Genomic DNA, 229,335 nt, shown 5'->3' with positions numbered 1-229,335 from the left:
CCGGTGGCCTTCCCGGCTCCGGGGGCCTTCCCCGTCGCGGCGGGCGCGGGGGCGCGCGGAGTCGAGGCGTCCGGCAGCGGCGCGGGCTGCTGGGGACCGTCGTCGGTCAGCACCACCGTGGCGGCCCGGTCGCTGCGCTGCCCGTCGGCGGCCATGTTCCCCACCGCCAGCGTGCCGGCGGTCGCGAGCAGCAGTCCGAGCCCGGTGGTCAGCACGGTCCGGCGGCGCCTGCGGTGGGTGGCGCGGCGGCGCGCCCCGGCCCGCCGCTCGTTCGGCGCGGACAGCACGACGAGCGAGTCCGCGTACACATCGGCCAAGGTGGCCTGCGGCGCGGGCTCGGCCACCACGGCAGAAGGCGCCGCGGGCGCGACGGGCGGCGCGGGCATCAGGTATTCGGCCGGGGTTCCGCACCCGGCGCACGCCAGTGCGCCGTTGAGGTGCCTCCGACAAGCGGGGCAGTAGTTCATAGCGCCCGCAGGCTACGCGGTCCGCGGCAACATCCGGATCCCGGGAACGTAAGGATCCTGTGTGGAATCGTGGAGTCCGTGACAGTGAACCCCCCTCGGCCGGCCCGGGGACCCTTCGGGCCGGCGGCCTTCCAACTGGTGCTGCTGCGCCGGATGGCGGACTTCCAGCCGGACCTGGCCGACGAGGCCCGGCGGCGGCTGGGCGCCTCGCTCGCGGAGCAGCGGGAGGCGAACAAGCGCTGGCAGGCCATGGTCCGCTCCCCCCGCTCCCGCGGGGCCCTGGCCCGCTACCGCTCGGTGCTCGGCCCGCCGGAGTCCGCCGGGCCCCGCCGGATCGGGGACCTGGAGTGCGAGGCGCTGCTGTGGCCGCTGCCGCTCTGGCCGGACCTGCGCTTCGAGGTGCTGGCCGCGCCGGACGGGGCGGTGTGGAACGAGTGGCTGGTACGGGCCCCCGGCGCGGGGGGACCCGTACTGGAGTCGGCGGACGATCTGCGGCCCTGGTCGGCGACGGTGGACGAGGTGGCCCGGGCGTTCGCCCCGGTGCGGCCGATGGAGGGGACCGCGCCGACCCGCTGGCGCCTCGCGTTCACCGACCGGGGCAGGCCCTGCGTGGCGGAGTTCACGTACGGCCTGCTCCAGCGGGTCGCCGTGGTCGACGACTGACCGGTACGGCACTACGAGGCGAGGAAGGCCCGTACGCCCGCCGAGGTTCCGTCGTCGCCGAGCAGGTCGTTGTGCTTCAGGCAGCCCACCGGCGTGTTGACGGCTCCGGTCAGCGGGACGCTGTCGTCCGGGTTGACGACCTCGTCGCAGTTCGACCAGAGGGTGGCGTACCGGACCGCGCCCGGGGTCTCGTCGCCGCCGTTCAGGTTCTTGACCACGTACGAGCCGGGGGTCATGTCCCTGCACGCCTGGTCCCACAGGGCGCAGGCCCAGGCGGTGGAGGTGCCGCGGTTGGGCCCGGCCAGGGAGACCCAGTGGTCCACGGTCGCCGTGCCGCCGCCGAACTTCACGTACCAGCGGCTCACCAGCGAGCCGAAGGAGTGCGCGACGACGTCGACCTTGGCGGCGCCGGTCTGCCGGCGGACCTCGTCGACGTACGCGCCGAGCCGCCCGGCGAGGACCTCGTTGACCGACTGGTGGGTGTCGTAGCCCCAGGAGAAGAGTTCCGAGTCGGCGTACCCGCCGGCCCGCAGGTCCTCGCGCAGGCTTCCCCAGACCCCCGGGTCGGCGTTGTAGCCGTGCACGAAGACCACGGGAGTGCGCGATGACGCCTGGTCAGGGCCAGGGCCCGTCCCCCGGTCGGCGGCATGGGCGGAGAGGGGCGCCGGCAGCGCCAGGCAGAGTGTCAGGAGGGCAGGCATTCCCTGGCGGGCCGTCAGCATCGGGTCCCCTTTACCTTGTTACGGGCGAGTAGCGCGTGCGGTGCGCGCATGCTGCTGCCTGTCGGTACAGAAATCCACCCCCATGCAGGCGCGAAACGGCCCCACGACACCCCCGGCCGGAGCAGCCCAACAGGCGGTAAGTCCGGAAAGCCCGCGATGATATGGAATGTGACCGGCACCCCGCCGGTCCTCTTGCGTCAGCGCTCTCGGGAGGATCTGCCGTGACCGTCAGTCTTGAGCAGTTGCGCCGCTGCCACGTCGCCGTCGACCTGGGGGCGGCCCGGACCCGCGTGTACGTCAAGGGCGCCGGCCTCGTCGTCGACGAGCCCAGCGTCGCCGCGGTGAACACCCGGACCGGCGCGCTCATCGCCGTCGGGACGTTCGCCGAGCGGATGACCGGGCGGACGCCCGACTACATCCGGGTCGTACGCCCCGTTTCCGGCGGCACCGTCGTCGACATCGAGATGGCCCAGCGGATGCTGCGCCACCTGCTCGGCGAGAAGCTGCGGCGCGCCCTGCGCCGCAAGCCGCGGCTGCGGGCCGCCGCCTGCACCCCGCACGACGCCGACCCGCTGGCCCAGCGGGCGGCGGTGGAGACCCTCGTCGGACTCGGCGCGCGCCGCGTCGAACTGGTCGACACCCTGATCGCGGCGGCCGTCGGCTGCGGACTGCCCGTGGAGCAGCCGACCGCGACGATGATCATGGTGTGCGGGGCCGCGGCGACCCAAGTGGCCGTCCTGTCCCTGGGCTCGATCGTCACCGCCGAGCGGATCCCCGTCGGCGGCGAGGCCATCGACCACGCGGTGGTCCAGCACCTGCGCCACGCGCACGAGCTGATGCTGCCCAGCCAGGCGGTCCGGCCGCTCCAGCTGGCCCTGCACGGCAACGGCATCACCGCCGAGGGACCGGCCTCCACCCTCATCCACGGCCGCGACGTGGCCACCGGACTGGCCCGTTCCGTCCAGGTGGACACGGCGGCGGTGCGGGACGCGATCCACACCCCGCTGACCGCCGTCCTCGACGGCATCGGCAAGGTGCTGCGGGACTGCCCGCCCGACCTGGTCGCGGACCTGACGGACAAGGGGATCATGATGGTGGGCGGCAGCGCCCTGCTGCCCGGCCTGGACCAGATGCTCCGCGACGCCACCGGGATGCCCGTCGCCATCGCCGAACGGCCGGACGTGTGCGCCGTGCTCGGTCTCGGCGCCATGCTGGAAGGGAAGATCGCCCCTATGGTCCTCAACCCGCTGGCCGAATGACCCATCCCGAGCCGCAGCAGGCGAGCCTCCCCGTACTGCTGGAGGCGGTGCTCAGCGTCGGCTCCGAGCTGGAGCTGCACTCGACCCTCCAGCACATCGTGGAATCCGCTGCCGAGCTCTGCGCGGCGCGCTACGGAGCGCTCGGGGTCGTCGACCCCGAGCGCTCCCGGCTGACCGGGCTGTTCACCACCGGGATGACCGATGCGGAGCGGGCCGCGATCCCCCGCCTGCCGGACGGGCGCTCCGGCCTGCTCGGAGCCCTGACCAGGGACCCGCGCCCGCTCCTGCTGGACGACCTCGCGCAAGACCCCCGGGCGGCCGGCCTCCCGCCGGGCCACCCTCCCATGCGCAGCTTCCTCGGCGTGCCGATCCGGGTGCACACGGAGGTCTTCGGCAACCTCTACCTCACCGAGAAGCGCGGCGGCGGCCCCTTCACCGACACCGACCTCTCCCTGCTGCGCGTCCTGGCCTCGCAGGCCGGCATAGCGATCGGCAATTCCCGGCTGTACGAGACCGCGCGCCGCCGGGAGCGCTGGATCGAGGGCGCCGCCGCCGTGACGACTGCCCTGCTGACCGGGCGCCCCGCGGCGGACGCGCTGATGTGCGTGGCCGAACGCGCCCGGCTGCTCGCGGACGCGGCGGCCGGGGTGGTGCTCCAGCCGACCCCGGAGGGCGGCATGGAGATCGTGGCGGCCTCCACCCAGGGGGATCCCGGGGACCTGGTGGGGACGGCGATCGCCCCCGGTTCGCCCGTGCTCGAGCAGTTGCTGGGCGGCGAGCCGGTCTTCATAGAGGACTCGGCCACGGACCCCCGGATGACCACGCACGTCCGGGAGCGGTTCGGGCCCAGCATGATGCTGCCGCTCCAGAGCGGCGGCCAGCTGATCGGCACCCTCGCCCTGCCGCGGGACCGGGGCGGTCGCCCGTACGACGCCGTGGACCGGCTGCTGGCCTCGCAGTTCGCCTCCCAGGCGGCGCTGGCCCTCGTCCTGGCGGACGCGCAGCACGACCGGGAGCAGCTCGCGGTGTACGAGGACCGCGACCGGATCGCCCGGGACCTGCACGACCTGGTCGTACAGCGGCTGTTCGCGACGGAGATGATGCTGGAGAGCACCCTGCGCCGCTCCTCGAACGCCCCTTCCGGGGACCTGGTGGGCGACGAGCTGAGCCTCGCCGTCGATGAGCTGGACTCCACCATCCAGGAGGTCCGGACGGCCATCTTCGCCCTGCAGCAGCCGCCGACCGACGCCCCGACGACGTTCCGCGGCCGGGTCCTGCGCGAGACGGGCGGCGCGGCGGTGCTGTTCGGCTTCCAGCCGTCGGTGAGGTTCGCGGGAGCCGTGGACGCGCTGCTTCCGGAGCCGGTGGCGGGCGACCTGCTGTCCGCGCTGCGCGCGGCCCTGGCCGGGGCGCACCGGCGCAGCGACGTGACCTCAATCGACGTGGAGGTGGACGCGAGCCCCACCGGGGTGCGCCTGACCGTGGCGGACGACGGGCGTACGGAGTCGGGGACGCGGGGCACGACGATGACGTGGGAGTCGGCGCTGTAGCCGTTCCGGGCTGCGCTGTGCGGGGTTGGGCCGGGGCTACGAGTGGGGCGGCCGTGTGGCGGCGCGGAGGGCGATCCGGGTGTTGGACTGGGCCACCCCCGCCTCCCGTTTCAGGCGGCGCAGCAGGGTGTCGAGGGCGGCGGGGTCGGCGGCGCGGGCGCGTACGAGGTAGTCGTGCTCGCCCGTCACGTGGACCACCTCGGTGATCCCGGCGAGCTTGGAGACCTGCCGTTCGAACTCCTCGTTGGTGGTGTCCTGGCGCAAGGTGACGTCGATGAACACCACGAGCCCGCCGGCGGTGTCGGCGGCCGGATCCACCACGACCGTGAAGGCGCGGATCACCCCCTCCCGGCGCATCCGGCGCACCCGGTCGGCAGTGGCGTTGGCGCTGAGGCCGACACGGACGCCGAGGTCGCGGTACGAGATCCGCGCATCCTGCTGCAGAATGCCGAGGATTTCCCTGTCGAGGCGGTCCATACCGCGATTCTCGCAGTCGGGGCCGATATGCGCGCCCGTCCGGCGGCCCCCGGGTCGGAACCTCCCCCCATGAGCGAACTGATGACACCGGCCCTGGCGGGCACGGCCGCGGGCCTGGGCGTGGCGATGCCGATGGGTGCGATGAGCGTGCTGCTGCTCCAGGAGGCGATGCGCGACCGCCGGACGGCCGTGGCGGCTGCCGCGGGCATCGCGGTGGTCGACCTCGGCTACGCGGCGCTCGCCACGGCGCTGGGCCCCTGGGTGGCCTCCCGTGTCTCCCCGGTCGAGGCGTGGGTCCGGCTGGCCTCGGCGCTGATCCTCCTGGCCATCGCCGCCCACGGCTTCACGAGGTCCCGCCGGACCGGTCCGGCCCCGCCGGCGTTCGGGGCGCGGGGTCCGGGGCCGAGCCCCAGGCCGGGAACCGCGACCGGCCAGGGGGCGGCAGACGCACCGCGCCCCCGGCCGGCCAAGGCCTTCGCGCGGTACGCCGGCCTGACCGCGATCAACCCCACCACCGCCCTCTACTTCGCCGCCCTCACCACCGCGCAGGGCGCAGCCCTCGGCACCGGCCCGGCCGCAGCCGCCTTCCTCGTCGGCGTCGGCGCCTCCTCCCTCCTGTGGCAGCAGGCCCTCGTCGCGCTCGGCGCACTCGCGGGAAGCCGCATCTCACCGACCGCCCGCGCCTGGACCTTCCGGCTCGGCTACGGCCTGGTCGCCGCGTACGCGATCAAGATCGCCCTTCCGCTCCCCTGAACAACGCCTAGGGTGGCCCCGTGACGACCCGCCTCTCGGCCCGCGCGGCCATCGCCTCCGTGACCGACCCCGGCAGCTTCACCGAACTCCCCCCGCCCGCAAGCACATCGACGGCCGACGGGCCCCTGGCCTGGACCGGCTACGACGACTCCCTGGCCCGCGCCCGAGCGCGCACCGGCGAGCGGGAGTCCGTCGTCACCGGCACCGCCCGCATCGGCGGCCGCGAAGCCGCCCTGATCTCCTTCGAGTTCGGCTTCCTCGGCGGTTCGCTGGGCGAGCGCACCGGGGACCGGCTCGAAGCCGCGTACGCCCACGCGCGCGAACACGGCCTCCCGCTCGTCTCCCTGATCGCCACCGGCGGCTCCCGCATGCAGGAGGGGATGCTCGCGCTGACCCAGCTCCAGCGCGTGGCCCGCCAGTGCGTCCTGACCCGCGCCGCCGGGCTCCCCCAGATCGCCGTGCTGCGCGATCCGACCACCGGCGGCGGCTGGGCCACCCTCGGTGCCGGGGCCGACGTCGTCCTCGCGCTGCCCGGAGCCCAGGTCGGCTTCGCAGGCTCCCGGGTGCGGCCGGCGGACGCGGACCCGGCGGCGTACTGCGCCGAGGGCCAGTACGCGGCGGGCCACGTGGACGCCGTCGTCGATCCTGCGGAGCTCCCCGGGACCCTGTCCGACTGGCTCCGCGTGCTGGCCGCGCCCGGGGCCGACGGTCCCGTCGAGCCCCCGGCCGCGCTGGCAGAAGTGACGCCGCCCGCCACGGGCTGGGACGCGGTGCTCCAGGCACGCCATCCGGACCGGCCGCGCGCCGAGGCGTACCTGGACGCGTACTTCACCCTCCGGCTGCCCCTCTCCGGGGACCGGGCGGGCGGAACCGACCCCGGGATGCTCTGCGGATTCGGGCTGCGGGAGGGCCGGGCCGTGGCGTACGCCGCCCAGTGCGGCACGGCCACCCGCCCGGCTGGATACCGTACGGCCGCCCGCGTGATCCGCCTCGCGGACCGGCTCGGCGTCCCCGTGCTCACCCTGGTGGACACCCCGGGCGCGGCCAACGACGCCGCCGCCGAACACGCGGGCGCGGGCGCGGCCATCGCGGACGCCTTCGCCGCGCTGGCCGCGGCCACCGTCCCCGTCACCACCCTGCTGATCGGCGAGGGCGGTTCGGGCGGCGCCCTCGCCCTGGCCGCGCCCGGGAACACCTGGGTCACCCCGGACAGCTACTTCTCGGTCATCGCCCCGGAACTGGCGGCGGCCATCCTCAAGCGCCCCCCGGCGGACGCCCCCGCCACCGCTGACCAGCTCCGCATCCGCCCCCAGGACCTGGTGGCCCTGGGGGTGGCCCGCGGAATCGTCACTCCCCGGGACCAGGCCGTCTCTTCGGCGGCTTCACGTCCACCGTGTCCAGGCGCGTGATCCGCCCGGACCGGGCGAATCGCGCCGGGCTGGTCCCCACGTGCCGCCCGAAGTGCCGCGTCAGGTGCGCCTGGTCGTAGAAGCCCGCGGCCGCGGCCGCCTCGGCCGGCCGCATCCCGGCCAGCAGCAGCCGCCGCGCCACCGCGACCCGCCGCCCGGTGAGGTACGCGTGCGGCGGCAGCCCGTACGCCTTCCGGAAGCTGCGGATCAGGTGCGTGGGGTGCACGTGTCCCAGCTCCGCCGACGCCTCCTCCAGGGTGATCCCCTCGGCCACCCGGGCGTCGAGCAGCTCGCGCAGCCGTACGGCGACCCCCGCGCCCGGGGCCCCGTACGCCGCCGCCCCGCGCCCCGACAGCCACCGGTGCAGCCTCTCCCGTACGAAGGCCAGCCGCGACTCGGCTTCGAAGGGGTCCCGCTCTCCCAGCGCCCGGTGCAGCCGGTGCACGCGCTCGCGCAACGCCGGGTCGAGCAGCAGCGGGGCGTCGACGGCGGCCCCGGCCAGCGCCTCCGGCAGCACGGAGGTGTCCAGGTACAGCACCCGCTTGCGGAAGCCGGCCTCGGTCACCGTCCGCCCGTCGTGGGGCACCCCGGGCGGCAGCAGGGCCACCGCCTCGCCGACGCCGACGCCGTGCCGCTCGCGGTCCAGCGCGAAGTCGACCCGGCCGCCGTCCAGGATCATCAGCGCCCAGGTGTCGTGCACGTGGGCCGGGTACGCGTGGTCGGTGAACCGCGCGTGGAAGACCTCGGCGATGCCCGGCACCGCCGGCTGCCAGGCGGAAACGGTGCTGCGCGGACGTATCGCGGCCATGTCAGGAACGTACAAGACCGCCGCCACCCGCCCCCGCAGGCTGTCCACATGACGACATCGAAGGTCAACATCACCGAGAAGCTGGCCGGTTTCACCGAGCAGTGGGCGCCGCGCCGCATCGCGCGCGTCAACGACTACGAGGTGAAGGTCGCCAAGGTGCGGGGCGAGTTCGTCTGGCACGCCCACGAGGACACCGACGAGCTGTTCCTCGTGGTCGGCGGCACGCTGACGATCCATCTGCGCGACGGCGACGTGGTCCTCGGCCCCGGCGAGATGTACGTGGTCCCGCGCGGGGTGGAACACTGCCCGGCCGCGGACGAAGAGGCCGCGATCCTGATGTTCGAGCCGTCCGGCACGGCCAACACCGGGAACGCGGGCGGCGCCCGCACCAGGGAGCCGGTGGAAGCGTAGGGCCCGGGCGTCAGGCCTGTGGCGAGCGCGCGTCGTAGCGGGCGAAGCCCCGCCACCGCAGTGCGAGCAGGCCCAGCACGAGCACGCAGCCGAGGCCGCCGCCCGTGATCGCCACGGCCGGGGAGGTCAGGTCCGCGGCGGTCCCGGCCAGGAAGTCCCCGAGCCGGGGACCGCCCGCGACGACCACGATGAAGACGCCCTGGAGGCGGCCGCGCATGTCGTCCGGGGTGGCGGCCTGGAGCATGGTGGTCCGGAACACCATCGAGACGGTGTCCGCGCATCCGGCCAGGGCCAGGAAGAACAGCCCGAGCCACAGGTTCCGGGTGAGCCCGAAGACCGCGATGGCCAGCCCCCACGCGCCGACGGCGCACAGGATCGCCAGCCCGTGCCGGCGGATGCGGCCCTGCCAGCCGGAGAACAGCCCGCCGAGCAGCGCTCCGACGGCGGGCGCGGCCACCAGCAGGCCGACCGTCTTGGCGTCGCCGCCGTACCAGAGCACCGCGACGGCCGGGAACAGCGCCCTGGGGTGCGCCAGCACCATGGCGGCCATGTCGGTGAAGAAGGTCATCCGGATGTTGGGCCGGGTCCCGAGGAAGCGCAGGCCGTCGACGACCGAGGCCCTCCCCCGCGCCCCCTCGGCACGGTCGGGCTTCATCGACGGCAGCCGCCACATCGCGTAGAGGGCGGCGAGGAAGGTGAGCGAGTCGATCAGGTACGCCGCCTGGTACCCCCACCAGCCGACGATCAGCCCGCCCAGCATCGGGCCCGCCATCGTCCCGGAGGTCATCGTCACGGAGTTCAGCGCGTTGGCGGCGGGGAGCTGAGCGGCCGGCAGCAGCCGCGGGATCATGGCGGACCTGGCCGGCCCGGAGAGCGCCCCGCACACCGCCTGGAGCGCGACGACGGCGTACAGGAACCACACGCGGTGGTAGCCGAGCAGCGCGGCGGCGGCGAGCGCGACCGACAGGGCGGCGGCGCCCAGCGAGCTGTAGAGGCCGAGCTTGCGGCGGTCGACGGTGTCGGCGATGGCCCCGCCGTAGAGCCCGAAGACGACGAGCGGGACGAGCGCGAAGAGTCCGACGAGCCCGACGGAGAAGCTGGACCGGGTGATGTCGTAGACCTGGAGCGAGATCGCGAGGGCCGTCATCGCCTGGCCGACCCAGGAGATGGTGCCGCCGACCCACAGCCGCCGGTAGTCGCGGGACGTGCGCAGCGGGGTGAGGTCGGCGAACATGCGCCGCTGCGGGCGTTGGGGAGCGGCGATAGGGGGCACAGCGGATGATAACCGGCGACCGGCGGCCACCTCCTGGGCTTTTTCCGTGTGCACGCACCGGCACCAGGCACCCCACCCGGATCCCCGGCCCCACACCGGACCGGTCCTTGCCGCTAACTCGCCACTATCACCTGGTTTTTGACCGAATCGACGTGCGCTCCTCGCCTGGTGTTCAGCTCATGATGAAAAGACTCGTATGTCCAGGGAGGCGTAGTGATCGAACCTGGCAACAGCACCACGAGCACCGGCACCGGGCAGAAGACGGTGCGCCCCGCCGTTCCCCTCACCGTCGGCGTCGAGGAGGAGTTCCTCCTCGTCGACGCCCGCACCTTCCGGGTGGTCCCCGCCGCCCCGCTCGTCCTCGCCACGGCCGGCGGGCTGCCGGGCGAGCTGCACCCCGAGGGCACCCGCTACCAGGTGGAGATCTCCACCCCGATCGCCCATTCGGCGGACACGCTGCGCGAGGAGCTCGCCGGCCTGCGGCGCACCCTCGGCCGGGCCGCCCGTGCCCACGGCTGCCGCCTGCTGGCCGCCCCCTCGCCGGTCGTGGCCGTGGAGCAGCCGCTGCACCTGACCGACGACGAGCCGCGCCAGCGCGAGCAGCACCGCCGCTTCGGCGCGCTCACCGACACCCTGGTGAGCTGCGGCCGGCACATCCACGTCGGCACCCTCGACGTGGACACGGCGGTCGCGGTGTCCAACCGGGTCAGACCCTGGCTGCCGACGCTGATCGCGCTGGCCGCCAACTCGCCGTTCTGGGGCGGCCGTGACACCGGCCACGCCAGCTGGCGGGCGATGGCCTGGTCGGGCTGGCCCTCGGCGGGGCTGCCCCCGCACTTCACGTCCACGGCGGACTTCCGGCGCTCGGTGCAGACGCTGCTCGGCTCGGGCGCGGCGCTGGACACGAAGATGGTCTATTGGGACCTGCGCCCCTCGGGGCACTGGCCGACGCTCGAGATCCGGGCGCCCGACATGTCCCCGTACCTCGACACGGCCGTCCTCCAGGCCGAGCTGGTCCGCGCGCTGGTGTCCACGGCATTGGGGGAGATCGCGGAGCAGCGCCCAGATCCACCCGTACGGGACGACGTACTGCGCCTGGCGCGCTGGCGGGCGGCCCACGACGGCCTGGAGGGCTTCGGCCTCGACCCGTACACCGGCGCCGAACTTCCGGCGGCCGATCTCGCGGAGGCCCTGCTGGACCTGGTCGCCCCGGCCCTGGCCGCCTCGGGCGACCTCGATCACGCGGCCAAGACCCTGGCGGGCCTGCTCCGCGACGGCTCGGGCGCCCACCGCCAACGCGTCGCATTCGCCCGCCGCCAGGATCTGACGGACGTACTGCGCCACCTCGCGGACGAAACGGAGAACTTCTAGCCCCGAATCCCCGAACTCCCGGAATACGCCAAAGCCGCAGGTGCGATCGTTTCTGCACCTGCGGCTCGCGGTGGGGCGGGTGGGACTCGAACCCACGGCCGACGGATTATGAGTCCGCTGCTCTAACCGGCTGAGCTACCGCCCCTTCACGGCGTGGCGCGTACATGTGTGCGCGCCGTCTGCCGCAGCATAGCCGCTCATACGATCTCCTGCCTCGGATGCCCCGCATGATCGGCTTCGCCTGCTCAGAGAGACCGCGCTGAGGGCTGCCCGGTTCCCGGACGGGGGCGACAAAAAGAAAAGAAGAGGACCCACCAGGGCCCTCTTCTTCTCGTTGCTCCCCCGGCTGGACTCGAACCAGCAACCCTCCGGTTAACAGCCGAATGCTCTGCCAATTGAGCTACAGGGGATCGCGCTCCCCCGACTGGACTCGAACCAGTAACCTGCCGGTTAACAGCCGGCTGCTCTGCCAATTGAGCTACAGGGGATTGCTGCGGTGCATCGAACGGCCCACCTCCGGCCTTGCCGGAGGGCGAGTGCCCGTTGCGAGTCATAGATTAGCGCAAGCAGGGGGGTGCTCCGCCAATCGGTATCGACAGCAGGCCGGGCACCACACGACGAAGGGTGGCAGGCATGCGGTACAAGGTCACGTTCGTGGTCGGACTGGCCCTCGGGTACGTGCTCGGAACCCGGGCCGGGCGCGAGCGCTACGAGTCCCTGAAGAAGTCCGCGCGGGAGATCGCGCAGAACCCCGCGGTGCGCAACGCCGCGGAGAGCGCCGGGCACACCGGGCGCGAATTCGCGGGGAAGGCCTTCGCCGCGGTGAGCGACAAGGTGGGCGACGCGGTACCCGCATCCCTGGCCGGACGGGTGCGGGGACTGCGCGACCGGGTCGGCGGCGGCGGCGAGGACGACTGGGGCACCAGCAACACCTGAGGCACCTGAGACATCCGAGGCGACGGAGGCGGCGGAGACCGGCCCGGCGTGCGGCAGAATTCTCCGCATGGGGATAGTCGCCGGGCTGGACAGCTCTTCCGCCTTCACTCGCATCGTCGTCTGTGACACCGACACCGGTGCCGTGCTGCGCCAGGGGTACGCACCCCATCCACAGCCCACCGGGGAACCCGACGGCTCGAGCCCCTACGAGACCGATCCGCAGGCCTGGCTGCTCTCGCTCGGCGAGGCCGCCGGCGGCGGGCTCCTCGAAGGGGTCCAGGCCATCGGGGTCTCCGCGCAGCAGCACGGCCTGCTGCCGCTCGACACGCAGGGCGGGCTCGTGCGCCCTGCCCTGGTCGGCAACGACAAGCGCGGGCAGGTCGCCGCGGCCGACCTCGTCGACGCCTTCGGCGGCCGGCAGGCGTGGGCCGAGGCGGTGGGCTCGGTCCCGCACGCCGCGCAGCCGCTCGCGAAGCTGGCCTGGCTGGCCCGTACCGAGCCCGAGGCCGCCCGCCGGGTGGCCGTGGTGATGTCCCCGCACGACTGGCTGGTGTGGCAGCTGCTGGGCCGGCCGGCCCGCCGTACCACCGACCGGGGCGGTGCCTCCGGTACCGGGTACTGGTCGGCGGCCACCGGTTCCTGGCGGCCCGACCTGGTCGAGCTGGCGCTGGGCCACATGGCGCTGCTGCCCGAGGTGCTCGGCCCGGCCGATGCCGCCGGGACCACGCCCGAGGGGCTGCTGATATCCGCCGGCACCGGCGAGACGATGGCCGCCGCGCTCGGGCTGGGTCTCGGCCCCGGCGACGCGGTGGTCTCGCTGGGTGCCTCCGGGTCGGTGATGGCGGTGCACCACGAGGCGCTGTCGGAGCCGGGCGGCCTGATCACCTCGCTGGCCGACGCCAGCGGCATGCACCTGCCGGTCGTGAACACCTCCAATGCCGTACGGGCCCTGCGCGGCACCGCCGAGCTGCTGGGCACCGACCTGGAGGGGCTGTCCGAGCTCGCGCTGAAGTCGACGCCGGGCGCGCACGGCCTCGTCCTCCTGCCGTACCTGGAGGGCGAGCGGACGCCGAACCTGCCGCACACCGCCGGGACCCTGTCCGGGCTGCGCCGGGACTCGATGAAGCCGGAGCACCTGGCCCGGGCCGCCTTCGAGGGCATGCTGTGCGGGCTGGTGGACGCGCTCGACGTGCTGCGCTCGCGCGGGGTCGAGATCCGCCGGGTGTTCCTGCTGGGCGCGGCGGCCGAGCTGCCCGCCGTGCAGGCCGCGGCCCCGGGGCTGTTCGGGACGCAGGTCGTCGTCCCCGCGCCGGCCGACTACGCGGCGCTCGGCGCGGCGCGCCAGGCGGCGTGGGCGCTCGGAGTGGCGCAGGGCACGCTGGCCCCGCACACCCCGCCGGTCTGGCCCGCCGCGGCGGCACAGGTGTTCGAGCCGGGCGAGGAGTTCCCCGCCTGGCAGGCCGTGCGCCAGCAGTACGTCGCGACGCGGGAGCAGATCCACCCCGGCGCGTTCTAGGTCCGGCGTCGCAGGGCGGTCTACTCCTTTTGACCGGCCTTTGCGAAAACTGCTGGGGATCGGGCCCCCGGTTGGCAGAAGATGGGGTGAACCCCCTCGATCATGCCGACCGGAGCCTGCGCGTGCTCATACGACTTCTGCGGACCCATCTGGGTCCGTACCGCAAACCCATCGCCCTGCTGGTGCTGCTGCAGCTGCTCCAGACCAGTGCGAGCCTCTACCTGCCCACCCTCAACGCGGACATCATTGACAACGGTGTCATCAACGGTGACACCGGCTACATCCTGCGCTTCGGCGCACTGATGCTCGGCGTCTCGCTGGTCCAGCTGGTCTGCAACGTCGGGGCCATCTACTACGGCGCCCGCACGGCGGCGGCCTTCGGCCGGGACGTGCGCGCCGCCGTCTTCGACCGCGTGCAGAGCTTCTCGGCGCGGGAGCTCGGCCAGTTCGGCGCGCCGTCGCTGATCACCCGTACGACGAACGACGTCCAGCAGGTCCAGATGCTGGTGCTGATGACCTTCACCCTGATGGTCTCGGCGCCGATCATGTGCGTCGGCGGCATCGCCATGGCGCTGTCGCTGGACGTGAGGCTGTCGGGCGTCCTGCTCGCCGTGGTTCCCGTGCTCGGCCTGTCGGTCGGCGCGATCGTCTTCCGGACGCGGCCGCTGTTCCGCACGATGCAGGAGCGCCTGGACACCGTGAACCGGGTGCTGCGCGAGCAGATCACCGGCAACCGGGTGATCCGCGCCTTCGTCCGCGACGACTACGAGAAGGATCGTTTCCGGGACGCCAACGCCGACCTGACCGGCGTCTCGCTGGCCACCGGCAAGCTGCTGGCCTACATGTTCCCGACCGTCATCGTGGTCGTGAACGTCTCCAGCGTCGCCGTCATCTGGTTCGGTGCGATGCGCGTCGACAGCGGCGGCATGGAGGTCGGCCAGCTGACGGCCTTCCTCGCCTACCTGATGCAGATCGTCATGTCCGTGATGATGGCCACCTTCATGTTCATGATGGTGCCGCGCGCCGAGGTCTGCGCCGAGCGCATCCAGGAGGTCCTGGACACCGATTCCAGCGTGGTCCCGCCCGCCGACCCGGTGCGCGAACTCACCCGGAGCGGGCGCCTGGAGCTGCGCGGCGCCGACTTCCGCTACCCCGGCGCCGAGGCCCCGGTGCTGCGCGGGATCGACCTGCTGGCACGCCCCGGCGAGACCACGGCCGTCATCGGCTCCACCGGAAGCGGCAAGTCCACGCTGCTGGGCCTGGTCCCGCGGCTGTTCGACGCGACCGGCGGCGAGGTGCTGGTCGACGGGGAGGACGTACGGCGGCTCGATCCGGCCCTGCTCGCCAAGACGGTCGGCCTGGTCCCGCAGAAGCCGTACCTGTTCTCCGGGACCGTCGCCTCCAACCTGCGCTACGGGCGCCCGGACGCGACCGACGAAGAGCTGTGGCAGGCGCTGGAGGTGGCCCAGGCCAAGGAGTTCGTGTCCGCGCTGCAAGGCGGTCTGGAAGCGGCCGTCACGCAGGGCGGAACCAATGTCTCCGGCGGGCAGCGCCAGCGTCTGGCCATCGCCCGCACCCTGGTGCAGCGCCCGGAGATCTATCTCTTCGACGACTCCTTCTCGGCCCTGGACTACGCGACGGACGCGGCGCTGCGCGCGGCGCTCGCCCGCGAGACCGAGGACGCGACCGTGGTGATCGTCGCCCAGCGGGTCTCCACGATCCGCGACGCCGACCGGATCATCGTCCTGGACGAGGGGCAGGTCGTGGGCGAAGGGCGACACCACGAGCTGATGGCCGGCAACGAGACCTACCGGGAGATCGTGCTCTCCCAGCTGACGGAGGCGGAGGCCGCATGAGCGGGCCCGGAGGACGGATGATGGCGGGACCGGTCCAACGGTCCATGGATTTCAAGGGGTCGGGCAAGCGGCTGCTCGGCCAGCTCGCGCAGGACCGGGCCAGGCTGTGGGGCATGGTCGTGGCCGTCGTCGGCAGTGTCGGCTGCGCGGTCGTCGGCCCCAAGATCCTGGGCGAGGCCACCGACCTGGTCTTCGCGGGGATCGTCGGGCGGCAGATGCCGGACGGGCTGACCAAGCAGCAGGCGCTTGAGGGGCTGCGCGCCGAGGGCCGGGACGGCATGGCGGACATGCTCTCCGGCACCGACTTCACGCCGGGCCAGGGCATCGATTTCGGCGCGGTCGGAGTCGTGGCGATCTGGGCGCTGGTGGTGTTCACCCTCGCCGGACTGCTGATGCTGGTCGCCACCAGGATGTCGAACCACGTCATGAACGGCACCCTGTACCGGATGCGCGAGGAGCTCCAGGGCAAGCTGTCGCGGCTGCCGCTGTCGTACTTCGACCAGCAGAAGCGCGGCGAAGTGCTCAGCCGGGCCACCAACGACATCGACAACATCGGCCAGACGCTCCAGCAGACGATGGGGCAGCTGCTGAACTCGCTGCTGACCATCGTGGGCGTGCTCGCGATGATGTTCTGGATCTCGCCGCTGCTGGCGCTGGTCGCGCTGGTGACCGTGCCGATCTCGGTCTTCGCCGCGGCGAAGATCGGCAAGAGGTCGCAGCCGCAGTTCGTGGCGCAGTGGAAGACCACCGGTGTGCTCAACGCGCACATCGAGGAGATGTATTCGGGCCACGCGCTGGTCAAGGTCTTCGGCCGGCAGAAGGAGTCCGCGGCCGTCTTCGCCGAGCAGAACGAGGCGCTGTACCGCGCCTCCTTCAAGGCGCAGCTGGTCAGCGGCATCATGCAGCCGGTGATGTTCTTCATATCGAACATCAACTACGTGCTGATCGCCGTCGTCGGCGGGCTCCGGGTCGCCTCGGGCAGCCTGTCGATCGGTGATGTGCAGGCCTTCATCCAGTACTCGCGGCAGTTCTCGATGCCGCTGACGCAGGTCGCCACGATGGCGAACCTCATCCAGTCCGGCGTCGCCTCGGCGGAGCGGGTCTACGAGCTGCTGGACGCGGCGGAACAGGAGCCGGACGCCGAGGTTCCGGAGCGGCCGGAGACCGTGCGCGGCCAGGTCACCCTCGACAAGGTGGCCTTCCGCTACGAGCCGGACAAGCCGCTCATCGAGAACCTCTCGCTGACCGTCGAGCCCGGGCACACGGTCGCGATCGTCGGCCCGACGGGTGCGGGCAAGACCACGCTGGTCAACCTGCTGATGCGGTTCTACGAGGTCACGGGCGGGGAGATCGCCCTGGACGGGGTGGACGTCGCGAAGATGACGCGAGAGGAACTGCGCGGCTCCATCGGCATGGTGCTCCAGGACACCTGGCTGTTCGGCGGCACCATCGCGGAGAACATCGCCTACGGTGCCTCGCGCGAGGTCACGCGCGCCGAGGTCGAGGAGGCTGCGCGGGCGGCCCATGCGGACCGCTTCATCCGCACCCTGCCGGACGGCTACGACACCGTCCTGGACGACGAGGGCGCGGGGGTCAGCGCGGGTGAGAAGCAGCTGATCACCATCGCCCGGGCGTTCCTCTCGGACCCGGTGATCCTGGTGCTCGACGAGGCGACGAGCTCCGTGGACACCCGTACCGAGGTGCTGATCCAGAAGGCGATGGCGCGCCTGGCGCACGGCCGTACGTCCTTCGTGATCGCGCACCGGCTGTCCACGATCCGCGACGCGGACGTGATCCTGGTGATGGAGAGCGGTTCGATCGTGGAACAGGGCACGCACGAGGAGCTGTTGGCGTCGGGCGGCGCGTACGCGCGGCTGTACGCGGCGCAGTTCGCGCAGGCGGTGGCCGAGGTCGACTAGCCGGCGGCGGCCGGACGGTGGGGTGGGGGCGTCCTTCGGGGCGCCCCTTCCGGTTCCCTCCTCAGTCCAGATAGCCCCGCAGCTGGTCGGCGAAGGCGTGGTCGCGCAGCTTGTTGAGGGTTTTGGACTCGATCTGGCGGATCCGCTCGCGCGTCACGCCGAAGATCCGGCCGATCTCCTCCAGGGTGCGCGGGCGCCCGTCGTCGAGCCCGTAGCGCAGCTGGACGACCTTGCGCTCGCGCTCGCCGAGGGTCGACAGCACGGCTTCCAGGTGTTCGCGCAGCAGGAAGAACGCGGCGGATTCCACGGGGGAGGCGGCGTCGCCGTCCTCGATGAGGTCGCCGAGCGCGACGTCGTCCTCCTCGCCGACCGGGGCGTGCAGGGAGACCGGCTCCTGGGCGAGGCGGAGCACCTCGAGGACCCGCTCGGGGGTCAGTTCCAGGTGGGCGGCGACCTCTTCGGCGGTGGGCTCGTACCCGCGCTCCTGGAGCATGCGGCGCTGTACGCGCACGACGCGGTTGATCAGCTCCACGACGTGGACCGGGACGCGGATGGTCCGGGCCTGGTCGGCGAGGGCCCGGGACATCGCCTGCCGGATCCACCAGGTGGCGTAGGTGGAGAACTTGAACCCTCGGGCGTAGTCGAACTTCTCGACGGCACGGATGAGCCCGAGGTTCCCCTCCTGCACGAGGTCGAGCATGGTGAGCCCGCGGCCCACGTAGCGCTTCGCGACGGAGACGACGAGGCGCAGGTTCGACTCGATGAGACGGCGTTTGGCCATCCGCCCCATGACGACGAGTTTGTCGAGGTCGAAGGCGAGCTGGGAGTCGAGGTCCGGGGTGCCGGCGAGCTTCTCCTCGGCGAACAGGCCGGCTTCGACGCGCCGTGCGAGGTCGACCTCCTCGGCGGCGGTGAGCAGCGGGATCCTGCCTATCTCGCGCAGGTACTGCCGGAACAGGTCGGCGGACGGACCCGCCGCTCCGCCCCCGCTGTCCACGCGCTTGCGCGGGGCCGGCACCTTCTCGATGTGTTCGATCTGCTCGACCAGGTCGAGGGGCTCTGGCTCGTCGTCCATGGCCTCGGCCTCGGGTTCGGGCTGATCGGTCACGGTCAGGGTGACGGTCGGGGGCTGCGTCTGGGTCTGCACGGGGGCGACCTCCAGGGGTCCGAGGACTCAGGCACCGCAACTCAGTGTGGGGTACGACACATCGCTGCCACGAGGGGCGTGCGAGCACTTTCTGCAGCCGGTGCGTGACCGGATGGTTACCCGCCGGGGGCCCTGCCGAAGCGGTCCGCACCCATGTCCGATCCCGTGCCCGGTCCGGTGCCCGGTCCGGTGGCCGGTCCCTGTCCGGCCCGCCGCCGCGGCGGGGCGGTGCGCCGTCGACGGGTGGCGGAGCCGGACCGGTGCGATGCTGAAACGCACGGCTGACGTAGGAGCCGCAGGCAGGCCACCGGCCCGAACCGCGGGGGTGTCCCGTGTCGAACCCGAATCCGCCCCCTGGATGGCAGCGCCGGGACAGCGGCCCCCCGGCCGGACCCCTCACGCACGGCCCGCCGCCGGCCCGGAGAAGGCGGCGCATCGTCCTGGGCGTCGTCCTCGGCCTCCTGGGCGCGGTGGTGCTGGTGGTCGTCGCCGGGGCGCTGGTCACCATCGTCCCGGACGGCGGTGGCGGCGGCACGAAGGACGGGGAGAGCGCGCCGCCGGCGACACCCTCCGTCAGGAGCTCCCTGCCCCGGGCGCCGGCGTCACGGGCGTCACCGGCGGGAGATCCGGGACCGGTCGGCGACGTGCGGATCACCTCGTGCGGGGTGGACCGGGTCACTCAGTGGCCGTCGGCGAAGCTGTTGATCACGAACCGCAGCGGTGAGACCAGCACGTACATCGTCGGCGTCGAGTTCATCGGCCCGTCGGGCGTCCGGCTCGCCGAGGGCGCGGCCCTCAGCAACGACCTCGCCCCGGGGCAGCGGGCGGAGGCGACCGCCGGCGCCCTCGAGCAGGTTCGGGAACGGGTCACGTGCAAGGTGACGAAAGTGACCCGCTTCGCGTCCTGATCCCGACGGCCAGGGCGGCGAGGGCGGCCAGGGCGGCGAGGCCGGCTAGGCCGGCTCGACGCGGACCGCGCAGACCTTGAACTCCGGCATGCGGGAGACCGGGTCCAGGGCGGGGTTGGTCAGGGTGTTGGCGCGGCCCTCGCCCGGCCAGTGGAAGGGCATGAAGACGGTGTCGGCGCGGATGGTGTCCGTGATGCGGGCCGGGGCCACCGCGCGGCCGCGGCGGGAGGTGACCGCCAGCGGGCTCCCGTCGACGGCGCCGAGGCGGGCGGCGAGGCGGGGGTGGAGTTCCACGAAGGGGCCGGGGGCGGCCGCGTTGAGCTCCTCGACGCGGCGGGTCTGGGCGCCGGACTGGTACTGGGCGACCACGCGGCCGGTGGTGAGGAGCAGCGGGTAGTCGGCGTCGGGGACCTCGGCGGCGTCCCGGTGGGAGACGGGGACGAAGCGGGCCAGGCCGTCGTCGGTCGCGAAGCGGTCCAGGAAGAGGCGGCGCGTGCCGGGGGAGCCGTCCGGGCAGGGCCAGAAGACGCCCTGTTCGGCCTCGATACGGGCGTAGCTGATGCCCGAGTAGTCGGCCGGGCCGCCGGCGGAGGCGCGGCGCAGTTCGTCGAAGACCTCCTCCGGGGCGGTGGGGAAGCCCTTCTCGACGCCGAGGCGGGCGGCGAGGCCGTGCAGCACTTCCAGGTCGGTGCGGACCCCGGCCGGCGGGGTGAGGGCGCGGCGGCGGAGCAGGACGCGGCCCTCCAGGTTGGTGGTGGTGCCGGTCTCCTCCGCCCACTGGGTGACCGGGAGGACCACGTCCGCGAGGGCGGCGGTCTCGGAGAGGACCACGTCGGCCACGGCGAGGAAGTCCAGGGAGCGGATGCGCTCCTCGATGTGGGCGGCTCGGGGGGCCGAGACCACCGGGTTGGAGCCCATGAGGAGGAGGGCGCGGACGTCGGTGCCCAGGGCGTCGAGGAGTTCGTACGCGCTGCGGCCGGGGCCGGGAAGGGCGTCGGGGTCGACGCCCCAGACCCCGGCCACGTGCGCCCGGGCCGCCGGATCGGTCAGCTTGCGGTAGCCGGGGAGCTGGTCGGCCTTCTGGCCGTGCTCGCGGCCGCCCTGGCCGTTGCCCTGGCCGGTGAGGCAGCCGTAGCCGGAGAGCGGGCGGCCGGCCCGGCCGGTGGCCAGGCACAGGTTGATCCAGGCGCCGACGGTGTCGGTGCCCTTGGACTGCTGCTCCGGGCCCCGGGCGGTGAGGACCATCGCGGAGGAGGGCGCGCAGAACATCTCGACCGCCTCGCGGAGCTTGGGCACGGGCACGCCGGTGATGCGTTCCACGAGCTCGGGCCAGTGGGCCATGGCGGCGGCCCGGGCCGCCTCCCAGCCGGTGGTCCGGTCCGCGATGAACTCCTCGTCCGTGTGCCCCTCCGCGACGACGAGGTGCAGCATGCCGAGGGCGAGCGCGAGGTCGGTGCCGGGCCGCGGGGCGAGGTGCAGGTCGGCCTGCTCCGCGGTGCGGGTGCGGCGGGGATCGATGACGATCAGGGTGCCGCCGTTCGCCTTCAGCTCGGTGAGGTAGCGCAGGGCGGGCGGCATGGTCTCGGCGAGGTTCGAGCCGACGAGGATCACGCAGCCGGTGCGGGGGATGTCCTCCAGCGGGAAGGGCAGCCCCCGGTCGAGCCCGAAGGCCCGCTGGTGCGCGGCGGCGGCCGAGGACATGCAGAAGCGGCCGTTGTAGTCGATCTGCGAGGTGCGCAGGGCCACCCGGGCGAACTTGCCGAGCGCGTACGCCTTTTCGTTGGTGAGCCCGCCGCCGCCGAAGACTCCGACGGCGTCCGGCCCGTACGCGCGGCCCGTGCGGGCGAGGCCCTCGGCGACCTTGTCGAGGGCCTCCTCCCAGGTGGCCGGTTCGAGCCGCCCGGCGTGGGTGCGGACGAGCGGTCCGGTCAGGCGTACCCGGGAGGAGAGCACGGCGGGGGCGGTACGGCCCTTGCCGCACAGCGCGCCCCGGTTGACGGGGAAGTCCGCCCGCTCCTCCACCGCGACGCCTTCGCCGCCCGGTTCAGGGCGGAGGTTCATACCGCACTGCAGCGCGCAGTACGGACAGTGCGTGGCGGTGGCGGCTGCTTCCGGGGTGTGCATACGGCCCAGCCTGCGACGGCGGTGTTACACGGGCCGCCGCCCCGCGTTACAAGTCGGCCAGCTCCGGCTCAGCAGCGCCCGACTGCGCCTGTGAGGCCCGGCTCGCCGCACGGCGGTCCGAGGGTCAGCGGCCCGTCAGGTGCTTCACGGTCGGGCCGGCCGTCCAGCCGCCGTCGACCGCGAGCTCGGCGCCCGTCATGTATCCGGCGGCGTCCGAGAGCAGGAACGCGACGGCGGCGGCGATCTCCTCGGGGACTCCGACGCGGCCCATCGGGGCGCCGGGGTAGTTGCCCTCGCCGGCCTGGATGCCGACGGGGGCGGTCATCGGGGTCAGCGTCATGCCGGGGTGGACGGAGTTCACGCGGATCCGGGCCTCGGCGAGCTCGACCGCGCCGATCTTCGACAGGCCGCGCACGCCCCACTTGGACGCGCCGTACCCGGCGGTGAGCGCGAGGCCGGTCAGGCCCGCGGCGGAGGAGATGTTGACGATGGAGCCGCCGCCGTTCGCCCGGAGCAGCGGGATCGCGGTCTTGATGCCGATGAACACGCCGACCAGGTTGATCTCCACGACCTGCCGGAAGTGCTCGACGCTCTCGTGCTCCAGGAACTGGCCGGTGGCTATCCCGGCGTTGTTCACCAGTCCGTCGATGCGGCCGAACTCGGCGACCGCGTACTCCAGTGCCGCCTGCCAGTCGGTTTCGCTCGTCACGTCGTGCCGCAGGAAGCGGGCCGAGCCGCCGAGCTTCGCGGCCGTCTTCGCGCCCTCCGCCTCCAGCACATCGGTGACCAGCACCCGGCCGCCGCCGTCCACCACGGCCTGCGCCGCCGCGGCGCCCAGACCCCGGGCTCCGCCGGTGATGACGACGACCTTGCCGCTGAGATCCACCACAGCCACGTTCCCCACCTCTGACGCTCGTACGGACCGACCCGGCATATGACTAATCGGCATAGCCGACGCCGCGTCAGTCTGACAGAGCCCCCAGAGCCCGCGACACCCCGTGCTCCTTCGGTCCCAGGAAGTGCGGTTCGGGCTTGAAGGCCGCGTCCAGTGCCGCCTTGCCGGCCGCGAAGACCTCGCGGGTCCCGCCGTAGTACCAGGTGGCGTCGTGCTCATCGGGCACTCCGACCCCGTACGAGTCCACGCCCGCCGCCTGGCACAGGGCGACGGCCCTGCGTATGTGGAAGCCCTGGCTGATCAGCACGGCCCGGTCGACCCCGAATATCCGCTTGGCCCGGGCGCAGGAGTCCCATGTGTCGAAGCCCGCGAAGTCGCTGACGATCCGCCCGTCCGGCACCCCGTGCCCGGTCAGGTACCTGCGCATCGCGTCCGGCTCGTCGTACTCCCTGCGGCTGTTGTCCCCGGTGACCAGGACGACCTTCACCTTGCCCGCGCGGTACAGCTCGGCGGCGGCATCGAGCCGGGTGGCCAGGTAGGGGGTCGGCTGCCCGTTCCACAGCCCCGCCCCGAACACCACGGCCACCTCGGCGGACGGCGCGTCGGCGGTGGTCCGCAGCCGGTCCGCGGCCGCCGCGTGCGTCCACGCCGCGGGCAGCAGCGCCAGCGCGCAGCCCGCCATCACGACCTGCGCGGCCCGCCGCCGCGCCCGCACACCGCGCGGCAGCCCCGGCCGCCGGCCCGCCACGGCCCGTGCCGCTGACCGTGCCGCCGTCCGAGCCGCCGTCCGAGCCCCCGACACCGTCCGTGCCGCTGACCGGGCCGCCGCCCTAGCCCAGCTGTCCTTCTTCATGACCGCCCCCTTGCACCCCACGCATCACACCTCGTTCGCACGGATTGACGAGTGGGCCCCGGCCCACAGTTCCGTCCTCCCCTCCTTTCACCCGCACGAATGACCGGGCGCGGGGGTGAGCACCCGGAAAACACCCGTCACCGCGGCGCAACGCGGTGGCAATCTCCGGCGCGCAGGATCGGTTCATGACGGAGCCGGTGCACCCTCCCGACACCCTGCCCCTCCCCTTCGGCAGCGCCGCCGAACTGCTGTCCCGGATCACCGCCCAACTCGGCACGCAGCTCAGCGGAGTGCGCCCGCCGCGCGCCCGGCCCCACGGAGCCCACCCATGCAGCAGCCCACCCTCGTCGCCGTGGCACACGGCAGTCGCGACCCGCGCGCCCTGCACACCGCCCTCGCCCTCCTCGAACGGGTCCGCGAGCTCCGCCCCCGCCTCGACGTCCGGCTCGGGCACATCGAGCTGAACAGCCCGCTCCTCGGCGACACCCTGGGGGAGCTCGACGGCGAGGCGGTCCTCGTCCCGCTGCTCCTCGGCCGCGGCTACCACGTCAAACGCGATCTCCCGGCTGCGGCAGCCGCCTCCCCGCACCTGCGGGTCGCCGTCGCCGCGCCGCTCGGCCCGCACCCGCTGCTCGTCGAGGCCCTGTACGAGCGCCTGCTGGAGGCGGGCTGGGGCTCCGCCCGCGACACGAGTACGGCCGTCGTGCTCGCCGCCGCCGGTTCCCGCGATCCCGAGTCCGCCGCCGACACCCGCCACACCGCCGCCCTGCTCGGCGAGCGCCTCGGCGGCGTCCCGGTGCTCCCCGCCTACGCCTCCGCCGCCTCCCCCACCGTCCCCGAGGCCGTCCGGACCCTGGCCGCCCGCGGCCACCACCGGCCGGCCGTGGCCTCGTACTTCGCCGCGCCCGGCCGGTTCGCCGCCCAGGCCGCCGCGGCCGCGCCCGCCGTCGCCGCCGCACCCCTGGGCGACCACCCGGCGCTGGCCCGCCTCCTGCTCCACCGCTACGACCGGGCGCGCGCCCTGCCCCGCAGCGTCGAACGGCCGGAACTTCTCTCCGCCTGATCCCGGTTTGTCAGAGGTTCCGGTTACCGTCTCTTCATGGAAGGCACCGCGCACGTCCCGGCAGACGACTTGTACGACCCCACCGCCACCGAGCGCTGGGCCGCCGAACCGGACAAGCGGCCCGGGCGGACCGCCTTCCAGCGCGACCGCGCCCGCGTACTGCACTCCGCCGCCCTGCGCCGCCTCGCCGGAAAGACCCAGGTGGTCACCCCGGGCACCCGCTCCTACGACTGGGACGCGAGCCCCCGTACCCGGCTCACGCACTCCCTGGAGTGCGCCCAGGTCGGCCGGGAGCTCGGCGCCGCGCTCGGCTGCGACCCCGACCTCGTCGAGGCGGCCTGCCTCTCCCACGACATGGGGCACCCGCCTTTCGGCCACAACGGCGAGGAGGCGCTCAACGAGTTCGCCAAGGACTGCGGCGGATTCGAGGGCAACGCCCAGTCGCTGCGCCTGCTGACCCGCCTCGAGCCCAAGCGGTTCGTGCCCGACCCGGCGAGCGGCGAACTCGTCAGCGTCGGCCTCAACCTCACCCGTGCCTGCCTGGACGCCGCCACCAAGTACCCGTGGGCCCGCGGAAACCACCCCACCGACCCCGGCTCGGTCAAGTTCGGCGCCTACGAGGACGACCTGCCGGTCTTCGCGTGGCTGCGCCTCGGCGCGCCCGCGGACCGCAAGTGCTTCGAGGCCCAGGTCATGGACTGGGCGGACGACGTCGCGTACTCCGTCCACGACTTCGAGGACGGGCTGCACGCGGGCCACCTCGACCCCAACCTCCTCTTCGCCGAACCGGAGCGCGCCGCGATCTGGCGGGTCGCCATCGGCCGCTACGTGCCGGCCGACACCGAGCCCGAGGAACTGCGGGCCGCCCTCGACCGGCTGATGGAGCAGGAGTGGTGGCCGCACGGGTACGACGGCTCGGCCGTGGCCCAGGCCCGCCTGAAGGACGCGACCAGCCAGCTCATCGGCCGTTTCTGCCTGGCCGCCGAGGGCGCCACCCGCGAGGCCCACGGATCCGGCCGCCTCACCCGGTACGCCGCCGAACTCGTGGTCCCCCGCGAGGCGCGCAACGAGTGCGCCGTCCTCAAAGCGGTCGCCGACCTGTACGTCATGCAGCGCGACGAACAGGAGCGGATCCGCGCCGACCAGCGCATCGTCCTGGCCGAACTCGCGGAGGCGCTCAGCGCCCGCGCTCCCGAGGGCCTGGACCCGCAGTTCCGGGCCATCTTCGACGCGGCGCCGGACGACAGGGCCAGGAAACGGGCGGTCATCGACCAGATCGCGTCCCTCACCGACGCGGCCGCCCGTTCCCTGCACGCACGCCTCACCCGGCGCACGCGACGCGCCGAGGGGTGAGCTGATCGGGCCACTCCCCCTTCACGCGGCAGGCTCATTGCGGGACGCTCGCATGTGGTCGCATGTGGCGGAGAGGTTATGAGGAGGCATCAGGTGGTCGACGCACACCGGACATTCGTCATCGTGGGCGCGGGGCTGGCCGGGGCAAAAGCGGCCGAAACGCTGAGGTCCGAGGGGTTCACGGGGCGGGTGATCCTGATCGGCGACGAGCGCGACCACCCCTACGAACGGCCCCCGCTGTCCAAGGGGTACCTGATGGGCAAGGACGACCGCGACAGCGTCTTCGTCCACGAGCCGTCCTGGTACGCGGCCTCCGACATCGAGCTGCACCTCGGCCAGCCCGCCGTCCACCTGGACCGGGACGCGAAGAAGGTGGTCCTCGGCGACGGCACCGCCCTGCACTACGACAAGCTGCTGCTGGCCACCGGCGCCGAACCGCGCCGCCTGGACATCCCCGGCACGGGCCTGGCCGGGGTGCACCACCTGCGGCGCCTCGCGCACGCCGAGCGGCTCAAGGGCGTCCTGGCCGGGCTCGGCCGGGACAACGGCCACCTGCTGATCGCGGGCGCCGGATGGATCGGCCTGGAGGTCGCCGCGGCGGCCCGCGGGTACGGCGCGGAGGTCACCGTCATCGAGCCCGAGCCCACCCCGCTGCACGCGGTGCTCGGTCCGGAGATCGGCCGGCTCTTCGCGGACCTGCACGCCGAACACGGGGTCCGGTTCCACTTCGGGGCCCGGCTCACCGAGATCGTCGGCCACGACGGCATGGTGCTGGCCGCCCGTACGGACGACGGGGACGAGCACCCGGCACACGCGGTGCTCGCCGCGATCGGGGCCGCGCCGCGCACCGCGCTCGCGGAGACCTCCGGACTGGCGCTCGTCGACCGGGAGCACGGGGGCGGGATCGCGGTGGACGCCTCCCTGCGCACCTCCGACCCGGAGATCTTCGCGGTCGGGGACGTGGCCGCCGCCCACCATCCGGTGCTCGGGACCCGGCTGCGGGTCGAGCACTGGGCCAACGCCCTCAACGGGGGCCCGGCCGCCGCGCGGGCGATGCTGGGGCAGGAGGTCTCGTACGACAGGGTGCCGTACTTCTTCTCCGACCAGTACGACGTGGGTCTGGAGTACTCGGGCTACGCTCCGCCCGGCGGCTACGACCAGGTGCTGATCCGCGGGGACGCGGGCAAGCGGGAGTTCATCGCCTTCTGGCTCTCGGAGGGGCGGGTGCTCGCCGGAATGAACGTGAACGTGTGGGACGTCACCGAGCACGTCCAGGCCCTGATCAGGTCGAAGGAGCCCGTGGACCGCGAGAGGCTGGCCGACCCCTCGGTTCCGCTCGCGTCGCTGCTCACGGCATAGGGCTGCTGACGGGTTTGCCGGCGTGCGGCCGTAGACTTCACGCGTGGCAGGACGGATCAACGACGACGACGTGAAGGCGGTACGGGACGCGGTCCCGATCGACGCCGTGGTCTCCGACTACCTCCAGCTGCGCAACGCGGGCGGCGGCAACCTCAAGGGCCTGTGCCCCTTCCACGACGAGAAGTCCCCGTCCTTCCAGGTCAGCCCCAGCAAGGGTCTCTACCACTGCTTCGGCTGCCAGGCGGGCGGGGACACCCTCGACTTCATCATGAAGATCGACCACCTCTCCTTCTCGGAGGCGGTCGAGCGCCTCGCCGGCCAGGCCGGCATCACCCTGCGGTACGAGGAGGGCGGCTACACCGCCGGCACCAGCGGCCGCGGCGAGCGGATCCGCCTGGTCGAGGCGCACAAGGCGGCCGCCCAGTTCTACGTCGACCAGCTGGACAGCCCCGAGGCGGAGATCGGCCGCACGTTCCTGGCCGGGCGCGGCTTCGACCAGGCGGCCGCCGCGCACTTCAGCGTGGGCTACAGCCCGGCCGGCTGGGACCACCTGACCCGCTTCCTGCGCGGCAAGGGTTTCACCGACAAGGAGCTGATCACCTCCGGGCTCGCCCAGGACAGCCGCAGCGGCAAGCCGATCGACCGCTTCCGCGGCCGGCTGATGTGGCCGATCCGCGACATCAGCGGCGAGGTGGTCGGCTTCGGCGCGCGCAAGCTGCGCGACGACGACAACGGCCCCAAGTACCTGAACACGCCCGAGACCGCGATCTACAAGAAGTCCCAGGTGCTGTACGGCATCGACCTGGCGAAGAAGGAGATCGCGAAGACCTCGCGGGCCGTGGTGGTCGAGGGCTACACGGACGTGATGGCCTGCCACATGGCCGGGGTGACCACCGCGATCGCCACCTGTGGCACGTCCTTCGGCGGGGACCACATCAAGATCCTGCGGCGGCTGCTGATGGACAACGCCACCGCCGAGGTGATCTTCACCTTCGACGGTGACGCGGCCGGCCAGAAGGCGGCGCTGCGGGCCTTCGAGGACGACCAGAAGTTCGCCGCCGAGACCTCGATCGCGGTCACCCCGGGCGGCATGGACCCCTGCGACCTGCGCCTCGCCCAGGGGGACGCGGCCGTCGCCGGCCTCGTGGAATCCCGGACCCCCCTCTTCGAGTTCGCGCTGCGGCACATCGTCGCCCGGCACAACCTGGAGAACCCGGCGGGCCGGGCGGCGGCGCTGGACGAGGCGGCTCCGGTCGTCGCGAACATCAAGAACATCGCGATCCAGCACGAGTCCGCCGTCCAGCTCGCGGGCATGCTCGGCATCCGCGACGAACAGTTCGTGGTCAAGCGCGTCGCGCAGCTGGCCCGCTGGGCCCGCGAGCGCGGCAACCAGCCCCAGCAGCAGGGCCGGGGCCGCCCGTCCTACGAGGCCGCGCCCGCGCCCGCCGCCCAGCCGGCCGGCGGACCCGCGCTGAACCTGCGCAGCCCGGCCCACCGCACCGAGCGGGAGCTGCTGAAGCTGGCCCTCCAGCGCCCGGCCCTGGTCTCCCCGGCGTTCGACGCGTACGGGATGGACGAGTTCACCGCCCCGCCCTACGCGGCGGTGCGCCAGGCGATCCTGGACGCGGGCGGCACCTCGCTCGGCACCGAGGACTATCTGGCCCGCGTGCGGGACGCGGCCCCGAACGACACCGTCCGCGCGCTCGTCACGGAGCTGGCGGTCGAGGCCATCCACGCCAAGACGGTGGACGAGATGTACGCGGGGGTCCAGCTGGTCCAGGTGCGGCTGCGCGCCGTCGACCGCCGGGTCCACGAGATCCAGGGCACGCTGTCCCGGCTCGGCCCGCAGGCGCCGCCGGAGCAACTGGCCGCGGTCCAGGAGGAGCTGTGGGTGCTCCAGCAGTACGGCCAGCGGCTGCGCAACCGCGGCGCCGAGGGGCTCTAGGGCTCTAGGGCTCTAGGTCTTTTTCAGCCAGTCGCCGCCCGGTATCTCGGTGCCCGACTCCCGCAGGTCGCGGGCGAGCAGCAGTGATGCCAGGTAGACCCAGGCCCGTACCGGGCTGCCGTCGGCGCGCAGGGCCTCGCGGGCGATCCGGTCGTAGATGTTCCCCGGGCGGTCCGGACCCCCGTACTCCTCCAGCACGTCCAGGGCCGCCACCAGTTCCCCGTACTCCCCCGGCGCCGCGGTGATCAGCTCCCCGACCACGAGCGAGCCCGGGCTGTGGACCGCGTAGGGATAGCCGGGGCCCTCGTACAGCGCCGCGTCCGGGAGGCTCGCGGGCTCCTCCGCGACGGTGCGGCCGCGCAGGAACAGGTCGTGGTTGACCTCGCCCGGGCGCAGCGTCCCGTAGACGAAGAACGGGAGCGGAGCGGTCGGATCTTGTGGCCGAACGACCGATGTCACGGGAGCCCTCCCTGGGGTACGGCGGAACACTCCGCAGACCGGGACCAAGGTCCCGCCTTGCCTGCGCCCCACCACCGTACGCACCGCTGCCACACGACCTCCCGGTGCCCGTGACCCGTGCCGTCCAGCGTCGGTTCCCCGTCTCCCCCACCCCACGGTTCCGCCCCATGAAGCCTTTGCCCCGCCGCCTGTTCGCCGCCGCCCTGTGCGCCTGCGCACTCGCCGCCGGCGGCTGCGCCGCACCCGGCGGCCTCGGTGGTGCTCCCGCCGGCCTGACCGCTCCCGCTGCCGGTCACCCGGACGGCGAAGGCGGCCCGGATGGCCGCATCAGCGGCTTTGACCTGCGCAAACCTCCGTGCGGCCGGGCGCTCGCCAGGGAACCTGACGGCACATCAGCAGGCGCGAGGCGGGCGGGCCGGGTTACCTCGGAAGCACGACCCCGTGTCTCCAGGGAGTTCCCATGCGTCGACGTACAGCCCACGCGCTGACTGCCGCCGCGATGACCTGCGCCGCTTTCGCCGGCCCGGTCGCCGGTGCGGTGGCCGCCGCGGATCTCGGCATGGTGAGCTTCGCGCCCGGCGACTTCGCCGCGCTGGAGGTGTGGCCGAAATCCGCCGCCCCGGGCGCCACCGTCACGGTGAACACCACCGCCTGCGGGCCCGGCAGCCATGCCGAGGGTGATGCCACCACGGTGGGTGGCGGCCGGTTCAGGCTGGTCCCGGGCACCCACAAGGAGGTGGTCGTGGGGCAGTTCCAGGTCGCCCGCGGCACCCGCGCCGGCACCTACGACATCGGGGCGACCTGCTCGAACGGCAAGTTCGCCACCGGCGACCTGGTCGTCACCGAACGCGGCCCGCAGGGCCACGTCCAGACCGGGGTGGGCGGTGGCACGACCACCACCACCGACCCCGCCAAGATCGCGGCGGGAGCGGCCGTGCTGGCCGCGACCGCCGTCGGCGGTACCTGGCTCCTGCGTCGCCGGGCGAGCGGCACGCAGAGCTGACGGACGCCCACCGCGGCTCCGGCCGCGGTCCGACCGGTACCGTCCCCCGTCGCCCGCCCCGCGAGGTCCCCCCGTTCGCGGGGCCGGGCGACGGCCAGTCACCCCAACCGGAAAGCCGAAACGAAAAGCCGAGGGGGCACGCATGGGTGGCGATTTCCGCGGGACCCGCCACGGAGGCCTCGTGGCCCTCGCCGCGTGTGTCGGCATCTGGCTCGTGACCAGCGGCTCCCGCGAGCCCGTCGGGCCGCCGCTGCCCTCCCCCGCCGAGGCCCTGACCGCCGGCGGGACCACGGGTCCCGGTATCGCGCCGCTCACCGGCTCACCGCCCACGCGGATCCGGATCCCCTCCATCCGCGTCGACGCCCCGCTGACCGGCCTCGGCCTGCAGCCGGGCGGCAGCCTCGAAGTGCCCCCGCCCGACCGGCGGGACCTGGCCGGCTGGTACCGCGACGGCACCACCCCGGGCGCCACCGGCACGGCCGTCGTCGCGGGGCACGTGGACGACGCCGCCGGGCCGGGGGTCTTCTACCACCTGGGCGCCCTGCGCCGCGGGGCCACCGTCGAGGTCCCGCGCGCGGACGGCCGTACCGCCGTGTTCACGGTCCACGCGGTCGAGGTCTACGACGCCGAGTCCTTTCCCGACACCCGCGTGTACGGTCCTTCGGCGCGCGCCGAGCTGCGGGTGATCACCTGCGGCGGGGGCTTCTCGCCGCGTACGGGCTACCGCGGCAACGTGGTCGTCTTCGCCCACCTCACCGGCACGTACTAGGCCGGGATCCCTATCCCCACTGCTCGAGGCCGAGCTTGATCACCAGCGCACCCACCACCGTCAGCAGCACGCCGCGGACGAAGCCGCTGCCCTTCTTGAGGGCCATGCCTGCGCCGATCATGCCGCCGGCCAGGTTGAACGCCGCCATGAGCGCGGCCAGCTGCCACAGCACCATGCCCTGGTAGGCGAACATCACGAGCGCCCCGGCGTTCGTGCAGACGTTGACGATCTTGGCGGTCGCGGAGGCGGTGACCAGGTCGAGGTGGAGCAGGGCGGTCAGCGCGAGCACCAGGAAGGTGCCGGTGCCCGGCCCGATGAGCCCGTCGTAGAAGCCGATGCCGAGCCCGGCGAGACCGATGGCGAGCAGCACCCGCTGCCGGCTGACGGGCGAGGCGCTCGGGGCGGTGCCGAAGGCGGGCCGGAAGAGCACGAAGGCGGCGACGACCACCAGCACCACCATGATCAGCGGCCGGAGCGCGTCCTTGCTGATGCCGCCGGCCAGCGCGGCCCCGCCCATCGATCCGGCGAGCGCGGCGAGGCCGATGCGGACGGCGAGCTTCACGTCCACCGGGGCCTTGCGGAGATAGGTCACGGCCGCGCCCGTCGTACCGACGATGGCGACGGCCTTGTTGGTGCCGAGCACGGTGGCCGGGTGGGCGTTCGGCAGGCCGAGCAGCAGGGCGGGAAGGAGCAGCAGACCGCCGCCGCCCACCACCGCGTCGATCCAGCCGGCCGCCGCCGCGGCCACGCACAGCATGATGATCATGGTCAGCGATATGTCAGGCACAACCTGACCCTATGGTCCTGTCGGGTGCCGGATCCATTCAATACCCGGAAACTTGCGCAAAGGTTGAGCTTCGCCTGGCCGGCGCCCGGTCCGGCGCCACCGGCGCCGCCGGGTTCACGACCGCCGCCGGCACGCCGGCGCCTCACGGACGCCCGACCCGTGCGCTGAGGGCGGCGTTCCGTCCGGGTAACAACGGCGATGCGGCGGGGAAACAGCGAACCCGCACGCTCGGGGCATGACCTCGAAGCAGCGTGTGGTGGTGATCGGCGGCGGCCTAGCGGGCCTGCGGCTCGCTGCGCGGCTGGCCGGCGGTGCGGCGGTGACCGTACTCGGCGAGGAACAGCACGTTCCGTACAACCGGGTGCTGCTCGCCGAGGTGCTGGCCGGCCGGTACGCGCCGGAGGTGGCGGCGCTCCCGGAGGCCGGTCCGGCACTGCGGCGGGGCGTCCGCGCGGTCCGCATCGACCGGGCCGACCGCACGGTCCACTGCGACGACGGCGCGGCCCTGGCGTACGACACGCTGGTGCTGGCCACCGGATCCAACCCGGTGCTGCCGCCGCTGCGGGGGCTTTTCGAGCCCGAGGGGCGGGAACTGCCCGACGGCGTGCACGCGTTCCGCACGATGGACGACTGCCTGGCCCTCTCGGAGGCCGTACGCCCCGGCGTGCGGGCGGTGGTGATCGGCGGGGGCCTGCTGGGCGTCTCGGCGGCCAGGGCGCTGGCCGCACGGGGTGCGCAGGTGGTCCTGGCGCAGCAGTCCGAGCGGCTGATGGAACGCCAGCTGAACGCGGACGCCTCCGCCTTGCTGGCCACGCACCTGACCGACCTCGGGATCGAGATCCACACGGAATGCCGAGTCCGCGGCCTGTCGGTTTCGGCTGCGGCGCCGCGCCCGACGGCACGGCGCAAGGTCACCGGCGTCGAGCTCGCCGACGGCTACCGCCTCGACGCCGATCTCGTCGTGCTCGCCTGCGGCGTCCGGCCCCGCACCGGGCTCGCCCAGGCCGCCGGCCTCGACGTCCGCAAGGGCGTCGTGGTCGACGACCGGCTGCGCACCAGCGATCCCCGGATCCACGCCATCGGCGACTGCGCCGAGCACGCCGGCCAGGTGTACGGCCTGGCCGGAGCCGCACTGGAGCAGGCCGAGGTCCTCGCGGAGGTCTTGAGCGGCGCGGACGCCGCATACACCGGCACCCGCGCCCTCACCCGCCTCACCCTCACCACCACCGCCGGAGGCGCCGGTACCGGCCCCTTCGACCTCGCCTGCTTCGGCGAGACGACCCCCCGCCCCGGCGACGACGTGGTCCGCTTCGCCGACGCCACCCGGCGGACCTACCGGACGGTCGTCCTCCGCGACGACCGCCTCGTCGGCGGAGTCCTGCTCGGCGAGCTCTCCACCGTGGGCGCCGTCGCCCGCACCTGGGAGGGCGACGAGGCACCCCTCGACCTGTTCCACCTGCTCACCGACGACGGAGGCCACTGACATGACCGAGCCCCTGCCCGCGATCGTGCTCATCGGGCACGGCATGGTCGGCCAGCGCTACCTGGAGGCGCTCGCCGAGCGCGGTGCGACCCGGTCCCACCGGATCACCGTGCTCTGCGAGGAGCCCCGGCCCGCCTACGACCGCGTCCACCTGACCTCGTACTTCTCCGGCAGCACCGCCGAGGACCTGTCCATGACACCGCCCGGGTTCATGGAGGAGCACGGCATCGCCCTCCACCTCGGCGATCCGGCCGAGGCCGTCGACCGGGCCGCCCGTACCGTCACCTCCCGCTCCGGGCAGGTGTTCCCGTACGACGTCCTGGTCCTGGCCACCGGCAGCTTCCCCTTCGTGCCGCCCGTCCCCGGCAAGGACGCCCCCGGCTGCTTCGTCTACCGCACGATCGAGGACCTCCTCGCCATCGAGGAGTACGCCAAGGACCGCACCAGCGGCGCGGTCGTCGGCGGCGGTCTCCTCGGGCTCGAAGCCGCCGGCGCCCTGCAGGGGCTCGGGCTCGCCACCCGCGTCGTGGAGTTCGCCCCCCGCCTGATGCCCGTCCAGGTCGACGAGGGCGGCGGCGCCGCCCTGCTGCGCACCATCGAGAACATGGGGCTCACCGTCCACACCGGTGTCGGCACCCAGGAGGTGCTGACCGGCGAGGACGGCCACGTCAACGGGATGCTGCTCTCCGACGGTTCATCCGTCGAGACCGACCTCGTCGTGTTCTCCGCCGGTGTCCGCCCCCGCGACCAGCTGGCCCGTGACTGCGGCCTGGACGTCGGCGCCCGCGGCGGCATCGCGGTCGACTCCCGCTGCCGCACCTCCGACCCGCACGTCTACGCCATCGGCGAGTGCGCACTGGCCTCCGACGGCCGCGTCTACGGCCTGGTCGCCCCCGGCTACGAGATGGCCGAGACGGCCGCCGACGATCTGCTGGGCAGGGAGAAGGAGTTCACCGGGGCCGACCTCTCCACCAAGCTCAAGCTGCTCGGTGTGGACGTGGCCTCGTTCGGCGACGCCCACGGCAGCGCCCCCGGCAGCCTCGACGTGGTCTGGTCCGACTCCCGCTCCGGTGTCTACAAGAAGCTGGTGGTCTCCCCGGACGGAGTCCTGCTCGGCGGGGTGCTGGTCGGCGACGCGGACGCGTACGGCCTGCTGCGCCCGCTCACCGGCAGCGTGCCGCCCGTCGCCCCCGAGCAGCTGGTCCTGCCCGCCGGTCTCGGCGCGCCCGTCGCACTCGGCCCGGCCTCGCTCCCCGACCACGCGGTGATCTGCTCCTGCCACAACGTCACCAAGAAGGCCATCACCGCCTTCTCCACCCTGCCCGAGGTCAAGAAGTGCACCAAGGCGGGCACCGGCTGCGGTGGTTGCCTCAAGGTGATCGGGCAGTTGCTGCCGGCCTCCGCCGACAAGGGACTGTGCGGCTGCTTCCCCTTCACCCGCGCCGAGCTGTACGAGATCGTCCGCACCCTGCGGCTGGCCTCGTACCAGGAGCTCCTGGACGGCCACGGCCGCCCCGAGGCCCGCGGCGGCGACGGCTGCGAGGTGTGCAAGCCCACCGTCGGCTCGATCATCGCCTCGCTCGCCCCGACCGTCGGCGCCAGCGGCTACGTGCTGGAGGGGGAGCAGGCCGCCCTCCAGGACACCAACGACCACTTCCTCGCGAACATGCAGCGCAACGGCTCGTACTCGGTGGTCCCGCGCATCCCCGGCGGTGAGATCACCCCGGACAAGCTGATCGTGATCGGCGAGGTGGCCCGCGACTTCGGCCTCTACACGAAGATCACCGGCGGCCAGCGGATCGACCTCTTCGGCGCGAGCGTGGACCAGCTCCCGCGGATCTGGGCGCGGCTCGTCGACGCCGGGTTCGAGTCCGGGCACGCGTACGGCAAGGCCCTGCGGACGGTGAAGTCCTGCGTGGGGCAGACCTGGTGCCGCTACGGCGTGCAGGACAGCGTACGGATGGCCATCGACCTGGAGCTGCGCTACCGGGGGCTGCGCGCCCCGCACAAGCTCAAGTCGGCGGTCTCCGGCTGCACCCGCGAGTGTGCGGAGGCGCAGAGCAAGGACTTCGGGGTCATCGCGACGGCGAGCGGCTGGAACCTCTACGTGGGCGGCAACGGCGGGGCCACCCCGCGCCACGCCGACCTCCTCGCCCAGGACCTGTCCGATGCGGAACTGGTCCGGCTGATCGACCGGTTCCTGATGTTCTACATCCGCACCGCCGACCGGCTGGAGCGGACCTCGACCTGGCTGGAGCGGCTCGAGGGCGGCCTGGCCCATCTGCGGGACGTGGTCGTGCACGACTCGCTGGGGCTGTGCGCGGAGCTGGAGGCCCTGATGGCCGACCACGTGGCGCACTACCGCGACGAATGGGCGGAGACGCTCGAGGACCCGGAGCGGCTGCGCCGGTTCGTGTCCTTCGTCAACGCGCCCGGCGCCCCCGACCCGACCGTGAAGTTCGTCCCCGAGCGCGACCAGGTCAAGCCCGACCTGGCCGTCCTGACCATAGGAGGAGCCGTCCGATGACTGTCGAACTGCGGGTGGCCGAAGGCTGGCTGACGGTGTGCGAGCTGTCCGCCCTCATTCCCGGGCGCGGGGTCGCGGCCCTGCTGCCCGACGGGAGTCAGGCCGCGGTGTTCGTCGACCGCGCGGGGCGCCCGTACGCCATCGGCAACCAGGACCCCTTCACGGGCGCGCACGTGCTGTCGCGGGGGCTGCTGGGGAGTGCGGCGGGCCGGCCCTTCGTGGCCTCGCCGCTGCTCAAGCAGCGCTTCGACCTGGAGTCGGGGCGCTGCCTGGACGACGAGGAGGTGGCGGTCCGGACCTACCCGGTGCGGACCGCCGCGACCTCGTAGCCGGCATCAGCCCTGGATGGCGGCCGGGTCCATCCAGACGTACTCCCACACGTGGTGGTCCAGGTCCTCGAAGGCGCGGCCGTACATGAAGCCCATGTCCACGGCCGGTCGCGGCTCGGTGGCGCCCGCCGCGAGAGCGGCGTCGACGACCTCGTCGACCTTGGCGCGGCTGTCCGCGCTCAGGGCGACCATCACCTCGGTGGTCTTGGCGGCGTCGGCGACCGGCTTGGTGGCGAACTCCTTGAACTTCTCCTCGGTCAGCAGCATCGCGAAGATGGTGTCGCTGATCACCAGGGAGGCGGCGGTCTCGTCGGTGAACTGCGGGTTGAAGGAGTAGCCGAGCTTCTCCCAGAAGGCCTTGGCGGCGTCCAGGTCCTTGACCGGCAGGTTGACGAAGATCATCTGGGGCTGGGACATCTCGGTCTCTCTTCTCTCGCGCGGTGGTCGCTGCTTTCGAGGGGTAGACCGGGGGCCGCAGGGAAACTCATCGCTCCCCGCGAGATTTTTTCGAGATTTCTTTCCAGGCCTGCCCGGCGGCACGAAACCGCAGGTCAGGCCAGCGAGCGCAGCTCGAGTGCCGCCAGCGGGACGAAGCCCGGGCCGTCCTCGCCCTCCATGGACGCCCCAGGGCCCGCGAGCCGCTTGTGCAGGGCCAGCGCGATCCGCTCGCCCTGCGCCTTGGCCCGCTCGGCGTTCGGTCCCCGGTGCAGGCCGTCGACGGTCGCGCGCCACAGCTGGACCCAGCGCCCGAAGTCGGCGGCGGTCAGCGCCCGCGCCGAGTGCAGGGCGGCGTGCGGGGCGAAGGCGTCGCGCCCGTACTCGGCGGTGCGGAAGAGGGCACGCTCCCAGAAGTCGGTGATCCGGAGCAGGTGGACCTCAAGGTCCGTACCGGCGATCTCGGTGAAGAAGGGCCCGATCCTGGGATCCGCGAAGGCCGCCGTGTAGAAGCGGCGCAGCACGACGTCGAGGTCGGCGCGGCCCGAGATGTCGTCGGCGGCGGCGAAATGGTTCATCGTTCCACCATCCTGCCTCATGGCGGGCCCTCGCAGGGGCGAAAGTCCCGCGGTACGTCACACGGAGGGAGAGCTCCCCGGCGCCCCGAAAATCCCTGCCGGAGGATTGAACCTGACCGGTCGCTCGTACGTAATGAGGAGTTGGCGCCACGTCAACTGGCGCCTCCTAGGTTCCTCGACGCGTGCGACCCCGCGTCCGACCGGCCGCGGGGCCTTCCTCCCACAGGAGTGACCGTGGAACGTCGTACCTTCCTGCGCGGCGCAGTGATCGGTTCGTCGGCCGCCGCCTTCGGCGGCACGTTGATGCACGGCGCCGCCTACGCGGCGCCCGCCCAGCCCGGCGCCGGACCGTACGGAGCGCTCGGCGCGGCGGACGCGAACGGCATCCAGCTGCCCGCCGGGTTCAGCAGCCGCGTGATCGCCCGCTCCGGGCAGAACGTCGGCTCCACCACCTACAAGTGGCACAGCGCCCCCGACGGCGGCGCCTGCTTCGCCGACGGCACGGGCTGGATCTACGTCTCCAACTCGGAGATCTCCTCCACCGGCGGCGCGAGCGCGGTGAAGTTCGACTCGTCGGGCTCGATCACCTCCGCCTACCGGATCCTGTCCAACACCAACCGGAACTGCGCGGGCGGCGCGACCCCCTGGAACACCTGGCTGTCCTGTGAGGAGGTCAGCCTCGGCTACGTGTACGAGACCGACCCGTGGGGCGTGAACGCCGCCGTCCGCCGCTCCGCGATGGGCCGCTTCAACCACGAGGCGGCGGCCGCCGACCCGGTCCGCAAGGTCATCTACCTCACCGAAGACGACTCCAGCGGCTGCTTCTACCGCTTCGTCCCCACCACCTGGGGCAACCTCTCCACGGGCACCCTCCAGGTCCTCAAGGCGGGCACGGCCACCTCCGGCTCCTTCACGTGGGCCAACGTGCCGGACCCGGACGGTTCCCCGACCGCGACCCGCAGCCAGGTCTCGGGCGCGAAGAAGTTCAACGGCGGCGAGGGCTGCCACTACGCCAACGACACGGTCTGGTTCACCACCAAGGGCGACAACCGGGTCTGGCAGCTCAACCTCGCGAGCAACACGTACGAGCTGGCGTACGACGACTCCCTCGTGCCGGGCGGCGCGGCCCCGCTGACGGGTGTCGACAACGTCACCGGGTCCTCGTACGGCGACCTGTACGTCGCCGAGGACGGCGGCAGCATGGAGATCTGCGTGATCACCCCGGACGACGTGGTGGCGCCGTTCCTGAGGATCACCGGCCAGTCCTCGTCGGAGGTCACCGGCCCGGCCTTCTCCCCGGCCGGCAACCGGCTCTACTTCTCCAGCCAGCGCGGTACGAGCGGCAGCTCGTCGGCGGGCATCACCTACGAGGTGACGGGCCCGTTCCGCACCTGAGCCCCGGCCCCGCAGCACCGCGGCCCCCGGCGAACCGCCGGGGGCCGCGGTGTCTCACGAGGCCACGGCGCCGCCCTTGAGCAGCGCCGCTCCGAGCGGGGTCACGGTGTGCAGCACCGCGTTGCCGTGCCTCAGCGTCGTCACCAGGCCGGCCTCCCGCATCACGCAGGCGTGCTGGCTCGCCGAGGCCAGCGAGACCCCGGCCCGGCGGGCCAGTTCGCTGGTGGTGGCGCCGTCGCCGATGGCCCGCAGCACCACCGAGCGGGTGTGCCCCACCAGCTTGCCCAGCGTGCGCTGGCGCTGCTCCTCGACGTGGACGGTGCGCGCGGCCTCGCCGCCCGTGGGGGCCGAGGCCAGGTGGGAGGCGGCGGGATAGACCAGCACCGGCGGCAGCTCCGGATCGTGCAGGGTCACCGCGGTGCGCCGGCAGAAGAAGGACGGCTGGAGCAGCAGCCCGCGCCCGCGCAGCCGTACGTCCCGGTCGACCGGGTAGTCGCACTCCAGCACCGGGGCCCGCCAGCGCAGCATCGGCGGCAGCGAGGCCAGCAGTTCGTCCGCGCCCCCGTCCAGCAGGGCCCGGCCGCGTGCGGCCCGCTCGGCCTCTATCTGGGCCTGGATGTGCGTCCAGTACGGCTCCACGGCCGCCCGGTGGTAGGCGCGCAGCTCGCCCAGGAGCCTGGGCAGGTGCTTGGTGCCGCCGTCCATGAACTCCCGCAGCCGCGGCGCCATCGACGCTCCCGCACCCGCCCCGGGCCCCGCGCCCGCTGCGGACCCGGCGCCGAGCAGTGTGAGCTCGCGGCGCATCCGCTCGGGACGGATCCCGCGCAGTGCGTCGAGCGCCACGTCCCACCCGTACTGCCCCTCCACGGGGGTCAGGAAATCGGGGAAATAGCCGCGTCCCGGTATGAGCATGCCGAGCATGCGTGTTTCACCATTCAACCTGCTCCGAGTTTCCGTGCGCCATTCACCGAAGAACCGGGCATCACGCCGGTCCCTTAAGCGGTGAAAGCTGAGAATCGTTTCCCACAACGCATCGGGACGCCCTGCCATCCGTACGCGTGCCAGGTCCACTCCAGTGAAATGGATACGCAGCACCGAACCCCCACCTGTGCAACCGCAATCCCCCCGCCCCATGAGTATGCATGCCGTCACACGTGGTCACCACGCCCTTTCGGCCACAGTTGAAACCCCTTTCGGCAGGGGCGTGACAACCGAAATCCTGTACTCCGCCGGGCACACTCCGATGCGACCGAAACGCTCCGCGAAGGCCGTGGGGGGCTTTGCGGGGCCTGGCGGTCGGTCGCACCGGGAAGCGCCGACGTGCCCGGCAGAATGACAGCGGCGGTGGACGGGTGGGGATCCGTCCACCGCCTGCTGGCGTAAAGGTTTGTTGAACAGAAAAAAATAGGCGCGCCCGCCCGCGGGCAGTCAGGGAACCCGGGGGCAGGCGCGGTCTATGGGGGCCCTACTCGGGGCCGGGGATCAGCGGCTGTCGCTGCCCTTCGCCTCGGCGGCCGCGCGACCGGCCTCCAGGCGCGCCACCGGAATCCGGAAGGGCGAGCAGGAGACGTAGTCGAGGCCGACCTCGTGGAAGAAGTGGACGGACTCGGGGTCACCGCCGTGCTCGCCGCAGACGCCGAGCTTGAGGTCGGGGCGGGTGGCCCGGCCCTGCTCGACGGCGTAGCGGACCAGCGAGCCGACGCCGTCCTTGTCGATGGTCTCGAAGGGCGAGACCCCGAAGATGCCCTTCTCCAGGTACGCGGTGAAGAAGCTGGCCTCGACGTCGTCGCGGGAGAAGCCCCACACCGTCTGGGTCAGGTCGTTCGTACCGAAGGAGAAGAACTGCGCGGCCTCGGCGATCTGCCCGGCCGTCAGGGCGGCGCGCGGCAGCTCGATCATCGTGCCGATGGTCAGCTTGAGGTTCGTGCCGGTGGCGGCCTCGACCTCGGCGATGACCTGGTCGGCCTCGTCGCGGACGATCTCCAGCTCCTGGACGGTGCCCACGAGCGGGACCATGATCTCGGCGCGCGGGTCGCCCTTGGCGTTCTTGCGCTCGGCTGCCGCCTCGGCGATCGCCCGGACCTGCATCTTGAACAGGCCGGGGATGACCAGGCCGAGGCGGACACCGCGCAGGCCCAGCATCGGGTTCTGCTCGTGCAGCTTGTGGACGGCCTGGAGCAGGCGCAGGTCGTTCTCGTTGTGGTCCTTGCGGGACTCGGCGAGGGCGACGCGCACCGACAGCTCGGTGATGTCGGGCAGGAACTCGTGCAGCGGCGGGTCGAGCAGGCGGACGGTGACGGGCAGGCCGTCCATCGCCTCGAACAGCTCGACGAAGTCCTTCTTCTGCAGCGGCAGGAGGGCACTGAGTGCCTCCTCGCGCTCGCCGTCGGTGTCCGCGAGGATCAGTCGCTCCACCAGTTCACGGCGCTCGCCGAGGAACATGTGCTCGGTGCGGCACAGGCCGATGCCCTGGGCGCCGAAGCGGCGGGCGCGCGAGGCGTCCTCGGCGTTGTCGGCGTTGGCGCGCACCCGCAGGCGGCGGACGCGGTCCGCGTAGGCCATGATGCGGTGCACGGCGGCGACGAGCTCGTCGGCGTCGTCGGCGCCGGCGTGCATGCGGCCCTCGAAGTACTCGACGACCGGGGACGGTACGACGGGTACCTCGCCGAGGTAGACCTTGCCGGTGGAGCCGTCGATGGAGACGACGTCGCCCTCCTCGATCACCGTCTCGCCGACCGTCATGCGGCGGCGCTTGGTGTCGACGTCGAGCTCCTCGGCGCCGCAGACACAGGTCTTGCCCATGCCGCGGGCGACGACGGCGGCGTGCGAGGTCTTGCCGCCGCGCGAGGTCAGGATGCCCTCTGAGGCGATCATGCCGTCGAGGTCGTCCGGGTTGGTCTCGCGGCGGATCAGGATGACCTTCTCGCCGGAGCGGGACCACTTGACGGCCGTGTACGAGTCGAAGACGGCCTTGCCGACGGCCGCGCCCGGGGAGGCGGCGATGCCGCGGCCGAGCAGCGTCGTCTTCGCGTCCTCGTCGAAGCGCGGGAACATCAGCTGCGCCAGCTGCGCGCCGTTGACGCGCTGGAGGGCCTCGGCCTCGTCGATCAGACCCTGGTCCACGAGCTGGGTGGCGATCCGGAAGGCGGCACCGGCGGTGCGCTTGCCGACGCGGGTCTGGAGCATCCACAGCTGGCCGCGCTCGATGGTGAACTCGATGTCGCAGAGATCCTTGTAGTGGGTCTCCAGCGTCTCCATGATCGTCATGAGCTGGTCGTACGAGGCCTTGTCGATGGCCTCCAGGTCCGCGAGCGGCACGGTGTTGCGGATGCCCGCGACCACGTCCTCGCCCTGGGCGTTCTGGAGGTAGTCGCCGTAGACGCCCGCGTGGCCGCTGGCCGGGTCGCGGGTGAAGGCGACGCCGGTGCCCGAGTCGGGGCCGAGGTTGCCGAAGACCATGGAGCAGATGTTGACGGCGGTGCCCAGGTCGCCGGGGATGCGCTCCTGGCGGCGGTAGAGCTTGGCGCGGTCGGTGTTCCAGGAGTTGAAGACCGCCTCGACGGCGAGGTCGAGCTGCTCGCGGGCGTCCTGCGGGAACTCGCGGCCGGCCTCCTTCGCCACGATCTTCTTGAAGACCTTGACCAGCTTCTTGAGGTCGGCGGCGTCGAGGTCGGTGTCGACGGTGACCTTCTTGGCGGCCTTGGCCTCGTCGAGGGCGTCCTCGAAGAGCTCGCCCTCGACGCCGAGGACGGTCTTGCCGAACATCTGGATGAGGCGGCGGTACGAGTCCCACGCGAAGCGCTCGTTGCCGGCCTGGGTGGCGAGGCCGGTCACGGACTCGTCGGAGAGGCCGATGTTGAGGACCGTGTCCATCATGCCCGGCATGGAGAACTTGGCGCCGGAGCGGACGGAGACCAGCAGCGGGTCGTCCGACTGACCGAGCTTCTTGCCCATCTTCGTCTCGAGGGCGGCAAGGTGGGCGCTGACCTCGTCGCGGAGCTCGGCCGGGGCCGTGCCGCTGTCGAGGTAGACCTTGCAGGCCTCGGTGGTGATGGTGAAGCCGGGAGGGACCGGGAGACCCAGGTTGGTCATCTCGGCGAGGTTGGCTCCCTTGCCGCCGAGAAGGTCCTTGAGGTCGCGGTTTCCCTCGGTGAAGTCGTAGACGAACTTCTGATCTTTGTTTTCCGACACGGGTCTCGACTCCTCGAGGCTCGGTGGCTGCCCTGACGGCCAGGAACATACCCAGATCGAAGGCTTCTGGGTACGTCCACTTGGTCGTCATGAGGCTGTAACCACCCGTGCGCCAGCAGATCGAAAGTAACTCATGGGTAATCAGAAAGTACGAAGAGCCTTCACCTCCCGAAGACAGGAGGGGCTCTTGAGGCCTGAGGCCGCTCCGATGAGCGATCATCGATCCATTTGCATTCAACTCTTGAACGCACAAAGGGTGGCACCCAGTGCCACCCTTTGAAAGTCTTATCCGTGACTTCAGTGCTCATCTGAGCGAAACCCTTCCCATGCGTGGCGTATATCACGCACCACGGAGGGCGATATGTCAGCCTCCGGAGGTGTCCAGTTCCGCTTCCTCACTGACGCCCGCGCAGTCGTACGGGTCCTTCAGCCAGCCCTCCGGCAGGACAACCCGGTTGTTTCCGGACGTCCGGCCCCGCGGGCCGTCCGCGCTCTCCGGCCACGCCTGGTCCAGGTCCAGCTCGCTCAGATGAGCATCCAGTTCCGCCAGGGACGAGGTGACCGCCAGCTTCTTGCGCATCTCGGAACCCACCGAGAAGCCCTTGAGGTACCAGGCCACGTGCTTACGGAAGTCGATCACCCCGCGCGTCTCGTCGCCGATCCACTCCCCCAGCAGCTGCGCGTGCCGGTGCATGGTCCCCGCGACCTCGCGCAGCGTCGGCTTGTGGAAGTCCTCGGGGCGGCCCTCGAAGGCCGCCACCAGGTCGTTGAACAGCCACGGCCGCCCCAGGCAGCCCCGGCCGACGACCACGCCGTCGCAGCCTGTCTCGCGGACCATCCGCAGCGCGTCCTCGGCGCACCAGATGTCGCCGTTGCCGAGGACCGGGATCTCCGGCACGTGCTCCTTGAGCCGCGCGATGGCCTCCCAGTCGGCGGTCCCGCCGTAGTGCTGGGCGGTGGTGCGCCCGTGCAGGGCTATGGCCGTGACCCCCTCCTCGACGGCGATCCGGCCGGCGTCGAGGTAGGTGAGGTGGTCGTCGTCGATGCCCTTGCGCATCTTCATCGTCACCGGGAGGTCGCCGGCGCCGCCCACGGCCTCGCGCAGGATGGCGCGCAGCAGGTTCCGCTTGTACGGGAGCGCGGAGCCGCCGCCCTTGCGGGTCACCTTGGGGACCGGGCAGCCGAAGTTGAGGTCGATGTGGTCGGCGCGGTCCTCCTCGACGATCATGCGGACCGCCTTGCCGACGGTCACCGGGTCGACTCCGTACAGCTGGATCGAGCGGGGCTTCTCGGTCTCGTCGAAGTGGATCAGCTGCATGGTCTTCTCGTTGCGCTCGACCAGGGCGCGGGTCGTGATCATCTCGCTCACGAACAGCCCCTTGCCGCCCGAGAACTCCCGGCAGAGGGTACGGAACGGGGCATTGGTGATGCCGGCCATCGGCGCGAGCACCACCGGCGGCTGCACGGTGTACGGGCCGATCGCGAGAGGCTGAGGGAGCGTGGTCATCCGCCTATTGTCCCGCATGCCGGGGCGGTGGGGCCGACGTACCATCGGGCGCATGATCGAGCCGAGTCAGCCGAGCCGCCGGCAGCGCACGCTCGTCCTGGCGATCTGTTGCACGAGCCTCCTGATCGTGAGCCTCGACAACACCGTCCTCAACGTCGCGCTGCCGTCGATGCGCAAGGATCTGGACGCGTCGGTCGCGGGGATGCAGTGGACGATCGACGCCTACACGCTCGTCCTGGCCTCGCTGCTGATGCTGGCGGGCTCCACGGCGGACCGGATCGGCCGCCGCAAGGTGTTCGTCGCAGGCCTGGTGCTCTTCACCGTCGGCTCGCTGCTGTGCTCGCTCGCCCCCACCCTCGACTGGCTCATCGCCTACCGGATGGTGCAGGCGGTCGGCGGGGCGATGCTCAACCCGGTGGCCATGTCGATCATCACCAACACCTTCACCGATCCCGCCGAGCGCGCGCGGGCCATCGGGGTGTGGGGCGCGGTCGCGGGCATCTCCATGGCCGCGGGCCCGCTGATCGGCGGCCTGCTGGTGGACTCGGTGGGCTGGCGCTCCATCTTCTGGGTGAACCTGCCGGTCGGCCTGGTCGCCCTCGCCCTGACCCTGCGCCACGTCCCCGAGTCCCGTGCCGCCCGGCCGCGCCGCGTGGACCCGGTCGGGCAGCTCCTGGTCATGGCCCTGCTGGGCAGTCTGACGTACGGGATCATCGAGGCGCCGGCCGCGGGCTGGCGCTCCCCGCTGATCTTGGGCTGCGCCCTGGTGGCCGTCGCCTCGCTGATGGGGCTGCTGCGTTACGAGCCCCGGCGCGAGGAGCCCCTGATCGATTTCCGGTTCTTCCGGAGCGCGCCCTTCAGCGGGGCCACGGTGATCGCCGTGAGCGCCTTCGCCGGGATGGCCGGGTTCCTCTTCCTGAACACCCTGTACCTGCAGGACGTGCGGGGGCTGGACGCGCTGCACGCCGGGCTCTACATGCTGCCGATGGCCGCGCTGACCATGCTCGTCGCGCCGCTGTCGGGCCGGCTGGTGGGCAGCCGGGGGCCGCGGCTGCCGCTGCTGATCGCCGGCGTCGCGATGGCGGCGAGCGGACTGGTCTTCGCCGCCTTCCGCGGCGAGACGTCCACCGCGCTGATGTTCACCGGGTACGTGCTGTTCGGGCTCGGCTTCGGCATGGTGAACGCGCCGATCACCAATACGGCGGTCTCCGGGATGCCGCGCTCCCAGGCGGGGGTCGCCGCGGCCATCGCCTCCACCAGCCGGCAGACCGGGAGCACCCTCGGTGTCGCCGTCGTGGGCGCGGTCCTGGCTGCAGGTCTGGCGCGTGGTTCCGACTTCTCCGGGGCGGCCGCCCCGGCCTGGTGGATCATCACGGCCTGCGGGCTGCTGGTGCTGTTGGTGGGCGCGGCGACGAACGGCCAGTGGGCCCGCGCGACGGCGGACCGCACGGCCCGCACCCTGGACCCGGCGGCCTCCGCCGCTCCCGCGGGGCCGCGGGAGCCGGAGCCCGGCCGCTGAGCGACCCGGGCGGCGGGCTGCTCGCCGCTACTCGTCGCAGGTGACGTCCGTCCCGTGGGTGTCGATGCGTGCCAGCAGGGCGCGCAGGGTCTCCTGATCGGCAGCCGAGAGGTCCGCGAAGAGGCCCTGCTCGACCTCGTCGAGCGCCGCGTTCGTCTTGCCCAGGGCGGTGGATCCGGCGGTCGTGATGGCCACGTTGTGGCGGCGCCGGTCGGCCGGGTCCCGGCGGCGTTCGGCCAGGCCGTCGCCTTCCAGGTCGTTCAGGATCCCGACGAGCACGCTCGGGTCCACCTCCAGGCGCTCGGCGAGCGCCCGCTGGCTGATGGGGCCGTCCTCCAGGTGCATCAGCGTCATCGCGTGGCGCGGGGTGAGTCCGGCCGTGCTGAGCGCCTTCTTCATCCGGGTCTGGGTGACCGACCCGTGCCAGGCCAGCAGCAGGCCCAGCCGCTGCGGAGGGTGCGATCCGTCCTGATCTGCCGTCATGGTCCACATCGTAGCAATCCGGAAATGATTGCGTGGGGCATATCGTTGATGCTATTCAATGATTGAGCATCCCCGACTGTTGGAGTAATCCATGTTCATCGCCTATGCCGTCGTCGGCGGCCTGCTGGCCCTGGTCCTGACCGCGTCCGCCACCTTCACGCTCCAGCGCAACGACCAGATCGTCGCCGGCATGCGGAAGGTCCAGGTCCCGGACTCGTGGCTGCCACGACTGGCCACCCTCAAGGCCGCGGGCGCGATCGGCCTGGTCGCGGGCCTGTGGTTCACGCCGCTCGGCATCGCGGCCGCCACCGGCGTGACCCTCTACTTCATCGGCGCGGTCATCAGCCACCTGCGGGTCAAGGACTACGAGCTCGCGCCGGCCGCCGCGCTCGCCGTGATCGGGGCCGCCGCCCTGGTCCTGCGGGTGCTGTCGTAGCCCTCACCCACTGACGAGTGACAGATATTGAAATCTGTCACTCGTCATGTCATTCTCGTTTCATGACGAAGAACGAGAGCACCCACGAGAACCCCGCCCGCCGCCGGCTCGGCACCACCGGACCGTCCGTCTTTCCGCTCGGGCTCGGCTGCATGGGGATGTCCGCCCTCTACGGGGAGGCCGACCGCGCCGAGTCCATCGCCACCCTGCACGCCGCCCTGGACGCAGGCGTCACGCTGCTCGACACCGGCGACTTCTACGGCATGGGGCACAACGAACTGCTGATCAACGAGGCCCTGCGCACCGCGCCCGCCGCGGCTCGCGAGCGGGCGCTGACCAGCGTCAAGTTCGGCGCCCTGCGCACGGTCGAGGGCGGCTTCACCGGCTACGACGGGCGGCCCGAGGCCGTCAGGAACTTCCTGGCCTACTCGCTCCAGCGGCTCGGCCGGGACCACATCGACATCTACCGCATCGCGCGTGTGGACCCGGACGTCCCGATCGAGGAGACCGTCGGAGCCATCGCCGAGGCGGTCGAGGCCGGGCACGTGCGCCACATCGGCCTCTCCGAAGTCGGCGCGGACACCCTGCGCCGGGCCGCGGCCGTCGCCCCCATCGCCGATCTGCAGATCGAGTACTCGCTCATCTCCCGCGGCATCGAGGACGAGATCCTTCCGGCTGCCCGGGAGCTCGGGATAGGTGTCACGGCGTACGGGGTCCTGTCCCGCGGCCTGATCAGCGGCCACTTCACCCGCGACCGCGCACTGGCCCCGGGCGACTTCCGCGGGATGAGCCCCCGCTTCCAGGAGGGCAACCTCGACCGCAACCTCGATCTGGTCGAGGCCCTGCGCAAGGTGGCGGAGGGCAAGGGTGTGAGCGTGGCGCAGACCGCCATCGCCTGGGTGCTGTCGCGCGGCGAGGACATCGTGCCGCTGGTCGGCGCGCGGCGCCGGGACCGGCTGGCCGAGGCACTGGGTGCCATCGACATCACGCTGAGCACCGCCGATCTGGCCGCCATCGAGGAGGCCGTGCCCGCCGGCGCCGCGGCGGGCGAGCGGTATCCGGCGGCCCAGATGGCCCACCTCGACAGCGAACACTGAGCTGGCGGTACGGTCGTACCCATGCCCCCCGCTGCTGCCGAGCCCCTGACACCCGAGCGCATCCTCGAAACCACCGAGGACGTGCTGCGCCGCTTCGGGCCCACCAAGGCGACGGTGGTGGACGTGGCCCGTGCGCTGGGCGTCAGCCACGGCAGCGTCTACCGGCACTTCCCGTCGAAGGCGGCGCTGCGCGAGGCCGTCACGGACCGCTGGCTCGCCAAGAGCGTCGTCGCCCTCGAGGAGATCGCCTCGGCGCCGGCCGGGAGCGCGCCCTCCAAGCTGGAGGCGTGGCTGGAGGCACTCTTCGAGTCCAAGCGCCACAAGGCCGGCGACGACCCTGAGCTGTTCGCCACGTACATCGTGCTGCTGGCCGAGAACAGCGGTGTCGTGGACCGGCATCTGACCGAGCTGATCGACCAGTTGGCCCGGATCATCGCCGAGGGAGTCGCGGCGGGCACGCTCGCCGCCGACGATGTGCCGGCCGCCGCCCGTGCGGTCTTCGACGCCACCGGCCGCTTCCACGATCCGCAGTACGCGGCCGACTGGCTCTCGCCCACGATCTTCACCGAGTTCGAGGCGGTCACCACGCTGATCATCCGGGGCCTGCGCGCCTGAGCGTTCCCTCCGTCCGGAGGGACCACCCGCTACGGAAAGCGGTCGCAGGCCGAGGGCGGAGGCTCGCCGGCGGCCTGAGGCCGGCGGAAAGACCGGTGGCCCGGTGCGCACTTCGCGCACCGGGCCAACGGTCCTTCACGTCCGAGGCGGACCTAGCAGCCGAGCAGGCGGCTGCCGAGGTAGCTCTGGATCTGGTCCAGGGAGACGCGCTCCTGCTTCATGGTGTCGCGCTCGCGCACGGTCACCGCGTTGTCGTCCAGGGTGTCGAAGTCGACGGTGACGCAGAACGGCGTGCCGATCTCGTCCTGGCGGCGGTAGCGGCGGCCGATGGCGCCCGCGTCGTCGAACTCGATGTTCCAGTTCTTGCGCAGGTCGGCGGCGAGGCCCTTGGCCTTCGGCGACAGCTGCGCGTTGCGGGACAGCGGGAGCACGGCGACCTTGATCGGGGCGAGGCGCGGGTCGAGGCGCATCACGGTGCGCTTCTCCATGACGCCCTTGGCGTTCGGGGCCTCGTCCTCGATGTACGCGTCGAGCATGAAGGCGAGCATGGCGCGGTTGACACCGGCCGCCGGCTCGATGACGTACGGGGTGTAGCGCTCACCGGCCTCCTGGTCGAAGTAGGTGAGGTCCTGGCCGGAGGCGGCGGAGTGGGCCTTGAGGTCGAAGTCGGTGCGGTTGGCGATGCCTTCGAGCTCGGAGAACTCGCTGCCGCCGAAGTTGAAGCGGTACTCGATGTCGGCGGTGCGCTTCGAGTAGTGGGACAGCTTCTCCTTCGGGTGGTCGTACCAGCGGATGTTCTCCTCGCGGATGCCGAGGTCGCGGTACCAGTTCCACCGCTCCTGCATCCAGTACTCCTGCCACTGCTCGTCCTCGCCCGGCTTGACGAAGAACTCCATCTCCATCTGCTCGAACTCGCGCGTGCGGAAGATGAAGTTGCCGGGGGTGATCTCGTTGCGGAAGGACTTGCCCATCTGCGCGATGCCGAAGGGGGGCTTCTTGCGCGAGGAGGTCTGCACGAGGGCGAAGTTGGTGAAGATGCCCTGGGCGGTCTCGGGGCGCAGGAACGCCTTGGAGCCGGTGTCCTGGGTCGGGCCGAGGTGGGTCTCCAGCATGCCGGAGAACTGCTTGGGCTCGGTGAACTGGCCCTTCACGCCGCAGTTGGGGCAGTTGATGTCGGCGAGACCGTTGGCGGGCACGCGGCCGTGCTTGGCCTCGTACGCCTCTTCCAGGTGGTCCGCGCGGTGACGCTTGTGACACGAGGTGCACTCGGTCAGCGGGTCGGAGAAGGTCGCGACGTGGCCGGAGGCCACCCAGACCTCGGGGGCCAGGATCACGGACGAGTCGATTCCGACGATGTCCTCGCGCCCGGTGACCATCGCCTTCCACCACTGGCGCTTGATGTTCTCCTTGAGCTCGACACCGAGCGGGCCGTAGTCCCAGGCAGCCCTGGAGCCGCCGTAGATCTCACTGCACGGGTAAACGAAGCCACGGCGCTTGCTCAGGCTGACGATGGTTTCGATCTTGTCGGCGGCCACGGTGCTCTCTTCATTACGAGGACGAACGGCGAAGCCTTTAGGTTACCGGCGCCCGCACCCCCCCTTTCAAATCGGATCCCCCTCCCCGGGCCCGCCCGCACCTCTCCCACCTGGGTTTTTGACAACCGTTTCCATTTTTGATGAAAATGGATGTCATGAACGTACGACGACTCATACCCGCCGCCGCCCTCACCGGAGCCGTCGCCCTCGGCGCCACGGCTCTCACCGCCTGCTCCGGAGCCGGCGCCGCCGCGTCCGGCAGCAAGGACGGCAAGCTCGGCGTGACCGCGTCGTTCTACCCGATGCAGTTCCTCGCCGAGCAGATCGGCAAGGACCACGTGAAGGTCGACACCCTGACCAAGCCCGGTGTCGAGCCGCACGACCTGGAGATCACCCCCAAGCAGACCGCGCAGCTCGGCGAAGCCGATGTGGTCCTCTACCTCAAGAGCCTCCAGCCCGCCGTCGACAAGGCCGTCGCCCAGTCCGGCGTGAAGAACGTCGTCGACGCCGCCACCCTCACCAAGCTGGAATCGCACGGCGCCTCCGGCCACGAGGGCGAGGCGGGCCACGCGGAGGAAGGCCACTCCGAGGAGGGCCACTCCGAGGAGGAGCACGCCAAGGAGGCCGAAGCGGGCCACGGCCACGAGGGCGAGGCCGGCGCGGACCCGCACGTCTGGCTCGACCCCGCCAAGTACGCGGAGGTCGCCAAGGGCGTCGGCGCGGCCCTGGAGAAGGCCGACCCCGACCACGCCGCGGACTACAAGAAGAACACCGACGAGCTCGTCGGCAAGCTGACCGCGCTCGACACCGAGTTCAAGGGCGGCCTGGCCAACACGGCCACCAAGACCTTCATCACCACGCACTCCGCCTTCGGCTACCTCGCCGAGCGCTACGGCCTGGACCAGGAGGGCATCTCCGGCCTCGACCCCGAGTCCGAGCCCAGCCCGGCCCGGGTCAAGGAGATCCAGGAGATCGCGAAGAAGGAGAATGTCTCCACGGTGTTCTTCGAGACGCTGGCCAGCGACAAGACGGCCAAGACCCTCGCCTCGGACACCGGTCTGAAGACCGACGTCCTCGACCCGCTCGAGGGAATCACCGACAAGTCCCAGGGCGCTGACTACTTCGAGGTCATGCGGTCCAACCTGAAGAACCTCCAGAAGGCGCTCGGAGCCAAGTAGATGACAGCAGCAGTTGCGGAGGCGCGAGCCATGCAGTCCATGCCCCGACAGGCGGACGACCAGCCCGTCATATCCCTGCGCGGGGCCACGGCCTCGCTCGGCTCGCGCCCCGTGCTGCGCGGGGTCGACCTCACCGTCCGCCGCGGTGAGGTCGTCGCCCTGCTCGGCGCCAACGGCTCCGGCAAGTCCACGGCCGTCCGCGCCGTCGTCGGCCAGGTCCCGCTCACCGACGGCTCCCTGTCGCTCTTCGGCACGGACTTCAAGCGCTTCCGCGACTGGGCGCGCATCGGGTACGTCCCGCAGCGCACCACGGCCGCCAGCGGCGTCCCGGCCACCGTCCGCGAGGTCGTCTCCGCCGGCCGGCTGGCCCGCACCCGCTTCGGCTTCCTGCGCAAGGCCGACAAGGCCGCCGTCGAGCGGGCCCTGGCCCTCGTCGACATGGACGCGCACGCCGACGCCTCGGTCAACGCCCTCTCCGGCGGCCAGCACCAGCGCGTGCTCATAGCCCGGGCCCTCGCCATCGAGCCCGAGCTGGTGATCATGGACGAGCCGATGGCGGGCGTGGACCTCGCCAACCAGGAGGTCCTCGCGAACGCCCTGCGCGAGCAGAAGGCCCTCGGCTCCACCGTCCTCCTCGTCCTGCACGAGCTGGGCCCGCTGGAGCCCCTGATCGACCGCGCCGTCGTCCTGCGCGACGGCTGCGTCGTCCACGACGGGCCGCCCCCGGAGGCCCTGGGCCAGCACGCCCTGCCCGGCCACGACCACGTACACCCCCACGCGGCACACGACGCCGAGCCCCTGCGGACGGGACTGCTGAGCTGATGGACCTCCTGAACTACGCCTTCATGCAGCGGGCCCTCATCGCGGCCGTCCTCGTCGGCCTGACCGCGCCCGCGATCGGTACGTACCTGGTCCAGCGCCGCCAGGCCGTCATGGGCGACGGCATCGGCCACGTGGCCATGACCGGAGTAGCCCTCGGCTTCCTGCTCAACACCAGCCCGGTGTGGATGGCCACCCTGGTCGCGGTGATCGGCGCGGTCGGCATGGAGCTCATCCGCTCCCGCGGCAAGACCAGCGGCGACATCGCGCTCGCCATGCTCTTCTACGGCGGCCTGGCCGGCGGCGTCCTGATCATCAACATGGCCGGCGGCTCCACCGCCAACCTGAGCAGCTACCTCTTCGGCGGGATCGCGACCGTCGCGCCGGAGGACGTCACGGCCGCGGTGGTCCTCACCGCGTTCGTCCTCGCCGTCACCATCGGCCTGCGCCGCCAGCTGTTCGCCATCAGCCAGGACGAGGAGTTCGCCCGGGTCACCGGCCTGCCGGTGCGCGCGCTGAACCTCCTGATGGCCGTCACGGCCGCCGTCACCGTCACGGTGGCCATGCGCATCGTGGGCCTGCTGCTGGTCAGCGCGATGATGGTGATCCCCGTCGCGGCCGCCCAGCGCGTGACCCGGGGGTTCGCAGCGACGCTGTCGCTGGCCATGGTGATCGGCGTGGCGGTCTCCCTGACGGGCGTGACCGCCACGTACTACCTCGACGCGCCCTCGGGCGCGACGATCGTGCTGCTCGCCATCGCCATCTTCGTCGCGATGGCGGCCCTTTCGGCCCCGCTGGCCAGGCGCCGGGCGAAAGCCGCCCGCGCCGACGCGGAAGAGGTCTGTACGCGCGACGACGTGAAGGTCTAGCCGGAGCTGCCGCCTGGCACAATGGGCCGCAGGCCGATACGAGGAGGAACCGGTGGCGACTGCGCCTGGCGAGACGAATACCGCGCCAGTACGAGGACGATCCACCCGGCAGCGGGCCGCAGTGGCGGCGGCGCTGGACGAGGTGGACGAGTTCCGCAGTGCCCAGGAACTCCACGACATGCTCAAGCACCGTGGCGATTCCGTGGGCCTGACCACGGTGTACCGCACCCTGCAGTCGCTCGCGGACGCCGGCGAGGTCGACGTCCTGCGCACCAGCGACGGCGAGTCCGTCTACCGGCGCTGCTCCACCGGTGACCACCACCACCACCTGGTCTGCCGCAAGTGCGGCAAGGCGGTGGAGGTGGAGGGCCCGGCCGTGGAGAAGTGGGCCGAGTCCATCGCGGCCGAGCACGGCTACGTGAACGTGGCCCACACGGTGGAGATCTTCGGCACCTGCGCGGACTGCGCGGCCGCCGCCGCTTAGAGCCGCTTCAGGTTCCGGTCCAGGACCGCTCGAAGCCGCTCGATGTCGGCCGGGTCCTGGGCGCCCCGCTTGGGGAGGCAGGTCATGCCGACCGCCTGCTTGTCGGCGGTCAGCATGACGAACGCCGTGTCCGTCTCCGCGTACGAGGGCTGGGCGGTCCAGCCGATCCGCGTCTGCGTGTCGGCGGTGGTCACCAGCACGCCGCTGTCGTCGACGACGGTCCGCACCTCCCCCGCCTTCTCCAGCAGCCCGCCGAAGGCCCGCGCCTGGATCCGGGGACCGAACAGCGCGAACGCGCCCAGCGTCGCGCCGCCCGCCACCAGCCCGACCGAGAGCGGCCGCACGCCGTCGCGGCCCAGGGCCGTCAGCACGGCCAGCAGCAGGAGGCCGGCGGCGCACCACACGTACCCCCGCTGCCTGCGCCGGCCGGCCGGTGTCTTCCTGTCCCGCGCCCGGAGCGCGTCCGCCATGTCGTCCGGCGTCACCCGGTAGACGAGCCGTACGGCATCGCCCACCACCTGTTCCCCACCCATGTCCATGACAGCGGATCCTAGACCCGCGGCCCGGGTCAGCTCGTGGGGGCCTCGGGCTGGTTGGGGACGGCGCCGCCGAAGCGGCGGTCGCGCTGGGCGTACTCCAGGCAGGCCGCCCAGAGGTTGCGGCGGTCGAAGTCCGGCCACAGCACGTCCTGGAAGACCATCTCGGCGTACGCGCTCTGCCAGAGCAGGTAGTTGGAGGTGCGCTGCTCGCCGCTGGGCCGCAGGAACAGGTCCACGTCCGGCATGTCCGGGTAGTACATGTACTTCGCGAAGGTCTTCTCGTTGACCTTCGACGGGTCCAGCTTGCCGGCCGCCACATCGCGGGCGATGGCCTGCGCCGCGTCCGCGATCTCCGCGCGGCCGCCGTAGTTCACGCAGAAGTACAGGGTCATCGCGTCGTTGTCGACGGTCTGCTCCTGGGCCACCTGGAGCTCCTGGACGACCGACTTCCACATCTTCGGCATGCGGCCGACCCAGCGGATCCGGATGCCCAGCTCGTTCATCTCGTCGCGGCGGCGGCGGATGACGTCGCGGTTGAAGTTCATGAGGAAGCGGACCTCGTCGGGCGAGCGCTTCCAGTTCTCCGTCGAGAAGGCGTACAGCGAGAGGTTCTTGACGCCCATCTCCAGGCAGCCCTTGAGCACGTCGAGCACGACGCCCTCGCCGACCTTGTGCCCCTCGGTGCGCGGCAGGCCGCGCTCCTTGGCCCAGCGGCCGTTGCCGTCCATGACGACCGCGACGTGGTTCGGGACCAGCTCACCGGGGATCTTCGGCGGGCGCTCACCGGACGGGTGCGGCTCGGGAACCTTGTACTCGCGGCGAGAGCGTCCCAGAATCCCGCGTCGTGCCATGTGCCCAGCTCCTATTTCTCGACGTATCGCAGGGAGCGTAGCCCGCGCTCCAGATGCCAGTGCAGATAGGCGGAGACCAGCCCGCTGCCCTCCCGCACGTGACGCGCCTCGCACGCGTCGGCATGGTTCCAGTCGCCCGTCAGCAGGGCGCTGAGCAGGGCGATGGCCTCCGACGAGGGTACGACGCTGCCGGGCACCCGGCAGTCCCCGCATATCACTCCGCCCGCGGCGACGGAGAAGTGCCGGTTGGGGCCGTGGATCCCGCACTTCGCGCAGTCCTCGAAGCTGGGCGCGTAGCCGTTGACGGCGAGGGAGCGCAGCAGGAAGGCGTCGAGGATGAGGTGGGGTTCGTGTTCGCCGCGCGAGAGGGTGCGCAGGGCGCCGACGAGCAGCAGGTACTGCTGTACCGCGGGCTCGCCCTCGTTCTCGGTGAAGCGCTCGGCGGTCTCGAGCATGGCGGTGCCGGCGGTGTAGCGGGCGTAGTCGGTGACGATGCCGTTGCCGTACGGGGCGATGATCTCGGTCTGGGTGCAGAGCGGCAGGCTGCGCCCGATCAGCTCGCTGCCGCGGGCGAAGAACTGGACGTCGGCGTGGGAGAAAGGTTCCAGCCGGGCGCCGAACTTGGACTTCGTACGCCGGACCCCGCGGGCGACGGCCCGCACCCGGCCGTGGCCGCGGGTCAGCAGCGTGATGATGCGGTCCGCCTCACCCAGCTTCTGGGTGCGCAGCACGATGCCGTCGTCGCGGAACAGACTCATGGGCCCATTGTCACCCGCCCCGGGGACAGCGATGGCCCTCCGGCCGGACTGGGGGAAGGTCCGGACGGAGGGCCGTCACCCCTTGGGAGGTCAGGAGACGGGCGTCGCCGCCCCGTCCGCGTCCGGCTTGCCGGCGCCGTCCGTCGCCGCGACCGCGACGCCGACGGCGGCCTCGGCGACCGTCTCCGCGCCGCCGGCGGTCTTCGCCTCGGCCCCTGCGGACGTTTCGGCCGCCTCGGGTGCCGGCTCGGACTCGGCCGCGGCTGCGGCCTGGGCGGGCAGCTCGACCGCGGGGACGGCCGGTACGTCGTCCTTGGCCAGACCGTTGAAGATCAGGTTGAGGACGATGGCGGCCGTGGCACCGAGGGTGACACCACTGTTGAGGAGCGAGGACAGGTCCGCGTCCATGTACTTGGTGAAGAACACCGGGACGGTCGCGGGGAGCAGGGCGAAGGCGAGGGAGACGCCCACGATCAGCGCGTTCTTCTCCTCCTTCAGGTCCACCTTGGCCAGGGTCTGGATACCGGCGAGGGCGACCATGCCGAACATGACGGTCGCGGCGCCGCCGAGGACTCCGTGCGGGACGGCCGCGACGATCGCGGCGGCCTTGGGCAGCAGACCCAGGATGATCATGAAGACACCGGCGGCCACGACCACGAACCGGCTCTTGACCTTGGTCATCCGCACCAGGCCGACGTTCTCGGCGAAGGCGACGTACGGGAAGGAGTTGAGGGCACCACCCAGGGCGGTCGCGGCGCCGTCGGCACGCAGGGCGCGGGCCACGGTCTCGCTGTCGACCTCCTTGCCGACGATGTCGCCGACCGCGTACGTGTCACCGGTCGTCTCGACCATGGTGATCAGCATGACGATCAGCATGAGGACGATCGGGAACCATTCGAACTTCGGGACGCCGAAGTGGAAGGGCGTGGTGATGCCGATCCAGTCGGAGTTGCCGACGTTGCCGAACTTCGCGTCCCCGAGGAGGAACGCGACGGCGGTGCCGCCGACCAGGCCGAGGAGGATGGAGATGCTGGAGAGGAACGGCTTGCCGAGCTTCATCAGGACGAGGATGAAGAGCATCGTGCCGCCGGCGTACGCGAAGTTCTTCGGGTCGCCGAAGTCGGGGCTGCCGAGGCCGCCCGCCGCGTCGTTGAGGCCGACCGGGATCAGGACGATGCCCAGTACGGTGATCACGGTGCCGGTGACCACGGGCGGGAAGAGCCGCATGACCGTCCGGAACGCCTTCGCCGGGAGCCAGGCGAACGCGAAGGTCGCGATGCCCGCGGTGATGACCGCGCCGTAGATGACCAGCAGGGCGGCGGTCCCGCCGCCCGCGCCGAGGCCGATGGCGATCATCGGAGAGACGGCGGTGAAGGTCACGCCCTGGATCAGTGGCAGGCGCGCACCGATCCGGCCTATGCCCCAGGCCTGGATGATCGAGGCGATACCGCAGGTGAAGAGGTCCGCGTTGATCAGGTAGACCAGCTGCTCGGGGCTCAGCTTCAGCGCGTTGCCGACGATGATCGGGACGATCACCGCACCGGCGTAGAACGCGAGTACGTGCTGGAAGCCGTACAGCGCGAGCTTGGGGAGGGGGAGCACCTCGTCGACCGGGTGGGTGCTCTGCTGTCCGTTTTCGGAAAGCCGGGCGGCGACACGTGCCATCTCTGCCTTGCCCTTCAGGAGGTGAGGTGAGTGAGAGGAGATCTGGTTATCCCTGGCCGGAGTGGGTCGCTAACCCGTTGGTCCGCCAGGGTTGTCAGTGCGTTCACGTGACCGGAATTGAACGCCTGTGAAGGGCCTCACAGATATCGTCGACTTCTACAAACTGTTGACGATACCGACGACCAGATCTGTCGGTTTCTCCAGTGGCGGAGAGCGGGGCGGAGGAGTAAGCGCAGTGCCGCCCGCAGGGCGCGGCTCCTCCTGCGCTCCTGCCCGGCGCACACCGGTTGACCTGCGCATACGACGCTCACGCGGATGCGGGCAGGTACACCAGAAGGGGCCGCTCCGGCGGTCCAAGGGGTGGACGGTCGGGGCACGGAGCGATCGGCTCCGCGGTTCACCGGGCGCGCTAAGAATCTTGAAATCGGCCCCGCGTGGCCGGATCGTTACGTCTGACGAGCCTGTTTCGGGCCGTTTACGGCGCGCGGACCGCCGACAGGAGCCGGGCCACCTCGTCCGCGTCGATGCGCAGCGCCGCCCCCACGGTGGAGAGCACCTCGCGCTCGGCCGGCAGGTACGGGCCGTCCGCGAGCGCGATGCGCGCGCCCTGGAGCAGGATCGACTCGCGGCCGGGAGCGGCCAGGTGCGGGGCCAGCGGCTCCAGCGCCTCGTGCAGTTCGATCGACAGCGCGGCCCCGCAGCATTCCGGGACGTCGTACAGCCCGAGCCGCCCCTCGTCGGTGGACAGCGCCTCCACGAGGGACTCCAGCTGCTCCTCGGTGCACTCCTGGAAGCCCGCGCCGCGTACGGCGCTCACGGCGGCCTCCAGCGCACCGCGCGAGCCGGTCCCGCCCGCGGTGAGCACGGCCAGCGCCACGGTGTGCACGGCGTCGCGCAGCATGGCGGTGAAGCGGGTGGTGGTGAGGTGGTCCAGGACCTCGGTGTCGAAGCGCTCCCGGCAGCCCTGGCACTCGACGATCGGTCCGGCGCTGCCGCGCGGCAGCAGCGGCACGCCGAGGACGGTGAAGCGGCGGCGCCCGGTCCGCCTGCGGTAGTTGCGGTCCCCACCGCAGGCGGGGCAGAAGAACTCCCCGTCGCCCACGGTGCTCCAGGTGGTGCGGATGCCCCAGACCGTCAGCTTCCGGCCGTCCCCACCCCGAACTGGCAGCACGTCGCACCTCCGTCACCATCCGGCAGCATCGCCGGTTGGCGTGATGTTAGCCACATCGATGAGGATGCGTCAGTCGTGTGACAAGACAACATGTCGCGGGACGCGGACTTGGCCGATCTGTGCCCCTGCCCTTCCGGCGTACGGGAGGCCGGCCCCGAGGGCATCCGGGTCAACGCGGTGGCACCGGGCGCCATCCGAACGGAGCGGGTCGTCGCGCTGACGGACGAGCCGGGCGGGCCGGAACGACGGAACCCCGCCCCTCCGCCGGGGAGGGACGGGGTCCGCGTACGAGGGTCAGCGGCCCGCGCGGTTGACGGCGGAGATGACCGCCTTCAGGGAGGCGCGGGTGGTGTTGGCGTCGATGCCGATGCCCCACAGCACCCGGCCGTCGATCGCGCACTCGATGTACGAGGCGGCGACGGCGGAGGCGCCCTCGCTCATGGTGTGCTCGGTGTAGTCCAGCAGGCGGGCGTCGACCCCGATGCCGGCCAGCGCGTCGAAGAAGGCCGAGATCGGACCGTTGCCGGTGCCGTTCAGGACCGTCTCCACGCCGTCCACGACCGCCTCGACGGTCAGCGTGTCCGTGCCGTCCTTGTCGGTCGCGGTCGAGCCGGAGCGCAGCTGGATCCGGCCCCACGGGTTCTCGGGGTTGGGCAGGTACTCGTCCGAGAAGACGTCCCAGATCGCCTTCGGCGTGACCTCGCCGCCCTCGGCGTCGGTCTTGGCCTGGATGATCCGGGAGAACTCGATCTGCATGCGGCGCGGCAGGTCCAGCTTGTGGTCGTTCTTCAGGACGTACGCGATGCCGCCCTTGCCGGACTGCGAGTTGACGCGGATGACGGCCTCGTAGGAGCGGCCGACGTCCTTCGGGTCGATCGGCAGGTACGGGACCGCCCACTCGATGTCGTCGACGGTCTTGCCCCGGGCGGCCGCGTCGGCCTCCATGGCGTCGAAGCCCTTCTTGATGGCGTCCTGGTGGGAGCCGGAGAAGGCGGTGTAGACCAGGTCGCCCGCGTAGGGGTGGCGCGGGTGGACCTCCATCTGGTTGCAGTACTCGCTGGTGCGGCGGATCTCGTCGATCTGGGAGAAGTCGATCTGCGGGTCGATGCCCTGGGAGAACAGGTTCATGCCCAGCGTGATCAGGTCGACGTTGCCGGTGCGCTCGCCCTGCCCGAACAGGCAGCCCTCGATGCGGTCCGCGCCGGCCATCAGGGCCAGCTCGGCGGCGGCGACGGCGGTGCCGCGGTCGTTGTGCGGGTGCACGGAGATGCAGATGTGCTCGCGGCGGGTCAGGTTGCGGGCCATCCACTCGAAGCGGTCCGCGTGGGTGGAGGGCGTCGAACGCTCCACGGTGGCGGGCAGGTTCAGGATGATCTCGCGGCCCTCGGCCGGCTGCCAGACGTCGCAGACGGCCTCGCAGACCTCCAGGGCGAAGTCCAGCTCGGTGTCGGTGAAGATCTCCGGGCTGTACTGGTAGCCGAAGGTGGTCTCCGGGCCCAGCAGCTTCTCGGCGTACTCCATGACCAGGCGGGTGCCGTCGACGGCGATCTGCTTGATCTGCTCCTTGGAGCCGCGGAAGACGACCCGGCGGAAGGTCGGGGCGGTCGCGTTGTACAGGTGCACGGTGGCGCGCTTGGCGCCGACCAGCGACTCCACGGTCCGCTCGATCAGGTCCTCGCGGGCCTGGGTCAGTACGGAGATGGTGACGTCGTCCGGGATCGCGCCCTCTTCGATGATGGAGCGCACGAAGGCGAAGTCGGTTTCGCCGGAGGACGGGAAGCCGACCTCGATCTCCTTGTAGCCCATGCGCACCAGCAGGTCGAACATCTCGCGCTTGCGGGCGGGGGTCATCGGGTCGATCAGCGACTGGTTGCCGTCGCGCAGGTCGGTGGAGAGCCAGCGGGGAGCCTTGGTGACGCGGGCGTCCGGCCAGGTGCGGTCCGGGATGTCCACCTGCTCGTACCGGCCGTACTTGTGGATCGGCATCCCGGAGGGCTTCTGGGTGTGGGTCGCGTTGGTGATGGGCGTGGGGCGACCGACGAAAGCGTGCTGACTCATGGCGTTGGGCTCCTCGCGTGTCCGCGTGTAGTTCGCTGGGACGGCCGACGACGGTCGTAAAAACCGCAACACCAAACTCCGCGGGGAGGGGGTCGGCCTACGACTACAGACCCTCGCCGCGGCAGCTAAGGAGAAGCAGCCCGAAACGCATGATGGGCCGAGCCTAGCCGAGCCGCGCCGTAAAGCGAGGACCTGTTTCAGTATGCAAGACCCGAGGGTCCGATTTGTACCGAATGTGAGCTAGGCCTCTTTCCTCCGCGAAAGTCGGTTCGATCCGTCAACCCTCCGCCACCGCTTTCAGACAAGTGAATGAATCATGGTCGCAGCTAGTGACACTGGCATGACCCACTGCCACATTGCCGGGCATGGATGCCTCCCGTACCCCCCGCCACCCCGTCTTCTGCACCGTCGTGCCCCCGCACCTCCTCGACAGGATCGCCCGGTCCGAGGACGCCCGGCGCGCCCGTATCGCCCTGAGCACCCTGGAACGCGACTCCCTCCTGCGCACGCGGCGCCGGGTCACCACCGTCCAGGGGGTCGCGGCCCTGGGCGCTGCCGCCTCCGACGATCCGAACCGCACGGTCTACGACGCGCAGCACGGCACCCGGCTGCCCGGCACCAAGGTGCGCGCGGAGGGCGACCCCGCGGGCAAGGACGCCACGGTCAACCGGGCGTACGCCGGGCTGGGCGCGACGTTCGAGCTCTTCCTCAAGGGGTTCGGAAGGCGCTCGATCGACGACTCCGGGCTGGCCCTGGACGCGACCGTCCACTACGGCGAGGACTACAACAACGCCTTCTGGGACGGGCAGCAGATGGTCTTCGGCGACGGGGACGGGGACCTGTTCCTCGACTTCACGGTGTCGCTCGACGTCATCGGCCACGAGCTGACCCACGGAGTCACCCAGTACACGGCGAACCTCGAGTACTACGGGCAGTCCGGAGCCCTGAACGAGTCGATGTCCGACGTCTTCGGCTCGCTGATCAAGCAGTACTCGCTGGAGCAGACGGCGGACGAGGCGGACTGGCTGATCGGGGCCGGGCTGCTGGGGCCCGAGGTGAGCGGGGTCGCGCTGCGCTCGATGAAGGCTCCGGGGACCGCGTACGACGACGACGAGCTCGGCAAGGACCCGCAGCCCGCGACGATGGACGACTACGTGCGGACCTCCCGCGACAACGGCGGGGTGCACATCAACTCCGGCATCCCCAACCACGCCTTCTACCTGGCGGCGACCGAGCTGGGCGGCAAGGCCTGGGAGCGGGCGGGGCAGATCTGGTACGACACCCTGACCGGCGGGGAGCTGGCGGCGGACGCCGACTTCGCGGACTTCGCCCGGCTGTCGGTGGCGGCGGCCGTGAGCCGGTACGGGGACGGGGGCGCGGAGCACCAGGCCCTGCAGAAGGCGTGGTCGACGGTGGGCGTCCCGCTGGCGGGGTAGACCGTTCCCATGCGCATCGAAGTGATCAGGACGGGCGGTTTCGCGGGCATCGAGCGCCGGGTCGAGATGGACACCTCGGGCCGGGCGGACGAGGCCGAGTGGCAGGCCCTGGCCCAGCTGGCGCTGCGGCCCGGGCCGCCCGGCCCCACGGGCGGACCGGTACGGGACGGGTTCTCGTACCGGATCACGGTGGACGGAAGGACGGTGTCCTGCCAGGAGCCGAACCTGTCCGACGCACAGCGGGCGCTCATCTCGCGGATCCTGAAGGAAGGCGCCTGAGCAGGAGCAAGGAGCGAGGAGCGCCCGAAACTCAGGTGTCCGGGCGCCACGCCTTTGCTTGGATGGCCGGATGACCGACCACATGATCGATTCGACGCTTTCCGAGCTGGAGCGCTACTACGACACGGTGCCGCGGGTGGGCGGGGCACGGGCCGAGGACTTCGGGCCGCTGACCCTGTTCGTCCAGGAAGGCGACGGTTGGCAGTACTACGCGCGGCCCGCGCTCGGCGGCCCCGCCGCGACCGCGGCGGACGTGGAGCGGGTGCTGGCCCGGCAGCGGGAGCTGAAGGTGCCCGAGTCCTTCGAGTGGGTGGCCGAAACCAGCCCCTCGCTGCGGGCTGCGGCGGAGGCGGCGGGGCTGCATGTCCATGCGCACCCCCTCATGGTGCTCGACCCGTCCGCCGCGCCGGTCCCCGCGCATGCGGATGTCCGCCTCCTGGAGGCCGGTGACCCGCTGCTGGCGGCGGCGGTGACGGTCCCGGCCCTGGCCTTCGCCGCCCCGGGTACGGCGATAGGCGAGGCGGGCCCCGCGGAGCTGGCGGCGGCGACGGCCGATCCCGGCGCGGAAGCGCGCCGGGCGCGGGTGTCCGGAATGCTCGCGTCGGGCCGTACCGCCCTGGCGGCGGCCGTGCGGGACGGCGTGGTGCTGTGCTCGGGCCAGTACAACCCGGTCGGTGACGTGGCCGAGGTGGTGGGCGTCGGCACCCTGCCGTCGGCCCGCCGCCAGGGGCTGGCCCTCGCGGTCACGGCGGCCCTGGTCGCGCAGGCGCTGGAGCGCGGCGCCCGTACGGTCTTCCTCTCCGCCGGGGACGAGGACGTGGCCCGCGTCTACGCACGCATCGGGTTCCGGCACGTGGGGACGGCGCTGATCGCGGAGCCGGCCGCCTGAGTCCGGCGGATGTGCCGTTCCGGCAAGAGCTTGCCGGAACGGCAAGGATGTTTGCCCCCTCGGGTGGTACCGGCGCAGCATCGGCCGTATCGGCAGACCCTCCCCCAGCTACCGCTGCGGGGACCCCCATGGAAGAGGCCACCCATGTCCGACCACCACCACAGCCACCAGCAGGAACACGCCGCGGGCCAGGAGTTCTGGGACGCCCGCTACAGCGAGAGCGACCGTATCTGGAGCGGCAGGGCCAATGACGTCCTGGTCCGCGAGGCTGCGGACCTCGCCCCCGGCCGCGCCCTCGACCTGGGCTGCGGCGAGGGGGCCGACGCGGTGTGGCTGGCCCGGCAGGGCTGGCACGTCACCGGGGCCGACATCTCCGGGGTGGCCCTGGAACGGGCTGCGCGGCACGCCGAGGAGGCCGGGGTCGGCGACCGCGTCGAGTGGCAGCGGCACGACTTCGCGGAGTCCTTCCCCGCCGGGGAGTTCGACCTGGTCTCCGCGTGCTTCCTGCACTCGTACGGGGACTTCCCCCGTGAGCGGATCCTGCGCACGGCCGCCGCGGCCGTGGCCCCCGGCGGGGTCCTGCTGATCGCGGGCCACGCGGGCGGGCCCTCGTGGGACCCGGACAAGCTCGCGGAGATCCACTTCCCGACCCCGGAGCAGGTCCTGGCGCAGCTGGACCTGCCCGAGGGCGGCTGGGAGGTGCTCCTCGCCGAGGCACACGTACAGGCCCTGACCGGCCCCGACGGCCGGCCCGGTACCCGTCCGGACAACGCGCTGAAGGTCCGCCGGCTGCGCTAGCGCAGCCGAAGGCTCAGAAGCCGAGCTTCCGCAGCTGCTTGGGATCCCGCTGCCAGTCCTTGGCGACCTTCACGTGGAGATCGAGGAAGACCGGGGTCCCGAGCAGCGCCTCGATGTGCTTGCGCGACTTCATCCCGACCTCCTTCAGGCGGGCGCCCTTCGGGCCGATGATGATGCCCTTCTGGCTGGGCCGCTCGATGTAGACGTTGGCGTGGATGTCGAGCAGCGGCCGGTCCGCCGGGCGGTTCTCGCGCGGGATCATCTCCTCGACGACCACGGCGATGGAGTGCGGGAGCTCGTCCCGTACGCCCTCCAGCGCTGCCTCGCGGATCAGCTCGGCGACCATGACCATCTCGGGCTCGTCGGTGAGGTCGCCCTCCGGGTACAGCGGCGGGCTCTCCGGCAGCAGCGGCGCGATCAGGTCGGCCAGCAGCTTGACCTGGCTGTCGCCGACGGCCGAGACGGGAACGATCTCGGCCCACTCGAAGCCCAGCTCCTCGGCGAGCTGGTGGACGGCGATGAGCTGCTCGCCCACCACCTTGGACTCGACCAGGTCGGTCTTGGTGATGATGGCGATCTTGGGGGTCTTCTTGATCCCCGCGAGCTCCTTGGCGATGAACTTGTCGCCGGGGCCGAGCTTCTGGTCGGCGGGCAGGCAGAAGCCGATGACGTCGACCTCGGCCCAGGTGGTGCGCACGACGTCGTTGAGGCGCTCGCCGAGCAGCGTGCGCGGCTTGTGCAGGCCGGGCGTGTCGACGAGGACGAGCTGGGCGTCGGGGCGGTGCACGATGCCGCGGACGGTGTGGCGGGTGGTCTGCGGCCGGTTGGAGGTGATCGCGACCTTGGTGCCCACGAGTGCGTTGGTGAGGGTCGACTTCCCCGCGTTGGGGCGGCCGACGAAGCAGGCGAAGCCCGCACGGTGCGGGCTGGTGGACTCGGGGGAACGATCGCTCATACGGGCCATTCTCCCCGATGCGACTCCCAGCGCCGACCAGGTCGTGGCGGCGAGGACGCCGGCGGCCGCCAGGAGGGTGCCGAGGAAGGGGTGCGCGGCGTAGGCGGCACGGCCCTGAGCTGTGGTTCCGCCGTCCGTGGCGCGTACCGTCACCTCGGCCTGTTCCAGGGCGGGCGGGTCGTCCCAGCGGGCGTGGAGCCGGATTTCCCGACCGGGCAGCAGTTCGGCGGGCAGTCCGGTGAGGGCGCGGCCGGGCAGGGGTCTGCCGAGGGCTCCGGAGGCGGTGAGGGCGGCGCGGGGGCGGAGGGTGACGTTGCCGGTGTTGTGGAGCGTGTACGCGACCTGCGCGCCGGAGCCCTGCCGGCGGACGGAGACGTCCCGTACGGCGAGGGCGGGGGCGGTGGGGCCGCTCACCCGCAGGTACACGCGGGCGGCTACGGCCTGCTGCACGCCGATGCCCCGGGAGCCGGCGGCGGGCCGGTCCTCCAGGGCCACGATGGCTCCCGGGTGGTCGCCGGGTTCCGCCCGGTCGGGGACGGCGAGGGTGAAGCCGACGCTGACCGACCCGCGGGCGGGCACGGTGACCCGCTCCCGGTCGAGCCTGGCCCACGCGGCGGCCGCCAGCCGCGGCTCCTCGGGTCCGCGGAGGGCGAAGCCGCCGTCCCGGGGGGTGTTGTACGCGTCGGCGGCGTAGAGCCGGAAGGTGCGGGGGAGGTCGGTGCGGTTGGCGATGGTCACGGAGTCGGTGACGGACTGGCCGGGCGCGGCGGCGAGGTAGAAGTAGGGCCGCTGCCCGAGGGTGTTGGCGGCGGGCAGCACGGACCACTGCCCGTTGTCCGCGGCCCTTGCCGTCCCGGCGGAGCCCGGCCCCACGACGGCCAGCACCGCCCCCGCGAGCACCAGGCCCTGTCGGAGCCGGGCCGCCGCCGCTGCGCGGAGCCGGCCGGTCACGACAACGTCAGCGTCAGGACCGCCGCGTACGCACCCGGCGGGGTGTACGGCGGCACCTGGAGGGTCACCGAGGCGTCGACGGTGAAGGTACCGCCGACCAGCGGCGCGTCCGGGGTGGAGGCCAGCACCGCACCCTCCGGGCCGACCGCGCCCGCGCTGCCCGGCGTACACGCGCTCGGGCTGCCCGCCGCGGCGGTGCACGAGGGGGTCCAGGAGAGGGGGGCGCCGGGGATGCGGACCCCGCCGGGGCCGGTGAAGTCGGTGACCTTGCCGATCAGGGACCAGCCCGCCGGGCCGCCGCGGGCGTCCGTGACGGTGACGGTCCCGATCCGGCCGGGCGCGGCGCCGCCGGCTCCGTACGGGACGGCGCCCAGGGCGATGTCCTCGCCGGTCTGGGCCATGCCGAGGGCGCCCGGCTCGACGGTGGCGGTGAGCTTCTGGGCGCCGGACGGCAGCGAAGGCGGGGGCAGGGGCGGCGTGGCGTCGATGACCGTGTACGCGGCCGGGCCCGAGCCCTGCGCGGACGACCAGGCCGCGCCCTCGTAGGCGACGACGGCGGTGGTGGCCCCGTCGGTGACCGGCAGCTCCGCCAGGACCGCGCCGAGCTCGTCCGCGGTGCCGGTCACCCGGTCGGCGGTCTGGGCGGCGCCGGCCCTCCCGGCCACCGTGACGGTCGCGCCCGGGGTGAATCCGGCGGCGGTGACCCTGACCTTGTCGCCGGGCTTCCCGTGCGCCGCGGCGAGGAAGACGCTGCGGAGGTTGGCCGTGGGCAGCGGGGTCGCGGTGAGCCGCTCGGAGACGGGGGCCGCGGTACCCGGCGTACACACCGTGTCGAGGTCCAGCGGATGGCTGGTGTGCAGGGTGTAGGCACCGGGGGCCAGGGTGGTCTCGCCGGGCGCGGTGACGGTGAAGGTGCCGGTCATGGTGACGGCGGGCAGGAGCGCTCCGGCCGGCACGGGGGCGCCCCGCCGTGCGCCGACCACGGTGACCTCGCCGGCCTGGGCGCCGGACAGCAGGATCCGCCCGGTCGCCGTCAGCGCGTCGGCGGGCAGTTCGCCGCCGGCCGGGTTGACGGCGGGGGTGGCGGCCACCTGGTAGGTCACGGTGACGGTGTCGCCGACCTGCGGTGCCGGATGGTCTACGGTGAGCCGGGCGGTCGTCGGCCCGTCGGCGGGCGGCAGTCCGGCCTCCTGGGGCGGCAGGCAGTGGGTCGGGAACTCCACGTGCCCCGGGGGCGTTTCCCGCTCCGCGGCGGCCGGTGCGCTCAGCGCGCCCCCGGTCACGGCCGCGAGTACGGCCATGCCCACGGCCGCCGGCCATCTGCTGCTGCGCGCCCCTGTCCGCACTGCCCGCCCCCTGGGTTCCGTCGCCCCGACAGGGGGCCATTCACGGGCGGGCGGCGGCAGAAGTCAATGCGCGGACCGGGCATCAACTGATGGCCCATCAGAAGCTGGCAGCAACGGCGGGTCGGCCGCCTCCCGGAAGGTGCGCCGGTAGGCCGTCGGACTCACCCCCAGCGCCGCCTGCACGTGCTTGCGCAGCGACTGCGCCGTCCCGAAGCCCGCTTCCCGCGCCACCTGTTCCATCGGCAGTTCCGTCCGCTCCAGCAGCCGCCGGGCCCGCTCCACCCGCTGGCCGAGGATCCACTGGCCCGGGCTGACCCCCGACTCCTCCCGGAACCGGCGCGTGAAGGTCCGTACGGACACCGCCTCCTGCCGGGCCAGGTCGCTCAGGCGCAGCGGTTCGTGCAGCCGGTCCAGCATCCGGGCGCGGGCCGCCGTGGTGCTGGCGAGCTGCGGCTGCGGCATCGGACGCTCGATGAACTGCGCCTGCCCGCCGTCGCGGTGCGGCGGTACGACGGTCCTCCGGGCCACCTCGTTCGCGACGGCCGCGCCGTGGTCGCGGCGCACGATGTGCAGGCACAGGTCGATCCCGGCGGCGACGCCGGCGGAGGTGAGCACGTCCCCGTCGTCCGTGTAGAGCACGTCAGGGTCGACCCGGACGGCCGGGAACATCCGCTGGAAGTGGTCGGCGGAGGCCCAGTGGGTGGTGGCCCGGCGGCCGTCGAGGTATCCCGCGGCGGCGAGCACGTAGCCGCCGGTGCAGATGGAGACGAGCCGGGTGCCGGGCCGGATGTGCGCGAGGGCCTCGGCGAGCTCCCCGGTCAGCCGGCCGTGCTCGTGGACCGGTCCGAGCTCGTACGAGGCCGGGACCACCACCGTGTCGGCGGTGGCCAGCAGCTCCGGGCCGTGCTCGACGTGGATCGCGAAGTCGGCGTCGGTCGGCACCGGCCCGGGGGCGAGCCCGCAGGTCAGGATCTCGTACAGCGGCCGCCCGGCCGAATCCTTGGCACGGCCGAAGATCCGGTGCGGGATGCCGAGTTCGAAGGGCAGCAACCCGGCGAGGGCCAGTACGGCGATGCGGTGGGGGCGGGCTTGCGGCTCCATGGCCCGATCATATCGAAGCATGACAGTCAGGCCACTGTCGTACGCGGCCCCGCGGGCCGGAAGCTGTCGGCGTGACCCAGACAGCCCCCGCCTCCACGGCCACCCCGCGCACTCCCCGGCGGCCCCGGCGCGTCCACCGCGCCTGGTCCGTCGCGGCCGTCTCCTTCGTGACGATCATCGGCGCCGCCGCCTTCGCCTCCCTGCCCGGGCTGCTCATCGAGCCGCTGCACGAGGAGTTCGACTGGTCGCGCGGCACGATCGGCTTCGCCGTCTCCGTCAACCTCGCGCTGTACGGGCTCACCGCGCCGTTCGCGGCCGCCCTGATGGACCGCTTCGGCGTCCGCCGGGTCGTGGCCCTGGCCCTGCTGGTCATCGCGGCCGGCTCGGTCGCCACGGTCTGGATGACCGCCGCCTGGCAGCTGGTGCTGTTCTGGGGCGTCCTGGTGGGCCTGGGCAGCGGTTCGATGGCACTGGCCTTCGCGGCGACGGTGACCAACCGCTGGTTCACCTCCCGGCGCGGCCTGGTCACCGGGATCCTCACGGCGGCCGGGGCCTCCGGTCAGCTGGTGTTCCTGCCGCTGCTGTCCTGGCTGGTGGAGCACCACGGCTGGCGCCCGGCCGCGGTGACGGTCTCCCTGACCGCCCTGGCCGTGGTCCCCTTCGTGTGGCTGCTGCTGCGCGACCACCCGGCGGACGTGGGCCTGGCCCCGTACGGGGGCACGTACGCGCCGAAGCCCGCACCGGTGCCGGGCGCCGCCCGGCGGGCGGTCACCGTGCTGTCCAAGGCGGCCCGTACCGGTCCGTTCTGGCTGCTGGCGGGCACCTTCGCGATCTGCGGGGCCTCCACGAACGGCCTGGTCAAGACCCACTTCGTACCGGCTGCCCACGACCACGGGATGCCGGTGACGGCGGCGGCCGGACTGCTGGCGGTGATCGGGGTCTTCGACGTGGTCGGCACCGTGGCGTCGGGGTGGTTCACCGACCGCTTCGAGGCGCGGCGGCTGCTGGCGGTCTACTACGCCCTGCGCGGCGTCTCGCTGCTCTTCCTGCCGATGCTGCTGGCCCCGTCCGTGCACCCGCCGATGATCTTCTTCATCGTCTTCTACGGCCTGGACTGGGTCGCGACCGTCCCGCCGACCATCGCCCTGTGCCGCGAGCACTACGGGGAGGACGGCGCGATCGTCTTCGGCTGGGTGCTGGCCTCGCACCAGGTGGGTGCGGCGGCCGTCGCCTTCCTGGGCGGGCTGGCCCGGGACGTCTTCGGCTCGTACGACGTCGTCTGGTACGCCTCGGGCGCGCTGTGCGCGATGGCGGCGCTGATGTCGATGGTGATCCGGCGCCGCCCGGCTCCGGCCGGGGCGGTCGTCCCGGCCGGAGCGCAGAAGCCCGGAGCGTAGAACCTCGCGCGTCAGCCCGCGGGGGTGGTGGACTTCAGGGTGCCGTCCGGGCCCGCCAGCAGCACGGGGGTGTCCGGGCCGCCCAGGTCGCGGACGGCCGCGCGGTCGGCGTCGGCCGGGGCGTCGGCGGAGCTGACGACGGCGGCGGCCTCGAGGGACCGGGCCCCGCTCGCCACGGCCATCGCGACCGCGGTCTGCAGCGCGCTGAGCTTCAGGGAGTCGAGCTCCACCGTGCCGGCGACGTACGTGCGGCCGGTCTCGTCGCGCACCGCCGCCCCCTCCGGGACTCCGTTGCGGGCCCGGGCGCTGCGCGCCAGCGTGATGATCTTGTTGTCCTCGGGGTCGATCCCATGGGTGTCGGTCATGGGCGAAGCATAGGGAGCGTTCGGGCGGGGCCGTACGACGGCCCCGTCCAGAGCCCTCGGGGCGTGTCACGGCCGGTCGAGCCGCAGCCGCTCCGCCTTCGGCAGGCCCGCCACGACCAGGTCGTACGAGTCCTCCACGAGCTCGCGGACCATCGCGTCCGGCAGGGCGCCCGGCCCGCCCGCGGTCACCGTGTTCCAGTGCCGCTTGTTCATGTGGTAGCCCGGCGCGATCGCCTCGTGCTCCGCGCGCAGCCGCACCGCCAGCTCCGGCTCGCACTTGAGGTTGACCTTCAGCGGCTCCGCGTCCAGCGCCGTGAGCGCGAACACCTTGCCCAGCACCTTGAACACCGAGATGTCCGGGGTGAAGGGGAACTCCTCCACCGCCGCGTTGAAACCCAGGCAGAACTCCCGCAGCTGCGCCGGGGTCATTCGCCCTCCTCCTCCGCGGCGTCCGCCGCGGCCACCGGTTCGACCAGCACCGTCACGATCTTGTTCCGCCGTCCGGCCGGGGACTCGGCCGTGAGCCGCAGCGGACGGCCGTCCGGCAGCTCCACCACCGCCGAGGCGCCGGCGATGGGCACCCGGCCCAGGGCCTTCGCGAGCAGTCCGCCGACCGTCTCCACGTCCTCGTCGTCGAAGGCCTCGACCTTGAAGAGCTCGCCGAGGTCGGTGATGTCCAGCCGCGCCGTGACCCGGTAGCGGTCCTCGCCCAGGTCCTCGACCGGCGGGAGCTCCCGGTCGTACTCGTCGGTGATCTCCCCGACGATCTCCTCCAGGATGTCCTCGATCGTGACGATCCCCGCCGTGCCGCCGTACTCGTCGATGACGACGGCCACGTGGTTGCGCACCTGCTGCATCTCGCGCAGCAGGTCGCCCGCGTTCTTGGTGTCCGGCACGAAGACCGCGGACCGCATCACCGTGGAGACCAGGTCGGACTCCGCCTCCCGGCTGATGTGGGTCTTGCGGACCAGGTCCTTCAGGTACACGATCCCGACGATGTCGTCCTCGTTCTCCCCGGTCACCGGGATGCGCGAGAAACCGGACCGCAGCGCGAGGGTGGTCGCCTGACGGACCGTCTTGTACCGCTCGATGCAGACCAGGTCGGTGCGCGGCACCATCACCTCGCGCACCAGGGTGTCGCCGAGCTCGAAGACCTGGTGCACCATGCGGCGCTCGTCGTCCTCGATGAGCGATTCCTTCTCCGCGAGGTCCACCATCGCGCGCAGCTCTGCCTCGGAGGCGAACGGCCCCTTGGCGAAGCCCTTCCCGGGCGTGAGCGCGTTGCCGATGAGGATCAGCAGCTGCGGGATCGGCCCCATCACCCGCGCGAGCGGTACGAGGACGTACGCGGCGGCCGTCGCCGTGTTCATCGGGTGCTGGCGGCCGATCGTGCGCGGGGACACGCCCACGGCGACGAAGGAGACCAGCACCATGACCGCGATGGCCACGAGCAGCGCGGTCCAGTTCTCGCCGAACTCGTCGAGGCAGACGTAGGTGACGAGGACGCCGGCCGCCATCTCGCAGGTGACCCGGACCAGCAGCGCCACATTCAGGTAGCGGGTGGGGTCGCCGGCCACCTGGGCGAGCTTCTCGCCGCCGCGCCGGCCATCCCGTACGGCCTGCTCGGCGCGGAAGCTGGAGATGCGGGCGATCCCGGACTCGGCGCACGCCGCGAACCAGGCCACGACCACCAGCAGGACGGCGCCGGTGATCAGTTGCGGGGCGTTCACGAGACGGTGGGCGCCGGGGACGGGCCCGTCATGCCGCGCTCGGCGCGCCAGCCGTCGACGATCGCCGCCTGGAGGCCGAACATCTCGGCCTTCTCGTCGGGCTCCTCGTGGTCGTACCCGAGCAGGTGCAGCACCCCGTGGACGGTCAGGAGCTGGAGCTCCTCGTCCATGGAGTGCTGCGTCGCGGCGTCCTCGCCCTGCTTCTTGGCGACCTCGGGGCAGAGCACGATGTCACCGAGGAGCCCCTGCGGGGGCTCCTCGTCGTCCTTCGCCGGCGGACGCAGCTCGTCCATCGGGAACGACATGACGTCGGTGGGTCCGGGCAGGTCCATCCACTGGATGTGGAGCTGCTCCATCGCGTCCTCGTCGATGACGATGACGGAGAGCTCCGAGAGCGGGTGGATCCGCATCCGGGTGAGCGCGTAGCGGGCGATGTCGAGGATCGCCTGCTCGTCGACCTCGGTTCCGGACTCGTTGTTGACGTCGATCGACATGGTGCGCTGGGTTCTACTTCCGCTGGTGGCCGTTCCCGGCCTGCTGGCTGTCGTCGTACTTCTCGTACGCGTCGACGATACGGCCGACCAGCTTGTGACGGACGACATCCTCGGACGTGAGCCGCGAGAAGTGGATGTCCGGAACCCCTTCGAGGATCGACTGGACCTGACGAAGACCGCTCTTGGTGCCGCCCGGCAGGTCGACCTGCGTGATGTCACCGGTGATGACGATCTTCGAATCGAACCCGAGCCGGGTCAGGAACATCTTCATCTGCTCCGGGCTCGTGTTCTGCGCCTCGTCGAGGACGACGAACGCCTCGTTGAGGGTGCGGCCGCGCATGTACGCCAGCGGGGCCACCTCGATGGTCCCGGCGGCCATGAGCCGCGGGATCGAGTCCGGGTCCAGCATGTCGTGCAGCGCGTCGTAGAGCGGGCGCAGGTACGGGTCGATCTTGTCGAAGAGCGTGCCCGGCAGGAAGCCGAGCCGCTCTCCCGCCTCGACGGCGGGCCGGGTCAGGATGATCCGGCTGACCTGCTTGGACTGCAGGGCCTGGACCGCCTTGGCCATGGCGAGGTAGGTCTTGCCGGTACCGGCGGGGCCGATGCCGAACACGATCGTGTTCTTGTCGATCGCGTCGACGTACCGCTTCTGGTTGAGGGTCTTGGGCCGGATGGTGCGGCCTCGGCTGGAGAGGATGTTCTGGGTGAGCACCTCGGCGGGAGTCTCCTCCGGGCCGCCCTCCTTGCCGTTGCCGCTCGCCTTGAGCATGGCGATCGAGCGTTCCACTGCGTCCTCCGTCATCGGCTGCCCGGTGCGGAGCACCAGCATCATCTCGTCGAACAGGCGCTGGATCAGAGCGACTTCCGCCGCCGCCCCGATCGCGCTGACCTGATTGCCCCGAACATGGATGTCGGCCTTCGGGAAGGCCTTCTCGATCACGCGCAACAGGGCGTCACCCGAACCGAGCACGGACACCATCGGGTGCGTGGCCGGAACGGTGAAGTGGGCTCGCGCCTGCCCCGGCGCCGGGATGTGGGCTGTCGGTGTCTGAGTCATGGGCCGGCACTGTGGCCTGCGCATACCTCCCGCTGAGGGGCCGCGCCGATCGACGACCTCCGGAATACCAAGCCTACGTCGCCTCGCGGGCTTCCCCGAGAGGTTTTCCACCAGCATCCGAGCGCCCCCCGGGCCCGGCCGGGCGGAGCCCGGGCTACGCGGAGTGCCGGAAGCCGATCGTGGGCACCGCCCTGCGCCGGGCCGCCGGGGTCGGGCCGTGCGGGATCAGGTCGTCCAGGAACGCGTACCGGCCGCGCAGCTCGGCGGGGGCGGTCCGCCACCAGTGGGCCACCTCTGGCCAGCCGGGGGCGGAGAGGGAGCCGCCGAACTCCTGGACCGACAGGGCCGCCGTCAGCCCCGCGAAGGCGAGGCGGTCCGCGAGCGGCCAGCCCGCCAGGGTGCCGGTGAGGAAGCCCGCCACGTAGACGTCGCCCGCCCCGGTCGGGTCCAGCTCCTCCACCGTGATCCCCGGGACCTGGGCCGTCTCGCCCGTCCGCCCGTCCACGGCGTACGAGCCCTCCGGGCCCATCGTCACCACGGCGATCGGCACCCGCTCGGCCAGCGCCCGGGCCGCCGCGCGCGGACAGTCGGTCCGTGTGTAGCGCATGGCCTCGCCCGCGTTCGGCAGGAAGGCCTCGCAGTGCGCCAGGTCGGCCAGGGCCCCCAGGTCCCACCGCCCGCTCTCGTCCCAGCCCACGTCCGCGAAGACCCGCGCGCCGCGCCGCGCCGCTTCCGCGATCCACGGCTCGCCCCGGCCGGGCCCCAGGGCGGCCACGGCCGCGCGGGCGCGCGGCGGGCACTGCGGGAAGGGCCCGGGGCCGGCCGGCGGGGGCGCCTCGTGGCCGTGCGAGATCATCGTGCGCTCGCCCTCGTAGGCCATCGAGACGGTGACGGGGCTGTGCCAGCCGGGGATGGTCCGCGACATGGAGAGGTCGATGTCCTCGCCCTGTTCGAGGGCGTCCCAGCAGTACTCGCCGTAGTGGTCGTCGCCGAAGGCCGCGGCGAGCGAGGTGCGCAGGCCGAGGCGGGCGAGGGCGGTGGCCATGTTGGCGACGCCGCCGGGGCTGGAGCCCATGCCGCGCGCCCAGGACTCCGTACCGCGCACCGGGGCCGAGTCGAGGCCGGTGAAGATGATGTCGAGGAAGACCGTGCCGGTCAGGAAGACGTCGCAGGCCGGTTCCCGGGGGTTGCGCAGCGGACCGAGCGGGTCCACCGCTGCCGCACGGCTGTCGACGTTGTCCCGACTGGTCACGGTGTACTCCCCGTTGGCTTGAAGGGTCGTTTCTTCCGAGGGTGTTCGGTGCGAGCCTTTCGGCGGGAGGTTTTCGGTGGAAAGCTGCCAGCCCTGCCCGGCCCGCACGGAACCAAACCCAGTGTGTCGCAGATCACTACAGGAGTGCTCTTTTCCTGCTATCGGGCCACTTGATACACAAGGGCCCCGCTCACTCTGCGGCGGCGCCACGCATCACCGCACCATCTGGAACGCCCCCGTGCCCGACCGCACTCCCGCGCCGCTCTGCGCGCCGCCCGCCGCGCCGCCCGCCGCCTGGCCCCTGGTGGCCCTCTTCACCGCCGGGTACCTCGCCCCGTACCTCCTGCCGACCGTCGTCGGACGGCTCGACGCCCGTCTGCCGCTGAGCCCCGCGCAGGCCGGTCTGATCGGCACGGCCCTGCTGCTCGGCTCCGCCGCGGCCGGCTTCATCCTGGCCTCACGCATCGGCCGGCACGGGCCCCGGCCGCCGGCCCGGCTCGGACTGCTGCTGGCCGTCGCCGGATACGGCACGGCCGCCGCGACCCCGCTGCTGCCGCTGGTCGTCGCGGGCGCCGTGGTCGGCGGCTTCGGCTCCGGGACCGCGACCGCCGTGGCCGCCTCCGGCATCGCCGGGCAGCGCGATCCGCACCGCGCCTCCGCCCTGGGGCTCTTGTCGGTGTCGGCGACCGCCGGGGCGCTGTACCTGACGCTGCCGCGGCTCGGGGGCGGGCACGGGCTGCCGTTCGCCGCGATCGCGCTGGTCGCGGCGGCGGCCTGGCCGGCCACGGGCCGGCTGGGCGGCTCCTCGGCACCCGCCGTGACCGGGGTCGCCCCCGGCCGGCTGCCGTACCCGCGCGCCGGGGTGGTGCTGGCGGGGTCCCTGATGCTGTGGTCGCTCGCGCAGAACGCGCTGTGGGGGGTCAGCGGCCGGATCGGCGCCCAGCAGGCGGGGCTCTCGGAGGTCACCCTCGGCATCGTCTTCGCCGCGGCGCTCGGCGCGGGCCTGCTCGGGGTCGCGGCCGCCTCGGCGCTCGGCGCCCGCGTGGGGCGCGCGGTCCCGATCGGCGTCGGGACGGCGGTGATCGCCTGCTGTGTGGTGGTGTCCTCGTCCGCCCGGGGCCTGGGGGGCTTCGCCGCCGGGGAGATCCTGTGGAACGCGCTGTACCCCGTCGTGCTCTCGTACGCCATCGGCCTCGCCGCGGCCCTGGACCCGCGCGGCCGCTGGGCCGTACTGGCCGGGTCGGCGTCGTCACTGGGCGTGGCCTGCGGGCCCGTCACGGGCAGCCTGCTCGCGGAGGCCGCGGGGTTCCCCGGCATGGGGCTGGTGCTGGGGGCGCTGCTGCTGGCCGTGGCGGGGCCGATGTCCGCCGTTGCGCTGCGTGCGGGCGGGCGGCCGCTGACCGCCGGGTCGGTGCGGCGGCGGGGTGGTGCCCCGGCGGCCGTGCTCGCCGCCGGGGCGGGTGCGCCGTCGGGCGCGGTGCCCCGTGTCGGGGCGGCGGAGCTCTCCGTCACGGAGATCCCGGTTCCCCGCCGCCCGCGCCGCATCCTGCTGCCGTCCCCGGCGCCGCGCCGCCGGCGCTCCCGGCTGTAGCCGCTGCGGTACGGGCAGCGACTCCGGGCCGGGCGGGCACCGCCCGGCCCCGCCGGCGTTTGAGGCGCCGGGGGGCAGGGGCGGAGCCTCAGCGGCGCTTGGGGAGCGGGACGCGGACCAGGTCCGCGGCCACCGTCAGCTCGCCCTCGAAACCAGCCGCACGGGCCTGCCGTTCGAACTCCGAGGGATCGGTGTAGCGCTGCGAGAAGTGCGTCAGCACGAGGTGCCGTACCCCCGCGTCCCGCGCCACCCGCGCCGCCTGCCCGGCCGTCAGGTGCCCGTGCTCGGCGGCCAGCGCCGCGTCCTCGTCGAGGAAGGTCGACTCGATCACCAGCATGTCGCAGCCGGCGGCCAGCTCGTCCACGCCCTCGCAGAGCCGGGTGTCCATGACGAACGCGAACCGCTGCCCGGGCTTCGGCTCGCTGACCTCCTCCAGCGTGACCCCGCCCAGCCGCCCCTCGCGCTGGATCCGGCCCACGTCGGGCCCCGTGATCCCGTGCCGCGCCAGCAGATCCGGCATCATGCGGCGCCCGTCCGGCTCGGTGAGCCGGTAGCCGAAGGACTCCACCGGGTGCGCGAGCCGCCTGGCCTCCAGGACGTACGAGGCCCCGCGCGCCAGCTCCCGCATCCCGTCCCCGGCCACCGGTTCCTCGGCCAGCAGCACCGTCTCGCGGTAGGCCGTGGCGTACCGCAGCCGGTCGAAGAACTTCTGCCCCGAGGCCGGGTAGTGCGCGGTGACGGGGTGCGGGACCCGGTCGAGGTTGATCCGCTGGATCACCCCGGCGAGGCCGAGGCTGTGGTCACCGTGGAAGTGGGTGACGCAGATCCGGTTGATGTCGTGCGCGGCCACCCCGGCACGCAGCATCTGCCGCTGGGTGCCCTCGCCCGGGTCGAAGAGGATGCCCTCGCCGTCCCAGCGCAGCAGGTAGCCGTTGTGGTTGCGGTGGCGGGTGGGCACCTGGCTGGCGGTGCCCAGCACCACGAACTCGCGTACGGACACGGTTATCCGGGGGGCCACTGGAGGCCGCGGCCGCCGAGGACGTGTGCGTGGGCGTGGAAGACGGTCTGGCCGGCGCCGGCGCCCGTGTTGAAGACGATCCGGTAGCCGTGGTCGGTGACCTTCTCGTCGAGTGCGATCTGCCCGGCCTCGACGAGGAGGTCGGCCGCGATGGCGGGCTCGGCCGCGGCCAGCGAGGCCGCGTCGGGGTAGTGCACCTTGGGGATGACGAGGACGTGTGTCGGCGCCTGCGGGTTGATGTCCCGGAAGGCGACGGTCGTCTCGGTCTCCCGGACCATGGTCGCCGGGATGGTCCCCGCGACGATCTTGCAGAACAGGCAGTCGGCCTGCGGTTCCCCGGCCATCGCTTCGCCTCCGTGTCGTTGATCGCTCCGGGCATCGTATCCCCGGGGCACGACCGGAGTTCGATCAGCTCCAGCGGCCGGTGCGGGCCAGCAGGACCGCCGTCGCCGCGGTGCCGGCCGTGGAGGTGCGCAGGACGGAGCGGCCCAGGCGGTACGGGTGGGCTCCCGCCTCGGCGAACACGGCCAGCTCCTCCGGGGAGACCCCGCCCTCCGGGCCGACGACCAGCACGATGGACCCGGCCGCCGGAAGCTTGGCCTCGGCCAGGGCCTCGGAGGGGGTGTCGCGGTCCTCGTGGAGGACCATCGCCAGGTCGGCGCCGACCAGCAGGGCCGCCACCTGCTTGGTGGACATGGCCTCGGCCACCTCCGGGAAGCGGACCCGGCGGGACTGCTTCCCGGCTTCCCGGGCGGTGGCCCGCCACTTGGCCAGCGACTTGGCCCCGCGGTCGCCGCGCCACTGCGTGATGCACCGCGAGGCCTGCCACGGCACGATCGCGTCCACCCCCGTCTCGGTCATGGTCTCCACGGCCACCTCGCCCCGGTCGCCCTTGGGCAGGGCCTGGACCACGGTGATCCGGACGGCCGGTTCGGCTTCCTCGAAGACCTCGGACACGGTCACGACCAGCCGGTCCTTGCCCTCCGCCGCCTTCACGGCCGCTTCGGCCCAGGCGCCCCGGCCGTCCGTGAGGACCACCGCCTCGCCCGGGTTCAGCCGCTTCACGGACACCGCGTGCCGGCCCTCCGGGCCGTCCAGGACGAACTCCGGTCCCGCCGGAACCTCTTCGACCACGAACACCGGGGCGGTCATGACGCACTCCTCATCTGCATTGCCTTCAACGTGCTCTGCGCCTCGGCCAGTTCGGCCGCCAGCACTTCCATCAGCTCCCCGGCCGGCAGCGCCCGCGCCAGCCGGTGCCCCTGGCCCGCCCACAGGGCCATGCCCTGCGGGTCCCCGGCCGCGGCGGCGGCTTTGCGCAGTCCCGAGGTCAGGTGGTGGATCTGCGGGTAGGCGGCGGGGGCGTACGGTCCGTGCTCGCGCATGAACCGGTTGACCAGGCCGCGCCCCGGCCGCCCGGAGAAGGCCCGGGTCAGCTCGGTCCGTACGAACAGCGGGTCCGTCAGCGCCTTCTTGTGCAGCGGGTCCGCCCCCGACTCCGGGCAGGCCAGGAACGCAGTGCCGAGCTGGGCCGCCTCCGCGCCCGCCGCGAGCAGCGCGGCGATCTGCGAGCCCCGCATCAGACCGCCCGCCGCGATGATGGGGAGCGCGACCGCCTCCCGTACCTGGGCCACGAGCGCGAGCAGGCCCACCGACGCCGTGCCGTCGGCCTGCGGGTCGTCCCGGTGGGTGCCCTGGTGGCCGCCGGCCTCCACCCCCTGGACGCACACGGCGTCCGCCCCGGCCTCCTGCGCGCGGCGGGCCTCCTCGACGGAGGTCGCGGTGACGACGGTGTACGTACCGGCCGTGCGCAGGGAGGCCAGGACCGCCGGGGCGGGACAGCCGAAGGTGAAGGAGACGACCGGGACCGGGTCCTCCAGGAGAATGGCGAGTTTGGCGTCGTAGCCGTCGTCGCAGGTGCCGATGATGTCCTCGTCGGCCAGCGAGATCTCGTACCAGCTCGCCTCACCGGCCAGCTGCCCGCGGTACGCCTCGACGGCGGCCGGGTCCACGTAACCGGTCTGCGGCATGAAGAGGTTCACCCCGAAGGGGCGCCGGGTGAGCGCGCGCACCCGCTTGATCTCCTGGTACATGCCGTCGGCGGTCTTGTACCCGCCGGCCAGGAAGCCCAGTCCGCCCGCCTCGCACACGGCGGCGACCAGCGGCGGACAGGAGGCGCCGCCCTCCATGGGGGCCTGCACGATCGGGTAAGCGCAGAGACCGTTCGGTGCCGAGGACATGCACTGCATCGTGCCATGTCCCGCTCAGGGGGCCGAATCACGGCATTCGCCTGGCATAGTCCGCTTCCCGGCGCGGCCGGAACCATACGACGAGCCCGGCCGGGGGCATCCCCGGCCGGGCTCGTCGTATGAGAGGTCGCAGGCGGTCAGCGGCCGTTGAAGGCGTCCTTCAGGCGGCTGAACAGCCCCTGCTGGCCCGGCGCGAACTGGCCGGTGGGCCGCTCCTCGCCGCGCAGCTTCGCCAGCTGGCGCAGCAGCTCCTCCTGCTGGGTGTCCAGCTTGCCCGGGGTGGTCACCTCGACGTGGACGATCAGGTCGCCGCGCCCGCCGCCGCGCAGGTGGGTGACGCCGCGCCCGTGCAGCGGGATCGCCTGGCCGGACTGGGTGCCGGGCCGGATGTCGATCTCCTCCAGCCCGTCCAGCGTCTCCAGCGGGCACTTGGTGCCCAGCGCGGCCGCTGTCATCGGGATGGTCACCGTGCAGTGCAGGTCGTCACCGCGCCGCTGGAACGTCTGGTGCGGGAGCTCGTGGATCTCCACGTACAGGTCGCCGGCGGGGCCGCCGCCGGGGCCGACCTCGCCCTCGCCCGCGAGCTGGATGCGGGTGCCGTTCTCGACACCGGCCGGGATCTTGACCGTGAGGCTGCGGCGGGACCGGACCCGGCCGTCGCCCGCGCACTCGGGGCACGGGGTCGGGACGACGGTGCCGAAGCCCTGGCACTGCGGGCAGGGGCGCGAGGTCATGACCTGGCCCAGGAAGGACCGCGTGACCTGCGAGACCTCACCGCGGCCGCGGCACATGTCACACGTCTGCGCAGAGGTGCCGGGGGCGGCGCCCTCTCCGGAGCAGGTGGTGCAGACGACCGCCGTGTCGACCTGGATGTCCTTGGTGGTCCCGAAGGCCGCCTCGTCCAGCTCCAGGTCCAGGCGGATCATGGCGTCCTGGCCGCGCCGGGTCCGCGAGCGCGGGCCGCGCTGCGAGGCCTGGCCGAAGAAGGCGTCCATGATGTCGGAGAAGTTGCCGAAGCCGCCCGCTCCGAAGCCGCCTGCTCCGCCACCGCCGCCCGAGGAGGACAGCGGGTCGCCGCCGAGGTCGTAGACCTGCTTCTTCTGCGGGTCCGACAGCACCTCGTAGGCCGCGTTGATCTCCTTGAAGCGCTCCTGCGTCTTCGGGTCCGGATTCACATCCGGGTGGAGTTCGCGCGCGAGGCGCCGGAAGGCCTTCTTGATCTCGTCCTGCGATGCGTCGCGGCGCACGCCGAGAACGGCGTAGTAGTCCGTGGCCACTTACGACTCCGCCAGGATCTGTCCGACGTAACGTGCCACTGCGCGTACCGCTCCCATCGTTCCGGGGTAGTCCATGCGGGTCGGTCCGACCACGCCGAGTTTGGCGACCGTTTCGCCGCCCGAACCGTAACCGACCGAGACGACCGACGTGGAGTTCAGCCCCTCGTAGGCGTTCTCGTGCCCGATCCGTACGGCCATTTCCGATTCGTTGGCCTCGCCCAGCAGCTTGAGGAGCACGACCTGCTCCTCCAGCGCTTCGAGCACCGGCCTGATCGTCAAGGGAAAATCATGTCCGAAGCGAGTGAGATTGGCGGTGCCGCCGATCATCAGCCGCTCTTCGGCTTCCTCGACCAGGGTTTCGAGGAGCGTCGCGAGCACGGTGGACACCGTGCCGCGGTCGTCCGCGTCGAAGGACTCGGGGAGGTCCTGGACGAGCGGGGGCACGTCGGTGAACCGGCGCCCGACGACCCTGCTGTTGAGCCGGGCCCGCAGATCGGCCAGCGAGGTCTCCCCGAAGGGGCTCGGGCAGTCGATCAGCCGCTGCTCGACGCGTCCGGTGTCCGTGATCAGTACGAGCATCAGGCGCGCGGGAGCGAGCGAGAGCAGCTCCACGTGCCGGACGGTCGAGCGGGTCAGGCTCGGGTACTGGACGACGGCGACCTGCCGGGTCAGCTGCGCGAGCAGCCGCACGGTGCGGCCGACCACGTCGTCGAGGTCGACGGCCCCGTCGAGGAAGTTCTGGATGGCCCGGCGCTCGGGCGTCGACAGCGGCTTGACCCCCGCCAGCTTGTCGACGAACAGGCGGTAGCCCTTGTCGGTGGGGATCCGGCCGGCGCTGGTGTGGGGCTGGGCGATGTAGCCCTCGTCCTCCAGCACGGCCATGTCGTTGCGCACGGTGGCGGGCGAGACGCCGAGCCGGTGCCGCTCGGTGAGCGCCTTGGAGCCGACCGGCTCCTCCGTCCCGACGTAGTCCTGGACGATGGCGCGCAGCACTTCGAGTCTGCGTTCGCTGAGCATCGCGCACACCTCCAGCTGTGGTCCGTTGCCTTGTTCGTAGCCTGCTGACTGGCACTCTGGTCGTTCGAGTGCCAGAGATCCCCCGCTCAGTGTACGGCCGGGTAGTAAGACCCTGGCAAGGGAGGCCCGCCAGGGTAGCGTCGCGGCATGGACGTGCGTTGGGAAGAGGCGGGCTGGGAAAGGCTGACCGGACGGACCGGACGCCGGCGGCTGCCGGTGTGGGACTGCACCGTGGGACTGGTGGTGGGCGACGATTCCGTCCTCCTCGTCGACCCCGGCTCGTGCCTGCGCGAGGGCGCGCGGGTGCGGGCGGAGGCGGAGCGGCTGACCGGCCGGCACGTGACCCACATCGCATTCACGCACGGCCATTTCGACCACGTCCTGGGCGGGGCCGCCTTCTCCGGGGCCGAGGTGTTCGGGGCGGTCGGGCTGGACGCGCTGCTCGAAACGGGCCGCGAGGAGCTGCGCGGGGACGCGGTGCGGCACGGCCTGGCGGAGGCGGAGGCCGCGGAGGCCGTGGACCTGATGGCGGCGCCGAAGCACCTGGTGTCGGGCGAGTGGACGCTGGAACTGGGCGGGGTACAGGTGCTGCTGGCCAATGTGGGTCCCGGGCACACGCGCCACGATCTGGCGCTCTTCGTGCCGGGCGAGCGCGAGACGGTGTTCTGCGGGGACCTGGTCGAGGAGTCGGGCGAGCCCTCGGCCGGCCCGGACGCGGTGCCCCGGCAGTGGCCCGCGGCCCTGGACCGGCTGCTGGCGCTGGGCGGGGACGACGCTCTGTACGTGCCGGGTCACGGAGCGGTGGTCGGCGCGGGCTTCGTCCGTGCGCAACGCGCCACACTGGCCGCCCGTTTCGGCGTGTCGTAGGCATGATCGCCGCGCCTCTCCTACGCTCGGCCGGATGCGCGAGTACTCCCCCGACCTGACCCCCCAGTGGAAGCGCCCCAAGGCCGTGCCGGAGGTGGCGGCGGAGCCGGATCTGGTGGTCGAGGTGGCCGGTACGGACTTCTGCGGCGCGGTGGTGGCCTGCGAGGCGGGCACGGTGACCCTGGAGGACCGCTTCGGCAAGCGGCGGGTGTTCCCGATGGAGCCGCGGGGCTTCCTGCTGGACGGGGCCGTGGTCACCCTCACCCGGCCCGCGCGGGGGCCGTCGGCGCCGCGGCGGACGGCCTCGGGCTCGATCGCGGTCCCGGGGGCCAGGGCGCGGGTGGCGCGGGCCGGGCGCATCTACGTGGAGGGCCGCCACGACGCGGAGCTGGTCGAGAAGGTCTGGGGCGACGACCTGCGCGTCGAGGGCGTGGTGGTGGAGTACCTGGAGGGCATCGACGGCCTCCCGGCCATCGTCGCCGACTTCGCCCCGGCCCCGGACGCCCGCCTGGGGATCCTGGTGGACCACCTCGTCCCGGGCTCCAAGGAGTCCCGTATCGCGGCGTCGGTGACCTCCCCGGACGTCCTGATCGTGGGCCACCCGTACGTGGACGTCTGGCAGGCGGTGAAGCCGTCCGCGCTGGGCATCCCGGCGTGGCCGGCGATCCCCCGCGGCCAGGACTGGAAGACGGGCGTCTGCCGCGCCCTGGGCTGGCCGGACAACACCGGCGCCGCCTGGCAGCACATCCTGTCCCGGGTGAGGTCCTACAAGGACCTGGAACCCACCCTGCTGGGCTCGGTGGAACACCTCATCGACCACGTCACGGCCTGACCCCGGCCGGCCCGCCGGCTAGTCCACCAGGTCCCGGACCACCGCATCGGCCAGCAACCGCCCCCGCAGGGTCAGCACGGCCCGCCCGCCCTCGTACGGCCCGGCCTCCAGCAGCCCGTCCGCCAGCGCCCGGCGCGACGCCGCCAGCCCGGCCGGCGCGAGCAGCGACAGCGGCACCCCGTCCACCAAGCGGAGCTCCAGCAGGATCCGCTCGACCCTCCGGTCCTCCTCGGACAGGAGCTCGCGGCCGGCCCCGGGAGACCGCCCCTCCGCCAGGGCGGCGGCATACGCTCCCGGGTGCTTGACGTTCCACCACCGCACCCCGCCCACGTGCGAGTGCGCCCCCGGCCCCGCGCCCCACCAGTCGGCGCCGCGCCAGTACAGCTCGTTGTGCAGGCAGCGCCCGGCCTCCGAGGTGGCCCAGTTCGACACCTCGTACCAGGAGTACCCGGCCCCGGCCATGACCTCGTCCGCGATCAGGTACCGATCGGCGTGCACGTCGTCGTCCGTCATCGGGACCTCGCCCCGGCGGATCCGGCGCGCCAGCTGCGTGCCCTCCTCCACGATCAGCGCGTACGCCGAGATGTGGTCGGGCCCGGCGCCCAGCGCGGCGGAGAGCGACGCCCGCCAGTCCTCGTCCGACTCCCCCGGCGTCCCGTAGATCAGGTCCAGGTTGACGTGCTCGAAGCCCGCCGCCCGCGCCTCGGCGACGCAGGCCTCCGGGCGCCCGGGGGTGTGCGTACGGTCCAGCACCTTCAGGACGTGCTGCTTCGCGCTCTGCATGCCGAAGGAGATCCGGTTGAAGCCGCCGGCCCGCAGCTCGGCCAGGTACTCCGGGTTCACGGACTCCGGATTGGCCTCGGTGGTGATCTCCGCGTCCTCGGCCAGGCCGAACTCGTCCCGGATCGCCGCGAGCATCCGCACGAGGTCCCCGGCGGGCAGCAGCGTCGGAGTACCGCCGCCCACGAACACCGTCCGTACGGCCCGCGGGTCGTCCCCGAGCACCTTCCGGGCGAGGCGGACCTCGTCGATCAGGGTGTCGGCGTAGTTCTCCCGAGAGGCGAGCACACCGCCGGTGCCCCGCAGCTCGGTGGCCGTGTAGGTGTTGAAGTCGCAGTACCCGCACCGCGTGGCGCAGTACGGCACGTGCAGGTAGAAGCCGAGCGGCCGGTCCCCCGCACCCGCCAGGGCGTGCGACGGCAGCGAGCCGTCTTCGGGCATGGGTTCACCGTCGGGGAGTGCGGAAGGCATACCCCCATCATCCCGCACCCGCCGGCAACCCGGCCCCGCCCGGAAGGGGCGGGGTACGCGGGGCGGCCCGGCCGCCCCGCGCAGCCGCGCCCGCGGCAGGCGTCAGGCTTCGCGCGCGCCCTCGTACATCTCGTCGATCAGGTGCTTGAACTCACGCTCGACGACCGGGCGCTTCAGCTTGAGGCTGGGCGTGAGGTCGCCGTGCTCGACGTCGAGGTCGCGCGGCAGGATCCGGAACTTCTTGACCGTCTGCCACCGCTGGAGGCCCTCGTTGAGGGTCTGGACGTAGGTCTCGATCAGGCGGTTGGTCTCCGGCGCGGCCAGGACCTGCCCGTACGTCTTGCCCTCCAGCCCGTTCTCGGCCGCCCAGCCCATGATCGACGGCTCGTCGAGCGCGATCAGGGCGGAGCAGAAGTTCCGGTCGGCGCCGTGCACGACGATGGTCGACACGTACGGGCAGATCGCCTTGAACTGGCCCTCGACCTCGGCCGGGGCGACGTACTTGCCGCCCGAGGTCTTGATCAGGTCCTTCTTGCGGTCGGTGATGCGCAGGTAGCCGTCGGCCGAGAGCTCGCCGATGTCGCCCGTGTGCAGCCAGCCGTCGGACTCCAGCACCTCGGCCGTCTTCTCGGGCTGGCCGTGGTAGCCCTGCATGATGCCGGGGCCGCGCAGCAGGACCTCGCCGTCGTCGGCGATGCGGACCTCGGTGCCGGGGAGCGGCTTGCCGACGGTGCCGGTGCGGTAGGCCTCGCCCGGGTTGACGAAGGAGGCGGCGCTGGACTCGGTCAGGCCGTAGCCCTCGAGGATGTGGATGCCGGCGCCGGAGAAGAAGTAGCCGATGTCGGGCGCGAGGGCGGAGGCGCCGGAGACGGCGGCGCGCAGGTTGCCGCCGAAGGCCTCGCGGAGCTTGGAGAAGACGAGCGTGTCGGCGATCTTGTGCTTGGTGGCGAGGCCGAAGGGGGCGGTCGCCTGACCGGTGCGGCGGAAGTTGTCCTGGGTGACCTTGGCGTACTCGCGGGCCACGCCGACCGACCACTGGAAGATCTTGTACTTGGCCCCGCCGCCGGCCCGGGCCTTGGCGGCGACGCCGTTGTAGACCTTCTCGAAGATGCGCGGGACGGCCGCCATGTACGTCGGCTGCACGACCGGCAGGTTCTCGATGATCTTGTCGATGCGGCCGTCGACGGCGGTCACGTGGCCGACCTCGATCTGCCCGGAGGTCAGCACCTTGCCGAAGACGTGGGCCAGCGGCAGCCACAGGTACTGGACGTCGTCCTTGGTGATCAGGCCGGTGGCGACGGTGGCCTTGGCCATGTACGACCAGTTGTCGTGCAGCAGCCGGACGCCCTTGGGGCGGCCGGTGGTGCCGGAGGTGTAGATGAGGGTGGCGAGCTGGTCGGCGGTGATGGCCGAGATCCGCTCCTTGACCGCCTCCGGGTGCTTGGCGAGGTACTCCTTGCCGCGCGCCTCCAGATCGGCGAGCGAGAGCACCCAGCCCTCGGGGTCTCCCTCGGCGGCGACCGCGTCGGCGGTCTCCACGACCACCACGTGGGCGAGGTTCGGCAGGTCGGCGCGGCGCTCGCGCGCCTTGGCCAGCTGCTTGCCGTCCTCGGCGATGAGCACCCGGCTCTCGGAGTCCGCCAGGATGTACGCCGACTCCTCGGCGTTCGTGCTGGGGTAGATGGTGGTGACCGCGCCGCCGGCGCACATCACGCCGAGGTCGGCGAGGATCCACTCGACCCGGGTGTTGGAGGCGAGCGCGACCCGCTGCTCCGGCCCCAGGCCGAGGTCGACCAGCCCGGCGGCGATGGCGAAGACCCGCTCGGCCGCCTGGCCCCAGCTCAGCGACTTCCAGTCGTCGGGGCCCTGGCCGCCGGCCGCGGGCACGGGGTACCGGTACGCCTCCGCATGCGGCGTGGCGGCCACGCGCTCAAGGAAGAGGGCCGCCACCGAGGGCGGGCGGTTCTCGATCAAGGTCTGTGTGTCGCTCACGACATCCTCCGGACCGGACCACGCGGCAGTGCGTGGGCGTGGGGCGCTTGGGGGGGCGCATCGGGACAGGCGGGGTTTGAGACGTAACCAGCAGGTGACTGGCGAGTAACCATCGAGCAGTGATCAGACTAGAGGCCGTCCGCCGCCTGCGTAAGAGCCCGCAAGCGGCCGGTTCATAACGAAAGAGGCCCTCACGCCGGAGCGTGAGGGCCTGCTTCCGCAGCGGTCGCGGGCGCCGCTACTTCTTCTTGCCGCCCGACTCGTCGCTGGAGAGGACGGCGATGAAGGCCTCCTGCGGGACCTCCACGGAGCCGACCATCTTCATCCGCTTCTTGCCTTCCTTCTGCTTCTCCAGCAGCTTCCGCTTACGGGAGATGTCACCGCCGTAGCACTTGGCGAGCACGTCCTTGCGGATGGCGCGAATGGTCTCGCGGGCGATGACGCGGGAGCCGATAGCGGCCTGGATCGGCACCTCGAAGGCCTGCCGCGGGATGAGCTCGCGCAGCTTGGCGACGAGGCGCACGCCGTAGGCGTAGGCGGCGTCCTTGTGCGTGACGGCGGAGAAGGCGTCGACCTTGTCGCCGTGCAGCAGGATGTCGACCTTGACCAGGCTGCCGGACTGCTCGCCGGTGGGCTCGTAGTCGAGGGAGGCGTAACCCCGCGTCTTGGACTTCAGCTGGTCGAAGAAGTCGAAGACGATCTCCGCGAGCGGGAGGGTGTAGCGGATCTCGACCCGGTCCTCGGAGAGGTAGTCCATGCCGAGCAGGGTGCCGCGGCGGGTCTGGCAGAGCTCCATGATCGCGCCGATGAACTCGCTGGGGGCGAGGATCGTGGCCCGCACGACCGGCTCGAACACGTCCGAGATCTTGCCCTCGGGGAACTCGCTCGGGTTGGTGACGGTGACTTCCTTGCCGTCCTCCAGGACCACCCGGTAGACCACGTTGGGCGCGGTGGCGATCAGGTCGAGGCCGAACTCGCGCTCCAGGCGCTCGCGGACCACGTCCAGGTGGAGCAGGCCGAGGAAGCCGACGCGGAAGCCGAAGCCGAGCGCCGCCGAGGTCTCCGGCTCGTATACGAGCGCGGCGTCGTTGAGCTGCAGCTTGTCCAGGGCCTCGCGCAGGTCCGGGTAGTCCGAGCCGTCGAGCGGGTACAGACCCGAGAAGACCATCGGCCGCGGGTCCTTGTAGCCGCCGAGGGCCTCGGTCGCGCCGTGGTGCAGGCTGGTGATGGTGTCACCGACCTTGGACTGACGCACGTCCTTCACGCCGGTGATGATGTAGCCCACCTCGCCGACGCCGATGCCGTCGGCCGGGGTCATCTCCGGGGAGGAGACACCGATCTCCAGCAGCTCGTGGGTGGCGCCGGTGGACATCATCCGGATGCGCTCGCGCTTGTTGAGCTGGCCGTCGACCACACGGACGTAGGTGACCACGCCGCGGTACGAGTCGTAGACCGAGTCGAAGATCATGGCGCGGGCCGGGGCGTCCTTGACGCCGACCGGGGCCGGAACCGTGGCGACGACCTTGTCGAGCAGCGCTTCCACGCCCAGACCGGTCTTCGCGGAGACCCGCAGGACGTCCTCGGGCTGGCAGCCGACCAGGTTCGCGAGCTCCTCCGCGAACTTCTCCGGCTGGGCGGCCGGCAGGTCGATCTTGTTCAGCACCGGGACGATCGCGAGGTCGTTCTCCATCGCCAGGTACAGGTTGGCGAGGGTCTGCGCCTCGATGCCCTGCGCGGCGTCCACCAGCAGGACCGTGCCCTCGCACGCGGCGAGGGAGCGCGAGACCTCGTACGTGAAGTCGACGTGCCCGGGGGTGTCGATCATGTTGAGGATGTGGGTGCTGCCCTGACCCTCACCGGTGGTGGGCGCCCAGGGCAGTCGGACCGCCTGGGACTTGATCGTGATGCCGCGCTCACGCTCGATGTCCATGCGGTCGAGGTACTGGGCGCGCATCTGCCGCTGGTCGACCACACCGGTGAGCTGGAGCATCCGGTCGGCAAGGGTCGACTTGCCGTGGTCGATGTGCGCGATGATGCAGAAATTGCGGATCAGCGCCGGGTCGGTACGGCTCGGCTCGGGCACGTGGCTGGGGATCGCGGGCACGCAGTGTCCTGATTCTCGGTCGCAGTCGGAACTCGGAACGAAGTCTGAGTCCTCCCATGGTCCCATGGACGGGGCAGTGCGCTCGGTTTGGGCCGCCAGGAGCGTGCCTGGTAGCCTGGGCAGCTGTGTCTCGTATGCCCTCTCAGCTGTCGAGGCACAATCCGAAGAACAAAACTCTGAACCTGAAAAGGCTCTTTCGTGGCGAACATCAAGTCCCAGATCAAGCGGAACAAGACGAACGAGAAGGCGCGCCTGCGCAACAAGGCCGTCAAGTCCTCGCTCAAGACCGCGATCCGCAAGGCCCGCGAGGCCGTCGTCGCCGGTGACGTCGAGAAGGCCACCGTGGCTTCTCGCGCCGCCGCGCGTGCGCTCGACAAGGCTGTCTCGAAGGGTGTCATCCACAAGAACGCCGCCGCCAACAAGAAGTCGGCGCTGGCCTCCAAGGTTGCCTCCCTGCAGGGCTGAGCTCTCGATGTAAATCGCCGGTAAGGACCCAGCGGGCCCTCTCTTCCGCTCCTTCACCGGCACACCGCGCCGCACGCGGCCTGCGTTCGCCACGCGGGTGCGGCGCAACCCAAGCAGTACAGCGGTAACCGAAGGCCCCGGCCTCCGCCCTTCCCCAGGGCGGCGGCCGGGGCCTTCGCGTGTCGGCTGTCAGCGGCGCTGGGGGCGGGCCGCGCGGGCCACGGCCACGACCGCCTTCTCCAGCGCGTACTCGGGATCGTCGCCGCCGCCCTTGACCCCCGCGTCGGCGGCGGCCACGGCGCGCAGGGCGTCCGCGACGCCGTCCGCCGACCAGCCGCGCATCTGCTGGCGGACCCGGTCGATCTTCCAGGGCGGCATTCCCAGGTCCCGGGCGAGGTCGCCGGGGCGGGCCCCGCGCGGGGCGGAGGCCAGCTTCCCGATCGCCCGCACGGCCTGGGCCAGGGCGCTGGTGATCAGGACCGGCGCCACCCCGGTGGACAAGGACCAGCGCAGGGCTTCGAGAGCCTCCGCCGCACGCCCTTCGACCGCCCGGTCGGCGACGGTGAAGCTGGAGGCCTCGGCCCGGCCCGTGTAGTAGCGGCCGACCACGGCCTCGTCGATGGTGCCCTCGACGTCCGCGCACAGCTGCGCCGCCGCACTCGCCAGCTCCCGCAGGTCGCTGCCGATCGCGTCGACCAGGGTCTGGCACGCCTCCGGCGTGGCCGACCGGCCCAGCGTGCGGAATTCGCCCCGTACGAAGGCCAGCCGGTCCGCCGGCTTCGTCATCTTCGGGCAGGCGACCTCCCGGGCGCCCGCCTTGCGCGCCGCGTCCAGCAGGCCCTTGCCCTTGGCCCCGCCCGCGTGGAGGAGGACGAGGCTGATCTCCTCGTAGGGCGCCTCGAGGTACGCCTTCACCTCCTTGACGGTGTCGGCGGACAGGTCCTGGGCGCCGCGCACGATCAGGACCTTGCGCTCGGAGAAGAGCGACGGACTGGTCAGCTCGGCCAGCGTGCCGGGCTGGAGCTGCTCGGAGGCGAGGTCGCGGACGTCCGTGTCGGCGTCGGCGGCGCGGGCGGCCGCGACCACCTCCCGTACGGCGCGGTCGAGCAGCAGGTCCTCCTGCCCCACCGCGAGGGTGAGCGGGGCAAGCGGATCGTCGGTGGAGTTCTTCCTGGTGGCCATCGGCTCCAGCATCCCACGCCGTACTGACAGTCCCCGGCCCCGCGGCCCCCCTGACCCGATACGTGAGAATGGTCGCGTGAACGTGCGCCATGTACTCGTCCTGCCCGACCGCGACGCCGCCGAGGAGGTGGCGCAGGAAGCCGTCGACCGCTTCGGCCTCCCGGAGGAACCCCAGCTGCTGCGCGACGCCCTGGCCGGTGAGGACGACGCCGAGGACGCCCAGTGGCTGGTGGTCGTCGAGGACCCGCGGGAACGGCTCGACACCGCCGTACTGGACGCCCTCGCCGCCGAGTACGAGGGCTGGCTGGAGGCCCCGTAGGAGTCCCGCCGGGCTCAGGCCTTGTGGACGATCTGCACGTCCAGCGTCACTTCCACGCTCGAACCGATCGCCGCGATGCCGTGCGCCAGCACCGACTGCCAGTTCAAGGCGAAGTCCTCGCGGTGCAGTTCGGTGGTGGCCCGGCAGGCGGCGCGCGGCTCGCCCTCCAGGCCGGTGCCCAGACCCAGGTACTGGGTGTCCAGGGTGACGGAACGGCCGACCCCGTGGAGGGTGAGGGCGCCCGCGACGGTCCAGCGGCTGCCGCTGCGGTGGATGAACCGCTCGCTGTAGAACTCCACCGTCGGGTGCCGGGCCGCGTCCAGGAAGTCGGCGGATCTCAGGTGGTCGTCGCGCAGCCGCAACCCGGTATCGATGCTCGCCGCGTCGATGATCACGTGCATGGAGGAGTCCTCCATGCGGTCCGCTATCCGTACCGCGCCGGCGAACGTGTTGAACCGGCCGCCGATCCGGGCGAAGCCGATGTGCCGGGCCGTGAACGCGATCGACGAGTGCGCCGGGTCGAGCTCCCAGTGGCCGGGCTGCGGCAGCAGCGGCGGCTCCACCGCGTCGAGGACGATCTCCCCGGTTCCGGGCTGCGCCGGGTCCCCCACCAGCGTCGCCCCGTGGAACGGCGCGTACCCCTCGGCGGTGACCGAGAGCCGGTACTCCCCCTCCGGCACGACCGCCGTGAACCCGCCGTACGGATCGGTCACGCCGCTGACGATCCGGCGCCCGATCGGATCGGTCACCTCGAACGCGGCCTGTCTGACCGGCCGGTGGACGGTGTCGAGAACCCGGCAGTTGAGCAGACCTGCCGTCGGTGGCAGGGTCAGTGTCGCGGATGTGTGCGGGCCGGAACTTCCGGCCGTCTCCATCCCCCGTCGGCGTCCGAACATGGCTGGTGCACCCCCGTGCTGTGTGGACTTGGACCGCTCTGGCGAAGACGCATTCGATCATGCTGTCGGGTTGTGGGCAAACAGAATGACCGCGCCCGGAATGCCCGTGTCGCCCACGTCGCCCACGTCGGCGGCCCGCCGGGAACACCCGCATCCCCGAGCCGGCGCCGGACACGGCGATCGACCCGTCGGTGTCGGTACGCAGTACGGCCGCCCCCGAGGCCCGCAGCCGGGCGAGCGTACCCGGTGCGGGATGCCCGTAGCGATTGGCCGCGCCGACCGGGACGACGGCGAGCCGGGGCCGGATCCGCGCGTACAGCCCCGGGTCCTGGTGCGCGGAGCCGTGGTGCGCGACCTTGACCACATCCACCGGGCCCAGCTGCGGATGGTCCCTCAAGAGGCCCTGCTGTGCGGGCGGTTCGAGGTCGCCGAGCAGGAGCAGGGTCAGCCCCGCGCGCCGGACCAGCAGGGCGACGCTCGCGTCGTTGGGACCCTCGGGCGGCGGCCCGGCCACCGGCGGCCACAGCACCTGCCATTCCAGCGGTCCGGCCCGCCGCCGCTCCCCCGCCGCGGCCCGTACGACGGGTACGCCCGCGGCGGCCGCGGTCCGGTGGACGAACTGCGCCTGCCCCGGCGGCTCTGCCAGCGCGGTGGTCTGAATCACACCCACCGACCGGCCCCGCAGCACACCGGACAGGCCTCGTACATGGTCGGCGTGAAAGTGCGTCAGCAGCAGCATCGGCACCCGGCGCACGCCCAACGCGCGCAGGCAGGCGTCCACCGGACCGGGATCCGGCCCGGCGTCCACCACCAGGGCCTCGCCCGGGCCGAGGGCGAGTACCGCGGCGTCCCCCTGCCCCACGGCGCACTGCACGTAGCTCCAGTCGGGCGGGGGCCAGCCGGTGAGCGTACGGGTGAGCTGCGGCGGCCGCAGCACGGCCAGGAGCAGCAGCACCGCCAGTGCCGGGCAGAGCCATCGCCGCCTGCCGAACCGGGCGCCGAGGAGCACGAGGGCCACGGTGGCGGCGGCCAGCAGCAGCCCGCCGGTGAGCCCGCCCGGCCAGGCCAGCTCGGCCCCCGGCAGCCGTGCCCCGGTACGGGCCACCTGGGCGATCCACCCGGCGGGCACCCCGGCGCACCAGGCGATCACCCGCGCGGCGGCCATCCACACGGGGGCCACGGCGAGCGCCGCGAAGCCGAGCACCGTCGCCGGACCGGCCGCCAGCTCGGCCAGCAGGTTGCACGGCACCGCCACGAGGCTGACCCGGGCGGAGAGCACCGCGACCACGGGCGCACACACCGCCTGGGCGGCCGCGGCCGCCCCCAGCGCCTCGGCGAACCGCGGCCGCATCCCCCGCCGCCGCAGCGCCTCGCTCCACCGGGGGGCGAGGGTGAGCAGGGCGCCCGTGGCCAGGACGGACAGCAGGAAGCCGTAACTGCGCGCCAGCCAGGGGTCGTAGAGGACCAGCAGCAGTACGGCGGCGCCCAGGGCCGGGATCAGGGACCTGCGCCGCCCGGTGGCGAGGGCCAGCAGGGTGACCGCCCCGCAGGCCGCGGCCCGCAGCACGCTCGGCTCCGGCCGGCACACCACCACGAACGCCAGCGTCAGGGCCGCCCCGCACAGGGCGGTGGCCCGCAGCGAGAGCCCGAGCCGGGGCGCCAGCCCGCGCCGCTCGGCCTGCTGCGCACGGGCGGGGGGCCCGATGAGCAGGAACAGCACCACGGTCAGGTTGGACCCGGACACGGCCAGCAGGTGCAGCAGGTCGGTGGCCTTGAACGCCGCCTGCAGATCGGGCGGCACCCTGGACGTGTCCCCGACGACCAGTCCCGGCAGCAGGGCCCTGGCATCCGGTGCGAGCCCCTCGGTGGCCTCGCGCAGCCCGGCCCGCAGCCGCCCGGCGAGCCGCTGCGCGGTGTCCGGGCCGCCGGTCACCGCGGGCGGGGTGTCGCCGGACGGGCGCAGCAGGGCCACGGCCCGCTCCCCGTCCCGCGCCGGGGCCAGCCGGGCGACGACCGCCACCCGGGTGGAGGGCAGCAGCCGGGCCCATCCCGGGTGCCCGGCCAGCACCCGCACCGGGGTCTCGACCCGGGTCCGCGCTCCGTCGGGCCCGGTCACCTCCGTCAGCACCGCGTCCAGCACCACCACCGGCGGCCCGCTCCCCCGGACGCTCCCGCTCCCGGCGACCCGCGGATCGGAACCGACGGTGAGTTCCGCCAGGACCCGGGCGTGCTCCCGGGCCAGCCCCACCACGGGCCCGGCCCGCGCCTCGGCCCGCTGGAGCCCCGCCACGCCGGCACCGGCGCAGGCGCACAGCAGGGCCGCGGCCAAGGCCGGGGCGGCCCTCCAGCGGGGCCCGGGGCTGCAACCTGCCAGGAGCAGCAGCCCCGCTCCGGCCACCCCCACGCCCACCACGACGGCGGTCGGTCCCGCGGGCGCGTCCAGGGCGAGGGCGGCCGCCGCCCAGGCTGCCAGGGCCGGCGCCACCAGGCGCAGGTCCGCCGGCGCCCTCGGCCCCGCCCCCGCTCCCGCCCCCGCCCCCGCGTCCTCGAGGCCGTTCACGGCCGCACCAGCGTGCGCAGGTCGGCGAAGCGCCGCTCGCCGATGCCGTTGACCTGCCGCAGCTCCTCCACGGAGCGGAAGCCCCCGCGGGCGGTGCGGAAGTCGACGATGTGCTGCGCCAGCACCGGCCCGACGCCCGGCAGCCCGTCCAGCTGCTCGACCGTGGCCGAGCCGAGGCTGAGCGGTCCCGGACCCGGCCCGGACCCGCTGCCGCCCGGTGGAGGCTGCCCGGGGACTCCCACCAGCACCTGCTCGCCGTCCACCAGCACCCGGGCCCGGTTCAGCCCGGTGGTGTCCGTACCGGGCCGCACACCGCCCGCGGCGGCCAGCGCGTCCTCGACGCGTGAACCGGCGGGCAGCCTCCGCACGCCCGGCTCCCGGACCTTGCCGCCGATGTCGACGACGATCCGCGCGGCGCCTCCCGCCAGGGCCGGCGCCGTGGCGGCTGCCGGGGCCGCCGGGGCGATCACCGCGGGCGCGGTCACCGGCCGCGGCCGGGCGGACCAGAACTGCTGCGCGGCGAAGCCGACGGCGACGGCGAGCACGACCCCGACCGCGGCCACCGTGCGCGGCTCCACCCCGCAGCGGGTCTGGAACCACACCGGCAGCCGCTCCCGCAGCGCCAGCCTGCGCGCGACATCGGGAGACAGCCCGGCCGCCTCCTCGGGCGCGGGCCCTGGCTCCGCCTCGGGCCGGGGCGGCGGCGGACTGCTGCCGCCCAGCAGGGCTTCGGCCCGGCGGCGCACGGCCTCCGGTTCCGCGTGCGGGGTCCGGCGGCCACGGCGGGCGCCCTGGCCGCGGCGGTGTCGCAGACGGCCGTCGGAGAGACGGGACCGGCCCGGGCCGCTGGTGGCGCCCGACGGATGCGAAGTACGCGTTCGAAGAGTCATGCCACGACGGTAGGGACGAATCCGTCCCCTCGTTCGGAGCCCTCAATTCCGGTGGACAGCGGCCCCGTTGTGGATATCCGGGCCACCCGTTCCGGTGAACCGGCCGGTCCTCAGCGCGGCGAGACGACCGCCGCCAGCAGCCCCGGCCCCGTGTGTGCGCCGATGACCGCACCGACCTCGCTGACGTGCAGTTCGACCAGCCCGGGAATGCGTTCGCGCAGCCGCTGGGCGAGTTTCTCGGCCCGCTCCGGCGCCGCCAGGTGGTGCACCGCGACATCGACGCTGCCGGCTCCGGCGCGCTCCACGGCCAGCTCCTCCAGGCGGGCGATGGCCTTGGAGGCCGTACGCACCTTCTCCAGCATCTCGATCCGCCCGCCGTCCAGCGTCAGCAGGGGCTTCACGGCCAGCGCCGAGCCGAGGAGGGCCTGGGCGGCCCCGATCCGCCCGCCGCGGCGGAGGTAGTCGAGGGTGTCGACGTAGAAGTACGCGGACATGTCCGCGGCCCGCTTCTCGGCGGCGGCCACCGCCTCGTCGGCGGAGCCGCCCGCCTCGGCCACCTCGGCGGCGGCGAGCGCGCAGAAGCCGAGGGCCATCGCGACCATGCCGGTGTCCACGACGCGGACGGGCACCGGCGCGGTCCGCGCGGCGACCACGGCGGCGTCGTAGGTGCCGGAGAACTCGGCGGACAGGTGCAGGCTGACGATGCCGGTGGCACCGGCCTCCGCGGCCGCCCGGTAGGCCCGGACGAACTCCTCCGGGCTGGGCCGGGAGGTTGTGACCGAGCGGCGCTTCTGCAGCGCCAGGGCGAGGCTGCGCGCCGAGATCTCGGTTCCCTCCTCCAGGGCCTCGCCGCCGAGTACCACGGTGAGCGGGACGGAGGTGATTCCGTGCCGCGCCATGGCCGGTTGGGGCAGGTAGGCCGTGGAATCGGTGACGATGGCGACATGGCGGGACATGAGCCGGAGGGTACCGCCCGTGGGGGTGGGTCGGCAGCCTGGGCCCCTCGTCGGGGCGTTCGCGCGCCCTGCGGGGCCAAGCGCCGGCGTGGCCGAACCTACGTCGTGGTCTCGGGCCGCCGGGCCTTCTCCCACGGGTACGGCGTCGCCGGAGCGGCCGGGTTCAAAGCCTCCTGCTGCGGCTCCGTCGCCTGCGCAGCGTCCCACGCCGCGGCCGCCGCCGCCAGGTCGTCCGCCGGCTCCCGCTGCCAGTCCCGCAGCGCCCCGGACTCCATCTCGATCCGCGCCGACAGGTCGGACAGGTCGTCCTCGGCGAAGCGCCGGGCCCGGTCCCGGGCCGCCCACCGCAGCGAGTCCGCAGACTCGACGATCTTGGCCGTGCGCTCCCGCAGCTCCGGAAGGCGCTCGGCGGTCCGCTGCCGGTCCGGCTCCTGCTCCAGCCGCTTGAGCTCCACGTCCAGCTCCTGGCCGTGCGCGCTCAGCCGCTCGAACAGTACGAGGGACTCCTTCAGCGAGGCGTCCACCCGAGCTCCCTCGGACAGCGCCTGCTGCGTGGCCCGCATCGACGTCCGCAGGTCCAGCCGCAGCTGCGCCAGCGCCCCCACCACACCCACCTGGCCGAAGCTCTTGGCCCGCAGGGCCGTGTCCTCCACCGTGCGCCGGGCCTGGACGACCGTGCGCTCCACGCCCCGCTTGGCCGCACCCACCGCCTTGACCGTGAGGTACGCGCCGAGGCCGACGACGGCCAGCAACATCAGCGCGAAGATGATCAACGCGGCCTCCATGGTGGCCCCTTTCCCCAGGCGTCAGCTCTTCCCCTCCACCGTAAACGCCACAGGCAGGCCAGGGGTTCCATTCGAACCCCCAACCTGCCCGTACGGGATGTCCCCCATGGCGGGGGGCAGCCTCAGATGACGATGTTCACCAGCTTCGGCGCGCGCACGATCACCTTGCGGATCTCGGCACCGCCCAGGGCCGCGACCACACCCGCATCGCCGACCGCCAGCTGCTCCAGCTCCGCGTCCGAGATCGTCGGCGGCACCTCCAGGCGCGCCTTGACCTTGCCCTTGACCTGCACCACGCACGTCACGGTCTCGTCCACGACGTACGCCGGGTCCGCGACCGGGAAGTCCTGGTGGACCACCGAGTCGCTGTGTCCCAGGCGGTGCCACAGCTCCTCCGCGATGTGCGGGGCCAGCGGCGCGACCAGCCGTACCAGCGCCTCGGCCACCGTGCGCTCCAGCGGACGGCCCGCCTTCGTCAGGGTGTTGTTCAGCTCGGTGATCTTCGCGATGGCGGTGTTGAAGCGCAGCCCCGCCATGTCCGCGCCGGCCCCGTCGATGGCCTTGTGCAGGGCGCGCAGCGTGTCCTCGCCGGGCTCCCCGTCCACGACGGTGACCCGGCCGGTCTCCTCGTCGACGATGTTGCGCCACAGGCGCTGCAGCAGCCGGTACTGGCCGACCACGGCCCGGGTGTCCCACGGCCGCGAGACGTCCAGCGGACCCATCGCCATCTCGTACAGGCGCAGGGTGTCCGCGCCGTACTCCTCGCAGATCTCGTCCGGCGTGACGGCGTTCTTCAGGGACTTGCCCATCTTGCCGTGCTCGCGCTTGACCTGCTTGCCCTCGTAGAAGTACCCCCCGTCGCGCTCCTCGACCTCGGCCGCCGGGACGTACACACCGCGCTCGTCGGTGTAGGCGTACGCCTGGATCATGCCCTGGTTGAACAGCTTGTGGAACGGCTCCGCCGACGACACGTGGCCCAGGTCGAACAGCACCTTCGACCAGAAGCGCGCGTACAGCAGGTGCAGCACCGCGTGCTCGGCGCCGCCCACGTACAGGTCGACACCGCCGTGCGGCGCGCCCTCGCGCGGGCCCATCCAGTACTGCTCGATCGCGGGGTCCACCAGCGCCGACCCGTTGTTCGGGTCCAGGTAGCGCAGCTCGTACCAGCAGGAACCGGCCCAGTTGGGCATGGTGTTGGTCTCGCGGCGGAAGGAGCGCACACCGCGCCCGTCGCCCAGGTCCAGCTCGACGTTGACCCAGGCCTCGTTGCGGGACAGCGGGGTCTCCGGCTTGGAGGCGGCGTCGTCCGGCTCGAAGGTGCGCGGCGAGTAGTCCTCGACCTCCGGCAGCTCCAGCGGCAGCATCGACTCGGGCAGCGGGTGCGCGACGCCGTCCTCGTCGTAGACGATCGGGAAGGGCTCGCCCCAGTAGCGCTGGCGGCTGAACAGCCAGTCGCGCAGCCGGAAGTTGACCGTGCCCTCGCCGATGCCGCGCCCGGCCAGCCAGTCGGTGATCGCGGCCTTGGCCTCGACCACGCCCAGGCCGTCCAGCGCGATGCCCTCGCCCGTGGAGTTGACCAGCTCGGCCTCGTACGAGACGAAGGCGTCGTCCCACTCGGCCGGGTCGGTGCCGCGGCCGTCGGTCGGCTTCACGACGCAGCGCATCGGCAGCTCGAAGGCCCGCGCGAACTCGAAGTCGCGGCCGTCGTGCGCCGGAACGGCCATGATCGCGCCGGTGCCGTAGCCCATCAGCACGTAGTCGGCGATGAAGACCGGGACCTTTTCGCCGCTGACCGGGTTGACCGCGTACTCACCGGTGAAGACGCCGGTCTTGTCCTTGGCCTCGGCCTGGCGCTCGACGTCGGACTTCGAGGCGGCCTGCTTGCGGTACGCGGTGACGGCGTCGGCCGGCGTGGCGTGTCCTCCGGTCCACACGTCGTGGGTGCCCTCGGGCCAGGCGGCCGGAATGAACTTCTCCACCAGCGGGTGCTCGGGCGCCAGCACCATGTAGGTGGCGCCGAACAGGGTGTCCGGGCGGGTGGTGAAGACGGTGATCGCCTCGTCGCCCAGCGGGAAGTCGACGCGCGCGCCCTCGCTGCGGCCGATCCAGTTCCGCTGCTGCAGCTTGATGGCCTCGGGCCAGTCCAGCGCGTCCAGGTCGTCCAGCAGCCGGTCCGCGTAGGCGGTGATCCGCATGTTCCACTGGCTCAGCTTGGCCTTGAAGACCGGGAAGTTGCCGCGCTCGGACCGGCCGTCCGCGGTGACCTCCTCGTTGGCCAGTACGGTGCCCAGGCCGGGGCACCAGTTGACGGGCGCGTCCGAGGCGTACGCCAGCCGGTACTCGTTCAGTACGTCGGCCCGCTCGCCCGCGGTCAGCGCCGCCCAGGCGCGGCCGCCGGGAACCTCGCGGGAGCCGCTTTCGAACGCGGCGACCAGCTCGGCGATCGGCCGGGCCTTCTGCGCGTCCGCGTCGTACCAGGAGTTGTAGATCTGCAGGAAGATCCACTGGGTCCACTTGTAGTAGTCCGGGTCGATCGTGGCGAAGGACCGGCGCTTGTCGTGGCCCAGGCCCAGCCGGCGCAGCTGGAGCTTCATGTTCTCGATGTTCGCCTCGGTCGACACGCGCGGGTGCGTGCCGGTCTGCACGGCGTACTGCTCGGCCGGCAGGCCGAAGGCGTCGAAGCCCAGGGTGTGCAGGACGTTGTGCCCGGTCATCCGCTGGTGGCGCGCGAAGACGTCGGTGGCGATGTACCCGAGCGGGTGGCCGACGTGCAGCCCCGCGCCGGACGGGTACGGGAACATGTCCATGATGAACTTCTTGGGCCGCGCGACCACGGCGGGGTCACCGGCCAGATCACCGGTCGGGTTCGGGGCCTCGTACGTGCCCTGCGCGTCCCAGGCGTCCTGCCAGCGTGCCTCGATGTCGGCGGCCATGGCAGCCGTGTAACGGTGCCCCTCGGCCGCCTCGGGGGCCGGGGTGTTCGTCTCGCTCATGATTCCTGAAGCTCCATCGATCGTCTCTGCCGTCTCTGCCTGCCCAAACGAAAAAACCCCTCGCACAGGAGGGGGCGCCGCGCCGATGCCGACCGTCTCGCAGGGGTCGGTACTGATCAGCGCGGCTCGGTAAGCAGAAGGCGTACGGCACGCATGGCGTCAGAGTACCGCAGCGGCCGCAGCCGCCGCCCGGACTGTCCGCGGCCCGGACGGCGCGGGCCGGCGGCGGGCGCCCGGGGCCCGGCGCGGCCCTGCGGGCGTGTCCTCCCTGCGGGAGCGACCTGGGCCTGGAGGCGATGCTCCAGCGCGAGCGGCAGGAACTGGCCCTGCGCCAGGAGCGCATGGCCCAGACCCGGGCCGCCCTGACCTGCTCGCCACCGAGTGGTTCCCGGCGACGCACAGCCGGTACAACGAGAAGCGGGGGGGGCGGGGCCGGGGGGCCCCCGCCGCGCAGGGGGGGGCCGGCGGCGGGGAGGACAGGGCACCCCCAACGTGATGCGGGCCCCCCGAGCCGGGTGGCCCGCTTCTTCACTGTGGAGCTAAGGAGAATTGAACTCCTGACCTCCTGCATGCCATGCAGGCGCTCTACCAACTGAGCTATAGCCCCTTGTCTTGCCTGCCGCCCGGCTTCCGTTTCCGGTTCCCCTTGGCGACGTCCCAAACATTACACGGTCATGGCCCTGGTCCAAAAATCGGTTTCCGTCGACCGCAGGCCATGCCCGGTTTGACCTATCTCGTCACGCTCTTGCGAACTGGTAGAACCGCTTGAGCGTGCAGTGCTCGTCGAGCAGCCGGCCGTAGATCGGCTCCCCCTCCAGCTCCCGGTACGTCTCGATCGGGTCGCCTTTTATGATCAGCGCCCGCGCGCATTCCTCGCACCAGTACTGGTAGTCGGGGTTGACCGGGTCCATGTCCCGCACGATCGGCGTGCCGTTGTTGCACCAGTCGCACCGGCGCCGGTGTGCACCCATCCGTCAGCGACTCCCTCCCGCATCGGGCCGTCGTCTCCCCCTCCGGCCGTCCGATTCTGCCATGCCGGTACGTGCCTGGTCAGCAATCGCAAAGGGTATAAAAGCAAGGATCCCGCCCCCTGTTGGGGACGGGATCCTGATTGTGGAGCTAAGGAGAATTGAACTCCTGACCTCCTGCATGCCATGCAGGCGCTCTACCAACTGAGCTATAGCCCCGCTCTCCGCCGCGCTCCCCCCGTCTCCGGTGTTCCGCGCTGCGAACAAGAAGAACTCTAGCCTGTGACCAGCCGGAAAGTGAAATCCGGGTGGAGGCCCCGCGGGGAGCGGTACGGAGCCGCTCAGTCGTCGTCGCCGAGCACCGGTTCCGGCAGCGTGCCGGCGTTGTGCTCCAGCAGACGCCAGCCGCGCGCGCCCTCGCCGAGGACGGACCAGCAGCAGTTGGAGAGCCCGCCCAGGCCCTCCCAGTAGTACGACTCCAGGCCCAGCAGGCGGCCGATGGTCGTACGGATGGTGCCGCCGTGGCTGACCACGACGAGGGTGCCGCCCTCCGGCAGCCGGCCGGCGTGCTCGAGCACCACCGGCGCGGCGCGGTCGGCGACCTCGGTCTCCAGCTCACCGCCGCCGCGGCGGACCGGCTCGCCGCGCTTCCACGCCGCGTACTGCTCGCCGTACTTCCCGAGGATCTCGTCGTGCGTCAGGCCCTGCCACTCGCCGGCGTACGTCTCGCGCAGCGCCGCGTCGTGCGTCACGGGCAGTCCCGTGACAGAGGCCAGCTCGGCTGCCGTGGCGGAGGCCCGCCGGAGGTCGGAGGCCACGATGGCGTGCGGCCTCAGCGAGGCGAGCAGCCGGGCGGAGCGGCGCGCCTGCGCCACTCCGGTCTCGGTCAGCTCGATGTCCGTGGAGCCCTGGAAGCGGCGCTCCAGGTTCCACGAGGTCTGACCGTGTCGCCAGAGGACGATCTTCCTGCCGGGCTTTCCCGTGGTGGCCGTGCTCAGAACAGATCACCGTCCAGCTCGTCGTCACCGGCCGCCTCGCGCAGCTTGGCGTGCTCCTCGGCCTTGCCGATGGTGAGCTTGGCGTCCTCGGGGAGCTCGATCTCGGGGCAGTCCTTCCACAGGCGCTCCAGCGCGTAGAAGACGCGCTCCTCGCTGTGCTGGACGTGGACGACGATGTCGATGTAGTCGAGCAGGATCCAGCGGGCGTCGCGGTCGCCCTCGCGGCGCACCGGCTTGGCGCCGAGCTCCTTGAGCAGGCGCTCCTCGATCTCGTCGACGATCGACTTGACCTGGCGGTCGTTGGGCGCCGAGGCGAGCAGGAAGGCGTCGGTGATCGACAGCACGTCGCTGACGTCGTACGCGATGATGTCGTGCGCGAGCCGGTCGGCCGCAGCCTGGGCGGCGGCGGTGATGAGCTCGATGGAGCGGTCCGTGGCGGTCACTGGCCATGCTTTCGGGTTGGCGGGCAGATCCTTACAAGGGTCTCATGTACCGCCGACACCGCCCGCGCGGAACGTCCCGCGCGGGCGAACCCCCATGTCAGGCCGGTGGCAGAGCCTCGGAGCCGTGGTTCAGGACGCCTTGTAGTCCTTGCCGAGGACCACCACGATGTCCGCGTTCACGGCGTTCTCGCCCTTCTTCACGGCCGTCTCGGGCAGCCCCAGCGTCTTGGCGACCTCGATCGCCCGGTCCTTCTGGGCGTCGTCCTGGTACGTGATCTGCGAGACGGCCGCCGTCTTGTCCGCCTTGCCGCCGTCCACGAAGTCGTAGCCGCCGTTCAGCAGCGCCGCCCTCGCCGCGACCTGCGTCTTCTCGTCGCCGGTGGCGTCCTTGAGGCCGACGCGCGCCGCGGCGCCGGGCTGCCCCGCGGCGACGGAGCCGCCGAGCACCTCCTTGACGACCTTCTTGGTGGCGTCGTCCGTCAGGGCGCCGTCGGGCTTCACCGCGAGCACGTCGGTGCGGTACGCGCCCACCTTGGCGTGCGCGCCGAGCCGCGACAGCAGGGCGCCGAGCGTCTGCGCGTTCAGGGCCGGGTCGAGGATCTGGCCCATGCTGTCGACCGTCACCGCGGCCGCCTTCGGGTCGCTCGGGACCTTGCGCAGGACCGCGTACAGCACCTTGCCCATGCGCTCGAGCTGCTTGGCCTCCGGTTCGCCCTGGGCCCGGTACGTGGCGTAGGCGACGGCCATCGGGCCGCTCAGGCTCTGCTTCTGGCCCTGGGCCACGGCCGGCGCCTTGACGGCGTCGTCGGCCGGGACGGCCGCGTCGGTGTCGACCTCGATGCCGCCGACCAGCTCGACGAGGTTCTCCAGGAAGGGCGTGTCCAGCCGCCAGGTGCCGCCGATGTGCGTGCCGAGCACCGAGTCGAGGGCCTCGCGGGTGCCGAGGCCGCCCCCTTCCACGGCCTTGCCGAGGCCCGTGGCGGTGCCGTCCGCGCCGGGGACGCCGAGGGTGTTGGGCAGCAGGACGGTGGCGCCCTGCTGGGTGGTGACGTTGTCGACGAGCAGCGCCGAGGAGGTGCCGCCCTTCTTGGTGTTGTGCACGTGCACGACGATCATGTCGCGCTTCTGCGGCCCGGCGTCGGCGGCCGCGGCGTTCTCCTTCTGCCCCGGACCGTCGAGGAAGGGCAGCTTGCCCGCGTACCAGAGGTAGCCGAGCCCGGCGACGACGAACACCGCGAGGACCACGATCAGCGCCACCACCCGGTTGCGGCCGCGGCGGCGGGCCTCTTCACGGCGCTCGGTCCGGCTCTCGGTGAACTTGAGCCAGTCGATGACGTCCTCGGAGTCCTCGTCCGGCTGGTCGATGAAGGCGAACATCTCGGTGCGGTAGTCCCGGCCCGCCTGGGACTCGGCGTCGGGCCGGCGCGGTTCGGGGACCTGCGGGGTCCGCTGCCGCTCGGGCTCGGGCGGGGACTGCGGCTGCGGCTCGGGGGCCGTCTGCTGCGGGATCCACTGCTGCGCCTGCTGGGTCTGCTGCGTGTCGTACCCGTAGGCGGGGGGCTGCTGGGCGTAGTCCTGGGCGGGCTGCGCGGGCTCCGCGTAGAACTGCTGCTGGGGCTGCTGGGCGTACCCCTGCTGCTGCGCCTGGTAGTCGTAGCCGTACTGCTGCTGTCCGTAGTCCTGGGCGGGCTGGGCGGGCTGCGCGGGCGCCTGGCCGTACACCGGCCTCCCGTACGCGTCGTAGCCGATGAGCTGCTGCTCGTGGGCTGCGTGCGGATCGTATCGGCCGTACTGATCCTGTCGGTCGTTCACCGCGGGGCCCCTCTCTCCGGAAGCTCAGGCTCCCCGGTACAGCTCACGCTTGTCGATGTAGCGCACCACGCCGTCGGGCACCAAGTACCAGACAGGATCCCCCTCGGCGACCCGTGCACGGCAGTCCGTGGAGGAAATGGCCAGGGCGGGCACCTCGACGAGGGAGACACCGCCCTCGGGCAGTCCGTCGTCGGTGAGGACGTGGCCGGGCCGGGTGACCCCGATGAAATGGGCGAGCGAGAACAGCTCTTCGGCGTTCCGCCAGGTCAGGATCTGGGAGAGCGCGTCGGCACCCGTGATGAAGAACAGGTCGGCGTCGTCGTTCAGCGCCTTCAGGTCCCGCAGGGTGTCGATCGTGTACGTCGGCCCGCCGCGGTCGATGTCGATGCGGCTCACCGAGAACTGCGGGTTGGAGGCCGTGGCGATGACCGTCATCAGGTAGCGGTCCTCGGCGGGCGACACGGCGCGCTGCGACTTCTGCCACGGCTGGCCGGTCGGCACGAACACCACCTCGTCGAGGTGGAACAGCGCGGCCACCTCGCTGGCGGCCACCAGGTGTCCGTGGTGGATCGGGTCGAATGTGCCGCCCATCACCCCGAGCCGGCGCTTGACCGGGCCGGTGGGCGTCTCCTGCTCTCCCATGAGCGCAGAGCCTACTGGCCCGGCGGACCGGGCGGTCCAGGTCGGGGTGACCTGGCGGTCGGGTGACCTAGCGGTCGCGGTTCAGGCGCGTGGTGACCCAGAGCATCAGCATGAGGATGACGAACGCTCCGCCGCCGGTCAGGTAGGGATTGAGGCTGTCGTGGTTGCCGCCGTGCTGCCCGGCCCCCTCCGAGGCGAGGACGACCAGGTTGTGGGCGGTGGAGGAGAGGCTCATCAGGCAGGTACCTATCGAGTCGGGGAGCGGGCGGAGACTTCGCTCACATCGTATGCGGGGGCCTGGGGCACGCTCACGCCGACTCAGGCGTTGGAGAGGATAGACGCAGGGCCACGCAGGCCGATCCAGGGGAGGGCGCAATGACGGAGACAGGGTTCGAGAAGGTGCCGGCGCGGGACCGCAAGAGGTTCCCCGGCATTTCCTCACGGGCGTACGAGCACCCGGCGGACCGCTCGGCGCTGGTCGCGCTGCGCAGGCTGAGCGGCTTCGACACGGTGTTCAAGGCGCTGAGCGGGCTGCTTCCGGAGCGCAGCCTGCGGCTGCTGTTCCTGTCGGACTCGGTGCGCGTGGGCGAGGCGCAGTTCCCGCACCTGTACGAGATGCTGCGGGACGCCTGTTACATCCTGGACCTGGAGAAGGTCCCGCAGATGTACGTGCAGCAGGACCCGAAGCCCAATGCCATGTGCATCGGCCTGGACGAGCCGATCATCGTGGTGACGACGAGCCTGGTCGAGCTGCTCGACGAGGAGGAGATGCGGGCGGTGGTGGGCCACGAGGTGGGCCACGCGCTGTCGGGGCACTCCGTGTACCGCACGATCCTGCTGTTCCTGACGAACCTGGCGCTGAAGGTGGCGTGGATCCCGCTGGGCAATGTGGCGATCATGGCGATCGTGACCGCGCTGCGGGAGTGGTTCCGCAAGTCCGAGCTCTCGGCGGACCGGGCCGGGCTGCTGGTGGGGCAGGACGTCCAGGCCTCGATGCGCGGCCTGATGAAGATCGCGGGCGGCAACCACCTCCACGAGATGAACGTGGACGCGTTCCTGGCCCAGGCCGAGGAGTACGAGTCGAGCGGCGACCTGCGCGACTCCGTCCTGAAGATCATGAACATGCTGCCGCGGACGCACCCCTTCACCACGGTCCGGGCGGCCCAGCTGAAGAAGTGGTCGGAGAGCCGCGACTTCCAGCGGATCATGGACGGCCACTACCCGCGGCGGGACGAGGACAAGGACACCTCGGTGACCGACTCCTTCCGGCAGTCCGCCGCGCACTACGCCGACTCGGTGCGCACCAGCAAGGATCCGCTGTTCAAGCTGGTCGGCGATATCGCGGGCGGCGCGGCCGACGTGGGCGGCAAGCTCCGCGACAGGTTCACCGGCACCGGGTCCGGCAGCGGCTCGGAGGGAAGGGGCGGGGCTACGGAGCAGGGCTGACCGGGGTCGTCTGCGGGGTAGAAGGCTGGGTCGCGGACGACGGGGCGAGCACGCCGCACAGGCCGGCCGTGCGCCGCGGGTGGCCGCTGGCGTACGGGTCGCTCGCGGCCGGGCCGACCGTGGTCGGGCCGGCTCCGGCCGGCAGCGGGCGGAATCCGCCGGCCGGGTCGCTGGAGCAGGCCTGCGGCCCTGCCATCACATAGGCCGAGACCAGCTCCGCCCGCCGGGCGCCCAGGTCCTCCCGGTCGAAGCGCAGCCGGAGCTCGCGGCGGACGGTGAAGAGCGAGGCGCCGTCGACCGCGGCCGGGGCTCCGGTGGCCGGGCGTACGGCGTACACGAAGGTGTGGTCGGTGGTCACCTCCAGCAGGTCGGGGGTGGCCTCCCCGAAGGCGAGGGTGCCCCGCACCCGTACCCGGGAGTCCGCGACGACGGCGGTGCCCGGGTCGAAGCGGACCAGCCAGCCGGTGGCGGAGTGCCGGCCGTCACCGGTGGGCGAGGTCATGCTGCGGTCGAACTGCGCCAGCTGGTCGGGGTCGAGCAGGACCCGCACCGGCCGGGAGGCGGTGCCGGCCAGGACATCGGGATCCAGAGAGGACTGCACCAGGTAGTCCTTGGCGATGGACAGCGCGGTGACGACCTGGGCGTCGGTGAAGTGGTGCGTGCGGCGCACGGCCGGCAGGGTGATTCCGGCCGCCCCGACGCGGTATTCGGCGCCGGGGCTGTTCGCGTACAGGTCGGCGGGCTTCCCGCCGGGCACGGCCGCGGTGGGGGCGAGCGGGACCACGGTGCTGGTGAGCGGCTCGGCGGGACCGCCGGGCGGCGGGACGTAGGGGTTGCGCAGCCCCATGTAGACGGCGCAGGCGAAGGCCGTGGCGATGAGCAGCACGAGCAGCATGCCCTGGCGGGCGGCCCGGCCGGGCGCGCTGGTGCCGGGGCCGGAGCCGCCGGTCGACCAGATGGAGCGGCTGCGGACGGCGCGGGCGTGTGCGCCCATGCGCTCCTGTGCGGAGAACTCCTGGAGCCGGGCAGCGCGAACGAATTCCTCGTCGAACACCACCGAGCGGAGCTCGTCCGACCGGAACTCGTCGTCACCACCGCCGATGCCATCGGGGGTGCCGTTGGGTGGATCTCCTGGCACGGCCATCGCTTCTCCCCGCTGTCCCCGCTTCAGAGAAGCCCCCAGCTCCTGCGTATGCGAGTGGGGTCGTACCTTCAGGGTTGGCGGTCGGAGGGGTACGTAAACGCGCCGACGCCGGTGACTTCCCTCAGGGGGGTGCTGGCGGGCGCGGGGGCGGGGTCCGCCTCGCGCGAGGCACTGCGGTAGACGGCGCTGAAGGCGAGCGCGACCATGCCGAGGCCCATCACGAAGGCGAGCACCCAGGCGACGGGACGCAGCCAGGGCGAGCGGCCGCGGTAGGGGCGCAGGCTGCCGCCGTAGGCTCCGTACGGGGCGTCGGAGCCGTGGTGGCCGCGGTCGTGGTCCCAGCCGTGGTCGTCGAGGCCGTACTCGTCGGGGTGGCCGTATCCGTAGTCGTCGTCGCCCGTCCAGCCTCCGGCGACGGCGCGGGCGGCTTCGGCCTCGGCGCGCGCCCGGTCGGCCGCCCGCTGGCGCTCCGCGGCGCTCGGTTCATGGATCTCGGCGTTCTGGACGAAGGCCTCGTCGAACACCACGGAGGCGAAGTCCTTGTCCGCGCCTCCGCGGTCGTCGTCGGGCTCCCCGTCGTCCGGGAACTTGCCCCCCACGTCGTCCGGCACGGGACCAGCCTAGACCTGGGGGGCTGCTTTGGGCAGGGTGTGCGCCGAAATCCGGCCACGCCGTGTTGAGCCGCCGATTACCGGACGTGACCGTCGCCGGTGACGATGTACTTGGTGGAGGTCAGCTCGGGAAGGCCCATCGGTCCCCGGGCGTGCAGCTTCTGCGTGGAGATCCCGATCTCGGCGCCGAAGCCGAACTGGCCACCGTCCGTGAACCGGGTGGAGGCATTCACGGCAACCGTGGTCGAGTCGACCAGCTGGGTGAAGCGGCGCGCGGCGGCCTGCGAGGTGGTGACGATCGCCTCGGTGTGCCCGGAGGTCCAGCGGCGGATGTGGGCGACGGCCTCGTCGAGGGAGTCCACGACTCCGGCGGCGATGTCGTAGGACAGGTACTCGGCGGCCCAGTCCTCGTCGGTGGCGGGCAGCGCGGTGGCCTTGGTGTCCTCGGCGGCGGCGAGGACCCGGGCGTCGCCGTGGACGGTGACGCCCGCGTCGGCGAGGGCGTCGAGGGCGCGCGGCAGGAAGGCGTCGGCGATGTCGCGGTGGACGAGGAGGGTCTCGGCGGAGTTGCAGACGGAGGGCCGGCTCGCCTTGGAGTTGATGAGGATCTCCACGGCCATGTCGAGGTCGGCGTGCGCGTCGACGTAGACGTGGCAGTTGCCGGTACCGGTCTCGATGACCGGGACGCTGGACTCCTCGACCACGGTCTTGATGAGGGAGGCGCCGCCGCGCGGGATGAGCACGTCGACGAGGCCGCGGGCGCGCATCAGCTCGCGCACGGAGTCGCGGGACTCGCCGGGGACGAGCTGGATCGAGTCGGCGGGCAGTCCGGCGGCGGCGACGGCGTCGCGCAGGATGCCGACGAGCGCGGTGTTGGAGGCGTACGCGGAGGAGCTGCCGCGGAGCAGGACGGCGTTGCCGGACTTGAGGCAGAGGGCGGCGGCGTCGACGGTGACGTTGGGGCGGGCCTCGTAGATGATGCCGACGACGCCGAGGGGGACGCGGATCTGCCGGAGGTCGATGCCGTTGGGGAGGGTGTTGCCGCGGACGACCTCTCCGACGGGGTCGGGGAGGGCGGCGACGTCCCGTACGTCGGAGGCGATGGCCGCGACCCGCTCCGGGGTCAGGGTGAGGCGGTCGATGACGGTCTCGCTGGTGCCGGCGGCCCTCGCCTTGTCGGTGTCGACGGCGTTGGCCGTGATGATCTCGGCCGTACGGGCCTCCAGCGCGTCCGCGATCGCCAGCAGGGCCGCGTCCTTGGCGGACCGCGGGAGCGGGGCGATGGCGGCGGCCGCGGTGCGGGACCGCTGCGCGGTGGCGAGGACGGGCGAAGTGGTGGCATCGAGCGAGGTCATGCAGCCCAGGGTAGTCCCCGGCCGGGTCCCGGCCGACGGGGTTTCCAGCCCCCGAGACGGACGGGTTCGAAGACCTGGGGCTCCGCCCCGGACCCTCCCCGGACTCCGTCCGGGGGTCCGGGGGCGGAGCCCCCGTCCCGCGGCGCGTCAGTAGGGGTGGACGCCGACCGGGTGGGCGGGGGGTGGACCGTAGCCCTCCGCCACGCGTTGGTGGTACGTGGCCCGGTCGATCACTTCCAGGCCGACGATCTCCCAGGGGGGAAGCCGCGCCGACGAGCGGTGTTCGCCCCACAGCCGCAGGGCGACGGCCGCCGCGTCGTGGAGGTCGCGGGCCTCCTCCCAGTACCGGATCTCGGCATGGTCGTCGGCGTAGCGGCTGGTCAGCAGGAAGGGGTGGTCGTGGGCCAGTTGTTCCAGTGCGCGCCGGACGTCCGACAGCGGGGCCGGCTTGCCGGAGACGCTCAGGGTCACGTGCCAGAGGCGCGAGTCGTGGTCCTGCTCGTCCCCGCAACCGCCGCCGTCACCGTCCCCCGGACCGACACTGGTCAGCGCTCGTCTCACCAGCCGCCTCCTGTCTCCGCCACGCGTGTCCGCCCGCCCTTCACAGTTGACCAGCCCACGGCGCGCCGCGCGGCGGTTTTGCCGAACCTCAGCCCTGGAGCAGGACCAGATCGTCCCGGTGGACGACCTCCCGCTCGTACGCGGGTCCGAGTTCCCGCGCGAGCTCTCGGGTGGAGCGGCCGAGGAGCTGCGGGAGCTCCTTGGCGTCGAAGTTGACCAGGCCCCGGGCCACGGCGCGGCCGTCGGCGGCGCGCAGTTCCACGGGGTCGCCCGCCACGAAGTCGCCTTCGACCGCCGCGATCCCGGCGGGCAGCAGCGAGCTGCCGCGCTCGGTGACCGCGCGCACCGCGCCGTCGTCGAGCACCAGGTGCCCCTGGGGCGTGGACGCGTGCTGGAGCCAGAGCAGCCGGTCCGCCGAGCGGCGGCCGGTGGCGTGGAAGTGCGTGCCCGTGGCACGCCCGGCCAGCGCGTCGGCGGCCTGGCTCGCGGAGGTCAGCACCACCGGGATCCCGGCGGCGGCCGCGATGCGGGCCGCCTCGACCTTGGTGACCATGCCGCCGGTGCCCACGCCCGCCTTGCCCGCGCTGCCGATGGAGACGTGCGCGATGTCCTCGGGGCCGCGGACCTCGTCGATGCGGGTGGCGCCGGGCAGCGACGGGTCGCCGTCGTAGAGGCCGTCCACGTCGGACAGCAGCACCAGCAGATCGGCCCGGACGAGGTGGGCGACGAGGGCCGCGAGACGGTCGTTGTCGCCGAAGCGGATCTCGTCCGTGGCGACGGTGTCGTTCTCGTTGACGACGGGCAGCGCGCCCATGGCCAGCAGCTGGTCCAGGGTCCGGTAGGCGTTGCGGTAGTGCGCCCGCCGGCTGGTGTCGTCGGTGGTGAGCAGTACCTGGCCGACGCGGACGCCGTACCGGGCGAAGGAGGCGGTGTACCGGGCGACGAGCAGGCCCTGCCCGACGCTGGCGGCGGCCTGCTGCCGGGCCAGGTCCTTGGGGCGGCGGCGCAGTCCGAGCGGGGAGAGTCCGGCGGCGATGGCTCCGCTGGAGACGAGGACGATCTCCTTCTCCCCGCCGCTGCGGGCCTTGGCCAGGACGTCGACCAGCGCGTCCACCCGGTCGGCGTCGAGACCGCCGGCCGCCGTGGTCAGGGAGGAGGAGCCGACCTTGACCACGATCCTGCGGGCGTCCACGACACCTTGCCTAGCCGCTGACACGTCTGTCCCCTTGCCCCTTGCCGGAATGCCTGCCTGCTCAAATCTACGGGGTGGCAAGGGGCGGTCGCGCGGGGGTTTCAGACCCTGGACGGCCCGGCGTCCACGGGCTCCGGCTCCGCGGCCCGGGCGGCGCCCGGGACGAGGATCCTGCGCGAGATCAGGAAGGTGAACGGGATGGCCACGACCGCCGCGACCAGCGGGGCGATCCGGGTGTCCATGCCGGCCCAGGCCACGAGGGCGTAGAGGCCGGCCGACTGGATCACGTAGTTCGTGACGTTCGTCAGCGGGAAGAGGAGGAACTTCTTCCACGTCGGCCGGGTCCGGTAGGTGAAGTAGGTGTTCATGAAGAACGAGCCGACCATCGCCAGCACGAACGCGAGCGAGTACGCGGCGAAGTACGGCATCCACGGGTGCAGGAGCAGGTAGATGCCGAAGAAGGTGCCGGTGTTGACCCCGCCCACGAGGGCGAAGCGGAAGATCTGGCCGAGCTGGTCCTTGCGACCGCTGCTGCTCATCGGGAGCTGCGCTCCACGATCGAGGCCTTCCGCACACGGGCCGCGCCGCCGGCGCGTTCCCCGCCGTGCGATTCCTTCACCAGGAAGTGCGGCCGGCGCTTGGTCTCGTAGTAGATGCGGCCGATGTACTCGCCGATCAGGCCCAGCATGATCATCTGTACGCCGCCCAGGCCGGTGATGATCGCCACCAGCGTGACGTACCCGGGGGACTCGACGCCGTTGGTGATCGCCATGACGGTGATCCACAGCGCGTACAGGCAAGTCAGGGCGACCAGCGACACGCCGAGCCAGATCCCGATCCGCAGCGGCCGGTTGTTGAAGGAGATCAGGCCGTCCATGCCGTAGTTCAGCAGGGAGCCGAGCTTCCACTTCGTCTCGCCGGCCTCGCGCTGCGCGTTGCGGTAGTCGAAGTGGACGGTGTCGAAGCCGATCCAGGAGAAGAGGCCCTTGGAGAAGCGGTTGTACTCCGGCAGCGACAGCAGGGCGTCCACGGCCGGGCGCGAGAGCATGCGGAAGTCCCCGACGCCGTCGGTGAGTTCCACGTCCACCCAGCGGTTGACGCCCCGGTAGTAGAGGCGGCTGAGTGCGGAGCGGAGCTTCTTGTCGCCCTCGCGCGTGCGGCGGGCGATGATCTGGTCGTGGCCCTGCCGGTAGTAGTCGAGCATGGTCGCGATGAGCTCCGGCGGGTGCTGGAGGTCCGCGTCCATGATCACCACGGCGTCGCCGGTTGCCTCGCGCAGCCCGGCGAGCATGCCGGCCTCCTTGCCGAAGTTGCGGCTGAAGGAGACGTACCGGGTCTGCTCGCCGTGCTCGGCCGCGATCTTCCGGAGCTTGCCGAGGGTGCCGTCGCGGCTTCCGTCGTCGACGTAGCAGACCTCGTACTCGACGGGCAGGGCGTCCAGAACCCTGCGGATCTCGACGTCGAAGCTGTCGATGACGGCCTCTTCGTTGTAGCAAGGGACAACTACGGACAGCTTCGTCATGAACACTTCCTGCTGGGTCCGAACGGGTGATTGTCGGCGACCGGACCCGCCACTCACCTCTTCCTTAGAAGTATGCATGCCGGGAGTCGGCCTGCCTGAGACGAGTGCGGCGCACGGTAGCGTGGACGAGATAAGCGGAATGAGCTGAACGAAACGCAACGAAACGAAGGGATCGAGGTGCACGTGCCCGACGTCTCCGTGGTCGTCATCGTCTACAACGACGCAGAGCGTCTGTCGACAGCAGTCCAGTCGGTTTTGGACCAGACCCTGCACGGGGTCGAAGTCGTGATCGTCGACGACTGCAGCAAGGACCGGTCCTACGCGGTCGCCCAGGAACTGGAATCTGCGCATCCGGGGAGAGTGCGCGCCTTCCGGCTGCCGGAGAACAGCGGTGGCTGCGGCGCGCCCCGCAACCACGGCATCCAGCAGGCCACCGGCACGTACGTCATGTTCCTGGACAGCGACGACGTCCTCGAGCGCAACGCCTGCCGGAACATGCTGGACGCCGCCGAGCGCACCGGCTCCGACCTGGTCTCGGGCATGTGCGTCCGGGTGCACCTGGACAACCGGTGGGAGAAGACCACCGAGTGGTACCCCTGGATCTACTCGCGCACGCGCACGCTGGAGTCGATCACCGAGTTCCCCGACCTGCTGGTCTACGACACCCTCTCCACGAACAAGTGCTACCGGCGCGCGTTCCTGCTGGAGCAGGGCCTGGAGTTCCCGGTCGGGATCCACTACGAGGACCTGCTGTTCTCCGCGCAGGCGTACGTCGCCGCCCGCCGCATCACGCTGATCCCGAACCACGTCTACTTCTGGAACGTGGTCGAGAAGGCCGCGGCGAAGTCGATCAGCAACCGGCGCCACGAGATCGCGAACTTCGTCCACCGGATGGAGATCCACCGCCGTGTCGACGAGCTGCTGGCCGCCAAGGGCCACACGGACATCAAGTCCGCGAAGGACGCCAAGTTCCTCAAGCACGACCTGGTCCTGCACCTGCGCGACCTGCCCCTGCTGAGCGACGCGTACCGCCAGGAGTTCGCCCGGCTCGCCAACGGCTACCTCGCCGGGATCGACCCGGCGGCGTACGAGAACGTCACGTACCTGCAGGCCATCTGCGCCTACCTGCTGGGCAAGGAGGACTGGGACAACCTGCTCCCGGCCGCCGACGCCATGACCAACAAGGGTCGGCTCTCCTCCCCGCTCGCCGAGCGGGACGGGCGCGTCTACTGGTGTGCGAAGCACATCGACGGCGACGCCGGGGCCGACGGCGCCGAGGCCCGCCGGATACTGGACGTCACCGAGCAGGGCTTCCACACCACCCCGCTCCCCTCCCTCCAGCTGGGCAACCGTCTCACCTCCTACGAGGACGACGGGCGCGGCACCGTCACGCTGTCGGGCGCCGTCGTGAACCCGCTCGGCCGGATCCCGGCCGACGCGGAGCTGAAGGCCTCGCTCGAGCTGCGGGCCCGGCGGCAGATCGGCGTGCGTTCTTTCAGCTTCCCGGTGGCAACCGTTCGCCACGCCGGTGACACGATCGAGTGGACCGGCACGGCCGACATCGGCAGCACCGTCCGCCCGCTCGGCATCATCGACGCCGTCTGGGACGTCCGGCTGAAGCTGACCGCCGGAAACGAGAAGATCACCACCCGCGTGTCGGTCGGCGGCGTCGACCTGGAGTCGGCGGCCCGGCTGCGCGTACGGCCGCGGCTGACCCGGCTGGTCTCCGACCGCTTCGAGCCGGAGGTCACCAAGAAGGGCAACCTCTCCTACGTCCTGGCCGCCGAGAGCGCCGCCGCGGTGCGCACCCAGAGCCTGATCAACAACGCCATACAGGGCAAGGCGGCCAACGTGGTCAAGCGGGGCCTGCGCAAGGCCCTGCGGGTGCGCCGGAGCATGGGCTCGGGCGAGCAGAAGGTGAAGGTCTACCACGAGGTCTTCTCGAAGCTGCCGGTCAAGAAGGGCACGGTCGTCTTCGAGAGCCACATGGGCAAGCAGTACAGCGACAGCCCGAAGGCCATCTACGAGGAGCTGGTGCGCCAGGGCGCCCCGTTCGAGGCGATCTGGTCGTACGCCGGAGCCCGGCCCACCGGCTTCCCCAAGGAGGCCGCCCTGGTGCGCCGCTGGAGCTGGCCGTACCTGCGGGCCCTGGCCCAGGCCGAGTTCTGGGTCGACAACCAGGGCTTCCCGCTGGCCCTGGCCAAGCGCCCGGGCACGACGTACATCCAGACCTGGCACGGCTCCGCGCTCAAGCGGATGGGCTTCCACGAGCCCCGCACCAAGGCGCAGGGGCGCGCGGGCCAGGCCCGCTTCCAGGCGGCGATCGACCGCTTCGACCACTTCCTGATCCGCTCCGAGCACGACGCCCGCACCCTGGCCAAGGGCTTCAGGCTGCGCGACGAGGTGCTGCTGCGCACGGGCTACCCGCGCAACGACGCCCTCGTCGAGGCACACCGGACCGAGGCGGACAGCGGTGAGCGGGTCCGCGGTCCGCTGGCTGCCGAGCTCGGCATCGACCCGGAGAAGAAGGTGCTGCTCTACGCGCCGACCTTCCGGGCGGGCCCGGACGGCGCGGTGGAGGGCTTCACGTTCCCCTTCGACGTGGAGGAGTTCGCCGACCGGCTCGGCGACCGCTTCACGCTGCTGGTGCGCACCCACTACCTCAACAGCGTCTCGCTGCCGCCGTCGGTCGCGGGCCGGGTGGTCGACGTGTCCCGGCACCACGACATCACCCCGCTGCTGGCCCTCGCCGACGGTCTGATCACCGACTACTCGTCCGTGATGTTCGACTACGCGGTCCTGGACCGGCCGATGCTGTTCTTCGCGTACGACTACGACACCTACGCGAACGACATCCGCGGCACGTACTTCGACCTGAAGGAGAAGGCCCCGGGCCCGGTGGTGGCGACGGCGGACGAACTCCTGCAGGCCCTCTCCGCCTTCGACGAGGCGGACGCCAAGTACGCGGAGGCGCGCCAGCGCTTCCTCACCGAGTTCGGCGAGTACGACCGCGGGGACGCGGCCCGCCAGATCGTCGAGAAGTTCTTCACCAGGAGCGGCAAGTGAGCCAGCAGACCGCCACCCCGGGCGGCCGTGACATCTTCCTCGTCTCCAACAACGTCGACGAGCTCGGCGGCGTGACCACGTGGTCGCACCAGATGGCCCGGCTCTTCACCGAGCGCGGGCACAGGGTGCACATCGTCGGCATCGCCCCGGTCGCCGAGGAGATCCGGCAGAAGCTGCCCGCGGACCTCCCGTACGAGATGACCACCCTGTACGAGGCCCACCCGCCGGCGGCGCGCCGGCTGCACGGGATCAAGGGACGGCTGAACGCGCCCGAGCGGCGCCGCCAGGCCGCCCGGCGGGCGCGGATGCGGGCCAAGGCGGAGCAGCTGAGCGAGCTCTTCCGCGCCGCCCGCCCCGGCGCTGTCGTGATCGTCACCCAGGTCTGGGCGATGGAGTGGGTGGCGCTCGCCGACACCAAGGGGCTCAGCGTCATCGGCATGAGCCACGAGTCGTTCGCGGCCAGCCAGAAGTCCACCCGCGGTGAGCGGGTCCGCCGCCACTACCCGGAGGTCGACCGGCTGCTGGTGCTGACCGCCGAGGACGCGGACCTGTGGATCCGGGCGGGCATGGAGAACGTCGGGAGCATGCCGAACCCGCTGCCCTTCATGCCGCAGTCCCCCGCCCCGCGGACGGAGAAGGTCGTCGCCAGCGTCGGCCGCCTCGCCTTCGAGAAGGGCGTCGACCTGCTGCTGGACGCGTGGGCCGACGCCGCCCCGCACCACCCGGACTGGGTCCTGCGGATCTACGGGGCGGGCCTGGAGGAGGCGGCCCTGCGGGCGCACTGCACCGCGCTGGGGCTGGACGACTCGGTGGAGTGGATGGGCAGCACGGACGACGTGCTGGGCGCGCTGCGCGGCGCGTCGGTGTTCGCGCAGGCCTCGCGGGCCGAAGGGTTCCCCATCACCCTGCTGGAGGCGATGGCGGCGGGCGTGCCCGTGGCCGCCTTCGACTGCGCGCCGGGCGTACGGGAGATCGTCACGCACGGCGAGGACGGGCTGCTGGCCCGGCTGGGCAACACGATGGAGCTGGCCGGGCACCTGGACGCGCTGATGTCCGACCGCGAGCTGCGCGAACGGCTCGGCGACACCGCCTTCCAGTCGGTGAAGCGGTACTCCAGCGCCGAGATCACCGACCGGTGGGAGGCCCTGTTCGCCTTCCTGGAGCGCTGACCGTACGCACGAGAGCCGCCCGCCCCGGATGCCCGGGGCGGGCGGCTCTCGCGTGGACGGGGTGGGATCAGGCCTCGTGGACGTCCTTGCGGGCGTCGCGGCGGGCGGCCTTGTTGGCCTCCCAGCCCGCCCAGGCGGAGGTCACCATCTCGCGGACGTCGTGCCGGGCCTTCCAGCCCAGCTCACCGGTGATCTTGTCGGCCGAGGCCACGACCTTCGCCGGGTCGCCGGGACGGCGCGGGCTGATCACCGGGGCGTAGTCGTGCCCGGTGTTCTTGTTCAGGAGCTCGACCATCTCGGCGACGGAGACGCCCTCGCCGCGCCCGATGTTGACGGTGAGGTCCTTGTAGTCCCCGGCCGCGGCCCACTCGGCGAGCTTGCGGGCGGCCGCCACGTGGGCCTCCGCCAGGTCCTCGACGTGGATGTAGTCGCGGATGCAGGTGCCGTCCGGGGTCGGGTAGTCGTCGCCGAAGATCTTGGCGCCCTGGCCGGCGTCGTAGCGCTCGAAGACCATCGGGACCAGGTTGAAGACGCCGGTGTCGGCGAGCTCGGGAGTGGCGGCGCCCGCCACGTTGAAGTAGCGCAGGCAGGCGGTGGAGATGCCGTGCGCCTTGCCCGCCGCGCGGACCAGCCACTCGCCGGCCAGCTTGGTCTCGCCGTACGGGCTCAGCGGCGCGCACGGGGTGTCCTCGGTGACCAGGTCCACGTCGGGCATGCCGTACACGGAGGCGGAGGACGAGAAGAGGAAGTTGCGGATGCCCGCGGCCGCCACGGCCTGCAGCAGGACCGTCAGGCCCTGCACGTTCTCGTGGTAGTAGTACAGCGGCTTCTCCACGGACTCGCCGACCTGCTTCTTGCCCGCGAGGTGCACCACACCGGTGATCTTGTGCTCGGCGATGGTCTCGTCGAGGACCAGCCGGTCCAGGACCGAGCCGACCACCAGCGGTACGCCCTCCGGGACACGGTTCTCGTTGCCCGTGGAGAGGTCGTCGAGGACGACCACCTTCTCCCCGGCGAGCAGCATCGCCCGGACGACGTGCGCGCCGATGTATCCGGCGCCACCGGTGATCAGAAACGTCATGTGTATCTCCCTGGTCCTGTCCGAGTATGAAAGAAGCGGTCTTCAGCCCGCCCCGTGGCCTGCCCGGGCACGGTGGAGGCGGTTGCGCACGAGGTAGAGCGCGCCCTCGGCGCCGGGCGCGAGGCGCAGCGCGAGCGCGCCGGCCCCCGTGCGGTAGGGCTGCGCCAGCAGCACACCGTACCGGCTGCTGGGCAGGGCCCGGCGGCGGAGCAGCCGGCCCCGGGGGCGCAGGGAAGTGAACAAGGAGGTCCCGTCGGCGCACTGCACGCCCACCCCCACGTTCCACGCCTGCATCCGGCGCAGACCCTGGCGGCGGCCCGTGGCGGCGACGTCGGCGAGGCGGAAGGGCAGCAGCGCGACCCAGCCGCCCGCCGGGTCGGGACGCAGCTCCACGGGCTGGGCGAGCACCGGCTCTCCGCCCGCGCGGGGCAGGAAGCGCAGCTGCACGGTGCGCGGACCGGCCTCGGCGAGGCGCCCGTACAGGTCGTGCAGGCGGATCCGGACGGCCGCGCGCCCGGCCGGCTCGGCGTCGACGGTGACGGGCAGCCGGTCCGTCGGCAGCCCGGCCAGGCCGTCCAGCTCGACGGGGAGCTCCTCGCTCCACACCGGCGCCCCGTCGGCGGCGGCCGCGTACGGGGGCAGCAGGCGCGGCGGCTCGGCGGCCAGCCGGGTGAGGCGGTCGACGTCGGCGGGCGGGGTCGCGGTGGCGCGCAGCACCCGTACGATCCAGCGGGCGTGGGGCGCGGCGGCCTCGATGTCGGCTTCGGCGAAGGTGTCGAGGTACGCGCGGGTCAGGGTCCACCAGGCTGCCTGGTAGCCGGGGTCCTGGCCGAGCTCCCGCAGGTACATGCGCAGGTCGTACTCGAGGAACTTCACCTGGCAGGCGCTGCCCAGCACCGGGGAGGCCGCCGCGAGGGTGCGGGAGGCCGTGCGGTGGGCCTCGATGCGGGAGCGCCAGTTCGAGACGTCCTTGCGGTCCAGGGAGATCGACACCTGGGCGGCGGAGCGGCGCACGTGCCAGACGTAGACGAGGTCGCCGATCACGGCGATGCGCGGGGCGGCGGCCAGCACCCGGGAGGTGAAGACGAAGTCCTCGTAGACGAACCGGCCGTCGGGGAAGCGCAGTCCGTGCTCGTCCAGGAAGGCGCGTTCGTACAGCTTGTTGACGCACAGGGTGTCCCGGACCAGCTCCGGGCGGTCCACGGGCCGCTCGATGACGTCGCCGGGGGTGTAGAGGCCCGGCATCCACGGCACGTCGTGGTGGAGCGGCAGCTCGCGCCGTACGGCGGCGCCGACGGTGACAGGGGCGCGGTGCCGGGCGGCGGCGCGCACCAGCGCCTCGGCCGCGCCCGCCGGCAGGACGTCGTCGCTGTCGAGGAACAGGACGTACGGGGCGGTCGCGACGGCGATCCCGTCGTTGCGCGGGGTGCCGCACCCTCCGCTGTTCTCCGTACGGTGAACGACCTTGAGGCGGGGGTGTGCGGCAGCCAGCTCGTCCAGCACCCGCGCGGTGCCGTCGGACGAGGCGTCGTTCACGGCGATGACCTCGGCGACGACCGGGCCCTGGGCGAGGGCCGAGGAGACGGCCTCGCCCACGAGCCCGGCGTCGTTGTACGCGATCACCACGACGGAAACGGTGGGGAGGTTGGTGCTGTTCACCTGGAGGATCCTAGGCGACCCGCGTAAAGACGCCTTCAAAGCCGCCCGGGTGCCCTCTGGGGGAACGGGACTAGAACGGCCGGAACTCGTCGTACTCCTGCTGCGCCGAGTCCCCGCGCTTGGCTTCCTTCTCCTTGCGGCGGGTGGTGGCCGGACGCGGGGCCTCCAGGCGGTGGTCCTCGCCGCGGCGGCCCAGCATCTCGGCGCCGGCCATCATGGTCGGCTCCCAGTCGAAGACGACCGCGTTCTCGTCGGAGCCGATGGCCACGCCGTCGCCGGCGCGGGCGCCGGCCTTCTTCAGCGCGTCCTCGACGCCGAGGCGGTTGAGGCGGTCGGCGAGGTAGCCCACGGCCTCGTCGTTGTTGAAGTCGGTCTGGCGGACCCAGCGCTCGGGCTTCTCGCCGCGCACGTTGTAGACGTCCTCGGCCTCGTCGTAGGTGACGGTGAAGCCGGCGTCGTCCACGGCCTTCGGGCGGATGACGATACGGGTCGCCTCCTCCTTCGGCTTGCGGGCGCGGGCCTTGGCGATGACCTCGGCGAGGAAGTAGGAGAGCTCCTTCAGGCCCGTACGGGCGACCGCGGAGACCTCGAAGACCTTGTAGCCGCGCGCCTCCAGGTCGGGGCGGACCATGTCGGCGAGCTCCTGGCCGTCCGGGATGTCGACCTTGTTCAGGACGACGAGGCGCGGGCGCTTCTCCAGTCCGCCGCCGTAGAGCTTGAGCTCCTCCTCGATGACGTCGAGGTCGGCGACGGGGTCGCGGTCGGACTCCAGCGTGGCGGTGTCCAGCACGTGCACCAGCACCGAGCAGCGCTCGACGTGGCGCAGGAACTCCAGGCCGAGGCCCTTGCCCTGGCTGGCGCCGGGGATCAGGCCCGGGACGTCGGCGATCGTGTAGACGGTCGAGCCGGCCGTGACGACGCCCAGGTTCGGGACGAGGGTGGTGAAGGGGTAGTCCGCGATCTTCGGCTTGGCGGAGGAGAGCACCGAGATCAGCGAGGACTTGCCGGCGCTCGGGAAGCCGACCAGCGCCACGTCGGCGACGGTCTTGAGCTCCAGGACGATCTCGCCGGTGGTGCCGGGGACGCCGAGGAGCGCGAAGCCGGGCGCCTTGCGGCGCGCGGAGGAGAGCGCGGCGTTGCCGAGGCCGCCGCGGCCGCCCTCGGCGGCGACGTAGGTGGTGCCCTGGCCGACGAGGTCGGCGAGGACGTTGCCCTCCTTGTCGAGGACGACGGTGCCGTCCGGCACGGGCAGGATCAGGTCCTGGCCGTCCTTGCCGGAGCGGTTGCCGCCCTCGCCGGGCTTTCCGTTGGTGGCCTTGCGGTGGGGGCTGTGGTGGTAGTCCAGCAGCGTGGTGATCGCCTGCTCGACGACCAGGATCACATCGCCGCCACGGCCGCCGTTGCCGCCATCGGGGCCGCCGAGCGGCTTGAACTTCTCCCGGTGAACGGAGGCGCAGCCGTGGCCCCCGTTACCCGCGGCGACATGCAGCTCGACGCGGTCCACGAAGGTGGTCATGGTGTTCCTCCAGATACATACGGGAATGTCCCGGGCAGGCCTTGCTGCCCATTAAACGTGCCTGTGCGCGCCTATGTGACAACGCACCGAGGGCGGACCTCTCTTCCCGGCTCGCGCCGGAAAGAGTTGAGATCCGCCCTCGGGAAGTTACGTACGCGTGATCAGCCGGAGCTGGATCAGGCGGCCGGAACGATGTTGACGACCTTGCGGCCGCGGTGCGTGCCGAACTGGACCGAGCCGGCCTGCAGCGCGAACAGCGTGTCGTCGCCGCCACGGCCGACGCCCGCGCCCGGGTGGAAGTGGGTGCCGCGCTGGCGGACGAGGATCTCACCAGCGGAAACGACCTGACCGCCGAAGCGCTTCACGCCGAGCCGCTGGGCATTGGAGTCGCGCCCGTTCCGGGTGGACGATGCGCCCTTCTTGTGTGCCATGTCTCAGTCCCTCTTACTTCGCAGCCGCGGGGATACCGGTGACCTTGATCGCCGTGTACTGCTGGCGGTGACCCTGGCGACGGCGGTAGCCGGTCTTGTTCTTGTAGCGCAGGATGTCGATCTTGGCGCCCTTGTGGTGGTCCACGACCTCGGCCGTGACCTTGATGCCGGCCAGGACCCACGGGTCGCTGGTCACGGCTTCGCCGTCGACAACGAGCAGGGTCGAGAGCTCGACCGTGTCGCCAACCTTGGCAGTGGAAATCTTGTCAACCTCAACGATGTCGCCGACAGCAACCTTGTGCTGGCGACCACCGCTGCGCACGATGGCGTACACGCGGATCTCTCTCTCACTCGGGACGGATGCTCCTGAAGCCAGCCGCTCAGGCAGGGCCCTCTTCGTGACGGGAACCACACTGATCCGGATTGGACGAGCGGCCTCTCCGGGCAGGGCCCGGAGGAAGGTGCTCAGGAGCGCGGCGCGCAGAACGGTAATCGTTCAAGACACGCCGACGGTCTAGGTTACGGGGCCGGTTCCGGAGGGTCAAACCGGGCCCCGCAGGGCCGTGGGCCCCCGCCTCGCGGCGGGGCCCACGGTCATGGCGCGGGTCAGGCTTCGGTCGGAGCCGAGACGGAGGGCAGCGTCTGCTGCTCGGCCGCCGCGGTCTTCTTCGTCGCCCGCTTCGCGGCGGTCTTCTTGGTCGTGGCCGCCTTCTTGGCCACGGTCTTCTTGGCCGCCGTCGCCTTCTTGGCGGTGGTGGCCTTCTTCGCCGCGGTCGCCTTCTTGGCCGGAGCCTTGCGGGCGGCCTTCTTGGCGGGAGCGGCCTCGGCCGGCTCCTCGGCCGGAGCCTCGGCCACCGGGGCCTCGGTCACCGGGGCCTCGGCCACCGGGGTTTCGACGACCACCACGGCGGCCTCGGCCGCGCCCGCCGGGGAACCGGCCGGTGCGGTGGCCTTACGGGTGGCACGCCGGCGCGGACGGGCCGGCGCGGCCTCGGCCACGGGGGCCTCGGCGACGGGCTCGGGCTCGGCCGGCGCGACGACCGGCGCGGGCTCGGGCTCCACGACCGGCTCGGGCTCCGCCACGACGACCGGCTCAGGGGCCGCCTCGGCCGCGGGGGCCGGGGCGCCCGCCGGGGCGGTGGCCTTGCGGGTCGCCCGGCGACGGGTACGGCCCTTCGGCGCGGCCTCCTCGACCGGGACGGCCTCGACCGTCTCCGCGGCCTCCACGGCCTCGGCGACGACCTCGGCGGCCGGCTCCAGGACCGTGTCGGCCGGCTCGGTGACCGGCTCGGCCTCGACGACGGGCGTCAAGGCCGGAGCCTGGGCGGCCGCACCGCGCGGGGCGCCCGCCGGGGCGGTCGCCTTGCGGGTGGCACGGCGACGGTTGCGGCGGCCGCTCAGTCCCGCGGCGGCCTCCGCCTCGGCCGGGCTGCCGTACAGCTCCTCGTCCGCGACGAACTCCGGCTCGGGCAGGGCACGCGGCGCGGCGACCTCGGCGGCGAGTTCCTCCACGGTCTCGAACTCCGCCTCGACCGTCTCGACCTCGTGGTCGTGCTGGTCGAACTCGGCCTTGCCGCCGCGGCGCTTCGCGCGCTTGCCGTTGCCGCCGCCGATCGCGGTCGGCGTCTCCATGTGCACGATGACGCCGCGCCCGTTGCAGTGGACGCAGGTCTCGGAGAAGGACTCCAGCAGACCCTGGCCCACCCGCTTGCGGGTCATCTGGACCAGGCCCAGCGAGGTGACCTCCGCCACCTGGTGCTTGGTGCGGTCGCGGCCCAGGCACTCCAGCATGCGCCGCAGGACCAGGTCGCGGTTGGACTCCAGGACCATGTCGATGAAGTCGATGACGACGATGCCGCCCAGGTCGCGCAGCCGCAGCTGGCGCACGATCTCCTCGGCCGCCTCCAGGTTGTTCCTGGTGACGGTCTCCTCGAGGTTGCCGCCCTGACCGGTGAACTTGCCGGTGTTGACGTCGATGACGATCATCGCCTCGGTCTTGTCGATCACAAGCGAGCCGCCCGAGGGCAGCCACACCTTGCGGTCGAGCGCCTTGGCGAGCTGCTCGTCGATCCGGTACGTCGCGAAGACGTCGACCTCGGAGGTCCAGCGGGACAGCCGGCCGGCCAGGTCCGGGGCCACGTGGTTCACGTAGCCGTGGATGGTCTCCCAGGCGCCGTCACCGCTGACGATGACCTTCGAGAAGTCCTCGTTGAAGATGTCGCGCACGACGCGGACGGTCATGTCCGGCTCGCCGTACAGGAGGCTCGGCGAAGAGGTCGAGATCTGCTTCGACTTCTTCTGGATGTCCTCCCACTGGGCCTGCAGACGCTCGACGTCGCGGCGCAGCTCGTCCTCGCTCGCACCCTCGGCGGCGGTGCGCACGATGACGCCCGCGTCCTCGGGGACGATCTTCTTGAGGATGGTCTTCAGACGCGCGCGCTCGGTGTCGGGCAGCTTGCGGCTGATGCCGGTCATCGAGCCCTCGGGCACGTAGACCAGGTAGCGGCCGGGCAGCGAGACCTGGCTGGTCAGGCGGGCGCCCTTGTGGCCGATCGGGTCCTTGGTGACCTGTACGAGGACGGACTGGCCGGACTTGAGGGCGGACTCGATGCGGCGCGGCCCGTTGGCCATGCCGAGCGCCTCGAAGTTGACCTCGCCGGCGTACAGGACCGCGTTGCGGCCCTTGCCGATGTCGATGAAGGCGGCCTCCATGGACGGCAGCACGTTCTGGACCTTGCCCAGGTAGACGTTGCCGACGTACGAGGTGGCCTCCTCCTTGTTGACGTAGTGCTCGACGAGCACGTTGTCCTCGAGGACGCCGATCTGGGTGCGGTCGCCGTTCTGGCGGACGACCATCACGCGCTCGACGGCCTCGCGGCGAGCCAGGAACTCGGCCTCGGTGATGATCGGGACGCGGCGGCGGCCCTGCTCGCGGCCCTCGCGGCGGCGCTGCTTCTTCGCCTCCAGGCGGGTCGAGCCCTTGATGGACTGGACCTCGTCGGACGGCTCGGCCTCCTTGCGGGCCGGACGGGGCTCGCGGACCTTGACGACGGTGCGCACACCCTCCTCGACCGCTTCGGCCTCGGCGGTGGCGTCAGCGGGCTCACCGCTGCGACGGCGACGACGGCGACGGCGGCGGCTGGAGCTGGAGCCGAGGGCGGCCTCTTCGGCTTCCTCGTCCTCGTCCTCCTCCTGCTCCGCGGCCTCTGCCTCGGCCTCCTCGGCCTCGGCGGACTCGTCGAGGTCGGCGGCCTCGCCACGGCGGCGGCGACGGCCACCGCGACGGCGGCGCCGCGACGGGCGCTCGCCCGACTCGTCACCCTCGTCGAACTCGGCGGCCTCTTCCTCCAGCTCGGCCTCGGGCTCTTCCTCCGCGAGCACCTGGGGGAGGGAGACCGGCGCGGTCGCGGTCTCGGCGACGGGCGCGGCCTCGGCGGCGCCACGGCCACGGCGGCGGCGACGGCCCGCCGGCTGCGGGGCGGGCGCGACCTCGGTCACGGCGGCCTCGGCTTCGAGCTCCTCCTCCTCCTCGGCCTCCTCCGCCGGAGCGGCGGCGCGAGCGGCGGCCGCGGCCATGGCGGCGGTCTCCGGCGTCTGGAACATCGGCTCGGCGAAGACCGGGGCCTGGAAGGTGGGCACGGCGGGGCGCGCGGCGCGGCGGGCACGGGCCGGGGCGGCGGGCTCCTCGGGCTCGACGGCGGGCTGCGGTGCGGCGGCCGGTGCGGCGGCGCGGGTGGCGCGGCGGCGGCCGCCGCGCTTCGGGGAGTCCACGGCGTCGGCCACGGTCACGGCGCGGGTGGCGGCCTTGGGGACCTCCTCCACCTCGGCGGGAGCCTCGTCCGCCGCGGGGGCGGCGGCCGGAGCGGCCGGGGCGGCGACGGCGCGGGTGGCACGGCGGCGGGCACGCGGGGCGGGAGCGGCGGGCTCCTCCTCGGCCACCTCGGGCGCGGCCGGGGCGGCCGGAGCCTCGGCGGCCGGGGCCTCGACGACCTCCACGACCTCGGCGGCCGGAGCGGTCACGGCGCGGGTCGCACGGCGACGGGCACGGGGGGCGGGAGCGGCCGGAGCCTCCTCCTCGACCACGGCCGCGACCTCGGCGGCCGGAGCCTCCGGGGCAGCGACGGCACGGGTCGCACGGCGACGGGCACGCGGGGCGGGAGCGGCGGGCTCCTCGGCCACGGCGGCCGGGGCCTCCACGGCCGCGACCTCGGCGGCCGGAGCCTCCGGGGCAGCGACGGCGCGGGTCGCACGGCGACGGGTGCGCGGGGCGGGAGCGGCGGGCTCCTCGGCCACGGCGGCCGGGGCCTCGACGACGACGGCCTCGGCGGCCGGAGCCTCGGGGGCGGCCGCGGCGCGGGTGGCGCGGCGGCGGGGACGGGCGGGGGCGGCGGCCGGAGCGGCCTCCGCCTCGGGGGCGGCCGGGGCGGCCTCGGTCACCGGGGTCGCCTCTGCGGCGGTGGCGCCGGGCGGGCCGGCGGGCCGGGAAGCGGCGCGGCGGCGCCTGCGCGGGGGCAGGCTGTCACTCGGGCTGTTGTTTTCGGTGGTGTCGTTTTCGTTGTTGAGCATTGCGGGCGGTTCTCCCGTCACGCTCCCGGGCGCCGCGGCTGACTTCCGGTCCGGCACGGCTCCGCGTAATGAGCGCGGAGCCGGCCTCCGGGGCGCGTTCGCCACACGGGAGCTGTAGTCCATGGCCGCCGGTTCCGTACGTGTTGTCCGTACGGCCTGGCGGAAGTCTTCAGGTCAGTGCGCGGCCCGACCCAGGTGGCTCCCGAGTGCCAGGGCTGCGCGACGACGACGATCCCTACGCGGCGGGACCTTCCGGCGCCTTCGCGTCGGCGGCTACGGCGGCCGTGGGTGGGGCGGCCGTGTCAGCCTCGCGGTCGGGCGCGAGCGGGTCGGTCACCGTGCCGGACTCCTCGTCGAAGAGCCCCTGCGCCAGCCTGGTCACCGCAGAGGGGACCGGCGGCGCCAGGTCGGCCACAGCTCGGAGACCGGACAGGACGTCGTCGGGTCGCACGGCAGGTGTCAGATGCCGAACAACCAGGCGCAGTATCGCACAGGCATTGTCCAGGGTCCTATCAGCTGGGGCAGGAACTGCCTCGAGGCTGACTACAGCGCCGCGCGTGTCGAAGGTTCGCATGCCGTTCTTGGTACGTCGCTGCACCTCCACGGTCTCGGCGGCCAGGAAGGCCGTCACCGCGCGCTCGGCCTCGGCGGGCTCCACGCCGTCCAGGCGCAGCTCCCAGACGGAGGCCGTGAGCCGGTCCGCGAGGCCCGAGGTGCGGGCCTCCACGGCGTCGATGATGTCGAGCCCGGCCGGCATCGACTCGTCGAGCAGCTCACGGAGCTTCTCGGGGTCGCGGGGCTCGGCGAGGGCGATCTCCAGGTACTCGGCCTCGCTGCCGGTCCCGGTGGGGGCGGCGTTCGCGTACGAGACGCGGGGGTGCGGGGTGAAGCCGGCCGAGTACGCCATCGGCACCTCGGCGCGGCGCAGGGCCCGCTCGAAGGCGCGCTGGAAGTCGCGGTGGCTGGTGAACCGGAGGCGGCCGCGCTTGGTGTAGCGCAGTCGGATGCGCTGCACCACCGGTGCGGGAGGCGGGCCTTCGGGCTGTCGCTTGCCCAGTGGTTCTTCTCCTTGTGCGGGGCTCCGCGGCTCGCGCGTCGCCCTGTGCGTCTGGGAGCCTGCGGGCCACGCCGCGCCTCCGGCTCACCCCTGCCGTTTGTGCAGGGGGCTCGCCGGGATCGGTGCAGCGGGCGTGTTGCCTGCGGCTTTCGTACTACCCAGAGTACGCGCCCGTGACCTCGCCGGTTCCCGGGGAGGAGTACCGAAGAGCGCCTGCCGTACGGAGGCCCGCGCCTCCCGGACCGCTGCGCGGGCGCCGCGCCAGACCTCGCGGACGAGATGCCCGGCGGGCGTGAGCACCTGTCGGCCGACCCAGGCGGCGGGCCGGGCCACGAGCCCCCTCCACAGCCACAGCAGTCCGCGCCCGAGGGCCCGGCTGACCCGCCCGGCGAGGTGCCAGACGGCGGCGATGAAGTGGCCGAGCGGGGTGAGCACGTACCGGTACGCCCCGCGCGCCAGCCAGGCGGTGCCGCGCCCGAGCGGCGTCAGCAGGTAGCGGTACGTCACGCCCGCGACGGGCACGACTGCGTAGCGCCACAGCGCGACCCACGGCCATACGAGGAGCGCCTTGGCCAGCAGGACGAGGCCCTTACCGGCGGGTACCAGGACGTACGTGTACAGGGCGCGGGCCAGCCAGGCGACGGCGAGGGCCGGGGGCACCAACAGGTACCGGTACGCGGCGGCGCCCACCCATCCCAGCGCGGTGGCGACCGGCAGCAGCACGTACCGGCCGAAGGCGAGCACCACCCAGGCGATCCCGCTGCCGAGCGGCCGCAGCAGGTACCGGTACAGCGCGGCGGCGCAGGGCACGAGCACGTACCGCCACAGCGCGGCCCACGGCCAGTAGAAGAGGGCGCGCGCCAGCCAGCCCAGTGCGGCTCCGACGGGCGCGAGGACGTAGCGGTACAGCCCGGCGCACACCCAGGCCACGGCGTCGCCCGCCGGACGCAGGAGGTGCCGGTGCGCGGCGCGCGCGGCGAGGACCAGCAGGTCCCAGACCACCCGCAGGGGCAGCACGATCACGACGGCCACGATCCGCACGGGGATCCGGACCACCGCGAACACGCATCCCTGGCCGCCGTCGTCGGCCCGTTTTTCCAGTTCCATGCCTTAGACGACGCGTACGCGGCCCCGGCCGTTGCGGTCGGTGCCCCGCGATCGGTCGATCGACCCCGGCTCGGCCGGCCGCCGGAACGAATGTGCCCCCCGCCGTTCCCGGTGGGGGGCACATCAAAAGGGCGGTGTCAGCGGCCCGCGGTCACTTCACGACCGTCAGCGGCAGCAGCTTCTTGCCCGTCGGGCCGATCTGGATGTGCGTGTCCATCTGGGGGCAGACGCCGCAGTCGAAGCACGGGGTCCAGCGGCAGTCCTCGACCTCGGTCTCGTCGAGGGCGTCCTGCCAGTCCTCCCAGAGCCAGTCCTTGTCGAGACCGGAGTCCAGGTGGTCCCAGGGCAGGACCTCCTCGTACGTGCGCTCGCGCGTCGTGTACCAGGCCACGTCCACACCGTAGGCGGGCAGCGTCTTCTCCGCCGCCTCCATCCAGCGGTCGTACGAGAAGTACTCGCGCCAGCCGTCGAAGCGGCCGCCCGACTCGTACACGGCGCGGATGACGTCGCCGATGCGGCGGTCTCCGCGCGAGAGGAGGCCCTCGACGATGCCCGGCTTGCCGTCGTGGTAGCGGAAGCCGATGGAGCGGCCGTACTTCTTGTCGGCGCGGATCTTGTCCCGGAGCTTGCCGAGGCGGGCGTCCGTCTCCTCGGCCGACAGCTGCGGCGCCCACTGGAACGGGGTGTGCGGCTTCGGCACGAAACCGCCGATGGACACCGTGCAGCGGATGTCGTTCTGGCCCGAGACCTCGCGCCCCTTGGCGATGACGTTGACCGCCATGTCGCCGATCTGCAGGACGTCCTCGTCCGTCTCGGTCGGCAGGCCGCACATGAAGTACAGCTTCACCTGGCGCCAGCCGTTGCCGTACGCGGTGGAGACGGTCCGGATCAGGTCCTCTTCCGAGACCATCTTGTTGATGACCTTGCGCATGCGCTCGGAGCCGCCCTCGGGGGCGAACGTGAGGCCCGACCGGCGGCCGTTGCGGGTCAGCTCGTTGGCCAGGTCCACGTTGAACGCGTCCACGCGGGTCGACGGCAGGGACAGGCCCACCTTGTCGTCCGTGTAGCGGTCCGCGAGGCCCTTGGCGATCTCCGCGATCTCGCTGTGGTCCGCGGAGGACAGCGACAGGAGGCCGACCTCCTCGAAACCGGTCGCCTTGAGGCCCTTCTCCACCATCTCGCCGATGCCGGTGATGCTTCGCTCCCGCACGGGGCGCGTGATCATGCCGGCCTGGCAGAAACGGCAGCCGCGGGTGCAGCCGCGGAAGATCTCGACGGACATCCGCTCGTGGACGGTCTCGGCGAGCGGGACCAGCGGCTGCTTGGGGTACGGCCACTCGTCGAGGTCCATGACCGTGTGCTTGGACACGCGCCACGGCACGCCGGAGCGGTTGGGCACGACACGGCCGATGCGGCCGTCCGGCAGGTACTCGACGTCGTAGAAGCCCGGCACGTAGACGTTGCCCGTCTTCGCCAGGCGCAGCAGGACTTCCTCGCGCCCGCCCGGCCGCCCCTCGGCCTTCCAGGTGCGGATGATCTCGGTCATGTCCAGGACGGCCTGCTCGCCGTCGCCGATGACCGCGCAGTCGATGAACTCCGCGATCGGCTCGGGGTTGAAGGCCGCGTGGCCGCCCGCGAGGACGATCGGGTGGTCGACCGTACGGTTCCTGGCCTCCAGCGGGATGCCCGCCAGGTCCAGGGCCGTGAGCATGTTGGTGTAGCCCAGCTCCGTGGAGAAGGACAGGCCGAACACGTCGAAGGCCGACACGGGGCGGTGGCTGTCCACGGTGAACTGCGGCACCTTGTGCTCGCGCATCAGTGCCTCGAGGTCCGGCCACACGCTGTACGTGCGCTCCGCGAGCACGCCCTCGCGCTCGTTGAGCACCTCGTACAGGATCATGACGCCCTGGTTGGGCAGCCCGACTTCGTATGCGTCCGGGTACATGAGCGCCCAGCGGACGTCGCAGCTCTCCCACTCCTTGACCGTGGAGTTGAGCTCACCGCCGACGTACTGGATGGGCTTCTGCACATGCGGAAGCAGGGCCTCAAGCTGAGGGAAGACCGACTCGGTCATCACGCGACTTTCGTGAAGCGGGCAGGGGGCAGCTCTCAAGCGTACCTCTAGGCCCAGCCGCCCCCGCCCACATGATCATCCCAGCGCCGCCCGCAGCGCCGGGTCCGAGGCCTTCGCCCAGATGCCGGGAAGTTCCCGTTCGCGCCGCTCGGCCAGGACTTCCTCGCGGGCGTGGAGCACGCCCCAGGTGAAGGAGGGTTCGCCCGCGGCGGAGGACTGGACGCCGAGGCCGCGCAGGGCCTCGCGCGCGACCACGCTGTCCTGGTGGTCGCCGAGCAGGCTCTGGACCGCCTTCACGGCCTTGGCCAGGCGCTTCGCCGGTTTGCCGAGGGCGGGCACGGCCGCTTCCGCCGCGTAGCGGGCGCGCTTGGCCGCCTTGCGGGCCTCGTGCAGGGCCAAGTCGCGTTCCCCGCCCGGTTCCATGGCGAGCGCGCCCTCGACCCGGCCGGCGAGCCGCTCGTAGTCGCGCAGCACCGCCTTGGGCAGGACGCGCTCCGCCCGCCCGCCGGCGGCCTTGAGCAGCGGGGGCCCGGCCAGCAGGGCGTCGAGGGAGTCCAGCAGGGTGAGGTAGCGGGCGCTGTCGAGCACGGCCAGCGCCCGGCGGCGCGATCCGGAGCGGCGGGTGTTGTTCCACGTCCGCAGCCGGCCGCGGACCGGGCCGAGCAGCAGGGTGCGCGGCAGCTCGTCGAGGCGGGTCTGGATCCGCTCGAGGAGGACCTCCTGGTCGCGGTCGACGCCGAGTTCGGCGGCGAGCCACCGCAGTTCCTCGCCGATCGGGTCGGTGACGGACCGGTCCAGCACCTTGCGGTAGGTCTTGAAGGCGCTGCGCAGCCGCCGCGTGGCGACCCGCATCTGGTGGACGGAGTCCGGCAGTCCGCGCCGCACGGCCGGGTCCAGGGCGACCAGGGCGTCGCGCTGTTCGCGCAGGTACGACAGGACGTACGCGCCCGCCGTGCCCTCACCCGGATCCGCCGCGGGCGGGGCCTGGGCTTCGGCGCCGGCCGTGGCGTCGGATCCGGCTCCGGCTCCGGCTCCGGCCTCGGTCTCGGCGAGGGCCCGGGCGAGCTTGGACGGCGCGTCGCATACGCGGAGCCCGGCCTTGCGGAAGGCCTTCTCGACCGCGTCGAGCAGCCGGGGTTCGACCCCGTCGGCGAGTTCCACCTCGACCTCGGTCCAGGCGGCGGTGGCCTCGCCGCGCTCCGCCCGGACCGTGTCGGTGCTCAGCTCCGCGAGCAGCGCTCCGTCGGCGTCCAGGAGGTGGCTGACCTTGCGCGAGGACAAGAGCCTGACCTGCGGCTCCAGCCCGGCGCCGCGCACCCGGGAGCGGAGGAGGGCGGCCAGCGCGGGTGGGACGGCGTCGCCGAGCGGCGCCGCGATCTCGTCGCGCACGCCCGGGGAGACGGGCAGTTTGAGGTGCCAGCCCGCGTCGGCGCCGCCGGTTCTGCGCCGCAGGGTGAGACCGTCGGCGGCGAGCCGGTGGTCCGGGGTGTCGTAGTAGACGGCGTCGAGGTCGACCGTGCCCTGGTCGGTGACGGCCGCGATCGCGGCCGTACCCGTCAGGTCCGGCACCCCGCGCCGGGCCGCCGACGCCTTAGTGAACTCGAATTTCCGCTCGATCTCGCGCTTCGTGTCCGCCATAGACCGAACTTAGTCCTGAACGGATCACGACGGCAGGGTGAACGGAGGAAACGGAGGATCGGGCCGGGGATCAGGCCGACAATGGCCGCTGCACCTTGATCGACTGCAACAGCCCGATGGCCACCCACACGGCGAACATCGACGAGCCTCCGTACGAGACGAACGGCAGCGGGAGCCCGGCCACCGGCATGATCCCGAGGGTCATCCCGATGTTCTCGAAGGACTGGAAGGCGAACCAGGCGATGATCCCGGCGCAGACGATCGTCCCGTAGAGCTCGGTGGTCTCGCGGGCGATCATGCAGGCCCGCCACAGCACGACGCCGAGCAGCAGCAGGATCAGCCCGGCTCCGACGAAGCCGAGCTCCTCCCCCGCCACCGTGAAGACGAAGTCGGTCTGCTGCTCCGGCACGAACTGGCCGGTGGTCTGCGAGCCCTTGAAGAGCCCCGAGCCGGTCAGCCCGCCGGAGCCGATCGCGATGCGCGCCTGGTTGGTGTTGTAGCCGACGCCGGCGGGGTCGAGTTCGGGATTGGCGAAGGCCGCGAAGCGGTTGATCTGGTACTCGTCGAGGACGCCGAGCTGCCATATCAGGACGGCTCCGGCCGCGCCGGAGCCGATCAGGCCCAGCACCCACCGGTTGGAGGCGCCGGAGGCCAGCAGCACGCCGAGCACGATGACGACCATGACCATGACGGAGCCGAGGTCGGGCATCAGCATGACGATGCCCATGGGGGCGGCCGCCAGGCACAGGGCCTTGACGACCGTGCGGTGGTCGGGATGCGCGAGGTCGCCCGCGTCCACCCGGGCCGCCAGCAGCATCGCCATGACCAGGATGATCGTGATCTTCACGAACTCGGAGGGTTGGAGGGAGAATCCGCCGCCGATCACGATCCACGCGTGGGCGCCGTTGATGGTGGCGCCGAGCGGGGTGAGCACCGCGATGATGAGCAGCAGCGAGATCCCGTACAGGACGGGCACCGCGCCGCGCAGGGTGCGGTGGCCGAGCCAGATGGTGCCGATCATCAGCACGAGGCCGATGCCGGTGTTCAGGGCGTGCCGGGCCAGGAAGTAGTACGGGTCCCCCTGGTTCAGGGAGGTCCGGTTGCGCGTCGCCGACCACACCAGCAGGGCGCCGATGAAGGACAGCGCCAGCGAGGAGAGGAGTATCGGCCAGTCCAGCCGGCGCACCACCGAGTCGCGGGCGGTGAGCCTGGCCATCGCCCCGCGCTCGGGCGCGTACCGGGAGACGGAGAACTTGTTGGCGGTCTGCATGTCGGTTTCGGTCCTCAGTCGTGCCACACGGGGCGCGCGGCGGGCGGGCCGGCGAGCGCGGGCGGCGCCAGCTCCTCCGGGGACGGCGGTACGTACGGCCGGATGTCGGGGGAGTCGATGGAGCCGTCGGGGCGGATCTTGGGCAGTTTCGTCTCGGGCCCCAGCAGCAGGGCCTTCTTCACGTCCTGCTTGCCGGCCATGTCGAGGCCGTAGATGGCGTTGTAGATGTTGCGGACCGCGGGGCCGGAGGCCCCGGAGCCGGTGCCGCCCTGGGAGATCGTCATGACGATCGTGAAGTCGTCGGTGTAGGTCGCCAGCCACGAGGTGGTCTGCTTGCCGTAGACCTGGGCGGTGCCGGTCTTGGCCCGCATCGGGATCTTGTCCAGCGGCCAGCCGCCGAACCGCCAGGCGGCGGTGCCGCCGGGCTCGACGACCATGCGCAGGCCCTTGTCGAGGTCCTGGACGGTCTGGGCGTCGATCGGCAGCCTGCCGTGCGACTTGGGCTTGATCATCTGGACGCGCTTGCCGTCGGGGCTGATCACGGCCTTGCCGACCGTGGGGTTCCACAGGGTGCCGCCGTTGCTGATGGCGGAGTAGGCGGTGGCCATCTGGATGGGGGTGACCAGTACGTCCCCCTGCCCGATGGCGAAGTTGATGCTGTCGAACGCCTTCAGCTGGTTGCCTTCGAGGCAGCTCTCGTAGGCGATCTGCTCGACGTAGGTGCCGCCCTTCTTGCCCTGCTTGCACCAGGAGTCCTTGTTGGCCGCCCAGAAGCTCTTCTTCCAGCGGCGGTCGGGGATGCGGCCGGTGACCTCGTTCGGCAGGTCGATCCCGGTCTCGGAGCCGAGGCCGAATTCGCGGGCGGTCCGGTAGAACCAGTCGTGGGCGTCCTTCTTGGGCTTGAGGCCGCCGTCGCGATTCCACTCCTTGTGCCCGAGGGCGTAGAAGACGGTGTTGCAGGAGAACTTGAGGGCTTCGGCGAGGGTGATGGGGCCGTGCCCCTTGGACTCGAAGTTCGCGAAGCTGCGGCCGCCCATGTTGTAGGAAGCGCTGCAGTTGTACTTGTCGTCGAAGGCGTAGCCGGCCCGGACGGCCGCGCTCGCCGACACCACCTTGAAGATGGAGCCCGCGGGGGCCTGGCCCTGGATGGCCCGGTTGAGCAGCGGGTAGTTGGACTTCTTGCTGGTGAGCCGGGCGTAGTCCGTGGCGGAGATGCCGCCGACCCAGGCGTTGGGGTCGTAGTCGGGCTGGGAGGCCATCGCGACGATGCGGCCGGTCTTGGTCTCCATGACGACGACGGCGCCCGAGTCGGCCTCGTACTTGCGGCCGGTGATCTTGTCCGTTTCCTGGCGGACGGTCTTCATCGCCTGCTGGAGCTCGTACTCGGCAACGGACTGGACCCGGGCGTCGATGCTGGTGACCAAGGTGGATCCGGGCACGCCCGGGTCGGATTCGGTCTGGTGCATGACCCGGCCGAGGTTGTCGACCTCGTACGACGTGACCATCGCCTTGCCGCGCAGCTGCTTGTCATAGGTGCGCTCGATGCCGGAGCGGCCGACCTGATCGGAGCGCAGGTGCGGCGAGTCGGTGTCCTTGGCCTTCTGGATCTCCTCGTCGGTGACCGGCGACAGGTAGCCGAGCACCTGTGCGGCACGGGCCCGGCCGGGGGCCGGATAGCGGCGGACGGCCGTGGGCTCCGCGGTGATGCCGGGGAACTCCTCGGGGCGTTCGCGCAGCTGCAGCGCCTGCTGCGTGCTGGCTTCGAGGGTGATCGGGATCGGCTGGTACGGGGAGCCGTTCCAACAGGGCTTGGGGGTCTGGGAGTCGCAGAGCCGGACCTTGTCCATGACCTCCTTGGGGGTCATGCCCAGGACGTCGGCGAGGCGGGTCATGACGCCCTTGCCCCTGTCCTTCATCTTCATCAGCGCGGTGCGGCTGGCGGAGACGACCAGCCGGGTCTCGTTGTCGGCCAGCGGGACGCCGCGGGCGTCGAGGACGGGTCCGCGCACGGCGGGCCGGACGACCCGCTGGACGTGGTTGCTCTTCGCCTCGTGGTAGTACTCCTCCCCGTTGCGGATCTGGAGGTACCAGAGGCGCCCGCCGAGGGTGAACAGCATGGAGAGGACCAGCACCTGCATGATGACGAGCCGGATCTGCACCCGGGAGGTGCGGCCGGTCTCCGGAACATTGGTCACGTCGGCTCCTCCCTCACAGCTTTTTGACGCTCTTCACACCCTTGACGGCCTTGACGCCCTTTATGCGGACGGCCTTGTTGGCGCGGGAGCGCGAGGTCTTCAGGCGCAGGCCGCCGCGCTGGCTGCCGATGCGCAGGCCGGTGCCGCCGGCCAGCCAGCCGGAGGACACGTCCTTGCCCTGCGGCGGTCCGCCGCCGGCCTCGACGGCCATCGGGTCGTTCTCGGCGCGGCGGGCCAGCGCCATGATGAACGGCACGGTGAACGGCGCGAGCAGCAGGTCGTAGAGAGTGGCGGTGAACAGCAGCCCCGTCAGGCCCACGTGGCGCGCGGCCGTGTCGCCGACGAGGGCTCCCACGCCCGCGTAGAGCAGGGTGGAGCCGATCGCCGCGGCGACGACGGTGAGCATCGGGCCCCAGGCGGAGCGGAACCGCCCGTTGTCGGGGCGGACCAGGCCGGCCACGTAGCCGATGACGCACAGGACCAGTGCGTACCGGCCGGCGGCGTGGTCGGCGGGCGGCGCCAGGTCGGCGAGGAGGCCTGCGGCGAAGCCGATGAGGGCGCCGCTGACGTGCCCGTACACGAGTGCGAGGGCGACGACGGTGAGCAGCAGCAGGTCGGGTACGGCGCCGGGCAGTTGGAGCCGGCCCAGGATGGTGACCTGCACGACGAGGGCGACCACGACGAGCGTGCCCGAGAGCAGGATCCGGTTGAAGCGCATGGTCGGTCTGCTCCTACTCGTCGGCCGGCTTGGCGGGCACGCTGGCGGACCCGGACGGGGTGACCGTGACGGTGACCGTCGGGGTCGGCTTGGGGGCCTCGGGCTTGGGCGGCAGGACGGCGTCTCGCGGGTCCTCGCGCGGCGGCATCACCACGACGCCGACGATGTCCAGGCGCGAGAAGCCGACGAACGGCTGCACCCAGACGGTGCGGGTCAGGTCGCCGCGGGCCGGGTCGACCTTGACGACCTCGCCGATCGGCACGCCGGGCACGAAGGGCTTGTTGCCGTGCGAGCCGAACGTGACGAGGCGGTCCCCGGGACTGATCTTGGCCTTGCCGTTGAGCATCTGGACGGACAGGGCGCGGTCGCCCTGGCCGGTGGCGAAGCCGAGTTCGCCCGTCTTCTCCAGGCGGGTTCCGACGGTGAAGTCGGGATCGTTGGCCAGGACGACGGTGGCGGTGTCGGGGCCGACGGTGGTGACCCGGCCGACGAGTCCGTCCCCGTTGAGGACGGTCATGTCGCGCTCGATGCCGTCCTTGCTGCCGGCGTCGATGGTGACGGTCCAGGAGAAGCCCTGGGCCGCTCCTATGGCGATGACCTCGGCGCCCTTGATGCCGTACTGTCCGGCGCCGGCCCGCTTGAGCATCTCGTCCAGCTCGCGGATGCGGCTGCGGGTCTGGTCCTCGCTGCCCAGCTTGGCCTTCAGGGCAGCGTTCTGCTGCTCCAGCACGGCGATGCGGTTGTGGCGCTCGCCGGAGTCCCGTACCGCCCCTATGGCGTTGGCTACCGGGTCGACGGCGGTGGCCACGCCCTTCTCGACCGGGCCGAAGACCGCTGCGGCGGCCTGCCGGGCACCGTCGACCGGCGACTCCTCGCCTGCCCTGATGTCCACCGTGATCAATGCGAACGCGATGGCGATCAGAAGCACCAGGAGCAGCCGGCTTTCTCGTGTGTCCCTCACGTGCGGCGGCCGTGCCTTCCTCGTCGGAATGTTGTTTTGCCTGTATATCAACGATCCGCCGCACGGGCTCGGTAGCACCCGTACGGCGGATCCTTGTGTGTTCCGCATGATCCCTCCGGCACGGAGGGGTGTTGTCAGCGACGGGGCTGGGCGTCCAGGACCTGCTGGAGGGCCTCGAACTCCTCGACGCACTTGCCGGATCCGAGCGCGACGGAGTCGAGCGGGTCTTCCGCGATGTGGATGGGCATGCCGGTCTCGCGCCGCAGCCGCTCGTCGAGGCCGCGCAGCAGGGCGCCGCCGCCGGTCAGGACGATGCCGCGGTCCATGATGTCGCCGGAGAGCTCCGGCGGGCACTTGTCGAGGGTGGTCTTGACGGCGTCGACGATGGCGTTGACGGGCTCCTCGATGGCCTTGCGGACCTCGGCGGCCGAGATGACGACCGTCTTGGGCAGCCCGGAGACCAGGTCGCGGCCGCGGATCTCGGTGTGCTCGTCCTTGTCGAGGTCGTACGCCGACCCGATGGTGATCTTGATCTGCTCGGCGGTGCGCTCGCCGAGGAGGAGCGAGTACTCCTTCTTGATGTGCTGGATGATCGCGTTGTCGAGCTCGTCGCCGGCCACCCGGATGGACTGCGCCGTGACGATTCCGCCGAGGGAGATGACGGCGACCTCGGTGGTCCCGCCGCCGATGTCCACGACCATGTTGCCGGTGGCCTCGTGGACGGGCAGGCCCGAGCCGATGGCGGCGGCCATGGGCTCCTCGATGATGTGCACCTGGCGGGCGCCGGCCTGCGTGGACGCCTCGATGACGGCGCGCCGCTCCACTCCGGTGATACCGGAGGGCACGCACACCACGACGCGCGGGCGGGCCAGGTAGCGGCGCTTGTGGATCTTGAGGATGAAGTACCGGAGCATGCGCTCGGTGATTTCGAAGTCGGCGATCACGCCGTCCTTGAGGGGCCTTACGGCGACGATGTTGCCGGGCGTGCGCCCGATCATCTTCTTCGCCTCGGAGCCGACCGCCAGAATGCCGCCGGTGTTCGTGTTGATGGCGACCACGGACGGCTCGTTCAGGACGATCCCCCGGCCCCTCACGTACACCAGCGTGTTGGCGGTCCCGAGGTCGATCGCCATGTCACGGCCGATGAACGACATGTTGTTCCCCTTGTTCCCCATGAGGAGCGTCTGGCCTTCCAGTTGATAGCGGCTGCTGTCAGGTCGGCGAGTGGGTGTGTGGGTGGAGGCCCCATCGTAGTGCCGCGAGTGCGGACACCGCGCGACGGGACTCCGGCAATCCCGCCGGAATGGATACCCGCCCCCTTAGTGGTGACGACGTGTCCTGCCCAGGCGTTCCCGCTCCTGCCCGGAAATACCGAAGGGCGACCGAAATTACTTCGGTCGCCCCAGGTCATGAGCGCTATTTGGCTGATGTCACGTCAGGAAAAGAGTGCTCAGAGCGCGGGAAAGAAGAGCTTGAGCTCGCGCTCCGCGGACTCCTCGGAGTCCGAGGCGTGGATCAGGTTCTCCCGGACGATGGTGCCGAAGTCACCCCGGATGGAGCCGGGTGCCGCGGCGATCGGGTCGGTGGGACCGGCCAGCTGGCGGACACCCTCGATCACGCGTTCCCCTTCGACGACCAGCGCCACGATCGGGCCGCCGGCCATGAAGCCCATCAGGGGCTCGTAGAACGGCTTGCCCTTGTGCTCGCCGTAGTGCGCCTCGAGCGTCTCCTGGTCCAGCGTGCGCATCTCCAGCGCGGGGATGGTCCAGCCCGCCTTCCGCTCGATGCGGCCGATGATCTCGCCCACCAGACCGCGACGGACGGCGTCGGGCTTCAGCAGGACGAGGGTGCGCTGGGTCATGTTGCGGCTCCTTGCGGCATACGGGTGCGGTAGGACGAATCTACAGGGCCGTTCCGGGGAGCTGTCACACAGCGTCAGGCGTCCCGGGGGCCGGCGGCGCCTCCGCCGCGGCCGCCCAGCGGGCCTTGATCGTGTCGATCTTGCGGCCGTAGTGCACCGAGCACCACCACAGCCCCGCGAACACCGCGCCGAGGAAGAACATCGTCGGGACGACGAACCCGCTGAGGATCAGGCCGATCTGCAGGGCCCAGCCCAGCTGGACCGCGCCGGGGCGCGAGAGCATCCCGCACAGCAGCACCGACAGCAGCATCGTGACGCCGCACACCGTCCACACCGCGGCCTGGGTCAGGTCGGGGTTCTTCATGGCCACCAGGCCCGCGAAGCCGATCACGAAGAACTCGCCGATCAGCGTGCTCGCACACAGCGTGCGCATCCTCAGCCCCTCTTCAGCAGCAGGCGGGCCTCGCCCACCGTGATCACGGAACCGGTCACCAGGACCCCGGCCCCTCCGTACTCGGCCTCTTCCTCCGCCAGGGTGATCGCCGCCTCCAGGGCGTCGTCCAGCCGCGGCTCCACCTGCACCCGGTCCTGGCCGAAGACCTCGACCGCGATGGCCGCCAGCTCGTCCGCGCCCATCGACCGGTGGCTGGAGTTCTCCGTCACCACCACCTCCGCGAAGATCGGCTCGAAGGCCTCGAGCACCCCGCGGACGTCCTTGCCCTCGCTCGCGGCCACGACCCCGATCAGCCGGCTGAAGCCGAAGGACTCGGTGACCGCCTCCGCCGTGACCGCGGCCCCTGCCGGGTTGTGCGCCGCGTCCAGCACCACCGTCGGGCTGCGCCGCACGACCTCCATGCGGCCCGGCGAGGTCACCGACGCGAAGGCCTTGCGCACGGTGTCCATGTCCAGCACCCGCGCGTGCTCCTGGCCGCCGGTCCCGACCCCGAAGAAGGCCTCGACCGCCGCCAGCGCCACCGCCGCGTTGTGCGCCATGTGCGCCCCGTGCAGCGGCAGGAAGATGCCGTCGTACTCCCCGCCGACGCCGCGCAGCGTCAGCTGCTGCCCGCCGACCGCGACCTCGCGCGAGACCACGCCGAACTCCATGCCCTCGCGGGCCACCGTCGCGTCCACCTCGACGGCCTTCTTCAGCAGCGCCTGCGCCGCGTCCACCGGCTGCTGCGCCAGGATCACCGTGGCGCCCTGTTTGATGATGCCGCCCTTCTCCAGGGCGATCTCGCCGGGCGTGGCGCCGAGCCGGTCGGTGTGGTCCAGGCTGATCGGGGTGACCACGGCGACCGAGCCGTCGATGACGTTGGTCGCGTCCCAGGTGCCGCCCATGCCGACCTCGACCACGGCGGCGTCCACCGGGGCGTCCGCGAAGGCCGCGTACGCCATCCCGGTGAGCACCTCGAAGAACGACAGCCGGTACTCCTCGGCGGCGTCGACCATCTCCACGTACGGCTTGATGTCGTGGTACGTCTCGACGAACCGCTCAGCGCTGATCGGCGCCCCGTCGAGGCTGATCCGCTCGGTGACCGACTGCACGTGCGGGCTGGTGTAGCGGCCGGTGCGCAGCTCGAAGGCGTTCAGCAGGGCCTCGATCATGCGGGCGGTGCTGGTCTTGCCGTTGGTGCCGGTGACGTGGATGGAGGGGTACGCGCGCTGCGGCTCGCCCAGGACGTCCATCAGCGCGGCGATCCGCGTGACGGACGGCTCCAGCTTGGTCTCGCCCCAGCGGGTGGCCAGCTCCTGCTCCACCTCCAGCAGCGCCTTGGCGACCTCCGGGTCGACGGGCCGGGCGGGCACCGGGTCGCCCTGGGGCGGTCCGGCCTGGGCGCGCAGGGTGCGGCTGCCGGCCTCGATCACCGCCAGGTCGGGGTCGCGGTCGGACTCTTCCGCCACGATCTGGTCGAACTCGTCGGATCCGTCGAAGGCGCCATCGCGCTCGCTGTCGTGGCTCTCGGGCTGCTGCTCACTCACGGAGCCCAGTCTACGGACGCGGACCTGCGGGACCTTCGGCCCGGGCGTTTCGGCGCCTTCGACCGGCGGGGCGACCAGATCGTTATGCAAGCCTTGCGAGCAGGAGATTGGGGAACAAATGCCGCAGGCCAGTAGTAACAAGACAGGATCCAGCCGCGACACACGGATGGACCTGGGGACCGCGAACACCCTGATCTACGCACGGGGCCACGGCATCGTGCTCAATGAGCCGTCCGTGGTCGCCGTGAAGGCGGGCACCACCGCCGCGCCGGCCGTCGGGGCGGAGGCCAAGGAGACCATCGGCCGCCCCCCGGCTCCATCACCGCCATCCGCCCCCTCAAGGACGGCGTGATCTGCGACTACGAGGCCGCCGAGGAGATGATCCGGCACTTCGTCCGCAAGGCCGTCCCGGGCCGGCGGCCCCGCACCCGCATGGTGATCTGCGTACCGTCCGGGGTCACCCCGGTCGAGCGGCGGGCCATCGTCCACGCCTCCACCCGGGCCGGGGCCCGGACCGTCCACCTCATCGAGGAACCGATGGCCGCGGCCATCCGACGGGCATCCCGGTCCTCGCCGCCGACAACCCGCTGGACTGCGCGGCACTCGGCTCGGGCCGCTGCGTCGAGGACCTGGACACCCCGGGCAGCCTGCCGGCCCCGACCAAGGCCTGACCCGGAAGAGACGGCCTAGCCGCGCGGCAGGGTGGCGACGACCTCGTACGAGTCCCCCGTGTACCTCGCCGTCAGGTCGCCGCCCAGGCTGCGCACGCGCTCGGACATGCTCGCCGTGCCCGAACCCGCCGAGACGGGCGCCCGTCCCGGGGTCCGGGCCGGCAGCGCGTTGCTGACGGCGATCCGCAGCCGGGGGCCGTCCGCCGCGATCGACACCTCGATCGTCTCGCCGTGCGCGTGCTTGGCGGCATTGGTCAGGCACTCCTGCACCACCCGGTAGACCGCCGCCTGGCGCAGCGGCGACAGCGCGTGCGCGTCCGGGTCCATGACGAGCCGTACGGGCGAACCGGCCCGCCCGCTCTCCTCCGCCAGCGCCGCCAGTCCGTCCACCCCCGGGGTCGAGGCCCGCTCCCCGCGCTGCACGATGATCTCGTTGAGCACCAGATGGGCCCGGCGCGCGGTGTCGGCCAGCTCCTCGAAGTCCTTGGCGTACGTGGTCTCGCGGGCCCTCGTCGACAGCACCTCGGAGCGCACCGTCAGCAGGGTCAGCTCCCGCCCGACGAAGTCGTGGACGTCACGGGCGACCGAGGTGCGCTCCTGCTGCACGGCATGGAGCACGTCGGACTCGGCCCGCCGGGCGGCGAGTTCGGCCACCAGGTCGTGCCGGTACGCGGCGATGCCGACGGCCGAGGCGAGCACCCCGATGGGGACGACCACGCTGAGGAAGCCGCTGAAGGTCTCGGCCCGGGACGCGGGCCAGCCCGGCACCCCGTAGAACAGGACCAGCGCGAAGGCGACGTATCCGAGCGTGGCGAGGATCCCGGCCCGGCGCCCGCGGTAGCGGCCGACCGAGTACAGGGCGAACTGAATCAGGGTCAGCTCGTGCAGCCAGCCGAGGAAGAGCAGCGCCGCGAGGTACGAGATCCAGGGCATCCGCCGCCGCACCAGCAGGCTCGAACAGCCGGCGGCGAGCACGGCGGCGGCGAGCGGCCCGCCCAGCGAGTTGTCGGCGGCGGCGAGGCCGGGGAGGTCCAGTGCCATCAGGGCGAGGCAGCTGAGCGCCGTCAGCACGTCCAGCGCCCGCGGTGAACCGGCCCAGCTCTCGGTGAGCCGGCGGCCGGAGTCCACGACCCGGTGCAGCGCCGAGGCGGCGGGCTTGACGTGCATGCCCTCCATCATCCGTGGTCATCGCCCCGGATCGGGGTCGGCCCGGACCGGATAACGAGTGATATAGGGCACTTCGGACAGGCCGGAGGTCCCGGCCCGCCGCCGATCTTCGGGCGGAGTTCGGCGACCGCCTGCTGTGACGCCGGCCCCCGCGCGGGGAAGGCAATAGGGGGAAGGCCCCCACGTCGACCGACGGCGTGGGGGCCTTCTCTCGCTTGCGTGCGCTGCGTGCGCCTACGCGGCGGGCAGCCCGTCCAGCTGGGCCTGGATCCGGGCGATGTCCGCCTCGGCCTTGGCCAGCCGGCCCTTGATCTTGTCCACGACGTTGTCGGGGGCCTTGGCCAGGAAGGCCTCGTTCCCGAGCTTGCCCTCGGCCTGCTGCTTCTCCTTCTCGGCGGCGGCCAGGTCCTTGCTCAGCCGCTTGCGCTCGGCGGCCACGTCGATGGTGCCCGACAGGTCGAGCGCGACGGTGGCGCCGGCGACCGGCAGGGTCGCGGTGGCGGCGAAGGAGTCGCCCTCCGGCTGGAGGCGCAGCAGCTGCCGGATGGCACCTTCGTGCGCGGCCAGCGGCGTACCGCTGAGGTCGAGGCGGGCCGGGACCTTCTGGCCCGGCTGCAGCCCCTGGTCGGCGCGGAACCGGCGGACCTCGGTGACGACGGCCTGGAGGTTCTCGATCTCGGCCTCGGCGGCCTCATCGCGGAAGCCGCTGTCCTTGGGCCAGTCGGCGACGACGAGGGACTCCCCGCCGGTCAGCGTGGTCCACAGCGTCTCGGTGACGAAGGGGACCACGGGGTGCAGCAGGCGCAGGGTCGTGTCCAGGACCTCGCCGAGGACCCGGCCGGAGACCTTGGCGCCTTCGCCGCCGGCGAAGAAGGTCGTCTTCGACAGCTCGACGTACCAGTCGAAGACCTCGTCCCACGCGAAGTGGTAGAGGGCCTCGCTGAGCTTCGAGAACTGGAAGTCCTCGTAGTACGCGTCCACCTGCGCGACGGTCTTGTTCAGGCGGGACAGGATCCAGCGGTCGGTCGCCGACATCTGCTCGACCGGCGGCAGCTCGCCCTCGATCGTCGCGCCGTTCATCAGCGCGAAGCGCGTGGCGTTCCAGATCTTGTTGGCGAAGTTGCGCGAGGCCTGGACCCAGTCCTCGCCGATCGGGACGTCGGTGCCGGGGTTGGCGCCCTTGGCCAGGGTGAAGCGGACGGCGTCGGAGCCGTACTTGTCCATCCAGTCCAGCGGGTCGACCACGTTGCCGAAGGACTTCGACATCTTCTTGCCGCGCTCGTCGCGGACCAGGCCGGTCAGCGCGATCGTCTTGAAGGGCGCCTCGCCGTCCATGGCGTACAGGCCGAACATCATCATCCGGGCGACCCAGAAGAAGATGATGTCGTGCCCGGTGACCAGTACGTCCGTGGAGTAGAACTTCTTCAGGTCCGGGGTCTGCTCCGGCCAGCCGAGCGTCGAGAACGGCCACAGGCCGGACGAGAACCAGGTGTCGAGGACGTCGGTGTCCTGGACCCAGCCCTCCCCCGCCGGCGCCTCGTCGTCCGGTCCGACGCAGACGACCTCGCCGTCCGGGCCGTACCAGACCGGGATGCGGTGGCCCCACCACAGCTGGCGCGAGATACACCAGTCGTTGAGGTTGTCGACCCAGTCGAAGTAGCGCTTCGACATGTCCTCGGGGTGGATCGAGACCCGGCCGTCGCGGACCGCGTCACCGGCCGCCTTGGCCAGCGTCTCGACCTTGACCCACCACTGGAGGGACAGGCGGGGCTCGACGGTCGTGCGGCAGCGCGAGCAGTGCCCGACGGAGTGCAGGTACGGGCGCTTCTCGGCGACGATGCGGCCCTGCTCGCGCAGGGCGCCGACGACCGCGGAACGGGCCTCGTAGCGGTCCAGGCCGAGGAACGGGCCGTGGACGGTGATGACACCGTGCTCGTCCATGATCGTCAGGTTGGGCAGCCCGTGGCGCTGCCCGATGGCGAAGTCGTTCGGGTCGTGCGCCGGGGTCACCTTGACGGCGCCGGTGCCGAACTCCGGGTCGACGTGCGTGTCGGCGACCACCGGGATGGTCCGGTCGGTCAGCGGCAGCTTGATCTGCTTGCCGACGAGGTGCGCGTACCGCTCGTCGTCCGGGTGGACGGCGACGGCCGTGTCACCGAGCATCGTCTCGGCGCGGGTGGTCGCGACGACCAGGGTGTCCTCACCCTCGCCGTACTTGATCGAGACGAGCTCGCCCGCGTCCTCCTGGTACTCCACCTCGATGTCGGAGATGGCCGTCAGACAGCGGGGGCACCAGTTGATGATGCGCTCGGCGCGGTAGATCAGCCCGTCGTCGAAGAGCTTCTTGAAGATCGTCTGGACGGCCTTCGACAGCCCCTCGTCCATGGTGAACCGCTCGCGGCTCCAGTCGACGCCGTCACCCAGCCGCCGCATCTGGCCGAGGATCTTGCCGCCGTACTCTTCCTTCCACTGCCAGACCCGCTCGACGAACTCCTCGCGGCCCAGGTCGTGGCGGGACTTGCCCTCCTCGGCGAGCTGCTGCTCGACCTTGTTCTGGGTGGCGATACCGGCGTGGTCCATGCCGGGCAGCCACAGCGACTCGTACCCCTGCATCCGCTTGCGGCGGGTGAGGGCGTCCATGAGCGTGTGCTGGAAGGCGTGCCCCAGGTGCAGGGAGCCGGTGACGTTCGGCGGCGGAATGACGATCGTGTACGCGGGCTTCTCACTCGCGGGATCGGCCGTGAAGTACCCCCGCTCTACCCAGCGCTCGTAGAGCTTCCCTTCTACCTCGGCCGGCGCGTACTGGGTCGGCAGTTCGGAGTTGGGGCTGCTGGGTGTCTGCGTGTTCTCGGTCACGGGCACAGTTTAGGGCCGTCACAGTCGAGTCATGAAACCGGTAATCGGGGGGCCCGGCGCCCTGTCCGCTCCCGGCTTCCGACAGGATGTGTGAAACAGATAAGCAACCTCACAGGGGGACGCGGGATGAGCTACAACCAGCCGGGACCTTACGGACAGCAGCCGCAGCAGCCCGGACCGTACGGGCAGCAGCCCCCGCCGCCGCCGGGACCCTACGGGCAGCCTGCACCCCAGCCCGGATACGGCTACCCCCAGCAGCCGGGCGTCCCGCCGCAGGGCTACCCGCAGCAGCCCCAGCAGCCGGGATACGGCTACCAGCAGCCCCCGTACGGCGGGATGCCCCCGCAGCAGCCGAAGAAGTCCAAGGCCGGCGTGATCATCGCGGTGGTCGTCGCGGTCGCGGTCATCGCGGGCGGCGGCTGGTACTTCCTGGGCGGCGGCGCGGGGTCGGTGGCCTCCGACACCAAGGGCTACAAGCTGTCCTTCCCCGCTGCGGTCGACAGCTACAAGAAGGCGCCGGACGCCGCCGGAGCCCCTGCGGCCGACACCCCGGTCACCGGCGAGGGCAAGACCAAGGCCGAGTCGCTCGGCGTGCAGAACGCGCACAACGCGACCGCCAAGTACCAGATCAGTCCGGACGGGAAGGGCAAGCAGTTCGCCGTCAACGGGCTCTGGGGCGAGATCGCCGACCCGAAGAAGGCCGTCGACGGCTACTACGCCGGCATCGGCCAGAACAACAAGGAAACCGAGAAGCTCGGCTTCAAGTACGAGCTGGTCGGCACTCCGAAGGAGTTCACCCCGGACGGATTCAAGGGCGCCGTGATGAAGTGCGCCAACATCAAGATGATCAGCACCAAGCCCGGTGCGACCAAGACGCCCAAGGACGTGGAGGTCCCCTCCTGCGCCTGGGGTGACCACTCGACCCTGGTCGGCATCAACCATGTCGATCCGGCAGCGGTCGCGCTCGGCGGGAGCAGCGGCACCCTCGAAGAGGTGGCCGCACTGGCGGCGAAGCTCTACAACACGGCCCGCACCAAGGCCTGATCGTGCCAGCGGCCTGCACGGACAATCGTTTCCGTGCAGGCCGGCCGCGGCCGGACGACTACCACCCCGCGGCGTTGCACGCCCCGACAGCGTCTTCCTGCCTTACCCCGATGCCGGTCAAGCCGTAGAAGCACTGACCCCAGGCTGCGGGGTTCATCCAAGTGTCGGCACCGTTCCTGCAGGCAGACTCCACCTTCGGGCCGACGTTATAACCCCTGTCAATCAGGTAAAGCTGGCAATCACCCTGATCAGCCGACGCGGGTGAAGCCACCACAATCGGCAGCGCGGTGGCGGCGAGTGCCACCGCCAGAACTCCCCCGGCACGCTTCAACTTCATGTCTCGTTCCCTTCAATGTGCAAGCGATGTCGAGACAAAGTTGATCAAGGAAGCGGCCGCCGCACCACATAAATCGAACCTTCGGCCGATTATTGGTCAAGGTAGTCCGAAAAGCGAAAAGGGGCGCCCCAGATACGTCTGGGGCGCCTCTGCTGCGTGAACTACCTGCGATTACGCCGACTTCTCGTGCGGGCCCTGGTCCTTCGGGACGATGCGGGGGACCAGCGTCGGGTTGACGTTGGAGCGGACGACGTCCGAGGTGATGACCACGCGGGCCACGTCCTTGCGGGACGGGACCTCGTACATCACCGACATCAGGACCTCCTCCATGATGGCGCGCAGGCCGCGCGCGCCCGTCTGGCGGAGGATCGCCTGGTCGGCGATGGCCTCGAGGGCTTCGCGCTCGAAGTCCAGTTCCACCCCGTCGAGTTCGAACAGCCGCTGGTACTGCTTCACCAGGGCGTTGCGCGGCTCGATGAGGATCTGGAGCAGGGCCTCGCGGTCCAGGTTGTGCACGGAGGTCAGCACGGGGAGGCGGCCGATGAACTCGGGGATCATCCCGAACTTCACCAGGTCCTCCGGCATGACCTCCTGGAACTGGTCGCTCGCCTCGATCTCGCGCTTCGAGCGGATCGTCGCCCCGAAGCCGATTCCCTTGGCCCCCGCGCGCGACTCGATGATCTTCTCGAGGCCGGCGAAGGCGCCGCCCACGATGAAGAGCACGTTCGTCGTGTCGATCTGGATGAACTCCTGGTGCGGGTGCTTGCGGCCGCCCTGCGGGGGGACGGACGCCGTCGTGCCCTCGAGGATCTTCAGGAGGGCCTGCTGGACGCCCTCGCCCGAGACATCGCGCGTGATCGATGGGTTCTCGCTCTTGCGGGCGACCTTGTCGATCTCGTCGATGTAGATGATCCCGGTCTCGGCCTTCTTGACGTCGTAGTCGGCGGCCTGGATCAGCTTGAGCAGGATGTTCTCGACGTCCTCGCCGACGTATCCGGCCTCCGTCAGCGCCGTCGCGTCGGCGATGGCGAACGGGACGTTCAGCATGCGCGCGAGCGTCTGGGCGAGGAGGGTCTTGCCGGAGCCCGTGGGACCCAGCAGCAGGATGTTCGACTTCGCGAGCTCGATCGCGTCCTCGCGGCCCTGCGCGCCGCCGTTCTCGCCGGCCTGGACCCGCTTGTAGTGGTTGTACACCGCGACGGAGAGCGCCTTCTTCGCCGGCTCCTGGCCGACGACGTAGCTCTCCAGGAACTCGTAGATCTCACGGGGCTTGGGGAGTTCCTCCCACCGGACCTCGGAGGTCTCCGCGAGCTCCTCTTCGATGATCTCGTTGCAGAGGTCGATGCACTCGTCGCAGATGTACACACCGGGTCCTGCGATGAGCTTCTTCACCTGCTTCTGGCTCTTTCCGCAGAACGAGCACTTGAGCAGATCGCCGCCGTCACCGATGCGTGCCACGAGGTGCTTCCCCTTCGCCTGGGAGACGCCTGGTTCAGCGCTCCTGGTGCCTCATATCCGACGGTACCTTGCCGGGGGCCCCGTGCGGGGCCCCCTTGACGTGGTTCACATCGCCGAATGCGGCGGCGCGTCCACGCCAATTGGCGGCAAGGATCAGTGCGAGCTCTTACGGGTGGAGATGATCTGGTCGATCAGGCCGTACGCGAGAGCGTCCTCGGCAGTGAGGATCTTGTCGCGCTCGATGTCGTCGCGGATCTTCTCGATCGGCGTCGTCGAGTGCTTGGCCAGCATGGTCTCCAGCTGGTCGCGCATCCGCAGGATCTCGTTGGCCGCAATCTCCAGGTCGGAGAGCTGCTCACGGCCGGTGCCGCCGGACGGCTGGTGGATCAGCACGCGGGCGTTCGGCAGGGCCATGCGCTTGCCCGGGGTGCCGGCGGCGAGCAGGACCGCGGCGGCGGAGGCCGCCTGGCCCATGCAGACCGTCTGGATGTCGGGCTTCACGAACTGCATCGTGTCGTAGATCGCCGTCAGCGCGGTGAAGGAGCCGCCGGGGCTGTTGATGTAGATCGAGATGTCGCGGTCCGGGTCCATCGACTCCAGGCACAGCAGCTGCGCCATGACGTCGTTGGCGGAGGCGTCGTCGATCTGCACGCCGAGGAAGATCACGCGCTCCTCGAAGAGCTTCGCGTACGGGTCGTACTCGCGCACACCCTGCGAGGTGCGCTCGACGAAGCGCGGGATGACGTAGCGGTTGTCCACCTGCGGGCCGGAGTAGAGGCCGCTCGCGGAGAAGTTGGTCTGCATCTGGGTGTTCACCATCCTGGTGGCGTTCTGCGGGCTGTCGGCTGCTCGGTACTGGCGGGTGGGGCCGGGATCAGGCCCCGGTGCCGCCGCCGCCCGGCACGTTGGACGCGGCCGAGATGATCTCGTCGATGAGGCCGTACTCCTTGGCCTCCACGGCGGTGAACCAGCGGTCGCGGTCGCCGTCGCGGATGATCGCCTCGACGGTCTGGCCCGAGTGGAACGCGGTGATCTCGGCCATGCGCTGCTTGGTGCGCAGCAGGTACTGGGCCTGGATCTTGATGTCGGACGCGGTGCCGCCGATGCCGGCGGAGCCCTGGTGCATCAGGATGTCGGTGTTCGGCAGGGCGAAGCGCTTGCCCTTGGCGCCACCGGTGAGCAGGAACTGGCCCATGGAGGCCGCCATGCCCATGCCGATGGTGACGACGTCGTTCGGGATGTACTGCATGGTGTCGTACACCGCCATGCCCGCCGTCACGGAGCCGCCGGGGCTGTTGATGTACAGGTAGATGTCCTTCTCCGGCTCGGCCGCGAGGAGGAGGAGCTGCGCAGTGATCTTGTTGGCGATCTCGTCGTCGACCTGCTGGCCGAGGAAGATGATGCGCTCGCCGAGCAGCCGGTTGTAGACATGGTCGCCGAGGCCGCCACCGATGGACGGCTCACCCGCGGCGTAAGGCATCAGATTCGTCACGTATCCACCTGCTCGTCTCCGACGGCCATGTGCCGTCTCAGCGTCTCGTTCTGGGGCGCGGCCCGGCCGGTGCGGACAAGTCCGCCGGCATCCGGGTACTCACGTGCCCTCGTATTCATGGACCCTAACGCGCAGGTCGGACAACGCCATCCCGCTTCCCGAACTGTTCGCTCGGAGCGCAAGGTCCCAGGGCCTTCCGGGGCCTGTGCCGAAGGGCCCGGACGCGGCTGCGTCCGGGCCCTCCGGGGCACTGCTCAGCGGGCTTCGCCCGGGGTGTTACTTGGCCTCGTCGGCCTGCACCTCGGTGTCGCCTTCGACGGCCGCCTCGACCGTCTCGACGGCCTGCTCCTCGTCCTCGTCGGAGAGGTCGACGACCTCGCCGTTGGTGTCGACGACCTTGGCAGCCTCGACGACGACCGCGAGGGCCTTGCCGCGGGCGACCTCGCCGACCAGCATCGGAACCTGGCCGCCCTCGACGACGGCCTGGGCGAACTGGTCGGGGGACATGCCGGAGGAGGCGGCGCGGCGCATGAGGTGCTCGGTGAGCTCCTCCTGGTCGACGCCCAGCTTCTCCTTGTTGACCAGCGCGTCGAGGACGAACTGGGTCTTGATGCCCTTGACCGCCTGCTCGGAGGTCTCGGCGTCGAACTCCTCGACCGTCTTGCCCTGGAACTCCAGGTACTTCTCGATGGTCAGACCCATCTGGCCGAGCTGGTGGTGCTCCAGGTTGTGCTTGCGGGTCTGGACCTCGTCCGCGAGGAGCTTCTCGGGGATCGGGACCTCGACGAGCTCCAGCAGCTTCTCCAGGACGCGCTCCTGGGCCTGCGTGGCCTGGTCGTACTGCTTCATGTTCTCGAGGCGCTTGCGGCTGTCGGCCTTGAGCTCCTCGAGGGTGTCGAACTCGCTGGCCATCTGGGCGAACTCGTCGTCCAGCTCCGGGAGCTCCTTGGCGGAGACCTTGGTGACCTTGACGGTGACCTCGGCGTCCTTGCCCTCGGCGGAGCCGCCCTTCAGCTGCGAGGTGAAGGTGGCCTCGCCGCCGGCCTCGAGGCCGGTGACGGCCTCGTCGATGCCCTCGAGCAGCTCGCCCGAGCCGATGGTGTAGGAGACGTCGGAGGCGACGCCGTCGGGCAGCACCTCGCCGTCGACCTTGGCCTCGAGGTCGAGGGTGACGACGTCACCCTCGGCGGCGGCGCGCTCGACGTCCTTGGTGGACGCGAAGCGGCCGCGCAGCTGCTCGACGGACTTCTCGACGTCCTCGTCGGAGACCTCGATGGCGTCGACCTCGACCTCGATGCCGGAGTAGTCCGGGATCTCGATCTCGGGGCGCACGTCGACCTCGGCGGTGAAGGCCAGCAGCTCGCCGTCCTTCAGCTCCGTGATGTCGACATCGGGCTGGCCCAGCGGGTTCAGGTCGGCCTCGTTGACCGCCTCGGTGTAGAACTTCGGGAGGGCGTCGTTGACGGCCTCCTCCAGCACCGCACCGCGGCCGAAGCGCTGGTCGATGACGCGGGCCGGGATCTTGCCCTTGCGGAAGCCCTTCACCGTGACCTGCTGGTTGATCTTCTTGTACGCCGCGTCGAGGCTGTCCTTGAGCTCCTCGAAGGGCACCTCAACAGTGAGCCGAACCCGAGTCGGGTTCAGGGTCTCCACGGCGCTCTTCACGGTTCGGTCTCCTTGTGGCTGACTGCTGGGGATTCTGCCGTCACGCTGCGGTTCAGCGGTTCAGCGGACTTCGGCCCGGTACATCAGACACACGGGCACGCAGCTTGCATAGTAACGGCAAGCGGCAATCAGCCCACAACGCGATCTTGTGGTGGCCCCCGATGGCTCGAAGGAGACACTGCTGGTGGTCGGGGTGGCCGGATTCGAACCGACGACCTTCCGCTCCCAAAGCGGACGCGCTACCAAGCTGCGCCACACCCCGTCGGTGCGACACGTAGGGTACATGCCCGGAGACCCTCCGATGCGCGGGGTTTCCGGAGTTTCCGGGCCGGCGTCCCGGCAGGCGCTCGCGGCGGGCTCGAATGTGGTGTGCACGCCCCCGGCGCGACCCGCTAGGATGCTGTTCGTGCCGCGGTCCCCGGACCCTGCGGCGCGCGCGTTGCGGGCGTAGCTCAATGGTAGAGCACTAGTCTTCCAAACTAGCTACGCGGGTTCGATTCCCGTCGCCCGCTCTGAGCACCAGGGCCAGGCCTGAGGACGTTTCCTCCGCCTGGCCCTGAGTCTTTCCCGAGTCCCGTGCGCCGCCTAGAGCTTGATGTTCGCGATCATCGTCGCGAGGGAGTTGAGGAAACGGTTCACGTCGTCCGAGATCGAGCTGGACGCCAGGAAGAACCCGAACAGGGCCGCGACGATGGCGGGACCCGTCTTGATGTGGTTGCCGCGGATCAGCACCACCAGGATGACCCCCAACAGAACCACCACTGACAGCGAAATGGCCACAACTGATCACACCTTCGGTCGTCCCCTGGTCGGCCCGGGGCGTGCGGCCGCGCACACCCACATGGACCATCCTCCCACCAACGGGCCCCGCCTATCCGTCCCGTGACGAATCGCCATGGTTCCGCTTGCGCCGGCCTCCCGGGCCGTGCGGCTGGGCGAGGCCGAGGAGCGAGCGGACATACGCGTACTTCGCGGACAGCCGCTCGCGTGTGGGGCCGTCCAGTACGGAGAGGCGTACGGGATCGGCGTTGTGCGCGAGGTCGGCCTCCTTGACCAGCAGGGCGCCCGGGGTGGCGAGGATCCGGGCCGCGTACTGCTCGACCGGTTCGCCGGGACGCTTGGTGACGGCGAGGACCATGTCCTTCACGGACTGCGGCAGGGCGGCGGAATCCAGCCAGGTGAGGCTCAGCGCCTCGTCCTCGATGGCGTCGTGCAGCCAGGCCGCCGCCTGCTGTTCGAAGGTGCCGCCGCGCAGCCGGACGCCCTCTGCCACGGCCGCGAGGTGCTCGGCGTACGGCCGGCCGGCCTTGTCGGTCTGGCCCTCGTGCGCGGCGCGGGCGAGGGCCTCGACCTCGATGAGGGTCAGGGGGCTGCTCGTCATGCGATCTCCCTTGCCGCTGTCCGCAGGGCCTGCGCGGCCCGGTCCACATCCGCCTGCGTGGTGCGCCAATTGGAGAACGCGGCGCGCAGGGCGGGGGTTCCCCCGTAGACGGTCGGGGTGACGAACACCTCGGCGGCCGCCGCCTCGCGCAGGGCGGTCAGCCGGGCCGGTGTGGGGTCGGCGGCGAGGGTGAAGCAGACGACGTTGAGGCGGACCGGGGCGAGCAGGGTGAAGGCGGGGTCCCCGGAGAGCCGCTCGCCCAGCGCGCGGGCGCAGGCGATGTCGCGTTCGACGATCTCCCGGTGGCCCTGGCGGCCGTACGCGCGCAGCGTGAACCAGGCGGCGAGGGCGCGCAGCCGGTGGGAGTTCTCCGGGGTGAGGTGGACCAGGTCGGGGTGGTCGCCGAGGGGGCCGAGGTAGGCGGCGGAGTTCTGGAAGACGCGGGCCTGGAGGTCGGGCCGGCGGGTGAACTGGACGGCGCTGTCGTAGGGGACGTTGAGCCACTTGTGCAGGTCGACGCAGAGGGAGTCGGAGGCGTCGAGTCCGGCGGCGAGGTGGGCGTGGTCCGGGGAGAGGGCGGCGAAGGCGCCGAAGGCGGCGTCGGTGTGCAGCCAGAAGTCGTGGCGCTCCTTGAGCGCGGCGACGGCCCGGAGGTCGTCGAAGTCGACCGTGTTGACGGTGCCGGCGTTGGCGACGACGACGGCCGGGCCGGGGGTGTCGGCCAGGGCCCGGTCCAGGGCGGCCGGGTCCACTGCCTCGCGGCCGGGCAGGGTCGGGACCGTGACGAGGCTGCCCCGCCCCAGGCCGAGGACGGACAGGGCCTTGGCGATGGAGGAGTGGGGGGCGCCGGAGAGCACGCGGACGGCGCCGAGGGCGGCGACGCCGTCCTCGGCCGGGGCGACGCCGAGGCGTTCGCCGAGCCATTCGCGGGCGATGGCGAGTCCGGTGGTGTTGGACATGGTGGCGCCGCTGACGAAGGTGCCGGAGTGGGCGTCGGAGAGGTGGAAGAGGGCGCGGAGCCAGCCGACGGTCTCGCGTTCGAGGTCCTGGCCCGCGCCGTCGAGGGCGGAGTTGGAGTTCTGGTCGTGGGCGGCGGTGAGCCAGTCCCCGGCGAGGGCGGCGGGGGTGGCGCCTCCGGTGACGAAGCCGAGGTAGCGGGGGCCGGCGGAGGCGGACAGCCGCGGCTCCCAGCGCTCCCGGAAGGCGGCGAGGGTGGCCTCGGCGCCCGCGCCGTGCTCCGGGAGCGGCTCGGGCGCGTCGTCCGGCTTCGCGGCCGGCGGTACGACGGGACGCGCGTCCAGGGCTGCGAGCGCGTCGGCGGCGGCGCGGCGGGTGGCGTCGAGGAGGTCGGGGAGCCGGGCGAGGTCGGCGGCGAGCGTACGGTCCATGGGGGCACGGTAGGCGCCGCCGGTGTGGCGGGGGCGGGCCAATCCGGGGTGAGTGGCCCGGCCCGCCCCCGCCCTGCGGGGCCGGACGGGTCAGGCCGCCGCTGCCGCGTGGGACGGGCGGGTCGCGAGGGGTCGATCGCCGAGGTCGATCCCGCGCGGCGCGTTCTCGGTGCCGGCCTCCCGGTGGGGCGGCGGCCATGGCGCGCCCCGGCCGGGCCCGGGGTGGGGCGAACCCCACCGGGCGTCAGGGAGAGCGGCGGATCAGGAGCAGGGCGCGGTCGTCGTTGACGTCCTTGGCGACCTTTTCGATGAGGTGCCAGGCGGCGCCCTCCCAGCCGGCGGCGACGTAGCGGTCGGCCTCGCCCGTGAGCCGGTCGATGCCCTCGCTGATCTCGCGGTCGGCCGTCTCGACCAGGCCGTCCGTGAAGAGCATCAGGACGTCGCCGCGGCGGAGGTTCCCTTGGGCGGGGGTGAACTCGGCGCCGTCGTAGACGCCGAGCAGCGGGCCCTCGCCGGTCTTCTCCTGCCAGCGCCCGGTGCCCGCGCAGAGCTGGAGGGCGGGGAGGTGGCCGGCGGAGAGGAGTTCGTAGTCGCCGGTCTCCAGGTCCAGGACGAGGTGGATGGAGGTGGCGAAGCCCTCGTCCCAGTCCTGGCGGAGGAGGTAGCCGTTGGCGGCGGGCAGGAAGCCGTGCGGCGGCAGCGCTCCGAGCAGGCCGCCGAAGGCGCCGGAGAGCAGCAGGGCCCGGGAGCCGGCCTCCATGCCCTTGCCGGAGACGTCGGTCAGGACGATCTCCAGGGTCCGGCCGCCGTTGGTGCGGGCCGCGACGACGAAGTCGCCGGAGAAGGACTGGCCGCCGGCGGGGCGCAGGGCCATCTCGCGGTGCCAGCCGCGCGGCAGGGAGGGCAGTTTGCTCTGGACGCGGATCCGTTCGCGCAGGTCGAAGAGCATGGTGCCGCCGCGCCGCCAGGGCACGCCGACGCGGCTGCGGAACTGCGCGATGACCAGCCCGAAGAAGCCGCAGGCCGCGACGACCAGGACGGTGCCGGGGGTCACCCGTGCCGGTCCCTGGGTGTAGGGGCCGAGTACGAGGGCCTCGACGATCAGTGCGGCCGCGGAGGCGGCGTACAGCGCGAGGAGGCTGGCGGGGCGCAGCAGCAGGCCGCCGGCCACGATCGGCAGGACGAGCGCCGAGGGCGAGAACCAGACGGGCAGCATGATCGTGCCGCAGGCGATGGCGGGGATGGTGAGCAGCAGTCCGGCGAAGGCGAGCCAGTCGGAGGCGTCCCCGCGGAAGTAGTCGACGGCGGATTTGCGCAGGGAGGTGCGGGCCCGGTGCGACAGCATGCGCATCCGGGCCATGAGGGTTTCCACGCGTGCTCCGGCCATTGCTTCGGGACCCTATCCATCCCGGCTGTGACTGCGCAGGGGTACCCCTCGTCCCGGGGTCGTACGGGACCCGAAAACTCTTCGACGGGGATCGAATGCGCTGATAGGGATGGCCTTATGGCACTTGAGATGCGCGTGTTGAAGCGGGATGAGTGGGATGCCTGGTTCGATCAGCTGGAACTGGCGTTCGGCGGGGTGTCCGAGGTCGCTCAGGTCCGGGAGCTCTACCGGTCCTTGACCGAGCCTGAACGCTCGCTCGGCGTCTGGGACGGCGAGGACTGCGTCGGCTCGGCCTCGGCGTTCACTTTCCGGGTGTCGGTGCCGGGCGGGGCGCTGGTGCCCGCGGCCGGGGTCACGATGGTGGGCGTCTCCCCCACGCACCGGCGGCGCGGGGTGCTCAGCTCGATGATGCGGCGCCTGCTGGACGACGTACGGGCGGCCGGCGAGCCGCTCGCCGTGCTGACGGCCTCGGATCCGGCGATCTACGGGCGTTTCGGCTTCGGCACGGCGACGTACGCGATGGCCCTGGAGATCGACACGACCCGCGTACGGCTCTCCGTGCCGCCGGAGGCGGACGGGGTGCGGGTGCGGCGCGTCGACGTGGACAAGTCGCTGGCCGACTGCGAGCGGGTGTACGCGGAACTGGTGACCCGGCGGCCCGGCATGCCGGCCCGGCAGCCCGGCTGGGAGCGGTATCCGCTTTCGGACCCGCCGGAGGACCGGGGCGGCGCTTCGCCGCTGCGGTGCGTGGTCGCCGAGGGCCCGGACGGCGAGGTGGCCGGCTACGCCCGCTACCGGGTCAAGCCCGAGTGGGACCACTCCGGTTCGCAGGGCAAGGTCGAGGTCGTGGACCTCGACGCGCTCGACCCGGCGGCGACCGCGGCGCTGTGGCGCTACCTGTTCGGGATCGACCTGACCTGGACGGTACGGGCCGCCAGGCGGCCGGTGGACGATCCGGTGCTGCACCTGGTCAGCGACGTCCGGCGGTCGAAGCCGAGCCTGCGCGACTCGCTCCACGTACGGCTGGTGGACGTGGCGGCGGCGCTCGCGGGGCGGACGTACGGGGCCGCGGTGGACGTGGTGCTGGAGGTCGAGGACGCGTTCTGCCCCTGGAACGGGGGCCGGTGGCGGCTGGTGGCCGACGGGGCGGGATCCGCCGCCTGCACGCGGACCGAGGAGCCGGCGGACCTGGCGCTGTCGGTCCGGGACCTGGGCTCGGCCTATCTGGGCGGGATCACGCTGACCTCGCTGGCCGCGGCCGGGCGGGTGCGCGAGCTGCGCCCGGGAACCCTGGCCCGGGCCTCGCGCGCCTTCGCCGGGGACGTCGCCCCCTGGCTGTCGCACGGCTTCTGACGGCGTACTAGCGGTACTGGCAGCCGGGGCACCAGAAGAGGTTGCGGGCGGCGAGGTCGGCGGTGCGGACCTCGCCCCCGCAGATGTGGCAGGGCAGGTTCGCCCTGCGGTAGACGTACACCTCGCCGCCGTGGTCGTCCACCCTCGGCGGCCTGCCCATCGCCTCGGGCAGGTGCTCGTCGCGGACCGTGTCGATCCGGTTGTTCCGTACGCCCTCGCGCATCAGCGCGGCCAGGTCCGCCCACATGGCGTCCCACTCGGCGCGGGTGAGGTCCTTGCCCAGCCGGTAGGGGTCGATGCCGTGCCGGAAGAGGACCTCGGCCCGGTAGACGTTGCCGATGCCCGCGACGACCTTCTGGTCCATGAGCAGGGCGGCGACGGTGGTGCGGGAGCGGGAGATCCGCTTCCAGGCCCGGTCGGGGTCGTCGTCCGGGCGCAGCGGGTCGGGGCCGAGCCGGTCGTGTATCGCCTTCTTCTCCCCCTCGCCGATCAGCGCGCAGGCGGTGGGCCCGCGCAGGTCGGCGTAGTGCTCCTGGTTCTGCAGCCGCAGCCGGACCGTGTCGGTCGCGGGCGGCGCCGGGGCGGGGCCGAAGCCGAGCTTGCCGAAGAGGCCGAGGTGGATGTGGATCCAGGCGTCGCCCAGCTCCAGGAAGAGGTGCTTGCCGTGCGCCTCGGCGCTCTCCAGCTCGCGCCCGTCGAGCAGGGCCGCGCTCTCCGAGAAGCGGCCCTGGGGGCTGCTGACCCGGACCGGGCGTGCGGCGAACCGCTCGGTGTGGTCCTGGGCGAGGCGGTGGATCGTATGCCCCTCGGGCACGGCAATGCTCCTCGGTAAAGAGAAACCGGCCGCGCCGCCCCCGCGGGGGAGCGGCACGGCCGGAAGCGGAATCAGCCCTGGGGGTGGTGGGCCGGGATCGGGGGCAGCTCGCCGGTCTGCTCGTACGCGGAGAGCATCTCGATGCGGCGCGTGTGGCGCTCCTCGTCGGAGTACGGGGTCGCCAGGAAGGCCTCGATGAAGCCGACGGCCTCGTCCTGGGTGTGCATCCGGCCGCCGACGGAGATCACGTTGGCGTTGTTGTGCTCGCGGCCGAGCTTCGCGGTCTCCACGCTCCAGGCGAGGATGGCGCGGACGCCCTTGACCTTGTTCGCGGCGATCTGCTCTCCGTTGCCGGAGCCGCCGATCACGATGCCGAGGCTGTCGGCGTCCGCGGCGGTCTTCTCCGCGGCGCGCAGGCAGAACGGCGGGTAGTCGTCCACCGCGTCGTAGATGTGGGGGCCACAGTCGACGGGCTCGTGGCCGTTGTTCTTGAGCCAGTCCACCAGGTGGTTCTTGAGCTCAAAGCCGGCATGGTCGGATCCGAGGTACACGCGCATGGGTCGAGTGTGGCACGAGGGGGCCCGGCAGCCCGCAACGGGGTGTCGCGTAAGTCACTTCTAAAGCTCAAGTAAACCCAAAGAACGCAGATGGGACAGGGTGGGGCAAGGTCCTTGGACGTTCGTCCCTGCGCAACGATCCGGATTGGGGTCTTCCGCCCTGCGTTCATCTCAGGTTTGAATGCCGGGGCTCGCAACCCGAGAACCTAAGGATCCGTCCATGAGCTCCACGACGACCCTCCAGAAGGAAGGCAATCCCACCGGTAACCCCGGTGACGGACAGCCCTCCGACGGTCTGAAGGCCGGTCTCAAGAACCGCCACCTTTCCATGATCGCCATCGGCGGCGTCATCGGCGCCGGCCTCTTCGTCGGCTCCGGCGGCGGCATCGCCAAGGCCGGCCCCGCCATCCTGATCTCCTACGCGCTGGTCGGCGCGATGGTCGTCTTCGTGATGCGGATGCTGGGCGAGATGGCCGCCGCCAGCCCGAACTCGGGTTCCTTCTCCGCCTACGCGGACCGGGCGCTCGGCCGCTGGGCCGGTTTCTCCATCGGCTGGCTCTACTGGTTCTTCTGGGTCGTCGTGCTCGCGGTGGAGGCCACCGCCGGTGCCGCCATCCTGGAGAACTGGATCCCGGCCGTCCCCCAGTGGGCCTGGGCGCTGATCGTGATGGCGGTGCTGACCGTCACCAACCTCGGCTCGGTCGCCTCCTACGGTGAGTTCGAGTTCTGGTTCGCGGGCATCAAGGTCGTCGCCATCGGCGCGTTCGTGGTCGTCGGCATGCTGGCCGTCTTCGGCCTGCTGCCGGGCTCGGACAACCCGGGCGCGGGCTTCGCGCACCTGACCGACGCCGGGGGCTTCTTCCCCAACGGATACGGCGCCGTCCTCACCGGTGTGCTGATGGTCGTCTTCTCCTTCATGGGCAGCGAGATCGTCACCCTGGCCGCCGGCGAGTCGGAGAACCCCCGCAAGGCGGTCACCCAGGCCACCAACTCCGTCATCTGGCGGATCGGCGTCTTCTACCTCGGCTCGATCTTCATCGTGCTGACCCTGCTCCCGTGGAACGACAAGTCGATCACCGAGAAGGGCTCGTACGTCGCCGCCCTGGACTCGATCGGCATCGCGCACGCCGGCACGATCATGGAGGTCATCGTCCTGACCGCCGTGCTGTCCTGCCTGAACTCGGGCCTGTACACCGCCTCCCGCATGGCCTTCTCGCTCGGTGAGCGCGGTGACGCCCCGAAGGCGTTCGCCAAGGTCAACTCCCGGGGCGTGCCGGTCGCCGCGATCCTGGGCTCCACGGTCTTCGGCTTCGTCGCCGTCTACTTCAACTACGCCTTCAAGGACACGGTCTTCAACTTCCTGCTGAACTCCTCGGGCGCCATCGCGCTCTTCGTCTGGCTGGTGATCTGCTTCACCCAGCTGAGGATGCGCGGGATCCTGGTCCGCGAGGCCCCGGAGAAGCTGACCGTCAAGATGTGGCTCTTCCCGTGGCTGACCTGGGCCACCGCCGCACTGATCATGTTCGTGATCGGCTACATGTTCGTGGACGACGCCAACCGCGAGGTGGTCACCCTCTCCACCCTCGTCGCCGGCCTGGTCGTGGCCGTCGGCGTGGTGCTCGACTTCCGCCGGAAGCGGGCCGCGCTGCAGGGCTGAGCCCGGTCGCGTACGTACGTACGACAGAGCCCGGCCCGCCGTCACTGGCGGGCCGGGCTCCGGCGTATGCGGGGGGGGGCGGCGGGTCAGCCGCGGCGCCCGGCCAGCTTCCAGGCGGCCGGCAGGGCGCCCATCGCGAGGGCGGCCTTGAGCGCGTCGCCGAGCAGGAACGGGGTCAGGCCCGCCGCGACGGCGGCGCTCAGGGACATCCCGGTGGCGGCCATCAGGTAGGGCACGCCCACCGCGTAGATCACCGCGGAGCCGAGCGCCATCGTGCCCGCCGTCCGCAGGACCGAGCGGTCGGCGCCGCGCCGTGCGAGGGCGCCGACCACGGTGGCGGCGAGCAGCATGCCGAGCACGTAGCCGAAGGAGGCGCCGCTCGCGCCGGAGGTGCCGTTCGCGAACCAGGGCATCCCGGCCGCGCCGAGGACGGCGTACAGGCCCAGCGCCAGGAAACCGAGGCGGGCGCCGAACGCGGTGCCGACGAGCAGCGCCGCGAAGGTCTGGCCGGTGACCGGGACCGGGGAGCCGGGTACGGGTACGGCGATCTGCGCGGCCAGTCCGGTGAGCACGGCTCCGCCGACGACGAGCGCGATGTCGCGGACGCGGCTCGCGGGCAGCAGGTCGGCGAGGACGGCGCCGGGCCGGAAGGAGACGGAAGCGGTGCTCATCGAGGGCTCCGGAAGGGTCGGGGTGACAGGACGATCACCGACGTTAGTCCGCGGACCACGACGCCCCCACCGCCACCCGACACAAAGGCATACTCCTCGGTTTGGTGGAGACCGCACAAAGAGCCTCACTCACACCCGTGTTCGCGTGATCCGTGTCACGGGGAAGATCCGACAACAGTTCCGTTTTGCACGCAAGGCCGCCGCTCAGTGAGACTGTAGGGTCCCGCCAATCCGGATGCGGAGCCCCACCGCCGCTGGGCCGAACGAGAGTACGAGCACCCCTCATGCGCGACCGCTTGCCCGAAGCTCCTCCGATGACGGGCGACCTGCCCGCGGAACCCCTCAGTCACAGCCTCAAGCAGCGCCACCTGACCATGCTGGGCCTCGGCGGCGTGATCGGCGCCGGGCTCTTCGTCGGCTCCGGCGCCGGCATCGGCATCGCCGGACCGGCGATCATCTGCTCCTACCTGCTCGCGGGCGTGCTCGCGATGCTGGTGATGCGGGCGCTCGGCGAGATGTCGGCGGCGATGCCCGCCTCCGGCTCCTTCTCGGTCTACGCGGAGAAGGCCCTGGGCCGCTGGGCCGGCTTCTCGGCGGGCTGGCTGTACTGGTTCCTGCTGGTCGTGGTGCTCGCGGTCGAGGCCACCGGCGCCGCGAAGATCGCCAACGGGTGGGTGCCCTCGATCGACCAGTGGGTCTGGGTGCTGCTCTTCATGGTGGTCTTCACCGTGAGCAACCTGGCCGCCGTACGGAACTTCGGCGAGTTCGAGTTCTGGTTCGCGGCCCTGAAGGTCGGCGCGATCGTGCTGTTCCTGATCCTCGGCACCCTCGCGATCTTCGGTCTGCTCCCCGACACCGACCCCGTCGGCACGGCCAACCTGACCGGCCGGGGCGGCTTCTTCCCCGCCGGCATGGGCGGGGTCGTCGCGGGGATGCTCGCGGTCGTCTTCGCCTTCGGCGGTCTGGAGGTCGTCACGATCGCGGCGGCCGAGTCGGACGACCCGGCCCGCTCCGTGTCCCGCGCGGTGCGCAGCGCGGTGTGGCGCATCCTCTTCTTCTACGTCGGCTCGATGATGGTCATCGTGACCCTGCTGCCGTGGGACTCGCTGGAGCCGGGCCAGAGCCCGTACGTGGCCGTCCTCGACTCCATCGGCATCCCGGCGGCCGGCCAGATCATGGACATCGTGATCTTCGTGGCGCTGCTGTCGGCGCTGAACGCCAACCTGTACGGGTCCTCGCGCATGGTGTTCTCGCTGGCCGAACGGGGCGAGGCGCCGAAGGCGCTGCTGAAGGTCTCGGGTGGCGGGGTGCCGCGTCGCGCGGTGTTCGCCTCGGTGGCCTTCGGCTTCGCGTCGGTGGTGCTGAACCTGCTGTGGCCGGACACGATCTTCCTCTACATGCTCAACGCGGTCGGCGCGGTGCTGCTGTTCGTGTGGGTGCTGATCGCGGTCTCGCAGCTGAAGCTGCGCCGGATCATCGAGCGGGACATGCCGGAGCGGCTGACCCTGCCCATGTGGCTGTTCCCGTACGCGACATGGGCGGCGCTGCTGGGCATGGCGGCGGTGCTGGTCCTGATGCTGTTCGACGACTCGGCCCGGCCGCAGCTGCTGTGGTCCAGCGGGGCCGCCGCCGCCGTGCTGGTGGTGGCGTGGGTGCGGGAGGTCCGGGCCGGTCGGCCCTGACGCCTCGTGATGTATGCGGCGGGGCCCGGGACTCAGGTCCCGGGCCCTGTCCGTTGCGCGGGCGGACGATCACGTCCCGTGAGGCAACTGTCCGGATGATGGACACGGAGAGTCCGATTATCGGACGGTTCGGCAGACTGCCCCCATGAGCCAGAGCACCACCGCACCCCCCGGGCAGCAGGCGCCGCCGCGTTCGGACGCCGGATCACCCCTCGGAAACGGACTCAAGCAGCGCCACCTCTCGATGATCGCCCTCGGGGGCGTCATCGGCGCCGGACTCTTCGTCGGATCCGGCGCGGGCATCGCCGCCGCGGGCCCCTCGATCGTGCTCGCGTACGCCGCGTCCGGGATCCTGGTGATGTTCGTGATGCGGATGCTCGGCGAGATGTCCGCAGCGAACCCCGCCTCCGGCTCCTTCTCCGTCCACGCCGAGCGGGCCATCGGCCCCTGGGCCGGGTTCACCGCCGGCTGGATGTTCTGGACGCTGCTGTGCGTGGGCGTGGCCATCGAGGCCATCGGCGCGGCGCACATCATGACCGGCTGGTTCCCGGGCACCCCCTCCTGGATGTGGGTGCTGGTCTTCATGGCGGTCTTCTGCGGGTCCAACCTGGCCGCCGTCTCGAACTTCGGCGAGTTCGAGTTCTGGTTCGCCACCCTCAAGATCGGCGCCATCGGGCTCTTCCTGGGCCTGGGCGTGCTGGCCGTCCTGGGCGTGCTGCCCGGCACCGGCTCCCCCGGCGCCGCCAACCTGCTGCACGACGGCGGCTTCCTGCCCAACGGGGTGGAGGGCCTGCTGGTCGGACTGCTGGCCTCGGTCGTCGCGTACGGCGGGCTGGAGACGGTGACCATCGCGGCCGCCGAGTCCGAGAACCCGGTCAAGGGCGTGGCCAAGGCCGTGAAGACGACCATGTGGCGGATCGCGATCGTCTACGTCGGCTCCATGCTGGTGATCGTCACCCTGCTGCCGTGGAACGACCCGGCGGTCACGGCGGACGGCCCGTACGCCGCCACCCTGGACCACCTGGGCATCCCCGCGGCCGGCCAGATCATGAACGTGGTCATCCTGATCGCCCTGATGTCCGCGATGAACGCCAACATCTACGGCTCCTCGCGCATGGCCTACTCGCTCGTCTCCCGCGGCCAGGGCCCCAAGGCGCTGGGCAAGGTCACCGGCCGCGTGCCGCGCCGCGCGGTGCTCGCCTCCTGCGGATTCGGTTTCGTCACCGTGCTGCTGTCGTACTGGTACCCGGACACCCTGTTCGCCTGGCTGCTGAACATGGTCGGCGGGGTCATCCTGATCGTCTGGGGCTTCATCGCCGTCTCCCAGTTCGCGCTGCGCCGCCGGCTGGAGCGGGAGGCGCCCGGGAAGCTGGTCGTGCGCATGTGGGGGTTCCCCTACCTGACCTGGGTGGCCCTGGCCGGCGTGGCCGGGGTGCTGGTCCTGATGGCCCTGGGCGAGGACACCCGGATCCAGGTGCTCTTCACCGGCGGCCTGACCGCCGCCCTCGCGGCGACCGGGTACGCGCTGCAGCGCCGGGCCGCCGCGCGCGCCTGACGCCCCGTCCGGCATCCCGGCGGCAACCGGAGGCGGGCTCCGTGCACACGCACGGGGCCCGCCTTCTTCGCGTGGAATAGATGCTGCTAGCGTGCAGTTGCGCATTGATTGCAATAAGCAGTTGGCACGCCGAGGGGACCGGACACACGCATGGCCATCTACACGCTTCCTGAGCTTCCTTACGACTACGCGGCGCTCGAGCCGGTGATCAACCCGCAGATCATCGAGCTGCACCACGACAAGCACCACGCTGCCTACGTGGCGGGCGCCAACACCACGCTGGAGCAGCTGGCGGAGGCGCGCGACAAGGAGAACTGGGGCGCCCTCAACGGCCTGGAGAAGAACCTCGCGTTCCACCTCTCCGGCCACATCCTGCACAGCATCTACTGGCACAACATGGCCAGCCCCAAGACCGGTGAGGGCGGCGGCATCCCGGACGAGAAGGACGGCCTGGGCGAGCTCCCGGCCGCGATCACCGAGTCCTTCGGCTCCTTCGCCGCCTTCAAGAAGCAGCTGACCTTCGCGTCCTCCGCGACCCAGGGCTCCGGCTGGGGCGTGCTCGCGTACGAGCCCATCAGCGGCCGCCTGATCGTGGAGCAGGTCTACGACCACCAGGGCAACGTGGGCCAGGCCTCCGTGCCGATCCTGGTCTTCGACGCCTGGGAGCACGCCTTCTACCTGCAGTACAAGAACCAGAAGGCGGACTTCATCGAGGCGATGTGGAACGTCGTCAACTGGCAGGACGTGGCGAAGCGCTACGCCGACGCCAAGGCGAACACCCCGCTGCTGATCCCCGTCAAGGGCTGATCGCACCCCCGAACCCGCCCACCTCGTGATCGTCTTCTCAACCTTCACCGGCGGGCGTGTCCAGCAGAAGACCCCCGTGAGGACGTGACTCACGGGGGTCTTCTGTGTGCGACGGTGCGGCGGTACGGACTACTCGAAGGACGGGCCCTTGGTGCGGGTGCGCTTGATCTCGTAGAAGCCGGGGGTGGAGGCCACGAGCAGGGTGCCGTCCCACAGCCGGGCCGCGGCCTCGCCGCGCGGGGCCGGGGTGACGACCGGGCCGAAGAAGGCCACGTCCCCGCCGTCGGCGCCGGGCACCGAGATCACCGGGGTGCCGACCTCCTGGCCGACCCGGTCGATGCCGTCGTTGTGCGAGGCGCGCAGCACCTCGTCGTACTCGTCGGAGTCGGCGTACGCGAGCAGCTCGGCCGGCAGGTCGAGGGCCGCCAGCGCCTCGGCGATCACCTCGCGGGTCGCGCCCTTGTCCTCGTTGTGGATACGGGTGCCGAGCTCGGTGTAGAGCTTGCCGGTGATCTCGTCGCCGAACTTCTGCTGGGCCGCGACGACCACGCGCACCGGCGCCCATCCCTTGGGGCCGAGCAGCTCGCGGTAGCGCTCGGGGAGTTCGTCGAGCTTGTTCTCGTTCAGGACGGCCAGGCTCATCACGTGCCAGCGGACCTCGACGTCGCGGACCTTCTCGACCTCCAGCATCCACCGGGAGGTCATCCAGGCCCAGGGGCAGAGCGGGTCGAACCAGAAATCGACCGGGGTCTTCTCGCGCACCTGGGTGTCGGTCATGTCTCTCCTCGCATCGCTCACGGCGTCGTTCGTGGTGTCCCCCTCCCCAACCGGCACGCGTTCGCACGCATTCCCCCCATGGGAGGATTCGATCGAAGGAACCCGACCACGCACGAAGGAGTGCACGTGCCCGGAGAGAATCTGTCCCGCGACGAGGCCCGCGAGAGGGCCGAACTGCTGTCCGTCGACGGGTACGAGGTGGTCCTCGACGTGAGGTCCGCGGTGGACGAGGCCGAACCGGCCGAGGGCCCCCGGACCTTCCGCTCGGTGACGACGATCCGCTTCCGGGCCGCGGCTTCCGGTACCGCCACCTTCGCGGACCTGATCGCCCCTTCCGTGAACTCCGTGACCCTCAACGGGCGCGCGCTGGACGTGGCCGCCGCCTTCGACGGGGCGCGGATCGCCCTGGACGGGCTGGAGACCGAGAACGTCCTGGTGGTGGACGCGAACTGCGCCTACAGCCGCACCGGCGAGGGCCTGCACCGCTTCGTGGACCCGGAGGACGGCGAGGTCTACCTCTACACCCAGTACGAGCCGGCGGACGCCCGGCGGGTGTACGCCAACTTCGAGCAGCCGGACCTGAAGGCGCCCTACCGCTTCGAGGTCTCCGCGCCCGAGGGCTGGCAGGTGTGGAGCAACGGCGCGGAGGAGTCCCGCGAGGCAGGGGTCTGGCGGTTCGCCGAGACCGCGCCGATCTCCACGTACATCACCTGTGTGGTGGCGGGCCCGTACCACTACGTGACGGACTCCTACACCCGCGGGGACCTGACGATCCCGCTCGGCGCGATGTGCCGCAAGGGGCTCGCGAAGCACTTCGACGCCGACGACGTCTTCCTCGTCACCAAGCAGGGCTTCGACCTCTTCCACGAGATCTTCGACTACCCGTACCCCTTCGGGAAGTACGACCAGGCCTTCGTGCCGGAGTACAACCTGGGCGCCATGGAGAACCCGGGGATGGTGACCTTCCGCGAGGAGTACATCTTCCGCGGCAAGGTCACGCAGGCCTCGTACGAGCGCCGCGCGAACGTGATCCTGCACGAGATGGCGCACATGTGGTTCGGCGACCTGGTCACCATGAAGTGGTGGGACGACCTGTGGCTGAAGGAGTCCTTCGCGGACTTCATGGGCTCCTTCGGGCTGGTCGAGGCCACCCGCTTCGACCAGGCGTGGGTCACCTTCGCCAACAGCCGCAAGGCGTGGGCCTACCGCGCCGACCAGCTGCCGTCCACGCACCCGATCACGGCCGACATCCGCGACCTGGAGGACGCGAAGCTGAACTTCGACGGGATCACCTACGCCAAGGGCGCGGCGGTGCTCAAGCAGCTGGTCGCCTACGTGGGGCGGGACGCGTTCCTGGACGGCGCGCGGCGCTACTTCAAGGCCCACGCCTACGGGAACACCACGCTGGACGACCTGCTGTCGGTGCTCGCGGAGGTCTCCGGGCGGGACATGGCCGAGTGGTCGCGGGCCTGGCTGCAGACGGCGGGGGTCAACGTGCTCACGCCGGTGGTGACCTGTGACGCGGGCGGGCGGGTGACCGAACTGGCGGTGGTGCAGGACGGCGACGAGCTGCGGCCGCACCGGGTCGCGGTCGGCCTGTACCGGCTGGAGTCCGACGGCACCCTGGTCCGCTACGCGCGGGCCGGGACCGACGTGTCGGGCGCGCGGACCGTGGTCACGGAGCTGGCGGGCCGGGAGCGGCCCGACCTGGTGCTGGTCAACGACGAGGACCTCACCTACTGCAAGATCCGCTTCGACGAGGGCTCGCTGGCGACGCTGCGGGCACACCTGGGCGACCTGGCGGACCCGCTCGCGCGGGCGCTGAGCTGGTCGGCGCTGTGGAACCTGACGCGGGACGGGCTGATGCCCGCGCGGGACTTCATCTCGCTGGTGCTGGCGCACGCGGGGCGGGAGACGGACGTCGGCGTGCTGCAGATGCTGCACGCGCAGGCGCTGACCGCGATCACCCACTACACGGCGCCGGGCCGGCGCGAGCAGGGCGGCCGGGAGCTGGCGGCGGGCGCGCTGCACGAACTGCGGCTGGCGGAGCCGGGGTCGGAGCACCAGCTGACCTGGGCCCGCTTCTTCGCGGCGAGCGCGGCGACCGAGGGCGACTTCCAGCTGCTGCTGGGGCTGCTGGACGGGTCCGCGCGGATCGACGGGCTGGAGGTGGACCAGGAGCTGCGCTGGGACTTCCTGCTGCCGCTGGCCGCGCACGGGGCGGTGGACGAGGGCGTGCTCAGCGCCGAGCTGACGCGGGACGACACGGCGTCGGGCAAGCGGCACCAGGTGCGGTGCCTGGCGGCGCGGCCGTCGGCGGCGGTGAAGGACCAGGCGTGGGCGGCGGTGGTCGAGTCCGACGCGCTGTCGAACGCGCTGGTGGAGGCGACGATCGCCGGCATGCAGCAGTCCTCGCAGCGGGGCCTGCTGGCGGCCTATGCGGAGCCGTACTTCGAGGTGATCGAGCGGGTGTGGGCGGACCGGTCGATCCAGATCGGCATGGACGTGGTGAAGGGGCTGTACCCGTCGCTCCAGGACCCCGAGTCCACCGTCTCGGCGACGGACGCCTGGCTCGCCGCCCACCCGTCGGCTCCGCCGGCCCTGCGGCGGCTGGTCCTGGAGTCCCGTGACGACCTGGCCCGAGCCCTCGCCGCGCAGCGCTGCGACGAGGCGGCGGACAACTGACCTGCGGCTCCGCTGTCGGGGGCTCCGCCCCCGGCGGCGGAGCCGTGGGTCCCCCGACCGGCGGAGCCATCGGCAGTCGAACGTCCGTACTTTAGCCCCGGCTTGTCCCGATTTGCCGACGGGCATGTAACAGGGGTTAGCAAGGCCATGGCCTGAGGGAATCACCGCGTCATGAACCACAACGCGCCCCTCCCCCTCACCCACCTCACCGGCAGCCGCCCCCGCGTGCTGACCCTGGCCCAGCTGCGCGAGCACGGCGTCACCGCCTCCGACGCCGCCGAGCGGCCCTGGCAGCAGATCCTGCCCGGGGTGTTCCTGCTCCACTCCGGCCCCGCGACCAGCGAGGAGCGGCTGCACGCCGCGCTGCTGTACGCGGGCCGGCGCGGCAGCGGCGAGGCGATGATCACCGGGCTGGCGGCGCTCGCCCTGTACCGGTTCACCTCCGCGCCCGCACTGCTCGCCCTCTCCCACATCGACGTACTCGTACCCGGCACCCGGCGGCTGCGCTCCACCGGTGGCGTGCGGATCGTGCGCTCGCACACCCCGCCCCGCCCCCAGGAGGTGACCGGGCTGCCGGTGGCACCGGTCGCGCGGGCCGTCGCCGACGCGGTCGGCCAGCTCGACGACGCCGGGACCGTACGCCGCCTGCTCAGCGAAGCCGTCCGCAGCGGGCACTGCGAACCGGCCGCCGTCGTACGGGAGCTGACGGTGGCGCGGCTGCTGAACCGCCCGCACGTGATCGACGCCGTCGAATCGCTGCTCGCCGAGGGCCGCGCCATCGCCGAGGACCGGCTCTACCACCTCGTACGGGGCTACGACCTGCCCGAGCCCGTCTGGAACGTGGACCTGCGGCTGCCCGGCGGCCCGCACCTCGGCGGAGTCGACGCGTTCTGGCCCGAGCACTCCGTCGCCGTGGAGATCGACACCCGCGCCCCGCGCCAGGGCGAGGACGAGCAGTGGTCCGAGTGCGTCCGCAAGCGGGAGACCCTGGAGCGGCTCGGGGTGACCGTCATCCACATCACCCCGCGCAAGCTCCGCGACTGGCCCGAGCAGCAGGCCGCGGTCGTCCGGACCGCCCTGACGGCGTCCGGCGACCGCGAACCCGCCTCCTACCTGGTGGTGCTGCCCAGGTGAGGCGAGTACTCCGGGGCGCTCCACCGCAGCCGCCCCGGATGCACGCTCTCCACCACCGACTCCACGTGGAAGCGGACGCGCCGCTCCCCGTCGGCCCCGTACTCGGTCTCCGCCCGGCCGCTGAGCTGGAGCAGCGCCCCGCTCTCCCAGTCCGGGAAGAGCAGCCCGGCCCGCGGATCGGCCGCCAGGTTCCCCAGGGTGAGGAACATGGCGTTGCCCGCGTAGTCCGGCCAGGCCAGCTCTGTCGGCGAGGACACCTCCACGAAGCCCGGCAGCCCGCCCCGGTGGCTGGCGTCGGCCCCGTCCGCCTCCGCCGTGGTGGCGACGAAGAAGGTGTCGGCGGCGCGGACGGCCCGCACCTGGCCGGGGGTGAGCGCGTCCCCGCGCCGCACGACACCGGCTCCCTCGGCGGCCAGGTCCAGCGGGTGCCGCTGCTGCAGGTACTTCGGGCAGTTGGAGAACACCTGCTCGGCGCGCACGGCGAACCCGCGCCCGGTCACCTCGAGGGTCCCGTTCAGCCTCATCCGGCGCCGGGTGCGCGGGTCGAGCGCGATGGTGCCGACCCGGGTCCCGGCGGTGGCCAGCGCCTCCTCGAGCGGGTCCCCCGCCGGTAGGCCCCCGGCGACCGCGATCCGGTCCGGCCCGGTGGCCCGTACGAAACCGGGCGCCCCGGTGAGCAGCGAGGCCCACATCCGGCCCGTGCCGTCGGCGGCGCCGACGACCAGGTGGGGCTGGAGGCCGAGGAACGCCGCGGCGACGTCCCGGATGCCTGCGCCGATCGAGCGGCCGACGTGCTCGGCCAGGTCCCGTACGCCGACCCGTTCCTGCACGGCCAGCGGGCCCGCGTGGTACGCGCCGCTGCTCATTAGAAGAATCCGCAGGTCGGGGCCCCTGCGACAGGGGCGGACGAGTCTTCGGCTCCGGCCGGTACGGAGATCTCCAGGCGGATGCCGTCGGGGTCGTGGAAGAAGATGCCGCCGGAGGCCGCCCCCTCGCCGTGGGCGACGACGCCCTCGTACGCGAACTCCACGCCCAGCGAGCGCAGCCGCTCCTCGTACTCCCGCACCTCCTCGATGGCGCCGGCCGAGAGCGCCAGGTGGTGCAGTCCGGGCGAGGCCGGGGCGAAGGCGCCGTCGGCCTGCTGCCACAGGGTGAGGACCAGCTCGCCGTCCTGGCCGAGGAAGGCGAAGCGGCGCCCCTCCTCCTTGCCCTCGCCCATCGCCTGGAAGCCGAGGGCGTCGCGGTAGAAGGCGAGCGACCGGTCCAGATCGGTGACGTTCAGGCCCACGTGGCCGGTGCGGAGCTTGCTGATGACGCGCGTCATGGCAGTGCCTTCCCCAGAGGATTTTCTCTAACCTTCTAAATCAAAGTTAAGGGTTAGAGAGAGTCGAGTCAACCGGTCACGTACCCTTGAGTGGTTAGCGGTGGGGCGGCGGAAGGTTCGAAGACATGACGGCGGCGGACCCACGACCCCTGACCGGGGAGCCGGTCGCCCTCGACCTGCTGAACACCCGCTGGGTCGGCGACGGCGGACCGCTCGACCTCTTCGCGGGCGCCGCCGGGCTGTCCCGGGTCGAAGGGCTCGCGGTGTGGCTGGAGAGCACCGGCCTGGCCGGCCGCTTCCGCGCGGACGCGCCGACCCTCGTCCACCTGCTGACCGCCCGCGAGGCCCTGGCCCGGGCGGTGGCCGATCCGGCCGACGCGAGCGCGCGGGCCCTGGTCGACGCGGTACTGGAGCACGGCCGGATCCGGCCCACCCTGACCGCCGAAGGCATCGGCGAGCGGACCGAGTTCGACGACCGGACCTGGGGTCCGGCCTGGACGGCCGCCCGGAACTACCTGGAACTGCTGGAGTCCGCGCCCGACCGGATCCGCACGTGCGCCTCCGAGACCTGCGTCCTGCACTTCCACGACACCTCGCGCAACGGCACCCGGCGCTGGTGCTCGATGGCCGCCTGCGGAAACCGGGCGAAGGCCTCTCGTCATTACGCGCGCACGCGCGAGCGCTGAGCGCGCGGAATCTGTCACACCCGCACCGGGACGCGACCGCGTTCCGGTGCTGACGCATGGCCACCAAGTCGACAAGTCCACTCTACAGCCCCTGCAGTTCGCACCACTGTGCCCCGGTACGGCCGAACTGGCGCATGTCCCGCGCTGGCGAGTCTCCGCCATGACAGGTCTCGGTCAATGACAACCGTTCCCAAACAGCTGTCACTTACGACAGGCTGACCGGTCATCCGGCACCGAAATGCGGACCGTTTCTTTCACTTACCAGGGATGCTGATGACCCTCGAATCCCCCAGCTCCATACCCGGGGCCAGACGCGTCGCGCGCGTCGCGGCCGCGGCAGGCCTGGTGGCCGCCCTCGCGGCCACCGGCTCCGCGCCCGTCTTCGCCGCGACCGGAGCCGACGACCCGGGAACCAAGCCGGCCGTCAAGTCGGCTGACCAGAAGCTCGGTTCGGCCGACGCCGAGCTCCTCCAGGAGGCCAAGGCCAAGGGTGACGCGACCGTCACCGTCATGGTCGCGACCGCCGCCGGCCAGACCAAGCAGGTCGCCGACCAGCTGAGCGCCGTCCAGGGCGCCTCGGTGGGCCGGACGTACGACAAGCTCGGCTACGTGCGCGCCACCCTGCCCACCGGCAAGGCGGAGGCCGCGCTGAAGGCGGCCGTCAAGCTGTCCTCGGTGCACGGCATCGACCTGCGCCACGAGATCCAGCGCCCGGACCCGCGCCCCGACGCCGACCGGGAGACCGGCACGGTCAAGCGGACCGCCGGCGAGACCTACGCGGCGCCGGACAAGAACACCCCCGCGAAGAACCCGTACAACCCGTCCTTCGAGACCGGTGCGGTGGACTTCGTCGAGAACAACCCGCAGGCCGACGGCCGCGGCGTGACCATCGGCATCATGGACTCGGGTGTCGACCTCGGCCACCCGGCCCTGCAGAAGACCACCACCGGCGAGCGCAAGATCGTCGACTGGGTGACGGCGACCGACCCGATCACGGACAGCGACGCCACCTGGCGCGCCCAGATCACCCCGGTCACCGCCGCGGGCGGCAGCTTCACCGCGGGCGGCCAGAGCTGGAAGGCCCCGGAGGGCAGCTTCCAGTGGAGCCGCTTCAGCGAGTCGATCACCGCCAACGGTGACATGAAGGGCGACGTCAACCGGGACGGGGACACCACCGACCGGTTCGGCCTGCTCTACGACGTCGCCGCCGGCACGGTCCGCGTGGACACCGACCAGGACGGCGACTTCACGAACAACGAGCCGATGAAGCCGTACAAGGACGGCTACCAGATCGGCTACTTCGGCACGGACAACCCGGCGACCGAGGTCGCCGAGCGCATCCCGTTCGTGATCGAGATCCGCAAGGACGTCCCGATGGACCCGCTGGGCGGTGACTGGGTCGGCAAGAAGGCCGACTTCGTCAACGTCGGCATCATCGAGTCCGAGCACGGCACGCACGTCGCCGGCATCACCGCCGCCAACAGCCTCTTCGGCGGCAAGATGAACGGCGCGGCGCCCGGCGCCAAGCTCGTCTCCTCGCGCGCCTGCTCCTGGTCCGGGGGCTGCACCAACGTCGCGCTGACCGAGGGCATGATCGACCTCGTCGTCAACCGCGGCGTGGACATCGTCAACATGTCCATCGGCGGTCTCCCGGCGCTGAACGACGGCAACAACGCCCGTTCGGAGCTCTACAAGAACCTCATCGACACCTACGGCGTCCAGCTGGTCATCTCGGCCGGCAACTCGGGCCCGGGCGTCAACACCATCGGCGACCCCTCCCTCGCGGACAAGGTCATCTCCGTGGGCGCCGCGGTCTCCAAGGAGACCTGGGCCGCCAACTACGGCTCCGGCGTGGCCACGAAGTACAACATGTTCCCGTTCTCCTCGCGCGGTCCGCGTGAGGACGGCGGCTTCACGCCGACCATCACCGCCCCCGGCGCGTCGATCAACACCATCCAGACCTGGCTGCCCGGTCAGCCCGTGAAGGAGGCCGGCTACGGCCTGCCGGCCGGTTACGGCATGCTCCAGGGCACCTCGATGTCCTCGCCGCAGGCGGCGGGCACCAGCGCCCTGCTGATCTCGGCGGCGAAGCAGCAGAACATCAAGCTGACGCCGGCCGCCCTGCGCATCGCGCTCACCAGCACCGCGAAGAAGATCGACGACGTCCCGGCGCACGCCCAGGGCGCGGGTCTGATCGACGTCGCCGGCGCGTGGGAGTCCATCCAGCGCGACGCGAAGGCCAACGAGTTCACCGTCAAGGCGCCGGTGGACACCGCGATCGACCAGTTCCTGAAGACCCCGGGCTTCGGCGCCGGCCTGTACGACCGCGAGGGCGGCCTCAAGGTCGGCCAGAAGAAGGTCTACAACGTCGTCGTCACCCGCACCACGGGCGTCAAGTACGGCACCCGGCACGACCTGAGCTGGCGCAACAACGACGGCACCTTCAAGGTCCTCGGCGGCTACGACTACGTCACCCTGCCGCTGAACAAGCCCGTCACGATCAAGGTCGAGGCCAACGCCAAGACGGCCGGCGTCCACAGCGGCATCCTGCAGCTGGACGACGAGACCACCGAGGGCATCGACAAGCAGATCCTGACGACCGTCGTCGCCGCGGCCCCGCTGGCGTCGCCGTCCTTCACGCTGTCGGAGGCCTCCTCCGTGCAGCGCAACAGCCACAAGTCGTACTTCGTGACGGTCCCGCAGGGCGCGAAGAGCCTCGAGGTCGCCCTCGGCGGTCTCGCGGCCGGCAGCCAGACGCGCTTCATCGCGATCCACCCCTACGGTGTGCCCGTCGACCCGACCTCCACGGTCAACTGCTACCCGAACTACGACAACCCGGCCAACACCTGCCGCCCCGACGTGCGCTCGTTCCCCGAGCCGCAGCCGGGTGTCTGGGAGATCGAGGTCGAGTCGCGCCGTACGTCGCCGCTGCTCGACAACCCGTTCAAGCTGGACGTCTCCGTGCTCGGCGCGGTCTTCGACCCCGCGGTCAAGGTCCTGCCCGAGGTGAAGCAGGGCACCCCGGCGCCGGTCCAGTGGAGCGTCAAGAACGACGCCGCGGCCATCACCGGCGGCAAGCTCCTGGGCGGTCCGCTCGGTTCCGCGAAGGTCGCCAAGCCGACCATCGCGAACGGTGAGACCCACACGACCGAGGTCACCGTCGCCGAGGGCACCTCGCGCCTCGACGTCGCCATCGGCAAGGTGTCCGACACCGCCGCCGACCTCGACCTCGAGGTCTACAAGGACGGCATCAAGGTCGGCTCCGCCGCCGACGGCGACTCCGAAGAGGCCGTGAGCCTGGTGAACCCGGCCGCGGGCACCTACACCGTCAAGGTGATCGGCTACGCGGTCCCGTCCGGCTCCACCACGTACGACTACCGCGACGTGTTCTTCTCGGCCGCCCTGGGCTCCGTCCAGGTCGACGAGGCCGCCGCGGTGAACCTCGCCAACGGCGCCACCGCGCAGATCTCGGCGAACGTCCTGGTCAGCGCCGCGGCCCCCGAGGGCCGGCAGTTCTTCGGCCAGGTCCAGCTGCTGAACGCCCGCGGCACCGCCGCCGGCACCGGCAGCGTGCAGATCGAGAAGGTCCTGCCGTAACGGTGTGACCGCGTGACGGAGGGGCCGGTGCTCGCGCAGAGCACCGGCCCCTTCGCGCTGCCCGGCCTCCGCCACCGCTCCGACCAGGCAAAACGGGATTCATTGCGAGGACACCGTCCGTTCCTCGGACAATGGATTGGACAAGGCTCGTGGTGTCGAACGCATGATGGCTTCACGCGCGCCCGCGTCGTACGTACTGAAGGAGTCACCGTGAGGGTCGGAATCGTCGGAGCCACCGGACAGGTCGGCGGAGTCATGCGCGGCATCCTCGCCGAGCGGAAGTTCCCGGTGGACGAGCTGCGGCTGTTCGCCTCGGCCCGTTCCGCGGGCTCGACCCTCGAGTGGGAAGGCCGGGAGATCACCATCGAGGACGCCTCCACGGCCGACTACTCCGGCCTGGACATCGTGCTCTTCTCCGCGGGCGGCGCCACCTCCAAGGCCCTCGCCGAGAAGGTCGCCTCGCAGGGCGCCGTCGTGATCGACAACTCCTCCGCCTGGCGCAAGGACCCCGAGGTCCCGCTGGTCGTCTCCGAGGTCAACCCCCACGCGATCAAGAACCGCCCCAAGGGCATCATCGCGAACCCGAACTGCACCACCATGGCCGCGATGCCGGTGCTGCGCCCGCTGCACGACGAGGCCGGCCTGTCCGCGCTGATCGCCACCACCTACCAGGCCGTGTCCGGCTCGGGCCTGGCCGGCGTGGCCGAGCTCGACGGCCAGGTCCAGGCCGTGGCCGCGCGGGCCACGGAGCTGGCCCACGACGGCGAGGCCATCGCGTTCCCGGAGCCGGCGGTCTACCGGCGGCCGATCGCCTTCAACGTGCTGCCGCTCGCGGGCTCGATCGTGGACGACGGTTCGCACGAGACGGACGAGGAGCAGAAGCTCCGCAACGAGTCCCGCAAGATCCTGGAGATCCCGGAGCTCAAGGTCTCCGGCACCTGCGTGCGCGTGCCGGTCTTCTCCGGCCACTCCCTCCAGATCAACGCCCGCTTCGACCGCCCGATCAGCGTCGAGCGCGCGTACGAGCTGCTGAAGGACGCCCCGGGCGTCGAGCTGTCGGAGATCCCGACCCCCCTGCAGGCCGCGGGCCGCGACGCCTCGTACGTGGGCCGCATCCGCGCCGACGAGACCGTCGACAACGGCCTCGCGCTGTTCCTGTCGAGCGACAACCTGCGCAAGGGCGCGGCCCTGAACGCGGTCCAGATCGCCGAGCTCGTGGCCGAGGAGCTGCGCCAGGGCTGAGTCCGCCCGCGCACACGCCTGAGGGGCGGCACCGTCACGGTGCCGCCCCTCGGGGCGTCTAGAGCGCCAGGTGGCGCCGCAGCGCCGCGTCGATCTCGGCCATCCGCTGGCGGGGAACCACGCCGACTCGGTGGAGGAAGCGTTCGGACGCCATGGCACGCACCTGTTCGCACTGCACCTTGGAGTCCTTGGCGAGGCCACACTCCGCAGCCGACAGGAACACCTGGAACGGGTAGACCCGGGAAGTGTTCGATGTGAGCGGGACGACCGTGATCACGCCTCGGCCCATCCGCTTGACCGCCACGTTGGCACCGTCGTTCGACACGATGACCGATGGGCGCGCCTTGTTCGCTTCGCTCCCCCGAACCGGTTCGTAGTCGACCAGGTAGATGTCACCGCGCTTCATCGGCCAGCCCGTCCCCGGAGAACTTGTCCCAGAACGCAGCGTCGTCGCTCGCGTCCCACTCTGCAAAAGCAGCCTCGTAATCGGCTTCCAGTTGAGATGCGCGCAGCATCTCGATCGCAGCCTGTATCACGGCCGACCGGGAGTCCGCCGCTGTCGCAGCAGCGTACTTATCGACGAACTCGACATCCTCCTGAGGCAAGCTCACACTAATCTTCATACCTGGATGCTACCGAAGTAGGATTCAACGCGCTACCTAAGTGTGAATCCTACGACTCGGGGGTGTTCGCCTCTGGATTACTCCGGCACGGTGGCCCGCCCCCCATGGAAGGATGGCGGGGCAACGTCACCATCAAAGGAGATGACCGCGTGCCAGGCACGAATCTCACCCGTGAAGAGGCCCAGGAGCGGGCAAAGCTGCTCGCCGTCGACTCGTACGAGATCGAACTCGATCTCAGCGGCGCGCAGGAGGGCGGCACCTACCCCTCCGTGACCACCGTGCGCTTCCAGTCGGCCGAGGCCGGGGCCGAGACCTTCATCGACCTGGTCGCCCCGGCCGTGCACGAGGTCGTTCTCAACGGCAAGGCGCTGGACGTCGCCGCCGTCTTCCGGGACTCGCGGATCGCCCTGAAGCACCTGGCAGCCGGGGCCAACGAGCTCCGGGTCGTCGCGGACTGCGCGTACACCAACACCGGTGAGGGCCTGCACCGCTTCGTCGACCCGGTCGACCAGCAGGCGTACCTGTACACCCAGTTCGAGGTGCCGGACGCGCGGCGGGTGTTCGCCAGCTTCGAGCAGCCCGACCTGAAGGCCACGTTCCAGTTCACCGTGACGGCCCCCGAGGGCTGGACGGTCATCTCGAACTCCCCGACGCCCGAGCCCAAGGACCGGGTGTGGGTCTTCGAGCCGACCCCGCGCATCTCCTCGTACATCACCGCGCTGATCGTCGGCCCGTACCACGCGGTGCACAGCTCCTACGAGGGACCGGACGGGCAGTCCGTGCCGCTCGGCATCTACTGCCGGCCCTCGCTCGCCGAGTTCCTCGACGCGGACGCGATCTTCGACGTGACCCGGCAGGGCTTCGACTGGTTCCAGGAGAAGTTCGCCTACGACTACCCCTTCGCCAAGTACGACCAGCTCTTCGTACCGGAGTTCAACGCGGGCGCCATGGAGAACGCGGGCGCGGTCACCATCCGCGACCAGTACGTCTTCCGCTCGAAGGTGACGGACGCGGCGTACGAGACCCGCGCCGAGACCATCCTGCACGAGCTCGCGCACATGTGGTTCGGCGACCTGGTCACCATGGAGTGGTGGAACGACCTGTGGCTGAACGAGTCGTTCGCCACCTACACCTCGATCGCCTGCCAGGCCTACGCGGAGGGCTCGAAGTGGCCGCACGCGTGGACCACGTTCGCCAACTCCATGAAGACCTGGGCGTACCGGCAGGACCAGCTGCCGTCCACGCACCCGATCATGGCGGACATCCGCGACCTGGACGACGTCATGGTCAACTTCGACGGGATCACGTACGCCAAGGGCGCCTCGGTGCTCAAGCAGCTCGTCGCCTACGTCGGCACGGACGCCTTCTTCAAGGGCGTGCAGGCGTACTTCAAGGCGCACGCCTTCGGGAACACGCGCCTGTCCGACCTGCTGGGCGCCCTGGAGGAGACCTCGGGCCGCGACCTGACCGCCTGGTCGAAGGCGTGGCTGGAGACCGCGGGCATCAACATCCTGCGTCCGGAGATCGAGACGGACGAGAACGGCGCGATCACCGCCTTCGCGATCCGCCAGGAGGCCCCGGCCCTGCCGGCGGGCGCCAAGGGCGAGCCCGTCCTGCGCCCGCACCGCATCGCGGTCGGCCTGTACGAGCTCCAGGGCGGCAGCCTCGTGCGCACCGACCGGATCGAGCTGGACATCGACGGCGGGCTGACGGCGGTGCCGGAGCTGGTGGGCCGCCCCCGCCCGGCCGTCGTGCTGCTGAACGACGACGACCTGTCGTACGCGAAGGTCCGTCTGGACGAGGTCTCGCTGGCCCACGTCACGGCGCACCTGGGCGACTTCACGGAGTCCCTGCCGCGCGCGCTGTGCTGGGCCTCGGCCTGGGACATGACGCGGGACGGCGAGCTGGCCACCCGCGACTACCTCGCGCTGGTGCTCTCCGGCATCGGCAAGGAGTCCGACATCGGCGTCGTCCAGACGCTGCAGCGTCAGGTGAAACTGGCCGTCGACCTGTACGCCGACCCGGCGTGGCGCGAGGAGGGCCTGGCGATCTGGACCGGGGCGGCGCTGGAGCACCTGCGTGCGGCGAAGCCGGGCAGCGACCACCAGCTGGCGTGGGCGCGCGCGTTCGCGGCGACGGCCCGTACCGAGGACCAGCTGACGTACCTGTCGGCGCTGCTGGCCGGCTCGGCCGTGGTCGAGGGCCTGGCCGTCGACACGGAGCTGCGGTGGGCGTTCCTGGAGCGCCTGGCAGCCACGGGTGTCGCCGACGAGGCGGCCATCGCGGCGGAGCTGGAGCGGGACGCCACGGCGGCCGGCGAGCGCCACGCGGCGACCGCGCGGGCCGCGCGTCCGACGGCGCAGGCCAAGGCCGACGCATGGGCCTCGGTGGTGGAGGCCGACGACCTGCCGAACGCGGTGCAGGAGGCGGTGATCGGGGGCTTCGTCCAGACCGACCAGCGCGAGCTGCTGGCCCCGTACACCGAGAAGTACTTCGCGGCGGTCAAGGAGGTCTGGGACACGCGCAGCCACGAGATCGCCCAGCAGATCGCGGTGGGGCTGTACCCGTCCCTCCAGGTCTCGCGCGAGACGCTGGCCGCGACGGACGCGTGGCTGGCCTCGGCCGAACCGAACGCGGCCCTGCGCCGCCTGGTCTCGGAGTCCCGCGCGGGCGTCGAGCGCGCGCTGAAGGCCCAGGCGGCGGACGCGGCCGCCGGTTCCTGACCGGTCTGCACGGCACGAGGGCGCCCCCGGAGCACGTGCTCCGGGGGCGCCCTCGTCGTGTCAGGGGTCAGGGCGTCAGCGGATGGACTGGATCCAGCGCCAGCCGTTCTCCCCGATGCGGACGGGCTGTGCGAAGCCGGTGCCCGTGCCGCCGAGGAACATGAGGTCGCCGGTGGACGGGTCCACCGGGGCCGTGGTGAGCAGCAGGTCGGCGCTGCCGTTGCCGTCGAGGTCGCCGACCGTGCCGGCCAGCGGGTACGAGGCCGCGGGCGCGGCGGCGATCACGCTCGGCGCGGGCAGCGCCGTGGCGCCGGCGGAGAGGAACTGCCGCAGCTGCCCGTCCGGACCGCGCGCCCACAGGTCGGCTCGGCCGTCCTTGTTCACGTCGCCGGGGGCGAGGATCTCGTAGTCCTTCCACTCCGGTCCGCCCAGCACCACGGCGTCGCGCGGCAGGGCCGGCACGGTGCCGACCGTGCCCCGGTGCAGGTACAGGCCGTTGGCGCTGCGTCCGACCATGTCGGGCTGGCCGTCCCCGTCGACGTCTCCGACCGCGAGCAGGGTGGCATGGCTCCAGCCCGCGGGGCGCTCGCGCATGGGGATGCGCTCGCCGAGGCGGCCCTGGCCGAGGTTGGGATGGATCCACAGCTCGTCGCCGACGCGGGCGACGACGTCCTCGCGGCCGTCGCCGGTCCAGTCACCCCGGTGGCTGACGTCGGCGCCGGCGAAGCCGCTCGCGCCGATCACCTTGTGGGTGCCGAAGCTCCCGCCGGCGAGCCCCGGGTACAGGCGCAGCGACCCGTCGGCCTGGACGGCGAGCAGGTCGGGGCGGCCGTCACCCGTCAGGTCGCCGTCGACCCGGGCGCGCTCCTGGACGCGGGCGGCGGAGCGGACCAGCTTGTGGTCCTGCATCTTGGTGTAGCCGGTCTCCACGACCTCGCTGCGCACCTCGGTGAAGTCCTGGCGGCTGAAGAAGGTGTAGTCGACCTTCCCGCCGTACGCCGAGGTCACGGGGTCCCAGAGGGTGCGTTCGCCGGAGCGGCATTCGGTGGCGCCGACCGTCTTGCAGGCCGCGCTGAAGTGCTGCTGGTCGGTGCTGTCGGCCTCGATGAACGACAGGGTGCCGGGCAGGCCCGCGTACACGTCGTCCATGTGCGCGTAGTACGGCCGGGCGTTGAAGTCGCCGCCCAGGATGACGGGCAGTCCGCCCGACCACTCCTCGACCTTCGCCAGCAGCGCCGGAGTGTCGTTCTTGGCGTCCTTGTCCTGGCGCAGGTGGGTGCCGCAGGCCAGGACGGTCCTGCCGTCGACCGGGGTCCGGGCGCAGACCACCGACCGCTTCTCGCCCTCCAGGCCCTGCGGGCTCACCACGGCCGACATGCCGGTGACCTCGCTCTGCGGCGCCTTGACCAGGAGCACCTGGCCGAAGCTGGTGTCCTCGCCCCACTTGGCGCAGCCGGAGGCGGTCTGGGTGCTGGCCCAGACGCCGGCGTAGCCGGGGAGCACGGCGCGCAGCCGGTCGTACTGGCCCTTGCAGACCTCCTGGAGCATCACCACGTCGCTGTCCCAGCCGGTGATGTGGCCTTGGAGGCCGTCGGCCCAGGCGGCCGGCTCCATGGTGCTCTGGCAGTCGGAGAACGCGCCGCACACGTTGTACGAGAGGGTGCGCACGGGCGGCGCCCCCGGATCGGTGTCGGCAGCCACCCCCTGGCCCGCCACCACCGCGAAGAGACCCGCCACCAGGGCCAGTCCGGCGGCCAGTCGGCCACCGCGCCGCCCCGGGCGTCTCGCTGTCTCAGTACCTCTCACAGACCCCACCCTCGTAGATCGCAAAGGGGTCAGCATAGATCAGCCCGCCGACACCGCCCGAAGGGCCGCCAGCACGTGGGACACCGCCGGGGCCGACTCGGCGCCCCGGCGGACGGCCGCGATCACGTGCCGGGTCGGCCGGTCGTGGGTGAGGACCCGAACCGCCACCCCCGAGGCCCGGCTCGACACCATGCGGGGTACGAGCGCCACCCCCATCCCCGCCTCCACCATGGCCAGGATCGCGGTCCAGCCCGACGCCGAATGCGCCTGCTCCGGCACGAAGCCCGCCGCCTCGCACGCGCCCACGGCGATCTCCGACCAGGGCCCGCTGCCCCCGTAGATCCACGGATCCCCGGACAGGTCCGCGAGCCTCAGGTCCGGGGCGGCCACCAGCGGATGGTCCGGCGGGAGGGCCACGTCCAGCGGATCCTCCATCAGCGTCACCCGGGTGAACCGGCGATCGCGCGCGGTCGGCGCGTGCGCCGCCAACGACAGCGCCAGGTCCACGCCCCCGGCCGACAGCAGCTCGTACGACTCCGCCGCCTCCGTCTCGCGGACCCGGACCTCCACCCCCGGCCGGGACCGCCGCAGCGCCGCCACCGCCGGGACCACGAGCGCCGGCACGGCGGTGGAGAAGGCCCCGATCCGCACCTCCCCCGCGTCGCCGGCCAGATACCCGGCCAGCTCCGCGTCGGCCCGCTCCAGCTCCGCGAACACCGCCTCCGCGTGCCGCAGTACGAGGTGCGCCGCGTCGGTGAGCCGGACCCGGCGGCCCTGCGCCTCCAGCAGCGTCACCCCCAGCTGCCGGGCGAGGTTCGTCAGCTGCTGCGAAACGGCCGAGGGCGTCATGTGCAGCGCCTCGGCCGTGGCGGTGACGGTCCCCTGTTCGGCGAGGGTCCGCAGGATCCGCAGCTTCTTGATGTCCCACTCGGTCATGGGACCGAACCTACCGCCGGGCACCCAGGCCCACGCCGCCGAGGATCAGTGCCATGCAGAGCAGCTGCGCCGGTCCGGTGGCCTCGCCGATGAGCAGGAAGCCGAGGATCGCCACGCAGACCGGCTGAAGGTAGTAGACGACTCCGGCGCGGGCCGTTCCGATGATGGAGACGGCCTTGTTCCAGGCGAAGAAGGCGACGGCCGAGGAGAACACCCCGACGTACAGCAGGGGTCCGGCCGTGCCGGCGGTGACCTCGAAGCCGCCCTGGACGGAGAGGGAGACCGCGTAGGCGGGGGCCAGCATGATCGCGCCGAGGACGAAGGTGGCGATCAGGAAGGCCAGGCCGCCCAGTTCGGCGGGCTTGCGCTTGAGCAGGGCGCTGTAGGTGGCGAAGGAGAGGGCCGCGGCGAACATCCACAGGTCGCCGGCGCCGAAGTCGAAGCCGAGCGAGCCGTCGCCGACGAGCAGCAGCACTCCGAAGGCGGCCAGCAGCAGTCCGAAAATCCGCCGGGCGCCGAGCCGTTCGCCGCCGAGCCGTGCGTAGAGCGCCATGACGACGGGCGAAGCGGCCATGATCATGCCCATGTTGGAGGCGGAGGTGGTCAGTCCGGCCTGGTGCACGAGGGTGTTGTAGAGGGCGACGCCGAACAGTGTGGCGACGGCGACGAAGCCGAGGTGCTTGCGGAGCCGGGCCCGCTGCTGCCAGGCCTGCCGGGCGGCGAAGGGGGCGACCGCCAGCGTGGCGATGATCCAGCGCCAGAAGACGGCCTGGACGGGCGGGACGCTGTCGGCCATGCCCCGGGTGGCGACGAAGCTGCCGGACCAGACGACCGTCGCGAGCAGGGCGAGGAGTACGCCGAGCCCGGCGGCCCCCTTCTTGGCCGTGCCGGCGGGCTTGCCGTGCGAAACGGTGCGGACGCGGTCCATGACGGCCACGGTGTGTCTCCCCCTCGGACTCGGATCTGTAGGTCGTGGGGACTACCGTCGCATCCGTCCACTCCTCAGGTCCATCGAAATGTTCCGATCGATCTGTTCAGTAGAACTGAATGGTTGTGCGGTTCGGGCGACCGCGAGCTGGCCCGCGACGGTGGCTCCGAAGGCGATCGCCATGCCCACCAGCTGGACGGAGGTCAGCGCCTGCCCGAGCGCGGCCCAGCCGATGACGGCGGCGGTGAGCGGCGAGAGCGGGCCGAGCAGGGTGACGGAGGTGGCGGAGAGCCGGCCGATCCCGCGGAACCAGAGCCAGTACGCGATACCGGTGTTGATCAGCATCATGTAGCCGTAGCCGAGGAGGGCCCTGCCGTCGAGCGCGGGCGGCGCCCCCTCGACGAGCGCGGCGACGGGGATGATGACCAGCCCGCCCGCGGTGAGCTGCCAGCCGGTCACGGCGAGCGGGCCGACTCCCTCGGGGCGGCCCCAGCGCTTGGTCATGACGGTGCCCGCGGCCATGGAGGCGGAGGAGACCACCCCGGCGACGACGCCGACGAGGTCGAGCTGCGCCTGGGCGGTGAGGACGACCATGCTCACGCCGAACGCGCCCACGACGGCGGCGAGGACGGTGCGCAGGCTCGCCCGCTCCCCGAGGACCAGGGCCGCGAGCCCTGCGACGAACAGCGGTCCCGCGGAGCCCAGTACGGCCGCGACGCCGCCCGGCAGCCGGTACGCGGAGAGGAACAGCAGCGGGAAGAAGGCGCCGATGTTGAGGGTGCCGAGGACGGCGGACTTCCACCACCACTCGCCCTTGGGCAGCGTACGGGCGAGGGCGGTCAGCAGCAGCCCCGCGGGCAGGGCGCGCATCACCCCGGTGAACAGGGGCCGGTCGGGCGGCAGCAGTTCGGTGGCGACGGCGTAGGTCGAGCCCCAGGAGACGGGCGCGAGGGCGGTCAGGGCGACGGTGGCGAAGCGCTTCATGGCAGGTGGCTCCACGGGAGGGGGAGGGGCTCAGGCGGCGGTGGCGGCGAGCGGGTTCGGCGCCGCGGCCGGCGGCTCGGCGTGCACGGCCGCCGCGGGCAGGTGCCGCTCCAGCCGGAGCAGGGCGAGGGCGGCGCCCAGCGCGGCGACGGTCAGCACGGCCCAGGGCAGCCGCCCGTCGACGGAGAGCAGGGCGGTGAACAGGGCGGGGGCCAGCGCCGTGGCCAGCGAGTACGAGAGCTGGTAGGTGGCCAGGTAGCGGCCGCGGACGGCTTCGGGCGCGGCCGAGACCGACAGGGCGCCCCCGGACGGGCTGTGCACCAGTTCGCCGAGGGTGTAGACGACGACGATGGCCAGCAGCGCGACGAGCGTGACGGTCTGCCCGGGGCGCAGGGTCCCGAGCACGATCTGCCCGGCGAAGGCGGCGGCGAAGAGCAGCGCGCCGAGGGCCGCGGAGCGGGTGCGGCGCGCGCCGGAGCGGCGGACCCGGCTCGCGATCAGGACGCCGACGCCCGCGCAGAGGGCGGTGTTGACGGTGAAGGCGGCTCCGGTGAGGGAGTCGGGGGCCGCCAGCCAGGTGGAGAGGTAGAGGGGGAAGAGGACGGAGAGGGCGGAGTAGCCGAGCGCGGTGAGGAAGTTGGCGGCGGTGAGTCCGAGGAAGGGCCGGTCGCGCAGGACGGTCCGGTAGCCGGCGGGTGCCCGCCGGGCCGGCTCCGCGACGAGCGGCCGGACGGCGGCGCGGACCGGGCGCACCCGGCTGACGAGCAGTCCGGCGAAGGCGAAGGCCAGCGCGTTGCCCCAGGCGGTGTAGGTGAATCCGCCGGTCCCCCACAGCCCGAGCACCCCGGAGACGAGGAGGGCGCCCGCGCCCATCCCGGCGTTCTGCAGGGCCCGGGTGGAGGCCTGGAGCCGGTCGCGGGCGGAGCCTTGGGCGACCTCGCCGATCAGGGACTGCTGGACGACGCCGAAGGACCGGTCGGCGAGGGCGGTGACGAGGGCGACCGCGGCGAAGGCGGGCAGGGAGCCGGCGAAGGGGTAGAGGGCGAAGCCGGCCGCCCGTATCCCGTAGAGCACCAGGTTGACCTTCTTGGCGCCGAACCGGTCGACGGCCGTGCCCGCGAGCGGCATGAAGACCAGTCCGGCCACCCCGGTGACGGTCAGGACCAGGCCGACCAGGGGGAAGGAGAGACCGGTGACGTGGTGGAAGAAGACGAGCGAGAACGGCACGTACATGCCGATCCCGACCGCGCTGATCCCGATGCCGAGGAGCAGGGACCGCTCCCCCTCCACCCGTACGTCCTTCATGAGCCCCCCGCCGCGAAAGTTGCTTGCTTGGAAGTAGCTTAGCGCTAAGCTACTTTCCGTCAAGCAACTTTCTTGCGAACGACCGAGCGGAACCGGATACTCCAGCCATGACGGAAGGAAAGAAGGCCGAAGTGGTGGAAAAGGTCGGCAAGGACGCCGTCGACGCCATCACCGACCAGTGGTACGCGGTGCGCCCCGAGCTGGACACGGTCCCGATGGCGGTCTTCGGGCGCATCTACCGGATCACCAAGGCCATGGGCGACGCGATGGAGCAGGCCTACTCCCGCTTCGGCATCTCACGCGGGGAGTTCGACGTCGTAGCCACACTGCGCCGCTCGGGAGCCCCGTACACCCTCTCGCCGCGGCAGCTGTCGGCCACGCTCATGCTCACCACGGGCGGCATGACGGGCCGGCTGGACAAGCTGGAGAAGGCCGGGCTGCTGTGCCGCAAGCCCGACCCGCACGACCGGCGCGGCCTCCAGGTCACGATCACCGAGCGGGGGCTCGCACTCATCGACGAGGCCGTCACCGCCGGCCTGGAGGTGCAGCGCGCCGCGCTGCGGGGACTGAGCGACGAGGAGACCGCGCTCCTCACCGGCCTGCTCCGCAAGCTCCTGGCCGCGGTCTGAGGACACGGCAAGGCGCCGAGGGTCGCCACACGGGAGAGTCACGGACGTCATCGACGTCACCGACATCATCGGCCGTGCGGACCCCCGGCGCCCGGGAAGTCCAGCGGTGCCGGTCCGCGAAGGACCGGCCCGGATCAGCTCTCCTGCTGCTTGCGCGACTTGTCGCCGACCATCACGAGACCCGCGATGACCAGGAACAGGACGATCGGCGCGGCCACGAACAGGCCGAGCGTCTCGCCGACGCTCAGGCCGGCACCCGGGTCGTCACCGTCGTCGCGGGTCAGCGCCAGGGCGGGAGACGTCATCAGCAGCATCATCAGCGTCGTTCCGGCCGTGACGGCGCCGGCGCGCAGAGCGTTCTTCTTGTCCACGGTGCAAACGTAGCGAACGTCTGAACGGCCCGCGCGCCCGGGGGTGCCGTACGGGGTCACCCGCCCGGGGCGAGTCCCGCCCGCACCGCGCTCAGCAGGGCGTTCGCCCGCGGCGAGGCCGCCAGCTCCTCCAGGGCCAGCGGCCGTCCCGCGGCATCGGCGACCGGGAGCCGCCAGTTGGGGTACTGGTCCCACGTACCCGGCAGGTTCTGCGGCCGCCGGTCCCCCACCGCGTCCGGCAGCCATACGCCGACCAGCCGCGCGGGGGTGCGCAGCAGGAAGGCGTACAGGGCCCGTACGGCGGCCTCCTCGCCCTTGGTGTCCAGGCCGAGGCGGTCCAGCACGGCCAGCCACTCGGCGGTGTCGGCGGCGTCCTGCTCCCGTTCCCGCTCCATCGGGCGGGTCAGCAGGCCCAGCCGTTCGCGCAGTTCCACATGGGTGCCGGCCAGCTTGGCGGCGGTGGGCGGCAGATCGTGGGTGGTGGCCGTGGCCAGGCAGTCGGCCCGCCAGGCGCGCGGGGCCAGCGGGCTGCCGTCGCCCGCCCAGTCCCGCTCGAACCACAGCACCGAGGTCCCGAGCACCCCGCGCCGGGCGAGGGCGGCACGGACCCCCGGCTCCACGGTGCCGAGGTCCTCGCCGATGACCAGGGAGCCGGCCCGGTGGGCCTCCAGCACCAGGATCGCCAGCATGGCCTCGCCGTCGTAGCCGACGTACGTGCCCTCGGCGGGCGGGCTGCCCTCCGGGATCCACCAGAGCCGGAACAGGCCCATGACATGGTCGATCCGCAGGGCCCCGGCGTACCGGAACACCCCGCGCAGCAGGGCCCGGAAGGGGGCGTAGCCGGTGGCGGCCAGCCGGTCCGGGCGCCACGGGGGCAGACCCCAGTCCTGGCCGCGGGCGTTGAAGGCGTCCGGCGGGGCGCCGACGGAGATGCCGCGGGCGTGGAAGGGGCCGGTGCGGGCGTCCGAGCCGTCGGGATGCACCCCGACGGCCAGGTCGTGCACGATGCCCACGGCCATCCCGGCCGCGCGGGCGGCCCGCTGGGCGGCGGCGAGCTGGGTGTCGGCCAGCCAGACCAGCCAGCGGTGGAAGTCGAGGCCCTCGCCCGGGTCCTCCCCGGCCGCGGCCGCGCACCAGGCGGCGTGCTTGTCCAGCGGCGGGCCCTGCTCGGCGCGGAACTCGACGTAGGCGGCCTCTCTTTCGGGCGTGCGCGGGACGGCGTACAGCAGCTCCAGGGCCCGGCGCTTGAGGTCCCAGACGGCGTCCCGGTCGATCAGCGCGCCCTTCTCCAGGACCTCGCGGCGCAGCTCGCCGCCCTGCTGGGCCAGTTCGGCGAGGGCTTCGCGCTCGGGGCAGTCGGCGTACTCCGGAACGTCCTCGATCCGCACGTGCACCGGGTCCGGGAATCGGCGCGAGGACGGCCGGTAGGGCGACGGGTCGGTCGGCGTGCCGGGCACGGCCGCGTGCAGCGGGTTGACCTGGATGAAGCCGGCGCCGTGGGTCCGGCCGGCCCAGCGGGCGAGTTCCGCGAGGTCGCCGAGGTCGCCCATGCCCCAGGAGTGCTCGGAGAGCAGGGAGTAGAGCTGGACGAGCAGCCCGTGGGCCCGCTCGGGCGCGGCGGGGGCCTGGTCCGGGGCCACCACCAGGGTGGCCCCGGCGGCCCGCCCGTCGGGCGCCTGCGCGGCCACCCGGTGCACCCCGAGGGGCAGCGCGGGGCTCCACGGCACGGACTCCCCGCCGTCCTCCAGCTCCACCCGGACCCGGGTGCCGGGCGGCAGCGCGGCCAGGGCGGGCGGGGCGGGATCCCCCCGCCAGTGCACCAGGGTCGGCGGCAGCAGCCGTACGGCCCTGTCCCGCTCGGCCTCGTCGGCCGCAGCCCGGATGTCGCCGGGGGTGTCGGTGACCACCCCGAGCAGACCGAGTACCGCCTTCACGGTGGCCTCCGGGACCTGGACGGTGACGTCCGCGGCGGGCTGGTAGGCGGTGGCGATGCCGTGCAGGGCCGCGAGCCGGGCCAGGTCGTCCATCGACTGCACTCCTTCGTGCGTGAGGCATGAGGGATGAGGGGGAATCAGAAGCGTGGTGCAGAAAGGGGGGACACCGCCTGGGAACACCGCAGAACATCGCAGCTCTACCCACTCGGGGGCATCGCATTCCTGGCGTATCCCGGTCAGATCGCCCGCCCACATTGACACTCCGCCCGCACGGGTGGTGGGCTCGGGCTCGTTCGTGCGAGCGGGGGACGTCTCGGGACGAGGAGGCTCTGTGCAGCTCAGGGGCAGGAAGCGGGCGACGGCCGCCGCCGTCGCGGTGATCGGATCGCTGCTCGGCGGGGCCGTGGCGGCCGCGCCGCGCGGGGTCTCCGCGGCGCCCTTCGTGCCCGCCGCACCGGGCACCCCGGCCGTGGATCCGGCCTTCGGAGCCGCCGGGCCCGTGCTCGACCCCCGGGCCGACGCCGTGCGCAGCCCCGCCGAGGGCCCCGTCGTGTGGCCCCGGCCGCAGTCGATGGCCGCCGACCCGGCGCGCGCGGTGCCGTTGGGCGCGGAGGCCGTGCTGGTGGCCCCGTCCGACGCCGATCCGTACGCGGTCCAGGTGGTCCGCGACGCCTTGCGCGCAGCGGGCGTACGGACCCTGCACGAGCGGGCCCCGGGGGACCGGCTGCCCGAACGGGGCACCGTCGTACGGCTCCAGGGCCCGGACGCGCAGGAGGCGCTGCGGGCGCTGGGCGCGGCCGAAGCCGGTGACCTGCCGGACGGGGGCTACCGGCTGGCCGTGGGGCGGCCCGGCGGCCGGGACACCGTCGCGCTGGCCGGCGCGGGAGGGGACGGGCTGTTCCACGCGGCGCAGACACTGCGGGCCGTCCTCGCCGGGGGCGGGGCCAAGGTGCCCGGCGTGCTGGTGCGGGACTGGCCCGCCGCGCCCGTACGGGGCATCGCGGAGGCGTTCTACGGGGAGCCCTGGACGCAGGAACAGCGGCTGGCCCAGTTGGACTTCATGGGCCGCACCAAGCAGAACCGGCTGCTGCTGGCGCCCGGCGACGACCCGTACCGGACGACGGCCTGGCGCCAGGAGTACCCGCGCGAACAGCAGGAGGAGTTCCGGGCGCTGGCCGAACGGGCCCGCGCCAACCGGGTCGTCCTGGGCTGGGCGGTGACGCCCGGCCAGTCGATGTGCCTGTCCTCGGCGGCCGACCGGGCGGCGCTCGCGCGCAAGCTGGACGCCATGGGGGAGCTGGGCTTCCGCGCCTTCCAGGTGCAGTTCCAGGACGTCAGTTACACCGAGTGGGGCTGCGAGGAGGACCGGGAGCGGTTCGGCAAGGGCCCGAAGGCGGCCGCGCAGGCGCACGCGGAGGTCGCGGGCGAGCTGGCGGCCCACCTGGCCGCGCGCCATCCGGATGCGGCCCCGCTGTCGCTGCTGCCGACGGAGTTCTACCAGGAGGGCGCCACCGCCTACCGGACGGCCCTGGCGGGCGCGTTGGACCCGCGGGTGGAGGTGGCCTGGACGGGCGTGGGCGTGGTGCCGCGCACGATCAGCGGCAAGGAGCTGGCCGGGGCGCGCTCGGCGATGGGGCACCCGCTGGTCCTCATGGACAACTATCCGGTCAACGACTGGGACCCGGGCCGGATCTTCCTCGGGCCGTACACGGGCCGCGAGCCGGCGGTCGCGGGCGGCTCGGCGGCCCTGCTGGCCAACGCCATGCCGCAGGGCACCTTGTCGCGCATCCCGCTGTTCACGGCGGCGGACTTCGCCTGGAACCCGCGCGGCTACCGGCCCGGGGAGTCCTGGGCGGCGGCGGTGCGGGAGTTGGCGGGCCCGGACGCGCATGCGCGCGAGGCGGTCGCGGCGCTGGCCGGGAACAGCGCCGCGTCGGGTTTGAAGCAGGAGGAGTCCGCGTACCTGGCGCCGCTCGTCGAGCAGTTCTGGAAGGCCCGCGCGGCGGGCGACCCGGCGGCCGGGACCGAGCTGCGCAAGGCGTTCACCGTCCTGCGCGAGGCGCCCGGCCGGCTGCCGGCCCTGGCGGGCGAGGCGGGGCCGTGGCTGGAGCGGCTGTCGCGCTACGGGGCGGCGGGCGAGCTGGCGGTGGACGTCCTGCGGGCGCAGGCCCGCGGCGACGGGTCGGCCGCATGGCAGGCCTCCCAGGCGCTGACGCGCGCCCGGCGGGCGCTGGCCGAGGAGGGCCCGGCCAGGGTGGACCAGGCCGTCATGGACCCCTTCCTGGCGAAGGCGGTGGAGGAGGCGGACGCCTGGACCGGGGCCGCCCGTCCGGCGGGCGAGGTGACGAAGGACGCGCAGGCCTGGACGGTACGGCTGGACGCGGAGCGCCCGGTGGCCGCGGTGACGGTGATGACGGAGCCGCTGCCTGCGGGGGCCCGGGGCGCGGCGGTGGAGGCCCATGTTCCGGGCGAGGGCTGGCGCAAGGTGGGCGAGGCCGCGCCGTCGGGCTGGACCCAGGTGGACACGGCGGGGCTGCGCGCCGACGCGGTGCGGCTGTCCTGGGCGGGGGCCGGGGCGGCGCCGGCCGTGCACGGGGTGGTCCCGTGGCCGGCGGACGGCCCCCGGGCCCGTTTCGAACTGGCGGACGGGGGCCTGGCCGTCGCCGAGATCGGCGGCGCGCCGCGGCAGGTGTCGGCGGAGCTGACCGCCGTGGGGCCCGGGGAGGTCCGCGGGCCGCTGTCGGCCCAGCCGCCGCAGGGCATCGAGGTCCGCCTGCCGGCGGCCGCGGTGGCCCCGCGCGGCGGCCGGGCATCGATCCCGTTCGAGGTCGTGGCCGGTCCGGCCGTCGCGCCGGGCACCTACCAGGTGCCGGTGGTCTTCGGCGGGGAGTCCCGGACGCTGACGGTGCGGGCGGTGCCGCGCACCGGGGGTCCGGACCTGCTGCGGGGCGCGCGGCCGAGCTCCTCCGCCGACGAGACGCGGGACTTCCCCGCCTCTGCCGCCGTGGATGGCTCCCCTTCGACCCGCTGGTCCTCACCGGCGGTGGACGGGGCCTGGTGGCAGGCGGAACTCCCGTCTCCGGCCCGCGTGGGTCGGCTGGAGCTGCACTGGCAGGAGGCGTACCCGTCGGCGTACCGGGTGGAGACCTCGCCTGACGGGGCGACCTGGCACCGGGCCGCCGCCGTCCCGTCCTCCCGGGGCGGCGCCGAAACCGTCCGCCTGGACGCCGGGCCGGACACCCGCTTCGTGCGCGTCACGTGCGAGCGCCGCGCGACGCGGTACGGCTGCTCCCTCTGGTCGGCGGAGGCCTACGCGGTCACGCCGTAGCGGTGCGGCGCCGCTTCCTGGGGCTCCGCCCCGGCAACCGGCCGCGGGCCGGGGAACGGGTGCGGCCCGGCGGGGTTGCGGGGCGGAGCCCCGGACAGGCCGGGCCGCGGGGTCAGGACGCCGCGACCCCGATGCGCTCCAGCGCATCCTCGGCCCCGTACGGCTGGAGGTACGGCATCCACCGCGGATCCCGGTGCCCCGTCCCGATGATGCGCCAGGCCAGCCCGGACGGCGGAGCCGGCTGGTGGCGGAGGCGCCAGCCGAGGTCGACCAGGTGCCGGTCGGCCTTGACGTGGTTGCACCGGCGGCAGGCGGCGACGACGTTGTCCCACGCGTGCTGGCCGCCCCGGCTGCGCGGGATGACGTGGTCGACGCTGGTGGCGACGGCACCGCAGTACATGCAGCGGCCGCCGTCCCGCGCGAACAGGGCGCGCCGGGTGAGCGGAACGGGCCCCCGGTAGGGGACCCGCACGAAGCGCTTGAGCCGGACCACGCTGGGCGCGGGGACGACTCTGGTCGCGCTGTGCAGATAGGCGCCGGATTCCTCCAGGGAGACCGCTTTGTTCTCCAGGACGAGGACGAGCGCGCGGCGGAGCGGTACGACGCCGAGGGGCTCGTACGACGCGTTGAGGACCAGGACGTGCGGCACGGACTGCCTCCTTGTACGCCGGCGGCGCGTGGCTCGCGCCGGGACGATCTGCTCTCCAGTCTCTCCTTATGGCTGGTCGAAGCGCCACCACGCGCCCGTAACGGGTCCGAGGTGTTTTCAACCACACCCACGTCATCCCCAGGTGAGCCTGGTCTCTCCCTCGAACACTGCGTCGGGGTGAAGGTAATGCCCCGTTAGTGTGGTTGGTCTGTGCGCATATCCCCTCCGCGGACAGACCGCTACATCTGGAGGTTTTCCGCCGTGCCCTGGCCTGCCACCCTGCTGCCCCTGGCATCCAACACCCCGGACGCGTCCACGACCCTCAAGGAGACGCACGAGAGCGTCACCGAGGCGGCGAGCTTCATCGAGCAGAACTGGGCCACCTGGCTGAGCATCGGCCTGCGCATTCTGCTGATCGTCGTGATCGCGGCGGCCCTGCGCTCGGTGGTCCGCAAAGCGCTGACCAAGCTGATAAACCGGATGAACACCAGCGCCGAGGCGGTCGAAGGAACCGCGCTGGGCGGGCTGCTGGTCAACGCCGAGCGGCGCCGCCAGCGTTCGGAGGCGATCGGCTCGGTGCTCCGCTCGGTGGCCTCGTTCCTGATCCTCGGCACGGCCGCGCTGATGGTGCTGGCGGCGCTGAAGATCGACCTGGCGCCGCTGCTGGCGAGTGCCGGTGTGGCCGGTGTGGCGATCGGTTTCGGCGCCCGGAACCTGGTGACGGACTTCCTGTCCGGCGTGTTCATGATCATGGAGGACCAGTACGGCGTCGGGGACAAGATCGACGCCGGGGTGGCCTCGGGCGAGGTCATAGAGGTCGGCCTGCGGGTGACCAAGCTGCGCGGGGACAACGGCGAGATCTGGTACGTGCGCAACGGCGAGATCAAGCGGATCGGCAACCTCAGCCAGGGCTGGGCCACCGCGACCGTGGACGTCCAGGTCAAGCCGTCGGAGAGCCTGCCCCGGATCCGCGAGGTGGTCCAGGAGGTCGCCGACACCCTGGCGAAGGAGTCCCCGTGGAACGAGCACCTGTGGGGCCCGGTGGAGGTGCTGGGCCTGGACGAGGTGCTGCTGGCCTCGATGACGGTGAAGGTGTCGGCGAAGACGATGCCCGGCAAGCAGTTCGCGGTGGAGCGCGAGCTGCGCTGGCGGATCAAGGAGGCCTTCGACGCCGCCGGCATCCGGATCATCGGCGGCCTGCCGGCGGACGGGGAAGAAGAGGCGGCGGCGGACCCGTCCGCCGCGGTCGCCGCGCCGTCCGCGCTGTCCAACCCGGCCTCCCCGCAGTCCCTGGCCACGGCGCCGATCCCGCCGCAGGCCGCCGCCGGGGGTCCCCGCATCACCAAGTAGCCGCCCCCCGCTCCGTGCCGCTGCCCCGCAGGCCGTCCGTCGGAAGGACACAGCCTGCGGGGCAGCGGCATTGACAGAGCCGGAACAGCAATAGGAAACTTACCTAACAGTCACTCCGGTGAGGGAGAGAGAGTCAGCATCATGCCCGCCGCCACGCCCGGAACACCCAGCCTGCTGCGCGCCATGAACGACCGGGCCGCGCTCGAGCTGCTCCTGACCCACGGACCGCTGTCCCGGACCCGGATCGGACATCTGACGGGGCTGTCCAAGCCCACCGCCTCCCAGCTCCTGGCCCGCCTGGAGGCCGCCGGACTCGTCCTGGCCACCGGCACCGACGGCGGCCGCCCCGGCCCCAACGCCCAGCTCTACGAGGTCAACCCGCGGGCCGCGTACGTCGGCGGCCTCGACGTCACCCCGGGCCGCGTACTGGCGGCCGTCGCCGACCTCGCCGGCACCGTGACCGGCACGCACGAGGTCCCGTACTCCGCGGACAAGGGCGCCATCGAGCAGGTCACCGAAGCCCTCGGCGGAGCCGTCAAGGCCGCCGGACTGCACCGCTCCGACCTGCACCGGGTGGTCATCGCCACGCCGGGCGCCTTCGACCCGCAGACCGGCCGGCTGCGCTACGCCAGCCACCTCCCCGGCTGGCACTCCCCCACGCTCCTCGAGGAACTGGCGGCGGCCCTGCCCATGCCGGTCGAGTACGAGAACGACGTCAACCTCGCCGCCGTCGCCGAGCAGCGCCTCGGCGCGGCACGCGGCCACGACGACTTCGTCCTGCTGTGGAACGAGGAGGGCCTCGGCGCCGCCCTGGTGCTCGGCGGCCGGCTGCACCGCGGCTGGACCGGCGGCGCGGGCGAGGTGGGCTTCCTGCCCGTGCCGGGGCACCCCCTGGTCCGGCAGGTCACCCGCGCCAACACCGGCGGCTACCAGGAACTGGCCGGCGTACAGGTGGTGCCCGGGCTGGCCGCGGAGCTGGGCGTCGAGGCCGCGCCGCCGCAGGCCCGGGAGCACCCGCACAGCGCGGAGGTCGCCGCCGCCGTCGCCCTGCTCGGGCAGGCCGCGGCCGCGCCCGAGGGGGCGAACCTGCGCTTCCTGCAGTCGTACGCCACCCTGCTGGCCACCGGTCTCGCCTCGCTGGTCGCCGTACTGGACCCGGAGATCGTGGTGCTCTCCGGAGCCGTGATCGCCGCGGGCGGCGACCCGCTGCGCGGCCTGCTGGAGGCCGAGCTCGCCGAACTGGCCCCGTCCCGGCCCCGGCTGGTCTCCGGCGGGGTGCCGGAGCGTCCGGTGCTGCGCGGCGCGCTGGAGAGCGCGCTGGCCGCCACCCGCGACGAGGTCTTCGACACCTCCCGCTGAACCCGCCCCTCCCCCCATGGTCGTTCCACCGTTCGCCCCTGCTGCACACCTCCCAGGAAGTCCCCCGCGCAGAGAGTGACATCGCCATGCCCAGAACCTCCCGCCTGACCACCGCCGGCGCCACCGCCGCCGCCCTCACGGCCATATCCCTCCTCGCCACCGCGTGTACCGGATCCACCGACAACGCGGCGGGTGACGACCCCGCCAAGGACGTCACCGTCAACTTCTGGCACGGCTGGTCCGCGCCCAGCGAGGTCAAGGCCATCGAGGAGAACATCAAGCGGTTCGAGGCGGCGCACCCGAACATCAAGATCAAGGTCACCGGCAACATGACCGACGACAAGATCAACCAGTCGCTGCGGGCGGGCGGCGACAAGGCGCCGGACGTGGTGTCCTCCTTCACCACCGACAGCGTGGGCAAGTTCTGCAACTCGGGCGCGTTCACCGACCTGAACCCGTTCCTGGAGAAGTCGAAGATCGACAAGGCGAAGGTCTTCCCGCAGTCCCTGCTGAACTACACCTCGTTCAACGGCAACCAGTGCACGCTGCCGCTGCTGAACGACGCCTACGGCCTCGTCTACAACAAGGACGCCTTCAAGGCGGCCGGCATCACCGCCGCGCCCAGGACCTGGAGCGAGTTCGTCGAGGTCGCGCAGAGGCTCACCAAGAGCAAGGGCGACTCGTACGAGCAGGTCGGCATCATGCCCACCTTCCACGGCTACGAGACCACCCCGATGCGGCTGGCCGCGCAGTGGGGGCCGACGTACTTCACCCCCGACGGCAAGTCCAACCTGGCCAAGGACCCGGCCTTCGCGAAGATGCTGGCCGCGCAGAAGGACCTGGTCGAGAAGCTCGGCGGGTACGAGAAGCTGGAGAAGTTCCGGGCCTCCTTCGGTGACGAGTGGGGCGCCGAGCACCCCTTCCACAAGGGCCAGGTCGCCATGCAGATCGACGGCGAGTGGCGGGCGAACATGGCCGAGGAGGCGGGCGTGGCCTTCGAGATCGGCACCGCGCCGCTGCCCGTCCCCGACGACCGGCTCGCCGACTACGGCAAGGGCTACGTCTCCGGCACGATCATGGGCATCGCCGCGGGCAGCAAGAAGCAGAACGCGTCCTGGGAACTGGTGAAGTACATGACCACCGACACCGAGGCGGTGGTGTCCTTCGCCAACGGCATCCACAACGTGCCCTCCACCCTCGAGGCGCTGAGCTCGCCGAACCTCCGGGTGGACGAGAACTTCAAGACCTTCATCGACATCGCCAGGCACCCGAAGTCGAACACCACCCCGCCGCAGGCGGACGGCGGCACCTACCAGCTGACCTTCACCGACCTGGCCTACCAGCACGAGAAGGGCGCGGTCAGCGACCTGCCCGGCGCCCTCGCCGCGACGGACGCGCAGATCGACACGGACATCGCGAAGGCGAAGTAGCCCGGATGACCACGCACACCCTGCGCACGAAACGCCGCCGGGAGGCACTGCGCACGGCGGCCTTCATGTCGCCCTGGCTGGTCGGCTTCGCCGTCTTCTTCGCCTACCCGCTCCTGTCCACCGTCTACTTCTCCTTCACGAAGTACGACGGCTTCCGGCCGCCCGTCTTCAACGGCCTGGACAACTGGACGTACGTCTTCACGCAGTACCCGCTGTTCTGGCCGGCGATGCGGAACACGCTGTGGCTGGTGGTGGTGATGGTGGCCTGCCGGGTCGTCTTCGGGCTCGGGATCGGCATGCTCATCACGAAGGTCAAGACGGGGACCGGTATCTTCCGCACCCTGTTCTACCTCCCCTACTTGGCCCCGCCGGTGGCCGCCACCCTGTCGTTCGTGTTCCTGCTGAACCCCGGCACCGGCCCGGTCAACACCCTGCTGGACGGGGCGGGCCTGGCGCAGCCCGGCTGGTTCACCGATGCCGACTGGTCCAAGCCCGCGCTGACCGTGCTCGCGGTGTGGGGCGTGGGCGACCTGATGGTGATCTTCATGGCCGCGCTGCTCGACGTACCGAAGGAGCAGTACGAGGCGGCCGAGCTGGACGGCGCCGGGGCCTGGCAGCGACTGCGGCACATCACCCTGCCGAACATCTCGCCGATCATCCTGTTCGCCGTGGTGACCGGCGTGATCCAGGCGATGCAGTACTACACCCAGCCGCTGGTCGCGGGGAAGGTGGCGGCCGGCGTGATCGGCGGCTCCGGCCAGCAGTTCGAGCCGGGCTACCCCGACAAGTCCACGCTGACCCTGCCGCAGATCGTCTACAACGTCGGCTTCCAGCGCTTCGACTACGGCACGGCCTGTGTGCTCGCCCTCGTCCTGTTCACCCTGTGCATGGCCTTCACGGCCCTGCTGATGCGCCGCCGCGGCGGCCTGATCGGAGGTGGGCACCGATGACGCCCGCGCACCGGCGCGCAACCGTACTCCGGTGGGTCGCCGTGCACTCGCTCGCGATCGCCGCCGCGCTGTTCTTCGTCCTGCCCTTCGTCTTCGTCTTCCTCACCTCGCTGATGACCGATCAGCAGGCCCTCACCCGCGACCTGGTACCGGACACCTGGGTCTGGGAGAACTACGCGAAGGTGTGGGACACCCCCGGCTTCCTGACCTGGTGGCGCAACACCCTGCTGTACGCCGGTCTGGGCACGCTGCTGACCGTGGCGTCCTCGATCCCGGTGGCCTACGCGCTCGCCAAGTTCCGCTTCCGTGCGCAGCGGTTTTCGCTGCTGCTGGTCATCGCCATGATGATGCTGCCGCCCCAGGTCGTGATCATCCCGATGTACCTCTTCTGGGCCAAGCAGCTCGACCTCTCGGGCACCCTGTGGCCGCTGATCATCCCGCTGGCCTTCGGCGACGCCTTCTCCATCTTCCTGCTCCGGCAGTTCCTGCTGACCATCCCCGACGAGTACCTGGACGCGGCCCGCGTCGACGGCTGCGGCGAGCTGCGCGCACTGCTGCGGGTCGTGCTGCCGATGGCGAAGCCGGGCATCGCCGCGGTCGCCCTGTTCTCGTTCTTCTGCCTGTGGAACGACTACTTCGGCCCGCAGATCTACGCCTCCGACAATCCGGCCGCCTGGACCCTCAGCTACGGACTGGAGTCCTTCAAGGGAGCGCACCACACGAACTGGAACCTGACCATGGCCGCGACCGTGATGGTCATGGCCCCCGTGATCGTCCTCTTCTTCTTCGCCCAGAAGGCGTTCGTCGAGGGAGTCACCCTGACCGGAGTGAAAGGCTAGGCATGAAACTCGCAGTGGTGGGCGGCGGTTCCACCTACACCCCCGAGCTGATCGACGGCTTCGCGCGGCTGCAGGACACCCTGCCCGTCAGCGAGCTGGTGCTGATCGACCCCGCCACCGAACGGCTGGAGCTGATCGGCGGCCTGGCCCGGCGCATCTTCGCCCGGCAGGGGCACCCGGGGCTGATCACCACCACCTCCGACCTCGACGCCGGGGTGGCGGGCGCCGACGCCGTCCTGCTCCAGCTGCGCATCGGCGGCCAGGCCGCCCGGCTCCAGGACGAGACCTGGCCGCTGGAGTGCGGCTGCGTCGGGCAGGAGACCACGGGCGCCGGCGGGCTCGCCAAGGCGCTGCGCACCGTTCCGGTGGTCCTCGACATCGCCGAGCGGGTCCGGCGGGCCAGCCCGGACGCCTGGATCATCGACTTCACCAACCCGGTCGGCATCGTCACCCGGGCCCTGCTCCAGGCCGGTCACAAGGCCGTCGGGCTGTGCAACGTCGCGATCGGCTTCCAGCGGAAGTTCGCGGCCCTGCTCGACCTGGCGCCGGCCGACATCCACCTGGACCACGTGGGGCTCAACCACCTCACCTGGGAGCTGGGGGTGCGCCGGGGCGGCCCGGACGGCGAGGACCTGCTGCCGCGGCTGCTCGCCGGGCACGGGGAGGCCATCGCCGGGGACCTCCGGCTGCCGCGTGCCGTCCTGGACCGGCTGGGCGTCGTACCGTCGTACTACCTGCGGTACTTCTACGCGCACGACGAGGTCGTGCGCGAGCTGGCGACCAAGCCCTCGCGGGCGGCCGAGGTCGCCGCGATGGAGCGGGAACTGCTCGCCCTGTACGGGGACCCCGCGCTGGACGAGAAGCCCGCGCTGCTGGCGCGGCGCGGCGGCGCGTTCTACTCGGAGGCGGCCGTGGACCTGGCGGCCTCGCTGCTGGGCGACGGGACCGCCGGCGGACCGGCCGTGCAGGTGGTCAACACGCTCAACAACGGCACCCTGCCCTTCCTGCCGGACGACGCGGTGGTCGAGGTACAGGCACGGGTCGACGGCTCGGGCGCGCGGCCGCTCGCCGTGCCCGCCCTGGACCCGCTGTACGCCGGGCTGATCGCGCACGTGGCGGCGTACGAGGACCTCGCGCTGGACGCGGCGCTGCGCGGCGGCCGCGAGCGCGTCTTCCGGGCGCTGCTGGCCCACCCGCTGGTGGGTCAGTTCGACCGTGCCGAGGGGCTGACGGACCGGCTCCTCGCGCACAACAAGGAACACCTGGCATGGGCGTGACCCGGCCCCTGCCCGCGGCGGTGCTGGCCGTCGACGCGGGAAACAGCAAGACGGACGTGGCGCTCGTCGGCCCCGACGGCTCGGTGCTGCGCTCCGGTCAGGCCGGGGGCTTCCAGCCGTTCCGTACGGGGGTGGCCGCGGCCGTCGACGTGCTGGCGGAGGCGATGGCCGACGCGGGACTGGACCCCGGCGCGGCGGACGGGCCGTGCGCCGAGCACGTGTCGGCCTGTCTGGCCAACGCCGATTTCCCGGTGGAGGAGCGGACGCTGGCGGCCGAGATCCGGGGCCGGAACTGGGGCCGCTCCACGACGGTGTACAACGACACCTTCGCGCTGCTGCGCGCCGGGCTGCCCGCGGGCGCCGAGCCGCGCGGCGTCGCGGTGGTGTGCGGGGCGGGCATCAACTGCGCCGGGATGACCCCGGACGGGCGGACGGCGCGCTTCCCGGCGGTCGGCCGGATCTCGGGCGACTGGGGCGGCGGGGGCGGACTGGCCGAGGAGGCCCTGTGGTGGGCGGCCCGGGCCGAGGACGGGCGGGGCGAGCCGACCGAACTGGCCCGGGCGCTGCCGGCGCACTTCGGACAGGACTCCATGTACGCGCTGATCGAGTCGCTGCACCTGGGCCGGATCCCGGGCGGGCGGCGGCACGAAGTGGCCCCGCTGCTGTTCTCGGTGGCGGCCGCCGGGGACCCGGTGGCGGTGTCGCTGGTGCACCGGCAGGCGGACGAGGTCGTGGCCATGGCGGCGGTGGCGCTGGCCCGCCTGGACCTGCTCGACCAGGAGGTTCCCGTGGTGCTCGGCGGCAGCGTGCTGGCCGCCCGGCATCCGCAGCTGGGCGACCGGATCGCGGCGGGCCTCGCCGAACGGGCACCGCGCGCCCGGGTGTCGGTGGTGACGGCTCCTCCGGTCCTGGGGGCCGGACTGCTGGGGCTGGACGCGCTCGGCTCGCCGGACGGCGCCCACGGAAAACTGCGTGCCCATTTCGGGTGAACCGGCCCCTGGGGGCGGCTGGTCTGGAACCGTGGCGGTCGTACGGACGTATTGACGTTGAAGGGGCGGCGGGGGCGGCCACGGGTCAGATCACCCAAGATCCGGCACCGGGTGGTGTGGCCGACCGCCGATGCGGCCATACTGCTGCGGAGCAAGGACCAAGGGGGAGGTCACGGTGGCCGTCACATCACGCGCGCCCGCGCCCGGGGGCGGCGGCGACGTGTCGCCCGCCGGGCCGCCGGCGGCGCCGCCCGGTGCACCGCCGGGGCGGAGAACCGCCTGGTCGGAGGGTGTGGAGGAGCTGCGCCGCGCGGCCACCACCGAGCCCGGCCGGCTGCGGATCATCGGCGCCGTACTGGCCGCCCTCATCGTGCTGTTCGGCTCGGTGGGCCTGTGGGAGGTCTCCGGCCGGAGCACCGCCGCCGAGCACGTCGTGGGCCGCAGTCAGCCGCTGAGCGCGGACGCGGCGAGCATCTACCGCTCCCTCGCGGACGCCGACACGGCCTCCTCCAGCGGCTTCCTGCTGGGTGCCACGGAGGAGCGCGAGGTCCGACTGCGGTACGAACGGGACATCGCCAACGCCTCCCGGCTGCTGGTCAGCGCGGCCGCCAACACCGGCGGCAGCCAGGACTCCCGCGACCAGATCACCCTGCTGAGCGAGCAGCTGCCGCGCTACACCGGCCTGATCGAGCAGGCCCGGGCCGCCAACCGGCAGGGCCTGCCGCTGGGCGGCGCCTATCTCCGGTACGCGAACGAGCAGATGACCACCCAGCTGCTGCCGGCCGCGCAGCGGCTGTACGAGGCGGAGACGGCCCGGCTCTACTCGGACTACGACGACTCCCGGTCCTGGCCGCTGGCCTCGCTCGCCGCGGGCCTGGTCGCGCTGGCCGCCCTGGTGTGGGCGCAGCGGCGCACCTACCGGCGTACGAACAGGGTCTTCAACCACGGCCTGCTGGCGGCGACGGCCGCGTCCGTGGTGGTGCTGCTGTGGCTGGCCGTGGGGCACACGGTGGCGCGGGCGTCGCTGAGCGAGGCCCGCGCGCAGGGGCAGGAGTCGCTGAAGGTGCTCAACGACGCGCGGATCGCCTCCCTCCAGGCGCGGGCCGGGGAGAACCTGACGCTGATCGCGCGCGGCGCCGTCCTGGCCGCGGACACGAAGTCCGACAAGTACGACGTGGACTTCACGACGAACATGAAGGAGCTGGACGCCGGGCTGGCGAGGGCGCTGCGGCTGGCCGACGACGAGGCCGGCCGGGGCCCCGTGACGCGTGCCGCGGACGGTGTGGAACTGTGGAAGCAGCGGCACACGGCGGCCCGGGAGGCGGACTTGAAGGGGGACTACGAGGCCGCGCTGGCCCAGGTCGTCGGGGACAAGGACCACAAGGACAGCAGCGGGGCCGCCTTCGACACGGTGGACGCCTCGCTGGAGCAGGCGGTGGCCCACGAGCAGCGGGAGTTCACCCGGGCGGCCCGGGACGGGCTCGGCGCGCTGGGCGGCCTGCTGACCGGGATGGCCGTCCTCGCCGTCGTCGGCGCGGCGGCGGCGCTGCTCGGCATCGGGCGCAGGCTTTCGGAGTACAGGTGAGAGCGATGCGGACACGGGCGATGCGGGACTCCCAGGGCTCCGGGGCCTCGGGAGGCGGCGAGAACCGCCCCGGCGCGCCGTCGCGGCTGCGGCGGGCGGCGCGCCGGCTGCGCGGCTGGGGCGGGGTGAGCGCGATGGCCGTGGCCTGCGCGGTGACTGCCGCGACCGTGCTGCTGCCGCTGGCCCAGGCGACGCCGGGCGGCGGAGGTACGGCGGCGGTCCGCGGGCCCGCGTCGGCGGCGGCCCCGGCCGCGCCCGGGGCGCCCGCCGACACCTGCCAGGATCCGGAGGCCAGCCTGCGCCCGTCCGGTCTGGACGGCGCGGCGATCGCGCGGATCAAGGCGGCGGGCAAGCTCGTCGCGGGCGTGGACCAGAACAGCTTCCGCTGGGGCTACCGCAACCAGGCCGCGGAGGGCGGCGGGCTCGACGGCTTCGACATCGACCTGGTGAAGGCCGTCGCCAAGGACATCCTGGGCGACCCGAACGCGGTCATCTACCGGGCCATCCCGACCAGTCAGCGCATCCCGGCGCTCCAGGAGGGCCGCGTCGACATCGTCGTGCGGACCATGACCATCAACTGCAAGCGGCTGGAGGAGGTCGCCTTCTCGACGGCCTACTTCGAGGCCGGGCAGCAGGTGCTGGCCCCCAAGGGCTCGCCGATCACCGGGTACGACACCTCGCTGAAGGACCAGCGGATCTGCTTCGCCGCCGGTTCCACGGCCGAGGCCACCCTCAAGGCCCAGTCGTACGGCTCCGTGCCGGTCACCGTGCCCAACCAGCTGGACTGCCTGGTCCGGCTCCAGCTGGGCGAGGTGGACGGCATCGTCACGGACAACGCCCTCGCGGCCGGCCAGGCGGCGCAGGACCCGTCGGTGCGGCTGGTCGGCTCGCCGTTCACCCGCGAGTTCTACGGCGTGGCGATGAACAAGGACGCCGCCGACCTGGTGCGCCGGGTCAACAAGGTGCTGGAGGAGTACCGTTCGGGCGGCAACGAGAGCCCCTGGATGAAGTCGTACCTCAAGCACCTGCAACCCGTGCTGCCCGGCGTGACCGCGCCGCCCGCACCCAAGTACCGGGACGGCTGAGGCCGGTGGCGGGCACGGAGTCGGACACGGAAGCGGAGGCACAGTCATTGGAGTCGTGGTCGTCGGCAGTGATGGACCGGGACGGCGTCGACCGTGCCCTGGCCCGGCTGGACGCGGAGCACGAGGCCGTCGAGACCTCGCTGCTGGCCCTCCAGGACCACGCCGGGCGCCGGCTGCTGGAGGGCGCCTCGCTGACCGGGGTCACCAAGGAGCGGTGGGCGGCCGCCGACGCGGACATCACCCGGCTGTGGACGTACTTCGACGCCTACAGCGGGGCCCTGGCCGCCGCCCGGGAGATCCGCGAGCGGCGCCGCTGGCCGAACCGCGACGACCTGGTCGAGCTGACCGAGCGGCTGCGCGGGCCCGGGGTGCTGATCGCGGGCGCCGCCGTGGAGGGCGCCGGACTGGCGGAGCGGTTCTCGCTCGCCGAGCTGGTGGCCCGGATGAACGAGCTGTACGCGAGCTCGCTGGACGTGGTGGTCGCCGCCGACGCGGTGTGGTCGGCGCTGCCCGCCCGGATCGACCTGCTCGCCGCCGAGCTGCACCGCACCCGCTCGCTGGCCCACTCGGTGGGGGTGCGCCCGGGCGAGCACCCCTCCGGCGACGACCTGGAGTCCATCACCGCCGAGCTGGCGGCGCTGCGGGCCGAGGTGATCGCGGACCCGCTGGCGTTCTGGGTGCCGGCGGCCGGGAGTTCGGCGCCCGGCGGCGGCCGTCCGGACACCGGGCGCTACGACCGGGCCGCGCTCGCGCTGGAGGACGTACGCCGGGAGGTCGAGGCCGTGCTGGACGTGCGGCAGGACGCCGAGCAGCGGCTGATCAGCCTGCGGGACGTGCTCTCGCGGGCCGACCGGACCCTGGCGGAGGCGCGGACGGCCCGCGGCGAGGTACTGGCGAAGATCGCAGCGTCGGAGGTGCCCGCGGTGAGCGGCCCGCCGACGGTGTTGCAGGAGCAGCTCGCGGCGGCGGCCGAGCACCGCCGCCAGTCCCGCTGGCACCGGCTCTCCCCGCTCCTGGAGTCCCTGGAGGAACGGGCCGAGGAGGAACTGCGGCGGGCCCGTGAATCGTTGACCGCGGTGACGGCGCCGCTCGCGGTGCGGGCCGAGCTGCGCGGGCGGCTCGACGCCTACAAGGCGAAGGTGGCCCGGCACGGGCTGGCGGAGGACCCGCTGCTGATCGAGCGGTACGACACGGCCCGGCGGATGCTGTGGAGCGCGCCCTGCGACCTGCGGGCCGCCGAGCAGGCCGTCCTGCGCTACCAGCAGGCCGCGGCCGAGGCGGTGCGGGGCACGGGGGCTCCCGGAAAGGAGGGCGCATGAGCCTGATCGGAACGGCGTGCGTGCGGCCCGGCTGCCCGGGGGCGTACGAGGACATGGGCGGCGGCGGGCTCTACTGCGACACCTGCGGGCTGGCGCCGGCCGGCGCGGTCGCGGCTGGTGCGGAGGAGCTGGTGTCGCCGCCGACGGGGATGACGAGCGCGGCGCGCGGCGCGGTGCCGGGCTCCGCCGGACCGGGCGGCTCCGCCGGGACCCGGGGGTCGATGGGCTCGCAGGGGTCGCACGGTTCGCACGGCTCGGCGCGGTCCTCGGCCTCGGCGCGCTCGTCCCGCTCCTCGTCGTCGCGCCGCTCCGTGTCCGGGCGGCTCTCGCGCTCCCTGTCGGGGCCGGCGTCCACCCAGTCGGTGTCGGTGCGCAGTTCGGGTTCGGCGCCCTCGTCCTCGGGCCGGGGCCGCCTCGGCGCCGGGCTGGTCAACGTACCGGAAGTGCCGCGTCCGGACCCTTCGGCGGCGGTCCTGGAGAACCCGGAGGTGCCGGAGCGCAAGCGGTTCTGCTCGCGCGCCGACTGCGGGGCCCCGGTGGGGCGCGCCCGCGGTGACCGGCCCGGGCGGACGGAAGGGTTCTGCACCAAGTGCGGGCACCCGTACTCCTTCGTGCCCAAGCTGCGCGCGGGCGAGGTCGTGCACGGCCAGTACGAGGTGGCCGGCTGTCTCGCGCACGGCGGGCTCGGCTGGGTGTACCTGGCGGTGGACCGGGCCGTGTCGGACCGGTGGGTGGTGCTCAAGGGCCTGCTGGACACCGGCGACGAGGACGCGATGGCCGCCGCGATATCGGAGCGGCGCTTCCTCGCGGAGATCGAGCACTCCAACATCGTGCGGATCTACAACTTCGTGGAGCACCTGGACCAGCGGACCGGTTCGCTGGACGGGTACATCGTCATGGAGTACGTGGGCGGAAAATCGCTGAAGGAGATCGCCAACGAGCGGCGCCGGCCGGACGGGCGGCGGGATCCGCTGCCGGTGGAGCAGGCCTGCGCGTACGGCATCGAGGCGCTGGAGGCACTCGGCCACCTGCACAGCAGAAACCTTCTGTACTGCGACTTCAAGGTCGACAACGCGATACAGCAGCAGGACCAGCTGAAGCTGATCGACATGGGCGCGGTCCGGCGGATGGACGACGAGGAGTCGGCCATCTACGGCACGGTGGGCTACCAGGCCCCGGAGGTCGCCGAGCTGGGCCCCTCGGTCGCCTCCGACCTGTACACGGTGGCGCGCACCCTGGCCGTGCTGACCTTCGACTTCCAGGGCTACACCAATGTGTTCGCGGACTCGCTGCCGGACCCGGAGCACATCGAGGTGTTCCGGCGGTACGAGTCCTTCTACCGGCTGCTCGTCCGGGCCACCGATCCGGATCCCGGGCGGCGGTTCGCCTCCGCGCAGGAGATGGCGGACCAGCTGACGGGGGTGCTGCGGGAGGTCGTCGCCCTGCAGACGGGCCGGCCGCGGCCGCAGCTGTCCACGCTGTTCGGCCCGGAGACGCGGGTCCCGGACACCCAGCTCTTCGCGGACACGGCGGATCCGGCCGTGTCCCGCCTGGGCCTGCGGCCGCTCACCGCCCGCCGGGGCGGCAGGCTGCCCGCCCTGCGCGGCCGCGCCGCCGCCCTGCCCGGCACCACCCCGCCGGGCGGCGTCCCGCTCCCCGCCGGAACTCCCCTGCCGGAGGCGCCGGCAGCCGCGGCCCCGCTCCCGGCCGCGGCTCCCGGTCCGTGGGCGCAGGCGCCCGAGCGCGGGACGCCGCCCGGCGGCATCCCGCTGCACGCGGGCGCTCCCACTCCGGGGGCGCCGGCCGGCGCGGCCGCGGCGCTCGCCGGGGCGCCCGGCCCGTCGGGGCACACCGGGGCCGTGGCCGGGATCGGGACCAGTGCCACGCACGTGGCGGGCGCGGCGGTGCCGGGGCCCCGGCACGCGACGGCGGCCCCGGCGATGCCGCCGATGCCGTCGGCTCCCGCCACGAGCGCAGGGGTCGCACCCGTCTCCCCCGCGGGAGCGGCCCGGCGCGACACCGCGCTCGCGCTGCCCGTACCGCTGGTGGACCCGGCCGACCCCAACGCCGGTTTCCTGGCCGGGCTGCTGGCCTCCGCGCCCGGCGACCTCCTGGGCGCCCTCGGCGCGGCGCCGGCCGACTCCGCCGAACTGCGCCTGCGCGAACTGCGGGCCCGCCTCGAACTGGGCGAACTGCCGGAGGCGTCCCGCACCCTGACGGAGCTGGAGGCGCGGCATCCGGACGACTGGCGGGTGGTGTGGGCCCGCGGCGTCGCCTCGCTGGCCTGCGGGCAGGACGAGATCGCGGCCCTGTCCTTCGACGCGATCTACGACGCCTTCCCGGGCGAGCCCGCGCCGAAGCTCGCGCTGGCGCTGTGCGCGGAGGTCCTGGGCCAGCTGGACAACGCCGCCGAGTACTACCGCCTCGTCTGGACCACCGACCCCGGGTTCGTGAGCGCCGCCTTCGGCCTGGCCCGGGTCCAGCTCGCCGCAGGCGACCGGGCCGGAGCCGTGCGCACGCTGGAGTCCGTGCCCGAGGCCTCCATCCACTACACCGCCGCGCGGGTGGCCGCCGTACGCGCACGTCTGCGCGACCGGTCCCCGCAGGAGCCCCTGCTGGCCGATCTGGCGGCGGCCGCCGGGCAGGTGGAGGCGCTGCGGCGGTTCGGGCTGGATCCCGAGCGCCACGAGCGGCTCACGACGGAAGTTCTGGGCTCGGCCCTCGACTGGGTACTGTCGGGTAGCCGGGGTTCCGATCCCGGCAGCACCTCGCTGCTCGGCAGTCAACTGGACGAACGGGGACTGCGCTTCGGACTGGAGCGCTCGTACCGCGTGCTCGCACGGCTGGCACAGCGGGGCGAGGAGAGGATCGAACTGGTGGAGCGGGCAAACCGTTTCCGTCCCCGGACGTGGGTGTGATTGATGTCGATGCATCGGCTGTCGGGCTGCCCCAGCTGCGCGGAACCCCTCGAGGAGGGTGACCGTTTCTGCGGCGTCTGCGGCTACGCCGTGACCGCCCCTCCCCCGGCTGCTCCGGCCGCGGACCATCCGACGATCCCCCTCCCGCCGACTCCGCCGACTCCGCCGGCCACGGCCGGCGGCTACGGCGCCCCGGCCCCCGGCTGGGGCAGCAGCGCGACGGCCGCGCCGACCCTGGTCGACGACCCGGGCGGCCGGGCGCTCACCCCGGCGGAATCCGAGCCCGAGCCGGAACCGCGCTCGGCCGAAGCCCCGTACGCGGCCGCGGGCCACGAGGACCCGCACGGCGCCGCCACTCCCGCGGAGGGGACCCCGTGGGGCGCGGCGGAACACCCGTACGGCGCCGGGGCCGACGTCCCGCAGGCCCGGTACGACATGCCCTCCGGCGCCGGAACGCCGCCGGAGGGAACCCCCTGGGCCACGGGCGAAGCCCCGTACGAGAGCACCGGCCCCGAGCACACCACCCCGGCCGAGGCCCCGCAGGGGACCGGCGGGAAGACCTGCGTCGCCTGCCGGACCGGGTACGTGGACACCGACGGCTACTGCGAGCACTGCGGGCACGCACAGCCCCGGGAGCGCGACCACCTGGAGGAGGAGCTCGGCAGCGTGGCCGCCGTCAGCGACCGGGGCCTGCGCCACCACCGCAACGAGGACGCGTTCGCGGTCGCGGCCACCGCCCTGCCCGACGGCTCCGCCGCCACGGTGGCCATCGTCTGCGACGGCGTCTCCTCCGCGAGCCGCCCCGACGAGGCATCGGCCGCGGCGGCCGCCGCGGCCAACGAGTCCCTGCTCGACGCGCTCCCGCGCGGCGCCCACCCGCAGGAGGCCATGCACGAGGCGATCCTGGCCGCCGCGGCGGCGGTCAACGCCCTGGCCCCGGAGGTCCCCGGCGCGCAGAACGCCCCCGCCTGCACCCTGGTCGGCGCCGTCGTCAGCGGCGGCCTGCTCACCATCGGCTGGGTGGGCGACAGCCGCGCCTACTGGGTCCCGGACGACCGTGCCGCCCTGTCCCGCCGGCTCACCGAGGACGACTCCTGGGCCGCTCAGATGGTCGCGGCCGGGCTGATGGGCGAGGCCGAGGCCTACGCCGACGTCCGCGCCCACGCCATCACCGGCTGGCTCGGGGCCGACGCGTACGACCTCGAACCGCACACCGCCGTCTTCAAGCCGGACCACCCCGGCGTGGTAGTCGTCTGCACCGACGGCCTGTGGAACTACGCGGAGGCCGCCCGCGACATGGCCCAGGTGCTGCCGCCTGACGCCGCCGTCAGACCCCTGCACAGTGCGCAGGTCCTGGTGGGGCACGCCCTGGACGGCGGCGGCCACGACAACGTCACCGTCGCCGTCGTGCCGTTCGCCGCGCAGCCCGAACCGGACCCGGGACCGGGGCAGGACCCGGAAGCGGAACCGGGCGCCGGCCCGCGAGCGGAACCGGAAGCGGAAGCGTCTCCCCGGGCCTGACCCGCCCGACTCGCCTGTCCGAGCCCCTAGGAGCCCCACCGATGGCGAACTTCGCCAAGCCCAGCGCCCCGCGCTTCAGCGTGGAGGTGTACCAGAACGAGTTCCTCCCGCAGGGCGGGCGGGACGTCCACGCCATCGTCACGGTCACGTCCACCGGCGGTGCCGCCGCCACCCGCGCGGCGGCGGCCCGGGGCGCGGCGGCCGTCGTGATCATGGTCGACTGCTCGGGCTCCATGGAGTACCCGCCGGAGAAGATGCGCGGCGCCCGCGAGGCCACGGCCGCGGCCGTCGACACCCTGCGCGACGGCACCTCCTTCGCCGTGATCGCCGGCACGCACACGGCCAAGGAGGTGTACCCGGGCCAGGGCCGCCTCGCGGTCGCCGACCCGGTGACCCGCGCCCAGGCCAAGGAGGCGCTGCGCGGGCTCAGCTCCGGCGGCGGCACCGCCATCGGCACCTGGCTGCGGCTGGCCGACGGCCTGCTGCGCCGGTCCCCGGCCGCCATACGGCACGGCATCCTGCTGACCGACGGCCGCAACGAGCACGAGGACCCCGCCCAGCTGCGCGCCACCCTCGACGCCTGCGCGGGCCGCTTCACCTGCGACGCCCGCGGGGTGGGCACCGACTGGGAGGTCAAGGAGGTCACCGGCATCGCGAGCGCCCTGCTCGGCTCCGCCGACATCGTGGCCGACCCGGCCCACCTCGCCGAGGACTTCACGCGCATGATGGAGAACGTCATGGGCAAGGAGGTCGCGGACGTCGCGCTGCGCCTGTGGACCCCGGTCGGGGCGGAGATCCAGTACGTCAAGCAGGTCGCGCCCGCCGTCCAGGACCTGACGGCCCGGCGCAGCGAGGCGGGCCCGCGCGCCGGCGACTACCCGACCGGATCCTGGGGCGACGAGTCCCGCGAGTACCACGTGTGCGTCCGCGTCCCGAGTGCGGGCGTGGGCCAGGAGATGCTCGCCGCCCGCGCCTCGCTCGTCCTGCCGGGAGCGGCGGGCGAGCCCGCCGCCGTCCTCGCCCAGGGACTGGTGCGGGCCGTGTGGACGGACGATCTGGCCGCTTCCACCGCCATCAACCCGCAGGTCGCGCACTACACCGGACAGGCGGAACTGGCGCAGGCTATCCAGCAGGGCCTCGAAGCCCGCAAACTGGGCGACGTGGGCGGGGCGACGGCCAAGCTCGGGCGCGCCGTGCAGCTGGCGAGCGCCTCGGGAAACGCCGACACAGCGAAGCTCCTGGCGAAGGTGGTGGACGTCGTGGACGCCGCGGCGGGTACTGTGCGGCTGAAAGCGAAGGTCGCCGACGCCGACGAGATGACCCTTGAAACGCGTTCGACGCAGACCGTCCGAGTGAAGAAGACCTGAGAAGACCTGACGCGATGACGCAGGGAGAAGAAGGGGGAAGCGCCGCCATGCCGACCTGCCCGAACGGGCACCAGTCCGCCTCCGACGACTGGTGCGAGGTCTGCGGCCACCGCATGGCTGCCCCTGGAAGCCCCCCTGCGGCGCCTTCCTACGGCTACGGCTACCCCCCGACCACCGGTGAGCCGACGGCCCAGGCCGAGCTCTGCCCGCAGTGCCGGACCCCGCGCGAGGCCATGGCCCCGTTCTGCGAGGAGTGCCGGTACAACTTCCTGACCCGTACGGCGACTTCGTACACGCCGATCGCCCCGGACGCCGGGTCCGCCGGGTCTGTCGGGTCTGTCGGGTCCGCGGGGTCCGCCCCCGCGCCCCCGTCCACGCCTCCGCCGCCCGTGTACGCGCAGGACCACTTCGAGTACCAGGGCTCGCGGCCCTCCCGGGTCAACCGGCCGGCCGAGCCGCTCCAGCGCGAGGACGACTGGCTGCTGCCGCCCCCGGCGCACGAGCCCCAGCCGCAGCCGCAGCCGCAGTACCAGCAGCAGCCCCCGCCGCCGCCCCAGCGCGAGTACCAGCAGGACTACCAGCACCAGCCGCCGCAGCAGTACCAGCCGCCTCAGCAGCACCAGCAGCAGCACCAGTCCTTCGCGCCCCAGGGCGGCTCCTGGACCGCGACGATCGGCCCCGACCGCTCGTACTTCATGGCGATGATGCAGCGCAGCGGCCCCGAGGCGGCCGGGCTCAACCTGCCCGCGTACTCCCCGGAGCAGCACCTGCCGCTCGCCGGCGGCCAGATCACCATCGGCCGCCGCCGCGCCTCCACGGGCGAGTCCCCCGACATCGACCTGTCGGTGCCCCCGGAGGACCCGGGCGTCTCCCACCAGCACGCGGTCCTCGTCCAGCAGCCCGACCTCAGCTGGGCGGTGGTGGACCAGAACTCCACCAACGGCACCACCATCAACGGCGGCGAGGAGCCGATCCAGCCCTACGTCCCGGTCCCGCTCTCCGACGGCGACCGCGTGCACGTCGGCGCCTGGACCACGATCACCATCCGCCGGGGCTAGGCCGTCTCTTTCGGATCTTGCCGGTTAAGCCCGCGTTGTCTGGCGCCGTGCATCGCAAGGCGGAGGGGCGCCCGAGTACTGGACGTACTTGGGCGCCCCGACAACGCGGCGAGGCGCGGTGCCAGGCAGCGCGGGTCAGGCAAGATCCGGAAGAGGCGGCCTAGGCCGGTTCGGCGGTTCAGTCGCGCGGCTCCCCCAGGGGCCATACGTACGGGCCCTGGGGGTCGTCGAGCCACGCCCACTGGCCGTCGCCGCTGACGGTGACCCCGAAGCGCTCGCGGGCCGGCCGGTCCTCGCGGCGCCACAGGTCCAGGGCCTCCCGCGGGTGCAGAACCCCCTCGGTCAGCACGAGCATGAACTGGAAGCGCTCGTTCTCCACCAGCTCGTACGGGAGCCCGTGCGGCACCCCGGCGGCCGGATCCCGCGGCGGCGCCGCCGTGGCCCCGCGCAGCGGGACGAAGTACGCCGGAGTGTGCAGGAAGCGGCCCTCGGCGAAGTCGGCGTCGCGGACCGTGAGGGCGATCAGCCCGGTGGACAGCGGGGCCAGGATCCGCGCCCCGGGCCGGCACTGGGCGGTCCAGGCGTGCGGGACCACCGGCAGCGTGCAGGTCACCAGGATCCGGTCGAACGGGGCACGGGAGGGGCAGCCGCGCGCCCCGTCCCCGGTGACCACCACCGGGTGGTACCCGAGCTCGGCCAGGTGCGTCCGCGCGGACTCGGTGATCTCCTCGTCGAGGTCCACGGTGGTGACGTTTTCCTCGCCGAGCCGGTGGCAGAGCAGGGCCGCGTTGTAGCCGGTGCCCGCACCGATCTCCAGGACGTTGTCGCCGTCGCGCACCTCCAGCGCCCGGAGCATCTTCGCCATCAGGGAGGGCTGGCTGCTGGAGGAGACCAGCTCGCCGTCGCGCAGCCGGGTCGCGAGCGGGGTGTCGGCGTAGACCCCGCGCAGCCAGCGGGCCCGCTGCTCGGGATCGGGGTCCTGCGCCCAGAGCCGCTCGTGGCCCGCTCCGCGGCCGGTCCAGAAATAGGGGACGAAGACGTGCCGGGGCACGGCGGCGAAGGCCGCCCGCCAGGCAGGATCGTCCAGTACCCCGGCGGCGGTCAGCTCCCGCACCTGGGCGGCGTGCGCGGTCTCGCGCAGGTCCCGCACCCCGGTGGTGCGTGCGGTGTGTGCACCCATGCCTCCACTGTCCTGCGCGCGGCCGCCGCAGGCGAATGCGGGCGGCCGGGGGCGACGGCGGGCGGTCGGGGAGGGTCCTAGGACCCCGGTCCTCCGTCCGGGCGTCTGAGACGATGGTCGGGTGAATGAGATTCCGCGGGGCACGCTTCAGGAGCAGACCTTTTACGAGCAGGTGGGCGGCGAGGAGACCTTCCGCCGTCTCGTCCGGCGCTTCTACCAGGGGGTCGCGGAGGACCCGCTGCTGCGCCCGATGTACCCGGAAGAGGACCTGGGTCCGGCCGAGGAGCGGTTCACGCTGTTCCTGATGCAGTACTGGGGCGGCCCGACCACCTACAGCGAGCACCGCGGGCATCCGCGCCTGCGGATGCGGCACGCCCCCTTCCAGGTGGACGCGGCGGCGCACGACGCCTGGCTGCGCCATATGAGGGTCGCACTGGACGAACTGGGTCTGGCCCCGGAGCACGAGGCCCAGCTGTGGAAGTACCTGACCTATGCCGCCGCGTCGATGATCAACACGGCGGGTTAGACCCGGCAGGCGCGGGGAGCCGCGGGCTCAGACCGGCCGGACCTGAAGGGCGCCCAGCCCGGCGGTGTTGCCGGGGCGGCGCAGGGCGACGGAGCCGTACGGGGTGCGCAGGCGCAGCCAGCTCCCGGCGGCGAGCAGGGCCACCGGGTCGGGGCCCTGGGCCGCGGGGGCGGCGGCGGGCACGGTGGACCGTACGGGCCGCAGGAAGCCCAGCGACTGGGCGGCGTGCACGGCGCGCAGCGGGAGTTCGGTGTCGCCCAGGGTGCGGGACCAGATCTCACGGCCGATGCGGTCGCGCTCGGAGCGGGTCCGGTGCTGCGCGGGCAGGGCCTCGTCACGGGCGCGGAACTCGGCGACGGCGCCGGCCACGGCCGCGCGCATCTCCTCGGGCCCGGGAAGCCCGGGCAACGGCCGCCAGCCGGCGCGGGGCGGGAGCACCCCCGCCCAGGGCGGGCCGGTGACCGGACCGGGCACGGTGGCCTCGGCGGCGGCCTCGTCCACCGATTCCAGGAGCTCTCCGGCCGAGACGGTCAGGTCCAGCGGGGCGGCCAGCGGCGCGGCGAGCCGCACCGTGCGGATGGCCAGGACCTCGAAGGACGGCGGCCGCCCGAAGACGGCGAGCGCGCCGCCGCCGGCCTGGAGCCGGACGGCGGCGGCGCGGTCGTAGTGCACCAGCCGGCCCAGGAAGGCGGCGAGGTCCGCCGCCTCCCCGGAATCGGCGAAGTGCAGCCGTTCGTTCATGCCGCGAGGCGTCCTTCCGAGCCGGCCGCCGGCGTGCCCGGCTCGTCGAGGTACTTCTGCAGGAAGTGCTTCTCCTCGGCCGTGATGCGGCGGGGCCGCCCCTCGGCGAGGTTGTAGGGCACGACCACGGTCGAGGCGCGCACGTAGACCTTCTCGGGCGCGTCCTCGGTCGCCTCGTCCTTGACCTCGTAGCCGATGGTCAGGGACGCGGCGCCTATCCGGGTCACCCAGGACTCGATGAGCACCGGCTCGTGACGGTGCACGAGGGGCAGCTTGTAGTCGATCTCGTGACGGGCCACGACGGACCCGCCGGTGAAGGACTCGCTGCCCTCCCCCGGCGCCAGCCGGAACATGAAGTCGATCCTCGCCTCCTCCAGGTAGCGGAGGAAGACCACGTTGTTCACGTGGCCGAAGGAGTCCATGTCCGACCAGCGCAGGGGGCACCGGTAGTGGTGTCTTGCCATGGTGCGGGCCTCAGCCTCGGGTGAGCTTCTTGTAGGTGGCACGGTGCGGACGGGCCGCGTCCGGGCCGAGACGCTCGATCTTGTTCTTCTCGTACGACTCGAAGTTGCCCTCGAACCAGTACCACTTCGACTCGCCCTCGTACGCCAGGATGTGCGTGGCGACCCGGTCGAGGAACCAGCGGTCGTGGGAGATGACCACGGCCGCACCGGGGAACTCGAGGAGCGCGTTCTCGAGCGAGGACAGGGTCTCGACGTCGAGGTCGTTGGTGGGCTCGTCGAGGAGCAGCAGGTTGCCGCCCTCCTTGAGCGTCAGCGCCAGGTTGAGGCGGTTGCGCTCACCACCGGACAGGACGCCGGCCGGCTTCTGCTGGTCCGGGCCCTTGAAGCCGAAGGCGCTGACGTACGCGCGGGACGGCATCTCGACCTGGCCCACGTTGATGTAGTCCAGCTCGTCCGACACGACCGCCCAGAGGGTCTTCTTGGGGTCGATGTTGGCGCGCGACTGGTCGACGTAGCTGATCTTGACGGTGTCGCCGACCTTGATGGCGCCGGAGTCCGGCGTCTCCAGGCCCTGGATCATCTTGAAGAGCGTGGTCTTGCCGGCGCCGTTCGGGCCGATGATGCCCACGATGCCGTTGCGCGGCAGCGTGAAGGACAGGTCGTCGATGAGGACCTTGTCGCCGAACGCCTTGGAGAGGTTGTTGACCTCGACCACGATCGAGCCCAGACGCGGGCCCGGCGGGATCTGGATCTCCTCGAAGTCCAGCTTCCGCATCTTGTCCGCTTCGGCCGCCATCTCCTCGTACCGGGCCAGACGGGCCTTGGACTTGGTCTGACGCCCCTTGGCGTTGGACCGCACCCACTCCAGCTCTTCCTTGAGGCGCTTCTGGCGCTTCTCGTCCTTGCGGCCCTCGACCTTGAGGCGCTGGGCCTTCTTCTCCAGGTAGGTGGAGTAGTTGCCCTCGTAGGGGTGCGCACGGCCGCGGTCGAGCTCGAGGATCCACTCGGCGACGTTGTTCAGGAAGTACCGGTCGTGGGTCACGGCCACGACGGCGCCCTTGTACTGCGACAGGTGCTGCTCCAGCCAGTTCACCGACTCGGCGTCGAGGTGGTTGGTGGGCTCGTCGAGGAGGAGCAGGTCCGGGGCCTCGATCAGCAGCTTGCACAGCGCCACGCGGCGCTTCTCGCCGCCGGAGAGGTTGGTGACGGGCCAGTCGCCGGGCGGGCAGCCCAGGGCGTCCATGGCCTGCTCCAGCTGGGCGTCGAGGTCCCAGGCGTTGGCGTGGTCCAGGACCTCCTGGAGCTTGCCCATCTCGTCCATGAGCGCGTCGGTGTAGTCGGTCGCCATTTCCTCGGCGACCTCGTTGAAGCGCTTGAGCTTGCCCATGATCTCGGCGGCGCCGTCCTGGACGTTCTCCAGGACGGTCTTCGACTCGTCGAGCTTCGGCTCCTGCATGAGGATGCCGACCGTGTAGCCGGGCGACAGGAAGGCGTCACCGTTGGACGGCTGCTCCAGGCCCGCCATGATCTTCAGAACGGTGGACTTACCGGCGCCGTTCGGGCCGACCACACCGATCTTCGCGCCCGGCAGGAAGTTCAAGAAGACGTCATCGAGAATCACCTTGTCGCCGTGCGCCTTGCGCGTCTTGCGCATGGTGTAGATGAACTCAGCCAAGAGAAACCGTCCGGCAGATCGATGGTGGGCAGATACACCCCATCTTGCCAGCCGTCCATACCTGCGGGCGAATGGGTAGGTCAGGACCCCTGGCCAAGGGCCTGCGACAGGGGCAGAGCAGGCACGGGGCGGCGGCCGTGCCCGACCCGCCGGCCGCACCGTGATGCGCGCCGGTCCGGTGCCGTCACGGGTGCGGGCGGTAGACGGTCAGGGCGTCGGGGAGGGCGTCGAGGACCAGGTGGGGCGGGGCCTGGGCGTACTCGCCGTCGTACGCGAACGGGGTACCCGGCGGGATGTCCCCGATCCGCAGGCTGCGCAGGCGGGTGGCCGCGTGGACCGGGGAGCGGGTCAGCGGGCCCGCGAGGGCGGCGGCCAGCAGGCGGGGGCCGGGGCGGCCGCCGCCGAGGACCAGCCGTACGTCGAGCAGGCCCTCACCCAGGTCGTCGCGGCGGCGGGGGGCGGGCCCGGTCCCGTGGTAGGTGCCGTTGCCCGCGAAGAGCAGCCAGACGCTCCGGGGCCGCCCGGCCGGGCTCAGCCGCACGGGGCGCTCGGCCCGCAGCACCCGCCAGGCCGCCAGCAGGGCGGCGGGGCCGCCGCCGATGCGCGGGGCCCAGTGCAGGCGGTGGCGCAGCAGCTCCGGGTAGGCGCCGATGCTGAGGTTGTTCAGGAAATAGCCGGGCCGGCCGCCCTCCGGTCCTGGGGTGAAGCGGCCCACGCCGATGTGGACGGCCTGACCGGCGGCCAGGGCGCGGCAGGTGTCCTCGGTCCCGGCGAGGCCGAGGTCCATCGCGAAGTGGTTGAGGCTGCCCCCGGGGAAGACGGCCAGCGGCAGCCCGGCGCGCAGGGCGATGGTGGCGGCCGCGTTGACGGTGCCGTCGCCGCCGCAGACGCCGAGGACGGCGGCGCGGGAGGCCGCCGACTCCAGTGCGGCGGCGAGCTGCGAGGCCCCGCACTCGATCACCTCGGCCCGGGGAAGCCGGTCGCGCAGCAGGCGCGCTGCCGCGGCCGCGCCCGTCGCGGTGTTGACCACCACGGTGAGCCCGGCCCCGTCGGGCAGCGCGGGCACGCCGACGGCGGGCCGCTCGGCGCCCGGGACGATCCTGGCCTCCTGCGCGTCGCGGGCGAGCCGGTCCACGACGAAGCCCGCGGCCACGCCGAGCGCCGCGCCCGCGAGCACGTCGGAGGGGTAGTGGACCCCGGTGTACACCCGGGAGAAGGCCACGGACGCGGCCACCGGGGCCAGCGCGGCGGCCCAGCCCGGGGACTCCAGGGCCAGCCCGGCGGTGAAGGCGAAGGCCGACGCCGCGTGCCCGGACGGAAAGGAGGTGGTCTGCGGCTGCGTCGCCAGCTGCCGCACGGCGGGTACCCCGTCCAGCAGCGGCCGCGGGCGGCGTACGGACCACTTGCCGACGGTGTTGATGGTCGCCGAGGCCAGAGCCAGCGAGGCTGCCCCGCGCAGGGCGGCCTTGCGGGCGCGGGCCGATCCGAAGGCGGCCAGCGCGCCCGCGGCCGCGCCCCACAGCACCCCGTGGTTCGCGGCCCGCCCGAGCCTGGGCAGCACCCGGTCGGCCCCCGGCCAGTGCCGCCGGGCCACCACGTCGAACAACTGCCGGTCCCACCGCACGACCGCGCCCCGCCAGGTCACCTCTTGATCGGCCATGGCCTGCCCCTACCCCGAGCCCGGCCCCGGAACCGACCCGGCCGTCCTGCCTAGTGCTCCTCCTCGTCCAAGGGGCGCTTGCGGAGCAGGAGGACCACCAGGCCGCCCAGGACCACGAGGCCCACCGCCAGGGAGGCGACGACCGGGGTGGCCGCCGAGCTGCCGCTGGAGGCCAGCCGCTCCTCGTCCGGGGAGTCCGGCGTGCTCTGACCGATCTGGCCGGCGGCCTGGATGCCCGGCTGCTGCCCGGACTCGGCGGTGGCGGGCTGCACCGCCGGGGGCTCCGGCCACACCGCCGTGGCCGTGGCGGCGGCCGCGGACTCGCTGGAGCCCGCCACGATCTGCGCCTGGGCCGGCACCCCGCTGGTGAAGACCCGCCCGACGGGCACCTTCGTCGCGCCCTGGACGGTGACCGAGGCCGTGCCGTCGGGAGTGCCCGCGGGCACCTCGAAGTACAGCCGGGTGCCGTTGGCGGCGGCGTCCAGCGGCCGCCCCTCGGCGTCCACCACCCGCACCCCCATCGCGACGGCCGCCGCGTCCGGGACGACGGACACGCTCCGCGCCCCTGTCCGCACGGTCACCGGGCCGAGCCGGGTGCCGACCGGCCCGGACACGCCGCCCGGGTCCAGCCCCAGCGAGGCCGGCGGCTCGGGCAGCTGCCCGGCCTCCCGCTGCAGGTAGTCGGCCAGCTTCTCCGCCGCCGGATCCGCGGCCTCGACCCGCACCCCCTCCGCCAGCCGCCAGATCGCCACCTGGGTCCCCGCCGCCGCGCTCTCCGCGGTCAGCGAACCGGCCCCGGCCGCCTCGGCGAGCCCCGCCAGATCGTTCAGCTGCGGGTAGGAGTGCTCCAGGACCCAGCGGATCCGGCCCGCCTCCCGCTTCCCGGCCAGCGGGCTGCCGCTCCAGCCGCTCTCCGTGTACCGGGACCGGGGCTGTGCGTGGCCCTCGACGCCGACCCCGTACGTCTGGAGCATCCCGCCGCCGTCGACCCGCATCTCGTAGAGCCCGGCCGGAATGTGCCGAACCGACCCGTCCCCGGAGTGCAGGACCGCCTGCCCGTACGTCTTCAGCCCGTCCAGCACGGCGCTCGCACCCTCCGGCGCCCGGGGCACCGCCGGTTCGGAGTCGGCGGCCGCCCGGGCTCCGGGCGCGGCGGTGAGGGCCGCGGCCAGCAGGGCCACGGCCAGCGGGCGCCGCGCGGAGCCCCGTACGGCCGCGGCAGCCAGAGGAACCGCGTGCGGGGCGGGACGAGGAGCGGAACGAGGAACGGGATGAGGAACGGGATGAGGAGCGGGATGCGGAACGGAAGCAGGAGTGGAATCAGGAGCGGAGGATGCGGGAACGGCAATCGACACAGTCTTCCCCTTCGGGCCAAAGACCCAGGTGCCCGTGAGTACCGGGGAATCCTAACCGCCTTGAACACTCAGACCACCGCAGCCTTCTGAGTGGCCATCAGCGGCGTTTCGATCTTGACGACCCGGCGGAACGCGGCCGTCCCCCGGTTCAGATCGTGTCCGATGGCCGTCGCGTCGATCTCGGCCGAGACCCACCGGTGCCCCGCCCCGTCGGGTGGGTCCTCCCGGACCCGCAGCCGCCCGTGCACCACCAGCGGTTCGCCCACCGCCACGGAACCGGCCAGATTCACCGCCAGGGTGCGCCGCGCCCAGACGGTGTAGAAGCTGGTGGACCCGTCGGTCCAGGCTTCCTTGCGCCGGTCGAAGTACCGCGGCGTCACGGCGAACCGGAACCTCGCCGACGGCCCGCTCGGCGTCTCCTTGTAGTCGATCTGCGTGGCCACGTACCCCACCAGCGTCACCAGGGTGTCGTTCATCCCGGCCGCCTCCCCCACGATGCCCACCCGTACGGACCATCCGCACGAGGTACGCACCATGCTGGGGCCGGCCGCCGACACCCGCTCCGGCCTGTGGATTACTGACGGGTTGTGGACAACTTCGTCCCCCCTGCGGCGACGGCGGCGTACTGCTCGCGCACCTCCCGGTAGCGCAGCAGCTCCGCCGCCACCGGCTCCAGCACCCGGGACCGCCCGCACCCGGCCGCGGCCTGCCGCAGCCTGCGCTCCGCGTCCTGCCCGTACCTGCGCGCGGGGCCGCGCGCCGCGATCGAGCAGGCCCACTCCACCAGCGGCCCGCCGACGATGCCCGCCACCATCAGCAGCACCGGCGGCAGCAGCTGCGGCTCCAGGACGCCGATGATCTGACCCAGCAGCCACAGGCCGCCGTAGACCTGGAGCAGCGTCATCGCCGCCTGCCCCAGCACCGCCGCCGGCCACCACGTGGGCCGCGGCGGCTTGACGCTCGGCACCGCGACCGCCGCCCCGAGGGTCACCGCCAGTTCGTCCAGCGCCTCCGGCAGGCGTTCGGCGCCGCGCACCGCCGTCTCCCGTACCGCCTGCGCCCAGGGTTCGGGCAGGCCGGTGACGGCCTCGTCGGCGACCGCCCGTACCGCCTGCTCCACGCGCTGACGCGCGGTCACCTCCGCCTCGACCGGCGCCTCGACGACGGGCGCGCCCCGGGCGCCGATCGCCGCGAGGGCGGCCAGCCCCGCCAGCGTGCGAGGGGCGCGGCGGCTCTCGTACCACCGCCACAGCCGCAGCCACGGCGTCCCGCAGGCCTTTCCGGCGTTGCGCCGCCAGGCGCGCTCGGCCGCGAGCCCGGCCGCGTACGCACCGACCGCCTCGGCCAGCCGGTCCTCGAACTCGGCGCGCGCCGACTCCCCGATCTCCGGCCCGGAGTGCCCGTCGGCCACGTACAGCGGGCGCAGGCGCACGGCCGCGCGGTCGAGGTCGGCGGAGATCCGCCGGGTCGCCGCGCCCTTCTCCTGAGTGAACTGTGCGAGCAGCTCGCGCAGTTCCCCGACGCCCTCGCCGGTCAGCGCGGACAGCCCGAGCACGGTGGCGCCGGGTTCGTCGTGCTCGCCGAGCGCGATGCCGTCCTCGTCGAGGAGCCGGCGCAGGTCGTCCAGGACGAGGTCGGCGGCTTCCCCGGGCAGCCGGTCCACCTGGTTGAGCACGACGAACGTGACCTCCGCGTGCCCGGCCAGCGGCCGCAGGTACCGCTCGTGCAGCACCGCGTCCGCGTACTTCTCCGGGTCCACCACCCACACGACGGCGTCGACGAGCGCCAGTACGCGGTCCACGTGGTCGCGGTGCGCGCCGACGGCCGAGTCCAGGTCGGGCAGGTCGACGAGGACCATCCCGCGCAGCGCCTCGGCCTCCGAGGTCTCGCGGGGCCGGCGCCGCAGCCGTCCGGGGATCTCCAGCCGGTCCAGCAGTCCGGCCGCGCCGTCCGACCAGCTGCAGGCGATGGGGGCGGCAGTGGTGGGGCGGCGCAGCCCCGTCTCGGAAATCTGCACCCCGGCGAGTGAATTGAAGAGCGTGGACTTACCACTTCCGGTGGCTCCGGCGATCGCGACGACGGTGTGCTGCGGGGACAGTCCGCGCCGCGCGGCCGCCTCGTCCAGGACCCGGCCGGCCTCGGCGAGGGTCTTGCCGTCGAGCCTGGTCCGGGACAGTCCGACGAGCTGGCGCAGCGCGTCGAGGCGCAGGCGCAGGGCCTGGCCCTCGGGGCTGAGCGGGGGTGCGGCCGACTTGCCGCCGTCGCTGCCGGCGCCGGAGACGGCCCGTACGAGCGCCTCGTCGCCTTCGTCGCCCTCGTTGCCGCCGTCGCCGTCACCCGCGGCGGTCTCGGCGGCCTTGGGTCGCGAGCGCGCGATGAGTCCGTCGTCCCAGCGGTCCTCGGTGCGGTCGGCGAGGGAAGTCACCGCGTCACCTCTCCTTCTGCAGTAGGGACAGCGCGGCAATCAGTTCGGCCTGTGGCTCCGGGGTCACTTCGAGGGCCTCCAGGGGGGCGAGCCGGCGGTCCCGTTCGGCGCGCAGCACCTGGTCGAGGTGGTCGCCGACCAGTTCCGCGCCCCGGTCGCGCAGCCGCAGCGCGGCCTGGGCCCCGATCCGCTCGGCGAGCTTCTCCCCGGCGGGCCGGGCCCGCTTGCCGCCGAGGAGGGCGGCGACGAGCAGGGCCGCGACGGCGTCCGGATCGGGCGCGGGCTGCCGGTCGAGGGCGGCGACCTCGTCCTCGGCGAGTTCCTCCAGTACGCGCCGCCAGCGCCGTACGGCCATGCCGATGCGTTCCCCCGCCTCCCTGTCGGGCGTGGGCAGGGGCACGGCGCCGGCGGCCGGCTCTCGCCGCCAGGCGTCGGCGATCCGCTCGTCGGCGGCGGCGACGGCGCACTGGAGCAGGGCGGCGAGGGATTCGGCGAGCGAGTCGAGGAGTTCGTCGGCGCTCGTGTCGAGGGGGTAGCCGCGCCACCGGGTCAGCGCATCCCCGGCCAGTACGGCGCCCTGGTCGAGGCGGTTGCGGACCCGCCTGCCCTCCCGCTTGTACGCGTCCTCCACGGCCGAGGTCAGCCGTACGGCGGCGGCGTACTGCGCGGCGACGGCGGAGGCGAGTTCGGGCATCCGCCGCCCGAGGGAGTCCAGCGCGCCGAGCGCCGTGCGCCCGACGGCGTACTGGCGGGCGGCGGGATCCTGCGCGTGGTGGGCGAGCCAGGCGAACAGCGGCGCGACGGCACTGGCGGGGAGCAGTCCGCCGCCGCCTGCCGACTCGGGGAGTTCGGGCACCGTGAAGCGGGGCACGTCGCCCAGACCGGCCCGGGTGAGCAGGGCTCCGTACTGGCGGGAGACCTCGGCGAGCACCTGGTGCGGGACCCGGTCGAGGACGGTGATGAGGGTGGCTTTGTACTGCTTGGCGGTGCGCAGCAGGTGCCAGGGGACGGCGTCGGCGTACCGTGAGGCGGTGGTGACCATCACCCAGACGTCGGCGGCGCAGATGAGTTCGGCGGCCAGGGTCCGGTTCTCGACCACGAGGGAGTCGATGTCGGGGGCGTCGAGGATGGCGAGGCCGCGGGGCAGGGTGGAGACGGTCTCGATCCGCATCTCGCGGGTGGCGTGCCCGTGGCCGGGGCTCCGGTCGTGGCCCCGGGAGGCGTGGGCGGGCTCGTCCTCCCCGTGCGGCACCCAGACGCGCATCAGATCGGGCAGCACCCGCATTCCGGCGAACCAGTGATGATCATCCGGATGGCAGACAAGTACCGGGGTGCGCGTGGTGGGGCGCAGCACCCCGGCCTCGCTGACCTGTCGTCCGACGAGGGAGTTGACGAGGGTGGACTTACCGGCTCCGGTGGACCCGCCGATGACGGCGAGCATCGGCGCCTCGGGCGCCTTCAGCCGGGGTACGAGGTAGTCGTCGAGCTGCGCGAGCAGCTCGGCTCTGGTCTGGCGGGCGCGCGGAGCGCCGGGCAGGGGCAGCGGCAGACGCACGGACGCGACCCGGTCGCGCAGGGCGGACAGGGCATCGAGCAGCTGAGGCCGAACATCCAAGGTCACCACATGCGAAGAATGCCCAATTTAGGACCATTTTTGAAGCTTATACGTCCTCTGCGCGCCGACCGCGACTCCAGTGGGACATCCTGGACACGGCGGACGAGTGGGGCGCAGGCATAACGAGTGCACAACACCCACGGCGCCGCGGCGCAAAAGCGATGCGAGAATCGCACCTGCCTGCGATTATCGGGACCGCTTCACCGAACCTCCACATCGTGGCACGCGAGTGAAGCAACCGGGACAAGGCAACCGGAGCCCTATCCTTGACCCGGCACGGACCACAGCCCCACCCCCACCAGGGGCTCCAGGCCCACCAAGGCCACCTTCCGGCCCCCGTAGCTCAGTGGATAGAGCAGGTGCCTTCTAAGCACTTGGCCGCAGGTTCGAGTCCTGCCGGGGGCACTCTTTACTCCACCACCGCAAGCCCTCCCCAAGGGAGGGCTTTTGTGCAGGTCAGCGCACTTTACCGGGACCCCTGTAGCACCGCCGTAAGCCCGCGGGCCGCCCTGGGGAGAGCCGGAGTTCCCTGCGGAGGCAGGCGGCTAGGAAATCTCCACGAGCCTGACGGCCTGGTAGTACATCCACGCGGTACTGTCGCAGGAGCCCCGGCGGGCGCCGGAGTACTGGGCGCAGACCCTCCTCATGTCCGCGTGGAAGGCCTCGTCGAGGCGGGTTTTGACGGCCGAAAACAGGCCTGCCGCCCGGTGGTTGCGGTAGCCGAAGTCATGGCGTGCGCAGGCCTGCCGGAAGGGGAAGCCGAAGGGGTTGTCCGGGGAGCCGGTGCAGTAGTCCGTCGACCAGTCGAAGCCGTACGGGCCCCAGGCGGACCGGTTCTCGCGCGCCTCGGCCCACGCCGCGTAGCTGGCGGCGTCGGCTTGCGTCCAACGGCTCAGCACCAGCGGCTTGTCGGCCGGGACCCCGGGGGCCGCCCAGGCGGCCGGCGCGAGGGTGAGCACCGCGGCCGCGGCCGCCGATGCGAGAGCAGGGACGCTACGGCGGGCGGCACGACGGTGCATGGCATTCCTCGGGCGGGAGCGGGCGGGGGCGGATCGCCCCCGGCCAACTCCCCCGGCCGCCGGATGGTTACTGCGGTGCGACGGCCCGGGCGAAGCCGTCCGGGTTGTCGAGCATGATGTTGTGCCCGCAGTCGGGGACGGACACCACGCGGACACCCGCCGCCTCCAGCGCGTCGGCGCCCGGGAGCGGTCCGTCCGCCTCGGGCACCAGGAAACTGCGCGGAACCTTCAGTTCCAGCAGCAGCTCGCGCATGGTGGGCGTCGTACCCGCGGCCAGGTGCACGGCGCTGCGGTACAGGGCGGTCCGGCCCGTCAGTCGCATGGTGGCCCACCAGTGCGCCCCGACCCGGTCGCGCACCTCGGCCCAGCCGCCCGCCAGGAACTCCTCCTCGGTGTAGGAGGCGATCCCGCTGCTGCCGGGCGAAACGGGGGTGCGGGGCATCGGATCCAGGTTGGCGTCGACCAGCACCAGCCGGGAGACCAGGCGGGGGTGCCGGTCGGCGAGCACGATGGCGACCGCTCCGCCCATGCTGTGCGCGATCAGCTCGGCGCCCTGTGCCCCGGCCTCGGTGAGGGCGGCCGCCAGCGCGTCGGCATGCGCCTCGAGGGTGTAGGAGAACTCCTCGGGCCGGTCGCTGTGCCCGTGGCCCAGCAGGTCGACCAGCAGCGAACGGCGCCCCGCCAGCAGCGGGTGGACGGCGCTCGCCGCGAAGTAGGCCGGCGAACTGGCCCCGAGCCCGTGCACGTACACCCGGACCGGTTCCTCCCCCGGCAGCTCCGCCCATCGGATCCGGTCACCATTCGCCGTGACGGCAGCGCTGCGCACGATCCATCCCCCTGTCCCCGTACTCCCAGTCGTGATCGGGACGAGGGTAGCCAACGCCCGGCAGCCGCACCCTCCTCGTCTACCCTCGGTCAAGTGATCGACCACGTGAACGAACTCGGCGACGGCGCACCGCGGACCGGCCCGCCCCCCGAGGGCGGGGCCGTGGCCGTGTGGGCCTTGGACACCCTGCGGGAGTCGGTCGGCGGCCGCCCGGTCGCCGGGGCCGAGGCGGTCCTGGACCCGGCCGAACAGGAGCGCGCCGGACGGCTCCTGCGGCCCGCCGACCGCCACCGGTACCTCGCCTCGCACCTGGGCCTGCGCGTACTGCTCGGCAGCTACCTGGGCCTGGCCCCGCAGGAGGTCGCCCTGGTCCGCGAGACCTGCCCGTGCTGCGGCGGCCCGCACGGCAGGCCCGCGGTGGCGGGCGGCCCGCTCCACTTCTCCCTCTCGCACAGCGGCGACCTGGCCTACCTGGCCTTCGCCGCAGTGCCGGTCGGCATCGACGTGGAGGAGACGCCGAGCGCGGAGGCGCTGGTCGACCTGCTGCCGCTGCTGCACCCGGCCGAGACCGCCGAGCTGAACGCCCTGCCCGAGGCGGACCGGCTGCCCGCGCTGGCCCGCGTCTGGTGCCGCAAGGAGGCCTGCCTCAAGGCCGACGGCACGGGCCTCGCCCTCGGCCTGACCGACCCGTACGTCGGCTCCGCGCCGACCCCGGCCCCCGTCCAGGGGCGGACCCTCCGGGACCTCCCGGCCCCCGCGGGCTACGCGGCGGCCCTGGCCGTACGGGCCTAGGCCGGAGCCTCGCGTCGCGTTCCGCGGCCGCGCCGTCGGGTACGGGGGCACCGCGCCCACGGCCGGTCCGCCCGCCGCCAACGCCGCGCGGGCGAGCGCCGGTCAGCGGCTTACGGCCTCGGGCGCCCCCCGCCACGCCGCGGCGACGTTCTGCCGTCCGTCCGCCCTGCCCGCATTATCGTGGCCGCCATGGACATCCGCCGGGCCCGCACCACGGCCGAGCTCACCGCCGCCGAGTCCCTTTTCGACGGGCCCGCCCGCGAGGACTGGGCCGAGCGCTTCCTCGCCGCCCCGGGTCATGTGCTGCTCATCGCCTACGTGGACGGCGTGCCCGCCGGGATGGTCTCCGGCGTCGAGATGACCCACCCGGACAAGGGCACCGAGATGTGCCTGTACGAGCTCTCCGTCGACGAGGGGTACCGCCGGCGCGGGATCGGCCGCGCCCTGACCCTCGCACTCGCCGACGAGGCCAAGACCCGGGGCTGCCACGGCATGTGGGTGGGCGTCGACACCGACAACGAGGCGGCCCTCGCCACCTACGCGGCCGCCGGAGCCCGCGACGAGGGCGTCTTCGCCATGCGCGGCTGGCCGCTCGGCGCGTAACTCCGACGCCGTCCCCCCTCGCGGCGGCGTGTCGTGCGCCCACTCGGCGCACCCTCCGCGCGCCGCCGCCGCCGTTCGCCGAGCATCGGCCACATGACCGCATTCGCCGCCCTCCTCCCGACCGCCGCCCTCCTCGCCACGGCCGCCACGGCCACCGCCCTGCCGCCGCACTCCGACACCACCGCTGCCGAGACCGCCCCTTACGTCGTCGTCCTGAAGGACACCGCCTCCCGCGCTCCCGCCCGCGCCCTGGCCGCCGAGGCGGCGGACGCCGGCGACGAGGTCACGGCCGTCTACGACACCGCCCTGAACGGCTTCGCCGTCCGCACCACCGGGGCCCGGGCCGCCGTCCTGGCCGCCGACCCCCGGGTGGCCTCGGTGGAACCGGACGCCGTGTTCCACACCACCGACACACAGCCCCTCGCCCCCTGGCCACTGGACCGGATCGACCAGCGCGAGCTCCCGCTCGACGGCTCGTACACGTACCCGAACAGGGCAGACGGCATCACCGTCTACGTCTTGGACACCGGGATCAACACCCGCCACCGGGAGTTCGGCGGCCGCGCCCGGGCCGGCTACAACGGCCTGTTCCTCCAGACCTCCGGCGACTGCAACGGCCACGGCACGCACGTCGCCGCGACCGTGGGCGGGCAGACGTACGGGGTCGCGAAGGGGGTCTCCCTCGTCTCGGTGAAGGTGGCCGACTGCCGGGGTGCCGGGCGACTTTCGGCCATGGTCGGCGGCATCGAGTGGATGGTGCGGCACGCCGCGGGGCACCCCGCCACCCCGGCGGTCGCCAACATGAGCATGGGCGGCTCACGCAGCCGCGCCCTGGAGACGGCGGTCGCCCGGGCCGTCGCCTCCGGGATCACCTTCGTGGTGGCCGCCGGCAACGACGGCAAGGACGCCTGCGCCGGGTCGCCCGCCTCCGTCCCGCAGGCCGTCACGGTCGGCGCGACCGACGCCGAGGACCGGCGCGCGCGCTTCTCCAACCACGGCCGCTGCGTGGACCTCTCGGCGCCCGGCGTGTCCGTCGTCTCGGCGTGGAAGGGCTCCACCACCGCCACCGCCCGGTCCTCCGGCACCTCGATGGCAGCCCCGCACGTCGCCGGGGTCGCGGCGCTGATCCGCGCCGACGGCACGCGCAAGACCCCGGAGCAGGTGGCCGCGGCGCTGACGCAGGCCGCCGTCCCGGACCGGATCACCGGACTCCCCGCCGGCACCCCCAACCTCCTGCTCCACACCCCGACCGCGCGCTGAACGCCCCACCGACCAGTCGGTATCCGATGTGCCATCAGACCCGCTCTGATGGCACATCAATTTCTGTGTGCTTCCGGCGAAAACAAGTCATTGACTTCTCATCACGGCGACGCGTCAATGTCGGCCACCGCACCGGCTCGGCCTCCCCCACACAGCGGGTGGGGGGAGGGTTCGTCATGACGAAGGAGTCGCGACCCAGTGAGTACGAGAACGCATCGACGAAGAGTGGTGGCCGGGGCGGGAGCGCTTTCCCTGGCCCTGACGTGCGGTGTGGTCGGCCTGGCCGGCTCCGCGCAGGCCGCGACCAAGACCACCGCGGTGTTCGAGAACTGCGACGCCCCGGCGCCGCAGCCGGACGGTTCGGGCAACCAGAACTACACGGTCACACTGCCCGACGGCGCCAAGGCCGGCGACGTCGTCCCGATCACGATCGACCCGGGTGCGAGCCCGCTGGTCCCCGGCTTCTCCGTCACCACCGTGAACACATCCAAGATCACCCTCAAGGTCGGGACGACCACCCAGGTGGTCACCAGCCCGCCCGAGACCGTCACCGTCGTGGCCGGACAGCCGCTCGACCCCAAGGCGTTCTCCGGAACCATCAAGATCCCCGACGGCACCGAGGGCACCGCGGTCGACGTCGCCCTCGACCTGGCGGTGACCGACGCGGACCTCTCCGGTTCGATCTTCACCACCACCTGCACGCCGGCGCCGCGCCCCAGCGCCTCCCTCGGCTCGGTCGCCGTCGAAGCCCTGCCCAAGGACCCGGTCACCACCAAGCTGACGCCCAACAGCGGCCCGGCGGGCACCGCCGTCGTCGTCACCGGCGCCAACTTCCCGGCCGGCCCCGTCACCTGCTCCGCCCTGCTCGGGGGCGTGGCGACCGGTGACACCGGCACCGGCACGGCGGCCGCGTCAGGCGCCGCCACGTGCGACATCACGGTCACCAAGAAGGCCGACACGATCAAGATCGACGGATCGGTCACCCCGTACAAGGCCTTCGTGTTCCTCGACGAGCAGGCGGGCGTCAAGAACCCGGTCGACATCGAGGTCCTGCCCGGACCGCTGGCCCTCGGCCCCAAGGACGGCCAGCCGGCCGTCAGCTTCGGCGCGGTCACCATCAACGGCAAGGCCCAGTCGGTGGTCGGCGTCTTCAACGCCGCGACCGTCCAGGACTTCCGCGGCGGCTCGCTCGGCTGGGACGTGACGGCGACGCGCACGCCGTTCCTGAACCAGGCCACCGGCCACTCGATGGCGAAGGCGCAGATCGGCATCCAGCCGTCCTGCACCGTGACCAACCCGGACAGCCCGAGCACCTGCACCGCGGGCGCGCCCGGCGCGATCTCCGAGACCCCGATGAAGGTGGCCTCGCAGGCCGCCGGCGGGGAGGAGCTGACCGGTGGCGAGTTCGCCGTCGGCGGCGCGGGGATGATCCAGCTCCCGCCGTTCATGTTCGCCGACACCTACCAGTCGGTGGTCACCTTCTCCATCGCCTGACCCGGTACGGCCGGCCCGACCGGTCCCAGGGTGGTGGGGGGGGGGGGGGGCGCCCCCCCCCCCCCCCCCCCCCCCCCCCCCCGCGCGGGCCCCCCGCCCCCCCCCCCCCCCCCCCCCCCCCACCCCCCCCCCCCCC

Annotated in this window: 193 protein-coding genes, 8 tRNA genes and 3 pseudogenes (1 of these 204 only partly in view); 79 read left to right on the top strand and 125 right to left on the bottom strand. The window is 72.3% G+C overall.

The genetic code is table 11. From position 1 onward, the window contains the following. Positions 1 to 467, bottom strand: the 5' portion of a protein-coding gene (locus ACIPUC_RS07035) for an SCO2400 family protein (protein WP_446587162.1). It extends 262 nt beyond the left edge of the window; the window shows 467 of its 729 coding nt (coding positions 1-467); its start codon is at positions 465 to 467; its stop codon lies beyond the left edge, outside the window. A gap of 153 nt (positions 468 to 620) precedes the next feature. Between ACIPUC_RS07035 and ACIPUC_RS07030 the strand changes: the two genes are divergently transcribed. Next, entirely contained in the window at positions 621 to 1,130 is a 510-nt protein-coding gene (locus ACIPUC_RS07030; RefSeq protein ID WP_446587650.1) for a hypothetical protein, read from the top strand. A gap of 11 nt (positions 1,131 to 1,141) precedes the next feature. Here the strand turns inward: ACIPUC_RS07030 and ACIPUC_RS07025 are convergent, their stop codons facing one another. Then, positions 1,142 to 1,852: an esterase/lipase family protein gene (locus ACIPUC_RS07025; protein WP_446587161.1), complete on the bottom strand. Its 711-nt coding sequence runs from the start codon at positions 1,850 to 1,852 to the stop codon at positions 1,142 to 1,144. Between the two features lie 221 nt (positions 1,853 to 2,073). Between ACIPUC_RS07025 and ACIPUC_RS07020 the strand changes: the two genes are divergently transcribed. Next, entirely contained in the window at positions 2,074 to 3,111 is a 1,038-nt protein-coding gene (locus tag ACIPUC_RS07020) for a rod shape-determining protein (protein WP_446587160.1), read from the top strand. Next, on the top strand, positions 3,108 to 4,661 hold the full coding sequence (locus ACIPUC_RS07015) for a sensor histidine kinase (protein ID WP_446587159.1): 1,554 nt from the start codon (positions 3,108 to 3,110) through the stop codon (positions 4,659 to 4,661). Before ACIPUC_RS07020 ends, ACIPUC_RS07015 begins: the two co-directional genes overlap by 4 nt. A gap of 36 nt (positions 4,662 to 4,697) precedes the next feature. On the opposite strand, the gene ACIPUC_RS07010 is transcribed toward ACIPUC_RS07015, so the two are convergent. Continuing rightward, positions 4,698 to 5,138 (bottom strand): Lrp/AsnC family transcriptional regulator, encoded by a 441-nt coding sequence (locus ACIPUC_RS07010; RefSeq protein WP_446587158.1) that lies wholly within the window; start codon positions 5,136 to 5,138, stop codon positions 4,698 to 4,700. Between the two features lie 69 nt (positions 5,139 to 5,207). Here ACIPUC_RS07010 and ACIPUC_RS07005 point away from each other — a divergent pair, with 69 nt between their 5' ends. Both ACIPUC_RS07005 and ACIPUC_RS07000 read left to right on the top strand, forming a co-directional pair. Then, a complete protein-coding gene (locus ACIPUC_RS07005; RefSeq protein WP_446587157.1) occupies positions 5,208 to 5,891 on the top strand; it encodes a LysE family transporter in 684 nt (227 codons plus the stop codon). Positions 5,892 to 5,911: 20 nt separating this feature from the next. Further along, on the top strand, positions 5,912 to 7,300 hold the full coding sequence (locus ACIPUC_RS07000) for a carboxyl transferase domain-containing protein (RefSeq protein WP_446587156.1): 1,389 nt from the start codon (positions 5,912 to 5,914) through the stop codon (positions 7,298 to 7,300). Here the strand turns inward: ACIPUC_RS07000 and ACIPUC_RS06995 are convergent. Beyond that, complete coding sequence (locus ACIPUC_RS06995; protein ID WP_446587155.1) at positions 7,239 to 8,108, bottom strand: AraC family transcriptional regulator; 870 nt, start codon at positions 8,106 to 8,108, stop codon at positions 7,239 to 7,241. The two genes, ACIPUC_RS07000 and ACIPUC_RS06995, sit on opposite strands and share 62 nt — an antisense overlap. 48 nt (positions 8,109 to 8,156) lie before the next feature. Between ACIPUC_RS06995 and ACIPUC_RS06990 the strand changes: the two genes are divergently transcribed. Then, a complete protein-coding gene (locus ACIPUC_RS06990) occupies positions 8,157 to 8,519 on the top strand; it encodes a cupin domain-containing protein (protein ID WP_446587154.1) in 363 nt (120 codons plus the stop codon). Between the two features lie 10 nt (positions 8,520 to 8,529). On the opposite strand, the gene ACIPUC_RS06985 is transcribed toward ACIPUC_RS06990, so the two are convergent. Further along, a complete protein-coding gene (locus ACIPUC_RS06985) occupies positions 8,530 to 9,753 on the bottom strand; it encodes an MFS transporter (RefSeq protein ID WP_446587648.1) in 1,224 nt (407 codons plus the stop codon). Between the two features lie 252 nt (positions 9,754 to 10,005). On the opposite strand from ACIPUC_RS06985, the gene ACIPUC_RS06980 reads away from it, so the two are divergent. After that, positions 10,006 to 11,163 (top strand): carboxylate-amine ligase, encoded by a 1,158-nt coding sequence (locus ACIPUC_RS06980; protein ID WP_446587153.1) that lies wholly within the window; start codon positions 10,006 to 10,008, stop codon positions 11,161 to 11,163. 71 nt (positions 11,164 to 11,234) lie between these two features. Here ACIPUC_RS06980 and ACIPUC_RS06975 read toward each other — a convergent pair. From ACIPUC_RS06975 to ACIPUC_RS06965, 3 genes are all read right to left on the bottom strand, one after another. Beyond that, a tRNA-Ile gene (locus ACIPUC_RS06975) sits at positions 11,235 to 11,308 on the bottom strand. A 192-nt stretch (positions 11,309 to 11,500) separates the two neighbouring features. Continuing rightward, positions 11,501 to 11,573 (bottom strand) — tRNA-Asn (locus ACIPUC_RS06970). A 5-nt stretch (positions 11,574 to 11,578) separates the two neighbouring features. Next, positions 11,579 to 11,651 (bottom strand) — tRNA-Asn (locus ACIPUC_RS06965). A 145-nt stretch (positions 11,652 to 11,796) separates the two neighbouring features. On the opposite strand from ACIPUC_RS06965, the gene ACIPUC_RS06960 reads away from it, so the two are divergent. From ACIPUC_RS06960 to ACIPUC_RS06945, 4 genes are all read left to right on the top strand, one after another. After that, positions 11,797 to 12,099, top strand: a complete 303-nt coding sequence (locus ACIPUC_RS06960) for a YtxH domain-containing protein (protein ID WP_446587152.1) — start codon at positions 11,797 to 11,799, stop codon at positions 12,097 to 12,099. 67 nt (positions 12,100 to 12,166) lie between these two features. Next, entirely contained in the window at positions 12,167 to 13,615 is a 1,449-nt protein-coding gene (locus ACIPUC_RS06955) for an FGGY family carbohydrate kinase (RefSeq protein WP_446587151.1), read from the top strand. 122 nt (positions 13,616 to 13,737) lie between these two features. Beyond that, the gene (locus ACIPUC_RS06950) at positions 13,738 to 15,471 is read left to right on the top strand and encodes an ABC transporter ATP-binding protein (RefSeq protein ID WP_446587150.1); all 1,734 of its coding nucleotides are present in this window, start codon (positions 13,738 to 13,740) and stop codon (positions 15,469 to 15,471) included. Further along, positions 15,468 to 17,390: an ABC transporter ATP-binding protein gene (locus tag ACIPUC_RS06945; RefSeq protein WP_446587149.1), complete on the top strand. Its 1,923-nt coding sequence runs from the start codon at positions 15,468 to 15,470 to the stop codon at positions 17,388 to 17,390. Before ACIPUC_RS06950 ends, ACIPUC_RS06945 begins: the two co-directional genes overlap by 4 nt. A 61-nt stretch (positions 17,391 to 17,451) precedes the next feature. Here the strand turns inward: ACIPUC_RS06945 and ACIPUC_RS06940 are convergent, their stop codons facing one another. Then, the gene (locus ACIPUC_RS06940; protein ID WP_446587148.1) at positions 17,452 to 18,537 is read right to left on the bottom strand and encodes an RNA polymerase sigma factor; all 1,086 of its coding nucleotides are present in this window, start codon (positions 18,535 to 18,537) and stop codon (positions 17,452 to 17,454) included. A gap of 332 nt (positions 18,538 to 18,869) precedes the next feature. Between ACIPUC_RS06940 and ACIPUC_RS06935 the strand changes: the two genes are divergently transcribed. Then, the gene (locus ACIPUC_RS06935) at positions 18,870 to 19,445 is read left to right on the top strand and encodes a hypothetical protein (RefSeq protein WP_446587147.1); all 576 of its coding nucleotides are present in this window, start codon (positions 18,870 to 18,872) and stop codon (positions 19,443 to 19,445) included. Between the two features lie 45 nt (positions 19,446 to 19,490). Here ACIPUC_RS06935 and ACIPUC_RS06930 read toward each other — a convergent pair whose 3' ends face one another. The 3 genes from ACIPUC_RS06930 to ACIPUC_RS06920 form a co-directional block, all read right to left on the bottom strand. Beyond that, positions 19,491 to 21,569, bottom strand: coding sequence for a molybdopterin oxidoreductase family protein (locus tag ACIPUC_RS06930; protein WP_446587146.1), 2,079 nt, complete (start codon positions 21,567 to 21,569; stop codon positions 19,491 to 19,493). 124 nt (positions 21,570 to 21,693) lie between these two features. Continuing rightward, a complete protein-coding gene (locus ACIPUC_RS06925) occupies positions 21,694 to 22,458 on the bottom strand; it encodes a glucose 1-dehydrogenase (protein ID WP_446587646.1) in 765 nt (254 codons plus the stop codon). Between the two features lie 73 nt (positions 22,459 to 22,531). Continuing rightward, positions 22,532 to 23,146, bottom strand: coding sequence for a SanA/YdcF family protein (locus ACIPUC_RS06920; RefSeq protein ID WP_446587644.1), 615 nt, complete (start codon positions 23,144 to 23,146; stop codon positions 22,532 to 22,534). A gap of 499 nt (positions 23,147 to 23,645) precedes the next feature. Here ACIPUC_RS06920 and ACIPUC_RS06915 point away from each other — a divergent pair, with 499 nt between their 5' ends. The 4 genes from ACIPUC_RS06915 to dnaG all read left to right on the top strand — a co-directional run bounded on the left by ACIPUC_RS06915 (position 23,646) and on the right by dnaG (position 29,037). After that, positions 23,646 to 24,380: a sirohydrochlorin chelatase gene (locus ACIPUC_RS06915; RefSeq protein ID WP_446587145.1), complete on the top strand. Its 735-nt coding sequence runs from the start codon at positions 23,646 to 23,648 to the stop codon at positions 24,378 to 24,380. 36 nt (positions 24,381 to 24,416) lie between these two features. Further along, on the top strand, positions 24,417 to 25,733 hold the full coding sequence (locus ACIPUC_RS06910) for a deoxyguanosinetriphosphate triphosphohydrolase (RefSeq protein ID WP_446587144.1): 1,317 nt from the start codon (positions 24,417 to 24,419) through the stop codon (positions 25,731 to 25,733). Positions 25,734 to 25,826: 93 nt separating this feature from the next. Then, positions 25,827 to 27,092 (top strand): NAD(P)/FAD-dependent oxidoreductase, encoded by a 1,266-nt coding sequence (locus ACIPUC_RS06905; protein ID WP_446587143.1) that lies wholly within the window; start codon positions 25,827 to 25,829, stop codon positions 27,090 to 27,092. Between the two features lie 43 nt (positions 27,093 to 27,135). Further along, entirely contained in the window at positions 27,136 to 29,037 is a 1,902-nt protein-coding gene (dnaG, locus tag ACIPUC_RS06900; protein WP_446587142.1) for a DNA primase, read from the top strand. A 12-nt stretch (positions 29,038 to 29,049) separates the two neighbouring features. Here dnaG and ACIPUC_RS06895 read toward each other — a convergent pair whose 3' ends face one another. Next, positions 29,050 to 29,496: a gamma-glutamylcyclotransferase family protein gene (locus ACIPUC_RS06895; RefSeq protein ID WP_446587141.1), complete on the bottom strand. Its 447-nt coding sequence runs from the start codon at positions 29,494 to 29,496 to the stop codon at positions 29,050 to 29,052. Between the two features lie 460 nt (positions 29,497 to 29,956). Here ACIPUC_RS06895 and ACIPUC_RS06890 point away from each other — a divergent pair, with 460 nt between their 5' ends. Both ACIPUC_RS06890 and ACIPUC_RS06885 read left to right on the top strand, forming a co-directional pair. Next, positions 29,957 to 30,499, top strand: a complete 543-nt coding sequence (locus ACIPUC_RS06890) for a hypothetical protein (protein WP_446587140.1) — start codon at positions 29,957 to 29,959, stop codon at positions 30,497 to 30,499. 142 nt (positions 30,500 to 30,641) lie between these two features. Continuing rightward, positions 30,642 to 31,268: a class F sortase gene (locus ACIPUC_RS06885; protein WP_446587139.1), complete on the top strand. Its 627-nt coding sequence runs from the start codon at positions 30,642 to 30,644 to the stop codon at positions 31,266 to 31,268. A gap of 10 nt (positions 31,269 to 31,278) precedes the next feature. On the opposite strand, the gene ACIPUC_RS06880 is transcribed toward ACIPUC_RS06885, so the two are convergent. Next, positions 31,279 to 32,055 (bottom strand): sulfite exporter TauE/SafE family protein, encoded by a 777-nt coding sequence (locus tag ACIPUC_RS06880; protein WP_446587138.1) that lies wholly within the window; start codon positions 32,053 to 32,055, stop codon positions 31,279 to 31,281. 235 nt (positions 32,056 to 32,290) lie between these two features. Between ACIPUC_RS06880 and ACIPUC_RS06875 the strand changes: the two genes are divergently transcribed. From ACIPUC_RS06875 to nirD, 3 genes are read left to right on the top strand one after another with little or no spacing between them, the layout of a single operon-like run. Then, positions 32,291 to 33,538: an NAD(P)/FAD-dependent oxidoreductase gene (locus tag ACIPUC_RS06875; protein WP_446587137.1), complete on the top strand. Its 1,248-nt coding sequence runs from the start codon at positions 32,291 to 32,293 to the stop codon at positions 33,536 to 33,538. 1 nt (position 33,539) lies between these two features. Further along, positions 33,540 to 36,065: a nitrite reductase large subunit NirB gene (gene nirB, locus ACIPUC_RS06870; protein ID WP_446587136.1), complete on the top strand. Its 2,526-nt coding sequence runs from the start codon at positions 33,540 to 33,542 to the stop codon at positions 36,063 to 36,065. Further along, complete coding sequence (gene nirD / locus ACIPUC_RS06865; RefSeq protein ID WP_361760646.1) at positions 36,062 to 36,394, top strand: nitrite reductase small subunit NirD; 333 nt, start codon at positions 36,062 to 36,064, stop codon at positions 36,392 to 36,394. Before nirB ends, nirD begins: the two co-directional genes overlap by 4 nt. A gap of 6 nt (positions 36,395 to 36,400) precedes the next feature. Here nirD and ACIPUC_RS06860 read toward each other — a convergent pair whose 3' ends face one another. Both ACIPUC_RS06860 and ACIPUC_RS06855 read right to left on the bottom strand, forming a co-directional pair. Next, positions 36,401 to 36,811, bottom strand: coding sequence for a VOC family protein (locus ACIPUC_RS06860; protein ID WP_446587135.1), 411 nt, complete (start codon positions 36,809 to 36,811; stop codon positions 36,401 to 36,403). Between the two features lie 134 nt (positions 36,812 to 36,945). Continuing rightward, positions 36,946 to 37,407: a group III truncated hemoglobin gene (locus ACIPUC_RS06855; RefSeq protein WP_446587134.1), complete on the bottom strand. Its 462-nt coding sequence runs from the start codon at positions 37,405 to 37,407 to the stop codon at positions 36,946 to 36,948. A 234-nt stretch (positions 37,408 to 37,641) separates the two neighbouring features. On the opposite strand from ACIPUC_RS06855, the gene ACIPUC_RS06850 reads away from it, so the two are divergent. Next, positions 37,642 to 38,802 carry an alkaline phosphatase PhoX gene (locus ACIPUC_RS06850; protein WP_446587133.1) on the top strand — a complete coding sequence of 387 codons (1,161 nt, stop codon included), beginning with the start codon at positions 37,642 to 37,644 and terminating at the stop codon, positions 38,800 to 38,802. A gap of 54 nt (positions 38,803 to 38,856) precedes the next feature. Here ACIPUC_RS06850 and ACIPUC_RS06845 read toward each other — a convergent pair whose 3' ends face one another. The 3 genes from ACIPUC_RS06845 to dusB form a co-directional block, all read right to left on the bottom strand. Further along, entirely contained in the window at positions 38,857 to 39,897 is a 1,041-nt protein-coding gene (locus tag ACIPUC_RS06845) for a helix-turn-helix domain-containing protein (RefSeq protein ID WP_446587132.1), read from the bottom strand. 387 nt (positions 39,898 to 40,284) lie between these two features. Further along, positions 40,285 to 42,993, bottom strand: a complete 2,709-nt coding sequence (ppdK, locus tag ACIPUC_RS06840) for a pyruvate, phosphate dikinase (protein WP_446587131.1) — start codon at positions 42,991 to 42,993, stop codon at positions 40,285 to 40,287. A 364-nt stretch (positions 42,994 to 43,357) separates the two neighbouring features. Next, positions 43,358 to 44,518 carry a tRNA dihydrouridine synthase DusB gene (gene dusB, locus ACIPUC_RS06835; RefSeq protein ID WP_446587130.1) on the bottom strand — a complete coding sequence of 387 codons (1,161 nt, stop codon included), beginning with the start codon at positions 44,516 to 44,518 and terminating at the stop codon, positions 43,358 to 43,360. A gap of 34 nt (positions 44,519 to 44,552) precedes the next feature. Here dusB and ACIPUC_RS06830 point away from each other — a divergent pair, with 34 nt between their 5' ends. Next, positions 44,553 to 46,019 (top strand): MFS transporter, encoded by a 1,467-nt coding sequence (locus ACIPUC_RS06830; RefSeq protein WP_446587129.1) that lies wholly within the window; start codon positions 44,553 to 44,555, stop codon positions 46,017 to 46,019. 27 nt (positions 46,020 to 46,046) lie between these two features. On the opposite strand, the gene ACIPUC_RS06825 is transcribed toward ACIPUC_RS06830, so the two are convergent. Continuing rightward, complete coding sequence (locus tag ACIPUC_RS06825; protein WP_446587128.1) at positions 46,047 to 46,502, bottom strand: MarR family winged helix-turn-helix transcriptional regulator; 456 nt, start codon at positions 46,500 to 46,502, stop codon at positions 46,047 to 46,049. Between the two features lie 91 nt (positions 46,503 to 46,593). Between ACIPUC_RS06825 and ACIPUC_RS06820 the strand changes: the two genes are divergently transcribed. The 3 genes from ACIPUC_RS06820 (at position 46,594) to ACIPUC_RS06810 (ending at position 48,650) form a co-directional block, all read left to right on the top strand. Then, a complete protein-coding gene (locus ACIPUC_RS06820) occupies positions 46,594 to 46,938 on the top strand; it encodes a DoxX family protein (protein WP_446587127.1) in 345 nt (114 codons plus the stop codon). Positions 46,939 to 47,000: 62 nt separating this feature from the next. Next, positions 47,001 to 48,035, top strand: coding sequence for an aldo/keto reductase (locus tag ACIPUC_RS06815; RefSeq protein ID WP_446587126.1), 1,035 nt, complete (start codon positions 47,001 to 47,003; stop codon positions 48,033 to 48,035). A gap of 21 nt (positions 48,036 to 48,056) precedes the next feature. Then, positions 48,057 to 48,650: a TetR family transcriptional regulator gene (locus ACIPUC_RS06810; protein ID WP_446587125.1), complete on the top strand. Its 594-nt coding sequence runs from the start codon at positions 48,057 to 48,059 to the stop codon at positions 48,648 to 48,650. A gap of 152 nt (positions 48,651 to 48,802) precedes the next feature. Here ACIPUC_RS06810 and ACIPUC_RS06805 read toward each other — a convergent pair whose 3' ends face one another. Further along, positions 48,803 to 50,185: a glycine--tRNA ligase gene (locus ACIPUC_RS06805; RefSeq protein ID WP_446587124.1), complete on the bottom strand. Its 1,383-nt coding sequence runs from the start codon at positions 50,183 to 50,185 to the stop codon at positions 48,803 to 48,805. Between the two features lie 155 nt (positions 50,186 to 50,340). Here ACIPUC_RS06805 and ACIPUC_RS06800 point away from each other — a divergent pair, with 155 nt between their 5' ends. The 4 genes from ACIPUC_RS06800 to ACIPUC_RS06785 are packed head-to-tail and all read left to right on the top strand — an operon-like array spanning position 50,341 to position 53,535. After that, complete coding sequence (locus tag ACIPUC_RS06800) at positions 50,341 to 51,363, top strand: metal ABC transporter substrate-binding protein (protein ID WP_446587123.1); 1,023 nt, start codon at positions 50,341 to 50,343, stop codon at positions 51,361 to 51,363. 30 nt (positions 51,364 to 51,393) lie between these two features. Then, complete coding sequence (locus tag ACIPUC_RS06795) at positions 51,394 to 52,185, top strand: metal ABC transporter ATP-binding protein (protein ID WP_446587642.1); 792 nt, start codon at positions 51,394 to 51,396, stop codon at positions 52,183 to 52,185. Further along, positions 52,185 to 53,051, top strand: coding sequence for a metal ABC transporter permease (locus ACIPUC_RS06790; RefSeq protein WP_446587122.1), 867 nt, complete (start codon positions 52,185 to 52,187; stop codon positions 53,049 to 53,051). The genes ACIPUC_RS06795 and ACIPUC_RS06790 overlap by 1 nt, the downstream gene beginning before the upstream one ends. A 52-nt stretch (positions 53,052 to 53,103) precedes the next feature. Next, positions 53,104 to 53,535, top strand: coding sequence for a Fur family transcriptional regulator (locus tag ACIPUC_RS06785; protein WP_446587121.1), 432 nt, complete (start codon positions 53,104 to 53,106; stop codon positions 53,533 to 53,535). Here ACIPUC_RS06785 and ACIPUC_RS06780 read toward each other — a convergent pair. From ACIPUC_RS06780 to leuA, 6 genes are all read right to left on the bottom strand, one after another. Then, positions 53,532 to 54,074, bottom strand: a complete 543-nt coding sequence (locus tag ACIPUC_RS06780) for a YcxB family protein (RefSeq protein ID WP_446587120.1) — start codon at positions 54,072 to 54,074, stop codon at positions 53,532 to 53,534. The two genes, ACIPUC_RS06785 and ACIPUC_RS06780, sit on opposite strands and share 4 nt — an antisense overlap. A 29-nt stretch (positions 54,075 to 54,103) precedes the next feature. After that, entirely contained in the window at positions 54,104 to 54,925 is an 822-nt protein-coding gene (locus ACIPUC_RS06775; protein ID WP_446587119.1) for an isoprenyl transferase, read from the bottom strand. A gap of 11 nt (positions 54,926 to 54,936) precedes the next feature. After that, positions 54,937 to 55,683: a DNA repair protein RecO gene (gene recO / locus ACIPUC_RS06770; protein WP_215141943.1), complete on the bottom strand. Its 747-nt coding sequence runs from the start codon at positions 55,681 to 55,683 to the stop codon at positions 54,937 to 54,939. 90 nt (positions 55,684 to 55,773) lie between these two features. Further along, positions 55,774 to 57,348: a nucleobase:cation symporter-2 family protein gene (locus ACIPUC_RS06765; RefSeq protein ID WP_446587118.1), complete on the bottom strand. Its 1,575-nt coding sequence runs from the start codon at positions 57,346 to 57,348 to the stop codon at positions 55,774 to 55,776. Between the two features lie 475 nt (positions 57,349 to 57,823). After that, a complete protein-coding gene (locus ACIPUC_RS06760; protein ID WP_446587117.1) occupies positions 57,824 to 58,519 on the bottom strand; it encodes a TerB family tellurite resistance protein in 696 nt (231 codons plus the stop codon). A gap of 294 nt (positions 58,520 to 58,813) precedes the next feature. Continuing rightward, entirely contained in the window at positions 58,814 to 60,577 is a 1,764-nt protein-coding gene (gene leuA, locus ACIPUC_RS06755) for a 2-isopropylmalate synthase (RefSeq protein ID WP_446587116.1), read from the bottom strand. A 365-nt stretch (positions 60,578 to 60,942) separates the two neighbouring features. On the opposite strand from leuA, the gene ACIPUC_RS06750 reads away from it, so the two are divergent. From ACIPUC_RS06750 to ACIPUC_RS06735, 4 genes are all read left to right on the top strand, one after another. Further along, a complete protein-coding gene (locus ACIPUC_RS06750) occupies positions 60,943 to 62,013 on the top strand; it encodes a M4 family metallopeptidase (RefSeq protein ID WP_446587115.1) in 1,071 nt (356 codons plus the stop codon). A 9-nt stretch (positions 62,014 to 62,022) separates the two neighbouring features. Beyond that, a complete protein-coding gene (locus ACIPUC_RS06745) occupies positions 62,023 to 62,292 on the top strand; it encodes a protealysin inhibitor emfourin (protein ID WP_446587114.1) in 270 nt (89 codons plus the stop codon). Between the two features lie 70 nt (positions 62,293 to 62,362). After that, positions 62,363 to 63,181 carry a GNAT family N-acetyltransferase gene (locus ACIPUC_RS06740; protein WP_446587113.1) on the top strand — a complete coding sequence of 273 codons (819 nt, stop codon included), beginning with the start codon at positions 62,363 to 62,365 and terminating at the stop codon, positions 63,179 to 63,181. Positions 63,182 to 63,325: 144 nt separating this feature from the next. Next, positions 63,326 to 63,979 (top strand): SAM-dependent methyltransferase, encoded by a 654-nt coding sequence (locus tag ACIPUC_RS06735; protein WP_446587112.1) that lies wholly within the window; start codon positions 63,326 to 63,328, stop codon positions 63,977 to 63,979. A gap of 13 nt (positions 63,980 to 63,992) precedes the next feature. Here the strand turns inward: ACIPUC_RS06735 and era are convergent, their stop codons facing one another. From era to ACIPUC_RS06715, 4 genes and pseudogenes are all read right to left on the bottom strand, one after another. After that, positions 63,993 to 64,943, bottom strand: a complete 951-nt coding sequence (era, locus tag ACIPUC_RS06730) for a GTPase Era (protein WP_446587640.1) — start codon at positions 64,941 to 64,943, stop codon at positions 63,993 to 63,995. Positions 64,944 to 65,441: 498 nt separating this feature from the next. After that, positions 65,442 to 65,753: pseudogene (locus ACIPUC_RS06725) on the bottom strand (WxL protein peptidoglycan domain-containing protein); the annotation flags it as partial. Between the two features lie 128 nt (positions 65,754 to 65,881). Beyond that, positions 65,882 to 67,186, bottom strand: a complete 1,305-nt coding sequence (locus ACIPUC_RS06720) for a beta-xylosidase (protein WP_446587638.1) — start codon at positions 67,184 to 67,186, stop codon at positions 65,882 to 65,884. A 108-nt stretch (positions 67,187 to 67,294) separates the two neighbouring features. Continuing rightward, the gene (locus ACIPUC_RS06715) at positions 67,295 to 68,332 is read right to left on the bottom strand and encodes a GlxA family transcriptional regulator (protein ID WP_446587111.1); all 1,038 of its coding nucleotides are present in this window, start codon (positions 68,330 to 68,332) and stop codon (positions 67,295 to 67,297) included. Positions 68,333 to 68,403: 71 nt separating this feature from the next. Here ACIPUC_RS06715 and ACIPUC_RS06710 point away from each other — a divergent pair, with 71 nt between their 5' ends. Further along, positions 68,404 to 69,729: an MFS transporter gene (locus ACIPUC_RS06710; protein ID WP_446587110.1), complete on the top strand. Its 1,326-nt coding sequence runs from the start codon at positions 68,404 to 68,406 to the stop codon at positions 69,727 to 69,729. Positions 69,730 to 69,740: 11 nt separating this feature from the next. On the opposite strand, the gene ACIPUC_RS06705 is transcribed toward ACIPUC_RS06710, so the two are convergent. The 6 genes from ACIPUC_RS06705 to ACIPUC_RS06680 form a co-directional block, all read right to left on the bottom strand. Beyond that, the gene (locus ACIPUC_RS06705; protein WP_446587109.1) at positions 69,741 to 70,094 is read right to left on the bottom strand and encodes a cytidine deaminase; all 354 of its coding nucleotides are present in this window, start codon (positions 70,092 to 70,094) and stop codon (positions 69,741 to 69,743) included. 66 nt (positions 70,095 to 70,160) lie between these two features. Further along, a complete protein-coding gene (locus tag ACIPUC_RS06700) occupies positions 70,161 to 70,523 on the bottom strand; it encodes an MmcQ/YjbR family DNA-binding protein (protein WP_446587108.1) in 363 nt (120 codons plus the stop codon). After that, positions 70,520 to 71,824, bottom strand: coding sequence for a hemolysin family protein (locus tag ACIPUC_RS06695; protein WP_446587107.1), 1,305 nt, complete (start codon positions 71,822 to 71,824; stop codon positions 70,520 to 70,522). Before ACIPUC_RS06695 ends, ACIPUC_RS06700 begins: the two co-directional genes overlap by 4 nt. Further along, entirely contained in the window at positions 71,821 to 72,318 is a 498-nt protein-coding gene (ybeY, locus tag ACIPUC_RS06690; RefSeq protein ID WP_446587106.1) for an rRNA maturation RNase YbeY, read from the bottom strand. Before ybeY ends, ACIPUC_RS06695 begins: the two co-directional genes overlap by 4 nt. Positions 72,319 to 72,331: 13 nt before the next feature. Continuing rightward, positions 72,332 to 73,375, bottom strand: a complete 1,044-nt coding sequence (locus ACIPUC_RS06685; RefSeq protein WP_446587105.1) for a PhoH family protein — start codon at positions 73,373 to 73,375, stop codon at positions 72,332 to 72,334. Between the two features lie 154 nt (positions 73,376 to 73,529). After that, on the bottom strand, positions 73,530 to 74,627 hold the full coding sequence (locus ACIPUC_RS06680; RefSeq protein ID WP_446587104.1) for a PfkB family carbohydrate kinase: 1,098 nt from the start codon (positions 74,625 to 74,627) through the stop codon (positions 73,530 to 73,532). Positions 74,628 to 74,865: 238 nt separating this feature from the next. On the opposite strand from ACIPUC_RS06680, the gene ACIPUC_RS06675 reads away from it, so the two are divergent. Further along, complete coding sequence (locus ACIPUC_RS06675; protein ID WP_446587103.1) at positions 74,866 to 76,218, top strand: MFS transporter; 1,353 nt, start codon at positions 74,866 to 74,868, stop codon at positions 76,216 to 76,218. An 88-nt stretch (positions 76,219 to 76,306) separates the two neighbouring features. Here ACIPUC_RS06675 and ACIPUC_RS06670 read toward each other — a convergent pair whose 3' ends face one another. The 6 genes from ACIPUC_RS06670 to hrcA all read right to left on the bottom strand — a co-directional run bounded on the left by ACIPUC_RS06670 (position 76,307) and on the right by hrcA (position 81,779). Next, positions 76,307 to 77,218 carry a ribonuclease Z gene (locus ACIPUC_RS06670; protein WP_446587102.1) on the bottom strand — a complete coding sequence of 304 codons (912 nt, stop codon included), beginning with the start codon at positions 77,216 to 77,218 and terminating at the stop codon, positions 76,307 to 76,309. Between the two features lie 2 nt (positions 77,219 to 77,220). Then, positions 77,221 to 77,580: a histidine triad nucleotide-binding protein gene (locus tag ACIPUC_RS06665; RefSeq protein WP_446587101.1), complete on the bottom strand. Its 360-nt coding sequence runs from the start codon at positions 77,578 to 77,580 to the stop codon at positions 77,221 to 77,223. A gap of 64 nt (positions 77,581 to 77,644) precedes the next feature. Then, positions 77,645 to 78,388: a 16S rRNA (uracil(1498)-N(3))-methyltransferase gene (locus tag ACIPUC_RS06660; RefSeq protein WP_446587100.1), complete on the bottom strand. Its 744-nt coding sequence runs from the start codon at positions 78,386 to 78,388 to the stop codon at positions 77,645 to 77,647. Then, a complete protein-coding gene (locus ACIPUC_RS06655) occupies positions 78,385 to 79,476 on the bottom strand; it encodes a nitronate monooxygenase (RefSeq protein WP_446587099.1) in 1,092 nt (363 codons plus the stop codon). Before ACIPUC_RS06655 ends, ACIPUC_RS06660 begins: the two co-directional genes overlap by 4 nt. Before the next feature lie 146 nt (positions 79,477 to 79,622). Next, on the bottom strand, positions 79,623 to 80,762 hold the full coding sequence (gene dnaJ, locus ACIPUC_RS06650; protein WP_446587098.1) for a molecular chaperone DnaJ: 1,140 nt from the start codon (positions 80,760 to 80,762) through the stop codon (positions 79,623 to 79,625). Next, complete coding sequence (hrcA, locus tag ACIPUC_RS06645; protein WP_446587097.1) at positions 80,763 to 81,779, bottom strand: heat-inducible transcriptional repressor HrcA; 1,017 nt, start codon at positions 81,777 to 81,779, stop codon at positions 80,763 to 80,765. Between the two features lie 147 nt (positions 81,780 to 81,926). Here hrcA and ACIPUC_RS06640 point away from each other — a divergent pair, with 147 nt between their 5' ends. Continuing rightward, positions 81,927 to 82,646, top strand: a complete 720-nt coding sequence (locus ACIPUC_RS06640) for an MBL fold metallo-hydrolase (RefSeq protein ID WP_446587096.1) — start codon at positions 81,927 to 81,929, stop codon at positions 82,644 to 82,646. 34 nt (positions 82,647 to 82,680) lie between these two features. Beyond that, positions 82,681 to 83,478 (top strand): DUF3097 domain-containing protein, encoded by a 798-nt coding sequence (locus tag ACIPUC_RS06635; RefSeq protein WP_446587095.1) that lies wholly within the window; start codon positions 82,681 to 82,683, stop codon positions 83,476 to 83,478. Between the two features lie 18 nt (positions 83,479 to 83,496). Here the strand turns inward: ACIPUC_RS06635 and hemW are convergent, their stop codons facing one another. The 3 genes from hemW to lepA form a co-directional block, all read right to left on the bottom strand. Next, the gene (hemW, locus tag ACIPUC_RS06630; protein ID WP_446587094.1) at positions 83,497 to 84,729 is read right to left on the bottom strand and encodes a radical SAM family heme chaperone HemW; all 1,233 of its coding nucleotides are present in this window, start codon (positions 84,727 to 84,729) and stop codon (positions 83,497 to 83,499) included. Positions 84,730 to 84,831: 102 nt separating this feature from the next. Then, positions 84,832 to 86,721 (bottom strand): AMP-dependent synthetase/ligase, encoded by a 1,890-nt coding sequence (locus ACIPUC_RS06625; RefSeq protein WP_446587093.1) that lies wholly within the window; start codon positions 86,719 to 86,721, stop codon positions 84,832 to 84,834. Positions 86,722 to 86,959: 238 nt separating this feature from the next. Beyond that, entirely contained in the window at positions 86,960 to 88,825 is a 1,866-nt protein-coding gene (gene lepA, locus ACIPUC_RS06620) for a translation elongation factor 4 (protein ID WP_446587092.1), read from the bottom strand. A 198-nt stretch (positions 88,826 to 89,023) separates the two neighbouring features. Here lepA and rpsT point away from each other — a divergent pair, with 198 nt between their 5' ends. Beyond that, the gene (rpsT, locus tag ACIPUC_RS06615) at positions 89,024 to 89,290 is read left to right on the top strand and encodes a 30S ribosomal protein S20 (protein WP_052871690.1); all 267 of its coding nucleotides are present in this window, start codon (positions 89,024 to 89,026) and stop codon (positions 89,288 to 89,290) included. Positions 89,291 to 89,479: 189 nt separating this feature from the next. Here rpsT and holA read toward each other — a convergent pair whose 3' ends face one another. Beyond that, positions 89,480 to 90,472 (bottom strand): DNA polymerase III subunit delta, encoded by a 993-nt coding sequence (gene holA, locus ACIPUC_RS06610; protein WP_446587091.1) that lies wholly within the window; start codon positions 90,470 to 90,472, stop codon positions 89,480 to 89,482. Between the two features lie 76 nt (positions 90,473 to 90,548). On the opposite strand from holA, the gene ACIPUC_RS06605 reads away from it, so the two are divergent. Then, on the top strand, positions 90,549 to 90,791 hold the full coding sequence (locus tag ACIPUC_RS06605) for a hypothetical protein (RefSeq protein WP_446587090.1): 243 nt from the start codon (positions 90,549 to 90,551) through the stop codon (positions 90,789 to 90,791). Positions 90,792 to 90,805: 14 nt separating this feature from the next. Here ACIPUC_RS06605 and ACIPUC_RS06600 read toward each other — a convergent pair whose 3' ends face one another. The 14 genes and pseudogenes from ACIPUC_RS06600 to ACIPUC_RS06535 form a co-directional block, all read right to left on the bottom strand. Then, complete coding sequence (locus ACIPUC_RS06600) at positions 90,806 to 91,687, bottom strand: YceI family protein (protein ID WP_446587089.1); 882 nt, start codon at positions 91,685 to 91,687, stop codon at positions 90,806 to 90,808. Between the two features lie 145 nt (positions 91,688 to 91,832). After that, a pseudogene (locus ACIPUC_RS06595) lies at positions 91,833 to 94,247 on the bottom strand (ComEC/Rec2 family competence protein); the annotation flags it as partial. Beyond that, a complete protein-coding gene (locus tag ACIPUC_RS06590) occupies positions 94,244 to 95,137 on the bottom strand; it encodes a helix-hairpin-helix domain-containing protein (RefSeq protein WP_446587088.1) in 894 nt (297 codons plus the stop codon). The gene ACIPUC_RS06590 and the pseudogene ACIPUC_RS06595, both read right to left, overlap by 4 nt. A gap of 110 nt (positions 95,138 to 95,247) precedes the next feature. Beyond that, positions 95,248 to 96,093 carry a DegV family protein gene (locus ACIPUC_RS06585; protein ID WP_446587087.1) on the bottom strand — a complete coding sequence of 282 codons (846 nt, stop codon included), beginning with the start codon at positions 96,091 to 96,093 and terminating at the stop codon, positions 95,248 to 95,250. 98 nt (positions 96,094 to 96,191) lie between these two features. Then, positions 96,192 to 96,878, bottom strand: coding sequence for a hypothetical protein (locus tag ACIPUC_RS06580; protein WP_446587086.1), 687 nt, complete (start codon positions 96,876 to 96,878; stop codon positions 96,192 to 96,194). A gap of 122 nt (positions 96,879 to 97,000) precedes the next feature. Further along, positions 97,001 to 99,871, bottom strand: a complete 2,871-nt coding sequence (leuS, locus tag ACIPUC_RS06575; RefSeq protein ID WP_446587085.1) for a leucine--tRNA ligase — start codon at positions 99,869 to 99,871, stop codon at positions 97,001 to 97,003. A gap of 534 nt (positions 99,872 to 100,405) precedes the next feature. Next, positions 100,406 to 100,478 (bottom strand) — tRNA-Ala (locus tag ACIPUC_RS06570). 130 nt (positions 100,479 to 100,608) lie between these two features. Beyond that, positions 100,609 to 100,842 (bottom strand): hypothetical protein, encoded by a 234-nt coding sequence (locus ACIPUC_RS06565; RefSeq protein ID WP_008738908.1) that lies wholly within the window; start codon positions 100,840 to 100,842, stop codon positions 100,609 to 100,611. A gap of 143 nt (positions 100,843 to 100,985) precedes the next feature. Further along, positions 100,986 to 101,058 (bottom strand) — tRNA-Ala (locus ACIPUC_RS06560). 122 nt (positions 101,059 to 101,180) lie between these two features. After that, positions 101,181 to 101,837 (bottom strand): histidine phosphatase family protein, encoded by a 657-nt coding sequence (locus tag ACIPUC_RS06555; RefSeq protein WP_446587636.1) that lies wholly within the window; start codon positions 101,835 to 101,837, stop codon positions 101,181 to 101,183. Beyond that, entirely contained in the window at positions 101,834 to 102,280 is a 447-nt protein-coding gene (gene rsfS, locus ACIPUC_RS06550) for a ribosome silencing factor (protein ID WP_362396666.1), read from the bottom strand. The genes ACIPUC_RS06555 and rsfS overlap by 4 nt, the downstream gene beginning before the upstream one ends. A 129-nt stretch (positions 102,281 to 102,409) precedes the next feature. After that, positions 102,410 to 104,092: an LCP family protein gene (locus ACIPUC_RS06545; RefSeq protein ID WP_446587084.1), complete on the bottom strand. Its 1,683-nt coding sequence runs from the start codon at positions 104,090 to 104,092 to the stop codon at positions 102,410 to 102,412. 24 nt (positions 104,093 to 104,116) lie between these two features. Further along, positions 104,117 to 104,734 (bottom strand): nicotinate-nucleotide adenylyltransferase, encoded by a 618-nt coding sequence (gene nadD, locus ACIPUC_RS06540; RefSeq protein ID WP_446587083.1) that lies wholly within the window; start codon positions 104,732 to 104,734, stop codon positions 104,117 to 104,119. A gap of 67 nt (positions 104,735 to 104,801) precedes the next feature. Further along, entirely contained in the window at positions 104,802 to 104,969 is a 168-nt protein-coding gene (locus ACIPUC_RS06535; RefSeq protein ID WP_446587082.1) for a hypothetical protein, read from the bottom strand. Between the two features lie 140 nt (positions 104,970 to 105,109). Here ACIPUC_RS06535 and ACIPUC_RS06530 point away from each other — a divergent pair, with 140 nt between their 5' ends. After that, complete coding sequence (locus ACIPUC_RS06530) at positions 105,110 to 106,180, top strand: M48 family metallopeptidase (protein WP_446587081.1); 1,071 nt, start codon at positions 105,110 to 105,112, stop codon at positions 106,178 to 106,180. Here ACIPUC_RS06530 and ACIPUC_RS06525 read toward each other — a convergent pair. The 7 genes from ACIPUC_RS06525 to ACIPUC_RS06495 form a co-directional block, all read right to left on the bottom strand. Then, the gene (locus tag ACIPUC_RS06525; protein WP_446587080.1) at positions 106,164 to 107,324 is read right to left on the bottom strand and encodes an SCO2583 family membrane protein; all 1,161 of its coding nucleotides are present in this window, start codon (positions 107,322 to 107,324) and stop codon (positions 106,164 to 106,166) included. The two genes, ACIPUC_RS06530 and ACIPUC_RS06525, sit on opposite strands and share 17 nt — an antisense overlap. Positions 107,325 to 107,392: 68 nt before the next feature. Further along, on the bottom strand, positions 107,393 to 107,935 hold the full coding sequence (locus ACIPUC_RS06520; protein ID WP_446587079.1) for an SCO2584 family spore wall biosynthesis protein: 543 nt from the start codon (positions 107,933 to 107,935) through the stop codon (positions 107,393 to 107,395). A gap of 77 nt (positions 107,936 to 108,012) precedes the next feature. Next, the gene (locus tag ACIPUC_RS06515; protein ID WP_446587078.1) at positions 108,013 to 109,290 is read right to left on the bottom strand and encodes a glutamate-5-semialdehyde dehydrogenase; all 1,278 of its coding nucleotides are present in this window, start codon (positions 109,288 to 109,290) and stop codon (positions 108,013 to 108,015) included. Positions 109,291 to 109,437: 147 nt separating this feature from the next. Then, entirely contained in the window at positions 109,438 to 109,905 is a 468-nt protein-coding gene (locus ACIPUC_RS06510; protein WP_446587634.1) for a hypothetical protein, read from the bottom strand. Positions 109,906 to 109,939: 34 nt separating this feature from the next. Beyond that, positions 109,940 to 111,067: a glutamate 5-kinase gene (gene proB / locus ACIPUC_RS06505; protein WP_446587077.1), complete on the bottom strand. Its 1,128-nt coding sequence runs from the start codon at positions 111,065 to 111,067 to the stop codon at positions 109,940 to 109,942. Positions 111,068 to 111,144: 77 nt separating this feature from the next. Continuing rightward, complete coding sequence (locus ACIPUC_RS06500) at positions 111,145 to 111,582, bottom strand: GtrA family protein (RefSeq protein WP_446587076.1); 438 nt, start codon at positions 111,580 to 111,582, stop codon at positions 111,145 to 111,147. Further along, positions 111,579 to 112,565, bottom strand: coding sequence for a glycosyltransferase family 2 protein (locus ACIPUC_RS06495; protein ID WP_446587075.1), 987 nt, complete (start codon positions 112,563 to 112,565; stop codon positions 111,579 to 111,581). Before ACIPUC_RS06495 ends, ACIPUC_RS06500 begins: the two co-directional genes overlap by 4 nt. 177 nt (positions 112,566 to 112,742) lie before the next feature. Between ACIPUC_RS06495 and ACIPUC_RS06490 the strand changes: the two genes are divergently transcribed. Together ACIPUC_RS06490 and ACIPUC_RS06485 are read left to right on the top strand one after the other, a co-directional pair. Continuing rightward, the gene (locus ACIPUC_RS06490; RefSeq protein WP_446587074.1) at positions 112,743 to 115,631 is read left to right on the top strand and encodes a bifunctional glycosyltransferase/CDP-glycerol:glycerophosphate glycerophosphotransferase; all 2,889 of its coding nucleotides are present in this window, start codon (positions 112,743 to 112,745) and stop codon (positions 115,629 to 115,631) included. After that, positions 115,628 to 116,800: a glycosyltransferase gene (locus tag ACIPUC_RS06485; protein WP_446587073.1), complete on the top strand. Its 1,173-nt coding sequence runs from the start codon at positions 115,628 to 115,630 to the stop codon at positions 116,798 to 116,800. Before ACIPUC_RS06490 ends, ACIPUC_RS06485 begins: the two co-directional genes overlap by 4 nt. 67 nt (positions 116,801 to 116,867) lie before the next feature. Here ACIPUC_RS06485 and galE read toward each other — a convergent pair whose 3' ends face one another. The 18 genes from galE to folC all read right to left on the bottom strand — a co-directional run bounded on the left by galE (position 116,868) and on the right by folC (position 140,914). After that, on the bottom strand, positions 116,868 to 117,881 hold the full coding sequence (gene galE, locus ACIPUC_RS06480) for a UDP-glucose 4-epimerase GalE (RefSeq protein ID WP_446587072.1): 1,014 nt from the start codon (positions 117,879 to 117,881) through the stop codon (positions 116,868 to 116,870). Positions 117,882 to 117,923: 42 nt separating this feature from the next. Then, positions 117,924 to 119,540, bottom strand: a complete 1,617-nt coding sequence (locus ACIPUC_RS06475; protein WP_446587071.1) for a glycosyltransferase family 2 protein — start codon at positions 119,538 to 119,540, stop codon at positions 117,924 to 117,926. 70 nt (positions 119,541 to 119,610) lie between these two features. Beyond that, entirely contained in the window at positions 119,611 to 121,056 is a 1,446-nt protein-coding gene (gene obgE / locus ACIPUC_RS06470) for a GTPase ObgE (protein ID WP_446587070.1), read from the bottom strand. A 176-nt stretch (positions 121,057 to 121,232) separates the two neighbouring features. Further along, positions 121,233 to 121,487 carry a 50S ribosomal protein L27 gene (rpmA, locus tag ACIPUC_RS06465; RefSeq protein WP_226732937.1) on the bottom strand — a complete coding sequence of 85 codons (255 nt, stop codon included), beginning with the start codon at positions 121,485 to 121,487 and terminating at the stop codon, positions 121,233 to 121,235. Positions 121,488 to 121,500: 13 nt separating this feature from the next. Beyond that, positions 121,501 to 121,821: a 50S ribosomal protein L21 gene (gene rplU / locus ACIPUC_RS06460; RefSeq protein WP_030013082.1), complete on the bottom strand. Its 321-nt coding sequence runs from the start codon at positions 121,819 to 121,821 to the stop codon at positions 121,501 to 121,503. A 272-nt stretch (positions 121,822 to 122,093) separates the two neighbouring features. Further along, positions 122,094 to 126,053, bottom strand: coding sequence for an Rne/Rng family ribonuclease (locus tag ACIPUC_RS06455; protein WP_446587069.1), 3,960 nt, complete (start codon positions 126,051 to 126,053; stop codon positions 122,094 to 122,096). 235 nt (positions 126,054 to 126,288) lie between these two features. Continuing rightward, positions 126,289 to 127,068 (bottom strand): TIGR03936 family radical SAM-associated protein, encoded by a 780-nt coding sequence (locus ACIPUC_RS06450; RefSeq protein ID WP_446587068.1) that lies wholly within the window; start codon positions 127,066 to 127,068, stop codon positions 126,289 to 126,291. Positions 127,069 to 127,194: 126 nt separating this feature from the next. After that, positions 127,195 to 128,217, bottom strand: a complete 1,023-nt coding sequence (locus ACIPUC_RS06445; RefSeq protein ID WP_446587067.1) for a hypothetical protein — start codon at positions 128,215 to 128,217, stop codon at positions 127,195 to 127,197. Between the two features lie 151 nt (positions 128,218 to 128,368). Next, on the bottom strand, positions 128,369 to 130,294 hold the full coding sequence (locus ACIPUC_RS06440) for a TIGR03960 family B12-binding radical SAM protein (RefSeq protein WP_446587066.1): 1,926 nt from the start codon (positions 130,292 to 130,294) through the stop codon (positions 128,369 to 128,371). 72 nt (positions 130,295 to 130,366) lie between these two features. Beyond that, positions 130,367 to 131,929, bottom strand: a complete 1,563-nt coding sequence (locus tag ACIPUC_RS06435) for a CYTH and CHAD domain-containing protein (protein WP_446587065.1) — start codon at positions 131,927 to 131,929, stop codon at positions 130,367 to 130,369. 70 nt (positions 131,930 to 131,999) lie between these two features. Beyond that, the gene (gene rodA, locus ACIPUC_RS06430; protein WP_446587064.1) at positions 132,000 to 133,199 is read right to left on the bottom strand and encodes a rod shape-determining protein RodA; all 1,200 of its coding nucleotides are present in this window, start codon (positions 133,197 to 133,199) and stop codon (positions 132,000 to 132,002) included. A gap of 14 nt (positions 133,200 to 133,213) precedes the next feature. Then, complete coding sequence (gene mrdA / locus ACIPUC_RS06425) at positions 133,214 to 135,394, bottom strand: penicillin-binding protein 2 (RefSeq protein ID WP_446587063.1); 2,181 nt, start codon at positions 135,392 to 135,394, stop codon at positions 133,214 to 133,216. 13 nt (positions 135,395 to 135,407) lie between these two features. Beyond that, positions 135,408 to 136,112, bottom strand: coding sequence for a rod shape-determining protein MreD (gene mreD / locus ACIPUC_RS06420; RefSeq protein WP_446587062.1), 705 nt, complete (start codon positions 136,110 to 136,112; stop codon positions 135,408 to 135,410). A 13-nt stretch (positions 136,113 to 136,125) separates the two neighbouring features. After that, positions 136,126 to 137,073, bottom strand: a complete 948-nt coding sequence (mreC, locus tag ACIPUC_RS06415) for a rod shape-determining protein MreC (RefSeq protein WP_446587061.1) — start codon at positions 137,071 to 137,073, stop codon at positions 136,126 to 136,128. Between the two features lie 134 nt (positions 137,074 to 137,207). Then, positions 137,208 to 138,227, bottom strand: a complete 1,020-nt coding sequence (locus ACIPUC_RS06410) for a rod shape-determining protein (protein ID WP_008738981.1) — start codon at positions 138,225 to 138,227, stop codon at positions 137,208 to 137,210. A 296-nt stretch (positions 138,228 to 138,523) separates the two neighbouring features. Next, on the bottom strand, positions 138,524 to 138,934 hold the full coding sequence (ndk, locus tag ACIPUC_RS06405; protein ID WP_446587060.1) for a nucleoside-diphosphate kinase: 411 nt from the start codon (positions 138,932 to 138,934) through the stop codon (positions 138,524 to 138,526). Between the two features lie 64 nt (positions 138,935 to 138,998). Beyond that, complete coding sequence (locus ACIPUC_RS06400; protein ID WP_446587059.1) at positions 138,999 to 139,367, bottom strand: DUF4233 domain-containing protein; 369 nt, start codon at positions 139,365 to 139,367, stop codon at positions 138,999 to 139,001. A gap of 2 nt (positions 139,368 to 139,369) precedes the next feature. After that, positions 139,370 to 140,914 carry a bifunctional tetrahydrofolate synthase/dihydrofolate synthase gene (gene folC / locus ACIPUC_RS06395; protein ID WP_446587058.1) on the bottom strand — a complete coding sequence of 515 codons (1,545 nt, stop codon included), beginning with the start codon at positions 140,912 to 140,914 and terminating at the stop codon, positions 139,370 to 139,372. A 118-nt stretch (positions 140,915 to 141,032) separates the two neighbouring features. On the opposite strand from folC, the pseudogene ACIPUC_RS06390 reads away from it, so the two are divergent. Next, a pseudogene (locus ACIPUC_RS06390) lies at positions 141,033 to 141,466 on the top strand (rod shape-determining protein); the annotation flags it as partial. A 134-nt stretch (positions 141,467 to 141,600) separates the two neighbouring features. Here ACIPUC_RS06390 and ACIPUC_RS06385 read toward each other — a convergent pair. Both ACIPUC_RS06385 and ACIPUC_RS06380 read right to left on the bottom strand, forming a co-directional pair. Further along, the gene (locus tag ACIPUC_RS06385; protein ID WP_446587057.1) at positions 141,601 to 142,752 is read right to left on the bottom strand and encodes a sensor histidine kinase; all 1,152 of its coding nucleotides are present in this window, start codon (positions 142,750 to 142,752) and stop codon (positions 141,601 to 141,603) included. Between the two features lie 234 nt (positions 142,753 to 142,986). Continuing rightward, positions 142,987 to 145,608, bottom strand: a complete 2,622-nt coding sequence (locus ACIPUC_RS06380) for a valine--tRNA ligase (protein ID WP_446587056.1) — start codon at positions 145,606 to 145,608, stop codon at positions 142,987 to 142,989. A gap of 126 nt (positions 145,609 to 145,734) precedes the next feature. Here ACIPUC_RS06380 and ACIPUC_RS06375 point away from each other — a divergent pair, with 126 nt between their 5' ends. Next, positions 145,735 to 146,652 (top strand): hypothetical protein, encoded by a 918-nt coding sequence (locus ACIPUC_RS06375; protein ID WP_446587055.1) that lies wholly within the window; start codon positions 145,735 to 145,737, stop codon positions 146,650 to 146,652. Positions 146,653 to 146,710: 58 nt separating this feature from the next. Here ACIPUC_RS06375 and ACIPUC_RS06370 read toward each other — a convergent pair whose 3' ends face one another. From ACIPUC_RS06370 to ACIPUC_RS06345, 6 genes are all read right to left on the bottom strand, one after another. Next, positions 146,711 to 146,989, bottom strand: a complete 279-nt coding sequence (locus ACIPUC_RS06370; protein WP_446587054.1) for a hypothetical protein — start codon at positions 146,987 to 146,989, stop codon at positions 146,711 to 146,713. 171 nt (positions 146,990 to 147,160) lie between these two features. Continuing rightward, a complete protein-coding gene (gene clpX, locus ACIPUC_RS06365; protein ID WP_361751229.1) occupies positions 147,161 to 148,447 on the bottom strand; it encodes an ATP-dependent Clp protease ATP-binding subunit ClpX in 1,287 nt (428 codons plus the stop codon). A 153-nt stretch (positions 148,448 to 148,600) separates the two neighbouring features. Then, complete coding sequence (locus ACIPUC_RS06360; protein ID WP_446587053.1) at positions 148,601 to 149,266, bottom strand: ATP-dependent Clp protease proteolytic subunit; 666 nt, start codon at positions 149,264 to 149,266, stop codon at positions 148,601 to 148,603. Positions 149,267 to 149,321: 55 nt separating this feature from the next. Beyond that, positions 149,322 to 149,939 carry an ATP-dependent Clp protease proteolytic subunit gene (locus tag ACIPUC_RS06355; RefSeq protein ID WP_069920280.1) on the bottom strand — a complete coding sequence of 206 codons (618 nt, stop codon included), beginning with the start codon at positions 149,937 to 149,939 and terminating at the stop codon, positions 149,322 to 149,324. A 276-nt stretch (positions 149,940 to 150,215) separates the two neighbouring features. After that, positions 150,216 to 151,604: a trigger factor gene (tig, locus tag ACIPUC_RS06350; RefSeq protein WP_446587052.1), complete on the bottom strand. Its 1,389-nt coding sequence runs from the start codon at positions 151,602 to 151,604 to the stop codon at positions 150,216 to 150,218. Positions 151,605 to 151,789: 185 nt separating this feature from the next. Beyond that, positions 151,790 to 151,866 (bottom strand) — tRNA-Pro (locus tag ACIPUC_RS06345). Between the two features lie 179 nt (positions 151,867 to 152,045). On the opposite strand from ACIPUC_RS06345, the gene ACIPUC_RS06340 reads away from it, so the two are divergent. Further along, positions 152,046 to 152,116, top strand: a tRNA-Gly gene (locus ACIPUC_RS06340). Between the two features lie 73 nt (positions 152,117 to 152,189). Here the strand turns inward: ACIPUC_RS06340 and ACIPUC_RS06335 are convergent. From ACIPUC_RS06335 to ACIPUC_RS06320, 4 genes are all read right to left on the bottom strand, one after another. Next, positions 152,190 to 152,384 (bottom strand): hypothetical protein, encoded by a 195-nt coding sequence (locus ACIPUC_RS06335; RefSeq protein ID WP_362591440.1) that lies wholly within the window; start codon positions 152,382 to 152,384, stop codon positions 152,190 to 152,192. A gap of 91 nt (positions 152,385 to 152,475) precedes the next feature. Beyond that, complete coding sequence (locus ACIPUC_RS06330) at positions 152,476 to 152,985, bottom strand: HD domain-containing protein (RefSeq protein ID WP_446587051.1); 510 nt, start codon at positions 152,983 to 152,985, stop codon at positions 152,476 to 152,478. Next, positions 152,982 to 154,373, bottom strand: coding sequence for a pyridoxal phosphate-dependent decarboxylase family protein (locus tag ACIPUC_RS06325; RefSeq protein ID WP_446587050.1), 1,392 nt, complete (start codon positions 154,371 to 154,373; stop codon positions 152,982 to 152,984). The genes ACIPUC_RS06330 and ACIPUC_RS06325 overlap by 4 nt, the downstream gene beginning before the upstream one ends. 244 nt (positions 154,374 to 154,617) lie before the next feature. Then, a complete protein-coding gene (locus tag ACIPUC_RS06320) occupies positions 154,618 to 155,760 on the bottom strand; it encodes a PP2C family protein-serine/threonine phosphatase (RefSeq protein WP_446587049.1) in 1,143 nt (380 codons plus the stop codon). Positions 155,761 to 155,877: 117 nt separating this feature from the next. Here ACIPUC_RS06320 and ACIPUC_RS06315 point away from each other — a divergent pair, with 117 nt between their 5' ends. Then, positions 155,878 to 157,113: a GNAT family N-acetyltransferase gene (locus ACIPUC_RS06315; protein ID WP_446587048.1), complete on the top strand. Its 1,236-nt coding sequence runs from the start codon at positions 155,878 to 155,880 to the stop codon at positions 157,111 to 157,113. A gap of 7 nt (positions 157,114 to 157,120) precedes the next feature. Here the strand turns inward: ACIPUC_RS06315 and ACIPUC_RS06310 are convergent, their stop codons facing one another. Together ACIPUC_RS06310 and ACIPUC_RS06305 are read right to left on the bottom strand one after the other, a co-directional pair. Then, the gene (locus ACIPUC_RS06310; protein ID WP_446587047.1) at positions 157,121 to 157,927 is read right to left on the bottom strand and encodes an Fpg/Nei family DNA glycosylase; all 807 of its coding nucleotides are present in this window, start codon (positions 157,925 to 157,927) and stop codon (positions 157,121 to 157,123) included. A gap of 71 nt (positions 157,928 to 157,998) precedes the next feature. Next, the gene (locus ACIPUC_RS06305) at positions 157,999 to 158,484 is read right to left on the bottom strand and encodes a ribose-5-phosphate isomerase (protein ID WP_352213182.1); all 486 of its coding nucleotides are present in this window, start codon (positions 158,482 to 158,484) and stop codon (positions 157,999 to 158,001) included. A gap of 220 nt (positions 158,485 to 158,704) precedes the next feature. Here ACIPUC_RS06305 and ACIPUC_RS06300 point away from each other — a divergent pair, with 220 nt between their 5' ends. Next, on the top strand, positions 158,705 to 160,141 hold the full coding sequence (locus ACIPUC_RS06300; RefSeq protein WP_446587046.1) for an amino acid permease: 1,437 nt from the start codon (positions 158,705 to 158,707) through the stop codon (positions 160,139 to 160,141). An 86-nt stretch (positions 160,142 to 160,227) separates the two neighbouring features. On the opposite strand, the gene ACIPUC_RS06295 is transcribed toward ACIPUC_RS06300, so the two are convergent. Beyond that, on the bottom strand, positions 160,228 to 160,812 hold the full coding sequence (locus ACIPUC_RS06295; protein ID WP_446587045.1) for a biotin transporter BioY: 585 nt from the start codon (positions 160,810 to 160,812) through the stop codon (positions 160,228 to 160,230). A gap of 284 nt (positions 160,813 to 161,096) precedes the next feature. On the opposite strand from ACIPUC_RS06295, the gene ACIPUC_RS06290 reads away from it, so the two are divergent. From ACIPUC_RS06290 to ACIPUC_RS06280, 3 genes are all read left to right on the top strand, one after another. Next, on the top strand, positions 161,097 to 162,494 hold the full coding sequence (locus ACIPUC_RS06290; protein ID WP_446587044.1) for an amino acid permease: 1,398 nt from the start codon (positions 161,097 to 161,099) through the stop codon (positions 162,492 to 162,494). A gap of 145 nt (positions 162,495 to 162,639) precedes the next feature. Continuing rightward, entirely contained in the window at positions 162,640 to 164,049 is a 1,410-nt protein-coding gene (locus ACIPUC_RS06285) for an amino acid permease (RefSeq protein ID WP_446587043.1), read from the top strand. 150 nt (positions 164,050 to 164,199) lie between these two features. Further along, entirely contained in the window at positions 164,200 to 164,856 is a 657-nt protein-coding gene (locus ACIPUC_RS06280; RefSeq protein WP_446587042.1) for a superoxide dismutase, read from the top strand. A 129-nt stretch (positions 164,857 to 164,985) separates the two neighbouring features. On the opposite strand, the gene ACIPUC_RS06275 is transcribed toward ACIPUC_RS06280, so the two are convergent. Next, the gene (locus ACIPUC_RS06275) at positions 164,986 to 165,633 is read right to left on the bottom strand and encodes a mycothiol-dependent nitroreductase Rv2466c family protein (RefSeq protein WP_446587041.1); all 648 of its coding nucleotides are present in this window, start codon (positions 165,631 to 165,633) and stop codon (positions 164,986 to 164,988) included. Between the two features lie 126 nt (positions 165,634 to 165,759). On the opposite strand from ACIPUC_RS06275, the gene pepN (ACIPUC_RS06270) reads away from it, so the two are divergent. Both pepN (ACIPUC_RS06270) and ACIPUC_RS06265 read left to right on the top strand, forming a co-directional pair. Then, entirely contained in the window at positions 165,760 to 168,318 is a 2,559-nt protein-coding gene (gene pepN, locus ACIPUC_RS06270) for an aminopeptidase N (RefSeq protein WP_446587040.1), read from the top strand. Between the two features lie 171 nt (positions 168,319 to 168,489). Further along, positions 168,490 to 169,452, top strand: coding sequence for a hypothetical protein (locus tag ACIPUC_RS06265; protein WP_446587039.1), 963 nt, complete (start codon positions 168,490 to 168,492; stop codon positions 169,450 to 169,452). Here the strand turns inward: ACIPUC_RS06265 and ACIPUC_RS06260 are convergent. Together ACIPUC_RS06260 and ACIPUC_RS06255 are read right to left on the bottom strand one after the other, a co-directional pair. Continuing rightward, positions 169,428 to 170,318, bottom strand: coding sequence for a pyridoxamine 5'-phosphate oxidase family protein (locus tag ACIPUC_RS06260; RefSeq protein ID WP_446587038.1), 891 nt, complete (start codon positions 170,316 to 170,318; stop codon positions 169,428 to 169,430). The genes ACIPUC_RS06265 and ACIPUC_RS06260 overlap by 25 nt on opposite strands. Further along, positions 170,318 to 170,776, bottom strand: coding sequence for a VOC family protein (locus ACIPUC_RS06255; RefSeq protein ID WP_446587037.1), 459 nt, complete (start codon positions 170,774 to 170,776; stop codon positions 170,318 to 170,320). Before ACIPUC_RS06255 ends, ACIPUC_RS06260 begins: the two co-directional genes overlap by 1 nt. 125 nt (positions 170,777 to 170,901) lie before the next feature. On the opposite strand from ACIPUC_RS06255, the gene ACIPUC_RS06250 reads away from it, so the two are divergent. From ACIPUC_RS06250 to ACIPUC_RS06240, 3 genes are all read left to right on the top strand, one after another. Then, positions 170,902 to 171,462 carry a CGNR zinc finger domain-containing protein gene (locus ACIPUC_RS06250; protein WP_446587036.1) on the top strand — a complete coding sequence of 187 codons (561 nt, stop codon included), beginning with the start codon at positions 170,902 to 170,904 and terminating at the stop codon, positions 171,460 to 171,462. Between the two features lie 273 nt (positions 171,463 to 171,735). Beyond that, complete coding sequence (locus ACIPUC_RS06245; protein ID WP_446587035.1) at positions 171,736 to 175,059, top strand: S8 family serine peptidase; 3,324 nt, start codon at positions 171,736 to 171,738, stop codon at positions 175,057 to 175,059. A gap of 210 nt (positions 175,060 to 175,269) precedes the next feature. After that, positions 175,270 to 176,301, top strand: a complete 1,032-nt coding sequence (locus ACIPUC_RS06240) for an aspartate-semialdehyde dehydrogenase (RefSeq protein ID WP_446587034.1) — start codon at positions 175,270 to 175,272, stop codon at positions 176,299 to 176,301. Positions 176,302 to 176,359: 58 nt separating this feature from the next. Here the strand turns inward: ACIPUC_RS06240 and ACIPUC_RS06235 are convergent, their stop codons facing one another. Both ACIPUC_RS06235 and ACIPUC_RS06230 read right to left on the bottom strand, forming a co-directional pair. Next, positions 176,360 to 176,707 (bottom strand): type II toxin-antitoxin system PemK/MazF family toxin, encoded by a 348-nt coding sequence (locus ACIPUC_RS06235; protein ID WP_446587033.1) that lies wholly within the window; start codon positions 176,705 to 176,707, stop codon positions 176,360 to 176,362. Then, positions 176,694 to 176,924, bottom strand: a complete 231-nt coding sequence (locus ACIPUC_RS06230; protein WP_446587032.1) for a ribbon-helix-helix domain-containing protein — start codon at positions 176,922 to 176,924, stop codon at positions 176,694 to 176,696. Before ACIPUC_RS06230 ends, ACIPUC_RS06235 begins: the two co-directional genes overlap by 14 nt. Before the next feature lie 149 nt (positions 176,925 to 177,073). On the opposite strand from ACIPUC_RS06230, the gene pepN (ACIPUC_RS06225) reads away from it, so the two are divergent. Then, positions 177,074 to 179,647, top strand: coding sequence for an aminopeptidase N (gene pepN, locus ACIPUC_RS06225; RefSeq protein ID WP_446587031.1), 2,574 nt, complete (start codon positions 177,074 to 177,076; stop codon positions 179,645 to 179,647). A gap of 75 nt (positions 179,648 to 179,722) precedes the next feature. On the opposite strand, the gene ACIPUC_RS06220 is transcribed toward pepN (ACIPUC_RS06225), so the two are convergent. From ACIPUC_RS06220 to ACIPUC_RS06200, 5 genes are read right to left on the bottom strand one after another with little or no spacing between them, the layout of a single operon-like run. Then, positions 179,723 to 181,453, bottom strand: a complete 1,731-nt coding sequence (locus ACIPUC_RS06220) for an FG-GAP-like repeat-containing protein (protein WP_446587030.1) — start codon at positions 181,451 to 181,453, stop codon at positions 179,723 to 179,725. Positions 181,454 to 181,492: 39 nt separating this feature from the next. Further along, complete coding sequence (locus ACIPUC_RS06215) at positions 181,493 to 182,389, bottom strand: LysR family transcriptional regulator (RefSeq protein ID WP_446587029.1); 897 nt, start codon at positions 182,387 to 182,389, stop codon at positions 181,493 to 181,495. Positions 182,390 to 182,399: 10 nt separating this feature from the next. Beyond that, positions 182,400 to 183,317 (bottom strand): DMT family transporter, encoded by a 918-nt coding sequence (locus ACIPUC_RS06210; protein ID WP_446587028.1) that lies wholly within the window; start codon positions 183,315 to 183,317, stop codon positions 182,400 to 182,402. Between the two features lie 51 nt (positions 183,318 to 183,368). Next, positions 183,369 to 184,301, bottom strand: coding sequence for an EamA family transporter (locus tag ACIPUC_RS06205; protein WP_446587027.1), 933 nt, complete (start codon positions 184,299 to 184,301; stop codon positions 183,369 to 183,371). A gap of 30 nt (positions 184,302 to 184,331) precedes the next feature. Then, positions 184,332 to 185,606 (bottom strand): MFS transporter, encoded by a 1,275-nt coding sequence (locus ACIPUC_RS06200; protein WP_446587026.1) that lies wholly within the window; start codon positions 185,604 to 185,606, stop codon positions 184,332 to 184,334. 107 nt (positions 185,607 to 185,713) lie between these two features. Between ACIPUC_RS06200 and ACIPUC_RS06195 the strand changes: the two genes are divergently transcribed. Continuing rightward, positions 185,714 to 186,235: a MarR family winged helix-turn-helix transcriptional regulator gene (locus ACIPUC_RS06195; protein ID WP_446587025.1), complete on the top strand. Its 522-nt coding sequence runs from the start codon at positions 185,714 to 185,716 to the stop codon at positions 186,233 to 186,235. A gap of 134 nt (positions 186,236 to 186,369) precedes the next feature. On the opposite strand, the gene ACIPUC_RS06190 is transcribed toward ACIPUC_RS06195, so the two are convergent. Then, positions 186,370 to 186,606: a hypothetical protein gene (locus ACIPUC_RS06190; RefSeq protein WP_446587024.1), complete on the bottom strand. Its 237-nt coding sequence runs from the start codon at positions 186,604 to 186,606 to the stop codon at positions 186,370 to 186,372. Positions 186,607 to 186,662: 56 nt separating this feature from the next. Continuing rightward, the gene (locus ACIPUC_RS06185) at positions 186,663 to 188,633 is read right to left on the bottom strand and encodes a 4-alpha-glucanotransferase (protein ID WP_446587023.1); all 1,971 of its coding nucleotides are present in this window, start codon (positions 188,631 to 188,633) and stop codon (positions 186,663 to 186,665) included. A gap of 238 nt (positions 188,634 to 188,871) precedes the next feature. Between ACIPUC_RS06185 and ACIPUC_RS06180 the strand changes: the two genes are divergently transcribed. Continuing rightward, positions 188,872 to 191,868, top strand: a complete 2,997-nt coding sequence (locus ACIPUC_RS06180; RefSeq protein ID WP_446587022.1) for a beta-N-acetylglucosaminidase domain-containing protein — start codon at positions 188,872 to 188,874, stop codon at positions 191,866 to 191,868. 112 nt (positions 191,869 to 191,980) lie between these two features. Here ACIPUC_RS06180 and ACIPUC_RS06175 read toward each other — a convergent pair whose 3' ends face one another. Next, positions 191,981 to 192,517: an HNH endonuclease gene (locus tag ACIPUC_RS06175; protein WP_362595563.1), complete on the bottom strand. Its 537-nt coding sequence runs from the start codon at positions 192,515 to 192,517 to the stop codon at positions 191,981 to 191,983. A 261-nt stretch (positions 192,518 to 192,778) separates the two neighbouring features. Here ACIPUC_RS06175 and ACIPUC_RS06170 point away from each other — a divergent pair, with 261 nt between their 5' ends. From ACIPUC_RS06170 to ACIPUC_RS06105, 14 genes are all read left to right on the top strand, one after another. Continuing rightward, a complete protein-coding gene (locus ACIPUC_RS06170; RefSeq protein WP_446587021.1) occupies positions 192,779 to 193,867 on the top strand; it encodes a mechanosensitive ion channel family protein in 1,089 nt (362 codons plus the stop codon). A gap of 141 nt (positions 193,868 to 194,008) precedes the next feature. After that, on the top strand, positions 194,009 to 195,226 hold the full coding sequence (locus tag ACIPUC_RS06165) for an ROK family protein (protein WP_446587020.1): 1,218 nt from the start codon (positions 194,009 to 194,011) through the stop codon (positions 195,224 to 195,226). An 86-nt stretch (positions 195,227 to 195,312) separates the two neighbouring features. After that, positions 195,313 to 196,656: an ABC transporter substrate-binding protein gene (locus tag ACIPUC_RS06160; RefSeq protein WP_446587019.1), complete on the top strand. Its 1,344-nt coding sequence runs from the start codon at positions 195,313 to 195,315 to the stop codon at positions 196,654 to 196,656. A 5-nt stretch (positions 196,657 to 196,661) separates the two neighbouring features. After that, a complete protein-coding gene (locus ACIPUC_RS06155) occupies positions 196,662 to 197,606 on the top strand; it encodes a carbohydrate ABC transporter permease (protein ID WP_446587018.1) in 945 nt (314 codons plus the stop codon). Then, positions 197,603 to 198,445 carry a carbohydrate ABC transporter permease gene (locus ACIPUC_RS06150; RefSeq protein ID WP_446587017.1) on the top strand — a complete coding sequence of 281 codons (843 nt, stop codon included), beginning with the start codon at positions 197,603 to 197,605 and terminating at the stop codon, positions 198,443 to 198,445. Before ACIPUC_RS06155 ends, ACIPUC_RS06150 begins: the two co-directional genes overlap by 4 nt. 2 nt (positions 198,446 to 198,447) lie before the next feature. After that, the gene (locus ACIPUC_RS06145) at positions 198,448 to 199,722 is read left to right on the top strand and encodes a 6-phospho-beta-glucosidase (RefSeq protein WP_446587016.1); all 1,275 of its coding nucleotides are present in this window, start codon (positions 198,448 to 198,450) and stop codon (positions 199,720 to 199,722) included. Then, positions 199,713 to 200,711 carry an N-acetylglucosamine kinase gene (locus ACIPUC_RS06140; RefSeq protein WP_446587015.1) on the top strand — a complete coding sequence of 333 codons (999 nt, stop codon included), beginning with the start codon at positions 199,713 to 199,715 and terminating at the stop codon, positions 200,709 to 200,711. The genes ACIPUC_RS06145 and ACIPUC_RS06140 overlap by 10 nt, the downstream gene beginning before the upstream one ends. A gap of 175 nt (positions 200,712 to 200,886) precedes the next feature. Continuing rightward, positions 200,887 to 202,296: a hypothetical protein gene (locus ACIPUC_RS06135; protein ID WP_446587014.1), complete on the top strand. Its 1,410-nt coding sequence runs from the start codon at positions 200,887 to 200,889 to the stop codon at positions 202,294 to 202,296. A 134-nt stretch (positions 202,297 to 202,430) separates the two neighbouring features. Then, positions 202,431 to 203,381, top strand: a complete 951-nt coding sequence (locus ACIPUC_RS06130; RefSeq protein WP_446587633.1) for a glutamate ABC transporter substrate-binding protein — start codon at positions 202,431 to 202,433, stop codon at positions 203,379 to 203,381. Between the two features lie 71 nt (positions 203,382 to 203,452). Further along, positions 203,453 to 204,700 carry a hypothetical protein gene (locus ACIPUC_RS06125; RefSeq protein WP_446587013.1) on the top strand — a complete coding sequence of 416 codons (1,248 nt, stop codon included), beginning with the start codon at positions 203,453 to 203,455 and terminating at the stop codon, positions 204,698 to 204,700. Beyond that, positions 204,697 to 207,618, top strand: coding sequence for a tetratricopeptide repeat protein (locus tag ACIPUC_RS06120; RefSeq protein WP_446587012.1), 2,922 nt, complete (start codon positions 204,697 to 204,699; stop codon positions 207,616 to 207,618). The genes ACIPUC_RS06125 and ACIPUC_RS06120 overlap by 4 nt, the downstream gene beginning before the upstream one ends. Positions 207,619 to 207,627: 9 nt before the next feature. Further along, positions 207,628 to 209,139 carry a protein phosphatase 2C domain-containing protein gene (locus ACIPUC_RS06115; protein ID WP_446587631.1) on the top strand — a complete coding sequence of 504 codons (1,512 nt, stop codon included), beginning with the start codon at positions 207,628 to 207,630 and terminating at the stop codon, positions 209,137 to 209,139. 41 nt (positions 209,140 to 209,180) lie between these two features. Further along, the gene (locus ACIPUC_RS06110) at positions 209,181 to 210,506 is read left to right on the top strand and encodes a vWA domain-containing protein (protein WP_446587011.1); all 1,326 of its coding nucleotides are present in this window, start codon (positions 209,181 to 209,183) and stop codon (positions 210,504 to 210,506) included. Between the two features lie 47 nt (positions 210,507 to 210,553). Further along, positions 210,554 to 211,564, top strand: coding sequence for an FHA domain-containing protein (locus ACIPUC_RS06105; protein WP_446587629.1), 1,011 nt, complete (start codon positions 210,554 to 210,556; stop codon positions 211,562 to 211,564). Positions 211,565 to 211,742: 178 nt separating this feature from the next. Here the strand turns inward: ACIPUC_RS06105 and ACIPUC_RS06100 are convergent, their stop codons facing one another. Continuing rightward, positions 211,743 to 212,744, bottom strand: a complete 1,002-nt coding sequence (locus ACIPUC_RS06100) for a methyltransferase domain-containing protein (protein ID WP_446587010.1) — start codon at positions 212,742 to 212,744, stop codon at positions 211,743 to 211,745. 121 nt (positions 212,745 to 212,865) lie between these two features. On the opposite strand from ACIPUC_RS06100, the gene ACIPUC_RS06095 reads away from it, so the two are divergent. Next, complete coding sequence (locus ACIPUC_RS06095) at positions 212,866 to 213,270, top strand: globin (protein WP_446587009.1); 405 nt, start codon at positions 212,866 to 212,868, stop codon at positions 213,268 to 213,270. Between the two features lie 27 nt (positions 213,271 to 213,297). Here the strand turns inward: ACIPUC_RS06095 and ACIPUC_RS06090 are convergent, their stop codons facing one another. From ACIPUC_RS06090 to ACIPUC_RS06055, 8 genes are all read right to left on the bottom strand, one after another. Continuing rightward, positions 213,298 to 214,011: a hypothetical protein gene (locus tag ACIPUC_RS06090; protein WP_446587008.1), complete on the bottom strand. Its 714-nt coding sequence runs from the start codon at positions 214,009 to 214,011 to the stop codon at positions 213,298 to 213,300. Then, positions 214,008 to 214,475, bottom strand: a complete 468-nt coding sequence (locus ACIPUC_RS06085; protein WP_446587007.1) for an acyl-CoA thioesterase — start codon at positions 214,473 to 214,475, stop codon at positions 214,008 to 214,010. Before ACIPUC_RS06085 ends, ACIPUC_RS06090 begins: the two co-directional genes overlap by 4 nt. Before the next feature lie 10 nt (positions 214,476 to 214,485). After that, on the bottom strand, positions 214,486 to 216,150 hold the full coding sequence (gene ettA, locus ACIPUC_RS06080) for an energy-dependent translational throttle protein EttA (RefSeq protein ID WP_446587006.1): 1,665 nt from the start codon (positions 216,148 to 216,150) through the stop codon (positions 214,486 to 214,488). Positions 216,151 to 216,334: 184 nt separating this feature from the next. Then, positions 216,335 to 217,810 (bottom strand): phosphatase PAP2 family protein, encoded by a 1,476-nt coding sequence (locus tag ACIPUC_RS06075; protein ID WP_446587005.1) that lies wholly within the window; start codon positions 217,808 to 217,810, stop codon positions 216,335 to 216,337. 50 nt (positions 217,811 to 217,860) lie between these two features. Further along, positions 217,861 to 218,991 carry a thioester domain-containing protein gene (locus ACIPUC_RS06070; protein WP_446587004.1) on the bottom strand — a complete coding sequence of 377 codons (1,131 nt, stop codon included), beginning with the start codon at positions 218,989 to 218,991 and terminating at the stop codon, positions 217,861 to 217,863. Positions 218,992 to 219,233: 242 nt separating this feature from the next. Continuing rightward, the gene (locus ACIPUC_RS06065; RefSeq protein WP_446587003.1) at positions 219,234 to 219,641 is read right to left on the bottom strand and encodes a single-stranded DNA-binding protein; all 408 of its coding nucleotides are present in this window, start codon (positions 219,639 to 219,641) and stop codon (positions 219,234 to 219,236) included. A gap of 98 nt (positions 219,642 to 219,739) precedes the next feature. Continuing rightward, the gene (locus tag ACIPUC_RS06060) at positions 219,740 to 221,590 is read right to left on the bottom strand and encodes a GTPase (RefSeq protein ID WP_446587002.1); all 1,851 of its coding nucleotides are present in this window, start codon (positions 221,588 to 221,590) and stop codon (positions 219,740 to 219,742) included. Positions 221,591 to 221,594: 4 nt separating this feature from the next. Continuing rightward, positions 221,595 to 223,205, bottom strand: coding sequence for a dynamin family protein (locus ACIPUC_RS06055; RefSeq protein WP_446587001.1), 1,611 nt, complete (start codon positions 223,203 to 223,205; stop codon positions 221,595 to 221,597). Between the two features lie 332 nt (positions 223,206 to 223,537). Between ACIPUC_RS06055 and ACIPUC_RS06050 the strand changes: the two genes are divergently transcribed. Then, positions 223,538 to 223,610: transfer RNA gene (locus ACIPUC_RS06050), tRNA-Arg, on the top strand. A 140-nt stretch (positions 223,611 to 223,750) separates the two neighbouring features. On the opposite strand, the gene ACIPUC_RS06045 is transcribed toward ACIPUC_RS06050, so the two are convergent. Next, entirely contained in the window at positions 223,751 to 224,224 is a 474-nt protein-coding gene (locus tag ACIPUC_RS06045) for a phospholipase (RefSeq protein WP_446587000.1), read from the bottom strand. Between the two features lie 67 nt (positions 224,225 to 224,291). Continuing rightward, positions 224,292 to 225,050 carry an alpha/beta fold hydrolase gene (locus tag ACIPUC_RS06040; protein WP_446586999.1) on the bottom strand — a complete coding sequence of 253 codons (759 nt, stop codon included), beginning with the start codon at positions 225,048 to 225,050 and terminating at the stop codon, positions 224,292 to 224,294. Positions 225,051 to 225,143: 93 nt separating this feature from the next. Here ACIPUC_RS06040 and ACIPUC_RS06035 point away from each other — a divergent pair, with 93 nt between their 5' ends. From ACIPUC_RS06035 to ACIPUC_RS06020, 4 genes are all read left to right on the top strand, one after another. Next, complete coding sequence (locus ACIPUC_RS06035) at positions 225,144 to 225,842, top strand: 4'-phosphopantetheinyl transferase family protein (RefSeq protein ID WP_446586998.1); 699 nt, start codon at positions 225,144 to 225,146, stop codon at positions 225,840 to 225,842. Between the two features lie 177 nt (positions 225,843 to 226,019). Continuing rightward, positions 226,020 to 226,445 (top strand): N-acetyltransferase family protein, encoded by a 426-nt coding sequence (locus ACIPUC_RS06030; protein WP_446587627.1) that lies wholly within the window; start codon positions 226,020 to 226,022, stop codon positions 226,443 to 226,445. A 93-nt stretch (positions 226,446 to 226,538) separates the two neighbouring features. Next, positions 226,539 to 227,705, top strand: coding sequence for a S8 family serine peptidase (locus tag ACIPUC_RS06025; RefSeq protein WP_446586997.1), 1,167 nt, complete (start codon positions 226,539 to 226,541; stop codon positions 227,703 to 227,705). Positions 227,706 to 227,903: 198 nt separating this feature from the next. After that, on the top strand, positions 227,904 to 229,199 hold the full coding sequence (locus ACIPUC_RS06020) for a hypothetical protein (RefSeq protein WP_446586996.1): 1,296 nt from the start codon (positions 227,904 to 227,906) through the stop codon (positions 229,197 to 229,199). Positions 229,200 to 229,335: the final 136 nt, after the last annotated feature.

Source organism: Streptomyces sp. LARHCF249, from assembly GCF_052871255.1.
This window is presented reverse-complemented; position numbering and strand designations above follow the sequence as displayed.

Bases quoted from the DNA above. Each gene is read 5' to 3' on its own strand.
- ACIPUC_RS06530 (WP_446587081.1), top strand. From the start codon at position 105,110: ATGACGGAGACAGGGTTCGAGAAGGTGCCGGCGCGGGACCGCAAGAGG.
- ACIPUC_RS06285 (WP_446587043.1), top strand. From the start codon at position 162,640: ATGAGCCAGAGCACCACCGCACCCCCCGGGCAGCAGGCGCCGCCGCGT.
- ACIPUC_RS07010 (WP_446587158.1), bottom strand. From the start codon at position 5,138: ATGGACCGCCTCGACAGGGAAATCCTCGGCATTCTGCAGCAGGATGCG.
- ACIPUC_RS06045 (WP_446587000.1), bottom strand. From the start codon at position 224,224: ATGCACCGTCGTGCCGCCCGCCGTAGCGTCCCTGCTCTCGCATCGGCG.
- ACIPUC_RS06160 (WP_446587019.1), top strand. From the start codon at position 195,313: ATGCCCAGAACCTCCCGCCTGACCACCGCCGGCGCCACCGCCGCCGCC.
- ACIPUC_RS06960 (WP_446587152.1), top strand. From the start codon at position 11,797: ATGCGGTACAAGGTCACGTTCGTGGTCGGACTGGCCCTCGGGTACGTG.
- ACIPUC_RS06145 (WP_446587016.1), top strand. From the start codon at position 198,448: ATGAAACTCGCAGTGGTGGGCGGCGGTTCCACCTACACCCCCGAGCTG.
- ACIPUC_RS06825 (WP_446587128.1), bottom strand. From the start codon at position 46,502: ATGACGGCAGATCAGGACGGATCGCACCCTCCGCAGCGGCTGGGCCTG.
- ACIPUC_RS06750 (WP_446587115.1), top strand. From the start codon at position 60,943: ATGGATGCCTCCCGTACCCCCCGCCACCCCGTCTTCTGCACCGTCGTG.
- dusB (WP_446587130.1), bottom strand. From the start codon at position 44,518: ATGCGGGACAATAGGCGGATGACCACGCTCCCTCAGCCTCTCGCGATC.
- ACIPUC_RS06185 (WP_446587023.1), bottom strand. From the start codon at position 188,633: ATGGACGACCTGGCCCGGCTCGCGGCCCTGCACGGCATCGCCACCGCC.
- ACIPUC_RS06195 (WP_446587025.1), top strand. From the start codon at position 185,714: ATGACGGAAGGAAAGAAGGCCGAAGTGGTGGAAAAGGTCGGCAAGGAC.
- nirB (WP_446587136.1), top strand. From the start codon at position 33,540: ATGACCGAGCCCCTGCCCGCGATCGTGCTCATCGGGCACGGCATGGTC.
- ACIPUC_RS06265 (WP_446587039.1), top strand. From the start codon at position 168,490: ATGAACCACAACGCGCCCCTCCCCCTCACCCACCTCACCGGCAGCCGC.
- ACIPUC_RS06205 (WP_446587027.1), bottom strand. From the start codon at position 184,301: ATGAAGCGCTTCGCCACCGTCGCCCTGACCGCCCTCGCGCCCGTCTCC.
- rodA (WP_446587064.1), bottom strand. From the start codon at position 133,199: ATGCAGACCGCCAACAAGTTCTCCGTCTCCCGGTACGCGCCCGAGCGC.
- ACIPUC_RS06360 (WP_446587053.1), bottom strand. From the start codon at position 149,266: ATGGTGAACACCCAGATGCAGACCAACTTCTCCGCGAGCGGCCTCTAC.
- ACIPUC_RS06655 (WP_446587099.1), bottom strand. From the start codon at position 79,476: ATGTCCTCGGCACCGAACGGTCTCTGCGCTTACCCGATCGTGCAGGCC.
- ACIPUC_RS06260 (WP_446587038.1), bottom strand. From the start codon at position 170,318: ATGAGCAGCGGCGCGTACCACGCGGGCCCGCTGGCCGTGCAGGAACGG.
- rpmA (WP_226732937.1), bottom strand. From the start codon at position 121,487: ATGGCACACAAGAAGGGCGCATCGTCCACCCGGAACGGGCGCGACTCC.
- ACIPUC_RS06525 (WP_446587080.1), bottom strand. From the start codon at position 107,324: ATGGCCGTGCCAGGAGATCCACCCAACGGCACCCCCGATGGCATCGGC.
- ACIPUC_RS06715 (WP_446587111.1), bottom strand. From the start codon at position 68,332: ATGGAGCCGCAAGCCCGCCCCCACCGCATCGCCGTACTGGCCCTCGCC.
- ACIPUC_RS06915 (WP_446587145.1), top strand. From the start codon at position 23,646: ATGCAGCAGCCCACCCTCGTCGCCGTGGCACACGGCAGTCGCGACCCG.
- ACIPUC_RS06500 (WP_446587076.1), bottom strand. From the start codon at position 111,582: ATGAGCAGCAGCGGTCGCAAGGACCAGCTCGGCCAGATCTTCCGCTTC.
- ACIPUC_RS06065 (WP_446587003.1), bottom strand. From the start codon at position 219,641: ATGAACGACACCCTGGTGACGCTGGTGGGGTACGTGGCCACGCAGATC.
- ACIPUC_RS06165 (WP_446587020.1), top strand. From the start codon at position 194,009: ATGCCCGCCGCCACGCCCGGAACACCCAGCCTGCTGCGCGCCATGAAC.
- recO (WP_215141943.1), bottom strand. From the start codon at position 55,683: ATGAGTCTGTTCCGCGACGACGGCATCGTGCTGCGCACCCAGAAGCTG.
- ACIPUC_RS06790 (WP_446587122.1), top strand. From the start codon at position 52,185: ATGGACCTCCTGAACTACGCCTTCATGCAGCGGGCCCTCATCGCGGCC.
- ACIPUC_RS06400 (WP_446587059.1), bottom strand. From the start codon at position 139,367: ATGCGCACGCTGTGTGCGAGCACGCTGATCGGCGAGTTCTTCGTGATC.
- ACIPUC_RS06740 (WP_446587113.1), top strand. From the start codon at position 62,363: ATGACCGACCACATGATCGATTCGACGCTTTCCGAGCTGGAGCGCTAC.
- ACIPUC_RS06110 (WP_446587011.1), top strand. From the start codon at position 209,181: ATGGCGAACTTCGCCAAGCCCAGCGCCCCGCGCTTCAGCGTGGAGGTG.
- ACIPUC_RS06775 (WP_446587119.1), bottom strand. From the start codon at position 54,925: ATGGCACGACGCGGGATTCTGGGACGCTCTCGCCGCGAGTACAAGGTT.
- ACIPUC_RS06820 (WP_446587127.1), top strand. From the start codon at position 46,594: ATGTTCATCGCCTATGCCGTCGTCGGCGGCCTGCTGGCCCTGGTCCTG.
- ACIPUC_RS06795 (WP_446587642.1), top strand. From the start codon at position 51,394: ATGCAGTCCATGCCCCGACAGGCGGACGACCAGCCCGTCATATCCCTG.
- ACIPUC_RS06100 (WP_446587010.1), bottom strand. From the start codon at position 212,744: ATGGGTGCACACACCGCACGCACCACCGGGGTGCGGGACCTGCGCGAG.
- ACIPUC_RS06150 (WP_446587017.1), top strand. From the start codon at position 197,603: ATGACGCCCGCGCACCGGCGCGCAACCGTACTCCGGTGGGTCGCCGTG.
- ACIPUC_RS06955 (WP_446587151.1), top strand. From the start codon at position 12,167: ATGGGGATAGTCGCCGGGCTGGACAGCTCTTCCGCCTTCACTCGCATC.
- ACIPUC_RS06780 (WP_446587120.1), bottom strand. From the start codon at position 54,074: ATGGACATGGGTGGGGAACAGGTGGTGGGCGATGCCGTACGGCTCGTC.
- leuS (WP_446587085.1), bottom strand. From the start codon at position 99,871: ATGAGCGAGACGAACACCCCGGCCCCCGAGGCGGCCGAGGGGCACCGT.
- ACIPUC_RS06075 (WP_446587005.1), bottom strand. From the start codon at position 217,810: ATGGCCGATCAAGAGGTGACCTGGCGGGGCGCGGTCGTGCGGTGGGAC.
- ACIPUC_RS06580 (WP_446587086.1), bottom strand. From the start codon at position 96,878: ATGGAGGCCGCGTTGATCATCTTCGCGCTGATGTTGCTGGCCGTCGTC.
- ACIPUC_RS06800 (WP_446587123.1), top strand. From the start codon at position 50,341: ATGAACGTACGACGACTCATACCCGCCGCCGCCCTCACCGGAGCCGTC.
- ACIPUC_RS06810 (WP_446587125.1), top strand. From the start codon at position 48,057: ATGCCCCCCGCTGCTGCCGAGCCCCTGACACCCGAGCGCATCCTCGAA.
- ACIPUC_RS06995 (WP_446587155.1), bottom strand. From the start codon at position 8,108: ATGGCCGCGATACGTCCGCGCAGCACCGTTTCCGCCTGGCAGCCGGCG.
- ACIPUC_RS06515 (WP_446587078.1), bottom strand. From the start codon at position 109,290: ATGACCTCGCTCGATGCCACCACTTCGCCCGTCCTCGCCACCGCGCAG.
- ACIPUC_RS06375 (WP_446587055.1), top strand. From the start codon at position 145,735: ATGAGCTACAACCAGCCGGGACCTTACGGACAGCAGCCGCAGCAGCCC.
- ACIPUC_RS06985 (WP_446587648.1), bottom strand. From the start codon at position 9,753: ATGTTCGCCGACCTCACCCCGCTGCGCACGTCCCGCGACTACCGGCGG.
- ACIPUC_RS06280 (WP_446587042.1), top strand. From the start codon at position 164,200: ATGGCCATCTACACGCTTCCTGAGCTTCCTTACGACTACGCGGCGCTC.
- hrcA (WP_446587097.1), bottom strand. From the start codon at position 81,779: ATGCTCAGCGAACGCAGACTCGAAGTGCTGCGCGCCATCGTCCAGGAC.
- ACIPUC_RS06705 (WP_446587109.1), bottom strand. From the start codon at position 70,094: ATGACCGACACCCATGGGATCGACCCCGAGGACAACAAGATCATCACG.
- ACIPUC_RS06945 (WP_446587149.1), top strand. From the start codon at position 15,468: ATGAGCGGGCCCGGAGGACGGATGATGGCGGGACCGGTCCAACGGTCC.
- mreD (WP_446587062.1), bottom strand. From the start codon at position 136,112: ATGCGCTTCAACCGGATCCTGCTCTCGGGCACGCTCGTCGTGGTCGCC.
- ACIPUC_RS06885 (WP_446587139.1), top strand. From the start codon at position 30,642: ATGGGTGGCGATTTCCGCGGGACCCGCCACGGAGGCCTCGTGGCCCTC.
- ACIPUC_RS07025 (WP_446587161.1), bottom strand. From the start codon at position 1,852: ATGCTGACGGCCCGCCAGGGAATGCCTGCCCTCCTGACACTCTGCCTG.
- ACIPUC_RS06370 (WP_446587054.1), bottom strand. From the start codon at position 146,989: ATGAAGTTGAAGCGTGCCGGGGGAGTTCTGGCGGTGGCACTCGCCGCC.
- ACIPUC_RS07005 (WP_446587157.1), top strand. From the start codon at position 5,208: ATGAGCGAACTGATGACACCGGCCCTGGCGGGCACGGCCGCGGGCCTG.
- ACIPUC_RS06455 (WP_446587069.1), bottom strand. From the start codon at position 126,053: ATGCTCAACAACGAAAACGACACCACCGAAAACAACAGCCCGAGTGAC.
- ACIPUC_RS06130 (WP_446587633.1), top strand. From the start codon at position 202,431: ATGGCCGTGGCCTGCGCGGTGACTGCCGCGACCGTGCTGCTGCCGCTG.
- ACIPUC_RS06635 (WP_446587095.1), top strand. From the start codon at position 82,681: ATGCGCGAGTACTCCCCCGACCTGACCCCCCAGTGGAAGCGCCCCAAG.
- ACIPUC_RS06140 (WP_446587015.1), top strand. From the start codon at position 199,713: ATGGGCGTGACCCGGCCCCTGCCCGCGGCGGTGCTGGCCGTCGACGCG.
- ACIPUC_RS06105 (WP_446587629.1), top strand. From the start codon at position 210,554: ATGCCGACCTGCCCGAACGGGCACCAGTCCGCCTCCGACGACTGGTGC.
- ACIPUC_RS06235 (WP_446587033.1), bottom strand. From the start codon at position 176,707: ATGAAGCGCGGTGACATCTACCTGGTCGACTACGAACCGGTTCGGGGG.
- ACIPUC_RS06600 (WP_446587089.1), bottom strand. From the start codon at position 91,687: ATGTTCGGACGCCGACGGGGGATGGAGACGGCCGGAAGTTCCGGCCCG.
- ACIPUC_RS06745 (WP_446587114.1), top strand. From the start codon at position 62,023: ATGCGCATCGAAGTGATCAGGACGGGCGGTTTCGCGGGCATCGAGCGC.
- ACIPUC_RS06315 (WP_446587048.1), top strand. From the start codon at position 155,878: ATGGCACTTGAGATGCGCGTGTTGAAGCGGGATGAGTGGGATGCCTGG.
- ACIPUC_RS06330 (WP_446587051.1), bottom strand. From the start codon at position 152,985: ATGACGAGCAGCCCCCTGACCCTCATCGAGGTCGAGGCCCTCGCCCGC.
- nirD (WP_361760646.1), top strand. From the start codon at position 36,062: ATGACTGTCGAACTGCGGGTGGCCGAAGGCTGGCTGACGGTGTGCGAG.
- ACIPUC_RS06590 (WP_446587088.1), bottom strand. From the start codon at position 95,137: ATGACTCTTCGAACGCGTACTTCGCATCCGTCGGGCGCCACCAGCGGC.
- ACIPUC_RS06320 (WP_446587049.1), bottom strand. From the start codon at position 155,760: ATGGCCGGAGCACGCGTGGAAACCCTCATGGCCCGGATGCGCATGCTG.
- ACIPUC_RS07015 (WP_446587159.1), top strand. From the start codon at position 3,108: ATGACCCATCCCGAGCCGCAGCAGGCGAGCCTCCCCGTACTGCTGGAG.
- ACIPUC_RS06155 (WP_446587018.1), top strand. From the start codon at position 196,662: ATGACCACGCACACCCTGCGCACGAAACGCCGCCGGGAGGCACTGCGC.
- galE (WP_446587072.1), bottom strand. From the start codon at position 117,881: ATGACGTTTCTGATCACCGGTGGCGCCGGATACATCGGCGCGCACGTC.
- ACIPUC_RS06210 (WP_446587028.1), bottom strand. From the start codon at position 183,317: ATGGACCGCGTCCGCACCGTTTCGCACGGCAAGCCCGCCGGCACGGCC.
- ACIPUC_RS06685 (WP_446587105.1), bottom strand. From the start codon at position 73,375: ATGACTCAGACACCGACAGCCCACATCCCGGCGCCGGGGCAGGCGCGA.
- ACIPUC_RS06660 (WP_446587100.1), bottom strand. From the start codon at position 78,388: ATGACCGCCCCGGTGTTCGTGGTCGAAGAGGTTCCGGCGGGACCGGAG.
- ACIPUC_RS06920 (WP_446587644.1), bottom strand. From the start codon at position 23,146: ATGGCGGGCTGCGCGCTGGCGCTGCTGCCCGCGGCGTGGACGCACGCG.
- ACIPUC_RS06765 (WP_446587118.1), bottom strand. From the start codon at position 57,348: ATGGCACGTGTCGCCGCCCGGCTTTCCGAAAACGGACAGCAGAGCACC.
- ACIPUC_RS06535 (WP_446587082.1), bottom strand. From the start codon at position 104,969: ATGAGCCTCTCCTCCACCGCCCACAACCTGGTCGTCCTCGCCTCGGAG.
- ACIPUC_RS06230 (WP_446587032.1), bottom strand. From the start codon at position 176,924: ATGAAGATTAGTGTGAGCTTGCCTCAGGAGGATGTCGAGTTCGTCGAT.
- ACIPUC_RS06275 (WP_446587041.1), bottom strand. From the start codon at position 165,633: ATGACCGACACCCAGGTGCGCGAGAAGACCCCGGTCGATTTCTGGTTC.
- ACIPUC_RS06435 (WP_446587065.1), bottom strand. From the start codon at position 131,929: ATGGCGGACACGAAGCGCGAGATCGAGCGGAAATTCGAGTTCACTAAG.
- ACIPUC_RS06565 (WP_008738908.1), bottom strand. From the start codon at position 100,842: ATGGGTGCACACCGGCGCCGGTGCGACTGGTGCAACAACGGCACGCCG.
- ACIPUC_RS06445 (WP_446587067.1), bottom strand. From the start codon at position 128,217: ATGGAACTGGAAAAACGGGCCGACGACGGCGGCCAGGGATGCGTGTTC.
- ACIPUC_RS06025 (WP_446586997.1), top strand. From the start codon at position 226,539: ATGACCGCATTCGCCGCCCTCCTCCCGACCGCCGCCCTCCTCGCCACG.
- ACIPUC_RS06300 (WP_446587046.1), top strand. From the start codon at position 158,705: ATGAGCTCCACGACGACCCTCCAGAAGGAAGGCAATCCCACCGGTAAC.
- ACIPUC_RS06930 (WP_446587146.1), bottom strand. From the start codon at position 21,569: ATGCACACCCCGGAAGCAGCCGCCACCGCCACGCACTGTCCGTACTGC.
- ACIPUC_RS06125 (WP_446587013.1), top strand. From the start codon at position 203,453: ATGGACCGGGACGGCGTCGACCGTGCCCTGGCCCGGCTGGACGCGGAG.
- era (WP_446587640.1), bottom strand. From the start codon at position 64,943: ATGGCCCGTATGAGCGATCGTTCCCCCGAGTCCACCAGCCCGCACCGT.
- leuA (WP_446587116.1), bottom strand. From the start codon at position 60,577: ATGAGTCAGCACGCTTTCGTCGGTCGCCCCACGCCCATCACCAACGCG.
- ACIPUC_RS06090 (WP_446587008.1), bottom strand. From the start codon at position 214,011: ATGAACGAACGGCTGCACTTCGCCGATTCCGGGGAGGCGGCGGACCTC.
- ACIPUC_RS06855 (WP_446587134.1), bottom strand. From the start codon at position 37,407: ATGAACCATTTCGCCGCCGCCGACGACATCTCGGGCCGCGCCGACCTC.
- hemW (WP_446587094.1), bottom strand. From the start codon at position 84,729: ATGCCTTCCGCACTCCCCGACGGTGAACCCATGCCCGAAGACGGCTCG.
- ACIPUC_RS06640 (WP_446587096.1), top strand. From the start codon at position 81,927: ATGGACGTGCGTTGGGAAGAGGCGGGCTGGGAAAGGCTGACCGGACGG.
- ACIPUC_RS06495 (WP_446587075.1), bottom strand. From the start codon at position 112,565: ATGACGAAGCTGTCCGTAGTTGTCCCTTGCTACAACGAAGAGGCCGTC.
- nadD (WP_446587083.1), bottom strand. From the start codon at position 104,734: ATGGGAGAGCAGGAGACGCCCACCGGCCCGGTCAAGCGCCGGCTCGGG.
- ACIPUC_RS06200 (WP_446587026.1), bottom strand. From the start codon at position 185,606: ATGAAGGACGTACGGGTGGAGGGGGAGCGGTCCCTGCTCCTCGGCATC.
- ACIPUC_RS06255 (WP_446587037.1), bottom strand. From the start codon at position 170,776: ATGACGCGCGTCATCAGCAAGCTCCGCACCGGCCACGTGGGCCTGAAC.
- ACIPUC_RS06700 (WP_446587108.1), bottom strand. From the start codon at position 70,523: ATGACCCCGGCGCAGCTGCGGGAGTTCTGCCTGGGTTTCAACGCGGCG.
- ACIPUC_RS06830 (WP_446587129.1), top strand. From the start codon at position 44,553: ATGATCGAGCCGAGTCAGCCGAGCCGCCGGCAGCGCACGCTCGTCCTG.
- ACIPUC_RS06290 (WP_446587044.1), top strand. From the start codon at position 161,097: ATGCGCGACCGCTTGCCCGAAGCTCCTCCGATGACGGGCGACCTGCCC.
- ACIPUC_RS06665 (WP_446587101.1), bottom strand. From the start codon at position 77,580: ATGGCCGGGGAACCGCAGGCCGACTGCCTGTTCTGCAAGATCGTCGCG.
- ACIPUC_RS06890 (WP_446587140.1), top strand. From the start codon at position 29,957: ATGCGTCGACGTACAGCCCACGCGCTGACTGCCGCCGCGATGACCTGC.
- ACIPUC_RS06305 (WP_352213182.1), bottom strand. From the start codon at position 158,484: ATGCGCGTGTACCTCGGATCCGACCATGCCGGCTTTGAGCTCAAGAAC.
- ACIPUC_RS06860 (WP_446587135.1), bottom strand. From the start codon at position 36,811: ATGTCCCAGCCCCAGATGATCTTCGTCAACCTGCCGGTCAAGGACCTG.
- ACIPUC_RS06410 (WP_008738981.1), bottom strand. From the start codon at position 138,227: ATGTCGTTCATCGGCCGTGACATGGCGATCGACCTCGGGACCGCCAAC.
- ACIPUC_RS06085 (WP_446587007.1), bottom strand. From the start codon at position 214,475: ATGGCAAGACACCACTACCGGTGCCCCCTGCGCTGGTCGGACATGGAC.
- ACIPUC_RS06120 (WP_446587012.1), top strand. From the start codon at position 204,697: ATGAGCCTGATCGGAACGGCGTGCGTGCGGCCCGGCTGCCCGGGGGCG.
- obgE (WP_446587070.1), bottom strand. From the start codon at position 121,056: ATGACCACCTTCGTGGACCGCGTCGAGCTGCATGTCGCCGCGGGTAAC.
- ACIPUC_RS06990 (WP_446587154.1), top strand. From the start codon at position 8,157: ATGACGACATCGAAGGTCAACATCACCGAGAAGCTGGCCGGTTTCACC.
- ACIPUC_RS06385 (WP_446587057.1), bottom strand. From the start codon at position 142,752: ATGCACGTCAAGCCCGCCGCCTCGGCGCTGCACCGGGTCGTGGACTCC.
- ACIPUC_RS06585 (WP_446587087.1), bottom strand. From the start codon at position 96,093: ATGTCCCGCCATGTCGCCATCGTCACCGATTCCACGGCCTACCTGCCC.
- ACIPUC_RS06115 (WP_446587631.1), top strand. From the start codon at position 207,628: ATGCATCGGCTGTCGGGCTGCCCCAGCTGCGCGGAACCCCTCGAGGAG.
- ACIPUC_RS06215 (WP_446587029.1), bottom strand. From the start codon at position 182,389: ATGACCGAGTGGGACATCAAGAAGCTGCGGATCCTGCGGACCCTCGCC.
- ybeY (WP_446587106.1), bottom strand. From the start codon at position 72,318: ATGTCGATCGACGTCAACAACGAGTCCGGAACCGAGGTCGACGAGCAG.
- ACIPUC_RS06250 (WP_446587036.1), top strand. From the start codon at position 170,902: ATGACGGCGGCGGACCCACGACCCCTGACCGGGGAGCCGGTCGCCCTC.
- ACIPUC_RS06815 (WP_446587126.1), top strand. From the start codon at position 47,001: ATGACGAAGAACGAGAGCACCCACGAGAACCCCGCCCGCCGCCGGCTC.
- holA (WP_446587091.1), bottom strand. From the start codon at position 90,472: ATGGCCACCAGGAAGAACTCCACCGACGATCCGCTTGCCCCGCTCACC.
- ndk (WP_446587060.1), bottom strand. From the start codon at position 138,934: ATGACCCAGCGCACCCTCGTCCTGCTGAAGCCCGACGCCGTCCGTCGC.
- ACIPUC_RS06245 (WP_446587035.1), top strand. From the start codon at position 171,736: ATGACCCTCGAATCCCCCAGCTCCATACCCGGGGCCAGACGCGTCGCG.
- ACIPUC_RS06875 (WP_446587137.1), top strand. From the start codon at position 32,291: ATGACCTCGAAGCAGCGTGTGGTGGTGATCGGCGGCGGCCTAGCGGGC.
- ACIPUC_RS06720 (WP_446587638.1), bottom strand. From the start codon at position 67,186: ATGGCCGTACTCGCGGCCGTGACCGGGGGCGCGCTGAGCGCACCGGCC.
- ACIPUC_RS06295 (WP_446587045.1), bottom strand. From the start codon at position 160,812: ATGAGCACCGCTTCCGTCTCCTTCCGGCCCGGCGCCGTCCTCGCCGAC.
- ACIPUC_RS06325 (WP_446587050.1), bottom strand. From the start codon at position 154,373: ATGGACCGTACGCTCGCCGCCGACCTCGCCCGGCTCCCCGACCTCCTC.
- ACIPUC_RS07030 (WP_446587650.1), top strand. From the start codon at position 621: ATGGCGGACTTCCAGCCGGACCTGGCCGACGAGGCCCGGCGGCGGCTG.
- ACIPUC_RS06910 (WP_446587144.1), top strand. From the start codon at position 24,417: ATGGAAGGCACCGCGCACGTCCCGGCAGACGACTTGTACGACCCCACC.
- ACIPUC_RS06735 (WP_446587112.1), top strand. From the start codon at position 63,326: ATGTCCGACCACCACCACAGCCACCAGCAGGAACACGCCGCGGGCCAG.